Annotated in this window: 189 protein-coding genes and 1 pseudogene; 123 read left to right on the forward strand and 67 right to left on the reverse strand. The window is 63.4% G+C overall.

Features of this window, described 5'->3' with window-relative positions:
- Positions 1-366: HNH endonuclease signature motif containing protein (locus tag DFR67_RS20675; RefSeq protein WP_211325120.1), on the forward strand; the 366-nt coding region annotated here is incomplete at its 5' end.
- Between the two features lie 183 nt (positions 367-549).
- On the opposite strand, the gene DFR67_RS20680 is transcribed toward DFR67_RS20675, so the two are convergent.
- A complete protein-coding gene (locus DFR67_RS20680; RefSeq protein WP_146240490.1) occupies positions 550-1,170 on the reverse strand; it encodes a hypothetical protein in 621 nt (206 codons plus the stop codon).
- 83 nt (positions 1,171-1,253) lie between these two features.
- Here DFR67_RS20680 and DFR67_RS20685 point away from each other — a divergent pair, with 83 nt between their 5' ends.
- Complete coding sequence (locus tag DFR67_RS20685; RefSeq protein ID WP_110471542.1) at positions 1,254-2,594, forward strand: hypothetical protein; 1,341 nt, start codon at positions 1,254-1,256, stop codon at positions 2,592-2,594.
- Positions 2,591-3,724, forward strand: coding sequence for a hypothetical protein (locus DFR67_RS20690; protein ID WP_110471405.1), 1,134 nt, complete (start codon positions 2,591-2,593; stop codon positions 3,722-3,724). Before DFR67_RS20685 ends, DFR67_RS20690 begins: the two co-directional genes overlap by 4 nt.
- A gap of 80 nt (positions 3,725-3,804) precedes the next feature.
- Here the strand turns inward: DFR67_RS20690 and DFR67_RS20695 are convergent, their stop codons facing one another.
- The 5 genes from DFR67_RS20695 to DFR67_RS20715 all read right to left on the reverse strand — a co-directional run bounded on the left by DFR67_RS20695 (position 3,805) and on the right by DFR67_RS20715 (position 20,642).
- Positions 3,805-4,587 (reverse strand): ABC transporter permease, encoded by a 783-nt coding sequence (locus DFR67_RS20695; protein WP_110471543.1) that lies wholly within the window; start codon positions 4,585-4,587, stop codon positions 3,805-3,807.
- A 125-nt stretch (positions 4,588-4,712) separates the two neighbouring features.
- A complete protein-coding gene (locus tag DFR67_RS20700) occupies positions 4,713-5,699 on the reverse strand; it encodes an ATP-binding cassette domain-containing protein (RefSeq protein WP_110471406.1) in 987 nt (328 codons plus the stop codon).
- Positions 5,692-5,952 carry an MbtH family protein gene (locus tag DFR67_RS20705; protein WP_110471407.1) on the reverse strand — a complete coding sequence of 87 codons (261 nt, stop codon included), beginning with the start codon at positions 5,950-5,952 and terminating at the stop codon, positions 5,692-5,694. The genes DFR67_RS20700 and DFR67_RS20705 overlap by 8 nt, the downstream gene beginning before the upstream one ends.
- Entirely contained in the window at positions 5,936-19,771 is a 13,836-nt protein-coding gene (locus tag DFR67_RS20710) for a non-ribosomal peptide synthetase (RefSeq protein ID WP_110471408.1), read from the reverse strand. Before DFR67_RS20710 ends, DFR67_RS20705 begins: the two co-directional genes overlap by 17 nt.
- Before the next feature lie 283 nt (positions 19,772-20,054).
- On the reverse strand, positions 20,055-20,642 hold the full coding sequence (locus DFR67_RS20715; protein ID WP_110471409.1) for a TetR/AcrR family transcriptional regulator: 588 nt from the start codon (positions 20,640-20,642) through the stop codon (positions 20,055-20,057).
- A gap of 103 nt (positions 20,643-20,745) precedes the next feature.
- Here DFR67_RS20715 and DFR67_RS20720 point away from each other — a divergent pair, with 103 nt between their 5' ends.
- Entirely contained in the window at positions 20,746-21,744 is a 999-nt protein-coding gene (locus DFR67_RS20720) for an alpha/beta hydrolase (RefSeq protein WP_245938066.1), read from the forward strand.
- 75 nt (positions 21,745-21,819) lie between these two features.
- On the forward strand, positions 21,820-22,560 hold the full coding sequence (locus DFR67_RS20725; RefSeq protein WP_110471545.1) for an SDR family NAD(P)-dependent oxidoreductase: 741 nt from the start codon (positions 21,820-21,822) through the stop codon (positions 22,558-22,560).
- Between the two features lie 37 nt (positions 22,561-22,597).
- Here DFR67_RS20725 and DFR67_RS20730 read toward each other — a convergent pair whose 3' ends face one another.
- From DFR67_RS20730 to DFR67_RS20740, 3 genes are all read right to left on the reverse strand, one after another.
- Entirely contained in the window at positions 22,598-23,113 is a 516-nt protein-coding gene (locus DFR67_RS20730) for a VOC family protein (RefSeq protein WP_110471410.1), read from the reverse strand.
- Positions 23,110-23,607, reverse strand: a complete 498-nt coding sequence (locus DFR67_RS20735; RefSeq protein ID WP_110471411.1) for a DUF4190 domain-containing protein — start codon at positions 23,605-23,607, stop codon at positions 23,110-23,112. Before DFR67_RS20735 ends, DFR67_RS20730 begins: the two co-directional genes overlap by 4 nt.
- 174 nt (positions 23,608-23,781) lie before the next feature.
- The gene (locus DFR67_RS20740) at positions 23,782-24,306 is read right to left on the reverse strand and encodes an MTB12 C-terminal domain-containing protein (RefSeq protein ID WP_110471412.1); all 525 of its coding nucleotides are present in this window, start codon (positions 24,304-24,306) and stop codon (positions 23,782-23,784) included.
- A 249-nt stretch (positions 24,307-24,555) separates the two neighbouring features.
- Here DFR67_RS20740 and rplN point away from each other — a divergent pair, with 249 nt between their 5' ends.
- The 4 genes from rplN to DFR67_RS20760 are packed head-to-tail and all read left to right on the forward strand — an operon-like array spanning position 24,556 to position 26,007.
- A complete protein-coding gene (gene rplN / locus DFR67_RS20745; protein ID WP_110471413.1) occupies positions 24,556-24,924 on the forward strand; it encodes a 50S ribosomal protein L14 in 369 nt (122 codons plus the stop codon).
- Between the two features lies 1 nt (position 24,925).
- The gene (rplX, locus tag DFR67_RS20750; RefSeq protein WP_084835416.1) at positions 24,926-25,240 is read left to right on the forward strand and encodes a 50S ribosomal protein L24; all 315 of its coding nucleotides are present in this window, start codon (positions 24,926-24,928) and stop codon (positions 25,238-25,240) included.
- A gap of 1 nt (position 25,241) precedes the next feature.
- Complete coding sequence (gene rplE, locus DFR67_RS20755; RefSeq protein ID WP_110471414.1) at positions 25,242-25,820, forward strand: 50S ribosomal protein L5; 579 nt, start codon at positions 25,242-25,244, stop codon at positions 25,818-25,820.
- A gap of 1 nt (position 25,821) precedes the next feature.
- A complete protein-coding gene (locus tag DFR67_RS20760; RefSeq protein ID WP_023955966.1) occupies positions 25,822-26,007 on the forward strand; it encodes a type Z 30S ribosomal protein S14 in 186 nt (61 codons plus the stop codon).
- 114 nt (positions 26,008-26,121) lie between these two features.
- Here the strand turns inward: DFR67_RS20760 and DFR67_RS20765 are convergent, their stop codons facing one another.
- Positions 26,122-26,724 carry a DUF4262 domain-containing protein gene (locus DFR67_RS20765; protein WP_110471415.1) on the reverse strand — a complete coding sequence of 201 codons (603 nt, stop codon included), beginning with the start codon at positions 26,722-26,724 and terminating at the stop codon, positions 26,122-26,124.
- 162 nt (positions 26,725-26,886) lie between these two features.
- On the opposite strand from DFR67_RS20765, the gene DFR67_RS20770 reads away from it, so the two are divergent.
- The gene (locus DFR67_RS20770) at positions 26,887-27,696 is read left to right on the forward strand and encodes a hypothetical protein (RefSeq protein WP_342766747.1); all 810 of its coding nucleotides are present in this window, start codon (positions 26,887-26,889) and stop codon (positions 27,694-27,696) included.
- A 77-nt stretch (positions 27,697-27,773) separates the two neighbouring features.
- Here the strand turns inward: DFR67_RS20770 and DFR67_RS20775 are convergent, their stop codons facing one another.
- Complete coding sequence (locus tag DFR67_RS20775) at positions 27,774-29,138, reverse strand: AIM24 family protein (RefSeq protein ID WP_110471547.1); 1,365 nt, start codon at positions 29,136-29,138, stop codon at positions 27,774-27,776.
- A gap of 424 nt (positions 29,139-29,562) precedes the next feature.
- On the opposite strand from DFR67_RS20775, the gene rpsH reads away from it, so the two are divergent.
- The 9 genes from rpsH (at position 29,563) to map (ending at position 35,146) form a co-directional block, all read left to right on the forward strand.
- Entirely contained in the window at positions 29,563-29,961 is a 399-nt protein-coding gene (gene rpsH, locus DFR67_RS20785; RefSeq protein ID WP_084835419.1) for a 30S ribosomal protein S8, read from the forward strand.
- Positions 29,962-29,973: 12 nt separating this feature from the next.
- Positions 29,974-30,510 (forward strand): 50S ribosomal protein L6, encoded by a 537-nt coding sequence (gene rplF / locus DFR67_RS20790; protein ID WP_084835420.1) that lies wholly within the window; start codon positions 29,974-29,976, stop codon positions 30,508-30,510.
- A 1-nt stretch (position 30,511) separates the two neighbouring features.
- Entirely contained in the window at positions 30,512-30,916 is a 405-nt protein-coding gene (gene rplR, locus DFR67_RS20795; protein WP_110471416.1) for a 50S ribosomal protein L18, read from the forward strand.
- A 37-nt stretch (positions 30,917-30,953) separates the two neighbouring features.
- On the forward strand, positions 30,954-31,625 hold the full coding sequence (gene rpsE, locus DFR67_RS20800; RefSeq protein ID WP_110471417.1) for a 30S ribosomal protein S5: 672 nt from the start codon (positions 30,954-30,956) through the stop codon (positions 31,623-31,625).
- A 4-nt stretch (positions 31,626-31,629) separates the two neighbouring features.
- Positions 31,630-31,809 (forward strand): 50S ribosomal protein L30, encoded by a 180-nt coding sequence (gene rpmD / locus DFR67_RS20805; protein ID WP_110471418.1) that lies wholly within the window; start codon positions 31,630-31,632, stop codon positions 31,807-31,809.
- A 5-nt stretch (positions 31,810-31,814) separates the two neighbouring features.
- Complete coding sequence (rplO, locus tag DFR67_RS20810; protein WP_084835424.1) at positions 31,815-32,255, forward strand: 50S ribosomal protein L15; 441 nt, start codon at positions 31,815-31,817, stop codon at positions 32,253-32,255.
- 186 nt (positions 32,256-32,441) lie between these two features.
- Positions 32,442-33,767 (forward strand): preprotein translocase subunit SecY, encoded by a 1,326-nt coding sequence (gene secY / locus DFR67_RS20815; RefSeq protein WP_110471419.1) that lies wholly within the window; start codon positions 32,442-32,444, stop codon positions 33,765-33,767.
- Positions 33,764-34,309, forward strand: coding sequence for an adenylate kinase (locus DFR67_RS20820; protein ID WP_110471420.1), 546 nt, complete (start codon positions 33,764-33,766; stop codon positions 34,307-34,309). Before secY ends, DFR67_RS20820 begins: the two co-directional genes overlap by 4 nt.
- A gap of 45 nt (positions 34,310-34,354) precedes the next feature.
- Positions 34,355-35,146 carry a type I methionyl aminopeptidase gene (gene map, locus DFR67_RS20825; protein WP_110471421.1) on the forward strand — a complete coding sequence of 264 codons (792 nt, stop codon included), beginning with the start codon at positions 34,355-34,357 and terminating at the stop codon, positions 35,144-35,146.
- Between the two features lie 16 nt (positions 35,147-35,162).
- Here the strand turns inward: map and dtd are convergent, their stop codons facing one another.
- The gene (gene dtd / locus DFR67_RS20830; protein ID WP_110471422.1) at positions 35,163-35,600 is read right to left on the reverse strand and encodes a D-aminoacyl-tRNA deacylase; all 438 of its coding nucleotides are present in this window, start codon (positions 35,598-35,600) and stop codon (positions 35,163-35,165) included.
- Between the two features lie 15 nt (positions 35,601-35,615).
- A complete protein-coding gene (locus tag DFR67_RS20835) occupies positions 35,616-36,260 on the reverse strand; it encodes a hypothetical protein (RefSeq protein ID WP_146240491.1) in 645 nt (214 codons plus the stop codon).
- A 112-nt stretch (positions 36,261-36,372) separates the two neighbouring features.
- Here DFR67_RS20835 and DFR67_RS20840 point away from each other — a divergent pair, with 112 nt between their 5' ends.
- Positions 36,373-37,182 carry an LLM class F420-dependent oxidoreductase gene (locus DFR67_RS20840; protein WP_110471424.1) on the forward strand — a complete coding sequence of 270 codons (810 nt, stop codon included), beginning with the start codon at positions 36,373-36,375 and terminating at the stop codon, positions 37,180-37,182.
- A 39-nt stretch (positions 37,183-37,221) separates the two neighbouring features.
- On the opposite strand, the gene DFR67_RS20845 is transcribed toward DFR67_RS20840, so the two are convergent.
- The 8 genes from DFR67_RS20845 to DFR67_RS20880 all read right to left on the reverse strand — a co-directional run bounded on the left by DFR67_RS20845 (position 37,222) and on the right by DFR67_RS20880 (position 48,332).
- On the reverse strand, positions 37,222-39,474 hold the full coding sequence (locus tag DFR67_RS20845) for a molybdopterin-containing oxidoreductase family protein (protein ID WP_110471549.1): 2,253 nt from the start codon (positions 39,472-39,474) through the stop codon (positions 37,222-37,224).
- A gap of 91 nt (positions 39,475-39,565) precedes the next feature.
- Entirely contained in the window at positions 39,566-40,576 is a 1,011-nt protein-coding gene (locus DFR67_RS20850; RefSeq protein WP_110471425.1) for a LacI family DNA-binding transcriptional regulator, read from the reverse strand.
- Positions 40,577-40,630: 54 nt separating this feature from the next.
- Positions 40,631-41,857, reverse strand: a complete 1,227-nt coding sequence (locus tag DFR67_RS20855) for an alpha-hydroxy acid oxidase (RefSeq protein ID WP_110471426.1) — start codon at positions 41,855-41,857, stop codon at positions 40,631-40,633.
- Complete coding sequence (locus DFR67_RS20860; protein ID WP_110471427.1) at positions 41,854-43,323, reverse strand: rhamnulokinase; 1,470 nt, start codon at positions 43,321-43,323, stop codon at positions 41,854-41,856. The genes DFR67_RS20855 and DFR67_RS20860 overlap by 4 nt, the downstream gene beginning before the upstream one ends.
- The gene (locus tag DFR67_RS20865; protein ID WP_110471428.1) at positions 43,320-45,356 is read right to left on the reverse strand and encodes a bifunctional aldolase/short-chain dehydrogenase; all 2,037 of its coding nucleotides are present in this window, start codon (positions 45,354-45,356) and stop codon (positions 43,320-43,322) included. Before DFR67_RS20865 ends, DFR67_RS20860 begins: the two co-directional genes overlap by 4 nt.
- A 37-nt stretch (positions 45,357-45,393) precedes the next feature.
- Complete coding sequence (rhaI, locus tag DFR67_RS20870) at positions 45,394-46,563, reverse strand: L-rhamnose isomerase (protein ID WP_110471429.1); 1,170 nt, start codon at positions 46,561-46,563, stop codon at positions 45,394-45,396.
- A gap of 1 nt (position 46,564) precedes the next feature.
- A complete protein-coding gene (locus DFR67_RS20875; RefSeq protein WP_110471430.1) occupies positions 46,565-47,959 on the reverse strand; it encodes an MFS transporter in 1,395 nt (464 codons plus the stop codon).
- Between the two features lie 76 nt (positions 47,960-48,035).
- Positions 48,036-48,332 (reverse strand): L-rhamnose mutarotase, encoded by a 297-nt coding sequence (locus DFR67_RS20880; protein WP_245938067.1) that lies wholly within the window; start codon positions 48,330-48,332, stop codon positions 48,036-48,038.
- Between the two features lie 353 nt (positions 48,333-48,685).
- On the opposite strand from DFR67_RS20880, the gene infA reads away from it, so the two are divergent.
- The 8 genes from infA (at position 48,686) to truA (ending at position 53,411) form a co-directional block, all read left to right on the forward strand.
- Positions 48,686-48,904 (forward strand): translation initiation factor IF-1, encoded by a 219-nt coding sequence (gene infA, locus DFR67_RS20885; RefSeq protein WP_020109371.1) that lies wholly within the window; start codon positions 48,686-48,688, stop codon positions 48,902-48,904.
- 84 nt (positions 48,905-48,988) lie between these two features.
- Positions 48,989-49,102 (forward strand): 50S ribosomal protein L36, encoded by a 114-nt coding sequence (rpmJ, locus tag DFR67_RS20890; RefSeq protein ID WP_040515091.1) that lies wholly within the window; start codon positions 48,989-48,991, stop codon positions 49,100-49,102.
- A gap of 180 nt (positions 49,103-49,282) precedes the next feature.
- Positions 49,283-49,651, forward strand: coding sequence for a 30S ribosomal protein S13 (gene rpsM / locus DFR67_RS20895; RefSeq protein ID WP_110471432.1), 369 nt, complete (start codon positions 49,283-49,285; stop codon positions 49,649-49,651).
- Between the two features lie 3 nt (positions 49,652-49,654).
- The gene (gene rpsK, locus DFR67_RS20900) at positions 49,655-50,062 is read left to right on the forward strand and encodes a 30S ribosomal protein S11 (RefSeq protein WP_084835439.1); all 408 of its coding nucleotides are present in this window, start codon (positions 49,655-49,657) and stop codon (positions 50,060-50,062) included.
- A 22-nt stretch (positions 50,063-50,084) separates the two neighbouring features.
- Complete coding sequence (gene rpsD, locus DFR67_RS20905) at positions 50,085-50,690, forward strand: 30S ribosomal protein S4 (protein ID WP_084835440.1); 606 nt, start codon at positions 50,085-50,087, stop codon at positions 50,688-50,690.
- Positions 50,691-50,793: 103 nt separating this feature from the next.
- Positions 50,794-51,849, forward strand: a complete 1,056-nt coding sequence (locus DFR67_RS20910; protein ID WP_084835441.1) for a DNA-directed RNA polymerase subunit alpha — start codon at positions 50,794-50,796, stop codon at positions 51,847-51,849.
- A 53-nt stretch (positions 51,850-51,902) separates the two neighbouring features.
- On the forward strand, positions 51,903-52,484 hold the full coding sequence (gene rplQ / locus DFR67_RS20915; RefSeq protein ID WP_084835442.1) for a 50S ribosomal protein L17: 582 nt from the start codon (positions 51,903-51,905) through the stop codon (positions 52,482-52,484).
- 84 nt (positions 52,485-52,568) lie between these two features.
- On the forward strand, positions 52,569-53,411 hold the full coding sequence (truA, locus tag DFR67_RS20920; RefSeq protein ID WP_110471433.1) for a tRNA pseudouridine(38-40) synthase TruA: 843 nt from the start codon (positions 52,569-52,571) through the stop codon (positions 53,409-53,411).
- Here the strand turns inward: truA and DFR67_RS20925 are convergent.
- Positions 53,359-53,973 (reverse strand): TM2 domain-containing protein, encoded by a 615-nt coding sequence (locus DFR67_RS20925; protein ID WP_425451313.1) that lies wholly within the window; start codon positions 53,971-53,973, stop codon positions 53,359-53,361. The genes truA and DFR67_RS20925 overlap by 53 nt on opposite strands.
- Before the next feature lie 9 nt (positions 53,974-53,982).
- Complete coding sequence (locus tag DFR67_RS20930; RefSeq protein ID WP_425451314.1) at positions 53,983-55,653, reverse strand: MinD/ParA family ATP-binding protein; 1,671 nt, start codon at positions 55,651-55,653, stop codon at positions 53,983-53,985.
- Positions 55,654-55,746: 93 nt separating this feature from the next.
- Between DFR67_RS20930 and DFR67_RS20935 the strand changes: the two genes are divergently transcribed.
- The 15 genes from DFR67_RS20935 to ahcY all read left to right on the forward strand — a co-directional run bounded on the left by DFR67_RS20935 (position 55,747) and on the right by ahcY (position 66,989).
- Complete coding sequence (locus DFR67_RS20935; RefSeq protein WP_110471435.1) at positions 55,747-56,058, forward strand: hypothetical protein; 312 nt, start codon at positions 55,747-55,749, stop codon at positions 56,056-56,058.
- Positions 56,055-56,420 carry a YbaB/EbfC family nucleoid-associated protein gene (locus DFR67_RS20940; RefSeq protein WP_110471436.1) on the forward strand — a complete coding sequence of 122 codons (366 nt, stop codon included), beginning with the start codon at positions 56,055-56,057 and terminating at the stop codon, positions 56,418-56,420. Before DFR67_RS20935 ends, DFR67_RS20940 begins: the two co-directional genes overlap by 4 nt.
- Before the next feature lie 97 nt (positions 56,421-56,517).
- A complete protein-coding gene (locus DFR67_RS20945; RefSeq protein ID WP_110471437.1) occupies positions 56,518-56,835 on the forward strand; it encodes a type VII secretion target in 318 nt (105 codons plus the stop codon).
- Positions 56,836-56,854: 19 nt separating this feature from the next.
- The gene (locus tag DFR67_RS30950; protein WP_158540005.1) at positions 56,855-58,189 is read left to right on the forward strand and encodes a hypothetical protein; all 1,335 of its coding nucleotides are present in this window, start codon (positions 56,855-56,857) and stop codon (positions 58,187-58,189) included.
- Between the two features lie 41 nt (positions 58,190-58,230).
- Positions 58,231-58,536, forward strand: coding sequence for a PE family protein (locus DFR67_RS20960; protein ID WP_110471440.1), 306 nt, complete (start codon positions 58,231-58,233; stop codon positions 58,534-58,536).
- A gap of 19 nt (positions 58,537-58,555) precedes the next feature.
- Complete coding sequence (locus DFR67_RS20965) at positions 58,556-59,593, forward strand: PPE domain-containing protein (protein ID WP_110471441.1); 1,038 nt, start codon at positions 58,556-58,558, stop codon at positions 59,591-59,593.
- Positions 59,594-59,598: 5 nt separating this feature from the next.
- Entirely contained in the window at positions 59,599-60,420 is an 822-nt protein-coding gene (locus DFR67_RS20970; protein WP_245938077.1) for an ESX secretion-associated protein EspG, read from the forward strand.
- Positions 60,421-60,553: 133 nt separating this feature from the next.
- On the forward strand, positions 60,554-60,871 hold the full coding sequence (locus tag DFR67_RS20975) for a WXG100 family type VII secretion target (RefSeq protein ID WP_110471443.1): 318 nt from the start codon (positions 60,554-60,556) through the stop codon (positions 60,869-60,871).
- A 40-nt stretch (positions 60,872-60,911) separates the two neighbouring features.
- Positions 60,912-61,202, forward strand: coding sequence for a WXG100 family type VII secretion target (locus DFR67_RS20980; RefSeq protein ID WP_110471444.1), 291 nt, complete (start codon positions 60,912-60,914; stop codon positions 61,200-61,202).
- A gap of 300 nt (positions 61,203-61,502) precedes the next feature.
- On the forward strand, positions 61,503-62,996 hold the full coding sequence (locus DFR67_RS20985; RefSeq protein ID WP_110471445.1) for an APC family permease: 1,494 nt from the start codon (positions 61,503-61,505) through the stop codon (positions 62,994-62,996).
- Between the two features lie 176 nt (positions 62,997-63,172).
- On the forward strand, positions 63,173-64,417 hold the full coding sequence (locus DFR67_RS20990) for an alkane 1-monooxygenase (RefSeq protein ID WP_110471446.1): 1,245 nt from the start codon (positions 63,173-63,175) through the stop codon (positions 64,415-64,417).
- Complete coding sequence (locus DFR67_RS20995; RefSeq protein WP_110471447.1) at positions 64,414-64,587, forward strand: rubredoxin; 174 nt, start codon at positions 64,414-64,416, stop codon at positions 64,585-64,587. The genes DFR67_RS20990 and DFR67_RS20995 overlap by 4 nt, the downstream gene beginning before the upstream one ends.
- On the forward strand, positions 64,587-64,766 hold the full coding sequence (locus tag DFR67_RS21000; protein ID WP_030164608.1) for a rubredoxin: 180 nt from the start codon (positions 64,587-64,589) through the stop codon (positions 64,764-64,766). Before DFR67_RS20995 ends, DFR67_RS21000 begins: the two co-directional genes overlap by 1 nt.
- A 46-nt stretch (positions 64,767-64,812) precedes the next feature.
- Positions 64,813-65,469 carry a TetR/AcrR family transcriptional regulator gene (locus DFR67_RS21005; protein ID WP_110471449.1) on the forward strand — a complete coding sequence of 219 codons (657 nt, stop codon included), beginning with the start codon at positions 64,813-64,815 and terminating at the stop codon, positions 65,467-65,469.
- A 41-nt stretch (positions 65,470-65,510) separates the two neighbouring features.
- A complete protein-coding gene (gene ahcY, locus DFR67_RS21010; protein WP_110471450.1) occupies positions 65,511-66,989 on the forward strand; it encodes an adenosylhomocysteinase in 1,479 nt (492 codons plus the stop codon).
- A gap of 89 nt (positions 66,990-67,078) precedes the next feature.
- On the opposite strand, the gene DFR67_RS21015 is transcribed toward ahcY, so the two are convergent.
- From DFR67_RS21015 to DFR67_RS21035, 4 genes are all read right to left on the reverse strand, one after another.
- On the reverse strand, positions 67,079-67,843 hold the full coding sequence (locus DFR67_RS21015; protein ID WP_158540006.1) for a hypothetical protein: 765 nt from the start codon (positions 67,841-67,843) through the stop codon (positions 67,079-67,081).
- Positions 67,844-67,865: 22 nt separating this feature from the next.
- Positions 67,866-68,723, reverse strand: a complete 858-nt coding sequence (locus tag DFR67_RS21025; RefSeq protein WP_110471452.1) for an Rv0361 family membrane protein — start codon at positions 68,721-68,723, stop codon at positions 67,866-67,868.
- Positions 68,724-68,922: 199 nt separating this feature from the next.
- Positions 68,923-69,405 (reverse strand): hypothetical protein, encoded by a 483-nt coding sequence (locus DFR67_RS21030; RefSeq protein ID WP_110471453.1) that lies wholly within the window; start codon positions 69,403-69,405, stop codon positions 68,923-68,925.
- 136 nt (positions 69,406-69,541) lie between these two features.
- Positions 69,542-70,177, reverse strand: a complete 636-nt coding sequence (locus DFR67_RS21035; protein WP_110471454.1) for a dTMP kinase — start codon at positions 70,175-70,177, stop codon at positions 69,542-69,544.
- A 103-nt stretch (positions 70,178-70,280) separates the two neighbouring features.
- On the opposite strand from DFR67_RS21035, the gene mtrA reads away from it, so the two are divergent.
- The 10 genes from mtrA to DFR67_RS21085 all read left to right on the forward strand — a co-directional run bounded on the left by mtrA (position 70,281) and on the right by DFR67_RS21085 (position 83,122).
- A complete protein-coding gene (mtrA, locus tag DFR67_RS21040) occupies positions 70,281-70,958 on the forward strand; it encodes an MtrAB system response regulator MtrA (RefSeq protein WP_084835465.1) in 678 nt (225 codons plus the stop codon).
- Entirely contained in the window at positions 70,955-72,598 is a 1,644-nt protein-coding gene (gene mtrB / locus DFR67_RS21045) for an MtrAB system histidine kinase MtrB (protein ID WP_110471455.1), read from the forward strand. Before mtrA ends, mtrB begins: the two co-directional genes overlap by 4 nt.
- The gene (gene lpqB, locus DFR67_RS21050) at positions 72,591-74,363 is read left to right on the forward strand and encodes an MtrAB system accessory lipoprotein LpqB (RefSeq protein WP_110471456.1); all 1,773 of its coding nucleotides are present in this window, start codon (positions 72,591-72,593) and stop codon (positions 74,361-74,363) included. Before mtrB ends, lpqB begins: the two co-directional genes overlap by 8 nt.
- 241 nt (positions 74,364-74,604) lie before the next feature.
- Entirely contained in the window at positions 74,605-75,174 is a 570-nt protein-coding gene (locus tag DFR67_RS21055) for a ComF family protein (RefSeq protein WP_425451315.1), read from the forward strand.
- 382 nt (positions 75,175-75,556) lie between these two features.
- Positions 75,557-76,213 (forward strand): ribosome hibernation-promoting factor, HPF/YfiA family, encoded by a 657-nt coding sequence (gene hpf / locus DFR67_RS21060; RefSeq protein WP_245938078.1) that lies wholly within the window; start codon positions 75,557-75,559, stop codon positions 76,211-76,213.
- Positions 76,214-76,342: 129 nt separating this feature from the next.
- Positions 76,343-79,162, forward strand: coding sequence for a preprotein translocase subunit SecA (secA, locus tag DFR67_RS21065; RefSeq protein WP_110471458.1), 2,820 nt, complete (start codon positions 76,343-76,345; stop codon positions 79,160-79,162).
- A gap of 119 nt (positions 79,163-79,281) precedes the next feature.
- On the forward strand, positions 79,282-79,818 hold the full coding sequence (locus DFR67_RS21070) for an Rv3235 family protein (protein ID WP_146240494.1): 537 nt from the start codon (positions 79,282-79,284) through the stop codon (positions 79,816-79,818).
- A 78-nt stretch (positions 79,819-79,896) separates the two neighbouring features.
- Positions 79,897-81,324, forward strand: a complete 1,428-nt coding sequence (locus DFR67_RS21075; RefSeq protein ID WP_342766748.1) for a wax ester/triacylglycerol synthase family O-acyltransferase — start codon at positions 79,897-79,899, stop codon at positions 81,322-81,324.
- Between the two features lie 31 nt (positions 81,325-81,355).
- Positions 81,356-81,880 carry a DUF6912 family protein gene (locus tag DFR67_RS21080; protein WP_110471460.1) on the forward strand — a complete coding sequence of 175 codons (525 nt, stop codon included), beginning with the start codon at positions 81,356-81,358 and terminating at the stop codon, positions 81,878-81,880.
- Between the two features lie 120 nt (positions 81,881-82,000).
- Positions 82,001-83,122, forward strand: coding sequence for a ferredoxin reductase (locus DFR67_RS21085; RefSeq protein WP_110471461.1), 1,122 nt, complete (start codon positions 82,001-82,003; stop codon positions 83,120-83,122).
- Positions 83,123-83,229: 107 nt separating this feature from the next.
- On the opposite strand, the gene DFR67_RS21090 is transcribed toward DFR67_RS21085, so the two are convergent.
- A complete protein-coding gene (locus tag DFR67_RS21090) occupies positions 83,230-84,681 on the reverse strand; it encodes a DEAD/DEAH box helicase (protein ID WP_110471462.1) in 1,452 nt (483 codons plus the stop codon).
- A 418-nt stretch (positions 84,682-85,099) separates the two neighbouring features.
- Between DFR67_RS21090 and DFR67_RS21095 the strand changes: the two genes are divergently transcribed.
- Both DFR67_RS21095 and DFR67_RS21100 read left to right on the forward strand, forming a co-directional pair.
- Positions 85,100-86,398, forward strand: a complete 1,299-nt coding sequence (locus DFR67_RS21095) for a fatty acid desaturase family protein (RefSeq protein ID WP_110471463.1) — start codon at positions 85,100-85,102, stop codon at positions 86,396-86,398.
- Between the two features lie 150 nt (positions 86,399-86,548).
- Positions 86,549-87,802: a fatty acid desaturase family protein gene (locus tag DFR67_RS21100; protein WP_110471464.1), complete on the forward strand. Its 1,254-nt coding sequence runs from the start codon at positions 86,549-86,551 to the stop codon at positions 87,800-87,802.
- A 77-nt stretch (positions 87,803-87,879) separates the two neighbouring features.
- Here the strand turns inward: DFR67_RS21100 and rsgA are convergent, their stop codons facing one another.
- Entirely contained in the window at positions 87,880-88,872 is a 993-nt protein-coding gene (gene rsgA, locus DFR67_RS21105; RefSeq protein ID WP_110471552.1) for a ribosome small subunit-dependent GTPase A, read from the reverse strand.
- Positions 88,869-90,131, reverse strand: a complete 1,263-nt coding sequence (gene aroA, locus DFR67_RS21110; protein ID WP_110471465.1) for a 3-phosphoshikimate 1-carboxyvinyltransferase — start codon at positions 90,129-90,131, stop codon at positions 88,869-88,871. The genes rsgA and aroA overlap by 4 nt, the downstream gene beginning before the upstream one ends.
- 133 nt (positions 90,132-90,264) lie before the next feature.
- Between aroA and DFR67_RS21115 the strand changes: the two genes are divergently transcribed.
- The 3 genes from DFR67_RS21115 (at position 90,265) to DFR67_RS21125 (ending at position 92,259) form a co-directional block, all read left to right on the forward strand.
- Entirely contained in the window at positions 90,265-91,014 is a 750-nt protein-coding gene (locus tag DFR67_RS21115; protein WP_110471466.1) for a hypothetical protein, read from the forward strand.
- A 121-nt stretch (positions 91,015-91,135) separates the two neighbouring features.
- Positions 91,136-91,873 carry an SOS response-associated peptidase gene (locus tag DFR67_RS21120; protein WP_110471553.1) on the forward strand — a complete coding sequence of 246 codons (738 nt, stop codon included), beginning with the start codon at positions 91,136-91,138 and terminating at the stop codon, positions 91,871-91,873.
- Positions 91,870-92,259 carry a DUF5313 family protein gene (locus DFR67_RS21125; RefSeq protein ID WP_110471467.1) on the forward strand — a complete coding sequence of 130 codons (390 nt, stop codon included), beginning with the start codon at positions 91,870-91,872 and terminating at the stop codon, positions 92,257-92,259. Before DFR67_RS21120 ends, DFR67_RS21125 begins: the two co-directional genes overlap by 4 nt.
- Positions 92,260-92,265: 6 nt before the next feature.
- Here DFR67_RS21125 and DFR67_RS21130 read toward each other — a convergent pair whose 3' ends face one another.
- Complete coding sequence (locus tag DFR67_RS21130) at positions 92,266-92,745, reverse strand: aminoacyl-tRNA deacylase (protein WP_110471468.1); 480 nt, start codon at positions 92,743-92,745, stop codon at positions 92,266-92,268.
- Positions 92,746-92,852: 107 nt separating this feature from the next.
- Between DFR67_RS21130 and DFR67_RS21135 the strand changes: the two genes are divergently transcribed.
- A complete protein-coding gene (locus tag DFR67_RS21135; protein WP_110471469.1) occupies positions 92,853-93,569 on the forward strand; it encodes a sigma-70 family RNA polymerase sigma factor in 717 nt (238 codons plus the stop codon).
- Positions 93,566-93,874, forward strand: coding sequence for a mycothiol system anti-sigma-R factor (rsrA, locus tag DFR67_RS21140; RefSeq protein WP_110471470.1), 309 nt, complete (start codon positions 93,566-93,568; stop codon positions 93,872-93,874). The genes DFR67_RS21135 and rsrA overlap by 4 nt, the downstream gene beginning before the upstream one ends.
- Positions 93,875-93,949: 75 nt before the next feature.
- On the opposite strand, the gene DFR67_RS31610 is transcribed toward rsrA, so the two are convergent.
- Positions 93,950-94,024, reverse strand: a complete 75-nt coding sequence (locus DFR67_RS31610; protein ID WP_369758845.1) for a 50S ribosomal protein bL37 — start codon at positions 94,022-94,024, stop codon at positions 93,950-93,952.
- A 162-nt stretch (positions 94,025-94,186) separates the two neighbouring features.
- Between DFR67_RS31610 and DFR67_RS21145 the strand changes: the two genes are divergently transcribed.
- Both DFR67_RS21145 and DFR67_RS21150 read left to right on the forward strand, forming a co-directional pair.
- Entirely contained in the window at positions 94,187-94,405 is a 219-nt protein-coding gene (locus tag DFR67_RS21145) for a biotin/lipoyl-binding carrier protein (RefSeq protein ID WP_084834957.1), read from the forward strand.
- 40 nt (positions 94,406-94,445) lie between these two features.
- Positions 94,446-95,942, forward strand: coding sequence for a sensor histidine kinase (locus DFR67_RS21150; protein ID WP_110471471.1), 1,497 nt, complete (start codon positions 94,446-94,448; stop codon positions 95,940-95,942).
- Positions 95,943-96,083: 141 nt separating this feature from the next.
- Here the strand turns inward: DFR67_RS21150 and DFR67_RS21155 are convergent, their stop codons facing one another.
- Together DFR67_RS21155 and DFR67_RS21160 are read right to left on the reverse strand one after the other, a co-directional pair.
- On the reverse strand, positions 96,084-96,338 hold the full coding sequence (locus DFR67_RS21155; RefSeq protein ID WP_023955875.1) for a WhiB family transcriptional regulator: 255 nt from the start codon (positions 96,336-96,338) through the stop codon (positions 96,084-96,086).
- Positions 96,339-96,607: 269 nt separating this feature from the next.
- Positions 96,608-97,579 (reverse strand): diacylglycerol/lipid kinase family protein, encoded by a 972-nt coding sequence (locus DFR67_RS21160; protein WP_110471472.1) that lies wholly within the window; start codon positions 97,577-97,579, stop codon positions 96,608-96,610.
- A 118-nt stretch (positions 97,580-97,697) separates the two neighbouring features.
- Here DFR67_RS21160 and DFR67_RS21165 point away from each other — a divergent pair, with 118 nt between their 5' ends.
- Positions 97,698-98,165 carry a hypothetical protein gene (locus DFR67_RS21165; RefSeq protein WP_110471473.1) on the forward strand — a complete coding sequence of 156 codons (468 nt, stop codon included), beginning with the start codon at positions 97,698-97,700 and terminating at the stop codon, positions 98,163-98,165.
- Between the two features lie 15 nt (positions 98,166-98,180).
- On the opposite strand, the gene DFR67_RS21170 is transcribed toward DFR67_RS21165, so the two are convergent.
- The gene (locus DFR67_RS21170) at positions 98,181-98,834 is read right to left on the reverse strand and encodes an acid phosphatase (RefSeq protein WP_110471474.1); all 654 of its coding nucleotides are present in this window, start codon (positions 98,832-98,834) and stop codon (positions 98,181-98,183) included.
- 76 nt (positions 98,835-98,910) lie between these two features.
- Between DFR67_RS21170 and DFR67_RS21175 the strand changes: the two genes are divergently transcribed.
- Positions 98,911-99,702 carry a ParA family protein gene (locus DFR67_RS21175; protein ID WP_110471475.1) on the forward strand — a complete coding sequence of 264 codons (792 nt, stop codon included), beginning with the start codon at positions 98,911-98,913 and terminating at the stop codon, positions 99,700-99,702.
- Between the two features lie 104 nt (positions 99,703-99,806).
- Here the strand turns inward: DFR67_RS21175 and DFR67_RS21180 are convergent, their stop codons facing one another.
- Positions 99,807-101,027 carry an Rv3212 family protein gene (locus DFR67_RS21180; RefSeq protein ID WP_110471476.1) on the reverse strand — a complete coding sequence of 407 codons (1,221 nt, stop codon included), beginning with the start codon at positions 101,025-101,027 and terminating at the stop codon, positions 99,807-99,809.
- A gap of 23 nt (positions 101,028-101,050) precedes the next feature.
- The gene (locus DFR67_RS21185; protein ID WP_211325129.1) at positions 101,051-102,730 is read right to left on the reverse strand and encodes a DEAD/DEAH box helicase; all 1,680 of its coding nucleotides are present in this window, start codon (positions 102,728-102,730) and stop codon (positions 101,051-101,053) included.
- A 313-nt stretch (positions 102,731-103,043) separates the two neighbouring features.
- Here DFR67_RS21185 and DFR67_RS21190 point away from each other — a divergent pair, with 313 nt between their 5' ends.
- Positions 103,044-103,739, forward strand: a complete 696-nt coding sequence (locus tag DFR67_RS21190) for a ferritin-like fold-containing protein (RefSeq protein WP_110471477.1) — start codon at positions 103,044-103,046, stop codon at positions 103,737-103,739.
- Positions 103,740-103,838: 99 nt separating this feature from the next.
- Complete coding sequence (locus DFR67_RS21195; RefSeq protein ID WP_110471555.1) at positions 103,839-104,072, forward strand: DUF3107 domain-containing protein; 234 nt, start codon at positions 103,839-103,841, stop codon at positions 104,070-104,072.
- A 19-nt stretch (positions 104,073-104,091) separates the two neighbouring features.
- Here the strand turns inward: DFR67_RS21195 and fasR are convergent, their stop codons facing one another.
- Positions 104,092-104,757 carry an HTH-type transcriptional activator FasR gene (fasR, locus tag DFR67_RS21200; RefSeq protein WP_110471478.1) on the reverse strand — a complete coding sequence of 222 codons (666 nt, stop codon included), beginning with the start codon at positions 104,755-104,757 and terminating at the stop codon, positions 104,092-104,094.
- A gap of 296 nt (positions 104,758-105,053) precedes the next feature.
- On the opposite strand from fasR, the gene DFR67_RS21205 reads away from it, so the two are divergent.
- The 10 genes from DFR67_RS21205 (at position 105,054) to DFR67_RS21250 (ending at position 118,355) form a co-directional block, all read left to right on the forward strand.
- Positions 105,054-106,049, forward strand: a complete 996-nt coding sequence (locus DFR67_RS21205) for a DUF3152 domain-containing protein (RefSeq protein ID WP_245938081.1) — start codon at positions 105,054-105,056, stop codon at positions 106,047-106,049.
- Between the two features lie 110 nt (positions 106,050-106,159).
- Positions 106,160-107,335, forward strand: coding sequence for an adenylyltransferase/sulfurtransferase MoeZ (gene moeZ, locus DFR67_RS21210; RefSeq protein ID WP_110471556.1), 1,176 nt, complete (start codon positions 106,160-106,162; stop codon positions 107,333-107,335).
- An 83-nt stretch (positions 107,336-107,418) separates the two neighbouring features.
- Positions 107,419-108,273, forward strand: a complete 855-nt coding sequence (locus DFR67_RS21215) for a TIGR02569 family protein (protein WP_110471557.1) — start codon at positions 107,419-107,421, stop codon at positions 108,271-108,273.
- Between the two features lie 202 nt (positions 108,274-108,475).
- Entirely contained in the window at positions 108,476-109,912 is a 1,437-nt protein-coding gene (locus DFR67_RS21220) for a nitrate/nitrite transporter (RefSeq protein ID WP_110471480.1), read from the forward strand.
- A gap of 89 nt (positions 109,913-110,001) precedes the next feature.
- Complete coding sequence (locus DFR67_RS21225; RefSeq protein WP_211325130.1) at positions 110,002-112,059, forward strand: molybdopterin oxidoreductase family protein; 2,058 nt, start codon at positions 110,002-110,004, stop codon at positions 112,057-112,059.
- On the forward strand, positions 112,056-113,507 hold the full coding sequence (locus tag DFR67_RS21230) for an FAD-dependent oxidoreductase (RefSeq protein ID WP_110471482.1): 1,452 nt from the start codon (positions 112,056-112,058) through the stop codon (positions 113,505-113,507). The genes DFR67_RS21225 and DFR67_RS21230 overlap by 4 nt, the downstream gene beginning before the upstream one ends.
- Positions 113,508-113,509: 2 nt before the next feature.
- Positions 113,510-116,077, forward strand: coding sequence for a nitrite reductase large subunit NirB (nirB, locus tag DFR67_RS21235; protein WP_110471558.1), 2,568 nt, complete (start codon positions 113,510-113,512; stop codon positions 116,075-116,077).
- Entirely contained in the window at positions 116,061-116,450 is a 390-nt protein-coding gene (nirD, locus tag DFR67_RS21240; protein WP_110471483.1) for a nitrite reductase small subunit NirD, read from the forward strand. The genes nirB and nirD overlap by 17 nt, the downstream gene beginning before the upstream one ends.
- A gap of 19 nt (positions 116,451-116,469) precedes the next feature.
- The gene (locus tag DFR67_RS21245; RefSeq protein ID WP_170135256.1) at positions 116,470-117,639 is read left to right on the forward strand and encodes a uroporphyrinogen-III synthase; all 1,170 of its coding nucleotides are present in this window, start codon (positions 116,470-116,472) and stop codon (positions 117,637-117,639) included.
- A complete protein-coding gene (locus DFR67_RS21250) occupies positions 117,636-118,355 on the forward strand; it encodes a sirohydrochlorin chelatase (protein ID WP_110471484.1) in 720 nt (239 codons plus the stop codon). The genes DFR67_RS21245 and DFR67_RS21250 overlap by 4 nt, the downstream gene beginning before the upstream one ends.
- 162 nt (positions 118,356-118,517) lie before the next feature.
- Here the strand turns inward: DFR67_RS21250 and DFR67_RS21255 are convergent, their stop codons facing one another.
- Genes DFR67_RS21255 through DFR67_RS30290 form a run of 3 tightly spaced genes read right to left on the reverse strand, consistent with a single transcriptional unit; the run spans position 118,518 to position 120,401 of the window.
- A complete protein-coding gene (locus DFR67_RS21255; RefSeq protein WP_158540007.1) occupies positions 118,518-119,108 on the reverse strand; it encodes a nuclear transport factor 2 family protein in 591 nt (196 codons plus the stop codon).
- Positions 119,105-119,938, reverse strand: coding sequence for an LLM class F420-dependent oxidoreductase (locus tag DFR67_RS21260; RefSeq protein WP_110471486.1), 834 nt, complete (start codon positions 119,936-119,938; stop codon positions 119,105-119,107). Before DFR67_RS21260 ends, DFR67_RS21255 begins: the two co-directional genes overlap by 4 nt.
- A gap of 13 nt (positions 119,939-119,951) precedes the next feature.
- Positions 119,952-120,401: a hypothetical protein gene (locus tag DFR67_RS30290; RefSeq protein ID WP_146240495.1), complete on the reverse strand. Its 450-nt coding sequence runs from the start codon at positions 120,399-120,401 to the stop codon at positions 119,952-119,954.
- Positions 120,402-120,523: 122 nt separating this feature from the next.
- Between DFR67_RS30290 and DFR67_RS21265 the strand changes: the two genes are divergently transcribed.
- The gene (locus tag DFR67_RS21265) at positions 120,524-121,042 is read left to right on the forward strand and encodes a nuclear transport factor 2 family protein (protein ID WP_110471487.1); all 519 of its coding nucleotides are present in this window, start codon (positions 120,524-120,526) and stop codon (positions 121,040-121,042) included.
- Between the two features lie 3 nt (positions 121,043-121,045).
- On the opposite strand, the gene DFR67_RS21270 is transcribed toward DFR67_RS21265, so the two are convergent.
- Positions 121,046-122,017 carry an alpha/beta hydrolase gene (locus DFR67_RS21270; RefSeq protein ID WP_245938068.1) on the reverse strand — a complete coding sequence of 324 codons (972 nt, stop codon included), beginning with the start codon at positions 122,015-122,017 and terminating at the stop codon, positions 121,046-121,048.
- Positions 122,018-122,142: 125 nt separating this feature from the next.
- Here DFR67_RS21270 and DFR67_RS21275 point away from each other — a divergent pair, with 125 nt between their 5' ends.
- From DFR67_RS21275 to DFR67_RS21290, 4 genes are all read left to right on the forward strand, one after another.
- Positions 122,143-123,285, forward strand: a complete 1,143-nt coding sequence (locus DFR67_RS21275; protein ID WP_110471488.1) for an acyl-CoA dehydrogenase family protein — start codon at positions 122,143-122,145, stop codon at positions 123,283-123,285.
- Positions 123,285-124,373: an acyl-CoA dehydrogenase family protein gene (locus tag DFR67_RS21280; RefSeq protein ID WP_110471489.1), complete on the forward strand. Its 1,089-nt coding sequence runs from the start codon at positions 123,285-123,287 to the stop codon at positions 124,371-124,373. Before DFR67_RS21275 ends, DFR67_RS21280 begins: the two co-directional genes overlap by 1 nt.
- Positions 124,370-125,668, forward strand: a complete 1,299-nt coding sequence (locus tag DFR67_RS21285; protein WP_110471490.1) for a CaiB/BaiF CoA transferase family protein — start codon at positions 124,370-124,372, stop codon at positions 125,666-125,668. The genes DFR67_RS21280 and DFR67_RS21285 overlap by 4 nt, the downstream gene beginning before the upstream one ends.
- A gap of 68 nt (positions 125,669-125,736) precedes the next feature.
- Positions 125,737-126,459, forward strand: coding sequence for a GntR family transcriptional regulator (locus DFR67_RS21290; protein WP_245938069.1), 723 nt, complete (start codon positions 125,737-125,739; stop codon positions 126,457-126,459).
- Between the two features lie 21 nt (positions 126,460-126,480).
- Here the strand turns inward: DFR67_RS21290 and DFR67_RS21295 are convergent, their stop codons facing one another.
- A complete protein-coding gene (locus DFR67_RS21295; RefSeq protein WP_110471491.1) occupies positions 126,481-127,284 on the reverse strand; it encodes an enoyl-CoA hydratase-related protein in 804 nt (267 codons plus the stop codon).
- A gap of 118 nt (positions 127,285-127,402) precedes the next feature.
- Here DFR67_RS21295 and DFR67_RS21300 point away from each other — a divergent pair, with 118 nt between their 5' ends.
- The gene (locus DFR67_RS21300) at positions 127,403-128,161 is read left to right on the forward strand and encodes an SDR family NAD(P)-dependent oxidoreductase (protein ID WP_110471492.1); all 759 of its coding nucleotides are present in this window, start codon (positions 127,403-127,405) and stop codon (positions 128,159-128,161) included.
- 27 nt (positions 128,162-128,188) lie between these two features.
- Here the strand turns inward: DFR67_RS21300 and DFR67_RS21305 are convergent, their stop codons facing one another.
- Genes DFR67_RS21305 through DFR67_RS21315 form a run of 3 tightly spaced genes read right to left on the reverse strand, consistent with a single transcriptional unit; the run spans position 128,189 to position 132,219 of the window.
- The gene (locus DFR67_RS21305) at positions 128,189-128,866 is read right to left on the reverse strand and encodes a response regulator (RefSeq protein ID WP_110471493.1); all 678 of its coding nucleotides are present in this window, start codon (positions 128,864-128,866) and stop codon (positions 128,189-128,191) included.
- Positions 128,863-130,035, reverse strand: coding sequence for a sensor histidine kinase (locus tag DFR67_RS21310; protein WP_110471494.1), 1,173 nt, complete (start codon positions 130,033-130,035; stop codon positions 128,863-128,865). The genes DFR67_RS21305 and DFR67_RS21310 overlap by 4 nt, the downstream gene beginning before the upstream one ends.
- A 48-nt stretch (positions 130,036-130,083) precedes the next feature.
- A complete protein-coding gene (locus tag DFR67_RS21315; protein ID WP_110471495.1) occupies positions 130,084-132,219 on the reverse strand; it encodes an MMPL family transporter in 2,136 nt (711 codons plus the stop codon).
- Positions 132,220-132,546: 327 nt separating this feature from the next.
- On the opposite strand from DFR67_RS21315, the gene DFR67_RS21320 reads away from it, so the two are divergent.
- From DFR67_RS21320 to DFR67_RS21345, 6 genes are all read left to right on the forward strand, one after another.
- Positions 132,547-132,984, forward strand: a complete 438-nt coding sequence (locus tag DFR67_RS21320; RefSeq protein WP_110471496.1) for a nuclear transport factor 2 family protein — start codon at positions 132,547-132,549, stop codon at positions 132,982-132,984.
- A 22-nt stretch (positions 132,985-133,006) separates the two neighbouring features.
- Positions 133,007-133,783, forward strand: coding sequence for an SDR family NAD(P)-dependent oxidoreductase (locus DFR67_RS21325; RefSeq protein ID WP_110471562.1), 777 nt, complete (start codon positions 133,007-133,009; stop codon positions 133,781-133,783).
- 26 nt (positions 133,784-133,809) lie between these two features.
- A complete protein-coding gene (locus tag DFR67_RS21330) occupies positions 133,810-134,166 on the forward strand; it encodes a nuclear transport factor 2 family protein (RefSeq protein WP_245938070.1) in 357 nt (118 codons plus the stop codon).
- A 354-nt stretch (positions 134,167-134,520) separates the two neighbouring features.
- Entirely contained in the window at positions 134,521-135,765 is a 1,245-nt protein-coding gene (locus DFR67_RS21335) for an ABC transporter substrate-binding protein (RefSeq protein ID WP_084836724.1), read from the forward strand.
- A 37-nt stretch (positions 135,766-135,802) separates the two neighbouring features.
- Positions 135,803-138,595, forward strand: a complete 2,793-nt coding sequence (locus tag DFR67_RS21340) for a branched-chain amino acid ABC transporter permease/ATP-binding protein (RefSeq protein WP_110471497.1) — start codon at positions 135,803-135,805, stop codon at positions 138,593-138,595.
- On the forward strand, positions 138,592-139,317 hold the full coding sequence (locus DFR67_RS21345) for an ABC transporter ATP-binding protein (RefSeq protein WP_084836726.1): 726 nt from the start codon (positions 138,592-138,594) through the stop codon (positions 139,315-139,317). Before DFR67_RS21340 ends, DFR67_RS21345 begins: the two co-directional genes overlap by 4 nt.
- An 87-nt stretch (positions 139,318-139,404) precedes the next feature.
- Here DFR67_RS21345 and DFR67_RS21350 read toward each other — a convergent pair whose 3' ends face one another.
- Together DFR67_RS21350 and DFR67_RS21355 are read right to left on the reverse strand one after the other, a co-directional pair.
- Positions 139,405-140,550, reverse strand: a complete 1,146-nt coding sequence (locus tag DFR67_RS21350) for an acyl-CoA dehydrogenase family protein (RefSeq protein WP_110471498.1) — start codon at positions 140,548-140,550, stop codon at positions 139,405-139,407.
- A gap of 73 nt (positions 140,551-140,623) precedes the next feature.
- Positions 140,624-141,445, reverse strand: a complete 822-nt coding sequence (locus DFR67_RS21355; protein ID WP_245938071.1) for an IclR family transcriptional regulator — start codon at positions 141,443-141,445, stop codon at positions 140,624-140,626.
- Positions 141,446-141,906: 461 nt separating this feature from the next.
- Between DFR67_RS21355 and DFR67_RS21360 the strand changes: the two genes are divergently transcribed.
- The 4 genes from DFR67_RS21360 to DFR67_RS21375 all read left to right on the forward strand — a co-directional run bounded on the left by DFR67_RS21360 (position 141,907) and on the right by DFR67_RS21375 (position 146,464).
- Entirely contained in the window at positions 141,907-142,971 is a 1,065-nt protein-coding gene (locus DFR67_RS21360) for a ferredoxin--NADP reductase (RefSeq protein ID WP_110471565.1), read from the forward strand.
- Between the two features lie 142 nt (positions 142,972-143,113).
- On the forward strand, positions 143,114-144,280 hold the full coding sequence (locus DFR67_RS21365) for a 3-ketosteroid-9-alpha-monooxygenase, oxygenase component (protein ID WP_110471499.1): 1,167 nt from the start codon (positions 143,114-143,116) through the stop codon (positions 144,278-144,280).
- Positions 144,281-144,308: 28 nt separating this feature from the next.
- Positions 144,309-145,490 (forward strand): acyl-CoA dehydrogenase family protein, encoded by a 1,182-nt coding sequence (locus DFR67_RS21370; RefSeq protein WP_110471500.1) that lies wholly within the window; start codon positions 144,309-144,311, stop codon positions 145,488-145,490.
- A gap of 47 nt (positions 145,491-145,537) precedes the next feature.
- Complete coding sequence (locus DFR67_RS21375) at positions 145,538-146,464, forward strand: VOC family protein (protein WP_084836731.1); 927 nt, start codon at positions 145,538-145,540, stop codon at positions 146,462-146,464.
- Between the two features lie 78 nt (positions 146,465-146,542).
- Here the strand turns inward: DFR67_RS21375 and DFR67_RS21380 are convergent, their stop codons facing one another.
- On the reverse strand, positions 146,543-147,601 hold the full coding sequence (locus DFR67_RS21380; RefSeq protein ID WP_170135259.1) for a hypothetical protein: 1,059 nt from the start codon (positions 147,599-147,601) through the stop codon (positions 146,543-146,545).
- Between the two features lie 52 nt (positions 147,602-147,653).
- A complete protein-coding gene (locus DFR67_RS21385; RefSeq protein ID WP_110471502.1) occupies positions 147,654-148,046 on the reverse strand; it encodes a VOC family protein in 393 nt (130 codons plus the stop codon).
- A gap of 205 nt (positions 148,047-148,251) precedes the next feature.
- On the opposite strand from DFR67_RS21385, the gene DFR67_RS21390 reads away from it, so the two are divergent.
- The 4 genes from DFR67_RS21390 to DFR67_RS21405 all read left to right on the forward strand — a co-directional run bounded on the left by DFR67_RS21390 (position 148,252) and on the right by DFR67_RS21405 (position 151,545).
- Positions 148,252-149,139, forward strand: coding sequence for an SDR family NAD(P)-dependent oxidoreductase (locus tag DFR67_RS21390; protein ID WP_110471503.1), 888 nt, complete (start codon positions 148,252-148,254; stop codon positions 149,137-149,139).
- Between the two features lie 86 nt (positions 149,140-149,225).
- A complete protein-coding gene (locus DFR67_RS21395; protein ID WP_245938072.1) occupies positions 149,226-149,681 on the forward strand; it encodes a hypothetical protein in 456 nt (151 codons plus the stop codon).
- Between the two features lie 62 nt (positions 149,682-149,743).
- Complete coding sequence (locus DFR67_RS21400; protein WP_110471505.1) at positions 149,744-150,682, forward strand: alpha/beta hydrolase; 939 nt, start codon at positions 149,744-149,746, stop codon at positions 150,680-150,682.
- On the forward strand, positions 150,682-151,545 hold the full coding sequence (locus DFR67_RS21405) for an SDR family oxidoreductase (protein WP_110471506.1): 864 nt from the start codon (positions 150,682-150,684) through the stop codon (positions 151,543-151,545). The genes DFR67_RS21400 and DFR67_RS21405 overlap by 1 nt, the downstream gene beginning before the upstream one ends.
- Positions 151,546-151,932: 387 nt before the next feature.
- Here DFR67_RS21405 and DFR67_RS21410 read toward each other — a convergent pair whose 3' ends face one another.
- Positions 151,933-152,586: a Dabb family protein gene (locus DFR67_RS21410; protein WP_110471507.1), complete on the reverse strand. Its 654-nt coding sequence runs from the start codon at positions 152,584-152,586 to the stop codon at positions 151,933-151,935.
- A complete protein-coding gene (locus DFR67_RS21415; protein WP_110471508.1) occupies positions 152,579-152,926 on the reverse strand; it encodes a hypothetical protein in 348 nt (115 codons plus the stop codon). The genes DFR67_RS21410 and DFR67_RS21415 overlap by 8 nt, the downstream gene beginning before the upstream one ends.
- Before the next feature lie 215 nt (positions 152,927-153,141).
- Between DFR67_RS21415 and DFR67_RS21420 the strand changes: the two genes are divergently transcribed.
- Positions 153,142-153,750 carry a PadR family transcriptional regulator gene (locus DFR67_RS21420; RefSeq protein WP_110471509.1) on the forward strand — a complete coding sequence of 203 codons (609 nt, stop codon included), beginning with the start codon at positions 153,142-153,144 and terminating at the stop codon, positions 153,748-153,750.
- 31 nt (positions 153,751-153,781) lie between these two features.
- Here the strand turns inward: DFR67_RS21420 and DFR67_RS21425 are convergent, their stop codons facing one another.
- Positions 153,782-154,546: an IclR family transcriptional regulator gene (locus tag DFR67_RS21425; RefSeq protein WP_110471510.1), complete on the reverse strand. Its 765-nt coding sequence runs from the start codon at positions 154,544-154,546 to the stop codon at positions 153,782-153,784.
- Positions 154,547-154,806: 260 nt separating this feature from the next.
- Here DFR67_RS21425 and DFR67_RS21430 point away from each other — a divergent pair, with 260 nt between their 5' ends.
- The 3 genes from DFR67_RS21430 to DFR67_RS21440 all read left to right on the forward strand — a co-directional run bounded on the left by DFR67_RS21430 (position 154,807) and on the right by DFR67_RS21440 (position 159,229).
- Entirely contained in the window at positions 154,807-156,471 is a 1,665-nt protein-coding gene (locus DFR67_RS21430; protein WP_110471511.1) for a flavin-containing monooxygenase, read from the forward strand.
- The gene (locus DFR67_RS21435; RefSeq protein ID WP_425451316.1) at positions 156,468-157,406 is read left to right on the forward strand and encodes an alpha/beta hydrolase; all 939 of its coding nucleotides are present in this window, start codon (positions 156,468-156,470) and stop codon (positions 157,404-157,406) included. The genes DFR67_RS21430 and DFR67_RS21435 overlap by 4 nt, the downstream gene beginning before the upstream one ends.
- A 98-nt stretch (positions 157,407-157,504) precedes the next feature.
- Complete coding sequence (locus DFR67_RS21440; protein WP_110471512.1) at positions 157,505-159,229, forward strand: 3-ketosteroid-delta-1-dehydrogenase; 1,725 nt, start codon at positions 157,505-157,507, stop codon at positions 159,227-159,229.
- Between the two features lie 288 nt (positions 159,230-159,517).
- Here the strand turns inward: DFR67_RS21440 and DFR67_RS21445 are convergent, their stop codons facing one another.
- From DFR67_RS21445 to DFR67_RS21475, 7 genes are all read right to left on the reverse strand, one after another.
- Positions 159,518-160,318, reverse strand: a complete 801-nt coding sequence (locus DFR67_RS21445) for an enoyl-CoA hydratase/isomerase family protein (protein ID WP_110471513.1) — start codon at positions 160,316-160,318, stop codon at positions 159,518-159,520.
- 48 nt (positions 160,319-160,366) lie between these two features.
- Positions 160,367-161,131: an SDR family NAD(P)-dependent oxidoreductase gene (locus tag DFR67_RS21450; protein WP_110471514.1), complete on the reverse strand. Its 765-nt coding sequence runs from the start codon at positions 161,129-161,131 to the stop codon at positions 160,367-160,369.
- A gap of 86 nt (positions 161,132-161,217) precedes the next feature.
- Complete coding sequence (locus DFR67_RS21455; protein ID WP_110471515.1) at positions 161,218-162,249, reverse strand: ABC transporter ATP-binding protein; 1,032 nt, start codon at positions 162,247-162,249, stop codon at positions 161,218-161,220.
- Complete coding sequence (locus tag DFR67_RS21460) at positions 162,249-163,256, reverse strand: ABC transporter ATP-binding protein (RefSeq protein WP_110471567.1); 1,008 nt, start codon at positions 163,254-163,256, stop codon at positions 162,249-162,251. Before DFR67_RS21460 ends, DFR67_RS21455 begins: the two co-directional genes overlap by 1 nt.
- A gap of 107 nt (positions 163,257-163,363) precedes the next feature.
- Complete coding sequence (locus DFR67_RS21465; RefSeq protein WP_110471516.1) at positions 163,364-164,338, reverse strand: ABC transporter permease; 975 nt, start codon at positions 164,336-164,338, stop codon at positions 163,364-163,366.
- The gene (locus DFR67_RS21470) at positions 164,335-165,282 is read right to left on the reverse strand and encodes an ABC transporter permease (RefSeq protein ID WP_110471517.1); all 948 of its coding nucleotides are present in this window, start codon (positions 165,280-165,282) and stop codon (positions 164,335-164,337) included. The genes DFR67_RS21465 and DFR67_RS21470 overlap by 4 nt, the downstream gene beginning before the upstream one ends.
- A gap of 75 nt (positions 165,283-165,357) precedes the next feature.
- On the reverse strand, positions 165,358-166,881 hold the full coding sequence (locus DFR67_RS21475) for an ABC transporter substrate-binding protein (RefSeq protein WP_245938074.1): 1,524 nt from the start codon (positions 166,879-166,881) through the stop codon (positions 165,358-165,360).
- Between the two features lie 372 nt (positions 166,882-167,253).
- Between DFR67_RS21475 and DFR67_RS21480 the strand changes: the two genes are divergently transcribed.
- From DFR67_RS21480 to DFR67_RS21510, 6 genes are all read left to right on the forward strand, one after another.
- Complete coding sequence (locus tag DFR67_RS21480) at positions 167,254-168,273, forward strand: phosphotransferase family protein (protein WP_110471518.1); 1,020 nt, start codon at positions 167,254-167,256, stop codon at positions 168,271-168,273.
- A 278-nt stretch (positions 168,274-168,551) separates the two neighbouring features.
- Complete coding sequence (locus DFR67_RS21490) at positions 168,552-169,349, forward strand: SDR family NAD(P)-dependent oxidoreductase (protein WP_110471569.1); 798 nt, start codon at positions 168,552-168,554, stop codon at positions 169,347-169,349.
- A gap of 126 nt (positions 169,350-169,475) precedes the next feature.
- A complete protein-coding gene (locus tag DFR67_RS21495; RefSeq protein ID WP_245938075.1) occupies positions 169,476-171,056 on the forward strand; it encodes a fatty acyl-CoA synthetase in 1,581 nt (526 codons plus the stop codon).
- 186 nt (positions 171,057-171,242) lie between these two features.
- Positions 171,243-172,250: an SDR family NAD(P)-dependent oxidoreductase gene (locus DFR67_RS21500; protein ID WP_146240496.1), complete on the forward strand. Its 1,008-nt coding sequence runs from the start codon at positions 171,243-171,245 to the stop codon at positions 172,248-172,250.
- Between the two features lie 54 nt (positions 172,251-172,304).
- Positions 172,305-173,120 carry an SDR family NAD(P)-dependent oxidoreductase gene (locus DFR67_RS21505; RefSeq protein ID WP_110471522.1) on the forward strand — a complete coding sequence of 272 codons (816 nt, stop codon included), beginning with the start codon at positions 172,305-172,307 and terminating at the stop codon, positions 173,118-173,120.
- Between the two features lie 44 nt (positions 173,121-173,164).
- Complete coding sequence (locus DFR67_RS21510; RefSeq protein ID WP_110471523.1) at positions 173,165-174,043, forward strand: LLM class flavin-dependent oxidoreductase; 879 nt, start codon at positions 173,165-173,167, stop codon at positions 174,041-174,043.
- Positions 174,044-174,352: 309 nt separating this feature from the next.
- Here the strand turns inward: DFR67_RS21510 and DFR67_RS21515 are convergent, their stop codons facing one another.
- Positions 174,353-174,694 (reverse strand): hypothetical protein, encoded by a 342-nt coding sequence (locus DFR67_RS21515; RefSeq protein WP_146240497.1) that lies wholly within the window; start codon positions 174,692-174,694, stop codon positions 174,353-174,355.
- Between the two features lie 576 nt (positions 174,695-175,270).
- On the opposite strand from DFR67_RS21515, the gene DFR67_RS21520 reads away from it, so the two are divergent.
- From DFR67_RS21520 to DFR67_RS21540, 5 genes are read left to right on the forward strand one after another with little or no spacing between them, the layout of a single operon-like run.
- The gene (locus tag DFR67_RS21520) at positions 175,271-176,203 is read left to right on the forward strand and encodes an SMP-30/gluconolactonase/LRE family protein (RefSeq protein WP_110471525.1); all 933 of its coding nucleotides are present in this window, start codon (positions 175,271-175,273) and stop codon (positions 176,201-176,203) included.
- Positions 176,204-176,229: 26 nt separating this feature from the next.
- Positions 176,230-177,135, forward strand: coding sequence for an SDR family NAD(P)-dependent oxidoreductase (locus DFR67_RS21525; protein WP_110471526.1), 906 nt, complete (start codon positions 176,230-176,232; stop codon positions 177,133-177,135).
- Between the two features lie 39 nt (positions 177,136-177,174).
- Complete coding sequence (locus DFR67_RS21530) at positions 177,175-178,407, forward strand: cytochrome P450 (RefSeq protein ID WP_110471527.1); 1,233 nt, start codon at positions 177,175-177,177, stop codon at positions 178,405-178,407.
- Between the two features lie 26 nt (positions 178,408-178,433).
- On the forward strand, positions 178,434-178,736 hold the full coding sequence (locus DFR67_RS21535) for a 2Fe-2S iron-sulfur cluster-binding protein (RefSeq protein ID WP_110471570.1): 303 nt from the start codon (positions 178,434-178,436) through the stop codon (positions 178,734-178,736).
- Complete coding sequence (locus tag DFR67_RS21540) at positions 178,723-180,054, forward strand: NAD(P)/FAD-dependent oxidoreductase (protein WP_110471528.1); 1,332 nt, start codon at positions 178,723-178,725, stop codon at positions 180,052-180,054. Before DFR67_RS21535 ends, DFR67_RS21540 begins: the two co-directional genes overlap by 14 nt.
- Positions 180,055-180,061: 7 nt before the next feature.
- Here DFR67_RS21540 and DFR67_RS21545 read toward each other — a convergent pair whose 3' ends face one another.
- From DFR67_RS21545 to DFR67_RS21555, 3 genes are all read right to left on the reverse strand, one after another.
- Positions 180,062-181,054, reverse strand: coding sequence for a MarR family winged helix-turn-helix transcriptional regulator (locus DFR67_RS21545; RefSeq protein WP_245938076.1), 993 nt, complete (start codon positions 181,052-181,054; stop codon positions 180,062-180,064).
- 121 nt (positions 181,055-181,175) lie between these two features.
- Positions 181,176-182,642, reverse strand: a complete 1,467-nt coding sequence (locus DFR67_RS21550; protein WP_110471529.1) for an FAD-dependent oxidoreductase — start codon at positions 182,640-182,642, stop codon at positions 181,176-181,178.
- A 99-nt stretch (positions 182,643-182,741) separates the two neighbouring features.
- Entirely contained in the window at positions 182,742-183,989 is a 1,248-nt protein-coding gene (locus DFR67_RS21555; protein ID WP_110471530.1) for an NADH:flavin oxidoreductase, read from the reverse strand.
- A gap of 158 nt (positions 183,990-184,147) precedes the next feature.
- On the opposite strand from DFR67_RS21555, the gene DFR67_RS21560 reads away from it, so the two are divergent.
- Positions 184,148-184,756 (forward strand): TetR/AcrR family transcriptional regulator, encoded by a 609-nt coding sequence (locus tag DFR67_RS21560; protein ID WP_084836765.1) that lies wholly within the window; start codon positions 184,148-184,150, stop codon positions 184,754-184,756.
- Between the two features lie 25 nt (positions 184,757-184,781).
- Here DFR67_RS21560 and DFR67_RS21565 read toward each other — a convergent pair whose 3' ends face one another.
- The 3 genes from DFR67_RS21565 to DFR67_RS21575 form a co-directional block, all read right to left on the reverse strand.
- Entirely contained in the window at positions 184,782-185,648 is an 867-nt protein-coding gene (locus DFR67_RS21565) for a TIGR03619 family F420-dependent LLM class oxidoreductase (RefSeq protein WP_110471531.1), read from the reverse strand.
- Positions 185,648-187,651: a flavin-containing monooxygenase gene (locus tag DFR67_RS21570; RefSeq protein WP_110471532.1), complete on the reverse strand. Its 2,004-nt coding sequence runs from the start codon at positions 187,649-187,651 to the stop codon at positions 185,648-185,650. Before DFR67_RS21570 ends, DFR67_RS21565 begins: the two co-directional genes overlap by 1 nt.
- 166 nt (positions 187,652-187,817) lie before the next feature.
- The gene (locus DFR67_RS21575; RefSeq protein WP_110471533.1) at positions 187,818-188,207 is read right to left on the reverse strand and encodes a nuclear transport factor 2 family protein; all 390 of its coding nucleotides are present in this window, start codon (positions 188,205-188,207) and stop codon (positions 187,818-187,820) included.
- Between the two features lie 281 nt (positions 188,208-188,488).
- On the opposite strand from DFR67_RS21575, the gene DFR67_RS21580 reads away from it, so the two are divergent.
- The 11 genes and pseudogenes from DFR67_RS21580 to DFR67_RS21630 form a co-directional block, all read left to right on the forward strand.
- The gene (locus DFR67_RS21580; protein WP_110471572.1) at positions 188,489-189,034 is read left to right on the forward strand and encodes a flavin reductase family protein; all 546 of its coding nucleotides are present in this window, start codon (positions 188,489-188,491) and stop codon (positions 189,032-189,034) included.
- A gap of 4 nt (positions 189,035-189,038) precedes the next feature.
- On the forward strand, positions 189,039-189,311 hold the full coding sequence (locus DFR67_RS21585) for a hypothetical protein (RefSeq protein ID WP_110471534.1): 273 nt from the start codon (positions 189,039-189,041) through the stop codon (positions 189,309-189,311).
- 82 nt (positions 189,312-189,393) lie between these two features.
- Complete coding sequence (locus tag DFR67_RS21590; protein ID WP_110471535.1) at positions 189,394-190,257, forward strand: alpha/beta fold hydrolase; 864 nt, start codon at positions 189,394-189,396, stop codon at positions 190,255-190,257.
- A 98-nt stretch (positions 190,258-190,355) separates the two neighbouring features.
- Positions 190,356-191,261 (forward strand): acetaldehyde dehydrogenase (acetylating), encoded by a 906-nt coding sequence (locus tag DFR67_RS21595; protein ID WP_281268361.1) that lies wholly within the window; start codon positions 190,356-190,358, stop codon positions 191,259-191,261.
- Positions 191,258-192,334, forward strand: coding sequence for a 4-hydroxy-2-oxovalerate aldolase (gene dmpG / locus DFR67_RS21600; RefSeq protein ID WP_110471537.1), 1,077 nt, complete (start codon positions 191,258-191,260; stop codon positions 192,332-192,334). The genes DFR67_RS21595 and dmpG overlap by 4 nt, the downstream gene beginning before the upstream one ends.
- Before the next feature lie 17 nt (positions 192,335-192,351).
- On the forward strand, positions 192,352-193,446 hold the full coding sequence (locus DFR67_RS21605; protein WP_110471538.1) for a 3,4-dihydroxy-2-butanone-4-phosphate synthase: 1,095 nt from the start codon (positions 192,352-192,354) through the stop codon (positions 193,444-193,446).
- Between the two features lie 55 nt (positions 193,447-193,501).
- Positions 193,502-194,311 (forward strand): 2-keto-4-pentenoate hydratase, encoded by an 810-nt coding sequence (locus DFR67_RS21610; protein WP_110471573.1) that lies wholly within the window; start codon positions 193,502-193,504, stop codon positions 194,309-194,311.
- Positions 194,312-194,385: 74 nt separating this feature from the next.
- Positions 194,386-195,960 carry an FAD-binding protein gene (locus DFR67_RS21615; RefSeq protein WP_110471539.1) on the forward strand — a complete coding sequence of 525 codons (1,575 nt, stop codon included), beginning with the start codon at positions 194,386-194,388 and terminating at the stop codon, positions 195,958-195,960.
- Positions 195,961-196,056: 96 nt separating this feature from the next.
- A complete protein-coding gene (locus tag DFR67_RS21620) occupies positions 196,057-196,860 on the forward strand; it encodes a MaoC/PaaZ C-terminal domain-containing protein (protein WP_110471540.1) in 804 nt (267 codons plus the stop codon).
- A 351-nt stretch (positions 196,861-197,211) separates the two neighbouring features.
- Positions 197,212-198,720: an MFS transporter gene (locus DFR67_RS21625; protein WP_110471541.1), complete on the forward strand. Its 1,509-nt coding sequence runs from the start codon at positions 197,212-197,214 to the stop codon at positions 198,718-198,720.
- Between the two features lie 12 nt (positions 198,721-198,732).
- Positions 198,733-198,804: pseudogene (locus tag DFR67_RS21630) on the forward strand (Bax inhibitor-1/YccA family membrane protein); the annotation flags it as partial.
- Positions 198,805-198,906 lie beyond the last annotated feature (102 nt).

Here is a 198,906-nt window from a genome sequence, read left to right on the forward strand (position 1 = left end):
GTGATCACCAAAATCCTGCTCGACAACCACGCTGTGCCCCTGCAGGTGGGGCGTGAGTTCCGGACGGTCACACCCGCCATCCGCAAAGCACTGATTGCGCGGGACAAAGGCTGTGCGTTCCCCGGCTGCGGGTGCCCGGCCGGATGGACCGATGCCCATCACATCACGTTCTGGAGTCACGGTGGTGAGACGAGCCTGGCCAACACGGTTCTGCTGTGCCGCAGGCATCACAATTACATTCACCACAAAGGCTGGACCGTGTTCCTGGGACATGACGGCCATCCCTGGTTCATCAAACCCGGCACCAGCACTCCTATGCATTCGCATGCCAGACGCACCCTGACCAACGAACCACTCGCCGCGTAACAGGCCCACAAGTTCACGAGAAACTCCACACGACGACGCAGCCCGAAGTTACTACCGCAGCACCGGATGACACCCGGCGCGGCTCGAACATTGAAAATTCCATAGTGTGAGGCTCTTCCGACGAACTCCGAATCCCGAACACTCCTGTACGTCCGGTGTGCGATGTGCACCAACGAGTGGGTGTCAGGCCTTGGCCACCGTGATCGCGATCGCGGATTCGTCCGCGGTTCGATAGTAAACGGCGATCACGCTGCCGGGCGCGACAGAGGCCAAGGATGCGGCTGGGATGAATGCGGTTTCGCGAGCGGCGAACTGCCCACCGTCGGTTCTGGCGACCATCAGGTCGACAGTGATCTCTCGGTGGTCCTCGATTAAGTGGCAGGTGGCGCGCATCGCGGTCACGACAGCCTGGGATCGATTCCCGCGCCGGACAAGGTCGATCTTCGCGGCGGTCGTGATGCCCTTGCGGATCAACCTGTGGTCGAATGCCGCACGCGCTGCGATCATGTCGTCGGCGAGGGTGAGGTCGGTTGGCCGGTCTGGATGAAACCGGACCGCAACCACCACACCGGGCTTCAGGTCGAGGGCTGCGCCGTGGCAGGTGGAGGTCGTGAGCTCGCCGCGAAAGCGCTCGCCTGTAACGGTTTCGACGTCAATGATCGCCGCGCCTTCACGAGGCGGCCCTGGGATGCCCGCTACTGTCCCGACGCCGATGGCGGCCCCGGCGGGTGTCGCGCTCGGTCGTCGGTGTCGGGCCGGGGTCAGCACGGTGGTGGTCTTCATCCGGGAAAGTCGTGTTCGCATGGGTCTACGTTCTCGTTGGCAGGCGGCTACCGATCCCAAGTTCGAAGCTGGTTACGCCGGCGACCTCGGTCTACGATCGCCTGATGAGTACGGGGCTGCAAGTGGCCACCGACGTGTCCGTGGCCCGTCCACGACGGGCGGTGATCGATGAGGCATGGCGTCGTATCGGCCCGGGTCTCGAAGTGCTCAGCAGCAGTGACGGTGGACCGCTACGTCGCACGGTCAAACGCATCCTCGATCCGTTGGTGCTGCGGCTACGCGTCAACCCGCAGTTCTCGACGCCGATTCTGACCGGTGAGGCGGCGGCTGCCGTCGATGCGCTGATCGTGGGACACGGTCATGAGCTGCTGTTGACCGCCAGGTGGTTCACGCACTTGAAGAAGGCTCGCAGGCGGCTTCGGATCACCACCGGCAATGCGCAGGAGCTGTACTTCCCGGTCTGCTTCGAGCTTGCCGTCACCGCAGGGGCGCCGCCGGCCGACAGCGACGCCGCCGCGGAGGCCACGCTGCTGGAACTGCACGGGGACCGAGACCGAACCGCGGGTGCGGTTCTCACAGATCATCTGGCAGACCCTGCTGTGGTGGAGAGACTCTCTCGGCAACTCGCGACCGGCTGGCGCGATGTGTCCCCGGGTGGCGCGATCACTGGTCCCTTTCTCGGGGGCCTGAGCACCGTGCTGGGGCCGACCGGCGATCACCGCGCCCATGGTGCCCGACAGCGGGTGTGGGCGGCACTCATCGCAGACGAGACTCCATACAATCTCGGCGCGCTCGCTCGCGACGTCGATGGAGCCCTGCCGTGGTCGATCGTCGATGTCGGTCTGAGTTCGGTTGCCCCGCAGCAGCGTCCGGACGTCATCGGTGAACAGCGCGGTGAGCGACCGCTCGATCGCACGGTCGCCGAGCGGGTCCGGGCGACCCTGCGCCGCGGCCTGGATCGCACAGAGCTACCTGACATCCCCCTGTTGTGCGACGAGGAGGTGGACCGCGTCTGCGCGCCGTGGGGTTTGCTCGGCGAAGATCGGCAGGCCACATTGATCGTCGGCATCGACCTCGCCGTCGACCTCATGCCCCTGGACGAAAAGCACAGTCCGCACAGTGCTGTTGCGACACAGATCCAGGCCCGGTTGCGTAAGGAGGCGTACGTTCTGCACGCGAGGCGCTGCCTTGCGGACGGCGCTGCGTTGCATCCGCGCCAGCAACGGGTGGTCGATGACCTCCGGGCGTTCGCCCGCCCCTACCTGAGTCGGTTGTGGGCCAGATTGCACGGGCGCGACGTGTGGCAGGAAACGTGCGCCGACGTCGACGACGTCCGGGCGCTGCTGGACGGGGTGGCACGGTCGACGAGTCTGGATCAGCGCCAACGCATCAAGGCGATGTTGGAGAACCAGCTGGCCCCCACATCGGGCGCGGGTGCGATATGAGGCTGAACACCGAGTCGAGGCTGTGGGGTATCGGCCCGGCACCCGAAGACCCACCACTGGTCGCCGTACTCGAGGTCGGTGGCGCCGTGATGTCCTGGACGGTCGATGTTGCGGCACCTCCGAGGATCACCTTTCTCGACCACCAACAGGCGGACTGGCTGTGGCATGTCGTCGGGGAACCCGGTCATGTGGCGCTCGCCGCTGCCATGGAGGACGCCGCCACCCCGGATTCCCTCGAGATCTCTGGCGCCGAGATCGTCGCGGGCTCGCTCGAGGATCCGCGTCGTCTCGCACTGGGTCACTGGCTGCGCCGCTGGTGGCCGACGAGCGTGCTCGATGGCATCGGCCCCTTGGACCAAGCCTTGCTCGACGCCGAGGTCGCGTTGCTCACCGCACAGGCCCAACACTTTTTCGCCGGCGACACCTTCGACTCCGATGTGACCACGTTGTTGGCGCCGCACGCAGCTGCGCTGATCCGGCACGTCCGCGGTGGCGATCACCGGATAATGGATATGGTCGCTCGTGCAGTCGAACTCGCGGAAGAAACGGGGGCGGCCGCCGGACCCGACTCGGCACTGTGGCTTGATCTGGCCGACATGCTGGACGACTCGGGGCTGCGCGCCGCGGCCGGCATCGGTCAGCAGGACGATTATGCGCTCGCGGCGGGTAGCGGCACGGCCATTGATACCGAAGCGATCTCGCGTGGTGCAGCAACAATCAAGTGGGGCGCGGTTCCACCGCACACCTTCGATGCCGCAGAGAACACCGCGGAGTGGGTGGTACCGATCGGGGACGGCGACAACCCGGCCACCGCGGTCGTCCGGACCATGATGATCGGCGGCGACCCGTCTGGCATCGCCGTGACGCTGCGATCGGGAACCATCGCCGGTGCAGCTGAACTGGACGGTCGCGGCGCCGCCAGGATCGCGCTCCGGACCGGCGATCAGGTGCCGTCGGAATCAGAACTGTGGGGCCACGATTGGTCGTCGGCCGCGCTCACGGTGGGAGTGCCGGTGGACGAACCGGTAGAGAGTCGCGAACGGGTGCGACGCTTCGTCAGACAGCGGCTCGCTGCGCCGCCCGAGGACGCGTTTCTCGCCGAGATCCTGGCTGCCGAAGCCGACTACTGATCCCTACGCCTGGAGTTGGTGGGTTCTGGCGACGCCGACCTGCGGAAATGGTCGCCAGAACCCACCAAGATCGCGGAAGATCAGTGGCTTGCGACTGAGCGGTAGCGCCACAGCGACAACGGTACGAAGACGATGAGAATCGCGGCGCACGTGAGGACCGAGTAGAGCACTGCGTTGTCGGCGACCCAGCCGGTGGCCTGCGGGAAGTCGGCGGGCGCTGCATTGCCGAGCAACTGCCGAGATGCAGTGGCCACCGCGGTGATCGGGTTCCACTCTGCGATTGTCTTGAGCGGGCCGGGCAGGCTCTGCGCCGAGATGAACGCACTCGACAGGAACGTCATCGGGAACATCCACACGAACCCGATGCTCTGCGCCACCTCCACATTGGGTGCCATGAGACCGGAGAACGCACCCACCCACGACATCGCGAACGCAAGCAGCAGGATGAGGCCGAGAGCGATCAGCGCATCGAGCGCGCTGCCGCGGATGCGCCAGCCGATGACCAGTCCACACAGTGCCATGACGGCCACACTGACGATGCTGACCAGGAGGTCGGAGAGCGTCCGACCGAGCACCACCGCCAGCGACCACATGGGCAGAGTGCGCAGGCGGTCGACGATGCCGGACTGAAGGTCTTGTGCGAGTCCGACAGTGGTGAAGGCCGAGTTGAAAACAACTGTCTGCGTGAAGATGCCAGCCATCAAGAACTCGCGGTACGAGGCGCCGCCGAGAGTTGCACCGAAGACGTACGCGAACAGGAAGACGAACATGAAGGGCTGCACGGTGGCGCTCACCAGGAGCGTCGGCACGCGGCGGATGGTCAGGAGATTTCGCCCCGCCATGACCGAGCTGTCGGAGAACAGGCCGCCACCTTTCGCGGGAAGGAAATCTTCAGAGCCCATCGACGTCGTGGTCACCTTGTTCGACTTCTCCTGCTTCTCGGTCGCCTGCTTCGTGTCGTCGGGAGACGGCTGCGCAGATGTTGTCGTCACGCAGCACGCTCCTCGTTCTTGTCGGGGGTCGTCGACGTCAGGTTCAAGAAGACGTCGTCGAGAGTAGGGGCGTCCACGGTGAAGTCCGAGACGGTCATGCCTGACTCGGACAGCGCTTGAATGATCGCCGCAGCACTGGCATTACCGTGTGCGACCGGAACATGCCAGGCCATCGAGTGGGCATGGCTGTACGGTTCACCGGATCCGTATTCGGCCAGCACGGCGACGAGCCGGTCGCGGTCATAGCCCCCCGCCATTTCAACTGTCAGCAGCGTGGACTGGGACGCAGCCTTCAATTCGGCGGCGGTGCCCTTCGCGACCACCACGCCCTTGTCGATCACCGTGATGATGTCGGCGAGGGCATCGGCCTCTTCGAGGTACTGGGTGGTCAACAGCACGCTTGTGCCTGTACTGACCAGGTTTTCGATCAGGGCCCACATCTCTCGGCGACCGCGCGGGTCGAGGCCGGTGGTGGGTTCGTCGAGGATCACGACACCCGGCCGGGCAATCAGTGAACCGGCCAGGTCGAGTCGCCGGCGCATACCCCCGGAGTACGTACGGGACGGTCGATCCCGCGCGTCGCTGAGCCGGAAGTCGCTGATCAGTTCGTCGGCGCGAGCTCCGGCGGCCTTGCGCTTGAGGCCGTACAGACGGGCGACCATGCGAAGGTTCTCCCAACCCGTCAGGTTGCCGTCCACCGCGGCGTACTGTCCGGAGACGCCGATGCTGCGACGCACCTTGGCGGGATCGGCCAATGCGTCGGTTCCCAGCACGGTGACTGTTCCCTCGTCGGGTTTGAGCAGCGTGGAGATCACCCGCACCGTCGTGGTCTTGCCCGCACCATTCGGTCCGAGGAGTGCGTGCACGGTGCCGCGCTTGACTTGCAGGTCGACGCCACCGAGTGCGCGGTGAGGTTCGCCGCGACCGAATGTGCCACCGAAGGTCTTCGTCAGGCCGGAGACCTCGATCGCATACTCATCCATTGATCCACCACTTCTCGTCGCGGACTGCTCGGATCTCGTGCTTACGTTCTGACATCGACTGCTTGAGACTGCGCGGCGCGATGTCGCGCCAGTTCTTCTCGACGTACTGCAAGCAGTCCTCGCGACCGGACGGTCCGTGCTGTGACGTCCAGCCGCCGGGTACCGGAGCGAAATCCGGCCACAGCGAATGCTGGCCTTCGTGGTTGACCAGAACGCGGAACGTACCCCGCTCGTCATCAAATGGATTTTTCATGATGTGTCCTTTCCCCTGCTGTTGCGAACTTGTCTGTGGTCGCGTGGTTGTTCGGGCGGGCGATGTCGGTCGTGTGGTGTGTCACCGGCGGGTCCAGATGGGCGCGTAGCGCGGCGGCGACCGGGCCGACATGCTCCGAGTCGAGAAGCTGGCTGTGCCGGCACGGCGCCGAGATGTGGTCGATCTCGCCGGCGACGTGTGCTCGCCAATCCTCGATGGCAGGACCTCCGGCCGGCGGATCCACCTCTGCGGTCACGAAGACGGCGTGGCCGTCGTAGTGCCGTGGTGTCCAGTCGCGGGCCACTGCGGTCGCGGCCACGTACGCCTCGTAAAGCGATTCGAGGGCGGCGACCGACAGGTGAGCGAGCGGACCCTCGGAACTGTGGATGATCTCCGTCGCCTGCTCGATGCTCAGATCGGCGTCCTCGGTGTGGCCCAAAGCCTCGCGGGCATCGGCGAAACCGAACTCCTCCAGCAGTTCTGCGACCGAAGGCTCGAGGTCGAGCCCGGGCCTACCCGGGATCACGTACGAATCCAGCAACATCAACAGGTCGATCTGCTCGCCCTGTTCACGGAGTTGCACCGCCATCTCGTGCACGATCGAGCCACCGAGTGACCAGCCGACGAGGTGATAGGGCCCGTGCGGCTGCACGGAACGGATCTGCTGCACATAGAAATCGGCAAGGTCGGGTACCGACCGCAACCGCGGGCCGCCGGACAGCGCGGGATTCTGCAGGCCGTACAGCGGTCGGTCGGAGTCGAGGTGGGGGAGCAGGGACGTGTAGCTCCAGGCGACGCCCAGTGCCGGGTGCACCGCGAACACCGGAGCTCGGTTTCCGTTGGCTCGCAACGAGAGCAGGGGTGCCAGCGCCGGATCGTCGGCGGGTACGACGGGTGCCGCGTCAGGCTGGTTCGCCGTCCGATTCCGCTCGCCGTCGATTCGGGCAGCGAGCTCTTCGGTGGTCGAGTCGCTGAACATCCAGCCGACAGGTACCTCGACGCCCGCTTGTTCTCGCAGTGTCGCGATCACCTTCGTTGCCAGCAGGGAGTTGCCGCCGAGATCGAAGAAGCCATCGCCGGCCGACACTGTGTCCAGGTCCAATGCCTGGGCGAACGCACTGGCCACGAGGGTTTCGGTGCCGGCGGCGGGCGGACGGCCCGCGACGGTCGACACCTCAGGCTTGGGCAGGGCTTTCTTGTCCAATTTGCCGACCGGGGTCATCGGGATGGCGTCGAGCACCGTGATGGCCGAGGGCACCATATGGCGGGGCAGTTTGTGGGACAGCTGCTCTCGCAACGCGGCGGGATCGACGTCGGCGCCGTCCTCGGCGACGATGTAGCTCAGCAGCCGGGCCTGACGGTCGGAGTCGCCGTCCACGATGGTGGTCGAGTGACGGACCGAGTCGAATCCGGCGAGGACCGCATCGATCTCGCCGAGCTCGATCCGGAAGCCGCGGACCTGTACCTGATCGTCACTGCGACCGACGTACTGCAGGGTGCGCGCAGCCGTCCAGCGGACGACGTCGCCGGTGCGGTACATCCGCTCGCCGCCGACACCGGTGGGGTTGGCCACGAACCGTGTGGACGTGAGATCCGGACGACCGAAGTATCCACGGGTGACCTGATCGCCGATGAGGTAGAGCTCGCCGGCGACGCCGACCGGGGTCGGGTGCAGTCGGGTGTCGAGTACCAACGCGCGCACCCCACGGTTCGGCGAACCGATGGTGATCGGGCCCTCAGGCGTCAGCGGGTCGCTGCTGGTGGTGATGATCGTCGTCTCGGTGGGACCGTAGACGTTGTACATCGTCCGGCCGTCCGCCCATTTGCGAACCAGGTCACGACCGAAGCTCTCGCCTCCCACCGCGATCGTGCGCAGACCGCGTACGCGGCGGTGGTCGAGGCTGGCAAGCGCCGCCGGAGTGATGAACGCGTGCGTGACGGCACTGAGTTCGAGGAAATCTGCCAGCTGCTCGCCGCCGTAGACGTCGGTGGGGCTGATCACCAGTGCGGACCGTCCGGAAATGGCCATCAACATCTCGAGCACAGACGCATCGAAGCTCGGTGATGCGAAATGCAGGACCCGGGAGGCTGATTCGGGACGCATCTTGACCTTGAGCTCATCGTGTACCGCCGCCAGGCCGCGATGGGAAACCATCACGCCCTTCGGCCGACCGGTGGAGCCGGAGGTGTAGATGATGTACGCGAGCTGCTCATGCCTCGGGCCGTCGCCGATCTCATCGCGCGTCAGCGGCAGAGCCGACAGCGCTGCGGTGGCGCCGTGCACCGCCGCGTCGTCCAGCACGAACCAGTCGACTGCGGCCGGCAACGACTGTGCGTGCTCGGCCATGGTGATCCCGACCCGAACCCGGCTGTCGGACAGCATGTGTTCGATACGGGCCGCGGGGTAGGTCGGGTCGACCGGCAGGAACGCGGCGCCGGTCTTGGTGATGGCCAACGTTGCGATGATCGAGTCCACCGACCGCGGAATGGCCATGGCGACCAGCGAATCAGGACCCAGGCCGCGGCGCAGGAGCAACCGGGCGAGCTTGTTCGACCGGTAGTCGACCTCGCGGTAACTGACGCTGGTGTGCGCGTCGATCAACGCGGTGCCGTCCGGATTGTCGCGGACCGCGGCAGCGAACAGCTCGGCGAGCGAACGCGGCCGGGGTGCGGGCAGGCCACGCACCGGGGCGAGGGTCGCCTCTTCGACGAAGTCGGTGACCGGGGTGTCACCGATCGGCCTCTCCGGGGTGTCGGTGACCGCACGCAGCACCCGAACGAGCCTTCCGGCGATGGCTTCCGCGGTCCGCTCGTCGTAGAGCGCACTGGCGTAGGTCATCTTGATCCGGCCTTGGCTATCGGCGCCGGGATTGATACCGGTCACCGTGAACTGCAGGTCGAACTTGACCGTCGGGTTGTCGATTTCGGTCACCTGCGCTGACAGGCCGGGGCCTGCGTCGAGGTCGCCACCGAGACTTGTCTCGGACCAGTCGTGCACCGAAAGCGCGATCTGGAACAGCGGATGGCGACCGGCAACCCGCTGCGGATTGACCGCTGCGACCACGTCGTCGAACGGGATGTCCACGTGGGCAAGCGCTTCTAGATCACTTTCTCGAATCTCCGAGAGCAGCTGGACGAACGATGACGTCGGGTCCAGGGAGCTCCGCAGTGCCAGGGTGTTGACGAACATGCCGACAACTCGCTGGAGTTCCGGCTCGAAGCGGCCGGCTACGGGAGTGCCGATGAGCACGTCTGACCCGGCTCCCATGCGGTACATGAGTACTGCCAGGGCGGCGTGCATCAGCATGAACGGGCTCACGCCTTCGCGTCGGGCCAGGTCTGCGATCGCACCACGGAGGTCGTCATCGATCGTCAACGCGATGTGACCGCCGCTGTTGTCGGCGACTGTCTCGGCGCCGCTTGCTGCGTGCTCGGTGAGCGACGGGATCGTGGAATCGGTAGGTGCGCCTCGGAGTACCTCGCGCCAGTAATCGAGCTGGCGGTGCGCGGCGCTGTCAGGATCGTCGGGTGATCCCACCGTGGCCCGCTGCCACAGCGTGTGGTCGATGTAGCTCACGGGCAGCGGTTCGAAGTCCGGTGCCGAGTTCCCGATACGCGCCCGGTAGGCGACCATCAGATCGCCCAGCAGGGTCGGCAGAGACCAGCCGTCGGCGGCTATGTGATGGACAACCACGACCAGGGTGTGACTCAGTGGTCCGGTGCGGAGCAACCGGAAGCGAACCGGCGCCTCGGTCGAGAGATCGAAACCCTGTGCCGCAGTGGTCAACACGAGTGCGTCACGGTCGACGTCGTCGTGATGCTCCACCGGCAGCCGGTTGCCCACGATCTTGGTGGCATCCGGTTCGGGAACCTGCACGGCCTCGCCACCCACTTCGGGGAACAGGGTGCGCAGGCTCTCGTGCCGATCGAGCAGGTCGATGAGGGCCAGTCGTAGAGCATCAACCGAGAGCTCGCCGTGGAAGTCCACCGCGAACGGGACGTTGTATGCCGCCGACTCGGGGTCGGTGCTGGCGAGGAACCACAGCCGGCGTTGCGCCAGGGACAGCGGCGCACTGGTGGCATGCTCACCGCGCCCTGTCAACGGCGTTCGTGCGGCGCTCGCGGAGGTGTCACCGTCGGCTGCTATCTGTGCCAGGTCACTGACGGTGGGATGGTCGAAGACGACCTTCACCGGCAGGTCCGTCCCGAGCGAGCGATTGATCCGGCTGACCAATTGGGTTGCTGTCAGCGACGTGCCGCCGAGTTCGAAGAAGTCGTCGTCTGCACCGACCTGGTCGGCGGGTACGCCGAGTACGTCGGCGAACAACTCGGCCAGCGATTGTTGCGTGTCGCCGGACACCGGTCGACGCTGCTCGCCGCCGGCCGAAACCACCGGCGCCGGCAGTGCCTTGACGTCGAGCTTGCCATTCGGGGTGAGAGGCACCTCGCCGATCGGTGTGATCGATGCCGGAACCTGATGCCGCGGCAATCGCGCCTGCAGATGTCGTCGGATGTCATCGACGTCGGGAGATACGTCGGCGGCGGTGCCCTCGGGCACGATATAGCTGGCCAGGCTCGCGCCCTCACCCTGACCCCGTACTACGGTCACCGCGAAACGGATGTCGTCGCGGGCGGTCAGCGCCGCGTTGATCTCGCCGAGTTCGATACGGAAGCCGCGCAACTTGACCTGGGTGTCGCTGCGCCCGAGGTAGGTGATGACACCGTCGGGATCGGAGGTCACGACATCGCCGGTGCGGTACAGCACGTCACCGGAATCGCCGAACGGGCTGGCCACGAAGCGCGTGGCGGTCAGGCCCGCCCGCTGCAGGTAGCCACGAGCGACGCCGGCGCCGCTGAGGTACAACTCGCCGGGGACGCCCGGGGGAACCGGACGCAACCGGGCGTCGAGTAGGACCGCTCGTTCGCCGCGCACCGGGGTCCCGATCGGAATACTGGTCTGTCCCGAACCCTCTGACGCGGGGTGCAGCTCGGCCATCAACGAGACAACGGTGGTCTCGGTGGGTCCGTACGCGTTGAGGAAGGTGCGGCCGGGGGCCCACTTCTCGACGAGCTCGGGGCCGCAAGCCTCGCCACCGACAGCCAGAGTTCGCAGCTCCGGCAGGTCGGTGCCCGGAATCGTCGCCAACGCGGCGGGGGTGATGAAGGCGTGGGTGATCTGCTGATCGCGCAGGAAGTTCTCCAGCTCGATGCCACCGTAGATACGCGGTGCGATGACCATCGTTGCACCCGTCGACACCGCGAGCAGGAGTTCGAGGATCGAGGCATCGAAGCTGGGCGACGCGAAATGCAATGTGCGCGAATCGGTGCCGATGTCGTACCGCTCACGCTGCTCGGTGGCCAGGGGGGCCAGTCCGCGGTGGGTGACGGCGACGCCCTTCGGTACACCCGTCGAGCCAGAGGTGTAGATGATGTAGGCGATGTTGTCCGACGTGGCCCAGCGTTGCCGCTTGAGTCTGCGTCCACTCATGGTCTCGACAGCAGCGCCGAGCTGCCCGTCGAGACTGATCCAGCGAATACCCGCAGGCAAACTCGACGCGGTTGCCTCATCGGTGATGCCGACCGTGGCGCCGCTGTCGGTGATCATGTGCTCGATCCGTTCGGCGGGGTACGCCGGATCGACGGGAACGAAGGCCGCACCGGTCTTGGTGATGGCCCAGAGGGCGGCGACCGAGGTGGCGCTACGGCTCAGGGCGATCGGTACCACGTCCTCCGGCCCGATCTCGAGACTGAGCAGATACCGCGCCCACCGGTTCGACCACTCGTCGAGTTCGCGGTAGGTCAAGGAGTGCTGATCTGCGGCAGCGGGATTGGGAGACGACCACTGGCCGGCCTCGAACACGAGAGCCACCGCGTCGGGATTGCGCGAGGCGGCATCGGCGAGCAGATCGGGGAGCAGTGTCTCGTTGTCCGACCATGCCTCACCCGACTCGTCGACGGTGACATCGGCTGCGGGCCACTCGGAGGCGTCCAGGATGTCGATCTCGTCGACCGAGACCGATGGATCGGCCGCCACGGCTTCGAGGATGCGCACCAGCCGCTGCGCCATTGCCTCAATGGTCTCTGTGCGGTACTTCCCACGGGCGTAGGTCAATCGCATCGAGCCGCCGGTGACCCGGAGTTCGAGGTCGAATCTGGTGCCCGCGGTGTCGATCTCGGATACCTCGGCCTGCAGATCCCCGAGGGCCAGGTCTGGTCCTGCGTCCTCTGCGAAGGCGAGCGCCACCCGGACCAGCGGATCCTGCTGTCGCCGGTCGCCGGCAACCGCCGCCGCCAACTGGTCGTACGGAACGTCTGCGTGCGAGAACGCGTCGATGTCGATGTCGCGGACACGGTCGACCAGCTCGATGAACGAGGCGCGGGCGGGCACAACGGTACGCAACACGACGGTGTTGACGAACATGCCGACGAGTTCAGCGAGCTGCGGGTGGTCGCGGCCGGCGACGGGACTACCGATGACCACATCGGAGTCGGCGCCTTCGAGGTGTACTTCCGGGTCGGTACTGAGCCGGTGCAGCAGGGTTGCCAGCGCACTGTGCATCACCATGAACAGGCTCGCGTCACGTGAGCGTGCGATCTGGTTCAGCCGGCCCACGATGTCGGCGTCGATGTCGAAATCGACGGTGCCGCTGCCTTCGAGGCCCGTGAACGTCTCCGGGAGCATCGACTGTCTGCGGACGTCCGCCAGGGTGCCGCGCCACCAGTCCAGCAGCGCATTGACGCGGCTGTCGGGGTCCTGATCGTCGCCGAGGGCCGCGCGCTGCCACTCGGCGAAGTCGCGGAACCGGACCGGCAGCGGTGCGAACTCGGGCGGACGGCCGCCACTGCGCGCGTGGTACGCCGTGGCGAGATCGGCGGCGAGCGGCCGAAGCGACCAGCCGTCGGCGGCGATGTGGTGGATCACGATCGTCAGCACGTGTTGTGCCTCGCCGGTCTTCGCCAGCTCGGCCCTGATCGGGTGCTCGCTGCGGAGATCGAAACCTGTGGCGGCCAGAGCGCTCTGATGCGCTGCCAGCTCATCCGCCGCGACCTCGCGTACCGAGAGGTCGAAGGTGGGTGCCTCGAGCACCTCGACCTGCGGCCTGCCGTCGTCCTCCGGGTAGATCGTGCGCAGCGGCTCGTGCCGGGCGGTCACATCGGACAGTGCTTGCGCGAGCGCCCGTGCATTCAGATCGCCGGTGAGGGCGACGGCGAACGCGATGTTGTACGCGCCCGACTCCGGCTCGAGCCGGTTGAGGAACCACAGTCGCGACGCTGCCAGTGCGGGAACCGAATCCAGGCCTGTCTCCGGCCGCTCGCGCGCCACGAGTTCGGGGAGGGGAGCGATCTGTTCGTCGTCGGAGGAGGCTGCAACCGCCCGGGCCAGTCGAGAGATGGTCGGGTTGTCGAAGAGGGTGCGAACAGGTACCCGCCGGCCCGTCATGGTCTCGAGTCGGGCGACTACCTGGGTGGCCATGAGCGAGTTGCCGCCCATGTCGAAGAAGTCCTCGGCGCGGCCGATCTGCGCGGCGTCGCGGCCGATGACCTCGGCGAAGATGTCCGCGATCTCGAGTTCGCGGCGTCCACGGGGGCTGCCTCCGTTGTCGGTGGAGGTGTTGCCGGTACCGCGCGTCGGCTCGGGCAGCGCCCGGTAGTCGATCTTGCCGCTCGGGGTGACCGGCATCTTGTCGATCACCATGATCACCCGCGGCACCATGTGCCCGGGCAGCTGATTGGTCAGGCGTTCGCGGAGTGAATCCGACTGCAGGGTCTGGGCGCGGGCGGGGCTCACGTACGACACCAACTCGGTGGACCCGTCCCTGCCGGGGCGCGCGATGGTGACCGCCTCGGCGACGAGGTCATCACGGACCAGCGCCGCGTCGATCTCGCCGAGTTCGATACGGAACCCGCGAACCTTGACCTGGCTGTCGGCGCGACCGAGGAACTCGAGTTCGGCAGCCGATGTCCAGCGCACGAGGTCGCCGGTCCGGTACATCCGGTCACCGTCGCGTCCGAACGGGTTTGCCAGGAACGACTCCGAGGTGCGACGCGTACGCCGGTGGTAACCACGGGCCAGATGACCGCCCGCCAGGTAGAGCTCGCCGACCGCGCCGACCGGTACCGGCTGCAGGCGCTCATCGAGGACGAGCAGATCCATGCCGCGTACGGGCCCGCCGATGCTGAGTGCGCCCTCGGGGGTGATGGCGGCCGAGATGGTTGCGGCCACTGTCGCTTCTGTCGGGCCGTATGCGTTGAACAGGTTGCGATCTCGCGCCCAGCGGGATACGACCTCGGGATTCGGATGCTCTCCGCCGATGATCACCGTGGACAGGGCCGGCAGGGAGCCGGGGTCCATCGTCGCCAGGACGGACGGGGTCACGAATGCGTGGGTCACCGAGGCGTCGGCCAGCACCTGCTGCAGTTCGTTGCCGCCGAGCACGTGCGGTGGGGCGATGACCATGGTCGCGGCTCCGCCGACGGCCATCAGAACTTCGAGGACCGATGCGTCGAAGCTCGGTGATGCGAAATGCAGTGTGACACTGTCTGGTTCGACCCTGAATCGCTGAACCTGCTCGGTGGTGAAGTCGACAAGCCCGTTGTGGCTCACGACGACGCCCTTCGGCGTGCCGGTGGTACCGGAGGTGTAGATCAGGTATGCCGGATTGTCCAGCGTCAGTGGGGCGACCCGATCGGAGTCACCGACGGGGCGGGCGGCGGCAGTGTGTAGTCGCTCGAGTAGCTCAGGGTGGTCGATCGCCATGGTGGGCGTGTCGCCAGGGGTGATCGGTGAGTCGCTGATCGTCAGACACAGCCGCGCGCCTGAATCCGAGACGATGTGGTTGATGCGCTCCATCGGGTACTTGGGATCGACAGGTACCCAGGCGGCGCCGGTCTTGGCAGTCGCCCAGAGGGCGACGATCCAATGGATCGATCGTGGGATCGCCACCGCGACAAAATCTTCCGGACCGATGCCCTGGCCGATCAACAGGTGGGCCAACGCATCCGAGCGCGCGTCGAGTTCTGCGTAGGTGAGTTGATCCCGCATGCCGCGTACGGCGATGGCGTGCGGATTCTCGTCGACTGCGGCTGCCAGGATGCCCGGCAGGGTTCGCGCTCGTCGTGGGGTGGGGCCCGTGGCGGGCACCAGCGATGCCTCTTCGCCGCGACCCAGGATGCCGATGTCGCCGATCGGTCGGGTCGGATGTGTCAGGACCCCGCGGGCCAGCCGCTGCAGGCGTTTGCCGAGCGCGCGGATGGTCGAATGGTCGAAAAGGTCAGAGGCGTACTCGATCTCGACCTCGACACCGCCCGGTTCGCCCTGCTCGTTGAGGTGCTCGGTGATGGTGAACTGCAGATCGAACTTGATCACCCCGGTCGGGATCGGGGCGGCATCCACACTCACGCCAGGCAACTCGATGGTGACGCGCGCGTTCTCGTTGACCGCGATGCTCACCTGGAACAGGGGATGGGAGGAGTTGGACCGATCGGGATTGAGCTCCTGGACCACCTGCTCGAAGGGCGCGTCGGCGTGGGCGAGAGCATCGAGTGTCACGGCCTGCAAGCGGGTGATGAGATCGGAGAACGTGTCCGACTTGCTCACCGGTGTACGCAACACCACGGTGTTGACGAACATGCCGACGAGCTGGTCGAGTGCATCGTCTCCGCGGCCCCCGACCGGTGTGCCGACCGAGATGTCGTCGTCGGCGGCCATGCGTCGCAGGAGCGTCACGATGAGCGCGTGGACCACCGTGAACATGGTCTGCTCACCGGGTGCTCCCGACAATGCGAGCAACCCGCGATGCACGTCGGCATCAAGGGTCAAGCTGTGACCGCCCGCGCGCATGGTCGGCTCGGCCGGACGCGGCCTGTCGATGGGGAGTTCGGTCTGTGCCGGGAGATCGGACAGGGTGTTGACCCAGTATTCCAGTTGAGCTGCAATGGAATTGCTGTCCGTGTCATTCTCGAGCTGGCTCTGCTGCCACACACTGAAGTCGCTGTACTGGATCGGCAGCGGTTGCCACTGCGGGGCCTGACCTGCGTGCCGCGCCGCGTACGCGACAGAGAGATCGTGGGCCAAGGGCGGCAACGACAGCCCGTCGGCGGCGATGTGGTGCAGGACGATCACCAGGCGGTGCTCGGTCTCGGTGACCTGCAGGAGCCGGGCCCGCAAGGGGATCTGCTCTCCGAGGTCGAAGCCCTCGCCCGCGAGCTCCCGCGACACCGATTCGGCCTGGGCGGGTTCCACGGTGACGGTGCGCAGATCGAGTTGATCTGCAACGTCCTCGGTGGAGAGCACCCGCTGGAACGGCCCCTGCTCATCGAGTGGGAACACGGTCCGCAGGATCTGCTGGCGTTCCACCACGTCGCGCAGCGCCAGATGTAGTGCGGCGTGGTCGAGTTCGCCGCGAAGCTTGAGCCGGAACGGGATGTTGTATGCGCCTGATCCCGGGTCGGACCTGTTGATGAACCACACCCGCTGCTGCGCGGCAGAGAGCGGTATCCGCACCGTGTCCGCAGGCGCCACGGGAATCGAACTGTGGCGATCTGGGCTGATCTGTTGCTCGTCGATACCCATCTCACGCAGCGCAGCGGCGAGATCGGCCGGCGTCGGCGCATTGAAGAGCGTCTTGATGCCCACCCGGGTGCCGGCCATGGCGCTGAGTCGGGACACCACCTTGGTGGCGAGCAGCGAGTTACCGCCCAGATCGAAGAACGAGGTTGCCGCTCCGGTGCTCTCGCGGCCGAGTACGGCCGAGAACAATTGGCTCAGTGCCAGTTCGAGGTCGTCCGCCGGCTGCTGTTCCGCGAGCTCGGCAACCTCGAACCGCGGTTCGGGTAGTGCTCGGCGGTCGAGTTTGCCGTTCGAGGTGGTGGGGATCTCGTCGAGTTCGACGATCGCGGCCGGGATCATGAACTCGGGCAGGGTCGCACGCAGAGCCGCACGGATGTCTGCGGCCGCGGGCATCGCGGAACCGGTGACGTAGCCGACGAGCATGGTTTCTGCGGTCGCGGCGTCGGTGCGCGCGATGACCACGGCCTCGCGGACTCCGGTGACCGCGTCGAGTGCCGCCTGGACCTCTCCGAGCTCGATGCGTTGTCCGCGGATCTTCACCTGGAAGTCGCTGCGGCCGACATAGTCGAGAGTGCCGTCCGCGCGCCACCGGACGAGGTCGCCGGAACGGTACATCCGGCGGCCGGGCTGGTGGGGGTTGGCCACGAAACGGTCGGCCGTCAGGTCGGGGCGTCGTACGTAACCGCGGGCGAGCTGGTCGCCTGCGAGGTAGAGCTCGCCGATGGCGCCGACGGGCTGGGGGCGGAGCTGCTGGTCGAGAACGTAGACGGCGGTGTTCGCGACCGGTCGTCCGATCGGGACGGACGAACCCTCGGATGCGGCGCTGTCGTTCTGGTAGGTGACGTCGACCGCGGCCTCGGTCGGTCCGTACAAATTGTGGACCGGGGCGGAGCTGATGGTGCCGAAGCGGACCGCGGTCGGTGTGCTCAGGGCTTCGCCGCTGGTGAACACCAGGCGCAGGGATTCGAGTGTGCCCTCGTCCGGTCGGTCCTCGGATTCGAATGCGGAGACGAAGGTCGCCAGCATCGAGGGTACGAAGTGGGCAACGGTGATGTGGTGGCGGCTGATTACCTCGCGCAGGTACCAGGGGTCGCGGTGGCCATCCGGTGTCGGGACGATCAGTGCGGCGCCCGTCATCAGCGGCCAGAAGAACTCCCAGACCGAGACGTCGAAGGTGGCCGGAGTTTTCTGGATGACGCGGTCGCGGCGATCGAGAACGTACTCGGCCTGCATCCACTGCAGCCGGTTGGCGATGGCGGCATGGCTGACGCTGACGCCTTTCGGCTTGCCCGTCGAGCCCGAGGTGAAGATGACATAGGCGGGATGCTCCGGCCGCAGCGGCGCGCGTCGATCGGTGTCGGTGATCGGGTCGGCCGGGATGGCGCAGAGTTCCGTGAGATCGACCGTGAGGGTGTTCACCGGAAGGTCTTGGTGGCCGGGGGCCACGAGTGCCAGAGCGGGGGTCGCCGTGGTGAGAATGTGCTCGATCCGGTCGGCCGGGTCGTCGGGGTTGATCGGCAGATAGGCGCCGCCGGCCTTGATGACCGCATGAATGGCGACCACCTGCTCGATGCTGCGAGGGATCATCACGGCGACCACGGACTCCGGTCCGATGCCCTGGTCGATCAGACGGCGCGCGAGAGCGCTCGTGCTCGAGGAGAGTTGACCGTAGGTCAGTGTGGGTCCGGCGGTGTCTGCGTCGAGTAGCGCGCAGGAGTCGGCGTGGGCGGCCGCGGCGGCGTCGAGCAGTTCGGTGAGCGTGCCTGCGGTGAAGGGGGCAGTGGTGTCGTTCCAGTCGGAGAGCACCCGTCGCCGCTCGTCCGGGCGGACGTTGTCGAGGTGCGACACGGTGGTCTGCGGATCGCTGGTGACCAGCGCTTCGAGGAGCGCCTCGATGCGCTGGTGGTGTCCGCGCACCTCGTCGTTCGTGTAGCGGTTGGGATTGGCCTCGAGGTCGAACATGATCTCGTCGCTGCCGAAGTTCTCGTACACGTTGACCGAGAGGTCTTCCACCGGACCGGTCGAGAGCAAATGCACCTCGCCACTGACCGGTCCGAAGTCGATGTGGCTGAAGAACAGCATCACGTTGACCATCGGACCGAAGAACTCCCGTTCCGATCCGCTGTCTCCGAGCAGGTCACGCAGGATGTCCTCGTGGCGGAACCGCTGATGCTTGAGGGCATGCTTGATCTGATGATTGGCATGGGTGAGTAGCTCGGCGATTGTCATCCGCGGTGTCGCGGTGACACCGATCGGCAGGACGTTGGAGGTCATCCCGGCACTTGTGCGCATCAGATCCGATGTGCGTGCCGCGACCGGCAGGCTGATGACTGTCTGGTTGCGGCCGGTGTAACCGGCGAGATACAGCGCGACGGCAGCGGTGACCACCGATGCCGGCCGGACACCGTTGTCGGCGGCGACCGCGCGCAGGGTGGCTGCGAGCTCAGAACTCAATTGGCCGTATTCGATGCGCGCGATGGCCGACGCAGATGTCTCTTCACCGGCAGCCGTACCGCGGATCGTCTCGGTCCGGGACAGCGATGCACGAGCGGTCTCGGCGACCTCGGGGTCGATGCCGTCGAGTTGTTGCTTCCAGAATTCCCGGTCTGAGTTGAAGTCCTCGGACGACCGGTAGGCGTGATCGAGTTCTGATATCTCGGTCATGGTTGCCGAGGTCATCGGCGTGTAGTCGCGTCCATCGACGAGTGCGCCGTAGCGCTGCCCGACAGCCGTCATCATGAACATGGCGGCGTAACCGTCGAACGCCAGGTGGTGTCCCCAGCAATAGAAGATCCGGTGGTCTTCGCCGAGTTCTAACAGAAAGACCTCGAGTAGCCGATCGGTCTGCAGGTCGACGGGCTTGGTGCGATGGGCTGTCATGAATTCCATCGCACGCTCGTGGGGGTCCGACTCGTGCCGCAGATCGACGAACTGCAACGGAACATCCAGGTCACGGTCTACATAGAGGCGGGGTTCGGCGTCGGTTTCCACGACGCGCAGCAGCCCGGATTCGGTTTCGGAAGCGGTGTAGTGCACAGCTTTCGCGAGGGCCTCGAGGTCCATCGGGCCGCGGAATTCAACGTAAGCCGAAACTGAAAGCGGGACTTCAGAATCGAACTGGTGCGCATACCAGATGCCGCGCTGGGCCTCTGTCATGGCAAACGTCTGATCGACGCTTGCGGGCGAATCAAGTTCCGTAAGTTCAGTTGTGGTGATGATCTTGTCATCGCCGGTATAAGGAAAACTCATATTCGTGCTGCTCAAGGCTCGCTTCACAACGCCCCTCCCGTGGTTGTCGTTGTGCAGTCGGTCTGTATCTCGGTAGTCGTTCGGGCTGAACTGGGCAGCGGATGGGTGTCCGGCGACATTAAAGATCAGATGACCATCGTTAAATGCGCACAGGGGTTTCATGCTGCATAAGGGGATCGGCAATGCTCCACAATTCGTTACCCCATGGCGTGGGGGCGTCAAACCGTAAGTCGACTTCGGTGGAAGTTCGCCTGGCTAAGCGCATTACAGTATCTGCGCAGTATCAGGCAAGTCCTGCGGTCATCATGGCGCTGAGCATGTCGACGATCTCGGCGGGTTCGGAGTCGGATTGTTCGCCGAGCTCGGTACGCCGCTCGTAGTCGGCAATCAGTGAGAACATCGCCGTCGCGACCGCTGTGACCCGGCGAATTCTGGCCGGCTTGTCAGCCCTGATCGATTTGTTCAGCTGGTCAAGAACTTTCGGCCATTCGGTGTAACCCGTTGGAATGGATTCGTCGGGCCAGTGGGGTCGGATGGCCTCGAGGAAGCGCGCGTAGTGGGTGCCCTTCATCTGCAAGATGGGCAGTACTAGCACCTCGATCAGGTCGCGAACCGTCGGCTGCTTGCCTTGTGCTGCAAAAGCTTCCAGCATTTTCGCCCGTTCGTTCTCCATCGGCCCGAGTCGGCGGGCGACGATCGCCGCGATGAGTCCCTGGCGGTTGCGATAGTGGTATTGCACGGCCGAGTTGTTTCGGTGTCCGGCGGCCACGGCGACGTCCCGAAGGGGCACCTCGTAGCCGCGAGTCGCGATCAGCCGTTCGGCTGCGTCGAGCAACTCGCGTTTCCTGTGGTCGGGCCCGCTGTCTGCCATGTGACCTCCGAGCTTATCGTCAGCCCTTCACATCGGGCGTTGACATGGTTTACTTCTCGCCGGTGGCGTATTCGGTGGGTACTGACGTTCGGGGGAATCGCAAGTGAGACGGCAGCTTTCGGTAATCATAACCGCAGTGATCCTGTGTGTCATTTGTGAGCTTGGGGTGACCTCGACGGCGTCCGCAGATCCCGCCGGGCGGGAACTGGCCCAGCCGGTGGCCCGAATGGACAAGATCGTCATGGCGTCGCCGCAGCGGGCCAATCTGACGGTCTATTCCCCGGCCATGCGCAGAACCGTCCGAGTCGACGTACTCCTGCCGAAGAAGCCCGTTCAGGGCAAGAAGCGTCCCACCCTGTACATGCTCGACGGGATAGACGCCGGCGTGTACAGCGGCTACACGCAGAGCGGATGGACGCAGTACACGGACATCGTCGACTTCATGGCGGACAAGAACGTCAATGTGGTGTTGCCGATCGGCGGCACGGGGAGCTACTACACCGACTGGCAGCGTGACGATCCGGCGCTCGGCAGGAACAAATGGGAGACGTTCCTCACACAGGAGCTTCCGCCGCTGATCGATTCGACTTTTCAGGGCAACGGCCGCAACGCGGTGGAGGGGCTGTCCATGGGTGCCACGGGCGCGATGATGCTCGCGGTGCGTAACCCCGACCTCTACGCGGGGGCGGTGTTGCTCAGTGGCTGTCTCGACCTCGGCGACCCCACGGCACAGAACGCGACCACGGGTTCGGTGCGGACCCGTGGTGGCGAACCGGAGAACATGTGGGGGTCGGCCTACAACAAGACATGGGCGGCGCACGATCCGGGGGTGAACATCTCGGCGTTGCGTGGGAAGCCGCTGTATGTCGCGGTCGGCAGCGGATTGCCCGACCCGTCGCTGGGGTTGGCAGGTCTCGCCTCACCGGTCGGCGGTGTGCTCGAGGCGGCGGCCCTGGCCTGCACCCGGAGTTTCGAGACCAAGGCGAAGGCCGCCGGCGTGGACATCACATTCGACTACCGCGAGGGACTGCACTCCTGGGGTTACTGGAACCTCGACCTCCACCGGTCCTGGCCGACCATTGCCGAGGCGCTCGCGATCTGAAGTGGCGATCGTCCCGGTCTGGTTAAGCGGACGTGCTTATATGGTCGCATGACCGACGCCGCGCAGAACCCAGGCATGTCCGTGCTCGACGGGAAGGTCGTGGTCGTCACCGGGGCGTCGTCGGGCCTCGGAGCCGCCGTCGTCCGATTGCTCGGGTCTCGCGGCGCCCGGGTCTACGGTCTCGCCCGGGACCCCGATCGTCTGTCCGAAGTGTTCGCCGAGGTGCCGCACGGCCGGTGGCGCGTCACCGATCTCGCCGATGCGGGCGCCTGCGCCGACGCGATCTCCGATGCCGTCGCGGAGTTCGGTCGGTTGGATTGTCTGGTGAACGTCGCGGGCGCACACACCATGCGGCACACCCCCTCGGTCACCGACGAACAGTGGCACCGTGACCTCGCCGTCAACCTGAACGGCCCGTTCTTCCTGTGTCGCGCCGCACTGCCGCATCTCCTCGAGACAGCGGGCAACATCGTCAACGTCGCATCGACCGCAGGAACCCAGGGACAGGCGTATTCGGCAGCATATTGCGCCGCGAAACACGGGCTCATCGGCCTGACCCGAGCCCTGGCCGTCGAGTACGCCCACACCGCCGTTCGGGTCAATGCGGTCTGCCCGGGCGGCATGCTGACCCCACAGGTCAGCAACTTCGTCGCGCCCGATGGCGCCGATTTCGATCTGATCATGCGTACCGCATCGCCCCGAGGCATGTCCCAGCCGGCCGAGGTGGCGAAGCTGATCGCCTTTTTGGCCGGCGACGACGCCTCCGCGGTCCACGGCGCCGTCTATGCGGCCGACAACGGTCGGTCCGCCGACTGAAATCCCGCGGGTAGCAAAGGCGGGCGGAACGGTCGGCTCAGCGCTGCCAGGGGTTCGTGTACCCGCTCGGCACCAGGCCGTCGAACATGGACCGCATGTCATCCGAGAGTTTCATCAGTTCGACGTATGAGCCGAACCCGTTGCCCTCGATGTAGACGAACTCCATTCCGACACCGGAGAACTCGCCGGACTGAAGGATCTCGACACCGTCTGCGCGCAACTGTGCGACGGTGCCGTCGAAGTCCTCCGGAATCCAGGCGACGTGATGGAGGCCGGGACCGTGCGAGCTCAAGAACTCGGTGTACAGATTGTCGCCGGTGACCGGTTCGATGAGTTCGAGCTGCTGTCCGCCGGCGTATCCGAGCGAGACGTGAATGGTGTAGTCGGCGGGCTGGCTGCGATAGGTGCAGCGATCGGGTGTGAACGCCACATCCGGTATGCGGAGCCAGGATTCGATGCCGTAGGCCGCCGTCAGCTCCTTCTCGGCAACCGCGATGTCGGCGACGACCCAGGCGAGCTGAAAGATCGGCCCGCGAGCGTACGGCGGCGTCACAGCCCGTCCAGTGCGAAGGCGAACCACAGGGTGCCGATGAGCACGCAGAGCAGGGTCAGCAACCCCCCGACGATGATCCCCGTCCACGCCTGCGCCTCGCCGGATTCGTTGGGGCGGTCCCTGATCTGCCCGAGCCCGATGATTCCGAGAACCACACCGACTGGCGCGAGCGCCATTCCGAAACACATGAAGACACCTGGGATGGCGACCAGTGAGCAGACCATGGCCGCGGTCGACATCGCGTTCGTCTTCGGCGGGGCTTGCACGAACGGGGCCATCAGATACGGATTTGGTGCGTAGGGCCCTGGGTAGGGACTCGACGGATATGCGACCGGGTAGGGCGGATACGGCTGATCGAGGCCGGCGAGGGGATCGCCGTTGTACGGCGTGTACGGGTCGTACGGCTGCCAGTACTCGGCGTCCGCAGCAGGGGGCGCCGGATACTTGTTCAGATCCGCCCTGGTACTCCGCTCCAACCCGTCACCATCGGTCATCGGTGCCTCTCGTCGACTGTGCGTGCCAGTTTAAGGGAAGACAGACGGGCGCAGCTGCGATCTGTCGCACGTTCGCAGGACCGTCGGGGGCGGCACGATCCGCAGGTGGTCGACGAATACAGCGATGCCCGGCCGCAAGAACGCGGCCGGGCATCGAGGGGTGTGAGGCCCGGATCAGCCGCCGTGGCTGCCGCCCATCGAGGCAAGATCGGCGATCGAGGTGGAGGAGAGTTTCCACTGCCCGCCCGCGTTGACGAAGGTGACAGGCATCGCGACCGGCGCGGGGGTATGTGGGCTCGCGACCTCGACGTTCACGGTCGCGGCGTCGGCGCCGTCGGCGGTCACCGTCGTGACGGTGAACTTGTCGGGGGTGTACCCGGCCGCGGTGAATCCACGGGCGAGCCCGGACAACTGCATCCCGATGCCGGCGTCGGTGGAATCGACCAGTTTCGCAGACTCTGCGGGATCCGTCTCGGGCGAGAGGACGGTACGCAAGGTGGTCTGGGCCTCAGAGGCTTCCAGCGAACTCTCGGTCTCACCGGAACTCGAACTCGCTGTCGAGGACTCGGCCGAGGTCTCGGCGGGGGCCGAACTCGTCGTGGTGGCCGACTCCGAGTTGCTGTCGTCGCTGCATGCGGCGACACCGAACACGGCCAGCCCCATCAGCGCCGCTGCGGCCACACTCTTGCGGATGTTCATTTCTCACTCCTCGACACCTGGTTGGTAAGCCAACACTAACCTAACGCCGCCGGGCTGCCGCGTCAGTCACCTGCCTGATCGGCGGTGGGCCCCTGTGTGGCGTCGGCCGCGGGCGGCGATTTGGTATCCACCAGCGAGTTCCCTACACTAGAGCGGTTGCCTGGGCACATTTGTGTCTCGGGTGGCAAGACCGCGCGCGTCGGGTCGGAATCCGGCGGGCATTTTTACAAACCAGGTCAAGGAGATCTAGTGATCCAGCAGGAGTCACGCCTGCGGGTCGCCGACAACACCGGTGCCAAGGAAATCTTGTGCATCCGCGTGCTCGGAGGCTCGTCACGGCGCTACGCCGGCATTGGTGACGTCATCGTCGCCACTGTCAAAGACGCCATCCCCGGCGGAAACATCAAGCGGGGAGAGGTCGTCAAGGCGGTTATCGTTCGCACCACCAAAGAGCGCCGCCGTCCCGACGGTTCGTACATCAAGTTCGATGAGAACGCTGCCGTCATCATCAAGAACGAGAGCGATCCTCGCGGAACCCGCATCTTCGGCCCGGTCGGGCGCGAGCTGCGTGAGAAGAAGTTCATGAAGATCGTCTCGCTGGCTCCGGAGGTGCTCTGACATGAAGGTTCACAAGGGCGACACCGTGATCGTCGTCGCAGGCAAGGACAAGGGCGCGAAGGGCAAGGTCATCGAGTCCTACCCCGCGCGTAACCGCATCCTCGTCGAAGGCGTCAACCGCATCAAGAAGCACACCTCTGCCTCGCAGAATGAACGCGGCGCATCCTCGGGCGGCATCGTCACCCAGGAAGCCGCCATCCACGTCTCGAACGTGATGGTTGTTGATTCCGACGGCAATCCGACGCGCATCGGCTACCGCACCGACGACAACGGCAAGCGCGTCCGCATTTCCCGCAAGAACGGGAAGGACATCTGACATGAGCACCACTGAGAAGATCCAGCCTCGGCTGAAGCTCCGCTACCGCGCGGAGATCAAAGACGCTCTGAACGAACAGTTCGAGTACGACAACGTCATGCAGATCCCCGGCGTCGTCAAGGTCGTCGTGAACATGGGTGTCGGCGACGCCGCCCGTGACTCCAAGCTGATCAACGGCGCGGTCAAAGACCTCGAGCTGATCACCGGCCAGAAGCCAGAGGTCCGCAAGGCCCGCAAGTCGATCGCGCAGTTCAAGCTGCGTGAGGGCATGCCCATCGGCGCACGCGTCACTCTTCGTGGCGATCGCATGTGGGAGTTCCTCGACCGGCTCGTCTCCATCGCGCTGCCCCGTATCAGGGACTTCCGCGGTCTGAGCGATCGCCAGTTCGACGGCAACGGCAACTACACCTTCGGTCTCAACGAGCAGTCGATGTTCCACGAGATCAACATCGACAACATCGATCGGCCCCGCGGCATGGACATCACCGTCGTCACCACCGCGACCAACGATGACGAAGGTCGGGCACTGCTGCGTCAGCTCGGCTTCCCGTTCAAAGACCCCAACGTGAAGGACAACTGACATGGCAAAGAAGGCTCTGGTCAACAAGGCCAACAAGAAGCCCAAGTTCGCCGTGCGTGGCTACACCCGGTGCAACCGTTGCGGACGCCCGCACTCGGTCTTCCGCAAGTTCGGCTTGTGCCGTATCTGCTTGCGCGAGATGGCACACGCGGGCGAGCTGCCCGGTGTGCAGAAGAGCAGCTGGTGACTTTGTAGCCTCACGGCTCACAAACGCTCCACTTTTCCGAAGACGCTCCACCTATTGGTGGAGCGTCTTCGTGTTTCCGGAGCGTTTGTCGGACTGAGATACCGGGGGCTGTGGCTACTTCCGGCGGCGGTGTGCCTGCCGTCGGTGGGCTCTGTTGGGTCCACGTGCGTGAATGATGTCGTGAGGTCCACCAGGTTGCTGCCGCCCCGGTGGAATCACCCCCTTGACCTGTTGGTCATCGGGCAACAGAGCGTAGTCATCCATCCACGGATACCTGCCGTGCTCGTCGGACCAGACGACCTGGAGAGCAGCCGAATTCGGGAACAGCTCGTTGGTGATCAGCAGATCGCTCTTGTCGACGAGTTCGATCAGTCGGACCGGTGCTTGCAGTGCGCGCAGCGACAATTCGATGCCCTGCGCGACGATGGCGCTCCACTGGTACCCATGGAGAAGGTCGCCCAGTTCGTCGAGCACCCGCCCGCTGGTTCTAGCGTTCAGTCCGTACACCGCCAGTTCGGGCAGCGAATGCATCACCAGGCCGGTCGTATATGCGAATGAGCAGTCGGGCGGTCGGCAGTCGTCCGAGTCGCATTCGCATTCGTCGCTAACGGCGGTGATGAGCCACCGTTCTGTCTTGACCCTGCTGATCGCCGAATTGACCAGCGGGTGGGGATGCCAGCGCGGAAGGCTCCTGATCGCCTCGGTGTAGTCCGACATGTTCGCTCCTTTGTTCGATGTTGAGACCAGTGGAGCAGTGCCTGCTGACAAGTGGCGATCTTTGTCCCCTTAAGAACCACCGGAGGGGAATGTTCCCTCCGTGACTACGGAAAGGGCCGATTTTCACCACGAGTGAACCGGTACCCGTCTGCCATGCGTCGGATGGTCATGGATGTTGGTGTCTACAGCCGAAACGAGCTGCGCCGACTCGGGGTCGACGAACCCAACCTGCGCAGGTGCGTGCGGGACGGCTCATTGAACAGGCTGCGCTCTGGCTGGTATGCGACTACCACGCCGGATCCCGATGTGGCGGAGGCGGTTCGGCGCGGGGGAGTTCTCGGGTGTGTCTCGGCCTTGCGCAAGCACGGGCTGTGGGTCCCGCCCGGCTACGACCGCCTGCACGTCCGCGCGAGCAAGCACGGCAAGCAGCTACGGGCCGGATCCTGCCAAGGTCCCGGTCGACCGAGGCCGGCGGACGCGGCGCTCGATTCCGTTCCGGTTGCGCTGGGTTGCGCGTCCCGGTGCATGTCAGCCGAGGATTGGGTCGTCGTCTGCGATTCGGTCCTGAACACCCTCGGACTGACCGTGTCGAAGTTGCAGCTGGAGATGGGGACCATCTCAGGGCAAATCAGGAACCTGATGGGCAAGTGTGACCCGCACTCTCAGTCAGGCACGGAGTCGCTGGCCCGTCTCAGGTTGCGCGCCGCGGGGTTCACCGTGCATGTCCAGCCGTCGATACCTGAGGTCGGATGGGTCGATCTGCGCGTGGGACGACTGCTCATCGAATGCGATAGCAAAGAACATCACACCAGTTACGACAACTACCAGAATGACCGACGCCGCGACCGAAATGCGTTGGTCGGGAAGTGGTTGACCATGCGGATCACGTATGACGACGTGCTGTACGGCTGGAACGAAGTCATGGTTGATGTCCGGGCGATCACCCAGACCGATCGTCACCGGATGCGATAGCGAAATTCGGCCCGGTCAGCACCGGCCGAGGGGAATGTTCCCTCCGCCCCACGTGAGGGGGACAAAATCGCATGAACCTACCGCCCGAGCAGGCCGCCCAGGCCACCCTGGACACCTGATTGGCCCCCACCGCCGGTGCCGCCGATCAGACCGCCGGGCGGCATCTCCGATGGCTGGACCACCACGAAACCCTGACCGCTGAACGCGAGCGTGAAACGCTCGCCGGTGCTGCGACCCATGAGTGTGCCGAGATTGAACGAGTCGTTGCGTTTGACACTGGTCTGCAGACTCGACGACCACGCCACCGCCGCATTGGGATCAGCGAAGGTCTGCTGGTCCACGGTCAGGACGACCGGGTTGCCGTCGGTGGTGATGGCGATCCGGCCCCGCCCGGTGAACACGCAGTTGAACAGTCCGGCATTGCTCTGAGCCGCTGCTCCCTGCATGCGCTTCACGTCGTAGCTCAGGGTCGAATCGAAGGCCAGGACGTTGGCGCCGTTGATGGTCAGGCCGTCGGTCCCGTCGAGGTCGATCAGGTGGACGTCGCTTGCGGCATCGGCAAGGAACAGGTCGCCGCGCCCGGTCACCTTCATGAGCGGCACACCTTCGCCGGTGAGTGTGTTGCGGATCGCCCTGCCGATACCGCCCGAACCGAGAGCTTCGAACTTGAGGTCGCCCTGGTAGGCCACCATCGACCCCGACCTCGCCATCACCTCGCCGTTCATGCCGACCCGGCACATCTTGCTGCCCTGCTTCTGGATGCCGGTTCCCGACACCTCTGCGTGCGCGGGTGCGAAAAGGTCACTGTTCATGGCATGAACTCCCTGTTGCTGGGGCTGTGGTGGCTGCTGAGGTGCCGGTTGCGGCGGCGGTGGCGGCTGGGCAGGAGCCGCGTTCTGGCCCGCAGGTGGCCAGGGGATGGGATCGGGGGTCGGCGGGGGATCGTCGTCGACCTGGATCCCGAACGCCCGGGCCAGGCCGGCCAGTCCGTCGTCGTATCCCTGCCCGACGGCGCGTACCTTCCAGGTGTCGCCGCGGCGGTAGATCTCCATACAGACGACGCCGGCCTCGGACGTCAGGCGGGCCGGGGTAAAGGACACCGTCGGGATGCCGGAGGTGTCGCGCAGTTCGGCACGCAAGGTGCCTGCGGTTGCGAAGGTGGCGGGACCGGTGCCGTCAAGGCTCGCGGTGACGGCGATGGTCTCGACCTCGGCGGGAACCCGCGTGGTGTCGACCGTGATGACGTCGGCGCGGCCGTCGGCGCTGTATGAGACGCCGGGCCCGTACGCCTGGTTGTAGAAGATGAGGTCATCGTCGGACCGCACCCGGCCGGCGCGCGTCAGTAGAACGGCCGAGGTGTTGACCGGTGATGCGCAGGTGACCGTCACGCTGACCTGTGACGATGGCAGGGGACTGTTCTCCCCGGGGCTGAGTTCTCTCATGGCCTGTCCCATTGTTCCAGGCGCCGGGCCGGAGCCGGTCGAACTCTGCGTGGCCGGGGTCGGTGTGGCGGGTCGAGCAATTTGGCCTGAGCAGCGCTGTTCCCTACACTAGAACGGTTGCCCAGGGTGGGATGTGTTCGCGCACGTCCAAAACGTCCAGGTGGCCACCATTTTTCTTGGCCCTCGAGCTTTGAAAACTCGCGAGTGCATCCGTGCATTCGTGGGAGCACCACCCCCGACTGGCTTGCCAGTCGGACCTGATAAGCCCTGACCGGCAACGGTCGGTCGGGGACGTTACTCACTTCGTAGTAGGCCCACGATGTGACGTGCGAGGCCCGCGGTCGTTCGGCGAGAGTCGAACGGCAGGGGAACCGGCGCGCGCATGCTGCATGGGAACCGCCGCGAGAAAGGTTGACGGTCTGTTATGACCATGACTGATCCGATCGCAGACTTCTTGACTCGTCTGCGCAACGCCAACTCGGCGTACCACGATGAGGTGACCCTGCCCGCATCGAAGATCAAGGCCAACATCGCCGAGATCCTCAAGCGCGAGGGCTACATCACCGATTACCGCACGGAAGACGCAGAGGTCGGTAAGAGCCTCGTCGTCTCCCTCAAGTACGGCCCCACCCGCGAACGGAGCATCGCCGGCCTGCGCCGCGTCTCCAAGCCGGGTCTGCGGGTCTACGCAAAGTCCACCAATCTGCCCAAGGTGCTCGGCGGCCTGGGCGTGGCGATCATCTCCACGTCCTCGGGTCTGTTGACCGATCGCCAAGCCGCCAGCGCGGGCGTGGGCGGCGAAGTCCTCGCGTACGTCTGGTAAGGGGCAAGAACAATGTCGCGTATTGGAAAGAACCCGGTCGCCATCCCGGCCGGAGTAGACGTGAAGATCGACGGCCAGACCGTCAATGTCAAGGGCCCGAAAGGCACCTTGTCCGTTGACATCTCGGAACCGATCAATGTCGCCGTTGAGGACAACACCATCGTGGTGACGCGTCCCAACGACGAGCGCAAGAACCGCGCCCTGCACGGTTTGAGCCGCACCCTGGTGGCAAACCTGGTCACCGGCGTCACCGAGGGATATGTCCGCAAGCTGGAGATCTTCGGTGTCGGTTACCGTGTCGCGCTCAAGGGCAGCGACCTCGAGTTCGCACTCGGGTACAGCCACCCGGTGCCGATCAAGGCGCCTGCGGGCATCACCTTCGCGGTGGAATCGCCCACCAAATTCTCGGTCTCGGGAATCGACAAGCAACAAGTCGGACAGATCTCGGCGAACATCCGCCGCCTGCGCCGTCCAGACCCCTACAAGGGCAAGGGCGTTCGCTTCGAGGGTGAGCAGATCCGTCGCAAGGTCGGAAAGACGGGTAAGTGACATGAGTGAAGCAACAGTGAAACCAAAGCGTCTGCCCCTGGGCAAGGACGTATCCACCCGTCGTCGGGTCTCGAACGCACGCCGTCACTTCCGGCTGCGCAAGAAGGTCAGCGGCACTCCTGAGCGTCCCCGTCTGGCCATCAAGCGTTCGTCGCGGCACATCCACGTGCAGCTCATCGACGACCTCGCAGGCAAGACCCTGGCCGCCGCCTCCACCATCGAGGCAGACGTGCGCAGCGCCGGTGGCGACAAGTCGGCACAGAGCAAGAAGGTCGGCGAGCTGATCGCTGCCCGCGCCAAGGCTGCCGGCGTCGACACCGTGGTGTTCGACCATGGTGGCCACGGCTACCACGGCCGTATCGCCGCTCTGGCGGACGCCGCCCGTGAGGGAGGGCTCGAGTTCTGATGATTGATACGAATACTTGCAACGGAAGGACCATCTGATGCCGGGACGTCAGCGGCGTGACGGCGGTACCGGAAGCGGACCCGCCGGAAGCAACAGCAATGACCCGAACGCCAACAACGCAGGCGGCGACCGTCGCGGTGGCGGCGGCGGCAACCGCGATCGGCGCGACAACCAGCGCGGCGGCGGCCGGGAAGACAAGAACCAGCTCGAGCGCGTGGTTGCCATCAACCGTGTGTCGAAGGTGGTCAAGGGTGGACGTCGGTTCTCCTTCACCGCCCTCGTCGTCGTCGGTGACGGCAACGGACTGGTCGGCGTCGGCTACGGCAAGGCCAAAGAGGTCCCTGCCGCGATTCAGAAGGGTGTCGAAGAAGCCCGCAAGAGCTTCTTCCGCGTCCCGATGATCGGCGCGACCATCACGCACCCCGTGCAGGGCGAAGCCGCTGCCGGTGTCGTGATGCTGCGTCCGGCCAGCCCCGGTACCGGTGTGATCGCCGGTGGCGCGGTGCGTGCCGTGCTCGAGTGCGCGGGTGTCCACGACATCCTCGGCAAGAGCCTCGGCAGCGACAACTCGATCAACGTCGTGCACGCGACCGTGGCAGCGCTCAAGATGCTGCAGCGTCCCGAAGAAGTGGCCGCACGTCGCGGACTGCCGATCGAAGACGTCGCTCCGGCCGGTATGTTGCGTGCCCGTGCAGGACAGGGAGCATAACGACATGGCAGAGCTGAAGATCACCCAGGTGAAAAGCACCATCGGGACCAAGAGCAATCAGCGTGACAGCCTGCGGACCCTCGGTCTCCGAAAGATCCGCCAGACCGTCACCCGCGAGGACAACGCTCAGAACCGTGGCTTGATCAAAGCGGTTCGGCACCTCGTGACAGTCGAAGAGGTTTAACCGCAATGACAATCAAATTGCATCACCTTCGTCCCGCTCCGGGATCGAAGACAGACAAGACCCGTGTGGGTCGCGGTGAGGGATCCAAGGGTAAGACCGCGGGTCGCGGCACCAAGGGCACCAAGGCGCGTAAGAACGTGCCTGCTCGTTTCGAGGGTGGGCAGATGCCCATCCACATGCGGCTGCCGAAGCTCAAGGGCTTCACCAACCGCAACCGGATCGAGTACCAGGTCGTGAACCTCGCCGACATCAACCGGCTGTTCCCGGAAGGGGGCACCATCGGTGTCGAGGAGCTCATCGCCAAGGGCGCTGTTCGCAAGAACGAACTGGTCAAGGTGCTCGGTGACGGAGAGCTGACGGTGGCCGTGCAGGTCACCGCCAACAAGTTCTCCGCCTCGGCCACCGAGAAGATCGCCGCTGCGGGCGGATCCACGACCGTCCTGTAAGACGGCCGTAGTCCATCGATCACCCCGGACTCGCTACAGTGGCGGACGGCGCAGCATCATCGCTGCGTCGTCCGTCACTCCGCCGGTCACCCAACGTAGATCCAACAAGGTGACTGTTAGAGTTCAAGAGTTGTTTGTAGCCCGGTGCAACGCTGCTGCCGGAGCGACATTGCCCAGGAGGAGTTAGTGCGTTCCGCCGTCATATCGGCCTTCAGGACACCCGACCTGAGGCGGAAGATTCTCTTCGTTCTGGGAATCATCATTCTTTATCGTCTCGGCGCGACCATCCCGTCGCCCGGTGTGGACTATCAGCAGGTCCAACAATGTCTCGACGATGTCTCGCGTGGAGATTCCGCAGGCATCTATTCGCTGATCAACATGTTCTCCGGCGGAGCCCTGCTCCAGTTGTCGGTGTTCGCGATCGGCATCATGCCGTACATCACGGCCAGCATCATCGTGCAGCTCCTGACCGTGGTCATCCCGCGGTTCGAGCAGCTCCGTAAGGAAGGCCAATCCGGCCAGGCGAAGATGACGCAGTACACGCGCTACCTCACGGTGGCGCTGGCTCTGCTGCAGTCGACCGGCATCGTCGCACTCGCCGATCGCGGTGACCTGTTGCGGGATTGCCAGAACGGTGACCAGATCCTGCGGGACCAGTCCATATTCGGTCTGTTCATCATCGTCCTGGTGATGACCGCAGGCGCGTGTGTGGTCATGTGGTTCGGCGAGCTGATCACCGAGCGTGGCATCGGTAACGGTATGTCGCTCATGATCTTCGCCGGCATCGCTGCGCGTATCCCTGCAGAGGGCAAGACGATCCTCGACACCCGCGGTGGCCTGGTCTTCTTCCTGGTCATCCTGGCGGCACTCGCGATCGTCGCAGGCGTGGTCTTCATCGAGCAAGGTCAGCGCCGGATCCCGGTGCAGTACGCCAAACGAATGGTCGGCCGCAAGATGTACGGCGGATCGTCGACGTATCTGCCGCTCAAGGTCAACCAGGCCGGCGTCATCCCGGTGATCTTCGCATCGTCGCTGCTGTACCTCCCCAATCTGATCCTGCAGCTGACGCAGAGCCAGACCGCGGAGCCGTCGTGGTGGCAGCGTGCGATCCAGACCTACCTGGTGGATCCGAGCAACCCGGTGTACATCCTCATCTACTTCCTGATGATCATCTTCTTCACGTACTTCTACGTGGCGGTGACGTTCAATCCGCAGGAACGCGCCGATGAGATGAAGAAGTACGGCGGCTTCATCCCCGGTATCCGACCGGGTCAGCCGACCGCAGACTATCTCGGTTACGTGCTCAGCCGGATCACGCTCCCCGGGTCGATCTATCTCGGCACCATCGCCGTGTTGCCGAACCTCTTCCTGGAAATCGGCAATTCCGGCGGCGTGCAGAACATCCCGTTCGGCGGCACCGCGGTGCTGATCATGGTCGGTGTCGGCTTGGACACCGTCAAACAGGTCAATTCGCAGCTCATGCAGCGTAAATACGAAGGGTTCCTGAAGTGAGACTGGTTATTCTCGGCCCGCCCGGAGCCGGCAAAGGTACGCAGGCTGAGCTGCTGTCCGAGAGCGCGGGCATCCCGCACATCTCGACGGGCGATCTCTTCCGGGCGAACATCTCGCAGGGCACCCCGATCGGGGTAGAGGCCAAGAAGTACCTGGACGCCGGCAATCTCGTGCCGTCCGAGATCACCGTCGACATGGTTCGTGCGCGTGTTGCCGAACCCGATGCCGCCAAGGGTTTCATCCTCGATGGATTCCCCCGGTCGACCGATCAGGCCGACGCGCTCAACGAGATTCTCGCCGAGCTGGACACGAAGCTCGACGCGGTGCTGTCCTTTGGGGTCGACGAGGATGTTGTCGTCAAACGCATGTTGGCCCGGGGTCGCGCGGACGACACCGAAGAGGTCATCCGTAACCGGATGCACGTCTACCTGAGTGAGACCGCGCCGTTGCTCGAGTACTACGCCGACACGGTCAAGACGATCGATGCGATGGGTGACGTCAACGAGGTCCATCAGCGCGTGCTTCGTGCTTTGGGCGCCTGACGTTCCCCTCCGCACGGCCCAGCTCGAGAATATGCAGGTGTGAAAATGGGTTTTCGTAAACCCAAGCCGGTGCCGTTTCGCAGCGCCGGTGAGGTGGATGCGATGGCTGCCGCAGGTGCGATCGTCGGTACCGCCTTGGTCGCGGTGCGCGACGCGGCGAAACCCGGTGTCAGCACTCTTGAACTCGACCAGATCGCGGAGTCGGTGATCCGCGACGCCGGCGCAGTGCCCTCGTTCCTCGGCTATCACGGCTTCACCGGTTCGATCTGTAGCTCGGTGAATGAAGTTGTGGTGCACGGTATCCCGTCGAAAGACGTGATTCTTGCCGAGCATGACCTGGTGTCCATCGACTGCGGTGCGATCCTCGATGGCTGGCACGGTGATTCGGCCTGGACGTTCGGCGTCGGCGAGCTGTCGCAGGATGACCAGGACCTGAACGCGGCCACCCAGCAGGCACTTGACGCCGGCATCGCCGCGATGGTCGACGGCGGCAGGCTCACGGACATCTCTCACGCGATCGAGACCGCCACGCGTGCAGCGGAAAAGACCTTCGGGCGCAGCTTCGGGATCGTCGCCGGTTACGGTGGCCACGGTATCGGCCGGCAGATGCACCTCGACCCGTTCCTCGCGAATGAAGGCAAACCGGGTCGCGGCCCGGTGCTGGTGGTCGGTTCGACTCTGGCGATCGAGCCGATGCTCTCACTCGGTACCGTCGACACGACCGAGCTCGATGACGGCTGGACCGTCATCACCGACGACGGAACCAGGGCTTCGCACTGGGAGCACACAGTGGTCGTCACCGGCGACGGTCCGCGGATTCTCACCACCCGTCCGTAGTCGCCAGGACAGTCGGTCAAACCTCGAGCGTAATGGTCACCGGACCGTCGTTGACCAGCTCGACCTGCATGTTCGCGCCGAAACGGCCGGTTTCTACGTGAGCTCCTGATGCCCGCAAGGCTGCGACCACCGCATCGACGAGTGGTTCGGCCGATGGGCCCGGCGCTGCCGCATTCCACGATGGTCTGCGTCCCTTGTCGGTGTTCGCGTACAGCGTGAACTGGCTGATGACCAAGATGGGCGCGGACAGGTCGGCGGCGGACTTCTCGCCGTCCAGAATGCGCAGACGCCAGATCTTGTCGGCGAGTCTCGCAGCGGTCTCAGGTGTGTCGTCGTGCGTGACCCCGACCAGCGCGACGAGGCCGTGGGTGCCGTCGGGGATCGTCAGTTCGCCGATCACCTCACCGTCGACGCTGACCGATGCGGACGCGGCCCTCTGCAACACTGCTCTCACCCTGCCAATTTAGCCTCAGCGACTGAACAGTTCGTAGGCGACGGCCACCTCCACTGTTCCCGTCGGGCCGGTGTCGTCACCGGCCTGAACCGTCCAAAGATCCGACGTGCGATCGATGACGGCCCGCACCGGATTGCCGATCTCCACCAAGGGTTCGACGTACACACCCTGGGTCGGGCCATCGGTGCACCCGTAGACGTGCACGTAGTGGGCATTGCCGGTCGCCATCGCCATCGGGTTACGGCCGAGGGTGCAGTGCGAGCCGTCGACGAGGTCGAGTCCGGCGGGAACATAAGGGCTGACGTCGGTCATGAACGTCAATGTCGCTCCTACCCGCCCGAAGTCGGTGTCTCGTGGGTCTGCCAGGCATGCCGCCGTGTTCTCGCCCGCCTCGACGCAGAAGCGCAGACCCTCGGGTGTGGCCGAGCAGCGAAAACCGCCGGTGATGTCGGTGAAGCACTCGAGGGGTGCGAATGTCGGTATGTCGCGCGCGGTGTATCCCGGCATCGGACTGCCGTCGGCGTCGACCGGCTCGATCGTCCGGATCTCGGTTGCCTTGGTCGACGGTGTAGCACTCTGCTGGGTGGAGCTGTCATCGCCCGATGAGCAGCTGACGAGACCGATCAGGAGGGCAGCAGCGAGAACGACGGTCATTCGCATGGGCCCGACGATACGGCCGTCGGTGCTGGTCCGGGGCATCTGGTGAGACAAATGCTGCGTGCGAATGACGCCGGGTGGAATGGCTCCCGCATCGGGGGAGTTGCATTGAAGTATGACTGGATTCGGAACTCATGGGGTGTGGGCCGGCTTTTCGGCGATATCCCCGCAACAGGCGCACGAGATCGAGCAGCTCGGCTACGGCACCATCTGGTTGGGTGGTTCCCCGCGATCACTGACGCCGGCACGCAAGCTTCTCGAAGCGACTTCGACGGTTCGGCTGGCCACCGGTATCACCAACATCTGGAACACCGACGCCTCCCAGATCGCGACAGAGTTCACGCAGCTCGAGGCGGATTTCCCGGGGCGCTTCCTGTTGGGTGTCGGGGTGAGCCATCCGGAGGCAGTCCAGGAATACAGGAGTCCTTACGACTCGCTGGTGGCATACCTCGATGTGCTCGATGATGGTGGCGTTCCCGCGGACCGTCGGGTGATTGCAGCCCTCGGCCCCCGCATGTTGCGATTGGCTCGCGATCGCGCGCTCGGCTCGCACCCGTATCTCGTCCCCGCCGCACACACGAAGTACGCGCGCGAGATTCTCGGCTCTGACAAGTTCTTGGCTCCCGAGCACAAGGTGGTGCTCACCGAGGACGCCGAACTGGCCCGCTCGGTGGGACGGCCCTATGTGGATCAGCCGTATCTGCATCTGCAGAACTACACGAACAACCTCAAGCGGTTCGGCTACACCGACGCCGACATCGCCGACGGTGGCACCGATGCGTTGATCGACGCGCTCGTCGCACACGGCAGTGCAGAGGTGATTCGTGAACAGCTCGACGCACATCTCGGCCAGGGCGCAGACCATGTCGCCATTCAGATCCTGGGCGACGTCGACATCGTCGAGGAGCTCGCAAAACTCATCTAGCCCGATCTTGGTGGGTTCTGGCGGCGCCGAACTGGGCTTTTACTCGCCAAAATCCACCATTTCCGGGATTTCGGTGGCCAACCGGGCGCGAATGGATTGCTCCAGCGGTGTCACTTGGATGGGTACACCGGTCATGTTCGCCATCCCGGCAAGTCGTTCGAGATCCTCGGGGTCGGACGAGATGAGTGCGTTCACGTTCGCGCCGCCACTGCCGAGGTCGTTGGTCGCGGCGCCATTCGCCTTCGTCCAGCCGCCGGTGCCGTTGTGTCCCCAGCCGTGAGGAATGGCCACGACCCCGGGTTTGATGTCGTCGGTGACGGAGATCGGCAAGGCGATTTGTCCATGCCGGGATGTCACCGTGACCAGGTCGCCTTCGTCTAGTCCGCGCACGCTCGCGTCGGTCGGGTGAATGCGAGCGCTGTGAGTGCGCCCGCCGCGCAGGAGCAACGGCGCGTTGTGCTGCCAGCTGTTCTCCGACCGGATCTCACGCATGCCGATGAGCCGTAACGGGTACGCAGGGTCGGCGTCGGGATCGACCCGATCGATCTCGGCGAGCAACTCGGGTGCGTTGAGGCGCATTTTGCGGTGCCGGTGGGTGACGAACTTGCGCAACTGATCCGGTTCGAGATGGTCGGCGACGATCGTGCCGTGAGGGAACTCGTCGAGTAGCTTCCCGAAAGTCAGTCCGCCGCGGCGCAATCCGAAGCGATTCCCGCCGGTCCCCAACCGGACCACCAGATCCGACAGCCTCGTCGGCGTCCATGGCTTGCCGATCCGGGCTGCCAGTTTGTTGAACAGGTGCAGACCACCGAGCGCCGGAGCCTGTTGTGCGAGCGCCGCCACGAGGTCGTTGACGATCTGCCATTCCTCGCGCGATTCGCCCATGGGCGGGATGACCGCGTCGGTTGCCTGCTTGAACGGCGTGGTGAACAGTGGCTGAAAGGGAATCAGGAAATCGGCCCGCTCGTACATCGTGGTCGTCGGCAAGATGTAGTCGGCATGGGCGTTGGTCTCGTTCTGATAGAAATCGAGCGAGACCATCAGGTCGAGCCCACCGAGGGCTTTGACGAGTTCGTCGCCGTTCGGCACCGAAAGCACCGGGTTGCCCGCGCTGACGAACAAGGCCTTGAGCTGCCACTTGCCCGGGGTCTGCATCTCCTTGGCCATCAGAGAGGCGGGTGCGGTGCCCAGGACCTGCGGCAAGCCACCGACGCGGCTGCGCCGACCGTTCCAGACGAAATTGGGAACATGTTGCATGGCAGTGACTCCCGCCCGCTGACCGGGGATGCCCAGGTCGCCGAACATGGCACCTCCGACGGCGTCGAGATTGCCTGCGACGAGGTTGACGATGTCGAGGAGCGCAGTGGTGAGGGTGCCGGTACGGCCGAGTGAGGTACCTACCCGACCGTAGACTGCGGCGCGGTCGGTGCGCACCAACTTGCGGGCGAGCTCGCGAACGGTGTCGGCGTCGATGCCCGTGCGCTCGGAGGTTGTTTCGGGCGGGTAGCTCGTTGCGAGTGACCTGATGGCGTCGACGCCGGTGGCCTGTCGGCGGAGCCGGTCGTCGTCGGCGAGCTTCTCGTCGAACATCACGTGCAACAACGAGAGCAGCAACAGTGCGTCGGTGTCGGGGACGATGGGCTGCCAGTCGAACTCACGGGCCGTCTCGGTACGACGCGGGTCGATGACCAGAACCTGACCGCCGCGCTTGGTGATCGCGGTGAGTCCTTCGCGGATGCGAGGAGAACTCATGACACTGCCGTGCGAGACAACGGGATTGGCACCGATGATGACCAGGAACTGGACGCGGTTGATGTCGGGGATGGGGGCGGCGACCGGTGTGCCGTAGAGAAAATGGCTGGCGACGAAGCGGTTGTTCACGTCCTGCGAGCCGGCGGAGTAGACGTGGGGCGTACCCAGCAGCGTGGTGAAATTGGCAACCCAGAGGGTGTGGCCGGTCGAGAACGTCGCGGGATTGCCGAAGTACCAGCCGATGCCGGACGCTCCGTCGCGCTTGTATACCGCGGTGAGTTTCTCGGTGATCTCGGCCATCGCGGTTTCCCAGGAGACCCGTTCGAACTCGCCGAACTCGTTCTTGCGCAGCGGGTGCAGTACTCGATCAGGGTCATTGACGATTTCGCTGAACGTGATGCCTTTCGGACACGCGAACCCCTTGGACAGTGGGTTCTCCTTGTCCGGCCGTAGTGACAGCAATGTGCCGTCTTCGACGGTGGCGATCATCCCGCACAGCGGTTCGCAGATTCGGCAGAAGGTGGTTTTGTTCTCGGCCATGAGCAGCTCCCTGGTGATCCGTCCCACATCTGACAACGAGTGTTCCACAATGGTGGTCGGGAACGCCAGGGAACAGCCCGGTCGGCGCGGGTCAGGCGGGGGCGGTGGAGGCGCGGACGACCAGCCGTGGCTGGAAGAGCACATGGCGGGGAGGCGTCTGCGCAGAGCGGGAAGTCTCGTCGACGAGGAGTTCGATCGCGCTGGAACCGAGCTGCCGGCTCGGCTGGCTGATCGATGACAACGGGACGACGGCGGACTGGGCGAAGTCGATGTCGTCGTAGCCGATCAATGCGATGTCGCTGGGTACCGAGATGTCGCCGAGCATCGTCAGCGCCTGCAGGATCCCGATCGCGAGGAGGTCATTGGCGCAGAACACCGCGTCGGGACGCTCGCTTGCCGGGCGCCGACGGATCTCCTCGCCCGCAGCGCGGCCTGCCAGCACACTCAACGACTGTGTTTCGATCACCTCGAGCGTGGCGCAGGGCACCTGCGCGATGGCCTCGCGAGCGCCGCGCAGTCGGTCGGCCACCTGGTGGAGGCCGCGGGGGCCGCCGACGAAAGCGAGCCGGCGCCGCCCGGTCTCACACAGGTGCCCACACGCCAGGGCGCCACCGGCGACGTCGTCGACGGCAACCGACGGGAAGATGGTGTCCTGCCCGTTGCGGTCGACCAGGACCACCGGAGTCCCGCGCTGATGCAGCGCTTCGAGCCTGCTCAGATCGCCACCCACCGGTGACACCAGAACCCCGAAAACCCGCTGCTCGTCGAAGGTCTCGATGTACATGTGCTCGCGTGCGACATCGTCGTCGGACGTACCCAGCAACAGGGTCAGATTGTTCTCCGCGGCCTGCCTCTCGGCGGCCCGGGCGAGATCGGTGAAGAACGGATTTCCCACATCGAGGACGATCAGGCCGACGCACCGCGACCTGCCTGCCTTGAGTTGCCGGGCAGCGTCGTTGCGTACGAAGCCGAGTTCGGCGATCGCCTTGTGCACTCGATGGACCGTGGCCGGTGCGACCTTGTCGGGAGCGTTCAGCACATTCGACACGGTGCCGATGGAGACCGACGCAGCCGCTGCCACCTCGCGCATACTCACCGGCATTGCTCAGTCCTCTCCGCACCTTCGGTGGATGCCGTCGCGGCGTCCACCGAAAGGCTAGCGCGGCGCGAGCCGGGTGAGCTGCGTGACGTGTGCCGGGCTCAGCTCCTCGAGCGCGGTGACCCCCAGCAACCGCATGGTTCGTTCCACCTGTTCGGCGAGTATGTCGACGGCCCGGTTCACCCCTGCCTCGCCGCCGGCCATGAGGCCGTAGAGATAGGCCCGGCCGATCAGCGTGAAGCGGGCACCGAGGGCGATGGCCGCAACGATGTCTGCCCCGGACATGATGCCGGTGTCGAGGAGCACTTCGGTGTCGGAGCCGACTTCGCGCACGACGTCGGGGAGCAGGTGGAAGGGAATCGGTGCCCGATCGAGTTGCCGCCCGCCATGATTCGACAGCACGATCCCGTCGACACCCAGGTCGACGACAGCCTGTGCGTCGGCCACGGTCTGAATGCCTTTCACGACGACCTTGCCAGGCCACTGATCGCGGATCCAGGCCAAGTCGTCGAAGGTCACCGTCGGATCGAACATGGTGTCCAGGAGTTCGGCGACAGTGCCCGACCACCGATCGAGCGAGGCGAAAGCCAACGGCTCGGTGGTGAGGAAGTCGATCCACCAGTGGGGGCGCGGCAGCGCATTGAGCACAGTGCCCGGGGTGAGCGCCGGTGGTATCGACATCCCGTTGCGTTTGTCGCGCAGGCGAGCGCCTGCAACCGGCACGTCGACGGTGACGAGCAGGGTGTCGTAACCGGCCTTGGCAGCCCGGTCCACCAGCGCCATCGAGCGCTCTCGTTCTTTCCACATGTAGAGCTGAAACCAATTGCGGCCCAGCGGGTTGGCTTTCTGTACGTCTTCGATGGACGCCGTACCCATGGTGGACAGCGAGAAGGGGATGCCTGCCCGTGCCGCGGCGTGTGCGCCGGCGATCTCGCCCTCGGTCTGCATCATCCGGGTGAAGCCGGTGGGCGCGATGCCGAACGGCAACGACACCGGGGCACCGAGTACCTGCCAACCGGTGCTGACCTTGGAGACATCACGCAAGATGGCCGGGTTGAACTGGATGTCGGTGAAGGCTTCTCGGGCACGACCGATGGAGATCTCTGCCTCGGCGGAGCCGTCGGTGTAATCGAAGGCGGCTTTCGGGGTGCGGCGTTTAGCGAGGCGGCGCAGGTCTTCGATGGTGAGGGCGGCGTCCAGACGGCGCTTTTTGGCGTCGAACTCCGGTTTCTTGAACTTCATCAGGGGCGCCAGGTCGTGAACCTTGGGGAGCTGTCGTTTCATCGGAATGCCTTCAGGTGGTGTGTGTGGGCCGCGGCACGCGGCTCGAAACGTTCGGGTGGGAAGGTGGCGGCGACCAGCGCACGTGCGCTCTCGGGGTCGTCGGCGATCAGTTCTTTGGCGCGGGCCGAGATCAGGATGTTGCCGATGGCGGTGGCCTCGACAGGCCCGGCGAGTACCGGCATACCGAGTCGGTCTGCGGTGAGCTGGCACAGCAACCGGTTTCGCGAGCCGCCGCCGACCATGTGCACGACTTCGACGCCGGTACCCGACAGGGACGCCGCGTCACGAATACGACGGGCGAACGCGCCGGCCAGACTCTCCAGGATGGCGCGAACCATGGCGGCCCGACCGGCAGGAGCGGGCAGACCACGGCTGGTGTACCACTGCGCGATCCGCGCCGGCATGTCGCCGGGGGTGAGGAACTCCGGGTCATCGGTGTCGAAGAGCTCAGCCGGGGGGTGCGCCTGTTCGGCTTCGTCGAGCACACGGGGCAGCTCCACGGTGACGCCTTCCCGCTCCCATTGCCGAACCGACTCACTCAGGAGCCACAGACCCATGACATTGCGCAGGAACCGAATGCGTCCGTCGGCACCGACCTCGTTGGTGAAGTTGGCGACCCGGGCGCCAGGATTGACGACCCGATCGGCCACTTCGACGCCGACCAGACCCCAGGTGCCGCAGGAGATGTATCCAGCGGACTCCGGCTGCATCGGGACTGCAACGACTGCCGAGGCGGTGTCGTGCGAGGCGACGGCAGTCACCGTCACCGACGACGGCAGGCCGAGCTGCGTGATGATTTCCGGCAGTACCGGACCGAGCGTGGAGCCCGGTTCGATGAGTGTGGGAAACAGTCCGGTGGGCAGGCCGAGCGTCTGCTCGAGTTCGTTGTCCCAGTTGCCATCGGCGCCGAGCAGTCCGGTGGTCGAGGCGTTGGTGCGCTCGGTCGCCGTCCGACCGGTGAGCCAGTACCCGATGAGGTCGGGGATCAGTAGTGCCTGATCGGCGAGTCCGAGGGTCCCGGCCTGTTTCTCGGCCATCAATTGGTAGACGGTGTTGAAGGGCAAGAACTGCAGGCCGTTGCGGGCGTACAGCAGTGCGGGGTCGATCGTCTGGTGGACGGCCGACACTCCGGCGTGGTTCCGTTCATCTCGGTAGTGGTAGGGCAGACCAAGGAGCCGTCCACCCCGCAACAGGCCGTAGTCGACTGCCCACGAGTCGATTCCGATTCCGACCAGATCCGTGGACTGATGTGCCGCTGCCGACAATCCGTCGCGGATGTGGGCGTACAGGCCGGGAATGTCCCAGTGCAACGCCGTACGTCGACCGTCCCAGATCGGGAGGGGGCCGTTCCCGAATCGGTTCACCTCCCGGATGTCGAGACGACCGCCACCGACCCGGGCCAGCATCACGCGGCCGCTGGTCGCTCCCAGGTCGACGGCCGCCAGTTCGGCGCGGCCCCTGATCATCGCAGGAATGCCGCGGCGACACCGGCGTCGACGGGGACGTGCAGTCCGGTGGTGTGGGACATGTCCGAGCTGCACAGCACAAATGCCGCGTTGGCGATGTTCTCCGGCAGCACTTCGCGTTTGAGCAGCGTGCGTTGAGCGTAGAACTCGCCGAGATCTTCTTCGGCGACGCCGTAGACCGCGGCGCGCTTCGCGCCCCAGCCGCCTGCGAAGATGCCCGATCCGCGGACGACTCCATCGGGGTTGATGCCGTTGACCTTGATCCCGTGCTCGCCGAGCTCGGCGGCCAGCAGCCGGACCTGGTGTGCCTGATCTGCCTTGGTGGCCGAGTAGGCGATGTTGTTGGGACCGGCGAAGACCGAGTTCTTCGACGAGATGTAAAGGATGTCGCCGCCCATCTGCTGCTCGATGAGCGCCTTGGCGGCGGCTCTCGACACCAGGAACGACCCGCGGGCCATCACGTTGTGCTGTAGATCCCAATCTGCGGCGGTGGTGTCCAGCAGCGATTTCGACAGGGAGAGTCCGGCGTTGTTGACGACCAGGTCGATACCACCGAATGCGAGGACGCAGGCGTCGATTGCGGCCTGGACCTGAGCCTCGTCGGTCACGTCGGCGCGAATCCCGATCGCGACGTCCGAGCCGCCGATCTCCTCCGCCGCAGCTGCCGCCTTCTCTTCGTCGAGGTCGGCGATCACCACGCAGGCTCCTTCGGCGGCGAGGCGGGTCGCGATGGCCTTGCCGATGCCCGAGGCTGCGCCGGTCACGAGTGCGATCCGGGTGGCCAGTGGCTTGGGCTGCGGCATCCGTGCGAGCTTGGCCTCTTCCAGAGCCCAGTACTCGATACGGAACTTCTCGACCTCGTCGATGGGCAGGTAGTGCGAGATCGACTCGGCGCCGCGCATCACATTGATGGCGTTGAGGTAGAACTCGCCGGCCACGCGAGCGGTCTGCTTGTTCTTGCCGTAGCTGAACATGCCGACGCCGGGGATCAGCACGATCGCCGGGTCGGCACCGCGCATGGCGGGGGAGTCGTCGGACGCATGCCGGTTGTAGTAGGCGGTGTAGTCGTCGCGGTACGAGCTGTGGAGTTCTTTGAGACGTGCGATGCAGTTCTCGATGGGCGCATCGGCCGGCAGGTCGAGCACCATCGGCTTGACCTTGGTGCGCAGGAAGTGATCGGGGCACGACGTCCCGAGCGAGGCGAGCCGGGGATGCTCGGCGCCCGTGAGGAACTCGAGAACCGGGTCGGTATCGGTGAAGTGTCCGACCTGGGCGTTGTCGGTGGACGCGAGTCCGCGCAGAGTCGGTGCCAGCGCTGCGGCTTTCGCTCGGCGCTCGGCCGGAGACAGCGGCCCGAAGCCACGAAGCGGCGGTCCGAACGGCTGAGGCCGGCCGTGTGCCGCGATGAACTCCTCAGCGGCCGCGATGATCTCGAGCGAGTTGGCCTCGGCCGCCTCGGAGGTGTCGCCCCACGCGGTGATGCCGTGACCGCCGAGGATCGTGCCGATCGCCTGCGGATTCTGGCGTTTGACCTCGGAGATGTCGAGTCCCAGCTGAAACCCGGGTCGCCGCCACGGAACCCAGATCACCCGGTCACCCCAGATCTGCTTCGTGATCGCCTCACCGTCGGCGGCGGTGGCGATCGCTATACCGGAGTCGGGGTGCAGGTGGTCGACGTGGTCGGCGTCGACCAGGCCGTGCATGGCGGTGTCGATCGACGGTGCCGCACCGCCACGGCCGTGCAGGGTGTAGTCGAACGCGGCGACCATCTCGTCCTCGCGATCGACGCCCGGATACACCCCGGTGAGCGCGCGCAGTCGGTCCAGTCGCAGTACCGCCAGTCCGTTCTCGCTGAGGGTGCCCAGGTCGCCGCCGGAACCCTTCACCCACATGAGATCGACGTCCTGGCCGGTCACGGGGTCGCGTTCGGTGCCCTTGGCGGAGGTGTTGCCACCCGCGTAGTTGGTGTTCTTGGGATCGGCGCCGAGTCGGTTGGAGCGTTCGATCAGTTGGGTGACGGTCTCGTTCGTCATGTGTACGTCCTTAGAAGATGGGGAGATGAGGTGTGGATCAGGCGCCCCAGGAGGATTGGGTGCCACCGACGCGAGCGGCGGTGATCTCCTCCTGGTAACCGGACTGGGCGAACGCGGCCATCGGATCGGCGGGTAGTCCGCGTTCGGCGCGCCAGGCCGCCAGGTCGGGCCGGATGTCGGTGTAGAACGCGTCCATGAAGATCGCGTTGGCGCCCAGCACATCTCCGGTGTCCTGGGCGTCCGCGAGCGCGTCGGTGTCGACGAGCAGTGCGCGAGCGGTCATCTCCTGCACGTTGAGGACCGACCGGATCTGCCCGGGGATCTTCTCCTCGACGTTGTGGCACTGATCGAGCATCAGGGCGACCGGCGACCCGGTGTCGAGTCCGCCACCGCGAATGACCTCGAACATGATGCGGAACAGTTGAAAAGGATCTGCAGCACCGACGATCAGGTCGTCGTCGGCGTAGAAGCGGGAGTTGAAGTCGAACGAGCCGAGCTTCCCCAACCGCAGCAGCTGGGCGACGATGAACTCGATGTTGGTCCCGGGTGCGTGATGGCCGGTGTCGAGGCAGACCAACGCGCGCTCGCCGAGCGCGCTGACCTGAGCGTAAGAGGTGCCCCAGTCCGGCACGTCCGTCATGTACGTCGCGGGCTCGAAGAACTTGTATTCCAGCACCATTCGCTGCTCGTCGCCGATGTGCTGGTAGATGGTCGCCAGCGACTCCGCGAGGCGGTCCTGCCGACCGCGGATGTCCCCCTGGCCCGGGTAATTCGTGCCGTCGGCGAGCCAGATCTTGAGATCGCGGGAACCGGTCTCGTTCATCACCTCGATACACCGGATGTGATGATCGATCGCCTTCTGCCGGACGTGCTTGTCGGTATGGGTGAGGCTGCCGAACTTGTAGTCATCGTCTTGGAACGTGTTGGAGTTGACCGTTCCCAGGTCGACGCCCAGGTCTGCGGCGTAACTGCGCAGTGCCCCGAAGTCGTCGACGACATCCCAGGGGATGTGGAGGGCGACCTTCGGTGCCAGGCCGGTGAAGCGGTGCACGGTTGCGGCGTCTGCGATCTTCTCCTCGACGGTGCGAGGGGTGCCGGGGGTGCCGAAGACCTTGAATCGTGTCCCGGAGTTGCCGAAAGCCCAGGACGGCAGCTCGATAGCTAGGTTCTGAAACGTTTCAATAGCGTCGGTGTCGAGGTTTCTCATGTCAGTTACCTCCTGTGTTGCCCGCGGATGCCGGCACGTTCACCGTCGGGGATGGCTCGTGAGGGACCGAAAGATCTTGAGCGGCATGAGTGTTGCTCGCCAGCTCCGGGCTGATCGGCTCGCCGTAGCGTTCGATCTCGATCTGCTTGAGGTCTTTGCCGCGGGTGTTCGGGGCCCAGATGACACCGATGATGAGTGAGAGAGTCAGGCAGGTCATGAGGATGAGTCCGACCCAGGCCAGGCCGGTGGCAGCGAGCAGGGTGGGGAAGAAGTAGCTGAGCAGGCCGGTGGCGGTGCGGACCGCGAAGAACATGATGCCCTGTGCGCTGGCCCGGTAAGGCGTGGCGAACAGTTCGCTGGCCCAGAGGCTGTAGAACGCCTGGGCGCCGACACCACTCGAGATACCCCAGCAGATCGCGAAGATGAGCAAGGTGGTCATGCCGCCATCGGTGAACAGGACCAGTACGCCCCAGGCGAAGATGCCGGGGATCGCGCCCAGTGCGAACAGCAGTCGCTGCGACATGTGATCGGCCAGGCGCATGAAGATGAAGTAGGTGGCCAGGACAGTCATGCCCCAGACCAGCACCTGCAGCAGGTTCTGCTGGACTTCGCTCTCGAGTCCCGCGGTCTCGTAGACCCGCGGCATGAAGATGCCGGCCTGCCCGGCGACGGTGTTCCAGAACCCGTAGATGCCGATGAGGACCAGGAGTGCGGTGATGTTGACCTTCTTGGAGAACAGGCCGCGCAGACCCTGTCCGCCCGAGACGGAGGCCTGGGGGATCGTGGTGTTTTCGCGACCCTCGTCGGTCCAGAGTTTCGATTCGACCAATCCCTGCCGGATCCACCAGACGACGGCGGCGACCACGAACAGGTGTAGGAAGATCAGACGCGATCCGAGCAGCCCCAGCGGGGCCAGTGCGGCGGCGAGTGCGAATCCGACGAGCGGTCCGACGGACCATGCGAGTTGTGCGGTACCGACGTGCTTGGCGCGGGCGCCCGACGGTGCCTGCTCGGCGATATAGGTCCAGGACGCGGGAACACCGGCGCCGACGGCGATGCCGGTCACCACGAAGGCGATCATCAGCATCCCGAAGTTCATCGCGAAAGCCGCGAGCAGGATGCCGACCATGTAAACCATCAGGTCGTAGGTGTAGATCGCCTTGCGGCCGTAGCGGTCACACAGCGGACCTCCGATGGCAGCGCCGATCGCGGCACCGAAAGCGTTGGCACTGAGTGCTGCCAGCAAACCGACGGCGAAGTTGCTGATACCGAACTCGTCCTGCCAGAAGCCGAGGCTGGTGGCGATGGCGATGATCGAGCCTGCCTCGATGTAGTTGGACATGGCGACCGAGATGGTCGCCTTCCAGCCGGTGGTCTTCTTTGCCCCGATGTTCATGGGGTCTCCTTCACGGGTTTATGAGTTGGGAGGGTACTGGGACAGGAGGGGGTGGGGAACAAGCGAGGGGAAGGGATCATGCGAGGTGGAAGTACTCGTCGACGACGGTCATCGCGGTGTCCGGGTGGGTTCCGGTGTCGAAGTACTGGGCCATCTGGCTCTGCCACTTGCCGTTCACCTCGGTCTGGGCCATCAGTTCGCGAGCCCGATCGAAGTCCTCGGTCTCGAGGTAGCCGACGACGAGTCCGTCGGTGGGCCGTAGGAACAACGAGTAGTTGTGCCAGCCGGTGGAGCGAAGGGCCTCGAGCATCTCGGGCCAGACATCCTGATGGGCGGCGAGGTAGTCGTCGATGCGATCTGGCCGCAGATTCATCGTGAAACACACTCTGTGCATGTGGAGCCTGTCGGTGGTGAAGCGTGTTTGAAACGTTTCAATTTGTGAGTGGAGTCACGGTAAACCGGCAGATGTGATCGCGTCAAGGGGCAATTTCGAGCCGGGCGCGCCGGTCGGCGATGGGTGATATCGGACTTATTTGTCCTGAGCAGCGCAGCAGCGTAAAGTTGATCAACGGTGCACCCGCGCCGGGTTGTTTTCGTGCCCAGATCCGCAGAACTCTGTCGAGCCCTCTGCCAGCTGTCACTCGAATATCCGGGACACGGGCGTGCCATGAAGGTAATCGAACAGAACTGTTCAGGTGTGGTGAACACACCAGAATCGTGGAGGCTATGGCCAAAGAAGGCGCGATCGAGGTCGAGGGTCGAGTTGTCGAACCCCTGCCCAATGCAATGTTCCGCATTGAGCTGGAGAACGGCCACAAGGTGCTCGCCCACATCAGTGGCAAGATGCGGCAGCACTACATCCGCATCCTGCCCGAGGACCGCGTGGTCGTGGAGCTGTCGCCCTACGACCTGACCCGCGGCCGCATCGTTTACCGGTACAAGTAAAGGCTTCCCGGACACCTCCGGGTAAGGACACCAGCTGTGGTGCAGCAGTGCGCTGCGCCGCGGGGCTTTGAAGGAGATCGAGACGTGAAGGTTCAGCCGAGCGTCAAGCCGATCTGCGAGAAGTGCAAGGTGATCCGGCGTAACGGCCGGGTCATGGTGATCTGCGACAACCTGCGTCACAAGCAGCGTCAGGGCTGATCAGCACCCTCGCAAGATCGCTTGCAAGAGCGAGACACAACTGAATACCGGCTAGAGAAGACCTCCCAGCACCAGCGGTGATAAACGGATCACCGCCTACCCCCGGCACGGAGGCCGGGGCCCCTCGCAGAGCAGGGGACGGACTGGGAGCAGACCTCCGAGAATCAAAGGAAACGCCACATGGCACGTGTTGCTGGTGTTGACCTCCCGCGCGAAAAGCGCCTGGAGATCGCACTGACTTACATCTACGGAGTTGGACGTACCACCTCCAAAGAGATCCTTTCCGCGACCGGTCTCAGCGCCGATCTGCGGGCCAAGGATCTCACCGACGAAGACGTTCTGAAGCTTCGCGAGTACCTCGAGGCCTCGGTCAAGGTCGAAGGTGACCTGCGCCGTGAGGTGCAGGCCGACATTCGTCGCAAGATCGAGATCGGCTGCTACCAGGGTCTGCGTCACCGTCGTGGACTGCCTGTCCGTGGACAGCGCACCAAGACCAACGCTCGGACCCGTAAGGGCCCGAAGAAGACCATCGCCGGGAAGAAGAAGTAATCCATGCCTCCTAAGTCACGTAGCGCCGGCCCCAAGAAGGGCACTCGTCGTCGCGAGAAGAAGAACGTCCCGCACGGCAGCGCGCACATCAAGAGCACGTTCAACAACACCATCGTCTCCATCACCGATCCGGCCGGCAATGTCATCGCCTGGGCGTCTTCGGGCCACGTCGGCTTCAAGGGTTCGCGTAAGAGCACCCCGTTCGCCGCGCAGCTCGCCGCCGAGAGTGCTGCTCGCAAGGCGCAGGAACACGGCGTCAAGAAGGTCGACGTCTTCGTGAAGGGCCCGGGTTCGGGCCGCGAGACCGCAATTCGATCACTGCAGGCCGCCGGCCTCGAGGTCGGCACCATTTCCGATGTCACCCCGCAGCCGCACAACGGTTGCCGTCCGCCCAAGCGGCGTCGGGTCTAACGGGAAAGAAGAGGACTAGAAAATGGCTCGTTATACCGGACCCGCAACCCGCAAATCTCGCCGTCTGCGCGTCGACCTCGTCGGCGGAGACCAGGCGTTCGAGCGTCGCCCCTACCCGCCCGGCCAGCACGGCCGCGCGCGGATCAAGGAGAGCGAATACCTGCTGCAGCTGCAGGAGAAGCAGAAGGCTCGCTTCACCTACGGCGTGATGGAAAAGCAGTTCAGCCTGTACTACAAAGAGGCCAACCGTCGCAACGGCAAGACCGGTGACGAATTGCTGCGTCTGCTCGAGACCCGTCTCGACAACGTCGTGTACCGCGCCGGACTGGCTCGTACCCGTCGTCAGGCCCGCCAGATGGTCAGCCACGGACACCTCACCGTCAACGGTGTGAAGGTCGACGTCCCCAGCTACCGCGTCTCTCGCTACGACATCATCGATGTCCGCCCGAAGTCGTTGCAGACCACTCCGTTCCAGATCGCCAAGGAAATCCAGGGCGATCGTCCGGTACCGGGCTGGTTGCAGGTCGTGCCCAGCACGCTGCGCATCCTGGTGCACTCGGAGCCCGAGCGCGCACAGATCGACGTGCCGCTGCAGGAACAGCTCATCGTCGAGTTCTACTCCAAGTAATCCACGAACCAGCCCAGCGCTGATTCGGTTTCCGCGGCAACCGCCGCACAGTTTCATTGTCTAGGGCGTCATATAGCGGGCGTTCAAGAGGAGAAGAAGATACATGCTGATTTCACAGCGACCCACACTGTCCGAAGAGATCATCGCGGAAGACCGCTCGAAGTTCGTCATCGAGCCGCTTGAGCCAGGATTCGGTTACACCCTCGGTAACTCGCTCCGTCGCACCCTGCTCTCGTCGATCCCCGGCGCTGCTGTCACCAGCATCCGGATCGACGGGGTGCTGCACGAGTTCACCACCGTCCCGGGAGTCAAGGAAGATGTCACCGACATCATACTGAACCTCAAGGGCCTGGTCGTGAGCTCGGAAGAAGACGAGCCGGTCACCATGTACGTGCGCAAGCAGGGACCCGGCGCGGTCACCGGCGCTGACATCGTGCCTCCGGCCGGTGTCACCGTGCACAATCCGGATCTGCACATCGCCACCCTGAACGACAAGGGCAAGTTGGAGATCGAGCTCGTCGTCGAGCGCGGTCGCGGCTATGTCCCCGCCGTCCAGAACAAGGCGTCCGGCGCCGAGATCGGCCGCATCCCGGTCGACTCGATCTACTCGCCGGTGCTCAAGGTCACCTACAAGGTGGAAGCCACCCGCGTCGAGCAGCGCACCGACTTCGATCGGCTCGTTCTCGACGTGGAGACCAAGAACTCCATCACCGCGCGGGACGCGCTGGCCTCGGCCGGCAAGACCCTGGTCGAGCTGTTCGGACTCGCACGTGAGCTCAACGTCGAAGCAGAAGGTGTCGAGATCGGACCCTCGCCCGCCGAGGCCGATCACATCGCATCCTTCAGCCTTCCGATCGAGGACCTGGAACTCACCGTCCGGTCGTACAACTGCCTCAAGCGTGAGGGAGTGCACACCGTCGGCGAGCTCGTGGCCCGCACTGAATCGGATCTCCTCGACATCCGGAACTTCGGCCAGAAGTCGATCGACGAGGTCAAGGTCAAGCTGCACGCACTCGGCCTGGCGCTCAAGGACAGCCCGGCCAGCTTCGATCCGTCCCAGGTGGCCGGATACGACGTTGCGACCGGCACCTGGTCCGACGACGCTGCTTTCTCCGACGACGCTGCCGGCGAAGACTTCGCGGAAACCGAACAGCTCTAACCAGACCCCCAGCTCACGACCGAGAGGTCGAGAGCGAACCCTAGGAGTTCGAAATGCCCAAGCCCACAAAGGGTACCCGCCTCGGCGGGTCGGCTTCGCACCAGAAAGCGATGCTGGCGAACCTCGCCACCTCGCTCTTCGAGCACGGCCGGATCACCACGACCGAAGCCAAGGCGAAGAAGCTGCGTCCCTACGCGGAGAAGCTGATCACCCACGCGAAGGCCGGTAACCTGGCTCACCGTCGTGAGGTGCTCAAGGACATCCGTAACAAGGACGTCGTGCACACGCTGTTCGCCGAGATCGGGCCGTTTTACGCGGACCGTCCGGGTGGCTACACACGCATCATCAAGACGCTGCCACGCAAGGGCGACAACGCCCCCATGGCAGTGATCGAACTGGTGAAGGAAAAGACCGCTTCGTCGGAGGCCGACCGCGCCACCCGCGCTGCCGCTTCGAAGAAGAAGGCCGATGAGGCTGTCGTCGAAGCCGATTCGGCTGACGACAACGTGGTCGAGGCTGTCGAGGCCGACGCTACCGATGCCGAGGTCGAGAACGCCGAAGCAGTCGCCGAGGGTCTGACCGATGAGACGACGGCCAAGAGCGCCGCCGAGATCGTCGACGAAGACAAGAAGTAAGCCGCCGCCTGAGCGTCAACGTTTTTGGCGAGCCCGCCACCGGTACATCCGGTGGCGGGCTTCGTCATAGAAGGAGGGTCGGTTATGCGGTTGCGGATGCAGATCGGCTATGACGGAACCGATTTCGCGGGATGGGCGAGCCAGCCCGGACAGCGGACGGTCTGCGGGGTTCTCGAGGAAACGCTGAGTACGGTGTTGCGCGAGCCGATCACCCTCACTGTTGCCGGCCGCACCGACGCGGGTGTCCACGCAACCGGTCAGGTGGCTCATTTCGATGTCGCCGCAGCGACTCTCGAGGCCCGATCGATCGACGGAGACCCCGGAAGACTGGTGCGCCGCCTCGCCAAGATGCTTCCGGTGGATGTCCGGGTCAAGGACATCGAGGAAGCGCCTACCGAGTTCGACGCCCGGTTCTCGGCTCTCCGCAGACATTACGAATATCGGTTGGCCGACGATCCCTGGGGTGCGGAGCCGGTGTCTGCGCGGACAACGGCGGCATGGTCGCGGCCGTTGAATGCCGACCTCCTCGAAGAGGCGTCAGCTGTACTGTTGGGCCTGAACGATTTCGCTGCGTTCTGCCGCCGTCGCGACGGGGCGACGACCGTACGCGAGCTGCAGGACTTTCGCTGGATGCGCGATGACTTCGGCGTCCTCGTCGCACAGGTGAGCGCCGACGCGTTCTGTTGGTCGATGGTTCGATCTCTGGTCGGCGCCGTGGCCACGGTCGGTGAGGGCCGCCGTTCCGTGCAATGGTGCGCGGGGCTGCTGCAGCAACGCAGTCGATCCAGTGAGGTGCCGGTCGCGCCTGCCTGCGGTCTGAGTCTGATCGGTGTGGACTACCCGGCTGACAACAACTTGGCGCAACGCAACTCCATCACCCGGGAAACCCGTGCCGCGATCGATCCGAACGGCTGCTGCGGCGATTGACCCCCCGAGGATGTGCTGTTCTGGCGAACAAAACCGCAGGTGGAGCCCGCCAAAACAACACACTTTCGGGGCTGGGCGTCAATCCCTGAGTTTGAGACCGCGCGAATCGCGCACGCTGCCGGTGAAAATCATGATCGCATCGACGATCACCCAGATGCCCAGTCCCAACAGGATGATGTACCCGATGAGGACGATCGCCAGCACCCATCCGGCGATCAACGCACAGCTGCCCGATAGCGATGCCGTTGGAGCCGATGTAGAAGCGGCCGGCGCCGAAGCCTCCGAGAAACAGTTGCAGCAGGCCGGCAACAACTTTCGACTTGTCGGACAGAGGTTCTCCGGTGTAAGGATCGCGTCCGAAAGGCGCGCCCGGATCTCCGGTGAACCCGGCCACCGGACCGAACGCTGAGGGCCCGTATGTGGGTTGTCCGTACGGCGCGGGTGCCTGATACATCGGATTCGGCGGCTCGTAGGGCGCGGGGTAGCCCGGCGAACCCTGATATGGCTGATTGCTCTGCCACTCCGGCGAACCTGAATTGTCGTGTGGCTCTAGATAGCTCATCGCTGTACCTTACTGCGAGTGTGGAGGGGTCGACGAACTGCTGAACGGCTCGTTGCGCCTCATCGTCGTGGACGGGAAGTCGTCTGCGACCGTTGCCGCCATCTCCACCAGCGCTCGCCGGGTCGGTTTGCCGAGGAGGTCGAGGTCGACCTCGGCACCCTCGGCCAGATGATCGTCGAATGGGATCTGCTGTACTGCACGACATCTGGTGAGAAAGTGCGCGCTGAGCTGATCGGTGTCGATGGACGACGCTCCCGGACGTGACGAACTCAGGACTACCACCGCGCTGCTGACGAGATGACCGAAACCGTGTGCCTGGAGCCAGTCGAGCGTGGCCCCAGCACTCCGGGCGCCGTCGATCGCCGGTGAGGTGACCAGGATCAGGGCGTTGGCCATGTCGAGAACACCATTCATCGCGGAGTGGCTCAGGCCCGTCCCGCAATCGGTGATGATGATGTTGTAGAACCGCTGCAGCACAGTCATCACGCCGCGATAGTCGGTTTCGCTGAACGCTTCCGCGACCGCCGGATCGCGCTCTGATGCAAGAACTTCCAGCCTGCTCGGCGCTTGCGAGGTGTGAGCCCGCACGTCGGAATACCGATAAATCGACTCGTCGGACAGTAGATCGCGCACCGTCGAACGTGTTTGCTGCGGAATCCGTTGAGCGAGTGTGCCCAGGTCGGGGTTGGCGTCGACAGCGATGACGCGGTCGCCACGCAGCGATGCGAACGTCGAACCCAATCCCACTGTGGTCGTGGTCTTGCCGACCCCGCCCTTGAGGGAGAGCACCGCGATCCGGTAGTCACCGCGGACGGGCTGGTTGACGCGCTCCAGCAGATGTTTGTAGACCAGGTCATCCGGTGACTCGCCAGGATTGATGGTGCCTGCGGACAGTTTATGAACCGTGCGCCGCCACCCGCTCGCCGGAGCGCGGCGAGCCTTCCGGAGCAACGCGACCTCGTCGAGACTCGCCGGGCCGTAGCCAGTGTTGCCGTAGGTCGAGGGCTGCCCGTACCCGGGCTGTTGCAGTCCGGGTTGGGGTGGCCCGGCCTGAATCGGTGGAAAGTGCTGTCCGGGAACGGGTTGCGGGGGCCCGGGCTGCGGCGGCCCCTGCTGGGGAGGTCCGGGCGGTGGGGCATAGGCCGCCGGCGGCGCAAAGCCCTGGCCGTGCCGGGGTTCTGAGGTGAACTGAGCCGGACTCCCCGGTGGCGTGGCGGGCGGCGTCACTTCTGTGTGAAGGGGTGTAGGTGCGAACGGCGCGCCCGGTGACTGCGCAGGATTTCCGTAGGACAGCGGCTGTGGGTACGCAGGTGGTGCGTGCAGAGGCGGACCCGGCTGCGGCGGAACGGGTTGTGCACCCGTCTGCGGAGCGGCGGTGGATGGCTGACGCTCGATCGCATTTCCCTGCGGCACGTCATCAGAGCCGTGCCGGCCTGGGTCGGCCTCGACGTTCGGCAATGCGGACGATGGGTCTGGTTGTCGCGCTGGGATTCCCGGTCGTTCAAATTGCGAAAGATCTATGTCGGCGTCGGCCTGCAACCACGGTGGCGGAGCCGGTACATCGGCATTGTTGTAACTCACGGAACAGCCCCCTGTTGGCACACTCGGTCTTCTGCGGCAAATCGACGCAGGCAAACCGTGCACTTCTAGCCGCCCCCGACCGTTTGTTAAGGGGAGCATAGACCAAGTGACGAACCTGTGAATGTCTGAGCACAACTTCGCCGACGTTGTGGGTATCCTCTCCAGCCAGGGGTCGAACAAGGGGGGACATCCATGGCTGCGGCGACTTCGCGGACCGGGACCATCACGGTGGTGACCACAGATCAGGGCTTGCCGACGGCGGTTCGACTCGAGCCGACCGAACTGCGGAAAGATCCGGCGGTGCTGGCCGCGGAGGTGCTGCGTCTGTGTCAACAAGCGGCCATGCATGCGGGGGTGGCGCGCCGCGAGGAGCTCAGGGCTCACGGCGTGAGCGCAGACATCATCGACCAGATGAAGCTGCCGAGGGCTGACGATCTCGCGCGGGCCGAGCATCACGACGATGCCGAAGCGAGTGCGCCGAGCAGCTGGATGCGGTCGGTATGAGCTGGGCGATGGACGAACTCGAGGCCAGGGCCCGGCGGCAACTCGACGGACTACACGAGGTCAACGAGCGCTTGGCAGCGATCTCGGCGCGTGAGACATCGCCCGGCGACCACGTCACCGCGGAAGTCGACGGGGTCGGGGCGCTGACCGGGTTGTGGTTCGCGCCTTCGGCGGTGACTCTCGGCGCGGACGCGCTGGGGGAGCTGATCGTGGCAACTGCCGGAGTCGCAGCCGGTCGGGCATTCGCCCGGCGGGCAGCGATACTCGAGGACTTCAACACCTCGTTCGCAGAGCTGGTCGACTCTCGCCCGGCATCGATGACCTCGACTTCTCCGACGCGGGGAACCGGTCCGGGATCGTAGGCGTCCAATACGTCAGATGCCGCAGCCGGAGCCCGGGCTTGTCTGGAGCGGCGAACCAGTTCGTGAAAGTTCCGGGTTCACACCACATGGGGGAAAGATGTCCGAGATCACCGCGGTACCAGCAGCGATAGAGGCCTACGCGGACACTGCGGCAGTGATGTCCGCAGCCGTGGCAGCCGCCGGTTCGATCAACGCGGCAGCCAATGTCGCGACGATGGTTCCGGTGTTCGGACTCATCGGCCAGGAGTTCCTGCTCGCCTTCGCGCAGGCGCAGGCCAGCCACCTCCTCGGCGTGGGTCAGCTTGCTGCGGTGCACGCCGGGATAGCAGCCGCCGCCCTCGCCACCGCCGCAGAATTCACCGAGACCGATGACGGAGCCGGCAACCAATTCAGGGGCATCGAGTCAGCGCTGTAGCGACCGGTCGGGGGACCACGTGAGCACACCGAACTTCACAACGCATCCGGCGCCGGCGCCGCCGCTGGATCCGACCATCCGCGAACTCATCGAGTCGAGCCCACTGGGGCCCATCCTTGACACACCGGTCAGCACAGTCCTCGCGGATCTCGGCCTGCCCGGGTTACCGGAGTTGTCGGCGGTTCCACCACTGCCTGGCCTTCCGCCGCTGCCGCCACTCGACCTCAGCGTGTTGATCAAGCCGATCACTGATCTCCTCGGTGGCTTCGGGACGGGCAATCTCGGTGGGGGAGACTTCGATCCGACCATGATCCTGGAGGGCCTGTCGCAAATACTCGACATGTCGATGGGGATGGGCTCGGGCGCACTGAAAGCTCTGGATCAGGTGTGGACCGGGCAGGCGGCAGCGGCTACCACGGTCAAGGGCGCGCAGGCAGGCGCCGACACCGCGGCGCTGTCCACCCAGGGCGGGGTGATGTCGCTCGACACGCAGGGCGCCGCCGCGATCGTGGGCACCGGCCTGTCCCTGGTGCAGGGGATCATCGCGAAAACGATCGGGATCATCGCGGCATCGGCGCCGATCCTGGTGACCCCACCGGGGCAGGCGCTGGCGTTGGGCGTCGCGGCCGAGGGCCTTGCCGAGGCCACTGCGGTGGTCACGGCCACTCGTGCCCAACTCCTTGCGCCCACGAGCCACATGGTCGTGAACGGGCAGCCTGTTCCGGTGACGGGCGCACCTGCCGCCGGTCCGTCGCCGTTTTCCATCGCGAGCACCGTCCTCGACGGGGTCGGGAAGCCGATGGTCACCGGAGTCGGCCAACTCGGCACCATGACGAGTTCTGCCGGCAGCCAGCTCCTGAAAAGCCATGAGGCCCAATTGAAGAGCGGATATACGCCGAAGGGCGGAGAACTTGCGACGACGGTTCCTGCAGGCCTGGCGGGTATGGGGGGTGCAGGCCGCGGCGGCGGTGGCGGTGGCGGCGGTGGCTCGGGACCGGGCGGCGGTGGGCCCAGTCCGCTCAGTGCACGTACTGCGCCCGGGCTGATGAGCGGGCCGAGCCCCGAGGGGCCAGCGGGACCGGCCGGTCGCAACCAGAGCGCCGTCGTACCAGCCGGGATGGGCGGCCCGATGGCCCCGATGGGGGCGATGGGAGCCGGACGCGGTGCCGGCGCGTCAGATGACCAGCACGAGACCGCCGACTACCTGGTCACCGAGCTCAACGGCAGCCGGATCATCGGAGAGATCTCGGACGTCGCACCCGCCGTCCTCGGAGAGATCCAGGCCCCTGACCCGGAGCCGGCGCCGGACGTGCGGTTGCGTCTGGGGTCACCGGCACGCGATCAACAAGCCTGACCATCAGCAGACGAAGCCTGAACGAACCAACGGGGGAAACAATGAGCAGCGATCAGTTGAAAGTGGATTCCGACGAGTTGTTGAGGGCGGCCGGAGAGCTGGACGCACTCGCTGACGGCTTGGAAGGGGCTTTGTCACAGGAGAAGTCGGCCTTGTCGGTCAACCCGGCAGGGCGTGACGAGGTGTCGGTGGCAGCGGCCACCACTTTGTCGGCTGTCGCCGAGAGCTACGTGCGGGGCGCTTCTGCCGGCGTGCATGAGCTCCGCAAGATCGCTGCCGTGTTGCGTGCGCAGGCTGTTGGATACCGCGGCGCCGAGGAAACGATCGAGGAGGCCTTTCGCCTCTGACCAGGCGTGAGGACAGACGATGACAGGTTTTACGAATGTGGTCTGGCAGGCCAGACCGACCGAGCAGCTGGCGAAGGACCTTGTCAGCGGTGCCGGGGTGGGTCCGTTGGCAGATGCCGGTGTCGGCTGGACCCGGTTGTCGGCGATCTTCGCCGATGCAGGTGTCGACTACATGAGAATCCTTGCCAGACTGGGTGTGTCATGGCAATCTGCGCACTCCGATCAGGCATTCGCGAAGCTGGGGGAACTGACACCGTGGTTCGCCGAGGCGGCGACGGTCGCGGCGGACAATGGGAGCCGGGCGGCAGCGCAGTGTGCAGCCACCACGGTCGCCCGGCTGGGGATGCCCAATCTCCCCGAGATCGAGGTCACCACTGGCATTCGAAACACGGCCGCGGCGGTGGGTGCAGCGCTGGGCACACCCATCGGGGGCGTGGCGGCGGACGCCGAACGTGCTCTCCACGACCAGAAGCAACGCGCATCGCGAGTGATGGAGACCTACGAGTCGGCGACGGAGCCCCTCGCCCGTCCGTGGTCGGTGCCGACCCCGCCTGTGACGGTTTCCCCCGTTGCGCTGACCTCTGAAGAGGCGTCACGAACGCACCGGTCCACCCCCGCGACTCCGGTGTCGCCCTCGGCGCCCGCGGGGCCGATCGGGATGGTCCCCGTGGCGATGCCGGTCGCCGCACCTCGTGAGAAGTCCCGCTTCGCAGCCACCGTGCTGGCGGGGGCAGGTGCCGGGCAGATCGTCGCGGAGCCTGCGACGTCCACGCCGGCACCCCGACCGATGTCGCCGATGGCACCTGTGGCTCCGATGGTGGGCGGACTGGCGCCGAGCAACGAAACGCCCGTACGGGAACCACGTCCGGTTCGGTCGGCGGGTATCGACAGCGCCGGAACCGATGCCGCGCACGCCACGGTCGACTGGGCTCACTTCGATCGACCTGCGGATACCGCCATCGAGCATCCTGATCCCCGCTACAGCAGTGGCGCGCTCGACCTGCCTGCGGCCACATCCATACCCGCCGTTCTCGGCGCCGGCGATCAGGACCGGTGAGCAACATGTGGACGACGGACATTGCACCCGCGTACGACCTCACCGATGACCACCTGGACCACCTCGGAACGCTTCTCGGGCATCAGACCTGGCCACTGGTGTTGGCCATCGAACCACAATACGAGCTTGTGACGGTGCGTGACGCCGCGCACTCGGCCGCGGTCGCCGAACTGACCTCGCTGGGGATTCTCTGCGATGACCCGCACGCACACCGCGGCGTGGCCGAACCCGTGGCAGATGCACTGTCGATCCTTGCCAGACCGGAAATGGTCATCGAGGCAAGGATATTCACCCCCGAGGGATGTGCGCGTTCGTGCCTGGCCCGTCAGGGTCCCAGACATGTACTGGCCACTCGGACGCGTGCCGGTGTCGAGGTCCGGGAGGTGCCCGTCCACTCCGACAAGGATGTGGGGGCCGTCATCTCGAAGCTGTTCGGTTACGCCGAGACACCCGAACTCCCGGCTTTCAGCGCACCAGCCGAAGAGATGCGTATGCGACTGGATCGCGCACGGTCCGCCGCGGATTACTCGGATGCGTTGCACGCCATGGGTGCACGTGACCACGTTGCCGCCGGTTACGCAGCTGCCTTCGAATCGTGCACGGGCCATGCAGAGGTCGTCGCCGTCGAGTCGGGGCCCGGGCGCACGGTGCGATCCGCAGGCGCTGTCGCCGTCTACGACACCGCGCGCGGCCGTATTCTCGCCGGTCCCAGCACGTCTCCGGACGGGAGGATCTGGTCGACATTGTCGGCCGCAGGCCCACACAAGATTTCTCAGGCAGTCGAGCTTCTCGTGGAAACACTGCCGTCGGGGAGGTGGTTGCCGTGATCAGGGGACACGGGCACACCCACAGGTCGCGCGAGCAATCTGTGGCGCCTGGGTTTTACAGGTTCGGAAACCAGACGTTAGATCCGCGGCCATCACCTGATGCCGCGGCAGCCATACAAGAAGGGGATGCACTATGACCAACGGTCTTGAACTCGATGTCTCGGCCGGGCTGGCCTCGACAAAAACGGTGGGGGACATCGTCGCCGACATGGGAACGGTTCTCGCGCGGATCACCGCCGATGCCGATGAAGCGCTGGCTCTGTGGAAAGGCAACGCCAGCGGGGCGTTCCAGAACGCGGTGACCGCCTGGAAAGACGAGGCAACACAGTTGCAAACCGCCCTCGAAGGCCTCAAGACCTCGTTGTCCACCGGTTTCAACGGTTACGACGCCGAAGACCAGGACACGGCGGGCACCTTCAACAACGTCTCCGGCTCCGGCCTGCGCCTGTAGACACCGGATCACTTCACACTCACCTCGAGAGGACCCACCCATGAGCATCATCCAGTACAACTACCCGCGGATGGAAGAGCTGGCCGCACAGTTGAACAGCAACTTCAATCAGTTGGAGCACCTGGCGACCACCCTGAAATCAGAAGTTGCCCGTCTGCACGAGAATTGGCAGTCGCAGCAGGCCTCGCAGGCCTACGGCTCCGCTCAGCAGAGTTGGGACACGAGTTTCACCGATTCCCGCACCCTGCTGACCGCTCTGTCGTCGAAGGTCACCGAGGCTTCGACCAACATGCAGGCTGCAGACCAACGGACGGCCGGTTACTTCAGCTGATTTCCTCGTGATCCCCGTGGAGGCAGACCAACGGACGGCCGGTTACTTCAGCTGATCCACCCTGTCGACGACCACAGACCCGCCGGAGTGTAACTTCGGCGGGTCTGTGCGTCGTGGGCGAGAGGCGCTGGGCGTTTGGACGGAACCGGCGCGGGGGATACGACTCGCGAGTCCTGTGATTGCCTAACAGTTACTCTTCCGGTCCGATAGTTTCGCAGACAGACCCGCAGTGTTTTCCACCTCGAGCGAGGAGCTCTAGTGAGTAATCCGCTGACACGGACAAAATCCGTTGAGCAATCCATGGCTGACACCGAAGAACCCGGTTCGCAGCTGAAGAAGAGTTTGACCTGGTGGGACCTCACCGTCTTCGGTGTCTCGGTCGTCATCGGTGCAGGTATTTTCACGATCACCGCATCGACTGCGGGTAACAAGGCCGGCCCGGCGATCTCGCTGTCCTTTGTGATGGCGGCGTTCGCATGTGCACTTGCGGCGCTGTGTTACGCCGAGTTCGCCTCTACGGTGCCGGTCGCCGGATCGGCGTACACATTCGGCTATGCGACCTTCGGTGAGTTCCTGGCCTGGATCCTCGGCTGGGACCTCATCCTCGAGTTCGCCGTCGGCGCTGCGGTGGTGTCCAAGGGGTGGTCCAGTTATCTGGGTTCGGTCTTCGGATTCTCGGGTGGGACAGCTGAAATCGCGGGTCTCGATGTCGACTGGGGAGCGTTGGTCATCGTCACGGTGATCACGGTCCTGCTGGTGCTGGGAACCAAGCTGTCGTCGACGTTCAGTGCCGTCGTGACGGCCATCAAGGTCTGCGTCGTCCTGCTCGTGATCGTGGTGGGCTTCTTCTACATCAAGGGCGAGAATTACTCACCGTTCATCCCGAAGGCCGAAGAAGCAGAATCCGGTGGCAAGTCGGTCGACTCCACCCTGTTCTCACTGATGACCGGCGGTGGAGACTCGAGCTATGGCTGGTACGGCGTGCTGGCCGCGGCGTCCATCGTGTTCTTCGCGTTCATCGGTTTCGACGTCGTCGCGACCACGGCCGAGGAGACCAAGAATCCCAAAAAGGATGTGCCGCGAGGCATTTTGGGGTCGCTCGCCATCGTCACGGTCCTCTACATCCTCGTCACGATCGTCGTCACCGGCATGGTGAAGTACACCGATCTCGCCACCTCGGCCGGCGACGGTCAGCCGAAGAACCTTGCCTACGCGTTCGGGCAGAACGGGGTGACCTGGGCGGAGAAGGTGATCTCGATCGGTGCGCTGGCCGGTCTGACCACTGTGGTCATGGTGCTCATGTTGGGCCAGTCCCGGGTGCTGTTCGCGATGGCGCGCGACGGTCTGCTGCCGCGGTCGCTGTCCAAGACGAGCAAGTTCGGTACCCCGGCGCGCATCCAGATCATCGTCGGTGTCGTGGTTGCAATCGTCGCGGCGTTCTTCCCGATCGAGAAGCTCGAAGAGATGGTCAACGTCGGCACGTTGTTTGCCTTCATCGTCGTCGCCGCCGGCGTGATCGTCCTGCGCAAGACCAGGCCAGACCTGCCCCGCGGGTTCAAGGTCCCGTGGATGCCGGTGCTGCCTATTGCTGCGATCCTGGCGTGCCTGTGGTTGATGCTGAACCTGTCGGCGCTGACGTGGATCCGGTTCATCATCTGGATGATCATCGGGGTCGCGGTCTACTTCCTCTACAGCCAGCGGCATTCGCTGGTCGGCAAGCGCGAGCGCGGTGAGTTGTCGGATGAGGTGGGAGACGCCACGAGAGCGGCGAATCTCGAGAAGGGCAGTAGCTGATCGAGGCAGCCTGAGCCATCAGGCCCCGGTTTCGCACGCATGTGCGGGGCCGGGGCCTTTTTGTTGAGTAGGTCACTTTACAAACCTGCTCAAATGTATAGACACCCGACGATGATGCCGGTACTGTCCATAACACGTTCCACTTATTGCACGTCTACTCCTCGAGGAGGAAGTTGATGAGTACCGACCTCACGACCAACAGCGGCGGCGACGCGGGTGCCGCTCCTGCGCCTGAGCAGTGGCGCGACAAGAAGCGTCACCTGTGGCTGCTGGGTCTTGTCCCACCGACAGCGCTGTTTCTCGCGACCGCGATGGTTGCCGGCTTCAATGCCCTGGGTCTGACCGCGGTGTCACCCGTGTGGTGGTGGATCGGACCACTGCTGGTCTACGTGCTGCTGCCCATCCTCGATGTGTTCTTCGGCCCCGACGGCCAGAATCCGCCGGAGGAGCTGATGGAGCAGCTGGAGAACGACAAGTACTACCGCTACTGCACCTATGCCTACATCCCGTTCCAGCTCGCGAGCCTCGTCTTCGCCTGCTACCTGTGGACCGCCAGCGATCTGAGCTGGCTCGGGGTCGAGGGTGGTCTGGGGATCGTCTCCAAGATCGGCGTTGCGCTGTCGGTCGGGGTGATGGGTGGGATCGGTATCAACACCGCTCACGAACTCGGCCACAAGAAGGCCTCGCTGGAACGGTGGCTGTCGAAGGTGACACTGGCGCAGACGTTCTACGGGCACTTCTTCATCGAGCACAATCGCGGACACCACGTTCGGGTCGCAACTCCGGAAGACCCGGCCAGCGCCAAGTACGGCGAGACGTTCTGGGCTTTTCTGCCGCGCAGTGTGTGGGGGAGTCTGACGTCGTCATGGAAGCTCGAGCGCACCCGTATGGAGCGGCTCGATCACTCGGTCTGGAACATCCGTAACGATGTGCTGAACGCGTGGCTGATGTCCGTAGCACTGTGGGGAGTGCTGACGGCGATCTTCGGCTGGCAGATCCTGCCGTTCATGGTGATCCAGGCAATCTACGGTTTCAGTTTGCTCGAGACGGTCAACTATCTCGAGCACTACGGGTTGCTCCGCCAGAAGACCGCGAGTGGTCGATATGTACGGGCGGCACCGGAACACAGCTGGAACTCGGATCACATCTGCACCAACATCTTCCTCTACCACCTGCAGCGGCACAGTGACCACCACGCCAATCCGACGCGGCGCTACCAGATACTGCGCAGCTTCGACGACGCGCCGAATCTTCCTAGTGGCTACGCCAGCATGATCACGCTGGCCTACTTCCCGCCGATCTGGCGAAAGGTGATGGACCACAGGGTGATCGAGCACTATGACGGCGACTTGTCGCTGGCCAACATCGTCCCGCGGCGCCGAGAGAAGATCTTGGCGAAACACGGAGCCGGCTCACGATGAGCGCTTACCGTTGTCCGGTCTGTGACTACGTCTACGACGAGTCGGTGGGCGCCCCGCGCGAAGGTTTCCCGGCCGGAACGAGCTGGCAGGACGTGCCCGACGACTGGCCCTGTCCCGACTGTGGCGTCCGCGAAAAGGTTGATTTCGAGCCGGAAGGCGAGGAGCAGTGATGAACTACAAATTGTATGTCTGTATGCAGTGCGGATTCGAGTACGACGAGGAAAAGGGTTGGCCCGAGGACGGTATCGCTCCCGGTACCCGTTGGGACGACATCCCGGACGACTGGAGCTGCCCGGACTGCGGCGCCGCCAAAGCGGACTTCTACATGGAGGAAGTCACCCGCTCGTGAAACCGCCGCCATGAGACCTGCGCGAGCGGGCGCTACCCTGGCCGGTATGTCCGACCTCAGCGCCCGCGCGGTGACCTCGCCGGCGGGCGCGCCTGTTCCGTACGCGCTCGCCAGCAAGCAGCTGCTCCGTAACAGCCTGCTCGACGGTATGCGCCAACTACTGCGGACCAGGGACTGGTCCGCGGTCACGATGGCCGATGTGGCGGCCGCTTCGGGGGTCAGCAGGCAGACCGTCTACAACGAGTTCGCCTCCCGTCAGGGGCTGGCGGCGGCGTACGCACTGCGTCTGACCGATCGCTTCGTCGATCAGGTCACCGAGGCAATCCTCGCGCACGAGCGTGACGCCAGAGTTGCTCTGGCCGAAGGCTTCTCCGGGTTCTTTGTCACTGCGGCCGACGATCCCCTGATCCAGTCGCTGCTGACCGGACAGGCGAAGCCCGATCTGCTGCGGCTCATCACCACCGATGCGGAACCGCTCATCACCACCGCGTCCGCGAGGATCGTCGATCTCCTCCAGACCAGCTGGGTGCGCGCCGACGAGGTCGCCGCTGTCCGAATCGCGCGAGCGATCGTGCGGATGGCGCTGAGTTATGTGTCGATGCCGCCGGAAACGGACCGCGATGTCGCCGATGATCTCGCCGAGATCTTCGGGCCCGTGGTCGATGCCGCAGCCGGGGGTGGGCGCCGGGAGTCCACCGGTTAGCCTGGTAGGCAACATTCAGGTGGGACTTTGAGGAGTGGTATATGACATCGGTCCAGAACGGCCCGCTCACCGCGGAAAGCCGCAACGGTATCGACTTCAAGGTGGCGGATCTCTCGCTGGCAGAATATGGCCGCAAGGAGATCGGGCTGGCCGAGCACGAGATGCCAGGGTTGATGGCCCTGCGTCGTGAGTACGCGGATGTGTTGCCGCTCAAGGGAGCTCGCATTTCCGGTTCGCTGCACATGACAGTGCAGACCGCGGTTCTGATCGAGACGCTCGTCGCGCTCGGTGCCGAGGTGCGCTGGGCGTCGTGCAACATCTTCTCGACGCAGGACGAAGCGGCCGCAGCCATCGTCGTCGGGCCGTACGGCACCGTCGAGGAACCGAAGGGCGTGTCCGTCTTCGCGTGGAAGGGCGAGAGCCTCGAGGAGTACTGGTGGGCCGCCGAGCAGATGCTCACCTGGCCCGGTGAACCGGCGAACATGATCCTCGACGACGGCGGCGACGCCACCTCGTTGGTGCTGCGCGGCGCGCAGTTCGAAAAGGCCGGCACCGTCCCTCCGACCGACGACGATCTCGACTCGGCCGAGTACAAGGTCTTCCTCGCGCTGCTGCGGGAGCGCTTCGAAACCGACAAGGGCAAGTGGTCGGCGATCGCGGAGTCTGTTCAGGGCGTCACCGAAGAGACCACCACCGGCGTGCTGCGGCTCTACCAGTTCGCCGCGGCCGGCGAACTGGTGTTCCCCGCGATCAACGTCAACGACTCGGTCACCAAGAGCAAGTTCGACAACAAGTACGGCACCCGCCATTCGCTGATCGACGGCATCAACCGCGGAACCGACGTCCTCATCGGTGGCAAGAAAGTACTGATCTGCGGCTACGGAGACGTCGGCAAGGGTTGCGCCGAGTCCCTCTCGGGCCAGGGTGCGCGCGTGCAGGTCACCGAGATCGACCCGATCAACGCGCTGCAGGCGCTGATGGACGGCTACGACGTCGTCACCGTCGAGGACGCGATCGGAAACGCCGACATCGTCATCACCTCGACCGGCAACCTGGGCATCATCACGTTCGACCACATGAAGCAGATGAAGCACCAGGCGATCCTGGGCAACATCGGCCACTTCGACAACGAGATCGACATGGCCGGCCTGGAGTCCTCCAAGGACATGACCCGCATCAACATCAAGCCGCAGGTCGATCAGTGGATCTTCCCGGACGGCAAGGCGATCATCGTGCTGTCCGAAGGCCGTCTGCTCAATCTCGGTAACGCGACGGGCCACCCGTCGTTCGTGATGAGCAACAGCTTCTCGAATCAGGTCATCGCGCAGATCGAGTTGTGGACCAAGAACAACGAGTACGACAACGAGGTCTACCGCCTGCCCAAGGTGCTCGACGAGAAGGTCGCGAAGATCCACGTCGAGGCACTCGGTGGAACGCTGACCAAGCTCACCAAGGAACAGGCCGAGTACATCAACGTCGATGTCGAGGGTCCGTACAAGGCGGAGCACTACCGCTACTGACACACCCGCAACACCAGAAATGGTGGGTTCTGGCGTCCGCGACCTGCGGAAACACTCGCCAGAACCCACCATTTTCGGTTGTGCGGGGGCTATCCGGTGATGATGTCGTCTCCGCCGGTGCTCGGTGCGGTGCTGGACCGGCGTTCGGACAGGCTGGGGCAGAACCGCCACTCGCCGTCTTCCTTCTTGAAAGCCCAGTGGATGTCGCCGACCTCGCTGTCGATGGCCATCTCGCCGTCGACTTTGCCGACCCGGCCGTCGACGTTCACGTCCTGGACGTCGATGGTCGCGACGATGCTGCCGTTGCGATCGAACAGTTCTTCATAGCCGGCCCTCGACTCGGTGCGGGAGTCGGCGTCGCAGGCCATGTCGTGAAGACCGCCCGCGTCTTGATCGTTGATCAGCTGCACGCGCTTCTCTGCGGCGGCCTGGACGGCGTCTTCGTCGCCGCCGGTACCGGCATCGCCCGAGGTGGTCGTCGCCGACACCGAGGTGGACGGATCGGCGACCGGGTCGCCATCACCGGAACCGGACAGTGACACCGCGGCGACAGCCGCACCTGCCAGCACGACCACCGCCGCGATCACACCGGCGATGATCAGACCGGTGTGCTTTTTCCGTGGTGGCTCGGGCGGCGGACCCCAGTGGCCCTGTGGTCCCTGCGGGCCAGGGGGGAATTGCCCTCCGGGAGGACCGAAGCCGCCCGGCGGCCGGCCCTGCGACCAATACGGATTGCCCGGCCCCTGAATCGGCTGCTGGGGTCTGCCCTGTCCGGGCCGCTGTGGCGGTCGTCCCTGAGGCCCCGGCTGTCCGGGAGGGCCCCATCCCGGCGGGCCGGTCGGCGGATAACTCAAGACGTCCTCCCTCGGGCACCGATCAGATCTTGCGGGTGGTGCAGATCTTCCAATCCCCTAAACGGTTCTCCATCTCGAATGTATATCGGTTGGTCTCCAGGGCTGCTTGGTCGGCCGGGTTGACGAAGGTCAGGGAGACGGTGGCCTCTGCGGAATCGCCCGTGACCTCGATGCCTGTCACGGAGTTCAACTTCATGCCCGCGGTGTCGCTGTTGTCGGTCTGGATCTCTCGTACGGTGGCCTGCTCGGCGCCACAGGTCACCGAGATCGCGGTGTCCCAGTCGCGGTCGGTGAACGCCGTCGTGTAGGTCCGGATCGCGGTCTCGACCTCGTCCTCGGCCTGCGCCACGGTCGACTGTGAGGACGTCGTGGTCGCCGACGAGGTGGTGCCGGTGGCCCCGTTGTCGGAGTTGTCGTCGCCACCGAGCACGACGAACAACACGACCGCCAGGACGAGGACGACCACCGCGGCCGCGGCGATCCCGATGATCCACGGCGTCTTGTTCGACTTGCCGCCACCGGGCGGTGGCCCGTAACCGCCGGGGCCACCCGGACCGCCTGGTGGCGGGGTGTTCCCGTACGGCTGATAGCCCGGATACTGGCCCGTCTGGCCCGGTATCGGGTGGTCTGCGGTCGGTGGGTATTGCGGTTGGGGCTGGTTACCCCAGTCCGGGGCGCCGCCGGGCTGACCGCTCCAGGTGGGCTCCGATGCCGACTGACCGCCCCAGGTGGGTTCGGAGCCGGGCTGTCCGCCCCAGCCCGGCTGGTTCGGCGTCCCGCCCCAGGTGGGCTGCCCGGACCCGTCGCCCGGACCCTGGCCCCACTGCGGGTCCCCCTGGTTGTCGCCGGGTCCGTACGGACCTTGTGGTGGTTGCGTCATTGAGGACCTCCGGCGAGAACGTGAGCGATGGACCACTGCTCGGGACGAGTGTGAATAGCGTTTGCGCAGCGGTGCTTTGCCGCTGATGGAACCTTACTGTCCGCTTCGGACAGCCATCAACACCGCTGAAATCAGACACTGACACTGTTGCCGACATGTGATCTTCGCTCCGGTCGCCTGCTCGGTCAGGTGGGGGCGGTCACACGTGCAGCAGATCAGCCGGTGCGTTGCCCGGATCGCACATCTGCCAGCCTGTTTCGCCCTTCCGGAACATGCTGACCGTATCCGGCCGCAACTCGATTGCGGCGAGGTCGGGGCCGGTGAATTCCAGCTCGACGTGGGCCGTCGCCAAGGTCGAACCGATGCGCTGAATGTCGGTTATCCGGGTGACACGCAGTGTGAGGTCCTCGGTACGCGGGCCGAGAGCCGCGACTATCGAGTCCGCCACGTCGCCCTGTTGGCGGCAATACGTCAGTTGTAACGCGGCAGCGTCACGTTCGTTCAAGGCGTCGATCTGGTGCTCCACCAGGGTCCTGATCTGGGTCGCGTCATCGGCCGGGTCGGATTGAATGCTGAGCGCGAACCAGACCAGCGCCAGATTGGTCACGAGCACCGCGATGGACAACACAATCGTCTGCCGCACCGGTACGTGATGACCCGGGTGCATCATGAGGTGACTCATCTACCGACCTCCCACCGGGCCGGCGGTGGTAGCCGGTCCAACGCGTGCGTCAGTTGTGACGCTAGTGACCTGTATGGGCGGATCGACGCACATAACGGTGGCCGTCGCCGAGTCTTGACCAGGTCGTTACCGCGGGTCAGATGGCGATGAGTCGATCGGCGAGGTCGGGATCGGGTTCGGTGCCCAGGCTCGACCATGGAGACATCCATCCGCGTTCGGCGAGATCTCGATAGACGTTGCCGGTACGTTCCTGCAGGTCGTGGTCGCGCTCGTAGTGATCGCGTGCACGGGAGGCGTCGTTTTCGGCGCGAGAGCGCGCACGTCCGATCGCGACGTCGGTCGGTATGTCGAGCAACAGGTGGTGGTCTGGGACAGGTAGGCCGAAACGTTCGAACTCGAGGGTCGACACCCAATCGACGACCTCCCCGTCGGCGTCCTGTCCCAGTCGGGCGGCGCTGTAAGCGGCATTCGAGGCGACATAGCGGTCCAGGATCACCGCATCGTTGGCGGACAACAACTTCCGTAGCTCGGCGTCGGCATCCCTGCGGTCGAGCGCGAAGAGCAGGGCCATGGCATGAACGCTCGAGCGCAGGTCGCCGTGTTGTCCGTGCAGTGCCTCTGCGGCGATGTCTGCGGTCACGGACTCGGAGTACCGCGGGAAGGTGAGCGTCGCTACCCGATATCCTTGTGTGGCCCAACGATTCACGAGCCCGGTAACCAATGTGTGCTTACCGGCTCCGTCCACACCTTCGACTGCAATCAATACGCCCACAGACGAAGGGTAACCGCGCCGGGGAGATATACGCCGCAGCGTAGCCGGTCGGCGGTCGGCGCGTCAGCCACAAATAACGACGATTCGGTGACACCATGAGGCCATGAAACCCAGGATCCTGGTTGTCGACGATGATGCGGCATTGGCGGAGATGCTCACCATCGTGTTGCGCGGAGAGGGCTTCGAACCCTTTGTGGTGGGCGACGGCACCCAGGCACTGACCGCGGTCCGTGAGATCCGTCCTGACCTGGTGTTGCTCGACCTGATGTTGCCCGGCATGAACGGGATCGACGTGTGCCGGGTGCTGCGTGCCGATTCTGGCGTGCCGATCGTGATGCTCACGGCCAAATCCGACACGGTCGACGTGGTGCTGGGGCTGGAGTCGGGTGCCGATGACTACATGATCAAGCCCTTCAAGCCGAAGGAACTGGTCGCCAGGGTCCGGGCGCGTCTGCGTCGTACCGAGGACGAGCCCGCCGAGTTGTTGTCCATCGGACCGGTCGAGATCGACGTGCCGGCGCACAAGGTCGTCCGCGAAGGCGTGCCCATCTCGCTCACGCCGCTCGAGTTCGATCTGCTGGTCGCCCTGGCTCGCAAGCCGCGTCAGGTCTTCACCCGCGATGTGCTGCTGGAGCAGGTCTGGGGATACCGGCATCCGGCCGACACTAGGCTGGTCAACGTGCACGTTCAGCGCCTACGGGCCAAAGTCGAAAACGATCCGGAAAACCCTGAAGTGGTTCTCACGGTGAGGGGGGTCGGCTACAAGGCCGGACCACCGTGATCGGACGCCCTCGGCGTCGTATCAATGGCACGTTCGGGCCGTCGATGCGGCGAGTGGGCTCGGTCGGTAGAGCGGTCGGACAATTGTGGCGTCGGTCGCTGCAGTTGCGCGTGGTGGTGTCCACCCTCGTGCTGTCGTTCGTCGTGCTGGTGATCCTCGCCTTCGTCCTGACCAGCCAGATCACCGATCGACTGCTCGATCTGAAGCTGCAGGCCGCCACCGAAGAGCTCGAACGCACCCGGGTGACGGTCGAACGAGACCTTTCCGGTGCTGACGGCAACACCTCCCTGACGAACAGATTGCGGCAGACCCGCTCGATACTCACCGACCGCGACGTCGATTCGGGCGACACCTCAGGTGTGGTCGGTACCTTCGACACTGTGTTGCTCGCGCCTGGATCCGGTCCCGCAGGACCCACGGGCGTGGGTCCGATCGGGGAGATCCCGGACAATCTTCGGCAGATGGTGCAGGGCGGTCAGGTGGCGTACCGCTACTCGTCGGTGACCGGTACCGGAGGCGCGCAGAGCCCGGCGCTCATCATCGGTACCCCGACGAACTCCGACATACCGGGGTTGGAGCTGTACCTGGTGTTCCCGTTGACCAATGAGGAGAACACCGTCTCCTTGGTGCGCGGCACGATCTTCACCGGTGGGCTGGTCCTGCTCGGGCTGCTGGCAGCGATTGCCATCCTGGTGTCACGGCAGGTGGTCATACCGGTGCGGTCCGCATCGCGGATCGCGGTCAGATTCGCCGACGGCCGACTCAAGGAACGCATGCCGGTTCGCGGCGAGGACGACATGGCCAGGCTCGCGATGTCGTTCAACGACATGGCCGAGAGTCTGTCGAAACAGATCACCCACCTCGAGGAGTTCGGCGGTCTGCAGCGGCAGTTCACCTCCGACGTCAGCCACGAGCTGCGTACCCCGCTGACCACGGTGAGGATGGCGGCGGACGTGCTGTTCGAAAGTCGTGAGGACCTCGAGCCGGTGCTCAAACGATCCGTCGAGTTGCTCGACATGGAACTCGATCGATTCGAGACGCTGCTGGGTGAACTGCTCGAGATCTCCCGGCACGACGCCGGCGTGGCAGAGCTCGCCGCCGACAGGTTGAACATGACCATCCCGATCGACGCCGCGGTCAAGACGGTGCGGCACCTCGCCGAGGAGACGGACACCGAGTTGATCCTCGACCTGCCCGCCGAGCCGGTGATCGCCGAGATCGATCCACGACGGGTCGAGCGGATCCTGCGCAATCTGCTGGCGAACGCCATCGACCACGGGGAGCAGCAGCCGGTCACACTGACGATGCGTACCGATGGCGACGCGGTGGCGGTCACCGTGCGCGACCGGGGTATCGGTTTGCGTCCTGGCGAGGAGAAGTTGGTGTTCAACCGGTTCTGGCGCTCGGACCCATCACGATTCCGCCGCTCGGGTGGCACCGGCCTGGGACTCGCGATCAGCGTCGAGGACGCCCGGCTGCACCAGGGCAGGCTCGAGGCATGGGGCGAGCCCGGCAAGGGTGCGTGTTTCCGGTTGACCCTGCCGTTGGTCCGCGGACACAAGGTGCTGGGCAGCCCCCTGCCCCTCAAACCCCCGGGCCGGGGCAGGACTCCACGAGATCAGGGGCAGGGCAATGGCTGAGCGACGGTTCGCCCGTGCCCGGTCGCATCGCCTTGTCGCGATGCTGACCGGGTTGCTCGCGATGGCGATGTTGTCGGCGTGTGTGTCGATCCCGAACAACTCCAGTCCGCAGCCCCTCGGCTCACTCGAACGACACCAGCCGACCCGGAACGTACCTACCCCACGCCCGGGGATGGACCCCGAGATCTTGGTCCGGGACTTCCTCAAGGCATCAGTTCAACCCGGTTCGGGCCACTTGGCCGCTCGGCAGTTCCTGACCCAGGACGCGTCGAACTCGTGGGACGACCAGGGCGGGGCCCTGCTGCTCGACGAGATCAATGTGCTCAGCGACGATCGGACCGACGATACGATCACCGTCCGGGTCAACGGTGAGAACACCGGCGAACTGCAACCGAGTGGGCAACTCATCCCCAGCTCCGGACGTATCGAGACGCGCTTGTCCCTCCGCCGCGTCGAGGGACAGTGGCGAATCGACGGGCCACTCCCGGTCGGGGTGATGATGGACCGCGAGCAGTTCGAGGCCTCCTATCGTCCGCACGTGCTGTACTACCCGAGCACCGACGACCAACATCTGGTCGCAGATCCGCGCTGGCTGTATGCCGGGGCCGACCAGCTCGCCGATCAGCTGATCGGGCTCCTCATCGCAGGCCCGGTCGACGATCTGCGTGGTGCGGTGACCAACGAATTCCCGGCCAGGTCGTCGCTGCACGGTTCCATCGAATCGTTGCCTTCGGGAGGCGTGAGGCTCGACCTCGCCGGACTCAACGGCCTCGGCGATGCCGACCGCAATCGACTTGCTGCGCAGATCATCTGGACGCTGAGCGACGCCGATATCTCCGGTCCCTACGTGATCGACGCGGACGGGGCACCGCTCAACGAACGCCGCGCCGCCGGGTGGCAGACCCGCGACGTCGAATCCCTCGACCCGAGCCCGCCCGCGGGCGCGCTGGGTCTGCACATCGTCCGGGGCGGGTCGTTGCAGGCGGTCGCAGACAACGCCGTCACGCCGGTGCCCGGACCCCTGGGCACCACCAGGAGCCTGCTGGCCGCCGACATCTCCGCTGATGCCGGGCGGGTGGCGGCGGTCTCGACGAACATCGCACCGGGACCGGCGCCGCGGCTGTCTCTGGGGATCGGTGACTACGGCGCGGAGATGACCCCGGTACTCGAAGGGGAGACGATCACCCGTCCGTCGTTCGCCGGCGACAGCCGGACCGTCTGGGTCGTGGTCGACGAGAACCGGGTCACCCAGGTGACGCAGAGTCCGGGGGTCGGCCAGGTGACCGAGGCCGAGGTGGATTCGACAGCGATCCGGTCGGTGGCCCAGGGTGCGATCACCGAGCTGCAGATCTCGCAGGACGGCGCCCGGGCGGCGATGATCGTGGGCGGCCAGGTGGTGCTCGCGATCGTCGAGCGGCGCTCCGACGGCAGATTGGTTCTCTCGAACCCTCGCGGCGCTGCTGCGCTCAACATCGCCGGTGCGGTGTCTCTGGACTGGCTGAGCAGCGAGACCCTGGTCATCGCACGCAGTGCGGCGGACGGCCCGGTGGTCCAACTCCGAATCGACGGGACACCACCGGGTGCGCTCCCGAGCGGCAACCTCACCCCGCCGGTCACATCGGTGGTCGCCGGGCAGTCGACGATCTACGCTGCCGACAGCCGTGGGGTGCTGCGTTTGGGCAGTACCAATGACGAACCGGACCAGTACTGGAGCGAGATCACCCCCACCATGGGTTCGAACGCGATACCTGTTCTACCGCACTGAAATCGGCGTGCCACGGCCGCGCGCAGTGCCAGTCCCTGTGGATGGCGGCGCGACGTGTGGACAACCGGGCGTCCATCCTGCGCTGCCGGCGGGCGCAGCGGTCGGGAGAGGTGATGATGGCCGGATGCGTGTGCACAAGACCGGTGCCCGCATTGCCCGCGCGACCGTCGACTTGGTGATCCCTACGGTGTGCGGGGGATGTGGGACCCCGGGCACGAGGTGGTGCGTACGCTGCGCCCGCATGTTCGCCGACACGCCGATCGAGCTGAGAACCAGTGTGGTGCTACCGGTCCCGGCTTACGCGCTGGGCCGATACACCGGGGCGCGCAGACGAGCGATCCTCGAACTGAAGGAGCACGGGCGCACCGACCTGACGAATCCGATCGGGCTCGCGCTGGCGACAGCTCTGCGGACGCTGGACCGGTGGTCGGAGTTGCCCGGTTCGACGCACCTTGTCCTGATTCCCGCGCCGACCCGATGGTGGGCCGCGCGCCGCCGGGGTGGCGACCCCGTCACTGCGCTGGCGGCGGCGGCCGCAGCCGAGCTCGGTTCGGGGGTCTTCGTGAAACCCGTGTTGGTCACCTCGTCGTGGGCGCGGGATTCGGCAGGTCTGTCGGCACCGGAGCGCGGTGAGAATCTGTCGGGTGCCGTCAGGGTGCGCCGGGGAGCCGATCTCGCTGCGTGCGGGGGAGCTGCCGTCGTACTCCTCGATGATGTGCTCACCACCGGCAGTACCGCCGCCCACTCGATCGACGTGCTCAGGCGCGCCGGTGTCGAGGTACACCTCGTGCTGGTGGTGGCGGCCGCCTGAGCCGCGCGAAGTCGCCGAAATGCTTGGCAGGCATGGTTATTGGCACGGGGTAGCGGCGTCGTGGCGGGTTTGCCCAATTCAACGTGTAAGTGAACATGCGTTGTCGAAAGTGTGGCGAACAACTGCCCGGCAGACTAACGTCGGAGGTGCACTCTCGAATGCCAGAGGTCAGATCACCCACCGGGTGACGTGGGGAGGTGAGGCCCAACTCTCAGACCGGTATGTGGCCGAGTGCGGTCGCGGTATCGGAAGTCCTGTTCACCAATCCAGGAGGTACGCCGCAGTGACGACAAGTGTCGGCAAGAATGCCGTTTCAGGCAACGATGTCAGCCCCGATCCGGGTTCAGACCCCACGACCAGCGCCGATCCCTTCGACCCGGGCATATACGTCCGATCCGACTCAGACGAACTGTCCCGCCCTGACGCCGAAGTGCAGGTCAGCGGCCGGAACGTCGAAATCCCCGAACACTTCCGCATCCACGTGATGGACAAGCTCTCGCGCGTCGAACGCTTCGACCCGTCGATCTTCCGATTCGATGTCGAGCTCCACCACGAGAAGAACCGTAGACAGTCGAAGATCTGTCAGCGCCTCGAGATCACCGCGGTGGGCAAGGGCCCGGTGGTGCGAGGCGAAGCGTGTGCCGAGAACTTCTATGCCGCACTCGACGCGGCCCTGAACAAGCTGCAGTCCCGACTCCGTCGGACCAAGGACCGCCGTAAGGTCCACCACGGCCTACGCACCCCGATCTCGGTGGCCGAGGCCACCGCGGCAGCAGATCCGATCCTCAACGGTCAGGCATTCGCCGAACCGGCCACCGACGACGATCGTTGGGCCGATCACCTTCCGGAGACCGCAGGTCCGGGTCAGATCGTGCGAATCAAGGAGCACGAGGCGATCCCCATGACCGTCGACGATGCGTTGTACGAGATGGAACTGGTCGGTCACGACTTCTTCCTCTTTCACGACAAGGAATCCGACAAGCCATCGGTCGTCTACCGACGACACGCCTTCGATTACGGATTGATCCGGCTCGCCTAGCGGCCCCGCAGGGGCCTGACCGGCCTCACTGAGGTACCCCTTCGACGAGCGTGGCTACCATGGAGTCCGACCTGCGGGGATCTGTAGGTCGGATTTCGTGTGTAGTCGATCGGATTGAGGATAAAACCAGTGCTCAACAAGCTGCTGCGCGTCGGTGAAGGCCGGATGGTCAAACGCCTGGATGCGATCGCTTCGCATGTGGAGACGCTCGACAAAGAGATCGAGGCTCTGTCCGACGAGGAATTGCGGGCGAAGACCGACGAGTTCAAGAAGCGGATAGCGGAGGGCGAGACCCTCGATGAGCTGCTGCCCGAGGCGTTCGCGGTCGCCCGAGAAGCTTCATGGCGGGTGCTCTCCCAGAAACATTTCCATGTCCAGATCATGGGTGGCGCGGCTCTGCACTTCGGCAACATCGCCGAGATGAAGACCGGTGAGGGCAAGACCCTCACCTGTGTGCTGCCCGCCTATCTCAACGCGCTGGCAGGCGATGGCGTCCACGTGGTGACCGTCAACGACTACCTCGCCAAACGTGACTCCGAGTGGATGGGCCGCGTACATCGCTTCCTCGGACTCGAGACCGCGGTGATCCTGACCGGCATGACGCCGGACCAGCGGCGCGAGGCCTACAACGCCGACATCACCTACGGGACCAACAACGAGTTCGGCTTCGACTATCTGCGCGACAACATGGCGCACTCGCTGGCCGATCTCGTGCAGCGCGGGCATCCGTTCGCCGTGGTCGACGAGGTCGACTCGATCTTGATCGACGAGGCCAGGACGCCGCTGATCATCTCCGGCCCGACCGATTCGTCGAGCAAGTGGTATGCCGAGTTCGCGCGGATCGCTCCGATGCTGAAGAAGGACGTCCACTACGAAGTCGACATCCGTAAGAAGACCATCGGTGTCCATGAAGAAGGCGTCGAGTTCGTCGAGGACCAACTGGGTATCGACAACCTGTACGAGGCCGCCAACTCGCCGCTCGTGGGCTACCTGAACAACGCGATCAAGGTCAAAGAGCTCTTCGAGAAGGACAAGGACTACATCGTCCGTAACGGTGAAGTCCTGATCGTCGACGAGTTCACCGGTCGTGTCCTGGACGGACGGCGTTTCAACGAAGGCCTGCACCAGGCCATCGAGGCGAAAGAGCGCGTCGAGATCAAGGCCGAGAACCAGACCCTCGCCACCATCACGCTGCAGAACTACTTCCGTATGTACGACAAGCTGTCCGGGATGACCGGCACGGCACAGACCGAAGCCGCCGAGCTCGACCAGATCTACAAATTGGGCGTGCTGCCGATCCCGACGAACAAGCCGATGATCCGGGCAGATCAGACCGACCTGATCTACAAGACCGAAGAGGCGAAGTTCGACGCGGTGGTCGACGACATCACCGAACGGCACGAGAAGGGGCAGCCGGTTCTCATCGGTACCACCAGTGTCGAGCGTTCGGAGTACCTGGCCCGGCAGCTCAAGAAGCGCGGGATCCCGCACAACGTGCTCAACGCCAAATTCCACGAGCAGGAAGCGCAGATCATCGCCGAGGCAGGCCGCAGCGGTGCGGTCACGGTCGCCACCAATATGGCCGGCCGCGGTACCGACGTCGTGCTCGGCGGTAACCCGGACATCCTCGCCGACCTCCGCCTCCGCAAGGCGGGCCTCGATCCTGTCGAGACGCCGGAAGAGTACGAGGCCGCGTGGGACGAGGTGATCGCTGCGGTCAAGGAGGAAGTCGCCGAGGACGCGGTCAAGGTCCGGGAATCGGGCGGTCTATACGTGCTCGGTACCGAGCGTCACGAGTCGCGCCGTATCGATGACCAGCTACGTGGCCGCTCCGGGCGTCAGGGCGACCCCGGTGAATCCCGCTTCTATCTCTCGCTGGGCGACGAGCTGATGCGTCGATTCAATGGCGGCGCTCTCGAGTCGATCATGAACCGGGTCAACCTTCCCGACGATGTGCCGATCGAGGCGAAGATGGTCACCAAGGCCATCCGCAGTGCGCAGACGCAGGTGGAGCAGCAGAACTTCGAGGTACGTAAGAACGTACTTAAGTACGACGAGGTGATGAACCAGCAGCGCAAGGTCATCTACTCCGAGCGCCGCACGATTCTCGAAGGCGAGGATCACAGCGAACAGGTCAGGCGCATGATCGATGATGTCGTCGGCGCCTATGTAGACGGCGCGACGTCGGAAGGCTACGTCGAGGACTGGGATCTCGAACAGCTCTGGACCGCGGTCAAGACGCTGTACCCGATCGAGCTCGACTACAAGGAGTTGCTCGCCGAGAACGAGTACGGCGAACGTAAAGAGATCACCGCAGAGGAACTCCGCGAAACCCTTGTTGCCGATGCCCATGCGGCGTACGAGAAGCGGGAGAAGGAGATCGAGGCCATCGCAGGCGACTCCGCCATGCGCCAGCTCGAACGTACGATTCTGCTGAGTGTGCTCGACCGGAAGTGGCGCGACCATCTCTACGAGATGGATTACCTGCGCGAAGGTATCCACCTACGATCGATGGCCCAGCGTGACCCGGTGGTCGAATACCAGCGTGAGGGCTTCGACATGTTCACCGGCATGCTCGAAGGACTGAAGGAGGAGTCGCTCGGATTCCTCTACAACGTCAGTGTCGAGACCACGCCTGCGCAGCCGGCTGCGCAGGCGCCTGCAGTGTCGACGACAAAGGCTCCCGCTGCTCCGGCGCCGTTGCCGACCCAGCAGGCGGCGCCGACACCGGCTGCACCGGCTGCGTTGCGGGCCAAGGGGATCAACGACGACGACAACGCTCGTCTGACGTACAGCGGACCGTCCGAGACCGGCGGCACGTCGGTCCGGCAAGCAGGTGGATCGGCGAACGGCCAGGCCGATGGCACCCGCAAGGAGCGTCGTGCCGCGGCGCGTGCAGGAGCCAAGGGATCGGGCTCCAAACCGCCGAAGTCGCGCAGGAAACGCTGACTTTCTGAGCTCGTAGGGGAACCCGGGTGCCGTGGTACACGTCGTACTGCTGGTACCCGGGTTTTCTTGGTACCGGGCCGGCGTCGCCGGTCGGTGTCGCGAACTCGCCGGGGGGCGTAATGACTTCAGCTCGCACTGCCCAGATGACCTACGTCGACCCTCCGCCCGCGCGCCTGCGAGTGGTACCGGTGCCGCGGTACGAGCCGGAGGCCCTCGAATCGGGTTCGGGGGTTCGCGAACCCCTCGTCTCGCCACCGCGGCAACCGGTCGCGCCGCCGCGGCCGGAGGCCGTGAACATCGAGATACGTCAGTTTGCGACCGGCGCAGTCAAGTTGGTTCTCGAGGTCATGGATAGGAGGCGGCCGATCGGGCAGTTGGGGCGGGTCGCGCTGCCACACATCTCGGACCAGTTCCGAGTGCTCCTGGCTGCAGGAAGTGCCACGCGCAGTCCGGCCTCCTCCACCCTGCTGCGCCTACACAGCCAGAGTTCGCGCCCGGACGCCGCGGAGGTCACCGTAGTCTATCGCCGGGGCGACCGCGTACACGCCATGGGCGCGCGGGTGGAGAAACGTCTGATCACGATGCCTGCTGCCGTACCGGCGGCGCCGCGCCGTAAACAATGGCGCTGGATGCTGGTCGCGGTCACCGTCGAGTGATTCGCCGTCGCCGTGGGTGACCCGCCGCGCCTTGCCACGGCTGCGCCCGCAACTCGCCCGGCGGTTACGATTGCCGATGTGAACCGGCTGTCGCCTCAGGACTCGATGTACTACTACCTCGACGAGCGCGGCGCCACCACTCAGGTGGGATCGTTGCTGATCCTGGAGCGTCGTCCGGGCGGCCTCGATTACCCGAAGCTGCTCAGTACGGTCGAGAGCCGGCTGCAGCTGGTCCCGCGGTACCGCCAGAAAATACGTGAGGTGACGCTCGGCCTGGCACGTCCGGTCTGGGTGGACGACCGCGAGTTCGACATCACCTATCACGTGCGCAGATCGGCGTTGCCGAGCCCGGGCGCCGACGACCAGCTGCACGACCTCGTCGCGCGGTTGATGTCGCGGCCGCTCGAACGCACGCGCCCGCTGTGGGAGATGTATCTGGTGGAAGGGCTCGCCGACGATCGCATGGCCATCCTCACCAAGACCCACCGGGCGCTGGTCGACGGTCACGAAGCGCTGGAGATCAATCAGATCATCGTCGACGACACCCGCGACCCCCCGGCGATGCCCGAAGATCTCTGGCTACCGGACCGGGAGCCGGGCAACGGCGAACTCGTGGTCGACGCGATCACGGACGTGCTGACCAGGCCGTGGGAGATGGTGGATCAGGTACGCGCCGCGACCAATCAGGTGACGTCGGTGGGGGCAGCGTTCCTCGGTGCTGCCCGGCGGGTCGAGACGGTCATGAAGATCGCCACGAGTTCGGCTCCACCGAGCCCCCTGAACGGCGGGACCGCACCCGCCCGGCGGTTCACCGTCGCGTCGGTGTCGGCTGACGACTGTGTCGACATCGCCGAGCGCCACGGGTGCGCGCCCAACGACGTCATCCTGGCCGCGATCGCGGGGTCCTTGCGACGCTGGCTGTTGTCGAGGGAGCGGGCCGTCGATCAGGTCGAGACCGTGCGGGCGATGGTGCCGCTGTCTGCGTATCCGACCGGAGGCGGCGCCGACGAGTTCGATGGGGGCGTCTCCGGTGGACCCGCGGAGTGGATGGCCGGAGGACTGCGCGGATTTGTGACGGACCTCCCCGTCGGAGAACCGAATCCGGCGGTTCGGCTCTCGCAGGTCGCGCAGTTGGCCGACCGTCATTCACAGTCGAACCGGCGTTCGAGCATGGGTGTGGAGCCGTGGATTCCGGAAATCGGCCCGGCCACCTTTCACGCGATGAGTGCCCGCGCGGCGGCGTCGCTGTCCCGACGCGCGTTCAACCTGCCGATCACCATCGCCCGCGGTCCTAGGACTGCCCAGTATCTCGCGGGCAACGAGGTCCTCGCGATCTATCCGGTGCCGGTCATGGTGCGCAATCGCGCTCTGGCTGTGGGACTCACGTCCTACAACGGCCGAATCTACTTCGCTTTCAACGCCGATCGGACAGTGATGTGGGATCTGGGTGCGATGACCGAGTACCTCAACGATTCGTTCGAAGAATTACTTCCCCGCACACGGTGATCCGCCTCCGTCGTGCTTCCAGAAAGGTCACATGAGAATATATCTACCCGCGACGCTGTCGATGTTGGTGGCGCTCAACGAATCCGGCGACTTCAGGCCGGTGGGTGGTACGGCGTTCGCGCTCACCCCCGCTCTGCGTGAATCGTATGTGGACGGTGACGACGAGGAGCTCGCCGAAGCCGCCATCCGCGAGGCGGCGCGGGCGTCGTTGCGACTCATCGCCGCCGACAGCGACGACGAGCCCGTCGAGTCCGCGGATGCACCGGCATTGCCCGCGCGTCGAGTGGTGATTGCCGCCGACATCGACGAGGTCAAGTTGCGCCCGGATCTCGATGCCGCAGTCGTGAAAGTCGGCGCAGTGGTGCCCCTTTCGGCTGTCGCATCAATACTCGTCGACGGCGCGGACGCCGAGGACAAGGTGATCAGAGCTGTTGCACTGGTCGATTCTGCCGATCTCGGGGACGAGGACTCAGAGCTCGCAGTCGGTGATGTCGAGGACTTCGACCTGGGCTGGTATGCCACCCAGGAGCTGCCGTTCCTGCTCGAGCTGCTCTGATCGGGACAATATCGGCGTTGACTGGTCACAGGTGACCTACCTCATCTGGCGCGACGGCGTCGCCTAACCTACGGCCTAAGTAGGTTAACGTGACACGGGCTCGTCGAATGGAGGCATCAAGTGGGTTGGCGTGAACGATTGGAAGAGCCGGTACGGGACGTCGCGAGTCGCCACCGGGCGATGAACACCATTCGCGCGCTCGCGGCCCGGGTCACCACGCCACTGCTTCCTGACGACTATCTGCACCTGGCCAACCCGCTGTGGTCGGCGCGCGAGCTGCGCGGCAAGATCGTCGAGGTCCGGCCCGAGACCTCGGACTCGGCCACGATCGTCATCAAGCCAGGCTGGGGCTTCTCCTTCGACTATCAGCCCGGCCAGTACATGGGTATCGGCGTGCTGGTGGAGGGCCGCTGGACCTGGCGGTCGTACTCGCTGACGTCCGTACCGCTCACCTCGGGTGAGGGGCGCAGCAAGCTGGTGTCGATCACCGTGAAGGCGATGGCCGAGGGATTCCTCTCGGGTCACCTGGTGAACGGTTTGGCGCCGGGAACTGTCGTCAGGCTGGCAGCGCCGCAGGGCGAGTTCGTGCTGCCGGCAGTGCTCCCGGACAAGCTGCTGTTCGTCACCGCCGGTAGCGGCATCACACCGATCATGTCGATGCTGCGCACCATGGCCTCGCGTAAGCAGCACACCGATGTGCAATTGGTTCACTCGGTACCAACCGCAGATGACGTGATGTTCGGCGAAGAGTTGAAGGAGCTAGAGGCCCAAGGCCTGTTGCGCACTCACATACAGCTGACCCGGAGCCAAGGCAAAATCGACGAAGCGCGGCTCGATGCACTCGTCCCGGACTGGGCGCAGCGGCAGACCTGGGCGTGTGGTCCCGCGCCGCTGCTGGATTCGCTGACCCACATGTGGACGCAGGCCGATCGGCGCGATCACCTACACATCGAACGCTTCGCACTCGAACGGGGTGAGGTCGGGGCCGAGGGCGGAACCGTCACGTTCGCCACCACGGGGAAGACCGCCACGGTCGACGGGGCCACAACACTGATGGCGGCGGGGGAGGCCGCGGGCGTCCAGATGCCGTTCGGCTGTCGGATGGGCATCTGCCAGAGCTGCGTCGTCATGCTCGGTAAAGGCTGCGTGCGAGACCTGCGAAGTGGCACCGAACACGTTGAGGGCGAACGCATTCAGACCTGTGTCAGCGTCGCAGCCGGTGATTGCACGCTGGAGGTCTGACCCCCCGGCACTTGCCCCACGACGCACAAACCCACCCGTACCAGGCAAACCCACCCGCTCGAGCGGGTGGGTTTGCCTGTAACAGGTGGGTTTGTCGTCAGAAATTGCTAGCGGGCAGAACCGGTACGGCTGGTCGTGCTGGTGCGACGGCTTCCGCCACCGCCGGTATGGCCGCGGCTGCGACCGTTTTCAGCGCGACCACCTTCGGACCGTGCGCTCTGACCGCGCCCGCGACCCTCATACGGCGCGGAACCGTTGGCGGTCGGACGGGCGGGGCGACGGCTGCCGCCGGAACGGCTGCTGCCGGGCGCCTTGGCCGTGCGGTTCGGGACGTTGCTCACCGCAGGCGGGGCCACCAGGTCGGCGGGCTCGCCGACGAGTGCCTTGAGCTGCTCGGAGTCCGAGGTCACCTTGATCGGGGTGGCCTTGATCGCGGCCTTGCGCAGCAGCTGCGACATGTCGCGACGCTGCTCCGGGAGGGTCAGGGTGACCACATCGCCTGCGCTGCCTGCGCGGGCGGTACGGCCCGAGCGGTGCAGGTAGGCCTTGTGCTCGGTCGGCGGGTCCACGTGCACGACCAGCTCGACATCATCGACGTGGACGCCGCGGGCTGCGACATCGGTGGCGACGAGAACGCGTGCCTTGCCGCTGGAGAAGGCCAGCAGGTTGCGGTCGCGAGCACCCTGCGAGAGGTTGCCGTGCAGGTCGACGCTGGGGATACCGGCGTCGGTGAGCTGCTTGGCCAGCTTGCGTGCCTGGTGCTTGGTACGCATGAACAGGATCCGGCGGCCGCGGCCCGAAGCCAGGGCGAACACGACGCCCTTCTTCGAGTCCTGGCCGGACACCTCGAAGATGTGGTGGGTCATCGCCGAGACGTGCGAGGTGGCCTCATCGACCGAGTGCATGACCGGCTGGTCCAGGAACCGCTTGACCAGCTTGTCGACGCCGTTGTCGAGCGTCGCAGAGAACAGCAGGCGCTGTCCACCGGTCGGAGTGGCGGTGAGGATGCGGGTGACTCCGGGCAGGAAGCCCAGGTCAGCCATGTGATCGGCCTCGTCGAGCACGGAGATCTCGACGCGGTCCAAACGCACGAGGCGCTGGCGCATGAGGTCTTCGAGGCGACCGGGGCAGGCCACCACGATGTCGACGCCGCCGCGCAGTGCAGATGCCTGACGGCCCTGCGGAACGCCGCCGAAAATGGTGGTCACGGTCAAGCCGAGGGCTGCTGCCATCGGCTGGACGACCGCGGTGATCTGGGTGGCCAGCTCGCGGGTGGGGGCAAGGATCAGGCCGCGGGGCCGTCCGGCGCCCGCAGTGGTGCCTTCGGCGAGCCGGGCGACCATCGGGATGGCGAAAGCCAAGGTCTTGCCGCTGCCGGTCTTTCCGCGACCGAGGACGTCACGTCCCGAGAGGCTGTCCGGCAGGGTATCCGCCTGGATGGGGAAGGGGGCGGTGATGCCGCCGGCGGTCAGCACCTTGACCAGGCGCGGGGGTACACCCAGAGCGGCGAATGAAGCCGTATCGGGGGTGGTTGCAGTGGAATTCGAAACAGGAGTCATCAAAGAATCACGTTTTCCGTTTTACGCGGTGTCTCGAGCACGATTCACCGCTGGTGGGCGCGACTGCCGCACGCCTGGGCCGGTTCAAACTCGGCCACCGGTGTGGGTGGGCAGTAACGATCGCCGTGTGAATAGCTCAGTGGGTTTGATCGACTCGTAAAGATGAGCGCCGAATCTCTTCGGCGGCCGTATCACGAGGAAGCAGTTCCACGACGGTTCCGCGCATTTGGCGCGGAGTACCCGACAACTATAGCTCGCAGAGGGGACAAAAGTGGTCTCGGTGGAGGCGTGAGGTGAGTCTCACCCCACTGGACAACTTACGGTCCCGGAACCTACGATGGCGTAAGTTACGTATCCGTAGGTTGCTCTCAGCTTCGACGCTGACCCTCCGTGCAGAGTACCCAGAGGAGTTTTCTCGATGGCTATTTCCGATATTCCCGAGTACGCCCACCTGACCGACGCCGATGTCGAAGCCCTCGGCGCGGAGTTCGACGCCATCCGTCGGGACATCGAAGCCGACCGCGGCGAGCGCGATGCCAAGTACATCCGGAACACCATCCGCTTTCAGCGCACCCTCGAGCTGTCCGGGCGGGCGTTGCTCTTCGGAGCTCGTGACCGCAAGTTGTGGGCGCTGGGCGCCGGTGCGCTGGGTATCTCCAAGATCGTCGAGAACATGGAACTCGGCCACAACGTCATGCACGGACAGTGGGATTGGATGAACGATCCCGAGGTGCATTCGACCAGCTGGGAGTGGGACAACACCGGCCCGTCGGCGCACTGGAAGCACACCCACAACTACATCCATCACAAGTACACCAACGTCCTCGGCATGGACGACGACGTGGGCTACGGACTGATCCGGGTCACCCGTGACCAGCGGTGGAAGCCCTTCAATCTGGGCAACATCCCGTTCAACACACTCCTCATGCTGTTCTTCCAGTACGGCGTTGCCGTCCAGCACCTCGAGCTCGGTCGTGTGGCCGCAGGCAAACACCCGAACCCGGAGGCCTTCAAGAAGGACCTCAAGGACGTCGGCATCAAGGTCGGCAGGCAGATCAGCAAGGACTACGTGGTCTACCCGGCGCTGGCCGGAGGTGCCAACCGGTCGTGGAATGCCTGGGGTCGGGCAATGACCGCCACCTTCGTCGGTAACACCATCCGCAACATCTGGACCAACGCCGTGATCTTCTGCGGACACTTCCCGGATGGGGCCGAGAAGTTCACCAAGCGGGACATGGAAAACGAGACGCAGGCCCAGTGGTATCTGCGGCAGATGCTGGGCAGTGCCAACTTCCATGCCGGCAAGCCGTTGGCCTTCATGAGCGGAAACCTCTGCTACCAGATCGAGCACCATCTGTTCCCGGACCTGCCGAGCAACCGATTGGCCGAGATCTCCGTGCGGGTCCAGGCGTTGTGCGAGAAATACGACCTGCCGTACACGACAGGCCCCTTCCTGGTGCAGTACGGCAAGTCATGGCGGACCATCGCCAAACTGTCGTTGCCGAACAAGTACCTCAAGGCCACCGCTGACGACGCGCCCGAAACCGCGTCCGAGCGTCGTTTCAAGACCGATCCTGAGCAGCGACTCGTGGCGGCCATCGATCCGGCGACCGGCAGACGCAGCGGTCTGCGCAGCGCGATCAAGAACCTGCGCCGCAAGCGGTCTCCGGTCATCAGGTTGCGTCGCTCGCAGGCGGACGGCGTGCGGGCTGCCTGATCACCGCGTCCGGTTCGCCAGTACACCGGAACGCGTGGACAATGAATCGACACACACTACGTCCAGACCCCTGGCGGGCTGGTCGAACACGAGCGGGGGCGCCGCAAGCGTCGCCCCGGGGACTACGCCGGCGAGGAGTGATCACGCGCAATGGCAATCACTGACATAAACGAATACGCGCACCTGACCGAAGCGGATGTCGAAGCACTCGGCGCCGAGTTGGACGCGCTGCGTCGCGAGATCGAGTCCGATCGTGGCGTGCGGGACGCGCGATATCTGCGTCGCACGATTGCGGCACAGCGCATCCTGGAGGTCGGTGGCCGACTGACCCTGCTGGGCAGTCGCAACCGGGGTTTCTGGCTCGCCGGGACCGCCATGCTGTCGGTTGCCAAGATCATCGAGAACATGGAACTCGGTCACAACGTGATGCACGGCCAGTGGGACTGGATGAACGACCCGGAGATCCACTCGACGTCCTGGGAATGGGACATGGTTTGTGCTTCCGAACACTGGAAGCACTCCCACAACTACATTCATCACAAGTACACGAACGTCATCAACATGGACCACGACGTGGGCTATCGGCTTCTCCGGGTCACCCGCGACGAGCCGTGGCAGTGGAAGCACGCCACCCAGCCACTGGCAAACCTGTTGTTGGCGGCCACCTTCGAGTGGGGGATCGGGCTGCACGACCTGGAGATCAAGGAATATCTGGCGGGCAACAAGCCGAAAGAGATCGCGGTACCGCAGATCAAGTCTTTCGGCAGGAAAGTGGCCCGGCAGCTGGCCAAGGACTTCGTCATCTTCCCGTTGCTGTCCGGCAAGGCCGCCCGTCGCACGTTGACGGCCAACCTGACCGCCAATGTGATCCGTAACTTCTGGGCCTACGTCGTCATCTTCTGCGGGCATTTCCCCGACGGCGCAGAGAAGTTCACCGAGGAGACGTTGGTCGACGAGACCCACGGTCAGTGGTACCTCCGGCAGATGCTCGGCACCGCGAATTTCAAGGCCGGACCCGCGATGGCGTTCATGAGCGGCAATCTCTGCTACCAGATCGAACACCATCTGTACCCGGACCTGCCGTCCAACCGCTACGCCGAGATCGGTGTCCGGATCCGCGAGCTCTGCGAGAAGTACGACCTCCCGTACACCACCGGCTCGCTGTCCGGCCAGTACTGGCAGACGTTCCGGACCATCAGCAAGCTGTCGCTGCCCGACCGTTTCCTGACGGCGACAGCGGACGATGCTCCCGAGACCGCGTCGGAGAAGAAGTTCACCGGCCTGCGCGCAGCTGCGACTGTGCGCGGTAAGCAGTTGGCTGCGGCAGGCGAAGAGAAGCGAGCCGGCCTGAAGACAGCGATCGCCGAGGTCGCCGCGAAGCGGAAAGCCTTGCGCGCCAGCTGAGTTTCAAACGCTCCACAAATGCGACGACGCTCCACAAATATGTGGAGCGTCTTCGCATTTGTGGAGCGTTTGGTGGGTCAATCCCAGGGGTTGGCGACACTGAGGGCGACCAGCAACTCTCGGACCGCCATCGCGCGCCGGTGGTGCTGACCGGTCAGCGCGTCGAGCGCGCATTCCGGATCGGCCGGAGGGCCGAAGTGGGTGCAGCCTCTGGGGCAATTCTCGATCGCGGCGCTCAAGTCGTCGAACGCCCGGATGACGTCCTCCGGGCCGATGTGGGCCAGTCCGAAGGACCTGATCCCCGGGGTGTCGACGACCCAGCCGCCACCGGGCAGCGGCAGGACGACCGACTGTGTGGACGTGTGCCGTCCCTTGCCGACCCCGGATACGACGGCCGTCGCGCGGTAGGCATCGGGCACGAGCCGATTGATCAACGTCGACTTGCCGACGCCGCTGTGCCCGATCAGGGCGGTGATCTTGCCCGCCAACAGTTCTTGTGCCGGCTCGAGTGGGTCGTCGCGTCCGGCGATCAGGACCGGCAACTCCAGGTCGGCGAACGCCGCCCGGAATGATTCTGGATCGGCGAGGTCGCCCTTGGTCAGGCACAACACCGGCGTCAGGCCGCCGACGTAGGCTGCCGCCAAAGCTCTTTCGACGAATCCGGTGCGCGGCGGGGGATCGGCGAGGGCGGTGACGATGAGGAGCTGGTCGGCATTCGCAACGACGATCCGCTCGTACGGATCGGTGTCGTCGGCGGTGCGGCGAAGAACCGTTCGGCGCTCGGCGACCCGCACGATGCGGGCGAGGGTGTCGGTTTTGCCCGACAGGTCACCGACGACCGACACGTCGTCACCGACCACGATCGGAGTCCGGCCGAGTTCGCGTGCCCGCATGCACACCACCCGGGTGCTGGGGTCGTCTTCGAGCACGACACCCCACCGACCACGATCGACCGAGACCACCATCGCGGTTTCGGCATCGTTGTGTTCCGGACGGGTCTTGGTCCGCGGACGACTGCTCTTGCCCGGGCGCACCCGGACATCGGACTCGTCGTACTGCCGCTTGCTCAACCGCGGATCATCCCGGCCCACATCGCAGGGAAGTCGGGGAGGGTTTTCGCGGTGGTCTGTACGTCGTCCACCTGGACTCCCTCGGTCACCAGACCCACCAGCGCGCCCGCTGTGGCCATCCGGTGATCTGCGTACGCGTGCCACAGGCCGCCGTGCAGCGGCGCCGGGTCGATGACCAAACCGTCGGAGGTCTCCCTGCACCCGCCGCCGAGCCTGGTGATCTCGGTGACCAGCGCCGCGAGACGGTCGGTCTCGTGTCCACGCAGATGCGCGATCCCGGACAACTCCGAAGGTCCCTCGGCCAGTGCACACATCGCGGCGACGGTCGGCGTCAACTCGCCGATCGCACTCATATCCCAGGAAATGCCCTGCAACACACCCGGTCCGGTGATGGTCAGCACTCCGCCGGTGACAGCGCTCCGGCACCCCATGGCCTCGAGGATGTCCACGATGACGGCTCCGGGTTGGGTGGTGCGCGCCGGCCATCGGGGGACGCTGATCTGTCCGCCGGTGACGGCGGCCGCCGCCAGGAACGCCGCGGCGTTGGACAGGTCCGGTTCGATCTGCCAATCGACGGCGCGTACCGGCCCCGGCGCGATGCGCCAGCGGTCGGCGACTGTCGTGTCGACCTCGACGCCGGCCTCGCGCAACATGTCGATGGTCATCTCGATGTGCGGCATGGACGGAACCGGCTCGCCCACGTGATGGATGGTGAGGCCTTCAGTGAACCGGGCACCGGAGAGCAGTAGGCCGGACACGAATTGCGAGGACGCGGAGGCATCGACGGTGACGTCACCTCCTCGTACCGCCCCGACACCGCGAACGGTGAACGGTAATGCGCTGCCGTCCACATCGACGCCGATGTCGCGCAGCGCGTCGAGGATCGTGTGGAGCGGGCGGGTGCGGGCCTGCTCGTCGCCGTCGAACTCGACCTTGCCGTCCGCGAGTGCGGCCAGTGCGGGAACGAAGCGCATGACGGTTCCGGCCAGACCGCAATCGATCACCGCACCGTGCATCGATGCCGGGGTGATCGTCACCCGGGTGGGGTCGGCCGGATCCGTGTCGACACCCACACCGAGCGACTCGAGGGCGGAGAGCATCAGATCGGTGTCGCGACTGCGCAGCGTGCCCGCCAGGGTCGACGGGCCGTCGGCGTGCGCCGCGATGACCAAAGCCCGGTTGGTGATCGACTTGCTACCGGGCAGCGTCACCGTGGCGTGCACAGGCGCCGGAGCGTACGGGGCATTCCAGGCATTCACCTGGTCAGTCTTTCACGTCCCCCGTCACCGCCCCAGATCGTTTCCTCGTCCACTGGTTGACCTGCTGGAATGAAGTCTGTCGAATGATGGACAAGCCGGGGCTTTCGCGCGGTGTGGCCGCTATGTTCTTTTCATGAAACTTGGCATCCACCGCAGCGGCGCAGCGATCGCCGTGTGTGCGGCAGCACTTTTGACCCTGTCGGCCTGTTCGAGCGATTCGTCCGACTCCGGGGATTCGTCTCAGAGCGCGGCCCCCGCGAGCAGCGCCGGGCCCACCGCGGCCGAACTCGACGCCCGCGCCGAAGACCTGATGCTCGCAGAATCGGACTTCCCGCCCGGTGGCGAGTACATCATCATGGACAAGGCGGCCATCGACGCCGACGATGACTCCGATCCGGAGGTCACCCCGGCCAACTGTGCGGCCATTGCCGAGATGGACGAGGGCACCGAGGCATTCGACCGAGCCAAGGTCGAATACTCCCTCGAGGATGGCAGCACCATCGAGACCGAGGTGGTCCTCGGCCAGAACGGCAGCCTCGAGCAGGTCGCGAGCGACATCGCGGCCTGCCCCGCGATGACCATGCGCGGCCCACTCGACAGCGGCGGCGAGCTGGTTGCCGAGATGGAGAACTCGACTGAAGAGGTCGAAGGCAGCACGGTTCCCGCCACCACCATCATCAGCAGCGGAACCGCGACCGTCGGCACCGAGAGTGTGCCCATCACCATCCGGTCCACAGGCGCTTACGTGGACGGCACGACGGTCAGCGTCCAGATCACCCTGACCGGTGAGACGGCCGGCAGCTGGAACAACGCCGATGATGCGTTCGTCGTCGAACTACTCAACAAGCAGATCGCCAAGGTCCAGGAGGCCGCCGCAGCCTGACGCAGCGCATCCGAGTCCGGCGCCTCTCGATTTGTCGAGGGGCGCCGTGCTGCGTCGACCGGTCCGTGGCGTGGGGATATCGGTGGGAGCGGGGTGTCGGACGGGGTGGATAATGACGTTCATGTGCGGTCGATACGCCACCACGGCGAGTACTTCTGATCTGGTCGCGGCGTTCGATGCCGCCTTGGCCGAGGACGACGCGAGCACACTCGACCGTCCGTCGTACAACGTCGCGCCGACCACGACGGTGCCGACCGTCCTCGAGCGAGCAGAGCGGTCGGATCCGGATGACCCCGACTCCGAACCCGCCGTCACCCGGCAGCTGCGCCCCCTGCGCTGGGGTCTGGTGCCCAGTTGGGCGAAGGACCCCAAGATCGGCAGCCGCATGATCAACGCCCGCTCGGAGACGTTGACCGAGAAACCATCGTTCAAGGCGGCGGCGGCACGGCGGCGCTGCATCCTTCCCGCTGCGGGATTCTTCGAGTGGACCAAGGATGCCGACGGCAAGAAGATCCCGTACTTTCTGCACGACCCCGACCAGCCCATTCTCGGATTCGCCGGCCTGTACGAGCTGTGGCCCGACCCCGAGAAAGCCAAGGACGATCCCGACCGATGGCTCTGGACGACCACCGTCATCACCCGTCCGGCGGCGGACGCGTTGGGCCACATCCATGACCGCACCCCGGTGATCGTGACGCCGGAGCTGCAGGACCGATGGCTGGATTGCACCAGCGGAAAGGCCGATGTGGCCCGCGAATTGCTCGACGCCCTACCCGAACCGCACCTCGAGCCCTACCGGGTATCGACGGACGTGAACAACGTGCGCAACAACCGTGCCGATCTCATCGAGCGCGTGTGAGTACCAAGGACACCCCTAATCCCCTGCAGGTGGTCAAATACCTGCTCGGCCGACCGCTCCCGGAGTCGATGCGCGACTGGGTGGTCCGGGACGTGACCGGGCCGGGCAGCAGACGCCGCTACATCATCCGAGGCGTACTCCCGTTCGTACCGATCCTGCTGGCTTTCGCACTGCTGGTCCCGGGCCCGTTCGTCTACCGCATAGGCATGATCGCGCTCCTGCTGATCCCGCTGGTGTATTTCGAGATCGCCTTGATGAGCATCTACCGACGGCACCTGTTGACCAGCAACGGTCTGGACGGGAGCCTCATCGACGTCAAGCGTCAGGCCCGCCGCGAGGTCACCAGGAGCGAGTACGAGGCGAACTACCCACGAAACCCGGACTGACCGCAGTCAGGCGAGGATGTCTGCGACCACGGCGCCGCATACGGCGATGAGGTCGCCCGGGGCGAGTTCGATCTCCAATCCGCGCTTGCCCGCGCTGCAGAACACGGTGTCCCACAGATGCGCGCTGTCGTCGACCACTGTCGGAAGGGCCTTCTTCTGTCCGACGGGAGACACCCCGCCGAGTACATAGCCGGTCACCCGCATGACGTCTTTCGGGTCGGCCATCGCGGCTTTTCCGGTGAGGCCCAGGGCCGCGGCGGCTGCTTTGAGCGACAGCCGTTCGGGCACCGGGATCACTGCCACCGCAAGTGTGCCGCCGACGTCGATCACAAGCGTTTTGAAGATCTGTTCGCCAACGGCTCCGGCGCCGGCCATGTGGGTGACGGCCTCAGGGCCCCATGCGCCGTCTGAGGTGGTCGCGTACTTGTGCACACGATGGTTGATCCCGCCCAGGTCCAGGGCCTTGATCGCCGCGGTTGCCGCCATAGCCGGTCATTCTCCCAGGAGGTTTGGATGCAGCGTCGGCGAAAGTCGACTCATCCGGAACAAGCCACCTCGGCGCGGTGTTGAGTCATCTGCGAAGGAGGTGTGGTGTGCACAGTAACTCGGAAGAGACCGGGTCGGTAGGCTTGCTCGACAGACTTGATATTCCCGCGGGTCTTGAAGGGATTGTCGTGACAGAAGCCGAAGCAGCAGCCGAAACACCGGAAGAGCAGTTCGCCCGTTTTGAGCGTGATGCACTCCCGTTGCTCGATCAGATGTATGGCGCCGCATTGCGCATGACGCGCAATCCCGCGGACGCAGAAGATCTGGTGCAGGAGACCTACGTGAAAGCGTTCACCGCTTTCAAGTCGTTCAAGGCCGGTACCAACCTGAAGGCGTGGCTGTACCGCATCCTGACCAACACCTACATCAACGGATACCGCAAGCGGCAACGCCAGCCTGCGCAGTATCCGACCGACGAGATCACCGACTGGCAGTTGGCCGCTACTGCGGAACACACGTCCGCCGGATTGAGGTCTGCGGAGATCGAAGCGCTCGACGCGCTGCCGGACGACGACATCAAAGCGGCTCTGCAAGAGTTGCCCGAAGACTTCCGGATGGCCGTGTACTACGCCGACGTGGAGGGTCTGCCGTACAAGGAGATCGCCCAGATCATGGACACGCCCATCGGCACCGTCATGTCGCGGTTGCACCGCGGCCGTAAGCAATTGCGCGATCTGCTCGGCGATGTCGCGCGCGAGCGAGGATTCAACAGAGGAACTTCCGGCCGTAGCGCCGGCGGCCAGGAACAGGAGGTTGCCCGATGAGTACTGGAGACGTAGCGGGCCGGGGATCGCCCGAAGACATCGATGAAACCGAACGACTCGATTGTTCGGCTGTCATCGCGGACGTCTGGCTGTTGCTGGACAACGAGTGCGACAGTCACGCCCGGGCACGGCTGCAATCCCACATCGACACCTGCGCACCCTGCCTCGAGCACTACGGCATCGAGCAGCAGTTGAAGAGCCTGGTGAGCCGCAAATGTGGTGGTGAGCAGGCTCCCGCCGGTTTGCGTGAGCGCCTGACCCTGGAAATTCGAAAGACCGTGATCATCCGCGAGACGCGCGGATAGTTTTCACTTCCTTCGCGCGCGCGGGACGATCACGGCCTGACAAAGGGGCCGAGCCCCGGTGAGGACCAACGCCGATCAGGCGTTGGGACGCTTACCGTGGTTCGCGGCATTCTTCTTGCGGGCCCGCTTCTTACGTCCACGCTTTCCCATGGCAGTCTCCTTTCGACAGCGATCCATTGTGACACGTCAGCAGGCGAGGGTGAAAATGTGCCGACTGCGTCGGTGATGAAGCCATAGACCGCGTCGCGAAGAATCGACTGCGCGCTCCCGTGCGATAGGTTGATACGGAAAACCAACTCCGGGAGGATGGCGATGTCAGAAGAGGTCGTGGCAGAGATCGTGGCGAGCGTTCTCGAAGTGGTCGTCACCCCCGGTCAGACGGTGGATGCGGGCGACACCCTGGTGTTGCTGGAGTCGATGAAGATGGAGATTCCGGTGCTGGCCGAAGAGGCGGGCACGATCACAGAGGTCAAGGTCAAGGTCGGCGAGGTCATCCAGGCCGGAGACCTCATCGCCGTCATCGAGAATTGATACCTGGCGAGCCAAGGCGACACCGGTAGGCCCGTTCCTGATGTCGACTCTGTCTGAGCTGCTCGCCGAGCACACCGAGCTGATCGGCTCCGCGGGTGCACACCTGCAGCGGGTCGTGGCGGAATGGCAGTTGCTCGCCGATCTGTCGTTCGCAGACCTGCAGTTGTGGGTGCATTCGCAACGCAGCACCTCCGATGCGCACGGCGAGGGCGGCACCCAGATGGTGTGTGTGGCGCAGTGTCGCCCGAACACCGCGCCGACGGTCTTTCCGACCGATGTGGTGGGCACCTCGATAGCGGTAGACGACAATCCGCAGGTCTTCGGCGCTTTGGCATCGGGACGGATTCTGCGTGAAGAAGATCCGACCTGGGTCGGTTCGGTCGCGATCCGCCGGGAAGCGGTCCCCGTGCGTTTCGACGGCGCTGTGATCGCTGTACTCGCGCGAGCGATCAACCTGACGCAGCCCCGATTACCTTCACCTCTCGAGGTGTCCTACCAGGACTGCGCGAACGACCTGTGCCAGATGGTGTCAGAGGGGTCCTTTCCCCAGCACGAGGGCAATCCTCGCGGCCTGTCGACCCCACGGGTGGGCGACGGCTTCATTCGCGTCGACGAGCACGGCGTCGTGCAGTACGCGAGTCCCAACGCGTTGTCTGCCTATCACCGCATGGGGTGGAACTCCGAGCTCGGTGGAAACGATCTCGCTGATGTCACGGTCTCGCTCTTGACCGATCCCTTCGAATCAGAAGAGGCCGCGGCGATGTTGAGGGCCGCCGTTGCCGGCGAGGCCGGCATGCGGATAGAAGCGGACGCACACCGTGCGACGGTGTTGATCCGTGCCGTGCCGTTGCGCCCGCGGGACACCCTGGTGGGGGCGGTCATCCTCGTGCGCGACGTTACCGAGGTCAAACGTCGTGACCTCGCGCTGATCAGCAAGGATGCGACGATTCGCGAGATCCACCACCGGGTGAAGAACAACTTGCAGAGTGTGTCGGCGCTGCTCCGGCTCCAGGCCCGGCGGACCTCCAACGCGGAGGCGAAACAGGCCCTAGGCGAGGCAGTTCGCCGGGTGGCGTCCATCGCGCTTGTCCACGAACTGCTTTCCGGGAGTGTGGATGAGGAAGTCGACCTCGACGTCGTCATCGATCAGTTGGTACCCGTGATGGCCGATGTGGCGTCCGGTGGCAGTCAGGTCACCGTGCGCAGGGTCGGCAAGATCGGCGTCCTGAAGTCTGATCTGGCCATGCCGATGGTGATGGTGCTCACCGAACTGATCCAGAACGCAGTGGAGCACGGCTTTGCCCCGGAACAGTCCGGGCGGGTGCTCATCGATACCTCGCGCAGTACCCGTGAGCTGGTTATCACCGTGCACGACAACGGAAACGGCTTACCAGACGACTTCGACCCCGCCAAGTCCGATCGACTGGGACTTCAAATCGTCCACACGCTGGTGCAGATCGAACTCGCGGGCCACCTGGAACTCCGGGGTGGACCGCACGGGGGCACCGAGGCGGTCTTGACCGTCCCGCTGCGCTGAAATGCGTTGCGGCTCTGTAGTGATGGCGGCCACAACGGCTGAAAGTCATTCGGGCCCTTGAACAACACAAACCCGGTGGCGTATGCCACCGGGTTGGTTGTCTGTTTGGTGGTCTCTGGGCTGTGACCACCCTCTCGGTGTCTAGACCGAGCTGCGGGTGCGGCTGCGTGCGTTACGCCGCTTGAGCGCACGACGCTCGTCTTCGCTCATCCCGCCCCAAACGCCTGCGTCCTGTCCCGACTCCAGTGCCCATGTGAGGCAATCAGCTGTAACCGGGCAGCGGTTGCAGACGAGCTTCGCATCAGCAATTTGTGCGATTGCCGGTCCACTGTTTCCCACCGGGAAGAACAGCTCCGGATCCTCGTCGCGACAAATTGCGTTGTGACGCCAGTCCATCCTACTGCTCCTTCAGGCGCCTCTTCGCGCCACTCGTAACCGTCAGTTCATGTGTGCGTATGTTTTGTTTCCGCACTGTTGCTTGTGAATACTTTCACGAATCCAGATGAAGTCAATGGTGTTGCGTTAACACGTGGGCAATATCACTGTGTAGGGGGTGCCTTCATGGGTCCACCACCCTTTGTACTACTCTGCAGCCGATTGCGCCCGTGATTTAGCGGGGAAACCGGGTGTGACCTCGGACTCCTCCTGTGTGAAGAGTCACTGTTTCACGACTTGGGAGCGACAACCTCGACCGCGGCGGCCCTGCACTGCACCATCAAAGCGGTCCGTGTTCCAAGGTATTCGCCATCCATCTGCATGTCGATAGGTTCGGTGCTGGTAATTTCCACGGCGTTCACATCGTCGGCCCGCAGCAGGTGCCGGACGTGGGGCGTGGCCCTGGTCGAGAGAAGCTGGCGGGCAAGCGGCAGATTCCGGATGGGGTTCATCGACCGCGAGGCGAAAACGCCGAGACGATTGTCGAAGTTGGTACCGGGGTTCGTCTCGATGGGCCGGGTACCCAGGTAGGTCCATGGGCTCGCATTCGAGACGAAGGCGAAGTGCACGCCGTCCACGGGTTCGGAGTCGGGTATCCGGACGGTCAACGTCGGTGTGTCGCGCGCGGCGCCGATGAACGTGCGCACGGTCGTCCAGAAGTATCGCCCCGCAGTGGCCGGATGTCCGGCCGTGCGCTGCTGTTCGATCGACTTGATGACCCGGGCGTCGACACCGAGCCCGGCGTTGAACAGAAACCAACGATTGTCGGTGTGCCCCAGGCTGACTCGTCGTCGCTGGCCGGTTGCCAGCAGATCCACGAGTTGGCCGGTCGCCTTGAGCGGGTCCGGGTCTATGCCCAGCGCACGTGCGAAGACGTTGGCACTACCGCCGGGAACCACCGCGAGGGCGGGCGACGGCAGGCCGGCCGCAGGCATGTCGGGGGAGTCGAGGAGACCGTTGACGACCTCGTTGACGCTGCCGTCGCCGCCGTGCACGACCACCACGTCATAGCCCTCGATCCGAGCCTGCGCTGCCAGCTCGCCGGCATGGCCGCGATGAGTGGTGTGCTCGACGGTCACGTCGAAGCTGTTGGGCGCGCTCCGCACGTCGCCAGGACGCCGCAACGACGCAGTCAGGGTGTTGAGCAGCGCATCCCGGCCGGCCTCGGTGGTCGAGGTGGCGAAGGGGTTGACGATCAGCATCGCGCGCACGAGAAGTGAGCCTAGCTGCAGACTGCGCGGTCGTCCCCTTTCGGCTGCTCGCGCAGCTGCCGGCGGTCCTGTCCACGGCACCACCCCGCCAGCCATTAGTCTGGTCCGCGTGTCTGAAACTCCTCCTCCCATCAATGTGCGCCGCGCGGGCGCGATAGTCACTCTCGAAGGAGTGATCGCTGTCGGGGCCGCGATCTGGATGGTGATCAGGGAGCTGATGGGTCACAAAGAGGACTTCATCAGCGGATACGGGACCGCGGCGTGGTTCGCCATTCTCGGCGGCGGTGTCCTGGCAGGCGGTGTCGCATTGCTGACCGGTCGACGCTGGGGGCGGGCGATCGCGGTGGTCGCGCAGATTCTGCTGCTGCCCGTCGCATTCGCATTGATGACCGACAGCAACCTCCCCCTGATCGGCACCCCACTGCTCGTGATCCTCGTCGCGGCGTTGGTCTGCCTGTTCAGCCCGTCGGCCATGAAATGGTTTGCGGCGGCATACGAGATCGACCCTCCGGCCGATGACGTGGACACCGCGCCGCCGTCGAGGAAGTCACCCGTGAAGAAGAAAAAGCGCTCCTGATCGCCTGACGGTGGATCAGACCGCCGTGCGCACATGCGCCGGCCGCCCGGCGTCCACGTAGTCGGCGCTGCGGTAACCGGTGATACCCATCGACTGGATCTGCCGGGTCTCACCGTCGAAGCCGAGCACCGCCACGGATGCGGGCAGCATCGCGAAGTGCGCGCCGAACTCCACGGGCGAACCGATCCAGCGGGCGAGGAGCGATCGGGAGAAATGTCCGTGCCCGATCACGACGACGCTTCTGGTGAGCAGGCAATCCAGGAGTTCGTCGATGACGCTGTCCATCCGAGCGCTCATCTGTGCAGGCGATTCCCCGCCAGGGCCGCCCCGGCTCCACACCGTCCACCCGGGATCGGTCTCGCGGATCTCCGGAGTCGTCAAGCCCTCGTAGGTGCCGTAGTCCCACTCGCAGAACTCCTCGCCGGTACGGCTGATCTGAAGTCCCGCCAGTTCTGCGGTGTGCATGGCGCGTCGGCGAGGAGACGAGAGCACCAGAGGGTCGGTCAGCAGCAGTTCGTCGAGCGGTTCGCGCAGGCTCTTCGCCTGTTCTTCGCCGAACTCGGTCAGGGGTATGTCGCTCGATCCGGTATGTTTGCCGGTCTTGGACCACTCCGTTTCACCGTGTCGGATGAGGATGAGGCGATGAATGGCCGATGCGGAAGCAGTCACTCCAGACATTCTGCCCGGTTGGCGCATAGGGTCAAGGAAAATGGAGAGTACTGCTAGAGGCGAAGGGGGTCAGGGAATGAGCAAGATACTTGCTGTGGCGAACCAGAAGGGTGGGGTCGCCAAGACCACCACGGTCGTCTCACTGGGTGCGGCGTTGGCCGACATGGGATTGTCGGTGTTGGTAGTCGATTTGGATCCACAAGGCTGCCTTACCTTTTCGCTGGGGCACGACCCGGACAAGCTGACGATTTCGGTCCACGATGTACTGCTCGGGGAGGGTGCGATCGCCGATGCGCTGCTCGACACCGAAGACAAGGTGTCGCTGCTGCCGGCAACCATCGACCTCGCGGGCGCCGAGGCGTTGCTGTTGATGCGCCCGGGCCGCGAGTACGCACTCAAGCGGGCGCTCAAGACCGTTGAGGGTGACTACGACGTGATCATCGTCGACTGCCCGCCGTCGCTGGGTGTTCTCACGCTCAACGGGTTGACCGCTGCCGACGAGGTGATCGTGCCCCTGCAGTGCGAGACGCTGGCCCATCGTGGGGTCGGGCAATTGCTGCGAACCGTGACCGAGGTGCAGCAGATCACCAATCCCGATCTGCAACTGCTGGGAGCGCTGCCGACGTTGTACGACTCGCGCACCACGCACAGCCGCGACGTGTTGGCCGATGTGTCCGACCGCTACGACCTGCCGGTGTTGTCTCCGGCGATTCCGCGCACGGTAAAGTTCGCCGAGGCCTCGGCATCAGGTGTCAGCGTGCTGGGAGGCCGTAAGAACAAGGGGTCCGCGGCGTATCGCGAACTCTCGGAAAACCTGTGGAAACACTGGAACGGCGGCGCAGATCTGGTGACGATCGAAGCGGTCTGACGGCAAGCGCCCGGGCAGGCCGACAAAAGCACACGTTCGAGTCAAAATCACACGTCGGAACGTGTGGTTTTGACTGAAACGTGTGCTTTCGCACTAGCTTTCGGCTAAGGGCTCAGCGCTGAGACGGTCGAACCCCATTGCTGTACCACTTGGTCGCCGATCACACCGAGCGTGATCACCCCGCCGGTGTAGCCATCGCGGGGTACCGGTATCGAGCGGATCGGCTGACCGTCCGCCAGGCTGTGTTCGCTTATCCCGATGGCGCTCGGCAGCAGCAATGAATCGGCCATGACGACTCCGGGCCCCAAGGTCTCGGGCACCTGGAAGCGGGCTTGCAGGGTCTCGGCGTCCAGCACGACAGTTGCCTTGCCGGTCCAGAACGTGATCACACCGCCGTCGGCGACGGGTTTGCTCCGGGCGTCGACGGGACCTCCCAGCAGGGAGGTCCGATTCTGCAGGGTTCCGTCGAAGGCGTAGGTCTCCAGCATCGGCTCGGGCGAGGACACGTACACCGCGATGCTGTTGCCGCCCACCGCGACGACGCGAGGTGGGGATTCGAGATCCGCGGTGATCAGGGTCGACCCGAACTCCTCGAGTTTTTCGTTGCTGTCGAGGGTGGACCCGAGCACGGTGAGGCGATAGCCGGGTTCGATTCCGCAACGTTCGATGATGGCGACCTTCGGGCTGCCGACCGCGCTCGAGACGAGTTCGCAACCCGACCGCGGTTGCGATCCCGGGTTCACCGGGGCGTCGACCCGGCCGTACTCGATGGTCCGGACCAGGTCGCTGCGCCAGATCTCCAGTCGTGTATCACCTTGCGCCAGAAAGTAATCCCGGTCATAGCTGAAGTCGAGGCTGTTGTCGGCGTCGCTGCTACGCGACGTCGCACGCTTCCCCGTCGACCCATACAGGGCAGTGACCTCACTGCATCCCCGGGAGTTGCGGTAGACCGCAATCGCATAATCGCGACCGGACGCGCTCCAGCCGGACACCCCGCACAAGGGCAGGTCGCGGCGGTAAGACCACAGTTGCGTGCCAGACTTCGGGTCATGACCCACGACGGTTCCGCCGTCGCCGGTGACCACGACACCACCGACGATGACCGGGCCGGTGGTGGCCTCGCTCTCGGCCCGCCACGCCTCGGTGTACGAGGCGGGCACCGCTGTCGCCGAGGCGGGCGGCGCCGCAGCGACGGGGGAGGGATCGGACTCGGTGTTCTCGACCGAACTGGTGGCCCAGATGGCGACGCCGGCGACCACCACGATCGCCACGATGATGGCGACGATCAGCAGGTCGACCGGCGTGCGCCGCTCGGGTTTGAGCACCCCAGGTAGCTTGAGCAACCCAGTTACTCCGAGGCGTTACCCACGGTGTCACCGGAGGCCGACGACTTGTCGGCCGATCCGCCGGTGCGTCGGCGGCGACGTCGCCGTGGGCGATCTCCGCCCTCGTGCGTTGCTGACGATCCGGTGTCCGGCGTAGCCGAACCAGCTGCCGATTCTGCGGCGGGTGTGCCGGTCGACGCGACGTCGCCGGTGGTGGCCGCGTCGCTGCTGCCGGAGCGGGTGCGCCGACGCTGACGTGACGCCTGGGACGTCGATTTGCGTTGTCCGGCGAGTTCGCGCTTCTCTCCGCCGCCCGAGCGCCCGCCGCCGGAGCGCGAATTGCGATCCTTGCGGTCGTCGCGCACGACGGCCGGGCCCTGGCCGATCCGACCGGTGGCAGCCTCCGAGATGCCCATCTCCTCACGCAGATGCGGTGAGCTGGAATAGGTTTCGACCGGCTCATCCTTGGCGAGGTCGAGTGCTTTGCTGATCATCTCCCAGCGGTGCAGCTCGTCCCAATCGACCAGGGTGACCGCGATACCGGTACGCCCGGCACGCCCGGTGCGGCCGATGCGGTGGACGTAGGTCTTCTCGTCGTCGGGGCACTGGTAGTTGATGACGTGTGTGACGTCGTCGATGTCGATGCCACGTGCGGCCACGTCGGTGGCGACGAGCACGTTGATGCGGCCCTCACGGAACGCTGTGAGCGCTTTCTCGCGAGCAACCTGCCCGAGGTCGCCGTGTACGGCGCCGACCGCGAAACCGCGTTCGGCGAGATCATCGGCGACCTTCTGCGCTGTGCGCTTGGTGCGCGTGAAAATCATTGTCGCGCCGCGACCTTCGGCCTGCAGGATGCGTGCGACCAGCTCGGCCTTGTCCAGCGCGTGCGCCCGATAGACGTACTGGGTGGTGCGCTCGTGGATGGCGGAATCGTTGGCGTGCTCGGCCCGGATGTGGGTCGGTTTGGTCAAGAAAGTGCGCGCCAGCGTCACGATCGGCCCGGGCATCGTCGCCGAGAACAGCATCGTCTGGCGAGCGTCGGGCAGCGAACTCATGAGGCGCTCGATGTCGGGCAGGAAACCCAGGTCCAGCATCTCGTCGGCCTCGTCGAGCACGAGCACCTGGACCTTGCCCAGGATGAGGTGGCCCTGACGGGCGAGGTCGAGAAGTCGACCCGGGGTGCCGACGACGACGTCGATACCGATCTTGAGTTCGCTGATCTGGTGTTCGAAAGGCCTGCCGCCGAAGATCGACAACAGCCGGATCGGCCGGTTCTGGCCGTCCGCGGTGTCGACGTGCAGACCCTTGGCCGCGATCTCGAGGTCATCGGTCACCTGGATGCAGAGTTCGCGGGTGGGCACGATGATCAGTGCCCGCGGGGTGCCGTCCAGTTTCCAGATGCCACGCTCGCCGGGTTCGGCGGTCGCCTGCGAGACGCGCTGCAGCAGCGGTACGCCGAAACCGAGGGTCTTGCCCATCCCGGTGCGGGCCTGGCCGATGAGGTCGTCGCCTGCCATGGCCAGCGGCAGGGTCAGTTCCTGGATGGCGAAGGTGTTGGTGATGCCGTCGGCGGTGAGGGCGTCGACGATCTCTTGCCGGACGCCGAGCTCGGCGAACGTGGGCGAGACGTGATCTTCGGCCACGATGACGTGCTCTTCTTCGACGATGTCGTCCAACGCGGTGTTCTTGGCTTCTTGTTCGATGTTCAGTTGATTGCCTTTCGCAATGTGCTCCCGCGCGCACTGCAAAGATCAACCGTCAGATCAGCTCACTGGCCGCGGTGCAAAGGCGGACTCGGGCAACCTGCATCTGGTCAAATCGGGCCCAACAGATATCGGACCGCCATCGGTGCGCGCACAAATTCCTGTGAGCCGGCTCATGCGCACGGCCCACCACTGGCAGTGTACGTGGCTCGCGACCTCTCTGTGACATCGGATCATGCAAGACCTGCCGCTGCCTGCCTCCGGGCCTCGGCCGGGCTGCCCCGGAGGCGGCGCGCTGACTACACTCGTCTGCATGTCGTCTGGTTCACAAACGCAGCCCCCGGTGTCCGATGTCGCTGCCGGATCGTCCGCCACTCATCCCGGTATCACCGAACTGTTCGGGGTCTTGGCCTGCGGCGAACTGGCCGCGTTCTACCGGTTGGCGTCGGAGGCCGCGATGGCGCCGGACATGCGTGGGCGGGTCGAGATGGCGAGTATGGCTGCCGCCGAGATGAGCCACTTCGAGATCCTGCAGGAAGCGCTGGCCACTCGCGGCGTGGACGTCTACGAGTCGATCGCGGCGTACAAGCCGGTGCTCGAGAAGTACCACTCGTCGACGGTGCCGAGCAATTGGCATGAGTCGCTGGTCAAGGCGTACGTCGGCGACGGTCTGGCCGCCGACTTCTACATGGAGATCGCCGGCACCTTGCCGAAGGACGCCGAGGCCGTGGTGCGGACGGTGATGGCCGAGACGGGACACTCCGATTTCGCCGTGGCGGCCATTCGTGATGCCGTCGCCGCCGACCCTGCGCTCGCCTCGCCCCTGACCTTGTGGGGCAGGCGGCTACTCGGTGAGGCGATCACCCAGACGCAGTACGTGCTGGCCGGGCAGGAGGCACTCACCGAACTGCTGTTCTCCGTCGAGGCCGACCTCAACCAGATCGTCGACTTCTTCGGCTCGATCCAGGATCGGCATGCACAGCGCATGGCGGATATGGGATTGGGCTGACTGTCCGAGAGTCGGGCAGTGGGGCTAGATTCAGGCCAGCAGGATTGCAAGAGCAAAAGTTAGACCCGAGCGTTCGAACGTATATCTGTGGAGGATTTTGTGGCCGTTGATGTGAAGATCGGGATCACCGACAGCTCTCGCGAAGTGGTTGTACACACCGAGAAGAGCAGCGATGAAGCGCACGCCGCGGTCGAGGCTGCGTTGGCAGGCGACGAGCAGCTGCTGCGTCTGGAAGACGACAAGGGTTCTCGCTACCTGATCCCCGTCACCAAGATCGCTTACGTCGAGGTCGGCGTCTCCGATGCCCGCAAGGTGGGCTTCGGCGCGATCTGAGATCGCGTGAGCTGACGACTCAGGAGAAGCCGTTCGACTGCTGCATCGGCACTCGGGACAATCCGCCCCAGAGCATGGTGACCGTGATGTCGACGGCTTCTTCTTTGGTCACCGGCCGCTTGGCGTCGAGCCAGTGCCGGGCGTTGACCTGGCTGAGGCCGACGAGTCCTGCCGCGAGCATTCGGGAACGATGCGGGTCGAGCCCTGAGTCGTGCATGACCAATCCATACACGGCGTCCACACATGCTTCGGTTGCCCCTTCGACCCGACGGATCGCCGCGGGGTCGAGTGCGTCCGACCGGAAGATCAGCCGATATCCCTGACTGTCCTCGTCGATGAAGTCGAAGAACGCCTGCACCGCCGCACGTACGCGATGACGGTTGTCGGTGGAACTGAGCAGGGCCCCGGTGACGCGGTTGACCATCGATTCGGCATGGGAATCGAGTACGGCGAGGTAGAGATCGAGTTTGCTGGGAAAGTGCTGGTACAGGACAGGTTTGCTGACGCCGGCGTGGACCGCGATCTCGTCCATACCCGCCGAGTGATAGCCCCGTTCGACGAAGATCTCGCTGGCCGCGTCGAGGAGCTGTAACCGCCGAGCGCTGCGTGGCATGCGCACACTGCGCCGGGCCCCACCTGTCGTGGGTGCGTTCACGCCTGTGCCCGCGGCGGCCGATTTGTCCATGGACCGAGCGTATATCTGCTCCCCAGATCCGCCACCGGTGGTTGCGCCTGCCGGGTAACGGCCGGTGCTTGTGAGAAGGTTTACGGGTGACTGGTGCTGGAGGTTCGGGGCCCACGGGTACGCGGCGACCCCGTGACGCGCCGGCTGCCTCAGGCCCGCAGCCGGGAGATCCGCCGCGGCGCCGGCGTGCCCGGACCGAGACCGAAACAAGTGGTCGGGACCACGCCGAACAGGCGCGTCGGAGCGCCGAGCGAGCCCAACGTGCCGCCCGCCGCGAGGCGGAGGCCGATGCGCGGCTGGCGAACCAGCGGACCGACGTCCACCAGCCGACATCGGGTCGGCCTGCCCCCGACCAGCCGCTGCGCGCGCGCTGGGACCCGACGGGAGATCCCGGGCGGCAGCGCGCCGACCGTGACAAGGACCGCAAGAAGCAGAGCGCGATCGGACGGTTCGTCAGCACCTACGGCTGGCGGGCCTACGCGATTCCGGTGCTCGTGGTGCTGACCGTGGTGATGATCGTGCTCACCGTGCAGTCCCATTCCGATGGCGGCTCCAGCGGGTCCGCGAACTCCGACCCGGATGCGGTCCGCAACACCGACGTCAACAACGAGACCACCGCGATCGGGGCGCCGCCGGCCCAGGTGCAGGCCGAGCAACTGCCCGCCGGAGCGCTGCCGAACGGCGGGCCGTTCACCGCGAAGGGCGAAGAGGTCTACCACGTCGTACCCGGGAGCACGCCCCGGATAGGCACCGGCGGCCAGGAGTTCACGTACACGGTCGAGGTCGAGAACGGTCTGGCCTCCGGCGACTTCGGCGGCGACCCCACCTTCGCGAAGCTCGTGGAGACGACGCTGGCGAATCCGAAGAGCTGGATCGGCGACGGGCAGTACTCCTTCCGCCGGATCGACAACGGGGAGCCCGACTTCCGAGTCACCCTGACGTCGCCCGACACCACCCGCGAGCTGTGCGGCTACGAGATCAAGCTCGAGTCGTCGTGCTACTACCCTCCGGAATCCCGCGTGACACTCAACGAGGCACGATGGATCCGTGGCGCCTCGTCCTATCAGGGCGACGATCTCGGGTACCGGCAATATTTGATCAACCACGAGATCGGGCACGCCATCGGCTTCGTCGCACACGAACCCTGCAAGGCGAACCGCGCGTTGGCGCCGGTCATGATGCAGCAGACGTTCGGCACCGCCAACAGCGAGATCATGGCGCTCGATCCGCAGATGAAGGCCGACCGGAGCTTTGTCTGCACGCCCAACCCGTGGCCCTTCCCGGATCGCTGACGAGGCGCCTCCTGGAATCATCACGGGCGCGTATCCGTTATACGAAGGCGTGATGGCCCAGCAGGGATCCATCCGTGGGAAGTGCGCGTGATGAGCGAGAAGAGGTACCCGTGTCCACATTGCCCCCACTGGTCGAGCCGGCCGGAGAACTCACCCGTGACGAGGTGGCCCGTTACAGCAGGCATCTGATCATCCCGGATATCGGTGTCGACGGTCAGAAACGCCTCAAGAACGCGAAGGTGCTCGTCATCGGCGCGGGCGGGCTCGGATCGCCGACCTTGCTCTATCTCGCTGCTGCAGGTGTGGGCACCATAGGTATCGTCGAGTTCGACGAGGTGGACGAGTCGAATCTGCAGCGGCAGGTGATCCACGGACATTCCGACATCGGTCGGCCGAAGGCCGATTCGGCCCGCGACTCCATCCTGGAGATCAATCCGCTCGTGACGGTCCACACCCACAAGTTCAGGCTGGACAACGACAACGCCATCGAACTGTTCCGCCAGTACGACCTCATCGTCGACGGTACGGACAACTTCGCGACGAGATACCTCGTCAACGACGCGGCCGTATTGGCCGGCAAACCGTATGTCTGGGGCTCGATCTACCGGTTCGAGGGACAGGCCTCGGTGTTCTGGGAAGACGCCCCGGGTGGCGTCGGTCTGAACTATCGCGACCTGTATCCCGAAGCTCCGCCGCCCGGCATGGTGCCCTCGTGCGCAGAAGGTGGAGTGCTCGGAATCCTCTGTGCGTCAATCGGTTCGATCATGGGTACCGAGGCGATCAAGCTGATCACGGGGATCGGTGAGACCTTGCTCGGACGCCTGATGGTGTACGACGCGCTCGACATGCGCTACCGGACGATCAATCTCCGGAAGGATCCGCAGGCCCCCGCGATCACGGAACTGATCGACTACGACGCCTTCTGCGGTGTCGTCTCGGACGACGGTGTGTCTGCGGCGGCCGGCTCGACGCTGACCGCGGTCGAGCTCAAGGAACGTCTCGACTCCGGGGAGCGAATCGCTCTCATCGACGTCCGTGAACCGGTCGAGTGGGACATCGTGAAGATCGACGGCGCGACCCTCATCCCCAAGGGGGATATCGAGTCCGGGGAGGGGCTCGCGAAGCTGCCGCACGACCGGCCCGCCGTGCTCTACTGCAAGACGGGCATCCGGTCGGCCGAGGCGCTGGCCGCGGTGAAGAAGGCCGGCTTCGCCGACGCCACCCATCTGCAGGGCGGTATCACGGCGTGGGCCAAGCAGGTCGATTCGAGCCTTCCCGTCTACTGATACGACTCGGGGGCCGGACACCCGCAGCGCCTGCGGGGCTGCGACGCCTCACGCCGGTAACCTGGGTAACCGTGACCTCTGACTTGACCTCCGTCGAGCCGCCGGAGCATGTGCTGCAGACCTTTGGACTGACACAGAACCCGGTGGTGGCACTCGGCGACGGGTGGGAAGGCGGCTGGCGGATCGGCGAGACCGTGTTGTCGTTGGTCCCCGACCATGCGCGGGCGGCCTGGTCGGCAAAGGTGCGCGAGGCCCTCTATGTCGACGGCGTCCGGATCGCTCGACCGGTTCGCTCCTCCGATGGGCGTTACGTGGTGTCGGGGTGGCGCGCCGACACGTACATCGCAGGCACCCCCGAACCCCGCTACGACGAGGTGGTCTCGCTGGCCGATCGGCTGCACGAGGTCACTGCCGAACTGGAACGTCCTCGGTTCCTGATGCAGCCACCGGCGCCGCCCTACACCGACGTCGACGTATTCACCGCCTCTGATCGGGCCGCCTGGGATGACGTCCCGATGCGATCGGCGCGGGCCGCGGGCATGGGCGATCCGACGTCGCCGGACGGCGTCACCAGCCTCGAGATCTTGCACAACCTGGCCACGCTACGGAAAAAGGTCGAGTCACCGTCGCAGTTGGTGCACGGAGATCTGTTCGGCACCGTGCTGTTCGCCGGCGCGGCGGCGCCCGGGATCACCGACATCACGCCGTACTGGCGACCGGCGTCGTGGGCGGCGGCCGTGGTGGTCGTCGACGCCCTTGCCTGGGGTGGCGCCGACGACGCCCTCATCGAACGGTGGGGTGATCTGCCGGAGTGGCCGCAGATGATGTTGCGGGCCGTGATGTTCAGGCTGGCCGTCCACGCGTTACATCCGAGATCCACCGCCGGAGCCCTGCCGGGCCTCAAACGAGTCTCCGACATGGTCAGGTTCCTCGTCTAGCAAGACTGTCACCTGCAGTTATGCTGCGACGGTCGGGCGCCGGCGCGGACATCTCGACTTCTCTTCTCACCTCTGCGGCGGGGGAGATGTGAGAACACTGTGATTGTTCGGTCACTGATTGCAAAATTGCGGCAACACCGGTTTCCTACCGTTCTCCTCAAGTCAACCCGGCTCATGCGCCGGACCTACGAGGAGGACGCCTGTGACCGTTTCGGGCACACAACGCAAGCACTACATCACTGATTGGGACCCAGAAGATGTCGAGGCGTGGGACAAGGGCAACGCCGCGATCGCCAAGCGCAACCTCGTCTGGTCGATCATCTGCGAGCATGTCGGCTTCTCGATCTGGTCCATGTTCTCCGCGCTGGCACTGCTCATGGGTCCCCAGTACGGCATCAGCCTCGATCAGAAGTTCGTGATCGGCGCGACCGCGACCTTCGTCGGCTCCTGTCTGCGCATCCCGTATACCCAGGCCACTGCGATCTTCGGTGGACGCAACTGGGCCATCTTCTCCGCAGTCGTCCTGATGATCCCCACCGGCCTGACCCTGATGCTCATGATGAACCCCGGTGAGTTCGGGTTCGGCTGGTTCCTCTTCGTCGCAGCGCTCACCGGTTTCGGTGGCGGCAACTTCGCCTCGTCGATGACCAACATCAACGCCTTCTACCCACAGCGGCTCAAAGGCTGGGCGCTGGGGCTCAACGCAGGTGGCGGCAACATCGGTGTCCCCGCAATCCAGTTGGTCGGCCTCTTCGTGATCTGGATCGCTTCTGACAAGCCCGAGATCCTCTGTGCCATCTACCTGGTGCTCCTCGCGGTCGCCGGTGTCGGAGCAGCGATCTACATGGACAACCTGGATCACCAGACCTCCAGTGGCCGGGCGATGCTCGACACGTTGAAGTACAAGGACACCTGGTTGATCTCGTTGCTCTACGTCGGCACGTTCGGCTCGTTCATCGGCTTCGGTTTCGCGTTCAGTCAGGTGCTCAACATCTCGTTCACAGCGAACGGGGCCACCAAACCGGCTCTCGCCGCAGCCCAGATCGCCTGGATCGGACCACTTCTCGGCTCGATCTCACGTCCCTACGGCGGCAAACTCGCCGATAGGATCGGTGGGGGCAAGATCACCATGTACTGCTTCGCGGCGATGATCGCGGCGTCGTCGATCCTGGTGGTGGCCAGCGCGATGTCCGACGCCAACGACAAGAAGATCACCGGCGGCACCCTGACGGCCTTCGTGGTCGGGTTCGTGTTGCTCTTCATCATCTCCGGTATCGCGAACGGCTCTGTGTACAAGATCATCCCGGCCATCTGGGAGCACAAGGCAAAGATCAATCCGGGGCTCAACACCCTCGGCAAGGCAAATTGGTCGCGCTCGATGTCAGGTGCACTCATCGGTATCGCAGGCGCGTTCGGTGGCCTCGGCGGGGTGGCCATCAACCTGGTGCTGCGGGACAGTTACAAGTCGAATCAGTCTGCGACGCAGGCCTTCGCGATCTTCATGGCGTTCTATGTGGTCGCCGCGCTGGTGACCTGGTGGTTCTACGTGCGGCGCTCCATCGAGACGCCGTCGAACAGTGCTGCGACGTCCGACGCTCCGACCGCCGATCCTGCCAACCCGGCGCCTGTCATCCCGTGACCGCGGAAGCGTTGTCGGTTCCGGCCGTGGTCGCGGCGGCCCCGGCGGGGACGAAGACCCATTGTCCGTACTGTGGTCTGCAGTGCGCGATGAAGATCAGCGGCAACGGCGCCGCTGACGCCGAGGTGGCCCCGCGGCAGTTCCCGACCAACAAGGGCGGGTTGTGCCAGAAGGGTTGGACGGCGGCCGAGGTGCTGCGCAACCCGAACCGGCTGACAACGCCTCTGGTCCGCCGCGACGGCGTCCTGACCCCGACCACGTGGGACGATGCGCTCGATGTGGTCGCGTCGGGGTTCGCGAGAGCGCGCCGTGAGCACGGTGCGGACGCCGTCGGCATCTTCGGTGGCGGTGGGCTGACCAACGAGAAGGCGTACCAACTGGGCAAGTTCGCCCGGGTCGCGTTGGGCACGTCGAACATCGATTACAACGGTCGGTTCTGCATGAGTTCGGCGGCCGCGGCAGGCATCAAGTCGTTCGGACTCGATCGGGGTCTGCCGTTCCCGCTCGCCGACATCGGATTCGCGCGGGCCATCGTGATCCTCGGTGGCAACGTCGCCGAGACGATGCCGCCCATGGTCGGTCATCTGATGACCGCTGCCCGGGCGGGTGGGCTGGTGGTGGCAGATCCGCGCCGCACCGCCACGGTCGAACGTGCGGTCGCCGACGGCGGAGTACACCTGCAATTGGCCCCGGGCACCGACATGCTGTTGGCCTTGGGGATGGCCCACATCGCGGTGACCGAGGGATACGCCGACCTCGACTACATCGCCGACCGCACCTCGGGATTCGACGACTTCTGGCGTGTTGCCGGCCAATGGTGGCCGGAGCGGGCCGAGCGCGTCACCGGGGTGCCGGTCGCCGCGATGCGGCGGACCGTGGCCTTGCTCGCCGCGTCCCGCGACAACGGAACCGGCGCTTACATTCTCACCGCGCGTGGCGCGGAACAGCATTCGACAGGGACCGACACCGTCAGCGCGGTGATCGGGTTGTCGCTGCTGCTCGGGCTGTGTGGCCGCAAGGGTAGCGGTTACGGCTGCATCACCGGCCAGGGCAACGGGCAAGGTGGCCGCGAGCACGGCCAGAAGGCCGACCAGCTCCCGGGCTACCGCAAGATCGCCGACCCCGCCGCGCGTGCGCACGTCGCGAAGGTGTGGGGCATCGACCCCGATGACCTGCCGGGGCCTGGACAGAGCGCCTATGAACTTCTCGAATCGCTGGGCCGGCCGGGAGGGCCCAAGATGTTGATGGTCCACGGGGCCAACCTGGCGGTGTCCGCCCCGCGGGCAGGACATATCGTCGATCGGCTGGCGTCCCTGGACATGTTGGTGGTCAACGACTTCCTCCTCTCCGAGACCGCCGCCATGGCCGATGTGGTCCTTCCCGTCCTGCAATGGGCAGAGGAAGAGGGCACCATGACCTCGCTCGAGGGACGCGTGCTGCGCCGGCGGCAGGCTGTGCCGGTGGCCGAGGGAGCCCGGAGCGAACTCGAGGTCCTCTCGGAGTTGGCGATCCGGCTGGGGCAGCCTGCGGAGCGTTTTCCGACGGATCCCCGCGTGGTCTTCGACGAGCTCCGCAGGGCGTCGGCCGGCGGGCCTGCCGACTACACCGGTGTCACCTACGAACGTCTTGACAACGATGAGGCGATCCACTGGCCGTGTCCCGAGGTAGGTCATCCCGGCACCCCCCGGATGTTCCTGCAACGCTTCGCCACCGACGACGGTCGAGCGAAGTTCGTGGCGGTCGACCACCATGGACCCACCGAACCGGTCGATGCGGAGTTCCCCCTGGTGTGCACCACGGGCCGGGTCCTCACGCACTACCAGTCCGGTGCGCAGACCAGGCACGTCAAAGCCCTTGCGGACGCGGCGGGACCGATGTTCGTCGAGGTGAACACCGATACCGCGGAGCGACTCGGAATCGCCGATGGAGCACAGGTCTTGATGACCTCCCGACGCGGGTCGGCAACCGCCGCCGCCCGCTGCGTCGATTCGCTGCGACCGGACACCGTGTTCCTGCCGTTCCATTACGCCGGGGACCAGCGCGCAAACCTGCTGACCAACCCCGCCCTCGATCCGACCAGCCGCATGCCTGAGTTCAAGGCCTGCGCCGTGCGGCTCGAAGCGCTCGAAGCAGTGGAGGTCCAGTGACCACGCGCGTGGTGATCATCGGTAACGGGATGGCCGGGGCCCGCCTCCAAGAGGAGCTACACCGGCTCGACCCCATGGGTGCTCAGGTGACCAGTGTGGTGATCGGTGACGAGCCGAACGCCGCTTACAACCGCATTTTGATGTCGAATGTGGTTGCGGGTCGGATTCGCCCTGCCGACACCATGATCCGCGCAGCGGGCTGGTATGCCGAGCGCAATCTCGAGACTCACACCGGGGTCCGGGTCACATCGATCGACAGGGACGCCCGCCGCGTGCACTGCGACGACGGCACCGTACATCACTACGACCGGCTCGTCTTTGCCACCGGCAGCAGGGCTTTCATCCCGCCCATCGACGGTGCGATCACGGAGACCGGTGCCCCGATCCCTGGCGTCATCGCCTTCCGCAACCTCGCCGATTGTGAAGCCATCGTCTCGGCTCTGCAAGAGGACACGCGCGTCGTCGTGGTCGGCGGTGGCCTGCTCGGCCTGGAGGCGGCCCGCGGTGCTCTGCTGCGCGGCGCCCAGGTGACGGTGGTTCACCCGCGGGCGTACCCGATGGAGAAGCAGATGGATGCCGCCGGTGGCGCGGTGCTGTCCCGGGTGCTGCGTGAGATCGGGATGGACGTGGTGCTCGGCACCCGGGTGACCGCAGTGCGCGATACACCCGGCAGCGGCCGTGAAGTGGTGCTCGCAGACGGGTCGACGCTGGGAGCGGACCTTGTGATCGTCACCGCCGGGATCGCGCCCAACATCGAACTCGCCGCCGAGGCAGACATCGCCACCGAGCGAGGCATCCTCGTCGACGACCAGCTGCGGACGAGCGATCGGGCAGTCTTCGCGATCGGTGAATGCGCCCAGCATCGCGATATCGTCTACGGTCTGGTGCAACCGGGGTGGGAGATGGCCGAGACCGTCGCACAGAACCTACTCACCCGCGAACCGACCGGATACGAAGGTACGCAGCAGATCCTGCGCCTCAAAGCCCACGACATCGATCTCGCGTCGATGGGCGAGGTCGACACCGACCCGAGCGACCTCGAGGCCGAGGTGCTGACCCTTTCGGACCCACATCGTGGTCGCTACGCCAAAGTAGTTGTGCGCAAAGAACGATTGGTCGGGGCTGTCCTGCTCGGCAATCCCGAGGTCGTAGGGACGATCACTCAGCTGTTCGATTCGGGTGCGCCGGTGCCCACCGACCGGATGACGTTGCTGCTCGGCCATCTGACCGGCGGTGCAACCGAATCCGCCAGCCCGGCGCAGATGCCCGGCGAAGCCATCATCTGTCGCTGCAACACGGTGTCCAAGAAGAACCTCACCGACGCCTGGCGCAAAGGAGCGCGCAACCCGCTCGCGATGGCAGAGGCAACACGTGCCACCACTGGTTGCGGGAGTTGCGAATCGGTGGTCGAAGGATTGTGCGAGTGGCTGGCAACAGCCGATGCGTGAAAATGACGAAGGAGTACAGCGTGCCCAGTAAGACAGTAGTTGTGGTCGGCCACGGAATGGTCGGGCACCGATTCGTCCAAGAACTTCGGGAGCGGGATGTCACCGATCAGTGGCAGATCGTCGTCGTCTGCGAGGAGCCCATCCCCGCGTATGACCGGGTGGGCCTGTCGTCCTACGTCGACAGCTGGGATCCCGCTGCCCTGGCGTTGGACGGGAACACCTATCCGGGTGATCCTCTGGTCCACCTGCTGACCGGTCGCCGCGTTGCGCGTATCAACCGGGTGTCGCGGACGGCGGTGCTCGAGGACGACTCCAGCATCGTCTTCGATGCCCTTGTGCTGGCCACCGGTTCGTATCCCTTCGTGCCCCCTGTGGCGGGTTCGGATTCCGAGAACTGTTTTGTGTACCGCACTCTCGACGATCTCGACAAGATCCGCGCCCGCGCGGAGGCTGCACCTGATGGCGCGAAAGCCGTGGTGGTCGGCGGTGGCCTGCTCGGCCTCGAGGCGGCGAACGCGCTCAAACTCCTGGGTCTGGCGCCACACGTGGTCGAGTTCGCGCCTCGGCTGATGCCGTTGCAGGTCGACGAGGGCGGTGGGGCGCTGCTCGCGAATCTGGTCGAGGGGCTGGGCGTGGCAGTACACGCAGGCGTCGGGACCAGTGCGATCGAGCAGCACGACGACGGGATGATGACGGTCACGTTGTCCGATGAGAGCACCATCGATGATGCTGCGCTGCTGGTCTTCTCGGCCGGCGTCCGACCCCGCGATCAGCTGGCACGAGACGCCGACCTCGCCGTGGGGGAGCGCGGCGGCGTACTCGTCGACGACGGCTGCCGCACGGCTGACCCCGACATCTACGCCATCGGCGAGGTGGCCGCGGTGAACGGCCGTTGCTACGGCCTGGTGGCGCCCGGCTATCACACCGCCGAGGTGGTCGCCGACCGCCTGCTCGGAGGACATTCGCAGTTCCCGGGTGCAGACCTCTCGACGAAACTCAAACTCCTCGGCGTGGACGTGGCCAGCTTCGGAGATGCGATGGGCACCACCGAAGGTGCACTCGAGGTGGTCTTCAACGACCCCGTGGCTGGGACGTACGCGAAAGTGGTGGTCTCGGACGACGCGAAGACCCTACTCGGTGGGGTACTCGTCGGTGACGCCACGCAATACGCGCTGCTCAAACCGATGGTCGGCGGCCCGGTGCCCGGCGACCCGGCAGCGCTGATCGCGCCCGCAGCGGGTGAAGGTGTGGGGATCTCGGCATTGCCCGACAGTGCAGAGATCTGCTCGTGCAACGGTGTCAGCAAGGGCGACATCTGTGGCGCGATAGCCCATGGCGCTCAGGATGTCTCGGCTGTCAAAACGTGCACCAAGGCCGGCACCACCTGCGGAGGCTGCATACCGTCGATCACGAGACTCCTCGCGGACTCGGGCGTCGAGATCTCCAAGTCCCTGTGTGAGCACTTCTCGCAGTCGCGCAGCGAGCTGTTCGAGATCGTGCAGGCCACCGGTATCCGTACGTTCAGCGACCTGGTGGCGCGGCACGGCACCGGCGCGGGGTGCGAGATCTGCAAGCCCACGGTCGCCTCGATCCTGGCGTCGACGTCCAGCGATCACATCCTGGCCGGGGAGCAGGCCGGGTTGCAGGACACCAATGACCATTTCCTGGCGAACATCCAGAAGAACGGCACCTATTCGGTGGTGCCGCGTATGCCGGGCGGAGAGGTGACGCCGGATCAATTGATCGTGATCGGTCAGGTCGCCAAGGACTTCGGCCTGTACACCAAGGTCACCGGTGGGCAGCGGATCGATCTGTTCGGTGCGCGGGTCGAAGAATTACCGCTGATCTGGCGCCGCCTGGTCGAGGCCGGGATGGAGTCGGGGCAGGCGTACGGCAAGAGTCTGCGCACAGTGAAGAGCTGTGTCGGCAGTACCTGGTGCCGTTACGGGGTCCAGGACTCGGTGGGAATGGCTGTTGATCTCGAAAGGCGTTACCGCGGTTTGCGTTCACCCCACAAGATCAAGTTCGGGGTGTCCGGGTGTGCACGGGAGTGTGCGGAGGCACGGGGCAAGGATGTCGGCGTCATCGCTACCGAACACGGCTGGAATCTGTATGTCGGCGGCAACGGCGGTCAGAGTCCGGCACACGCCCAGTTGCTGGCCTCCGGGATCGACGATGAGACCCTCGTCGCCTACATCGACCGGTATCTGATGTTCTACATCCGGACCGCTGACCGCCTGCAGCGCACCGCCCCCTGGATCGCCGGCCTCGAAGGTGGCCTGGATCACCTCAAAGCCGTTGTGTGTGATGACAGTCTCGGCATCGCCGCCGAGCTCGAGTCGGCAATGGCGCAGCACGTGGCCGGCTACAAGGACGAATGGGCAGGGGTGCTCGACGACGAGGAAAAACTGTCCAGGTTCGTCTCCTTCGTCAATGCACCCGCCGAGCCCGACCCAACCATCGAGTTCTCGGAGGGTGCCGGCCGCAAAGTGCCGGTACTCTTGGGAACACCGCAGCCCGGCGCAGCCCGCCGGCGAACGGAGGAATCTGACGATGAGTCTCGTCGATGACACACGCGCGACCGATGTCGCGACCAGCTGGACAGACGCGTGCCGCCTCGGCCAACTGGTGCCGGGCCGGGGTGTCGCCGTGCTGTTGCCCGATGGCGAGCAGGTAGCCCTGTTCCTGGTGCCGGACCTGCATGGCACGGAGGAAGCCGGGCCGAGACTGTACGCCGTCGGCAACATCGATCCGTTCGGACAGGCGGCAGTGATGTCGCGGGGGCTGGTCGGTGACCGGTCCGGCGAACCGACCGTCGCGTCCCCACTACTCAAGCAGGTCTTCTCCCTGGTGGACGGACGCTGTCTGAGCGACGAGAATGTATCTTTGCCCGTCTACGACGTGCGTGTAGAGGCCGACCTGATCCAGGTCAGGTCCGGATAGCGTGAAGCATGGAGGTGCTGTGAAAGCGGGTGACCGGCCAACCGAATGCGAGACCGGACCATTGACCGGGTTCACGATCGGGATCACGGCTGCGCGCCGTGCCGACGAGTTCGCCGCGTTGCTGGAGAGACGTGGCGCGCAGGTCGAGCATGCGCCGGCCATTCAGATCATTCCACTGGCCGATGACGCAGAACTGCGGTCGGTCACTGAGTTGATCGTTGCCGATCCACCCGAAATCGTGGTTGCCACAACCGGTATCGGTTTCCGGGGCTGGATGGAGGCTGCCGAGGACTGGGGGATTGCCGAGAGTCTGATCGGCTCGCTCGAGCGCTCACGGGTCCTTGCCCGAGGGCCGAAGGCGAAAGGTGCGATCCGTGCCGGAGGGTTGCGGGAGGAATGGTCACCGCCCAACGAGTCGTCGAGCGAGGTTCTCGAGCATCTTCTCGACGAGGGAGTCGAGGGGACCCGTATCGGCGTCCAGTTGCACGGTGCGACCACCGAGTGGGAGCCATTGCCGGACTTCTGCGAGGTGCTGCGTGAGGCGGGCGCCGAGGTGTTGCCGATCCCGGTGTACCGGTGGTTGCCACCTCGCGACACCACGGCCATCGATCAGATGATCTCCCAGATCATCAACTTCGACCTCGACGCGGTGTCGTTCACCAGCGCACCTGCCGTCGCATCGATGCTCGGGCGCGCACAGGACACCGGTCGACTGGAACCGTTTCTCGAGGCACTGCGGACCGATGTGCACGCGATGTGCGTCGGGTCCATCACAGCCGGACCCCTGGCCGCGTTGCGCGTACCGACCTCGCGACCGGCTCGTTACCGGCTGGGTGCACTCGCCAGGCACATCACCGAGGAACTGCCGCGGCGGGTTCCCACGTTTCGCGTCGCAGGTCACGACATGAGTATCCGGAGCCGGTCCGTGATGGTCGATGCCGCGCTTCGGCCCTTGTCCCCGGCCGGGCTGACCTTGCTCAAGGCTCTGGCCCGCAGGCCGGGCCGAGTGGTGTCGCGCCAGGCCTTGCTCACCGAACTCCCGGGCGGTGGCGACGACACCCATGCGGTCGAGACGGCGATGGCCAGGCTGCGGGCGGGACTCGGTGATTCGCGAATGATCCAGACCGTCGTCAAGCGCGGCTATCGGTTGTCCGTCGATGTCGAGTACGAGGAGGGGGAGGGCACATGAACATCAGAGAATCGCTGAGCATCGCGGGTATCGGTGCCACCCCGATCCTGGTTGCTCACGGCACCCGTTCGAAACACGGCGTTGCCATGATCGCCGATCTGGCCGAGAAGGTGTCGGCGCAGATCGGGACCACGCGCGTGGCATTCGTCGACGTGCTGGGGCCGTCGCCGTCGGAGGTCCTCGGTGAGGTCGACGGCCCGGCGATCGTCGTTCCGGCGTTTCTGGCAGAGGGATATCACGTCCGCAAGGATCTGCCTGACCACGTCGAAGCCAGCGGACATCCGGCGACGTCGGTCTCGCGGGCACTGGGTCCTGATCCGGAGCTCGCCCGGGTCCTCGCGCAGCGTTTGACCGAATGTGGTTGGCGCCGCGGCGACTCGGTGGTCTTGGCTGCGGCCGGTTCGTCGGACCTGTTCGCGCTCGGGCAGGTTCGCCGAGCAGCGAATCTGTTGGGAGCGATGATCGGTGAGCGTGTCCCGGTGGGGTACGTCGCCACCGCGAGTCCGCGGATCGCGGACGTGGTGGCCGAAACGCGCTCTCGCACCGGTCGTCGGGTGTTCATCGCCTCATATCTGTTGGCGCATGGTCTTTTTCATGATCGGCTGCACGCTGCGGGAGCAGATGGCGTCGCGCAGCCGCTCGGTGCCGACCCCCGAGTGGTCGACCTCGTCGTCCGCCGCATGCGATCGGTCCGCCCGGTGGTTGCGAACTCCTGACCCCGCCTCCCGAAAATGGGTCATTTTGGCGAACAAAACACCAGGTGGGGGCCGCCAAAAGGACCCAATTTCGGGAGCGGGCCGCTGCCAGTACTCTGATCTCACCGATTCGTGTCCTTGTCGGCATTCAGGTTGTCGCCCTTGCGTGACTATACAGAAGCCTCACGTAACACTGTTTTTGACAAACGCCGAGATCGCTTTCCACTCGTCTGAGCGAAGATCTCCGAATGCTGATTCGGCAATCGAGTACGAAGGATCTTGTGCCGAGGACGCACCAGGTATTGCAACAGGAACCGGGATCGGAGAGATCGGTGTTGCCATATCGGCCAAGGCGGTCCGCTCTGCGATCCGCCAATGACCGTCAGCGCCTCGCTCGAATCGATCTACGTACCGTCCGTGGCCAATGAAGTTTCTCTCCAGGTCATCGTACGGCTCCTGCCAGTGGTGGGCGAGAACGTACGACTCTGCCACGGCAACATCCCCATTTACCTCGCACAGATGGTTCGCGATCACGTGACGTGTGCCTCCGAACTCCCTGAGGAGCGGAAAGCACCAACCTATGAACTCATCTGCGGTTCCGGCGAAGCCAATATGATGATCAATGGCGCCGTCGTGGTAGCAACTGCGGACGAGGTCCGCATCGATTCGATCGATGCCACGGCAGTATCGCGATACCACATCGAGAATTGCCTGGCGGTCCGCCAGGTACCGCACCGTCTCAGTTGCGTGTGCTGGGTCGGGCCCGTAATTCACAGGTTCAACCTCTCGGCGACCTCGTCCATGATGCGGAAGGCTTCTTCTTCGGAGCCGCCTCCGACCCCCCAAGCCGCATCAGTGACACCTGCGGCCTCGTACTCGTCGATCAGGTCGGGGTTTGGTGCGAGTGCCCGAATGATCGGAAGACCACTACGGCCGGCCGCCTGCCACGCCTGATTGAGTTCTCCGGCACGTGCCACGACGTCATCGGTGCGCGGAGTGCTCATCCAGCCGTCTGCATTCGCTGCGATCCACTCGATGGTCTTGGGCCCTGCTTCAGCACCGATTATCAACGGTATGTGTCCCTTGGGCTTCGGCCAAGCCCACGATGGCCCAAAGGAAATGAACTCACCGTCATACGATGCCTCGTCCTGGGTCCACAAAGCCCGCATGGCCTCCACGTACTCCCTGAGTACCGTGCGCCGCCGTTTGAACGGAACGTTGTGATTGGTCAATTCGTCAGCATTCCAGCCGAAGCCGGCACAGATACTGACCCGGCCGCCTGACAGATGGTCGAGGGTGGCAATCGTCTTGGCCAGAGCGATTGGATCGTGTTGCACAGGGAGGGCGACGGCAGTGGACAGGTGGATGGTTTCGGTGACGGCAGCAGCCGTCGCCAAAGCGATCCATGGATCAAGCGTTCGCATGTATCGGTCGTCCGGTAGGGATGCGTCACCCGTTCCCGGGTGCGGAGCATCCCGCTCAACCGGGATATGGGTGTGTTCTGGGACGTATATTGCGTCGAAACCCCGTTCTTCCGCTGCCACCGCAAGCTGTGCCGGCATGATGCCTCGATCGCTGGTGAAAATCACAACTCCATGTTTCATGGCCCGAAGCGTGTCAGAAGGCCCGATGTTGCGAAAAGGGTTCTCCCACTTGGTGGACGATCTTCGCGGCACTCTCGCGCATTTCATACAAGAGCATCGTCGTCGACGAAGGCTGAAGCGTGGTGTGCAATACCAGCGCCCTGGCGCTATTCAGACGGCGATGGGGGTAGCTTTCGCGCGCTTCGCGCATCAACTCAGCCGGGTTTGACCGCTGTTGGGCTCGGCGGCGTCTTCCCGGGCTTACAACAGCGATCCGAAGTGTTGGACCAACTTCAATTGGATCGTGATGGTCGAGTCGATCACCGCCTTCCGACCCACCGGCGATGAGTGCCCATGGACTGTTGCCGGTCGCGATAGCTCTGTCGCCGGCCAACTCGATGTGCGGCGTGCTCAACATGTATGCCATGTCCATGGCGCGCACTCGGCGCTCCGGAGCGGCGATGTCGGAGAAGTTCTGAGTCATGAATGTTCTCGAGTCGACGGGTCGCAGTCAACATATGAGGGTGTCGTGAGTTCAGCTACCGCAGCTCCCGCTCTGCAGGAACTGTGGTTTTCGCTTCGTGCTGCTCTTGCAACCATCGGCAGATGACCGACACAATTACGCTCTCACTACAAGAACAACTCCTCGCTCTAGAACAGATCAAGCGTGTGTTCGCCGCTCGACTGCGCTGCATGGACAACAAGCAGTGGCATCTGTATCCCAGTTTTCACACAACCGACGTGATTTCTGAGACCTTTGCGGATCTGCCGGTCGACGGGCAGCCGTCAACCGACGGTGTCACCAACCGAGTTGTCGGAAACGAACTGTTAGGCAAGACCATCGCCTCAGTTCTTGATGGCCACAAGAAGATCACGTCGGTGCACCATGGGCACACCCCTGAGATCGAGCTGACGTCGGATACGACGGCCACCGGGGTGTGGGCAATGGAGGACAAGCTCTGGTGGATCAATTCGGACGGTACTGAAGAGCATCTCCACGGCTACGGGCACTATCACGAGGAGTACCGGTGCGTCGACGGCAATTGGCTGATCAGCTTCCGTAGTTTGAGCCGCCTGCGCGTTGATGAAACCCCGCGCTTCCACGCCGCTGTCGCGGCGTCCTGAGCGCTACGCCAACACGGAGAACCGGGCGGCGGCGAGCGCCCCGATGTCAGCAATAGCCCGGCGCGCCCGGGTAAAGTTCGCTGTCTGCATAACAAATCCGTGCCCCACACCTGGGTATCGCAGAATTGCGGCAGGAACGCCGGCGTCCTGTAGCCGGCGGCCGTATTCTTCCACGCCGTCTCGGAGTGGGTCGTTGTGGCCGCATGCCACGATGGCCGGCGGGAGGCCCGTCAACGTTGCTGCCAGGGCCGGCACTCCGTATTCGTCGTCTGTGGTCGGGTCCTCGCCCAAGTACATATTTTTCATCCAGTCGACGTCTTCCGCCGTCAGAAATGGACTCTGCCCGAACGCGCGCATGGATTCACGATCCTGACGACGTTCTACGCCTGGATAGATGAGAATCTGCTGGGCAAGTGGGGGACCACCGGAGTTACGGGCACGTAGGGCCGTCGCGGCCGCAAGTCCTCCGCCCGCACTGTCTCCGCCGACCCCGATGCGGTTGGGGTCGATTCCCCATTCGTCGGGCTTGTCATACACCCGGCAGGCAACGGCGTAGGCGTCATCATTCGCTGCGGGGTAAGTGTGTTCTGGGGCCAGTCGGTAGTCGACGTTGACAAGCACGGACTGCGTTGCCTCGGCCAACTCGCGCGCCAGCCGATCGAAAGAGTCGAGCGTGCCCATGATCATCCCGCCACCGTGAAACCAGATCAGTGCGGGAGCGTTCTCTGTCGGGACGCGGTGTGGGTGATACACGCGTACCGGAACGGGCGCGGATGGGCCGTCGATACTCGTGGAGCGCACGGTACGCATATCCGGCCCGGGCGGGCGTTCAATGGATTCAAGCAGTTTGCGTGCCTGGTCGACTCCCAAGTTGCGAAGTGGCTCAGCCCCTTTGAGGAGGTCGACCATTGCTGCAACATCTGGATCCCACGAGTCCCCGAGTGAACTTCCAGGGGCAGAAGTCTTCATGTGCATGGGCTGAGACTAACCAAAATGCTGATCGTATGTGTAAATATTATCCAATCCTGTAGGTTCGGTGCAGTATCTGAGAAGGAGGTCGCATGGCGTCACTTGGCGCTGTTACGGCACGAGAAGTCGCGATGGCAGAATCCCAAGGCCCCACCCCTCTGTCCGACGAGCGGCTTCGCGGTGAGGTGCGCGCCTTTCTTCACGAACAAGCTGACGCTGGCGAGTTCGTGCCACGGTGCGACAACTGGATGTCCGGATTTGATCCAGCTTTCAGCGCGCGCCTCGGCGACCGCGGATGGGTGGGGATGGCGATTCCGGTCGAGTACGGAGGCCAAGGCCTGAGCCCCCTCGATCGGGTGGTGGTCGCCGAGGAGTTATTGGCACATGGAGCTCCGGTGGCCGCTCACTGGATCGCGGACCGGCAGATGGCGCCGAGTCTGCTTGCGCACGGCAGTGACGATCAGAAAAAACGTTACCTTCCCGGAATTGCTTCTGGAACAACTTATTTCGCGATCGGTATGAGCGAACCGGATGCCGGGTCGGACCTTGCAGGAGTCCGTACCCGGGCAGTCGACACCGGAGACGGATGGGAGTTGACCGGAACCAAAGTGTGGACAACGGGTGCCCACCTGGCTCACGCGATGGTGGTTCTCGCCCGAACCGACGGTAGCCCGACCGATCGGCATGCGGGACTGTCTCAGTTCGTTGTCGATCTGCCGAACGCTGGTATCGAGATCAGGCCGATACGAAGTATCGATGGATCTGCGCATTTCAACGAAGTCATCTTCCACAAGGCCCGGCTAGAACGGTCGGCGCTGCTCGGTACGCGCGGCGATGGTTGGAAGCAGGTGATGAGCGAATTGGCTTGGGAACGGTCAGGTCCGGAGAGATATCTGTCGACGATGCCACTGCTACGCGCGTGGGCGGACCGGCTGCGCGATCGAGGCGCCACCGACGGGCAACGTCGGACCCTCGGTGAACTGACCGCTCGGGCGTGGACGTTGCGCGAGATGTCTCTCAACGTCGCTCGTGAACTGTCGGCCGGGCGTCGGCCAGACGTAGCAGCGGCCATGGTCAAAGATCTGGGTTCGACCTTCGAAGGGGACCTGGTCGACGAGATCAGGCAATCGAGCTCGTCAAGCGCTCGCATCGGATCCGGGGATCCTTTCGCGTCGATGCTCGCGGACGCGGTGCTGCATACACCTGCGTTCACACTTCGAGGCGGCACCAACGAGATCCTGCGTTCAATCGTCGGCCGTGGATTGGAGACGTGATGGACGACAGGGACTATCGGATGGCTCTGATCGATGCGGCCAACGCCATCATTGATCGGAACCTGGGTGCCAACGAGGTCCCGGCCAACGATTTCGACCGCCGAGTCTGGGCGGAATTCACCGGAGCTGGGTTTGCCTCGCTCGACGTACCTGAGGACATGGGCGGCAGCGGCGGCACATTGGCTGACGCGCTGGACATCGTCACGGTGGCTGCGCGTCGAGGAGCCCTGACACCGATCATCGAGCACGGGGTCTTGGCCGCCTGGGTCGCTGCGCAGGCAGGGATGGCGCTACCGGACGGAATCTGCACACTCGCTGTCGTGCACGAGGCAATCGTGGATGCCGGAGCTGACGGCAGTCTTGTCCTGAACGGGGTAATCGAAGCTGTTCCCTGGGCTATGGAGGCGGAATCGATTGTTCTGCTGCTGGATTCCGACCAGGCTTCACAGCGCCGAATCGCTCTGGTCGCCACGGGAGATGGGACTGTGCGGGTGCATCCGGGCACTGACCTCTCCGGTGTGCCGCTGAACGACATCACCTTCACCGCAACAATCCCCGCGAAGGTCGCCGCCACTGACACAACAACCGAGACTCTGCGACGGCGGAGTGCGCTCGCCTACACCGCAGCCATCGCAGGCGCCTCCCGGCAAGTCTGCGACCTGACGATGCGTCATGCTCGCAGCCGGACCCAGTTCGGGCGGCCGTTGGCGAAGTTTCAGGCGATCCAGCAAAAACTGGCTCAGCTCGCTTCGGTCACGGCATCTATCGAGAACGCCGCACGAATCGCAACCGCGGGAGGAACCGATTTGAAATCGATTGCTTCCGTTGCCTCTGCTGCCGTCGCGGCCTCGTCAGGCGCCCAACAGATCGGCGCGGCCGGACATCAAATCCACGGAGCGATCGGTTTCACATCCGAGTGCGGACTCGGCCGAGCCACCACGTCGCTGTGGTCATGGCGGGACAGGCACGTTTCTGCCGACTACTGGAGCGATCGACTCGCCGGTGAGGTGCTCGACGAGGGGGCCGGCGTGTGGGATCTCATCACAGGTCGTCTCGACCACGAAGTCGACGGGGGTAGCGGCGCATGAGCGTCTTGAGTCGTTCTGGGGATGGCGTCCCCATCGACGGTCGTGCCGCATGGTCGTCGTCGAACACGAAGGGCGTACTCGCCGGTCTTCGTGTTCTCGACCTCAGCAGAGTTCTCGCCGGCCCGTTGACGACGCAGATGCTCGCCGACCATGGAGCTGACGTGCTGAAGGTCGAGGCGCCTGAGGGTGACGAGACCCGGATGTGGGGACCGCCGTTCGACGACGACGGATCGAGTGCGTACTACGCCGGTCTCAATCACAGCAAAGACAACATCACCCTCGATCTGCGTGCGGAAGCGGGGCGGGCGATACTCGCGCACCTTCTCGACGCGGCGGATGTCGTGGTCGAGAACTTCAAGGCCGGCACCATGGCCAAGTGGGGTTTTGACTACGAGACGGTCCTTGCGGCATCACGGCCGGACCTCGTGTACTGCCGTATAACCGGCTTCGGAGTGGACGGGCCGATGGGTGGACTGCCGGGCTACGACGCGGTCCTGCAGTCGTACGGCGGCCTGATGAGTGTGAACGGCTATCCCGACGGCAACCCGCTACGCGTTGGAGTGCCGATCGTCGACATCGTGGCAGCGAACATGGCGTTCAGCGGAACTCTGTTGGCGCTGTTGGATCGTATGCGGACGGGACTCGGCCAGTTGGTTGACATTGCACTGCTCGACGCCGTGGTGTCGATCTTGCATCCACACTCGGCGAATTGGATTGTCAGCGAGGCGATCCCGCGGCGTACCGGTGACCTACATCCCACCGTCGTCCCGTACCAGGTGTTCCCGACCGCGGAGGGAGGGTTCTTCGTCAGCGCAGCCAACGACCGTCAGTTCGCGCGACTCGTTTCGGTTCTCGGCATACCTGAGCTGTCAGAGGATCCGAAATTCATGAGCAACGGCGGTAGAAACGAGAACCGCGATGCTCTCATCGGTCTCCTGACACCACTGATCGCACAATGGCCGAGAGACAAGCTTGCAGCGAAGTTGACGGCGGCGGGTGTTCCGTCGAGTCCTGTCAACAACGTCGAACAAGCGTTGACTTCACCCCAGGTGCTCCACCGCGAACTGTTCATCGACCGCGAGGAGTACCGTGGCCTCGGCGTCCCCATTTCGTTGAGCCGATCAACCACACGGGCGCCGGAGCGTGCCGTCGCCGCCGGCGCGGATACCGATCGCATTCTGCGGTTGATGGGGTACCGCGAGGGTGAAATCGACGTCCTACGTTCGGAGGGAACACTTGGCGGGTGTCTCGTCGAGTCCACTGGGGCAGCGACCGACATGGATCTCCAGCCATGAGCGACAATGGTGCCGGGAGACAGCCTGAGGTTGGCTCAACCTGAAGTTTCGACCCGAGGGAGGTTCCTGTGCCGCGCCGGCCCGACAGTGCCCTGACTGCGACATCTTCGTCAGCATCTGACCGTGCGGCGTCTCGTGTCGTCGAAGAAATCGAACATCTCATCATCAGTGGCGAGCTACTCCCCGGTCAGCAGATTCGCCAGGAAGACATGGCTGTGCGACTCGGTGTCAGCCGACTACCGATCCGGGAAGGCCTGCGCCAGTTGACTGCTGAGGGACTCGTGCGTCATGTCCACAACGTCGGTTACACGGTCGCACGGTTGGAGCAGTCCGAGTTCGACCAGATTTACCTCATGCGTGCCGCGCTCGAACGCGAGGTGCTTGCCACGCTGCCGGTCTTCGACGACAACGCTCTGCGCGAGATCCGCGACTGCGCCGACCGCGTAGAAGCAGCCGGTGCTCGAGGTGACTATCTGGACATGCGACTGGAAAATCAGGCCTTCCATTTCGCGATGTTTGATCGGTCGCCACTCAACTTGGTGGTCGGGGAACTGCGACGGTTGTGGACTTTGGCGATGCCTTACCACGCGGTGTATCTCTACGACCCGGATGGACGGGCGCGTGTTGTCCGCGAGCACGAGAAGATGATTGAGGCACTTTCCATGGGTGACAATCAGCGGTTGGCTCAGTTGATGGACGAGCATCGCCGCGGTGGCGAGGCGGTCAACGGCATGGCCCTGCGAGCCGGAACGCCTCACACACCGCGGCGAACACGCTCACGCTCCCGCTGACGTAGACGTGCTCGAGTCGCGTTACTTTGTCTTCGGGCCTCGGGGAGACCATGCCTGCTCGCCCTTGCGTGACATCGACCACATCTGGACCCCGCGTTCGACTTCGAGTGCCGACGACCACGAGATCGCGGGCGGGCCCAATTCCAGACGCGCACTGCGTAACACGCGACGCGTCAATTCCGGATCGGTGGTAGCGGCGACGACGAGTTGATCGACGAGCGCAGCCACGTCCGCTGCGGCGACACATGCGTAAGCCAAACCGCGATCGGCAGCTTCCTTGCCGGTGAGGGATCGGCCGAATCCCGCCATCGCGATGGTCTCCGACCACCCGACCGCTCTCCCGAGCAGGGACAGATGTCCGCCACCGGGATGGATGCCGCGCGCGAGGAACCCGCTGTCGAGCTCGGCGTCAGGAGTGACGATCATGAGGTCGGTTGCCAAAGCAAGGTTCAGTCCGGCTCCGACTGCGCCACCGGTGACCAGGGAGATCGACGGTACCGGCAGCGTACCGATGCGAACAAAGGACTCGTAGATGGCGGACGTCCGGGCGACTGCTTCGGGCGACGATGCATTCGCCGATGACGCCGCGAGGTCACGAGTGTCTGCGCCACTGCAGAAATAGTCGCCCACAGCGTCGATGACGACTGCCCCGATGGTGTCGTCTCGCTCGACCTCGTCGCAGAACACCACGATCCTCGCTGCCATGTCGAGGCTGATGGCATTCTTTCGGCGGGCGTTGTTCAGTGTGAGACGAGCTGTCCCGGTGTCGAACTGGGTGAGAACGGGGCATCCGCCGCTGGAGTCGTGTGTTTCTTCGATGGTCATGACCGGAGTGTATTGGATCCATTTTATTATTCAAAAGTGATTGACAATATGCATGGACCAGTGTTGCCTGAGGTGCAACTGATCGGATCGAACCGGTCTTGTATGCGAGGGAGTGCGAATGTTCAGTTTGGAGGCACGAGTTGCGCTGGTGACCGGTGCCGGACAGAGCGTGGGAGCTGGCATCGCCACAGTTCTGGCAAGGCAGGGTGCAACCGTGATCGTCAACGACCTCACGATCGACCGCGCGGAGAAGGTGGTTGCTGCAATCGCTGAGGAGGGCAATCATGCGCTCGCTGCGGGCTTCGATGTCACCGACCTCGACGCAGTTTCAGCGCATGTCCGGGAGTCGGAAGCCGCACTCGGACATCATGTCGACATCCTCGTGCACAACGCTGGCGTCGCGCTCGAACGCACGAACAAACGCTTTCGCGAGTTGACCCCCGACCAGTGGTCGCCGTCCATCGATCTCAATCTCTATGGGCTGCTGAACACAACCAGAGTCGTCCTTGACGGCATGTGCGATTCGGGCTGGGGACGAATCGTCCAGGTTTCTTCGGGATCGGCTCGGACCGGTCAGAACATCGGGGTGTCGATGTACGCTGCCGGAAAGAGTGGTGGCGAGGGCTTCATGCGCCATCTCGCAGCGGAGGTGGGCCAGTTTGGCGTCACTGCAAATATTCTGGCGCTCGGGCACCAGAAGAACCTCGAAGAGAAGATGCCGCCCGAAATGATCGATCGCATCCTCGAGACCATCCCCATCGGCAGGCTCGGTGATCCCATAGAGGTCGGCGCAGCGTGCGGCTACCTGTCATCAAACGAGGCCGGCGGTCTCACCGGCCAGACGATCGACTTCAACGGTGGTTCGCAAACTCGCTGAGCACGGCTCGGTCGGCCACCTCCCCCTTCATCCGTCTCGCGGTGTGATGCGTACGAGTCCGGTTTCGTAGGCGATGACCACCAACTGTGCGCGGTCGTGCGCCTGAAGTTTGGACATTGCTCGATTGGCATGCGTCTTCACAGTGGTCTCGCTGATGTACAGCGACGCCGCGATCTGTGAATTCGTGAGGCCGGTCGCTATCAGACTCATGATTTCGCGTTCACGTGCCGTCAGCCTTTCGAGCTTTGAGGGGACGGAGCCCGAGCTCAGTTGTGGTGCAGCGAGATAGCGTTCTATCAAGCTTCTCGTCGCCGTCGGTGACAGCAGTGCGTCGCCAGCAGCCACCACGCGCATTGCATCCAGAAGGGCACTCGGAGAGATACCTTTCCCGATGAAGCCCGACGCCCCGCCCCGCAATGCGCGCGCGACGTATTCATCCTGTTCGAAAGTAGTCAGGATGACGATCTTCACGCCCGTCAGTTGTGGGTCAGCCGTGATGATCTCAGTGGCACCGAGTCCGTCGGTGTCCGGCATGCGGATGTCCATCAAGACGATGTCGGGTACATGTTGACGGGTGAGTTCGATTGCCTGTCGACCCGTTCCCGCCTCCGCCACAACAGTCATATCAGCTTGTGAATCGATCAGCAGGCGGAACGTGCCGCGTAACAATTCTTGATCATCTGCGAGAATGATCCGCATTGTCATGATGTGCCACCTGAGAGCGGCAGCACTGCATGGAGTGTGAAGCGCCCGTCGCTTACCTGAGTGGTCGTCCAGCCACCAACGGATTGTGCGCGTTCACGTACGCCGATTAATCCAAGCCCCGTTCCCGATCCCCGCCGACTTGCGTTGTGGTCATTGACGAGTTTCAGGTGCAACTCATCGCCGGTGAACTTCAGTCGCACGTCCACGATGGCTCGGGTGCTGTGCTTACCGGCATTGGTGAGTCCTTCTTGGAGAATCCGGTAAGCCGTGAGATCGACGGCTTCATTTCGGTGTACATAGAGCCCTTCTTCGGCGTAGGAGACCTCCATACCTGCCGAACGGAACGACTCGATCAGCGAATCTCTTTCTCCAAAAGACCTCCTCGGTTCGAGGGGAGCCGGTTCGTCACCGTCCTTCAAGAGCATCACGGTGGCTCTGATCTCTTCGAGTGCCCGGCGGCTGTTGTCCTCGATCTGCCCCAAAGCGTCGTGCGCCTTCTCAGGGTCGGCGGACATGAGGTATCGGGCAACGCCGGCCTGGGCGTTGACCAGCACGATATGATGAGCGACGTCGTCGTGCAGGTCGCGTGCGATCCGAACTCGTTCATCTCTCACCCGGCGGGCAGCCGCTGTTTCTTTGGTCGACTCGGCCTGAACCGCACGCGCTTTGAGCTGCTCTACGAGGCCTCGGCGGCTTCGCGTCGCATCGCCTATGGCAACGGCAATGATCGCGAAGTCGAACGGGACGAGGTGTACGACCGTCGGGCCGCCGCCGGTCTGCCACATCAGCGAAGCAAGCCCGAGAAGGCTTGCGGTACAGATCCCGACGGTCCAACCGGCCCACCGATCGAGGTGACTGGTCAGGGTATAGAGCGCGATCAAGCTCGCAATCGGTAGCCATTGGGAAGTCGGTGGAAATGCGAGCAGAAGCGCATCCAAGGTGACCGCAGCAAACAGTGTGAACACTGGATGCTGTCGCCGCCAGATCAGGGCCAATGCCGCGGCGAGCCCGATAGACACCCGTGCCAGATCAGGTTGGTGCCAGCCACCGTCGAAGAGCGTGCCGGTGAAGGTCTGAACCGTCGCGGCGGTGACGGCGAGGACGATGTCGCCGATCGTGGGGCGACCCACCGACAGGCCCGGACGGGCCGCATGCATGTAACGACGCATTCTCCCAGTCTGTCCTACTGAGTCTTGAGGAGATGGAGAGTTGTGCACCTAGCTGCCACCAGCAGCCTCGGCCGTGGTCTCTCGTGCCGCGGACAGCTCAGAGTTGTCGTCGCCGTTGCCTTCGATCGAGACGTGGGGTAGTCGCCGATCGAGGGTTTTGGGCAACCACCAATTCGCTTTCCCGAGTGTGTGCATGATGGCAGGTACGAGAGCCATGCGGACGATGAAGACATCAAACAGGACCGCGACCGCCAGGCCCAGGCCGAACTGGGCAATGAGCCGGACTCCGCCGCCGGCGAAGGCTGCGAACACGCAGAACATGATGGACGCGGCAGCGGCGAGCACGGGTGCGGTGTGGGTTTGCCCCACGGTCACTGCCCAGAGGTTGTTCTTGTTTCGTCCCCATTCCTCATGCATACGACTGACCAGGAACACCTGATAGTCCATTGACAGACCGAACATGACACCGACTATGAGAACAGGGACAACCGGCTCGATCGGTGCCGCAGATCCGACCCCGAGGAGGTCGATGCCGAGTCCGCGTTGAAAGACCAGCACGATCGCACCGAAGGCGATTGCAATCGTGATCAGGTTCAACACCGCGCCAACCGCTGGAATCAAGACACTCCGGAACGCCAGGACCAGCAGAACAATGCCGAGAATGCTGATGATGGCCAGCAACCGGGGGATCTTCGAGGACAGGTCAGAGGCGAAGTCGGCGTTGCTCGCGGTCACACCAGCGAGGGTCACATGCATGGAGGTGCCCTGCTCTGCCCGCGGAAGCAGGTTGTCGCGGAGATGATCGACGAGTTTCGCTGTCTCTTCGGATTGAGGTGACCCGGTCGGGATGATGGTCACCGACGAAACACCCTGACCGGTGCGCGCCGGTGCCAAGGGCTCGACTCTTTCGACGCCCTCGACAGCTGGCAATTGAGAAACCAGACGATCGAATGCGCTGAGTGACTGTGAATCTGGGGTATCGGCGGTTAAGATCACCGGCCCGTTGAAGCCTGGCCCGAACCCATCGGAAAGCATGTCGTACGCCTGCCTGCTGCTTGTAGATTCAGGTTGGCTGCCGGCATCGGCAGACCCGAGCCTGATATCCAGTGCCGGAAGCGCGAGAGCTGCCAGGAGCAGGAACGCGACCAGCGCTGTCAGCTTCGGACGTTCTGCCACGGAGTCTGCCCACCGCTTCCATCGACCTTCGTCGTCGGCCTCATGCCGGCCGGCCGCCAACTGCGCGCGCTGGCCCCGCCCCAGGACCCGCGTTCCCAGCAAACTGACGATTGCCGGCAACAGGGTCGTCGCGGACAACATGGTCAAGAGAACCGTCAGTGCCGCACCCAGCGCCATGCCGCTCAAAATCTGCACACCCAGCGTCAACATTCCCAACAGAGCGACCACAACGGTCAGTCCCGCGAAGATAACGGCTCGCCCGGAGGTATCCAGGGCCTGCGCGATCGAATCGCGGACGCACCGACCACGCATCAAACCGCGCCGGTGTCGGTAGACGATGAAGAGTGCGTAGTCGATACCGACACCCAATCCGATCAGAGCCCCCATTGTCGGCGTCGTGTCCGGAAGGGTCATGACGTGGCTGAGCAGCATGGTTGCGAACAGCGCGGTGAGAACTCCGGCGACTGCAACGATGATGGGTAGCAGACCCGCCCACAGGGACCGGAACATGAGCAGCAAAATGGCCAGAGCCGCTCCGACTCCCACGATTTCACTCCAGATCGAGATCGAGATAGGGTCATCGAACGCCTGCCCACCTAGGGCGATCGAGACTCCCTCTATGCGGGCGTTCTCGGCGAGGGATTTCACTTTCTCTATGGCGGCCTCGTCCGCGTTCGGCGCAAATGTCACCGTTGCGTAGGCGGTGGTTCGGTCGGCGCTGATCTGCTGTGACGCCGGCTGATTGGGGCTTTTGACCGACGCGACGCCGCGTTGTTGACCGATGTCGGCTATCAAGGGGTCAAGCTGGTCCTGCACTGACCGATCGACGCCGGACCCGCTGTCGCTCGTCCAGACGATGTTCCCGGTCTTGGCCTGATCGGCGGCTGTGCCGTTGTCGAAGGCTGCCCCGCCGGTCAGTGCGGCCGCACCGAGTCCCAGCGCAGCAACCAACCACACAAGAACAACAGCTATCCGGTGTGCGTGACACCACCGGGCGAGAACAGACATGAGACCTCCATCGAATAAGCAGCTGCGAAGTTTCGCGAAGCCGCCAGACCGTGTGGGCGTCGTGTAGCGCCTGCACCCAATCATCGAATCGGATCTGATCTCCGATGTCGTTCGGCAGGAGGATGAACTCCGACCTACTGCGATCGCAGTAGGTGTTGTTCGAGGTTGCCAAGCTTGACTGGGCAGTGGTCGCGACGAGCGGTTGCGGCCTCCCTGTCAGTGGGACACATTCTGCCGATGGCACCGCGCCGGCCGTTACGTTCGCCCTGGCGCCTTGGCACCCATGTACGTCACGACGGCGTCCGAGATCAGAGAAGGGACTGGCCAGTGATAACTGACAGTAGAGACGAGCGAGACATCTACCGCAACATCGTGCTCATTGCGCGGGCCATGGATGAACGGAACTGGGGTGAGATCGAAAAATTGGCCGTCCCTGATGCGACCGGAGACTTTGGCGACGGAGCGGTGTCCTCGGCAGCAGAAATCGCCGCGCTGCTCCGTCGTTACCTCGACGACTGTGGACCCACTCAGCACCTCATCGGAAACGTCGTGATCGATGTGACGGGGGATACCGCGACCAGTCGCGCCTACGTTGCCGACATGCACCTCGGGGTTGGCGACCTGGAGGGCCAGTACTTCCGAACACTCGGTGACTATCACGACAGCTGGGCTCGGACTGCTGACGGGTGGAAGTTGACAGATCGCACCAAACACCACAGCGGAATGATGGGCAACATCGCAATCCTTGCCCATGCAATGAACTGACGACGATATGAAGGAGCACGAAGTGGGCAGGCTAGAGGGAAAGATTGCGATCATTACCGGTGGCGCTCAGGGTATGGGCGCGGCCACGGCCCGGGTGATGGTAGAAGAAGGGGCGAAAGTCGTCATTGCGGACCTCGCGGAGGAACCGGGTAAGGCACTTGCAGCCGAACTAGGTGAAGCGGCTTCGTTCTGTCGACTCGACGTCAGTGACGAGTCGGACTGGCAGAGCGTGCTTTCGCACGTTCTTGAGTTGCACGGAACGGTCAACGTTTTGGTCAACAATGCGGGTATCCAGTACTTCGTCGGTGTGGAAGATATCGAGGCAGAAAAGGTCATGCGCCTGTTCTCGATCAACGTCCTTGGCTCGATGTTGGGTGTGAAGACTGTGGCGCCGGCCATGAAGAAGGCGGGCGCGGGCGTGGTCGTCAACATCTCGTCGCTCGACGGCTTCCGAGGTACCAACGGCATGAGCCCCTACGTTGCAAGTAAGTGGGCGGTCCGTGGGCTAACGAAAGCACAAGCGCTGGAACTCGGACCGGTCATTCGGGTGGTCTCCGTGCACCCGGGTGGTGTGAACACTCCGATGGGCAATCCAACCGGAGACACCGGTGAGGCGTTGAATGCTCCGTACGGTCGAGTCCCGTTGCGCCGCATCGGTGAACCGATCGAAGTAGCCCGAGTCACTGCCTTCATGGCCAGCGATGACGCGAGCTACGTGAGTGGCTCCGAGATCGCGGTCGACGGTGGGTGGACCGCCGGGCACTATCACGTCGGGCTGCCCGGCGGACCGGAGGCGTGAGCGATATGGCGAGCTCAGAATCAATCATGAAAGTCATCTACAAGTACTTGGCGACGGCCCCAATGGGGACCGGCGCAGAGATTGCCGCGTTGTATGCACCGGGGGCTCGCGTCGAGGATCCGGTGGGTACCGCGGCGCATGTGGGCACCGATGCCATCACGGCGTTTTACGATTCCGTTCGAGGTGGAGAGCGCACCATCGAGTTGCTGACGCTACGAGTGGCTGCCGATACGGCGGCGTTTCACTTTCGAGTGACGACGGTCATCGAGAACACAACGATTGTTGTCGAACCCATCGATGTGATGACATTCGATGACCAGTCGCAAATCACGACAATGCGGGCGATCTGGTCGCCCGCCGATGTGGTGACCTCTACCGCCTAGTTGGCGACGACGGAGCTCGACAGCACGAGCTGAATAGCTGGCGGCTCGACAGGCGGTGGGCTGAACCCGGGTGCTACGCACCCGGGTTCTTTCTATTGTGTGAGAACTCAATTCGGTCGCTCCCTGGTGGGGTCTCCGGCCGGATGAGGGGCCAGTAGGCCACCGCCCAACAGTTCGTCGAAGAAAGCTCACGGTGTTCTCCCATTGGACGGGAACCTCTATAACGCACCGGTGTGATCGTCCGCCCATAATCAACCGCCGGCATCCACAAGTGATGCCGGTCACGCGAGCGGCTCAATGTGTCGGGTAACCCATCCGACGTCGCCCTCGCTGTTCTCGCGAAGGAGTCATGAAATGAAACTCGGCAGTATGGTTCGCGCTCGGCGAACCCTCGCAGGTGTCAGTGCGGTGCTGCTGGCCGCAACGCTGGGAGCGACGGCGTGCAGTAACAGCGACGAGGACGGGGGCGGCGCGGCCACAAGCCCTACGACATCCCTGCCGGGCAACGCAGCTACCGGTTCGCCGGTCAAGATCGGCTTCATTTCTACCGAAGGCGGCGGTGTTGTCTCGATCCCTGAATGGCGACAGGGCGCCGAGGCGGCTGTCGAATACGTCAATAACAATGGCGGCGGCTTCGCGGGCGGTCACTCGATCGACCTGGTGGTGTGCAAGCAGGCAGAAGAGCCGACCTCGGCGACCGCATGCGCCAACCAGATGGTGGAACAGAAGGTCGCAGCCGTCTTGACGGCCGGAACCTCACAGGGAACGGCCATTGTTCCGATCGTCGGCGGCGCCGGAATCCCCTACATCACATTGAATGGTGTCTCCCAGCTCGACGTCGCGTCGCCTGACTCCTTCGCATTGGCATCGGGGCTCCCCGGAACCATGACTGCAACCGCCACGGCGGCCAAAGCAGAAGGTATGAAGTCGATGACGATCTTCGCAAGTGATGGCGGCGGCACTGCCGGAATCATCGAGCAGCTCGGTAAACCGATCTTCGAAGGTTTCGGCATCGATCTCAACGTGGTCGCGATAGCGCTCGGCGTGCCCGACCCCACACCCCTGGTCGCGTCAGGCTTGGCCGACAATCCAGACGGCATCAGCATCATCGCTGACGCAGCGCTGTGCACGTCGGTGATGAAGGCGGTCCAGACCACAGAGCCGGACATCAACAAGGTTCTGAACACCGTGTGTCTGGACAAGAACGTTCTGGACGTCGTCGGGGTACAGGCCGTCGAAGGCAACATGGGAATCACGGCCACCGACGTGTTCTCGGACCGCCCGGACTCGGTTCTCTACCGGTCGGTCATGGGTCAGTATGCTCCTGACCTGTCGCTCACGGGCGCGGGTTCCTCGGGCTACCAGGTTCTGATGGCTATGGTCAATGCGACCGCAAGCGTCACCGGTGACGTCAATGCAGCGGCAGTGAAGCAAGCGATGCAGGCCACCGACAAGGTTGAAATGCCGGCCGGTGGAGGAATAACTTTCAGCTGCAACGGATCTGCTTTCCCCATGATGCCCTCGATCTGCTCTACGCAGTTGCTCTACGGTGTGGTCGACGATCAAGGGATTCCGCGAGATCTCCAGTTGGCCGGATAGTCGCAAAGGCTGACCAGGAAGAGCAGAAGGAAACATCATGACTGATCATCTCGCTTATCTCGTCCTCGGCCTGGGCAATGGCGCTGTCTACGCGGCAATCGGCCTCGCTCTTGTTCTGACATTCAAGAGTTCGGGTGTGGTCAACTTCGCCACGGGCGCTGTTGCTCTCTATGCCGCCTACACCTACGCATTGCTGCGGACGGGTGAGCTGATGATCCCCATCCCGGGGCTCCCCAAGACGGTTGACCTAGGTCAGCCGCTTGGGGTGTTCCCCGCGATGGCAATCTCCCTGGCGATCTCTGCAGTTCTGGGAGTGCTTTTCTACGCTCTGATCTTTCGGCCGATGCGCAACGCATCGGTGGTGGCCAAAGCAGTTGCTTCTATCGGCCTGATGATCGTCCTGCAAGCCCTCATCGCTCAACGTGCCGGGACCAGCATCGTCCCGGTCGAACCGATCTTTGATCTCGAGACCATCAGCATCGGCTCCAGTACCGCACCGACGGACCGAATCTGGCTCGCGGCCGCGATCGTGGTCATTGCTATCGCGGCGACTCTCATGTTCCGATTCTCGCGATTCGGGGTGGCCACGGAGGCTGCTGCGGAGTCCGAGAAGGGCGCATACCTGACAGGGTTGTCCCCAGACAAGATCGCCTTCAGCAACTGGGCGTTGTCATCCGTCGTCGCGGGCCTCAGCGGTATTCTCATTGCCCCGCTGGTTGCGCTCAATCCGGTCGCGTACGCGCTGTTCATCGTCCCGGCCCTGGCGGCGACACTGGTTGGGAACTTCTCCTCGATCTGGCTCACCGTCGTTGCGGGTCTCGCGATCGGCTCACTGCAGTCCGAAACGATCAATCTCCAGGGAACCTACGATTGGCTTCCCAAAACGGGTATGTCGGAGGCAATTCCGCTGATCTTGATCCTGGGATTCCTTGTGGTGAAGGGACGGCCACTGCCAGACCGCGGAACCATCGTGCGCCAAGCGCTGGGGAGGGCGCCCCGACCTGAACACATCTTGATCCCCACGGTTCTCGCTATCGCCGTCGCTGTTGTCGCACTTCTCGTCACATCGGGGAGCTATCGGGCCGCGATTGTCACGAGTGTCATCTTGGCGGTACTCGCACTGTCCCAAGTCGTGGTCACGGGGTATGCCGGCCAGGTCTCATTGGCGCAGCTCACGCTCGCTGGGGTCGGAGCATACGCGGTAAGCGTCCTGAACGTTCATCTCGGGATTCCGTTCCCGTATGCGCCGATCATCGCTGCCCTGTTCGCCACTGTCATAGGTGTGCTCGTCGGGTTGCCGGCGCTCCGCGTGCGTGGCCTTCCACTCACGGTGGTAACGCTTGCGCTTGCGGTGTTCTTGGAGGCGTTCTGGTTCCGGAATCCTTCCCTGAACGGTGGTGTGAACGGGGCACCGATCGAAACCCCACGTTTGTTCGGCTTCGATCTCGGGATTGGCGCCGGGGAGGACTATCCCCGAATGGCTTTTGCCATTATGTGTTTGGCCGTTCTCGCCGTCGTCGGTTTGTGTGTGGCGTGGCTGCGGCGAAGCAGTCTTGGTACCGACATGCTCGCGCTCCGCGCCAACGAACGTTCCGCTGCCGCAGCGGGCATCAACGTTCCACAGACCAAGCTGACCGCCTTTGCGATCGGCGCCTTCATAGCCGGTCTCGCCGGGGCGTTGCTCGGCTACCAACAGACACTTGCCACTCCCGAGCCTTATGCGGTATTCCTTGGGATCTCGCTGTTCGCAGTCATGTACATCGCGGGGATCACCTCGATCACGGGCGCGGTCCTTGCTGGGATCATGGCACCCGGTGGCCTGCTCTACCTACTCATCGACAGATTCCTTCACATCGGTGACTACTACGCAGTGATCAGCGGTATTTTGCTGATCGTCACGGTGATGGCCAACCCCGACGGCATAGCAAGTACTCTCCCACGGATTCCTTGGCCCAAACTGCGTTTCCTCCGCCCTACGACGGACACGGACGAGATGCCCGCTCCAGGAGTTGGTGCCACCACCATCCGCCAGTCAACAGACGACCCCCTTCTGGTGGTGCGAGGGGTAGGGGTGAAATACGGAGCTGTCCAAGCTGCGAAAGATGTGTCATTCGAGATTTTTCCTGGCGAAATCGTAGGACTGATCGGGCCGAACGGGGCTGGAAAAACAACTGTCATCGACGCCATCACCGGGTTTGCGCCCGCGACAGGGTCGGTCACGTTGAACGGTGGCGAACTGTCTACCGCAGCGCCGCACAAACGTAGTCGAGCAGGTCTGGGACGCAGTTTCCAGGACGTCGAACTGTACGACGATCTATCGGTTACCGAGAACGTGACCGTGGGTGCATCACGCTCACGATCGAAGGACGACATCTCGAAACGCGTTCGCCGGGTTTTGGCGATGGTCGGGCTGAGCGAGGCGGCCGATACGGAGGTCGCAACGTTGTCACAGGGACGGCGCCAACTTGTTTCGGTGGCGCGTGTTCTGGCGGCGGACCCGGTCGTTGCACTGCTCGATGAGCCGGCAGCCGGACTCGACAGCACCGAGAGCCGCTGGTTGGGTGGCCGACTCCGTGATGCCTGTGACGCGGGCACCTCCATCTTGTTGGTCGACCATGACATGGAGCTCGTGCTGTCAATTTGCGACCGGATAATCGTGCTCGATCTGGGCGAGGTCATCGCCAGCGGTCCACCCGAACTGATCAGGACAGATGACAACGTGATTCGCGCGTACCTCGGGGTCCCGACGGCCGAGGACATCGACATCGACCCGGCAGCCATCCCGGAGTTGCACATCCCGAAACAAGACCCGCAGGAGGTCATGCCGTGAGCGTGTTGGAATGCCGGAACTTTGCTACGGGCTACGTCAAAGCGCGACCGTGCGTTCGAGACGTCGACCTGACTGTTGAGCGCGGAGAGATCACCTGCTTGCTCGGGCCGAATGGTGCAGGCAAGACCACTCTGCTGATGGCACTGGCGGGTTTGCTACCCAGGTTTGCCGGCGACGTCACCGTGGACGGACATGAGGTTCGCAGCGGCCGACCGCGAGATGCGGTCAGGTCCGGGATGGTCCTCGTGGCGGATGACCGCGCGCTCTTTCGACAACTGACTGTCACGCAGAATCTGCGACTCGCGGTTCGTGAGCGATCTCGACGGGCAAGTGCGATCGAAGAAGTCGTCGACTACTTTCCGTCCCTGGAGAAGCGACTCAAAATTGACGCCGGACGATTGTCAGGCGGAGAACAGCAGATGTTGGCGATCGGTAGGGCAATCCTGCAGCGGCCGAAGGTCTTGTTGATCGATGAGCTGAGCATGGGGCTTGCGCCGGTGATCGTCGATGAGATCCTGGTTGTACTGAGAAAGCTCGCGAGGGAGAACGACATGGCTGTCGTCCTGGTCGAGCAGCATGTACACCTTGCGCTGGAGATCGCGGATCAGGCTGCTGTCTTGGTTCACGGCAAAATCGTGGTGAAGGAATCGGCAGCAACGCTGAAAGCAGATCCGTCGCGTATCGAGAGTGCCTACATGGGTGGAGATTCCGCGGCCGTCTAGGCCGGGCGGAGAAGCCCTGATCCGCGCCGACGTGGCTGAGGGTCAGAGTTTCGCCCGTCCGGCCACTCCGCACGTAGCGTGCCGGCGTCATAGAGCTCTGGCAATGATGCTCTTCATGACTTCGTTGGCACCGGCATAGATGCGTTGAACCCGTGCGTCCTCGTACATCCGAGCTATCAGATACTCGCGCATGTATCCATAGCCACCGTGGAGTTGCACCAGGCGGTCGACCACTTCGCATTGCTTGTCGGTGAGCCAGTACTTGACCATTGCGGCCTCTGCGGGATCGAGCTCTCCGCGTAGGTGTGATTGGATGCAGTGGTCGAGGAAGATCTCACAGGTGCGGGCGATCGTCTGACACTCGGCGAGTTCGAAAGCCGTGTTCTGGAACTCGAAAAGGCTGTGGCCGAAAGCTTTTCGCGTCTTCGTGTAGGCGACGGTCTCTTCGACGGCTCGCTTCATGGCGCCGGCCGCCTGCGCGCCGATGATCAACCGCTCTTGGACGAGCTGGGTCATCATCTGGCCGAAACCCTGTCCGGGTTGGCCCAGGAGGTTCTCGGCGGGTACGACCACGTCAGCAAAGGACAGCTCGGAGGTGTCTGCCCCGTGTTGACCCACCTTGTCGAGGACCCGTCCCACCGAAAAGCCTTCGCTGTCCCGTAGATCGACGATCAGTAGTGAAACACCTCGCGCGCCCGCACGCGGGTCCGTCTTGACGGCGAGCAGGATCATATCCGCCGACGAGCCGTTGGTGATGAAGGTCTTCGAGCCATTGACGACGTAGTGGTTGTCACCTTTGATGGCCGTTGTCCTGATGGCTTTGAGATCCGATCCTGCGCCGGGCTCGGTCATACCGATCGCGGCAAGGATCTCGCCTGAGGCCATGCCGGGCAGCCATCGACGCTTCTGTTCCTCGGTTCCGTACGCGGACAAATAGTGCGCGACGATCCCGCTGTGTACAGCGATACCGAGTGCCAAATCGCCTGAGTAGCCCTGGGCTTCGAATACGGCGAGATCATGGGCGAAGGTTCCACCCCCGCCGCCGTACTCCTCGGGGATCGAGCACAGGAGCAACCCGAGACGCCCCGCCTCGAGCCAAACCTTGCGGTCGATGTGATGTTGTTCGTCCCATTTGGCGTTATCGGCTACCACTTCACGTTCGAAGAAGCCGACTGCGAGCTCGGACAAGGCTGTTACTTCGTCGTCGTGCCATGACGGAACATAAGACTTCATGGGGCCCTTTTACGTAGGAGTGAGCGAGCGGCCTGCGCAGGCCGCGGAAACCAATGGAAAGCAATGGAGCGGGTCAGGCCGTTTGAAAGCCGTGCGATGGCGGACGCCAATTCTCGAACTGGTGGGTTGGCAGGTGGGATGCCACACATCGGTCCCAGATCTCGGCTGCGGCGACCCGCACTGGTCCGGCAAGCTTCGAGAGCTCGATGTTATTGGAAGGGCCGAACACTGAGATCGCTGCGCGGTTGCCGTAATAGTGATCCGGTGGGCCGAGTGCTACGCCGACGCAGCTGATCCCGATGGCAAGCTCTTGGTGATCAAAGGCAACGCCATGCTGGCGGACGCCTGCAAGGTCGGCATCGAGTTGCCGACGTGACCCGACGCTGTGTGCGGTGGCGCGCTGCAGCGGTGCTGAGTAGATGTCGGAGAGGCGCTCCTCCGAGTAATTGGCGATGATGGCTTTGCCGAGGGCGGTGAGATGGGCCGGGACGCGCGAACCGATTGCCGTCGCGGCCGAAGGTGAGCGGTGCCCGTGGACGCTGGCCATGTAGATGACGTCACCGTGGTCGACCACTCCCAAGTGCACCGTCAAGCCAACCGTATGGGCTAGCCGCCGCATGACGGGAGTTGCCTGCTGCAATAGCCGGTTCTGGTTGAAGGCCGACCGACCGATCTCATAAGCCTTCACGCCGAGCTCGTACGTCTGCTCCTCACGGGCCAGCCATCCGGTGGACGTGAGCTGGTCCAGAAGCCGGTGCACCGACGATCGCGGTAGGCCAGTTCGCCGTGTCACCTCGACGAGAGTGAGTGGTCCGGTCCCGTTGAAGGTCTCGAGAATGAGTGAGATCCGTTCGACAACCGAAATCGGCGCATCCGGTATACCTGCGGTGCTCACAGAACCTCCCTGGACAGAGTGACCAGCCCTGGAAGCTGTGATGGCAGTCACTGTCGCACCGATGTTACCGCTGGGAAGCGAAGGAAGCGATTGCCGCTGGTCACAAGCTTCGGATCGGTCCTCGGCCGCGCGGATCGAGTCCTGGGTACGGCTGACCTGCATCGAGTCCTGGGTACGGCTGAACTGCATTGAATCCTCCCTGGCGTCGTCGAGCGTCAAATGCACGGTAGGCGGATCTGGGTCGAGGGACGACCAGTGCTCCCACGGAGCGGACGATCCGCACGAACCGATCTCCCGATCAGCGAGAGACGTTGTCGCCGGTCGATCGCCCGGCGCCTAGTCTTCGATCTCGTTGTTCCATGGCTGATTGTGAAGGGCGTGACATTGAATCCACAGCTGGTGCCGGGCTCGGAGATGCTTCAGCAGAGACCATGCGGCCGTCGGGCACGTCGGGCAGTGTCATGAGCGCGATCCTTGCGGCCGGCGCGCGAAGAGTACGTGTGATCGATGTGGTGGAGGAGACCCATGACGCGCGGTCGATCATGGTGGAACCGCACCCTGATCACGCGGAGGACTTCGGCTACACCGCCGGTCAGTTCTTGACTGTGCGGATACCGGACTCAGGACGTGGCAGTGCGAGGTGCTATTCGCTGTCGAGTTCGCCCCACGCCGATGCAACGATGAAGTTCACCGTCAAGCGGGTCGCGGACGGTCACGGATCCAATTGGTTGTGCGAGCGGCTGTCCATCGGGGATGAGCTCGAGGTGCTTCCCCCCGCCGGCACGTTCAAGGCCCGTGAGCTCGACCGATCGGTGGTCATGGTCGCGGGCGGTAGCGGAATCACCCCGGTGATTTCGATCGCGAAGTCGATATTGTTCGGCGGTCACGGCAACGTGCTGTTGATCTACGCCAATCGCGACGAGCGTTCGGTCATCTTCGCAGACGAATTGCGAGCGCTCGCGGAACGATTCGCTTCCCGTCTGACGGTCGTTCACATCCTGGAATCGGTCCAGGGGTACCTCACAGCTCCTGTCCTGTCGGCTCTGGTGGGTCCGGTCGCGGACCGCATGGTGTACGTCTGCGGGCCGGTGCCACTCATGTCGCTGACCAAAGAGGTCTGTTCGGCTCTGGGGATCGAGAGCGCCCGTGTCATGGCGGAGCAGTTCATTTCGTTGTCCACCGACCCTTTCACAGTGCCCCCGGGCGTGGGAGACGGTGTGCCATCGGGTGCGGAGGACGGTCTTGTCCGAGGGCCCGATGGCACTGTGGAGGTGACACTCGACGGTGAAGTCAGGACTGTGCCGTGGGCACGAAACAAGCGACTACTCGACGCCCTCCTCGACGCGGATGTCGATGCTCCCTTCTCGTGTCGGGAGGGTGCTTGCAGCGCGTGCGTGTGCAGGCTGACCGACGGGGAGGTTCGACTGGTCCGCAATGAGGTCCTGGAACCGGAGGATCTCGAGGGCGGCTACATTCTGGCGTGCCAGGCCGAGCCGGTCAGCGGCACGATTGCGATCGAATACTGAGCGCGCCAACTCGAAACTGATCTCCCATTGTGCGGGAGACGCTGATCACACTGATCGTGACCGATTGAGACACTGGCCACAGCGCAGCCGACTCCTGTCACAGCCCCTGGGTCGGTCTAGCAGAAACGACTAGGAGGACAGCATGACAACAACAAACGACGCGGTCGACGAGGTCCGTGTGATCGATACCGGCGCTCCGCCGACCCGTTTCGCCAGGGGGTGGCATTGCCTGGGTCTTGCTCGCGACTTCAATGACGGTGTACCGCATCAGATTTCGGCGTTCGGGACGGAGCTCGTCGTATTTGCCGGGGAAGACGGAAAGCTGAACGTCCTCAACGCATTTTGTCCCCACATGGGTGGCAACCTCGCAGACGGAACTGTCAAGGGCAACACCATTGCATGCCCGTTCCATGACTGGCGTTGGGGTGGCAACGGCAAGTGCGCGGACATTCCTTACGCTCGCCGGGTTCCGCCGTTGGCGCGCACGAAGTCGTGGACAACGCTCGAGCGCAACGGACAGCTCTATGTCTGGAACGATCCTCAGAATCGTAAACCGCCGGCGGACATCACTATTCCGGCGGTGGAAGGGTACGGAGAGGAGGGTTGGACAGATTGGGTCTGGAACAGCCTCGAGGTCGAAGGGTCACATTGTCGCGAGATCGTCGACAACATCGTTGACATGGCGCACTTCTTCTACGTGCATTACGGCATGCCGACGTTCTTCAAGAATGTGTTCGAGGGGCATGTAGCGACTCAGGTGATGAGGTCGAGGCCGCGGGCCGACGCAGTCGATGCGAGTTTGGGTTCAAACTACGACTACGAAGGGCAATCTGACGCATCATATTTCGGCCCGTCATACATGATCGACAGACTCTGGGTCGGCGTGCCACACGACGCTGAACCCAACGTCATGCTGATCAATTGCCATTACCCGATCTCGAACAACTCGTTCAAGCTGCAGTACGGCGCAATCGTGAAGAAGCCGGAAGGAATGTCGGACGAGGAGGCCAACGCAATGGCGATGGCCGTCGCATCGGGCGTCGCGATCGGTTTCGAGCAGGACGTGGCGATCTGGAAGACAAAGTCCCGCATCGACAACCCGCTGTTGTCAGAGGAAGACGGTCCCGTCTACCAGCTGCGTCGCTGGTATGAGCAGTTCTATGTCGACGTCGAGGAGATCGACCCCGACATGACGAACCGCTTCGAATTCGAGATCGACACCGAGCGAGCGTTGAAGAACTGGCAGGCCGAGGTGGATGCAAACGTCGCGGCGGGTCGCAGCGCTATTCCCACTCCGGTATCGAGCTGACCACCAAGAACGAACTTAAGGAAAAACCATGAGCCACCAGGTCCTAGACAACATTGTTGCCATCGCTGACGAAATCAGGGCGCAGGCCGATGAAGCTGAGTCACTCGGTCGTCTCCCCGATGAGATGGCCAAAGGGCTCAAGCACGCAGGAATCATTCGCATGCTTGCCCGCAAGAAGTACGACGGCTTCGAAGCGCACCCACGCGACTTCGCAGAGACCGTGATGAAGACCGCCAGCATTTATGGCTCGGCGGGATGGGTCGGCGGCATTGTAGGGGTACATCCGTGGCAACTCGCGATGGCTGACCCAAAGGTGCAGGACGAGGTTCTCGGTACAGACTCCGACACGTGGCAGGCGTCGCCGTATATGCCTGGCGGCGTCGCGGTCAAAGTCGATGGCGGCTACATCATGTCGGGGCGGTGGCAGTTCTCCTCGGGTACGGACCACTGCGACTGGATATTTTTGGGCGCCATGGTAGGCGACAATGAGGGCAAACCTTTCATGCCGCCACAATCCCTGCACGTGATCCTGCCACGCACAGACTACGAGATCGTAGCCGACAGCTGGGATGTCGTTGGTTTGCGAGGCACCGGCAGCAAAGACATCGTCGTGAAAGAGGCTTTCATCCCGGACTATCGGGTGATGGACGGCGCCGGTGTCATCGAGGGAACGGTCGCCAAGGAATACGGTGTCACCGAGACCCTTTACAAGATGCCGTGGTCGACGATGTTTCCCCTCGGAATCACCTCGGCGACCATTGGGATCGCCGAGGGGGTTCTCGCCGCAGGAATCGCCTATCAGCGGGAAAGGGTAGGGGCCACGGGGACCGCGATCAAGGACGACCCCTACACCCTGTACGCACTGGGGGAGGCCGCGGCGGAAATCGACGCCGCTCGCCAGCAGGTGCTCAGCAATGTAGACCGGATCTATGACATGGTCGACGCCGGTAAAGAAATCGACTTCGAGCAGCGGGCCCTAGGCCGTCGCAATCAGACGCGGGCAGCATGGCGCGCTGTGCGCGCCGCCGATGAAGTGTTCGATCGGTCCGGCGGCAACGCCCTGCGTATGGACAACCCCCTCCAGCGGTTCTGGCGTGACGCACATGCAGGCCTTCACCACGCGATCCACGTCACCAACACGGTGTACCACGCGTCTGCTCTGAGCTCGTTGGGCGCCGATCCGCAGGGTCCTCTGCGAATCATGATCTGACGCAGCAATAAACGGAAAATGCACAGCCTACCTAGGAGTGAGGGTTTATGAGTGAGGTCCGCGGTCTCGGTTATGTACGAGTGGAGGCGACCGACATCGATCGGTGGCGGGAGTTGGCGTTCGAGGTATTGGGCTTCAATGAGGGGTCTGGTTCGGGTAGGGGCGCGCTACATCTGAGGATGGATGAGCGTGGGGCTCGGCTTGTGGTGGAGGCGAGTTCGCATGATCGGGTGACGGCTGTGGGTTGGGAAGTCCGTGATCAGCTGGCATTGGTGCAGTTGCGTGACCGGCTCGAGAAGGCCGGCCATGTGCTCAAGGTGATGTCGCAGGAGGAGGCTGATGCGCGGCAGGTCGAGGAAGCCTTCGCGATGGATGACCCCGGCGGGACGCCGTTGGAGTTCTTCCATGGGCCAGTGCTCGATCACAGCCCGGTGGTGACGAAGTATGCACAGAAGTTTGTGACGGGTGATCAGGGGTTGGGTCATGTGGTGGTTCCGTCACCGAACTTTGATGAGACGTATCGCTTCTATACGGAGACTCTTGGTTTCTTGCCGCGTGGGGCGATGCGGTTGCCGATGCCACCGGAGTTCGGTGTGCAGCGGATTCGCTTCTTGGGAGTGAATCAGCGTCATCACAGTTTGGCGTTGCTGCCGGTTCCTGAGGGCAAAGATCCAGGGTTGGTGCATGTGATGGTGGAGGTCGATGATCTCGATGCGGTGGGCAGGGCACTTGATGAAGTAGTCAAGCGTGATTTCCCGGTGTCGTCGACGTTGGGTCGGCACACCAATGACAAGATGATTTCGTTTTATGTACGGGTGCCCGGTGGTTGGGATATCGAATACGGCACTGAGGGTTCGCTGGTGGACGAAGCCTTTTACACATCTGAGGAGATCACGCAGGACAGTTACTGGGGCCATGAGTGGTTGTGGGCCAAGGAGATGGCAGAAGCTCAGAAAGCAGCGGACGCGACCTAGGTGAACAGAGCAGAGCCCCTGCTCGGCAAGATTGACTTGCCGGGCAGGGGCTCTGCTCTGTTTCAAGGAGACCCTTGATCAACGAGGGGTCGGAACGTCCAGGGGTGCCTCGACGGGGTACTCGGACGGGGCCATTGCATACCGGGAACTCAGTGCCGCGATGAAGCCCGAATCATTCATCGGGTCGGACGACTCCGGAACCGGCTTGCCGCGTCGTTTGAGATCGTCCAGGATCATTCCCAGCGCCTTTTCGACGGTGAGATCATCGGTGTGTTCGACGTAACGCTTCACGTCTGCGAGGTCGTCGAAGACATGTGCGCTGTAGTGGAACAAGAATCGCATTTCGTCATCCTCATAACGTGCGATCTCGGTTCCGTCATTGCGGATCACCCATTCGTTGTCGCCCTCACCGCTGATCAAGGAATTCAGTTGCAGGTCAGGGATGGTGCGTCGCCCGCGTGGTCCGCTGGCTTCACCGCGATGGAACATCTTTTCGTTGTTGGTGAGAAAACCGTTGTTCCAGAATGGAGCGGGTACCCGTTTCGGCGGAAGGTCCGGTCCCTCGGGCCAGTAGGTGAATCCACCGTCGATGTCGGAATTGTAGTAGTAGGCGATGACCTGTCCCGACTTGACTTCCCACTCGTCGAACAGCCCCGATTTCGCCATGATGCTGATCAACCAGAGCGGCGAGTTGTTGGAGTTGATGCCGCGCCAGCTCGAGCCGTCGAAATGCCCGGCGTCGTAGCTATGAGCAGGAGCGCGGAGATTGAACAAGAAGGACTGAGGCGTCGCGTATTTTGCACCGTGGATCGACTTGATCATGTTCAGCATCTTGCGGCTGAAGTAGAGGTCGTGAACCTCATCCTCGTATGCAATCCCGAAGTTACCCAGATAGCTGCGGAACGTCGGCGTCAGTAGGTCTGAAAGAGTGAGTTTAGATTTAAGATCGGGATTCTTCGGGCCCGATACGGCCAGGTACTCCTCCGCGGTCGCGAAGTGCTGCGCTGCGATGAGTCGCCATGGTCCTTTTCGTCGAACCACGTCGAAAAGAACGGCGATCTCGTCGGGTGAATAGATGTCGCTGATGACCTCAGGCGGTACCGTGGGGGTCATCGGATGTCGTGCTACGGATGTCATTGGACTTCCTTTCTGTGACTTTACTGTGTCGGCTATTGCGGACATCAATCGATCAGAGGTGCTGAACGATCTCGAGGACATGATTTTCTGGATCGGTTACAAAGGCTACGGAGACCCCGGCTTCGGGAACCGTTTTCGGTGGCTGAAGAATTGATCCCCCTGCGTTCTCTACCCGGCGAGCGATATCCTCGACATCTTCTACGGTGAACCCGAGCGTCGCCTCGCCTGGCAGCGGCGTCGGGCGTCGAAGGTAGCGCCAGAGAATAAAATTGGAGTCGTCTGACCTGGCAGTGCTGAGAATGATTTCCTCAAGCGCGTCGTCACCTTCCCCAAGGTTCAGTCGAGCCTTGACTGTCATGTCGAATACGGCGGTATAGAAGTCTGACTCCACCTCGAGGTCATCGACAAAGATCTTTGTGAATGCAAAGCGGGGTTGGTTGCTCATACAAGGGTCTCATTCCGGTGAGGCGCATATTGCGGTCAGGCGCCCCTGGGCGCTGAGCCCAGTAGCTCACTTGCGGTCGGTATGTGACAATTCCGGTTCCCGCTGAACGGACTTCAGGGGTGCGTCGAGTGGGCCGATCGGCGAGTCTGTGGACAAGACAGTTCCGCGTTGGGAACCGATTCCACACGACACGTACAGGAGATCCATGAGCCAGGCGCTGGCCGGCAAGACGGCATTGGTGACAGGCAGCAGCCGGGGCATAGGGCGTGCGATCGCGCAGCGTCTTGCTGCCGAGGGTGCGACTGTCGCCGTTACGGCAAGGTCCCTGGCACCCTCTCCGTCGACGCGAGGCGGGCAGCAGGTAGTTGTGTCCGGGACGGTCGAAGAGACTGTGTCGCTGATCGAGGACGCCGGGGGAAAGGCCTTTGCGTTGGCGGCAGACCTGGAGGACCCGGCTGCTCGTGACGGACTGATCGACGCGGTCGTCAATCGCACCGGAGGGCTCGACATACTGGTGAACAACGCCGGCTTCGCCGACTATTCGACCATCGATCAGATGGAGGTCGAGACGTTCGAGCGCACAGTGGACCACTATCTTCGGATACCTTTCCTACTGTCGAAGGCTGCGATCCCCTATCTGCGGAAACAGGGTGCAGGATGGATTGTGAACATCGGATCATCGACGGGTTTGAGTCCCATCCGGCCGTTTCGGGACTACAACAAGTCCTCGGGTGACGTGATCTACGCTGCAACGAAGGCCGCGCAGCACAGGTTCACGCAGGGCCTGGCTGCTGAGCTGGTCGACGACAACATCGCGGTGAACGCTGTCGGGCCATCCACCGCGATCATGACTCCCGGCGCCGAAGCGCTCCTACCGGCCGGCTACGAGACAGAGCCGGTGGAGTATTTGGCCGCAACGGTTTATGAGATGTGCCGTCTGCCTGCCGCTGAACGTACCGGGTTGGTTACGTTCAGTCTGCACTTCCCGTGGCACGAAAAGATCGCTGTGAAGAGCCTGGACGGGGTGACGGACATGCCGCCGCTGGAGCCGCCGGTCTGGGCAAACCCGAACATCCGAGCCGATGGACTCTGAAGTCGGTCTGCGATGTCACCACCTCGATGAAAGGCAGTCCGATGATATCCCCAGAACTCCACGAACATGCTCTGCGGACGGCGGCCATGGCCGATCTCATCGGCGCCTGGTGGTTCAACTACGACGAGTGGAATCCTGAAGTCCTGCGGACGCTGCTTGCCGACGACATTGCCTTCAGCTCTAGAAGCGACAGCGGTGCAACTGACTACGAGGACTTCATCCGAGCTGATCTGCGTGGGATCGAGGAGGTCCTGGCGTGGCATTCGGACCACCGAGCAAGTAGTCCTCATCCATTGCGGCACAATGGTTCATGTCTTCACATTACTGGCGGGGATGATGAAGGGGTCGAGTTTTCCTCCTACATCTTCGTGACGAAGATCGTCGACGGGCGTCCGCTATCGTTGTCGAGTGGGACAGCCAATGGCGCGGCGCGAATCACAGACGCTGGAATGCGGTTGACACGACTTGGGGTCGTGCTCGATACCTCAGATTCTGTTCCACTCGTCCAATCGACACACCGCCTGGCCGGGCAATCAACGTGAACAGACAACCAGATCCAAGCCTCTGATCTGCAGACGACGATTTCGATGAAATGAGGTGTGACATGGCCCTGTCGCCGGAAGCGCAACAAATAGTCGACCTGGCTGCCAGTCGGTTTCCGGGCTCCATGAGTGGAATGCCGGTCGCGGATCTGCGGGCGATGCTCGCGGCCTCCGCGAGACCATCTACAACGCCGATCTATGAGCGCTTCGATCTGCGCGTGCCGTCTGACGCCGGCGGAGTCCCGGTCCGCGTCTACCGCCCGTCACCCGAACCGGCCTTACCTCTTGTAATCTGGTTGCACAGCGGTGGTTTCGTGGTCGGTGGACTCGATCAGAACGACGAATACCTGCGGGTGCTGAGCATCACAGCGGGTGTCGTCGTAGTGTCGGTCGACTATCGGCTAGCACCGGAGCACCGGTATCCGGCGGCACTCGACGACGCACGTGCGGTGTGGGATTGGCTGAAGGCTGGACCGGCTGAAGTAGCAGCCGACACCGGGTTGGTGGCTCTGGCTGGCGAAAGCGCTGGTGGAAGCTTGACGCTTGCTCTCAGTCAGCAACTGAAGGATCTCGGTTTGCCACTGCCTGATGCGCAAATCATATTTTATGGCACGGCGCAGACACGGGTGTCGAATCCGGAATGTTCGACGAGCCTGCTGACTCCGGAGGACTGCGAGTGGTTCTGGGACCAGTACGTCCCGGACACTGCTCAGCGATCCGACCCTTATGTCAGTCCGGCGCTGGCCCTCGACCTCACCGGGCTGCCTCCGACGCTCTTGGCCACCGCCGAGGTGGACCCGACGCGCGATTCGACGGAGGAGTACGGGCGTATGTTGCTTGCGTCCGGTGTGCCTGTCGAGATGCACCGATACGACGGCATGATGCACGGTTTCGCCACCATGACCGGCGCGTTGCGGCCGGCCGCTGACCTGTTCGACCGAACGGTTCAGTTCATCAATCGAGTCCTGGTTCATCCCCACACCGAAACAAGGAGTCTCTGATGTCGATTGCGCAGGAACGTTTTTCGTCCGGGACCGCTTTGGTCACCGGTGGTGCGGCCGGGATCGGCGAGGGTCTTGTACGGCATCTCGCGGACCTCGGTATGACCGTGGTTGTAGCTGATATAGACGGTGAACGGGCTGCCGAGGTCGCCGACCAGATCGGCGCAGCAGGGGGATCGGCGTATCCGTACGCCATTGACGTGACCGACCCTGAGGCGGTCGACGACATGGCCGAATCGGTGTTCGCACGTCACGGCGGCCTGGAACTTCTGATCAACAACGCGGGAATCGAAACTGCGGGACTGATCTGGGAGGTCGGCGTCGATCGCTGGAAGCGGTTGATGGACATCAATCTCAACGGCGTCTTCTACTGTGTTCGATCGTTTGTACCGCGCATGATCGAGGTGGGAAGTCCGGCATGCGTCGCCAACCTGTCATCGGTGGGTGGGCTCAACAGCGTTGCGGTACAAGCTCCCTACATTGTCAGCAAGCATGGGGTGCAAGCGCTGACCGAGAGTTTGTACCAAGATATTTTGCTGACTGGCGCGCCTATCCAGGTGTCGGTCATAGTTCCACATTCGATTCGTAGCCAGATCTTCCTATCGGCGCAGCGTGAGGCTCCGAGCGCGAATGACACCGCAAATGCTGTCTTTGCGGCGATGCAACGCGACAACGTGGCGACGGGGCTCGATCCGCTCGACGCGGCCGAGTACATGGTCGAACGCCTGGCACGCGGAGACTTCTGGGTGCTGTCCGACGACGAGATCTGTGCGCAGTCCGCGGGGCGGAGGGCAACTCAGCTGCTCGAGCTATCGCCCCCTGCGGATCCGCTGTCGATGCTCGCCCGTATGGGCGTCAGCTAGCGCTGCGCTACTCGACGGACGCCAGGTGCAGCATGCTGCTGACGTGTTCCACCGCAAGTTGCACGGGGCGATGGTCGAAGGCGCCGGAGAGAGATTTCTCGCGATTGCTGCCGCTTGTTGCCGCTGATGCTCTGAAAGTGAGGTGTCGACTCTCGATTTGACGCCTTGAAGTATGGGCAGGCGGTCAGGTCATGCACTGCCACAGGTCTGCGACAACGGGTGGGCCTTTCTCCTGGTCGATGCTCGCGTGGTCACCGAGGACTCCAAAGACGATCACTCGTAGCTGTGCCACCACGTTGCCCGACCAGCGGTGACCTGCCGATACGGCAACCGCGTGAACATGACCAGAGCTGGCTGCAGTGGTAGTTGGCGCTGGTGGTGTGACGATCAGGCAGTCATCTCCGTGACCAGGACGTCGATCACGTTGTGCTCGAGGTTGCAGAAGCTATGGCAGACGCGATCGCGGACGATGATCTCGGGGCACTCCGGGTCGAACCACTTGTCGACGTAGGCCCAGTGCACGGGGTGTGCGAGATATGGGCCCATCAGGCCCTCGAGGTCGGTGAACTCTTGTTCCCAGACATGGGTGTAGAGGGCATCGCCTCGCGACGCGACGACCTCGCTCAGCCGCCACGCGGTGATGGTCTCGATGAACGCGGGCATGCGCATGAGCTCGGCTTCGAAACGGCGTATGGAAGCGGGCGCGGTACCGTCTTCTACCCGAAGCAGGAGTGTCCTGTAAACGGTGGCCGTCGTCGTCGGTCCTTGGCTCGATGGGCCCGGGATGTACTCGACCTCGTCGAGGTGGTCGATCGCAGAACTGTCGAGAATGCGATCAAACGAAGCTCGGATTGCCCGCCAGTGCGCCGCATCCTCCAGTTGCAGGTGCATCAGGATGTCACCGCCGTTGCGTACTCCTGGAAGTGTGGGCTCGATCAGTGCCTGCACAGAGTCGAGCGATTGTGCAGTTTCGCGAAGGACGTCGACCAGCTGGGTCGTCTCAGCGCCGGCTGTGTGAATCAGACTGGTCACCTTATACATCGTTCAACCCATCAACGTCGTCCGCCGAGGCGGCCATGGAACGTGACCGCTCGATGATCATGGAATCCATCTTGGTCCACCACGCGGCGGGTTCGGGATCGTGCCGGCCTTTGACAGCCGCCTTCCACCATTCCTCCTGTCCGTGCAATGTCCACAGCGCTGTCACAGTGTTCGATTCGTCGTCGAACCAGATGGGCGGGCTGAGGAGGACGCGGTCTAGGGTCATCCCTCGCTCCCGCGCAGTAGGTGCGTACTCACGGTTGTATGCCTCGATGAACTTCTTGGCACAGCCGGATTTGAGTACTACCCGATCCACCACATAGATAATCTGCCCGGTCATTGCGGCAGGTTAACACCGGTGAATCCTGCTGCAATGCAGCTTCTCCCGGTGGCCGGGACGTCCTCGGTGAAGCGAGGAATCAATGTCGATCGCAATCACGAGGTTCTCCGCTATTGATGTGGTCAACCGATGTGCATTGTTAAGCTCGTCAGGTGCCTACTTCTGACCCCAGCGACCAATACGATCTTCCGGCAACCAGTTGGGCTGTTTTGGGGATGCTTTCGTTCGGAGAGGAACTGACGGGCAACGATCTGAAGAAGTGGGCCGACTGGAGCATCGGATTCTTTTACTGGAGTCCGTCAGTGAGCCAGGTCTATGCAGAGCTCAAAAAGCTCGAGAGCCTGGGTCTCGTGAACTCTCGAACCGTCGTCGAAGTCGGCGCTCGTGGCCGCCGGCTGTATGCGATCACCGACACAGGCACTGAGGCGCTGCGGGATTGGTCTCGTGATGCCAAGGTGGAGATGCCTGTCCTCAAACACGGCGTCATGCTCCGGCTGTGGATGGGGCACTTGTTGGCGCCCGAGCGACTCAAGATGATCGTCAAAGATCATATCGCGAATCTCGAACACAACGCCAATGAAGCAAGGCGCCACGCAGAGCACTCGAATGATGAACCAGCGTGGGCTTTTTCGCGAATGAGTCTGAGGTGGGCAGACCGGCACTTTCAAGCTGAGATCCGTCTTGCGGAGCAATTACTCGACGACATCGACGAGGCCGCGCAATGGTTTCGAGATGAATCCGAGACCAGCGACAACGGCAGAGTGCGACCGCGACATCCCGGACGGTGGCGTGAGGCGGAGGAGTCAGACGACGGTACCGCGTAGCGGTTTGTCTGCGGCGCCGGCGAAGCGCTGTCTACGCCGACGTCCTGACGTGTTCGTGCGAGTTCGGCATCATTCGAACCGAGCTGCTGCGCTGCAGCACGGGCGCGACATGCTTGTCCAGGCCTCGCCAGATTGCCGCAGCCGTCATCCGGACCTGGCCACCGAGCCGATGATCGAACGACATCTGACCAACGGGCCCGCACAGGGAGACCGCGGCGACGGTGGATCCCAACGGGCCGACGGGAACCGCAATGCAACCGATTCCGCAGACCGCTTCCTCTCGTTCGTATGCAATTCCCTCTTCACGGATTGCGTCGTACTCGGCGCCCTGCTGACTGTTGAAGGCAAGTAGGGCCTTACCGATTGCAGTGTGCGTGGCCGGCCGTCGGGCACCTACTCGCGTCGGGACCAGTCCACCGAATCGGCCACCCAGCTTTTCTCGGTAGACGATGTCATCGCCGTCGAGGGCCGCGAGGTGAACGACAAGGCCCGTGCTGCGATGCAACTGCATGAGGTGCGGTAAGGCCACCGTGTGGAGCTGGTCCTGATGGATGGCCAGCGATCCGAGTTCCATGAGGCGCAGGCCGAGAGTGTAATCGCGACCTTCCCGGTGCAGCCATCGCAACTGCACAAGGTGGTCCAGCATGCGATGAGCCGACGACCTCGGCAGGCCTGTCCGTCGGACGATCTGAGCCAGCGTGAGGCGCCCAGGCCCGTCGAACGTGTCGAGCAGAAGCGAAACACGATCCAGGAATGCGGTAGGCGCTGACTGATCGAAATCTACCTGCATCGTCATGGGGACCTCCTCGTGGCTCGCGCCCCCGCCAGGGGCCGCGACATGGCTATTTCTAATAGGAATAGTGCCATAGGATGCGGGATTTGTGAAGCCGGTCACTCGCCGGGGTCGTAACCCGAGGGCTCGGCGGGCACAACGCGTTCCGCATGGCTGCGGGGACCACTGGGTGGGAGGGCGCGTTTCGAACCGCATATGGCTGCCTTAACGTCGTCGTCTACAGCCAGACAGGTGCGGGGTGAAACATGCGAAGGATCATTGCCATGAGCAACAACGTCGAGCAACTGGACGCAGTCGTCGTCGGTGGCGGTATCGCAGGAATGTATGCGGTGTACGCGCTACGAGAAAAGGGTGCCCGAGTCCGCGGCTTGGAGGCCGCCGCGGGTTTCGGTGGTACCTGGTACCACAACCGGTATCCCGGTGCCCGCTGTGACATCGAGAGTGTTGACTACTCGTTCTCCTTTTCCGATGAGCTGCAACAAGATTGGGACTGGAGTGAGCGTTTCGCGACGCAACCGGAGATCCTGGCCTACCTCGAGCACGTGGCGGAACGATTCGACCTCACGCCGAACTTCACTTTCGGAGCCAAGGTGACGAGTGCTGCGTACGACGAGGTCGAGCAGCGTTGGACCGTGACCACCGGTGCAGGTCAGCAGTTCGTCGCACGCTTCTGCATCTTCGCCACAGGTCCACTGTCGGCGACCAACCTTCCCGACATCCCGGGTCGGGATACCTTCGCGGGGGAGTGGTATCACACCGGAGCATGGCCGCACGGTGAAGTGGACTTCAAGGGCAAGCGGGTCGGCGTCATCGGAACGGGATCCTCGGGAATCCAGTCGATCCCTGAGATCGCCGCCGATGCCGAACAGGTCTTCGTATTTCAACGAAGCGCGAACTACACGATCCCGGCCGGTAACCGGCCACTGAGTGACGAACTGAAGAAGGAGATCAAGGCAAACTACGCGGAGCGCCGCCGACAGGCTCGCGCCAGTGGTGGCGGATCACCCTTCACGCCCTACCCCAAAGGCGCACTCGAAGTCGACGAGGCCGAACGTCGCCGTGTTTATGACGAATGGTGGCAGCGCGGTGGTGTGCTCTTCTCCAAGGCCTTTCCGGACCAGCTCAGCAATCTCGCGGCGAACGATACGGCCCGCCTCTACACCGAAGAGAAGATCGCGGAACTCGTTGTCGATGGGGACGTCGCGAGTGCACTCACGCCTACGGATCATCCGATCGGTACCAAGCGGATCGTCACCGACAGCGGTTTCTACGAGTCGTTCAATCGTGACAACGTCTCGCTTGTGAACTTGCGTCACACCCCGATCGAGCGGGTGACGGAGGCGGGCATCGAAACCACAGCGCAGGTCTACGACCTCGACATGATCGTCTACGCCACGGGGTTCGATGCCATGACCGGCTCTCTCGACCGGATTGACATCCGCGGCAAAGGACGCCGCAGTCTCAGGGAGAAGTGGTCATCCGGACCGCGGACGTATCTGGGCCTCGAGGTAGACGGCTTCCCCAACATGTTCATCGTGAACGGGCCGGGAAGTCCGAGTGTTCTGGCAAACATGGTGCTGACCGCAGAACAACACGTCAACTGGATCGTCGAATGTATCGCCCACATGGATGCGCGAGGAGCGTGGACCATCGAGGCCAGTGCCGAAGCCGTCGACGGCTGGGTTGCCGAATGCAACGAGCGTGCGTCCAAAACGCTGTTCCTTCAAGCGAACTCTTGGTATTTGGGTGCGAACATCCCCGGGAAACCACGGGTGTTCATGCCCTTTATCGGCGGGTTCGCGGTCTATGGCGACATTCTCGACGAAGTGGCGAACGCCGACTATAAGGGCTTTGTGATGAGCCCGGTCGGCGACGCCGACAACTTTCAGGTTGGAACCGGCCAGGCAACGATCGGTGCGCCATCGTGACAACACTCGAACCTGAAGTCGCGGCCATGCTCGAGGCGCTGGACACGTCGTTTCCGGACGTGACGAGGATGGATCCGGTCGCGGTCCGGGAGATCATCCGGGACAGGCGGGCCCCACTGACCAGGCGACCAGACATGCGAACGGTCACAGACCTCCAGATCGATGGTCCTGGTGGCGATCTCGCCTTGCGGATATACCGGCCCCACTTTCCCGAGTCCGTGCTCCCGGTTGTCGTGTTCGCGCACGGTGGTGGGTTCGTGTTCTGTGATCTGGACAGCCACGATGAGTTCTGCCGTTCGATGGCAGACGGAGTCGGAGCGCTTGTGGTCTCCGTCGATTATCGACTCGCACCTGAGCATCCCGGGCCTGCCGCATTCGACGATGTCTACGCTGCGCTCGAATGGAGCGCTGAAAACGTCGGCGAGTTCGGCGGGAACAATTCGCAATTGATCCTGGCCGGCGACAGCGCCGGTGGCAACCTCGCTGCAACGGTGGCCATTGCGGCTCGAGATCGAGGCGGTCCGACGGTAGCAGGCCAAGTGCTCATCTACCCGGTGATAGACGATGATTTCGACACCGAATCCTATCGTCGCTTCGGAGTAGGCTATTACAACACCACCGCATCCATGAAGTGGTACTGGCAGCAGTATGCCCCTCGAGGCACCGACGATGTTCGTCTGGTGCCGACGCGGGCGGCAAGCCTGGCCGGTCTGCCTTCTGCTGTTGTTGTGACGGCGGAACTCGATCCACCTTGTTCGGCCGGCGATGACTACGCGACCCGGCTCGCCGCTGATGGGGTCTTGGTCGACCATCATTGCTTCGCGGGACTGTTTCACGGATTCCTGACCTTTCCATCATTGCCGCAGACCGATCCGGCTCGCCGGAGAATCTGGGCGATGATGGAGCAGATGATCCACCAGTCTCTGCGTGACTGATCTTCAATTCCGTCCACCCCAAGGGAACTCGTGGTGGATCCAGCTCAAATGTGACATACGTTACGACCAAGATTGTCCGACGCGAGAGTGATGAGAACATGGCGAAGAAACAAATTCCCCCTACGGCCGTCGCCCACGACATGAGTGTCGACCTACTGGTTGTCGGTTCTGGCACCGGTATGGCCGCAGCGCTCGCGGCGAATGAACTGGGGCTCTCGACGCTCATCATCGAGAAGACCTCTTATGTAGGTGGCTCCACCGCTCGATCGGGTGGCGCATTTTGGATCCCTGGGAGTTCGATACTGTCGAAGTTCGGTAAGCGAACCGATCCGTTGCCGGCGGCCAGTGACTATATACGGTCGGTTGTCGGCGACACTGCCCCCGCCGATCGGGGCCAGGCCTTCCTGGAAAACGGTGCCGCCACCGTAGAAATGCTGAGTCGCACAACACCTATGAGGTTCTTCTGGGCCAAGGGCTACTCGGACTATCATCCGGAGAAACCTGGTGGCCGCGCAGAGGGGCGGACATGCGAATGCCGCCCGTTCGACGCATCAGTCCTCGGTGATGAACGCGCTCGCCTTCGTCCAGGTGTGATGGAAGCGCCGGTACCGATGCCGGTGACCGGTGCGGAGTACAAATGGATGAACCTGATGGCCAAGAAGCCTGTCAAGGCCGTGCCGCGCATTCTCCGGAGAGTAGTTCAGGGCCTCGGCGGCATGGTGATCGGTCGTGAGTATCTCGCAGGCGGGCAAGCGCTGGCCGCCGGCATGTTCGCCGGTGTCCTCCGTGCGGAGATCCCGATGTGGACCGAAACGGCTTTGGTGAGATTGCTGCAGGATTCGGACGGGAAGGTAATTGGAGCCGTCGCGCGTCAGGCGGGCCGTGACTTCACCATCAGCGTCCGTCTCGGTGTGGTTCTGGCGGCTGGAGGCTTCGACCACAACGTCGAGTGGCGTCGGAAATACCAGTCCGAGAACCTTGTTGACCACGCGAGCTTCGGAAGCGAAGGTGACACCGGAGACGCGATCGCTCTCTCGCAAGACTTGGGCGCCGGCCTCGAGTCGATGGATCAGGCCTGGTGGTTCCCGGCTTTTGCTGCCCTTCCCGGCGACAAACCGTTGGTGATGCTCGCAGAACGCTCGCTACCCGGATCGTTCATCGTGGACCAGTCCGGGCGACGGTTCATCAATGAGTCCGTCGACTACATGTCGTTCGGACAGGAAGTGTTGCGGCGTGAGCGAGCCGGCACACCCGTCGAGGACATGTGGATCATCTTCGATCAGCGGTACCGGAACAGCTATTTGCTCGCGGGCGGGCTCTTTCCACGTCAGCCGCTCCCGAAGGCGTGGTACGAAGCGGGTATCGCTCACAGTGCGGATAGTGCTGCTGCGCTCGCGAAATTGATCGACGTCCCTGCGGAGGTGCTGGAAGAGACCTTCCGAACGTTCAATCAATCTGCCGCGAGCGGTTCGGATGTGGACTTCCACCGGGGCGAAAGCGCCTACGACCGTTACTACGGCGACCCGACGGTGGCACCCAACCCCAATCTCCGGGCACTGCGGGAAGGGCCGTTCTTCGCGGTCAAGATGGTGCTGAGCGACCTCGGGACCTGTGGCGGTGTGACCGCGGATCGGAGTGCTCGTGTAGTCAGGGAAGACGGCAGTGTCATCGACGGTCTCTATGCCATCGGCAACACCGCCGCCAATGCGTTCGGCCACACCTATCCTGGAGCCGGCGCGACCATCGGGCAGGGTCTGGTCTATGGCTACATCGCAGCGCATCATGCCGCGGCTTCGAGGTATGCAAAGACGGTCAATGCCTGATCAGAGCGGTCTCCGCGTTCTGCCGCGACCCTCATTGCGCGACGCGACGAGCACGTGGTGCAGATCGATGGTGTCGGCACACTATCCGCTACGCGTCGATGGAGGTCGGAGGTCGGGATGTGAAGTCCACGTGTTCACCTTCGGCTATTTCTGTATCGTTGTGACCGAGTAGGGCACAATACCGACTGGTCAGTTCGGATCACGTCGGAACATCAGAAAGCCCGCAACGATGTCGTTGCGGGCTTTCTTGATTTCGGAGGCGAAGAATTTCGGTGATTGGCGCCGGACTCAACGACCGGTGAAGACGGGTTGCCGTTTCTCACGGAAGGCGATCAATGCTTCGCGCATGTCCGACGTGCGCGTAGCCAACACCTGATTCCGGTTCTCGACCGCGAGTGCAGCGTCCAGCGATGGCGCGTCGACGTTCTGCTGGATGACCTGTTTGGTCAAGGTCATACCGAATGGGCTGTTGGAAGCGATCATCTCGGCAATCTCGTAGGCCTTGTCCAACAGACTCTCGGACGAGGTCACATCGGTGACCAGCCCAATCTGGAGTGCTTCATTTGCAGTGACGAAACGACCAGTCAACAGTATCTCGGTTGCTCGGGCGAGCCCGACGAGTCGCGGCAGCGCCCAGGAGGTGCCGACGTCACCACCCGACAGTCCAACTTTGACGAAGGCCGCGTTGAAACGGGCACTCTCGGTGGCGATCCGAATATCAGCGGCGAGTGCGAGGCCCATTCCCGCACCCGCTGCAGGACCGTTCACCGCAGCAATGACCGGCGTGGACATATGTCGGAAGCCGGCAACCGCGGCCCCCCAGTTCTGCTGTTCACGCATCATCTCCGTTGCGGTCATGTCGGGCAACTGAGCTGCGCAATCGAGGTCGAGCCCGGCGCAGAATCCGCGGCCGCCCCCGGTGATCACCAGTGCGCGGGTGGCGGGATCCGCGTCGACGCGCCTTTGCAGTTCGACGAACTCATCGAACATCTCAAAGGTGATGGCATTGAGACGATCGGGGCGATTGAGAGTGGCGAGGGCGACGCCAGGACTCGGGTGGCTGAGTTGGAGCGTGCGGAAATCTGTCATCGGAGCATCTTTCGGTTGAAGGATGGGGGGGAAGCCGAAAAACCGGATTCAGCGGCCGGAGTATGCGCCGCCGTTGATGTGGATGGTCTGACCCGTCACGTATTCTGCGCCGTCAGATGCCAACCACACTGCCGCAGCGCCTACATCGCTGCCGCGACCCAGTCGGGGAATCAGATTGAGCGCAAAAATATCTGGGAGCGGGGGATACTCGGCGTCCAATGCGGCTTGAAGATTTTCCATGAGCCCGAGTGCAAGCGAATTGACTGTGACTCCGCGGTCACCCACCTCGGTGGCTATGTGTCGGAGCGCGCCTTCGATGCCTGCCTTGCCGGCGCCGTACATCGCGGCCCCTAGGCCCTTGTTCGCCACAGCCCCTGATCCTGAGGAGATTTGGATGACCCTCCCGAAGTTCCGCTCCAGCATTCCAGTCAACACGCAGTGCGTAGTGTTCAGGGATCCGTACAAATTGATGTCGATGTAGGGCGGCCAGGTTGCCGGCGACGAAGTTGCAAAAGGTTGCCGCTGCGCTTCCGCCGGTATCCCGGCATTGTTGACGAGGATGTCGACGGCGCCGAGTTCGGCTTCTGCTGCGCGGATGCCTGCTGCGACGGCGCTGTAGTCCGTGATGTCAAAGGGCGCACTGGTGGCGGTACCCCCGCGAGCCTTGACGGCCTGCGCTCCGGCTTCGGCGCGATCCGCCGCGACGTCATTGATGATCACCGATGCACCCGCCGCAGACAGTGCCTGAGCGATTCCCAAACCGGTATTCTGACCGGCACCCGTCACCAGGGCAACTTTTCCTTCGAGACTCACTGTTCCTCAATTCATTGGATTACTTGTTCGGTCGGGTGCAAGACGTTCGATCGAGACGATGATGCGGGGTCGATCGCCACAGAGATCTACGTCGTCTTCTCGGTGACAACAATCGGACTGCCAGTTGTGCTTGTGTTCGGAAAATGGCAGGCAACAAAGTGATTGGCTTGCACCTCACGAATGATCGGTTCTTTGGTCTCACACACCTCCGCCGCTTTGGGGCAACGTGTCCGGAAGCGGCAACCGCTGGGAGGGTCTAGAGGTGAGGGTAGTTCGCCCTGCAGGCTGATCTCACCGGGATCGACAAGCGGATCTGGTTCGGGGATCGCTGCGAGTAGGGCTTCCGTGTAGGGGTGTAGAGGTGTGGCGTACATCCGATCGGGATCCGCAACCTCGCAGATCTTGCCCAGATACATGACGATGATGCGGTCGCTGACATTCTTGACCACGGCCAGGTCGTGTGCGATGAACAACAATGTCAGGCTGTATCTGGCTTTCATGTCTTGGAGTAGGTTCAGGATCTGTGCTTGCACCGACACATCAAGTGCCGAGACTGGTTCGTCGCACACCACAAGCTGCGGTTCTACAACGATCGCCCGGGCGATGGAGATGCGCTGACATTGACCTCCGGAGAACTCGTGAGGCTTCCTGTCGCCGGCGGTGTCGGGATCGAGACCTACGATACGGAGAGTCTCGTCGACAGCTGTATCGCGCTGCGGGCGAGTTTTCTCACCGCTGATATCGAGCCCCTCCGCGACGATCTTCCGGACCTTTCGCAGCGGATTGAGGGAGGATATCGGATCCTGGAAGATCATTTGCAGGTTCCTGCGGATAGGTCGGAGCTCGCGCGGTGAGAGGCCTGCGAGATCCGTTCCTTCGAAGGTCACGGTGCCCGACGTCGGTGGAGGAAGTTGCATGATGGCTTTGGCAACGGTGGACTTCCCGCAACCTGACTCGCCGACGAGGCCGAGGGTTTCGCCACGGACGATGTCGAGGCTGACACCAGAAACCGCGTGTACTTTTCCGCCGCGTCCGCCGTTGTACTCGACCACGAGGTCCCGCACCCTGAGCAAGGTGTCCTCGTTGTCTCGTAGATGTGCGGTTCCGGTTCCAGCCATCAGAGTTCCTTCGTTGTCATCGGCAGTCCGCCCGCCGTCTCGCCCAAGGTGAGGTTCTCGGCCAGCGCCGCCGAGCCATCGGCAGTGCCGACCGGATAGAAGCAGGCGAATCGGTGCTCAGGGGCGCTCCGGGGATCTGACGACAGTTCAGGTGTCTCGGTTAGGCAGCGTGGTCGGGAGTGTGGGCACCTCGGCGCGAAGGCGCATCCCGGTGGCGGATCGATCACTGTTGGAGGGCGCCCTGGAATGGCTTGCAGTCGTGTGTGACTCGGGTCGCTCAGCTTGGGGATCGATTCGATGAGGGCTCGTGTGTAAGGGTGGCGCATCTCGCTGAACAAGGTCTGAGTGGGCGCGTGTTCAACAACGCGTCCGGCGTACATCACGGCGATCTCGTCAGTGCGGCCTGCTACGACCCCGAGGTCGTGAGTGATCAGGATCATCGCCATGCCTTGTTCGCTACGAAGACGGGCAAGCAGCGTCAGGACTTGGTGTTGGACGGTGACATCAAGGGCTGTGGTGGGTTCGTCAGCGATGAGGAGGTCGGGAGAACACGCGATGGCCAGGGCTATTACCACGCGCTGGCGCATGCCGCCGGAAAGGTTGTGAGGGTACTGGGACAGACGCTTGTGAGGTTCGGGAATCCCCACCCACTCCAAGAGCTCCTCTGCCCGGTTGAGCGCTTCCCTCTTTGTCAGGCCGGTGTGTCGCCGCAGGGTTTCGGTGAGTTGTCGCCCGATGGTGAGGACGGGCGTCAACGCGGTCATCGGGTCTTGGAACACCATGGCCACGCGTGAACCCCACATAGCGCGGGCTTCAGACTTGCTGAGGGACGCCGTATCGCGTCCCTCGATCTCCACTCGCGAACCAGGTTGGATAACGGCGCTCGGTGCGAGAATGTTCATGATCGCCCGCGAGAGCACGGACTTGCCCGAACCGGACTCGCCGACGATTCCGAGGGTTCGGCCCCGAGAGAGGTCGAAATCGACGCCATCCACCGCACGCACCATGCCACGAGGTGTGTCGAACCACACGCGCAGATTGTGCACGCTCAGAATCGGCCCGTCACGCTGGGACAGTTCGTCCGCGGGGCTCACAGACTTGGTCGTTGATACATTCACAATGACGATTCCCTTCCGACCCGTCCGCGAGCCCAATCGCCGACGCGGTTCAATGAGAAGACCGTGAGGAAGAAGAACATTCCCGGAACCAATACCAAATAGGGTGCTTCGTATAGGCTCTCGCGCCCCGCAGCAATCATCCCGCCCCAGCTGGGCGCGGGCGGTGGGATGCCCAGACCGAGGAAGCTGAGGGATCCTTCTGCCACAACCAGCCCGGCGGCGACGACAGTCGCAAACGAAAACACCGGCAGCAGGACGTTGGGCAGGATTTCACGAAGGATGATTCGGATACTGCTGGCGCCCATCGACTTCGCGGCAGTGACGAACTCGCGATTTGCGAACGAGATCGTGTTCGCGCGTGCTATTCGCACGAAGGTTGGTGCACCGACGATGCCCAGACCCACTGCCAATGTCGTTGCGCTGGGCTCCATCACGGCGACCAACGCGATGAGAAGGATGAGCGGTGGAAATGCCAGAATCATGCTTGTTCCGATATCGAACGTGGTGTCCAGCGCGCCTCTGAAGTAGCCCGCGACGATGCCGATCGCGGTCCCGGTGACAAGCGCTATCAGGGTGGCCCCGATGGCCACAGCCAACGAGACCCTGGCGCCGTAGATCACGCGGCTGAGTTGGTCTCGTCCGATCTCATCCGTGCCCAGAACATGTGCGGCGTTCTTGAAAGGCTCCAAAGAGTACGAATCGGTGATCTCCGACGGGGACGGAAGCGGGAACAGGTCCGCGAATACTGCAGCAGCGACAATCAATGCTAGCCAGATCACCCCCACGGCAGCGCCGATATCTCGTTTGCGACGCCGCCTGCGTTTGGTGACCTGCACCTCTGCCGCGACATGACCGGCTTTCACGTCGAGATCGACATTTCCGGCGTACCCGGGATCGATCGGCGTGGGTTTTGTCAGTAGCAATTGCGCGTCGTCGGGGGTTACTGATGCTCCCGTCTCGGGGTGACTCATGCGGTCCTCACTCTCGGATCGAGTACGGGGTAGGCGAGGTCGACCAACGCGTTGAGCAGGACGTAGGCGACCGCCACGACAAGAACGATTCCCTGGATCATCAGGAAGTCACGCCCGGTGATAGATGTGATGACCAACGAGCCGAGCCCGGGCAACGAGAACAAAGTCTCGACGATGACCGTGCCTCCGATCAGCCGTCCGAGTGACACCCCCATCACCGTGATGAGAGAGAACGCCGACGGACGCAAGGCATGTGTGAACAGAATGCGCGGCGACGAAAGGCCCCGTGCCCGGGCCGAGAGGACAAAATCTTGCTGCAGTGTCGCCATCATGTCATTGCGGAGGACGCGAATGAATCCCACAGCCTCGATCGCTGAAAGCGTCACCACCGGCAAGATCAAACCCTCGATGTGGGGACCAAGTCCCTCCGATATCGGTGTCCATCCAGTGACCGGCAGGGTACCGAGACTGACCGCGAAGACGAACACCAACAACACCCCGAGGAGAAAGCTGGGTATCGACAGAGTGACCGAGCAGATGAACGTTGCTACTCGATCGAAGATCCCACCCGCACGGTATGCCGACCAAACTCCGACCGGAACTGCAATCAGAAGTGCCAACAGTATCGACAGTCCTGCCAATTCGATGGTGACAGGCAAACGTTCCAAAATCGCGTCGGTGACGGGAACCTGGGACTGCATCGAGCGGCCCAGGTCCCCGTGGAGTGCATTGCCGAGCCATTCGAAATACCTGCCGACCAACGGACCGTCCAAGCCATACTGTTCGGTCGCGGCGGTCCGCATCTCGGGGGTGGCTCCGGCCGGAAGCACGGAGTCGACCGGGTCACCTGGTATGAGTTCGAGTAGAAGGAACGTCGCGACGCTGACCAGCGAAAGGACAGCAACTAGCTTGGCGACATAGCGCACCGCTTCATGTTTGATCATGCTCAACTTCCCGCATTTCGGATTGGATGCCGGGGAAACGATGGGGCACAGTATCGAAAGACGATGCGTTCGGTGCTACTGCTGCACCCATGCCAGGTCTGACCGGAACCAATAGGAGTAGAGGTTTTCGATGCCGTTGACGTCCGAAGGCGAGATCAGGTAGGTCTTGGCATGACGCCAGAACCGGTACGCGTTGGCATCCACGATTCCGCCGATCGCGTCCGCGTATGCCTTGTTGACGGTGTCGGGATCGTTGGACGTATGGGTGAGTTCGAGGGCTTGGTCAACGCCCGGATCGGAGAATCCCGAGGTGTTGCTGGGTCCGTCCGTGGTGAACACTTTGTACAGGTTCTCGGGATTTGCGCCACCCAGCGAGCTGATGATGAGGTCGTAATTTCCGGATGTCAACGCGGAGTAGAACGCTCCGCCGTCGAGTGCGACGATCTTCAGGTTCAATCCGTTCACCTTGGCGAACTGTGCCTGCAACAGTTCTCCAACCTGTGTGAGCACCGGACTGCCTGCTGTGGTCGTGAATGTGAGTTCGACATCCTGTCCGCCGGTCTGCGCACGGTAGTCGTCGATCAGCTTCTGAGCGCCGGCGATATCTTGGGCGGGCCATTCTGATGACTGGTCATAGAAGGGGCTGTCGGCGGGGGTGAATCCGGTGGCAACGTCTTCGCCGGGATAGACGGCGTTCATGATCTGCTCATTGTCGAAGACTTTTCCGACGGCTTCGCGCACTCGCGGGTCTGCGAGTGGACCCCTGTCGCTTATCTGGACACCCGTGCCACCCATCATCGTCGCTTCGCTGACGTTCATGCCTGCTGCTTCGGCGCGATCCGCGTACTTCTTCAATGTGACTGCCATGACGTTTATCTCGCCCGCCTGAAGAGCGTTGTAACGCTGGTCGTCGGCAGGAATCGTTTTGATCACCAGCCGATCTGCGTACGGCCTGGGTTGATCCCAATACTGGGGGTTGCGGTCGAGGGTCATCTGGGTGCCGCGGGCCCAATTCGTCATGATGAACGGTCCAGCTCCGACTGGTGCGTTACCGAAGTCCTTCCCCTTCTCCTTGATTGCGGTGGGCGAGCCGACGAACGCCAAATCTTCCGCGATGTAGTTCGGGAGCTGATAATCAACCTTCTTGGAAGTGACCAGTAGGGTCGTTGGATCGGATACCTGCCAGGTGATCCCGGTCGCAGCAGCGGCGCTCGGTGACAGCAGCGCCGGATCCAGCGCACGGTTCCAGTTGAAGGCAACGGCATCTGCATCAAACGGTGTGCCGTCGGTGAATGTCAGATTGGGTCGGAGCTTGAGTGTCCATTCTTTGCCGTCTTGCGTCGTGAACGATTCCGCCATGCCGGGCTGAAACTCGCGGCTGTCGATGTTGTAGTACATGAGCGCGCCGTAGATCGCCTGGCAGGGCCCCAGTCCGATCCCGAGCGCACAGGTCACCGGATCGACGGACTGGGCTTCGGTGTTGAACGCGTAGGTCAGAGTGCCGCCTCGCGCTGGGTCGCCGGCAGGCTCGTTCTGTGCAGACTCCTTGCCCCCCGAGCACGCGGAGAGCATCAACGACAGCGCGGCCCCCGCGCTCACGACTGCTAAAAGGCGACTTCTCTTTGGCACTGCACGCTCCCTGTTCTGACGATGACGGCGCTCTTGGTTGCTGGATGACCAGCGGTGCGCCAGACCCCGGCGACTTCACGTCGCATTAAGTCAGTGCGCGTGGACGTCGACAAGGGGACGTTCCATCCAGTGGGCGAAAGTGGTTGCGAAGGGGTATGACCCGACCTCTTTGCTCATCGACGCATCGCTGCCTCCCGCCGAGCGGTCCCAAGGCTTGTGACTGTCCCAGATCCCGCGGACGCTTCAGACGCGGCGGGTCATCTTCGAGGTTGGGCATGGTGAAGTGGCCTACGAGGACAGCGCCCGAATCGAGGACCGCTCGGAGCGAAATGGAGTGAATGAATGTACACCGTTGAGGTCGATCTCGACCTCCCACGGCTTGCGGAATGGCTGAAGGCCGAACATTCCAACCTCGGTAGGCCGGTGAAGGCGTGGCTTCTGGCCGGAGGAAGATCCAACATCACGATCGGGCTGGAGACTGCAGCGGGTGAACGCTACTGCCTGCGAAGGCCACCCGGCGGGGACGTCGCCCAGTCCCACAACATCGAGCGCGAGTACCGATTTCTGGAACGATTGCAGGCGTCTGGGCTTCCTGTCCCGGCGATGCTCGCCTATTGCGGCGACCGGAGCGTGGCCGGAGCGCCGTTCTTCATGATGCGCTTTGTCGAGGGAACGTTGTGCGGGGATGCTTCCGATGCCACACAGCTCTCGGACCGAATGCGATGGGCGACAGGACACTCGATGGCTCCGACGCTCGCTCAGCTCCATGGCATCGATCTGGTGGGGACGGGAGTCGGCGACCTCGCGCGGCAGGAGGACTTCATCGGACGCCAGCTCCGGGCGATGCGTCGGGGACTGCAGCCGAATGACCTCGAGCGGTGGCCGCAGTTCGCAGCGATCGAGACTGCGCTGATGACCCAGAGGCCTGCGGAGACCGAGGTCACCCTCGTACACGGTGATTTCAAGATGGGGAACTGCATTTTCGCCGACGACGGTTCGATCGCAGCGGTTCTGGATTGGGAGTTGGCTACGCTAGGTAGTCCTCTGGCCGATGTCGGTTGGCTGGTCGCCAGTTGGCGACCACCGGGCGACACCGAGCCGCGGATTCTGCAAGCGCCATCAACGGTGGAGGGCTTTCCGGGCGTTGATGAGATATTGAGCGCCTATCAGAAGGCTACCGGTCGAGAGTTGGCCGACCTTCCGTACTTCGTTGGTCTCGCCGAATGGAAGTGGGCCTGTATCAGCGTCGGTATCCATCGGAGATACAGGCAAGAGTTAATGGGTGCCGCGACAGTCGATCTGACAATCTTGGAGCGTGAAATCGACAGCCGGCTGGCAGCAGCCGAAGCGGCACTGCGGTGACATGTGCCGACGACGACGCCGGATCGTGAACACGCAAGCGGTGTTGCGGTATTTGTTCCAGCCGCAGTGCACCGTCGCCTTGCTGTGTTCGACGTGCTGCCAGTTCTCGGTCCGCCCGATCAAACGCTGGGCTGTTCCGAACATCGAGCTTCCATCTGGTGGGAACGTGATGATCTTCCAACTCTATTGACCGGCATCATGGGTCTTTCAAGCGCGACCGGTGGCCCGGGATGGGGTCGCCGCTGATTCGGGCAGTCATAGCAGATGAGGAGCAAGACATGAATCGGTTCGAAGGTCGGCGGGTTCTGGTGACGGGCGCCGCCTCGGGAATCGGTAGGGCATCAGTGCTGCGCTTGCTCGCCGAGGGAGCTGCAGTTGTCGCTGCGGACGTGGTGGAGGCCGGTCTGAACGTGACCGATTCGGTTGCCTCCGAATCGGGGTACGGGGATCGGTTGACGACCCACGTGATCGATATCGGTGACGAAACCTCAGTGAGGCAAGGTGTCGCTTTCGCGACGAAGAGTCTTGGCGGACTGGACGTTCTCGTGAACGCGGCGGGAATTCTACGCAGCGCGCACACCGATGCGATGCCGCTCGAGGACTGGGACGAAATCCTTCGAATCAATCTCACCGGGACGTTCCTGATGATCCGTGAGTCACTGCCGGCGCTCATTGAATCGGGGCACGGTGTGATCGTGAACTTCACCTCGACTTCGGCGACTTTCGCCCATCCCTACATGGCAGCATACGCGGCGAGCAAGGGCGGAATCTGGTCGCTCACGCACGCCGTCGCACTCGAATATGCGAGCAAGGGAATTCGTGCTGTATCAGTGGCGCCAGGGAGCATAACCTCAGGAATGACCGCGGCACCGGGCATTCCTGACGACGCCGACTTCTCATTGTTCGCGAAACTGCAGCCGGTCCTGATAGGTACACCGACTGGCGGTGATGTAGATCAAGCTCCCGGGATGGCAGGCCCAGACAAGGTCGCAAGTGTGGTCGCGATGCTGGCGTCGGATGACGGTGCGTTCATCACCGGTACCGAGGTTCGGATCGACGGTGGTACCCACATGTGAGGGCGCCAGTTGTATAGCGGTCACTTGTGGGTGCAGCAAGTGCGAGGTTTCCATCCGCCGAATCCATGCTTCTCGGAGTCCCGTGGGTGAGACACGAGGAGACCGAATGTCGATTGAAGGAGCATGATGATATCACCGTTGCACATTGATCAGGCACGCGCACATTCGCTCGGTAGCCTGCCTCGCAGGGCGGCGCAGAGGTTCCCGGGTAAGGTTGCGATCGTCGACGGCAACGTCGAGTTGACGTACGACGACTTCGCCGACATGGTCGATCGAACAGCGGGCGCGATGAGCGAATCAGGTTTGGTACAGGGCGACCGATTGGCTCTGTTTTCGCGCAATTGCTGGCAGTTTGCGATCGTCGCATTCGCGGCAGCGCGCGCTGGTGTGATTTTGGTGCCGATCAACTTCATGCTGCGACCAAGCGAGATCGCGTTCATCGTCGATTTCAGTTCGGCCAGAGCATTCATTGCTCAAGATGAGTTGGTCCCAACAGCAGTCCAAGCGCTGTCGCAGAGCGCCGGGTCAGTAACCGAACGGTACGCCATCCGTTCGTCGTCTGATGCTGTCCCACGTGGGTGGGAAGATCTCCAGACCTGGATCGACAGAGACGCCGACGCACCCGACGTGAACATCGGCGACGACGATCCGATCAGGATGATGTTCACGTCCGGTACGGAGTCGAAGCCGAAGGGCGCGCTGCTGTCCAGTCGCGCGCTGATGTGGCAATACGTCTCGTGTGCGATTGACGGTGGTATGTCAGGGGACGATGTCGAGCTGCACTCACTGCCGCTGTACCACTGTGCGCAACTGGACAGCTTTCTCGGGACCGACATCTACCTCGGCGCCACCAACATCATCGTGCCCGCGCCCGAACCGGTCACACTCCTCCGAACCATCGAAGCGCGTGGCGTCACGAAGCTGTTCGCGCCGCCGACGGTGTGGATAAGCCTGCTGCGCGCGCCGGGGTTCGATGAATACGACCTGTCGTCGCTGCGCAAGGGATACTACGGTGCATCCGCGATGCCGGTCGAGATCCTGAAGGAGATCCAGGCACGTCTGCCAGACGTTCGCCTGTGGAATCTGTACGGACAGACCGAAATGTCACCAACAGCGACGATACTCACGCCCGAGTATCAGCTATCCCACCCGGGGGCGGCAGGGCGGCCGGTACTGAACGTCGAGACGCGCATTCACGATCTTGATGATCTGCCCGTCGGCTCGGGCGAAGTGGGGGAAGTGGTTCATCGATCGCCGCAGACCATGCTCGGGTACTTCAACGACGAGGGGAAGACCGCCGAGGCCTTTCGTGGTGGGTGGTTCCACTCAGGCGACCTCGGATACTTCGACGATGACGGCATGCTCCATATCGTCGACCGCAAAAAGGACATGATCAAGAGCGGTGGCGAGAATGTCGCGAGCCGCGAGGTCGAAGAGGCGATCTATTTGCTGGAAGGCGTATCCGAGGTTGCGGTGTTCGGAGTCACCCATCCGACGTGGGTCGAAGCAGTGGTTGCAGTGGTTGTGCCAAAGCCGGGAAGTCCGCTGACCGAAACGGACGTCATCCAGCACACTCGAACATTGCTGGCAGGCTACAAGACACCCAAACAGGTGGTGATAGCGCAAGATCTACCCAAGAATCCATCCGGCAAAATTTTGAAGCGATCGTTGCGTGAAACTTACGGGTTCGACTTCAGCGAAACCTGATCGCGGCACCATTGCGAGTCGTTGGTGGCGGATGCGTTCGCTTGAGCTGTCCAGCAAGAACCAGCCGTGGCCACTCGACTCGTCGCGGGTTTGGCGTAGACCGTCAGATTGACCAATGTTGTTCTGCAGTAGCCTGAAACGGCATGCTGAGTGCATTGTTCACGAAAGGTTCCGTCCAGTGGGCCGGTGGATGGCTCCAAGGAGTTCCGACCGCTAGATTCGCAGCAGCCGACATCATTCAAAGGAGCAATGTTGAGCGAATGCAGGTTCGACGGACAGGTCGCCATCGTGACGGGCGCGGGAAATGGTCTAGGGCGTGCCTATGCGCGGTTGCTTGCTGCTCGTGGAGCTCGGGTTCTGGTCAATGATCTCGGTGGCGACATGCACGGCGCGGGCGCGAGCAGGGGCCCTGCCGCCCGAACGGCACAGGAGATCGTGGCCGCCGGCGGCATAGCGGAAGCCAACTTCGACTCGGTGGCGACAGGCCCCGGTGGCAAATCTATTGTGAAACAAGCGATGGATACGTGGGGACAGGTGGACATTGTCATCAACAACGCCGGTGCTGTCGTTGCTCGCGGGCCAATCGACGAGAACACCGACGATGACTTCTGCACAGACCTGATGGTGGCCGCAGGAGGGACCTTCTTCGTCACGAAGGCCGTGTGGCGACATATGTGGGATCGAAACTATGGACGCATTGTCAATGTTTCATCGTCCGCTTTTCTGGGAATGAACAGCTCCGCTGGATATCCGGCGGCCAAGGGTGCCACCTGGGGACTGACTCGAAACCTTGCGTACCGAGCGACTTCTCAGGACAAGGACATCAAGGTCAACTGCGTGATGCCAACGGCTGCGGCCAGGATGACCAAGCTGATGGGTGACGCGATTTCCCATGGAATGGAGCGCTATTACCCTCCAGAATCCGCAGCAGCGCCGGTCGGCTACCTCGCACATCGTGACGTGGCCGTGTCAGGCGAGATGTTCGCTACCGGGGGAGACATCATGCGCCGCGTCTTCGTCGCCGTCACACCAGGCTATGACGCGGGTGAGGGCCGGCTGACCCCAGAGCTTGTCCGAGAAAACTTCGGAACCGTCTTTGGAGAAGCCAATTCCACCTTGGTCTTGAACGCCTACGACAAGGTCGCCCTGGATCGTCGTGTTGATTGGCAGGCGGGACTCGGAAGTGTCTTCTGACGCAGGCGGGTCTCACTTCGAGAGAGGTAGAGCAGCAGCTATGGGGAGGGTCGCGTGAAGAACCTGAACGGCCGGGTAGCCGTGGTTACCGGTGGAGCAAATGGGATTGGCTACGGTCTTGCCGAGCGGTTTCTGCAGGACGGTATGAAGGTTGTCATTGCTGACATCGATGCAGACGACCTGGACCGCGCGGCGAGCGAGCTGGCCGAGCATGGCGAGGTGCTCGCGGTTCACACCGACGTCGCCGTTGAAGAATCGGTTCGCGCACTTGCAGATTCCGCAGTCGAGCGCTTTGGCGCCGTCCACGTGCTGTGCAACAACGCAGGTGTCGGCGGCATGCAGCGATTCGCCACGACAAGTCTGGTGACCTGGCGTTGGACTCTAGGTGTCAACCTGTGGGGAGTAATCAACGGTTGCAACATATTTTTGCCCATACTCGCTGAACAAGACGAGGCATTCATAGTCAACACTGCGTCGATGGCGGGCTTTGTCACGACGGCACCCCTTCATCCCTACGTCGCTTCCAAGGCAGCAGTGGTAGCGCTGTCAGAGACAATGGCGAACGAGTTCGCGACGGAATATCCGCACGTCGGGGTTGCAGTACTTTGCCCGGCGTATACGGCCACCAGCATCAGGGACGACGAGCGCAACGCGCCTGCGGGGCATGTTCCAAGGGCACAAGCAGATCCTGAGCTGGAGTCGCTCCGTGAACAGGTCAACGCCGACATCGACTCCGGTATATCTACACAGCGAGTGGCCGATCTGGTGGTACAGGGAATGGCCGAACGCAAAACTCACATCTTCCCGGCGCCGGAGTGGCTCAATTACTGGCAGGATCGCGTGGATCGGGTGAAGCAGCAGATCGTCTGAATTCTGCGAAATCAGCTACTGCACTAGGAGAGTAGGACACAGTTATGCGATTCACTTTCGCCGAGGCGATGACAGATCCCAACTTCTATTCACCGTTGGCGATAGCCGCCGAAGGCGCGGGTTACGAAGGATTCGTCATCCCGGATTCCATCGCCTACCCCGAAGAGTCAGATTCGAGGTATCCGTACACCGAAGATGGCAGCCGCGAGTTTCTCGAGGACAAGGCATTCGTCGAGACATTCGTTATGGCGGCGGCATTGGGTGCGGTGACGGAAAAAATTCGATTCATTCCGTTTGTTCTGAAACTCCCTGTTCGCCCGCCGGCGTTGGTGGCAAAACAGGCGATGTCAGTCGCGGTCATAACACGAAATCGGTTTGCGCTCGGTGTGGGAACCAGCCCCTGGGTCGAGGACTACGGCATCATGGGCGTTGATTTCAAGCGTCGAGGTAAGCGCATGGACGAATGTATGGACATCGTTCGGGGGCTGGGTACAGGTGAGTATTTCGAGTTCCATGGTGAGTTCTACGACATTCCCAGAATCAAGATGAACCCGGCGCCGAGCAAGCCGATTCCGTTGCTGGTCGGTGGACATGCCGATGCCGCGCTCAAGCGCGCGGTGACTCGCGGCGATGGCTGGATGTACGGAGGAGGGCCGCCCGGAGAACTCGATCTGTTGCTCGACAAGATCCATGCAATCCGGAAGGCGGAGGGCAAGCTCGATGAACCATTCGAGATTCACGCGGGCTCTCCGGACGCGTACTCTCCCGATGGTTGTAAGCGCCTCGAGGACAGGGGAGTCACCGATGTGGTCGTAGGCTTCCGGACACCCTATGTCGTCGGGATCGATACCGAACCGCTTTCGCAGGAGGTGGACAGCCTCAACATGTTTGCCGAATCGGTGATCAGTAGAGTCAACCGCTGAAGTCGACGGCGAGTCTGTCGACCGACATGTTTGAAGAGGATCTTGAGGCCCGTGTGGAGAGAGCAGAGGCCACCGGACGGGGGTCTCATCATGATGATGTGTCCTCCCATTGCCTCTCGACCAGCGGCATATCGTGGGTCGAAGCCACCTCTTTACGTCGGCATCGCGATCACGGCGAGCAGCTACTTCGTCATGTCCATGGTGCCATTCAGCATTGCGGTGGACGTGGCCATCCGCTGTGTCAATTCGATTGAACAGGCGTTGATCTTGGCCTCGATACCCGCGTTGATCATGCAGTCGGTGACGCGATCAGAGACTGCAGGCGCAACCGCTGATGCGCATCATCGATTCTAGGCCGTTTCGTGGGCCACCGGGGGTGGTCGCACCGTAGCGGTCGATCTCGGTGTCGATGTCCGGCGTTCGGGTGGGCTCGATGCCGGGGGCCATCACTCGCTCGAGCTCGACGTCAGGTTCCAGCCACGTGATTTGGAATTGGATGCCGCCGGGGCCCCGGCCGTGGAGTGCTTGGGTCGCAGCATGATCGGATGCACCTGCAATCACCCGGCGTTCCCAAGCATCCATCGACGGCTTCTGGACGTGGCTCGGTGGGCCACTATCACCCACCGTTGTGCAGTAGAACTCAGCACTCACCTGGGAAGTCGAGTCGCTCGCAAGTTCCGAAATCGTCATCATTCGCTGTGTTCCAGGCAGCAGCACCCCCTGCCCAACCGGCGGCGCATTCTTGCCGGGGTTACGCATCGGGTAGTCCCGGTTGACATCGAACTCGACGTCGAGTTGCCGCGGTCGTCGATATGGGCAGCTCGTAGTCTTTCGCGCAGAATGACATGCACGACCTGGGAGCGCCGTAAGGCGCTGCGATCCAGGGATTGGGATGTACCCCGAGACCTGGCCGAGGTCATCGGTTGCGGCATTGTGGGTGCCTTTACGTCGGGGTCTTGGGGCCTGTCAGATGGCCGGGTCCGAAACCAGGATAGGACCGCTGGTTCGTGCAGTGACACATGAACTCCCGCTCCCCGGGAATGCGTGAGGGTTCGGGCTCGACTAGTTGACAAAGTGCATGCACTTGCTAGTGTGGTCTGCGCCACGTTTATTGTTCTCGACAAACAGCACGGACTGGACCCGTCAGTTCCCGCGTTCCGTCCTTCCGGTTGCGAATACTCTGTGGCGCATCAAAATACCTTCGAACCTGGCAAGGACGAAACAAATATGATCACCGTCGCTGATGCCGTTGCAGACGCTCGCCGTATCGATGCTCAGGAGATCGCCCAGGGATTCTCCTGGCCGGAATGCCCGCGCTGGCACGATGGCCTCTTCTGGTTCTCGGACATGTACACCTCGACACTGAAAACCATCGACTCTGCTGGTGAGGTGAAGGTGGCCGTCGACGCGACCGGTCGCGCGAGGCATTCGACCGTACCGATCGTTCTCGGCGGGTTCGGCTGGCTACCGAGCGGAGAGATGGTCGTGACGTCGATGCACGAGAAGTTGGTACTCATTCACGACGGTTCCAGTCCGACTGCCCTCTCCGTCTATGCAGACCTCAGCGATCTCGCGCCCGGACCGATAAACGACATGGTGGTCGCCGCCGACGGCTTCGTTTACGTGACGCAGCTGGGATTCGACGTGTTCAATGGGGCAGAGCCGTCGCCGTCGCCGATCGTCGTCGTTGATCCGACGGGTGCGCCGTCGACTGCAGATTCGATCGGTCCGCTGTTGGGTGCCAACGGAATCGCGATCACAGAGGACGGATCTCAGGTCTTCACGGCCGAGGCCTTCGCCAACCGAATTCTGGTGATGGACCGGGCCGCAGACGGCTCGCTGGCGAGTCAACGGGTGTTCGCCGAATGTCCCTTCCTTCCCGACGGGATGTGCCTGGACGCAGAAGGGGGAGTGTGGGTCGCGATGCCGGGCAGCGGGTATGTGGTGCGCTTCATCGAGGGCGGGACGATCACCGACGCGATCCCGATCCCCTTGGCCAGCGGCGTCGGCTCGGCCTGCCTGCTGGGAGGGGCCGATCGCCGCACGCTCTACATCACCGTCGGGGTAGAGGTCTTCGACTTCGAAAAGTCGGCACGAGAGGCAAAGGCCGGCATTTGGACCGCCCAGGTCGAAGTTGGTGCCGGCCAGACCCGACCCTGAACAGCTACGCAAACGAGGAGAACACTATGCAGGAATTGCGATTCGATGGTCGCTCGGTGATCGTCACCGGAGCAGGTCGAGGCATCGGCCGCGAATACGCCCTCTTGTTGGCCGCCCGGGGCGCGGCAGTCGTTGTAGGCGACCTGGGCGCTTCAACCGACGGATCCGGGGTGGACGGAGACGATCCGGCAAGCGCCGTGGCCTCGGAGATCACAGCCGCAGGTGGCCGGGCGGTTTCGTGCGGCGCCGACGTGTCCAGAGAAGAAGGTGCGCGCGCACTTGTCGATTCTGCGCTGGATTCTTTCGGGCACCTGGACGCGGTGATCAACAATGCCGGCATCGTGCGGACTGCCGGATTTCTCGATGTTTCTGACGACGAGTACCAGCGGCACCTTGACGTCCACTACTTCGGTTCGCTTCGGGTCTCTCGTGCCGCATGGCCGCATCTGGTCGCGTCCGGCAAAGGCCGGATTGTGAACACGGTTTCTGCTGCGATGCTGGGCAATCCGATGATGACCCATTACGGGAGTTCCAAGGCGGCGGTGTTCGGGCTCACCAGGAACCTCGCGATCGAGGGGCTCGACGCCGGTATCAAGGTCAACGCCATCGCCCCGGGCGCAGGTACCCGTATGGCTGAAGCGTCGGCCGGAAGTCTGTCACCAGAAATCTTGGACTACCTGATGAACAGCCTGCGGCCCGAGTTCGTGGCACCGATGGGCGCCTACCTGGTTCACCCTTCTTCCACGGTCACGGGCGAGGTGTTCACGGTGGCGGGCGGAGCCGTGAAGCGGCTGGCAATGCTCAACACCGTGGGCATCACCGAACCGGATCTGAGTGTGGAGTCCATTGCCTCGAGGTTCGACGAGATCATGTCGATCACACCCGATGCCGTAGCCCAAATCATTGAAACACAGCAGGTTCCGGCAACATGATGACAATTTTGCGACTTGAACGATCTCGAGGAGACTCCCATGACCAGTGTTGATGAACCAACAATCGACACGACCTACCCGTTCGCACCGGTAGAGTCGACCGCGGCCGCGGCCCGTTTGAAGGCGATTGCCACGGAGCGTCCGATGACCAGGATGACGATGCCATTTGGTGGGGATGTCTGGGTGATCCACCGTGAGCACATTGCGCGCATGATGCTCGCCGACCAGCGGTTCGTCCGGCAGCCGTTCCGAACGGGTGAACGCCAGGTGCCCTACTTCGTGGAATTCCCGGACTTCCTTCGGTCGACCATTCAGTTCGAAGATCCGCCGCATCACACCAAGCTGCGGAAATTGGTGCAGCGCGCGATCTCTCCCAAACGCGTACGCGGGATGCGCGACTCCGCCGTCGAGTTCGCCAACTCATTGATCGACACGATGATAGTCCGGGGTGGCCCGAGCAATCTTGTCGAGGACTATGCAGTGGCACTACCGATCCAGATGCTCAGCAATCTGTTGGGTGTCCCGCCCGAGGATCGAGCGAAATTCCAAAAGTGGAGTTCAGCGACGCTTTCTGTGGCCAACATGCCGCAGGAAGAAGTCGAAGCCAACATGATCGAGTTGGTTCAGTACATGCTGGCTCTCATTGAGGAGCGTCGGCGCGAACCCCGGGAAGACCTGCTCAGCGATCTGGCCAATGCGCGCGATCGCGACGAAACCCTGACCGATGCGGAGATCCTGCCTATCGCACTCATCCTCATTATCGGGGGATTCGACAACACCGCAAACTTCATCTGTTCCGGTGTGCTCTCACTCCTGCACAACCCGGATCAGTTGAAGATTCTCCTCGACGACGTCGACGGCGTCGTCCCAACTGCAGTCGAAGAAGTGCTGCGACACGGACGATTCGAGCTTGGGCGACCTGTCGCCGGTGCCGGTGGGTTGGTTCCTTTCATCGCGACCGCAGACGTCGAGTTCGACGGTGTCCTGGTGGCACGCGGTGACGCAATCCTGGTCGATCCAGGTTCTGCGGGACACGATCCTGCTGCAGTCGCTCATAGTGAGAAGTTCGATGTGCTCCGCACACAAAACCCGCATCTGACACTGAGTTATGGCTTGCACCACTGTCTGGGCGCCCCCCTGGCGCGGATGGAGTTGCAGGTTGCCATCAGCGAGCTCTTCAAGCGACTGCCGGACCTGGCGCTGGCCGGAGAGGTCGTCGTTGACGAGACCAACTTGACGCAGCCGATCACTTCGCTGCCTGTGACCTGGTAGGGGGATCTGTGCCGCAAGTGTTTTTCATGCAAACGAACGGTGCGGAGAAGGTCATCGAAGGCGCCGTCGGCGACTCGGTGATGCAGACCGCTGTCCGTAATGGGGTATCGGGCATCGTCGGTCAATGTGGAGGCGTGCTCTCCTGCGCCAGTTGTCATGTCTTCCTCGCTGCTGACGAACTCTGCAACTTCGAAGACGCGGTGGAGGACGAGGAGGACATGCTTGAATGCACCGCGACCGACCGCCAGGAGAACTCCAGGTTGTCGTGCCAGCTGATCTTGGCTGACGGTATCGATGTGCATGTGACACTTCCTGATGAACAGCTCTGACGCGCCGAGCCTGGCCACCGGGGCAGCGACACCGTATGGGACCCGGGTGGTGGTCGTGGGTGCCTCCCACGCCGGGATTGCCGTGGCCGACCGGTTGCGAGCAGGTGGCCATCAGGGCCCGCTGACACTTATCGGTAGCGAGCGTCATTCGCCGTACCATCGTCCGCCACTGTCGAAGGCCTTTCTCAAAGGCGAAATCGACATGCACGGTATCGCTCTCCGCGGTGAGGGCTATTTCCGTGACAACGACATCAATCTGAGGTCGGGAGAGCGGGTTGTCGAGGTCGAGCGGAGGGCCGATGGGCGCGGTGTCGTGCGAACGCGAGCATCGCGGGGGCGAGATATCGTGGACGGTGCGAGTATCTCGGCCACGTACGAGTTCGACAGACTGGTTCTTGCGACCGGTGCGCGCCCCAGACGATTGTCGATCCCTGGAGCCGATCACCGGGATGTGTTGGTCCTTCGCGACCTCGAGGATGCGTTGAGGTTGAAGAAGCGACTGCGTAGCGGACCTGTGGTCGTGGTCGGAGGTGGTTTCGTCGGCCTGGAGGTCGCGGCGACGATCAAGGATCTTGGTGGTGATTGCACCGTGGTCGAGGTCGGGCCGGGACTGATGGGCCGGGCTGTCGGGCCCGAGACAGCTGCGTGGTTCGCGGCCGAGCACATGTCCAAGGGCATCGATATCGAACTGGGCTGTCGGCCCGAAGGGATTGTGACCGAAAATGATCGGATTGTCGGCGTGCGGCTTGACGATGATCGTCTGATTCCCGCGGCGACGGTCGTGGTCGGGGTGGGGGTGACACCGCGTGATGAGTTGGCGCGGTCCATGGGATTGCGTTGCGCGGCGACCGGAGGCGTCATCGTCGATCACCGGTGTGTGACCTCGGACGGAGTGACCATTGCCATCGGTGATTGCACCGTGCAGCCCTATCCGACATCCGGTGCGGCCGACCTCGTCCGGCTCGAGTCGGTCGACAACTCCGATCAACAGGCGGTCCTGGCCGCGGACACACTACTCGGTGAAGTGTCCTCCGAGCGCTCTGTCCCCTGGTTCTGGTCGGAGCAGGGCGCGACCAAGTTGCAGATGGCCGGCTTGATCCGCGACCACGATGATGTCGTCGTCAGGAGGGATCTCAAACGCGCGGATCGACGCACCGTCATCTATCTTCATTCCGGCACGATGATCGCAGCGGAATGTGTCAATTCTCCCGCCGACTTCTTGGTTCTACGCAAGGCTCTCGCGCGTCGGGTCGCGATCACTCGTGAGGCGTTGGCGGACGTATCAACCCCGCTGCGAAAGTTGCTTGACGCGAGTTAGGCCCTGGTCACAGGTAACGTCCGGCGGCGACGTCGGCAGTCCTTAGCACGTCATCGAGGTATCTTTCGGTCAGTTCCGAGTACCGGCGGCCGACCTGTTTTTCAATGTCAGAGAACAGCTTTCGGAGGTCATCGAGTCGGGCTGTCTGAGACCTGACGAGCAGATCAATCCCCGCCGGCGTCGCGGTGAGCTGTTTGCTTCGTCTATCGGCCCCATTCGGCTCACGTCTTATGAGACCCTGTTCGTCCAGTGTGCTCACTGCCCTCGACGCCGCTGACTGTTCGAGGTCGAGTCGGCTGGCGAGATCGGAAATCGTAGTCGGGCTGAACTTTTGGATATCGGCAAGGGCAAAATACTGCGACGGCGTCAATGTGACCTCGACGGCCCGCAGCACATCCTCGAAATTGGCTCGACCCACCAGATACACGATTTCTGCAATTGATGCGGTACAACGGGCAGCCTCGCTCTTGGCGATAGGTGCTTGCCTCGGATGTGGAGTCGCGTCGAGGTCGCTCGAATCGAAATCGACCAGATCGGGGCCGGCATGCGCCTCCATGACCGGCGTCAGCCGGGTGCTCGCGCACTGCAGCCACTCAGTGAGAGTTTCGACGTCCTCGTGATTCCAGGTATCCAGTGGTCGCTGCAATTCCGCCTTCCAGGACATCTGCCACCGATGCATCAGGGCGTCGCCGGAGTCGGAAAGCTTCAGCACGACCTGTCGGCGGTCGTCGGTGCCCCGTGCTTTGATGACGAAGCCTTGACGAACAAGGGCTGCCACAGTGCGACTCGATTGTGTCGAGTCCGTTCGTAGTGCCTTCGCAAGTTCGTTCGCCCCGCGCGGCCCCCGCGCAAGGACGTTAAGTGTCTCGATACCCGACCGCGGTAGCAGGAGACCGGTGGCTGTTTCGAACCGGCGGCGAGCGGCATTGCTGTGTGATGAGTACATGAACAGGTTGATCATCCGCAACAGGGCGGCCTCGAGTGAAGTGTCATGCGGCACGTGGTGATGTTACGTCGATCCAGCGACACGTAGGAACAGCGCTGTCGTCGGCTGACGGTACGTGATGATCTCAGGCAGACGTAGTAGCACGTGTGGTCTGCAGTTCAACTCCGAGCACAGTTCATCGGGCGGCTGCACGCTTTCCGGCCCGGCGCCCGAAAAAGCTGCTGTCTCCCAAGCTGGCTCCGCTTGCGTACCCACCTGCGCACACACCCGAGGTGCACCGTCCGGCTGCGAACAATCCTGGTATAGGTTCTCCCGACACGTGCAGGACCTCGGCATCCACTGTTGTTTTGAGGCCGCCGAGGGTGAAACCACCGGTCATACCCCGCAGATCGTAGGCGGCGATCGGGGTGGTGATCGGGGTGAGCCACTCCGACTTCTTGGAGAACACCGGGTCGGAGCCCGATGCTGCGTGGTGGTTGAAAAGCTCAACTGTCGACTGCAGTGATCCTTTCGGCAAGCCGATTTCGTTCTCGAGCTCTTCTACGCTCTCACATACCCACTTGGGAGTTCCTCGCATGATCGCGCTGGTCGACTCTGTCTGCAGGGCCTTTTCATACAACAATTCGTCGATGATCAGAAATGCGTCACCGCCCTGGTGGAGTAGGGTTTCCTGTGCGATGCGTCCCGGGTAGGTGTCCTCGTTGATGTAGCGCTGGCCTCGTCCATTGACGAGAATTCCTCTCGCCATCAGTTGCGGGTCGCAGAAGATGGCAACCTCGGTGGCATCCATGTGGGCTGTCGCGGCGCCGATCGCCTGGCTCATCAGGATTGCCCTGCCGTCATGGCTTTCGATCGACGCCGCGGGACGACCTTCAATTCGGGGTGCGTGGTCACGGAGCATGGTGTCGTCGTAGGCAAAACTGCCGGTGGCCAGAACTACGCCGCGTCGGGCCTTGATCGCAATACTCACCCCGTACTGGCGGACAGTCAGGCCCACGACGCGATTGTTCTCGTCGATGACCAGGGCTTGGACGCGAGAGTCGTATAGGGTTCGCGCGCCAAGGGCCTCCGCTGTCTCGATCAGCGGCTTCATCAACATGTAACCGCCGGCCTGCTCGCCGTCGTCAGATGCGGACTTGCGTGGGAGATGGCCGCGTGGCGCGGGTGGGATCACCTTGTTGAAGGGTGCCGAGTTCTCGCCGCCTGAGTACATGAGACCTTCGCTGTGAGGAGGCTCCCATCCCGGCTCACCCCAGAACGATTCATCGAAGACCACGCCAGCGTCGATGAGCCAGTTGAAGTGGTCGACGCTGCCGTCGCAGTACGCGTCGATCTTGGCATCGTCGACACCTGGCCCGAGCGCGGCCTTCATGAACGCCTTCATGTTCTCCGCCGAATCGTCAAATCCCAGCGCATTCTGTAGGGGGGTGCCGCCTCCGAGGTAGATGAAGCCACCCGACATCGCCGCCGCGCCGCCTGCGCCGCCAAGACGTTCCAGTACCAGCACATCAGCGCCGGCGCGAGCGGCCTCGATGGCGGCTGTGGCGCCCGCGATGCCGAAACCTGCCACCAGTACGTCGGATTCATACGACCAGGTGTCGATCGATGACGCCTTGACCGGGATGAGCGTGGGATCTGGCATGGGGGCCTCCTAGACGTAGTTTCACAAGTAACGCATCGCAGTCACGGGACCGGCCACTGTTGATCCCTGTCACCGGGAGGCCCGGTTTTTTCGAACGCGCTAGCCGGCGAAACCGAGGGGGGTGGCCACGTCGGACGGCTCGGACGGCGCGTCCTGCGGGGTCAGTTGGTTCTCGGGTCGCAGCACGCACCTGGTATTGGTGAAGATGGTGACCATGCACTTGTTGTTGTGATTGCACAACGACCGGGTACCGGAGTCTTCCGCGATCCGGTTGATCAGGTCGGGCTCGCGAAGCAAGGCTCGACCCATGGCCACGAAGTCGAAACCGGCCGCCATGGCCTCGTCCATTGTCTGTCGATTGGTGACGCCGCCCAGCAGGATCATGGGCATCGATACAGCGGATCGGATCTGCTGGGCGTCGGCCATGAGGTAGCCATCCGCGTAGGGATATTCACGCAGAACGTGTTTGCCGATGAGCTTGACGCCGGTTCGGACCGGTTGCGGAAGCGCAGCCGCGAACTCGTTGACCGGCGAGTCGCCCTTGAAGAGATACATCGGGTTGAGCAGAGAGCTTCCAGCCGTCATCTCGAGCGCATCTGCGCTGCCGGCCTTTTCGATCCACTGTGCGACCTGCATTGCTTCGTCGATCCAGAACCCACCGGGCACACCGTCGTCCATGTTCAATTTCACGACGATCCCGAGTTGGTCCTGTGCAACGTCGCGGACGGCGTCGAGGATTCGTAGTCCGAACCGAGCGCGATTGTTGAGGGAGCCGCCGTAATCGTCTTTTCGGTGGTTGATGTTGGGGCTGAGGAATGAGCTGGCGAGATAGTTGTGGCCCAGGTGAACTTCTACTGCGTCGAATCCTGTTTCTATCGCCATGCGTGCAGCAGCGGCATGGGCCTTTATCACGCGCTCGATATCGTCTATGGAAGCCGCGGCCACGATCCGCAGGAATTGCATGTTGAAGTAGCGGCTCGGCGACAGTGGTTTCGTGCGGGTCGCCTTGCCGTTGTTCACCGGGCCGGAGTGACCGATCTGCGCCGAGATGGCGGCTCCTTCGGCGTGCACAGCGTCGGTCAATCTCCTCAGGCCGGGTATCGCCTCGGGCCGCCACAGGATCTGGTGCTGATCGATTCGTCCGTCAGGGGTGACGGCGCAATAGGCGACCGTCGTCATCCCGACGCCGCCGCGTGCGTGTTCTACATGGAAGTCAATGAGTTGGTCGGTGACCAAGCCATTCCTGGCCATGTTCTCGTAGGTGGCTGCCTTGAGCGTGCGGTTTCGCAAGCGCACAGGACCAAGTGCGGCCGGCGCGAGCACGTCGGGGTGTTCAATGCGTGACATGGGGACTTCCTTACGGTCGAATTGAGCGGGCTGACGCTCGTGTCACATTGTGCCATGTAGGCATAGTGTGCCGGATGGGTTTCTGTGAACAGGGTTGGACTGAAGACGCGTCCGGGTGGCTATCCTCATGTGCCGCACATCGACGACCGGGAGCATCCATGACACCTTCGCGACAAACGCTGACCGAGCGGCGCGCTGAAGAGCTCCGGCTGACGATCTCCGAGGCCGCTTTCTCCATGTTCGTCGCCGACGGGAACACGTCGGCGACGGTGGGGCAAATCTGCCGTGCGGTGGGAGTTGCGCCCAGAACGTTCTATCGCCACTTCGAGGTGAAAGAAGACGTCGTCCGACCGATCTTCGCGAAGAGTTCGAGCGCGATCGTGTCGGCGCTCGATGAGACCGGGCCGGAGGTCAGTCTGCTCGACGGGCTGGTCGATGCGTTCTTGTCCGAGATGGACGGGTCCACGATGACGACCGAGCTGCGTACATTCCTGGGTCTGATGCTGACGACGCCGGCCTACAAGATGCGCTGGCTGGAGGTCGATCCACCGCTACGAATGGCTGTCGTAGGTCTGCTTGCACGCCATCTCGATCTGAACTCAGATCCTTACCTCCACCTGCTGGCAGCGGACCTCATCGTGCACGCGGCCCGAGATGCCTACCAACACTGGGTCACTTCGCAAGAACGGGAAACCACCGAAGACCTACTTCACCGGAGTTTCGGCCTCGTGTTGGCCGGTCTCGAACATGCCCTGGCGACGGGGTAGGCGCCGGTTTCGGCTCGCAGTCGGCTCAACCCTCGTGCGCTGCGGTCAGGTCGTACATGCGTGCAAGAACATCCAGTTGATCGCAATAGTGATTTGCTGATGACGCGATGATGCTCGCGCCGATCACTGTTGCCCCAGCTTCGATTGACTGATCGATATGCCGCCTGCACCGGTCGGCATCGCCGATCGGGTCGAGTCCGCCTACGGACAGCACGACCTCAAAACCTGACGGAAGGTCCTTGGTGCCGAGAAGATGTACGAGTTCCTCGACGGACAGGCCGAATGGCACCCATCCATCTGCAAGCTCGACTGCCCTGCTCAACGAGCGTGCCGAACGGCCACCGATCCAGAAAGGAACGTGGGACTGCATCGCATGCGGATCGAGAACAACGTCGGAGAACTCAAAGAAGTCCCCACTGTACTGAGGTTCCGCGGTCGAGATGGCGGCGCGCAAGGCAGCCAGAGCGTCGTCGGCCCGCTTGCCACGGTCGGCGAAAGGGACGGCCAGTAGCTCGAACTCCTCCTGAAGTGAACCGACGCCCAGACCGAGGATCAAGCGACCTGAGCTCACGACATCCAGCGTCCCGTAGCGCTTGGCAATCTCCAACGGATGGTGATAGCCAAGGACGAGTACTTGAGTGGCGAGCCTGATGCGCTCGGTTCGTGCTGCCAGAAAGCCGAGCGTGGCCAACGGATCCCAGTAGGTCCCGCCGCGCGCTACCGCGATCTCGACGGGAACAGCGACGTGCTCACTGCAGGTGAAATGATGAAACCCCAAGTGGTCTGCAGCCGAGGCGATCTGCGCGAGCTCGGTGATCCCCGCTTTCGTCTCCCATGTACTGTGAGCTCCCGGGAACCGGGTCACCACGGGAGCGGTGATCCCGATTCGCATCATTCGGCGCGGCGGCTGGTGTACACCAGGTCGTCGGTGTTCGGTTCTCGCAGCATCGTCCAGTAGTCGACGAGTCGCCACGGGCAGGGAACGATAGGGCGGCCCTGCTGATTGCGGTAGTACCCGGTCACTCCTTCGCCCGGATGAGCCCAGACCGTCTTGTCGAGTGATTCGTCGACCCGCTCGTTGTAAGCGGCAAGGGCTTCGGGTTTGACGTCGACCGATGACATGTTGTTCTCCACCAGGTACTGGAGGTTCTCGATAATGTAGTGGACGTGTTCCTCGCTGGTGATATTGTGCCCCGCACCATGATTCGGTGCAGCATTTGGTCCCGCAGTGACGAACAGGTTCGGGAAGCCCGCGACCTGGATGCCGAGATAGGCGCGCGGGTCGTTTCCGCCATCCCATCGGTCGCTCAGCTTTTCGCCGTTTCGCCCGGTGATGTCGATGAACGATGCATATTCGACCTTGAATCCGGTCGCAAGCACGATGATGTCGGCCTCCACGAACTCGCCGTCGCTCAAGGTCACCCCGTTGGGTTGCACCGAAGTCGGAGATGCGCGGTGGAGCGACACGTGGTCACGCTTGAGGGCCTCGAGAAAGCCTGGATCCTTCACGATGCGCTTGGCATATGGTCGGACGGTCGGCGTCATCTTCTCTTTGAGATCCGGGCGGTCGGGAAACGTCTGATCGAGATACCGCAGAGACACCTGCATCACCCGGTCGTTGAGGGCGGAAACAGACAAATGCGTTGCTGCCCAATCCGGGTCGATGCGCGGCATCATGTATAAGTTGTCAGACGCCAGCCAGTAGGCCTTGAGCCGGAACCAGTTCTGGAAGTATGGAAGATGCTTCATCGCCCACTTTTCACCGGATGGAACATCGTTCACCACCGACTTCTCGGGCACGATCCAGTGCGGACTACGCACCACCGCGGCGAGGGCTGCCACGTCATCAACGATGTTGGCGACCAGTTGCACTGCAGTGCAACCGGTGCCGATCACCACTACTCGCTTATCGGTCAGATCGAGTTCCGGATCCCACTCCGCGGTGTGGATCACGGTGCCGTCGAAGGTATCGAGACCGGGGATGTCCGGAACGTTGATGGAGTTCAGAACGCCCAGGGCGGTGACCACCGCGGCCGCGCGATGATGCTGAATTCGCCCGTCGGCACCTCTTGTGACCACTGTCCATTTCTGTTCCGCCTCATCCCAGTCGGCCGACAGCACCGACGTTGACAGTTCGATGTTCTTGATGAGGTCATATTTTTCGGCGACGGCATGCATGTACTCGAGGTACTCCGGGCCGGTGGGGTAGTACCTCGACCAGTTCGGGTTCAACTCAAAGGAATACGAGTAGTAATGGCTGGGAGTGTCCACTGCCGCGCCGGGGTAGATATTGCGCGACCAGGTACCACCGATATCGTCGCGGGCTTCGAACACCTTGTATCCGAACCCGGCCGCATCCAGTTTGACGGCTGCGTTGAGTCCGATCATTCCGGCGCCGATCACGATCACATCGAGGTCGGCAGGTGGAGTCTTGGTGACCGGTACGCGTCGCCGGCCCAGTTCGAAGCCACCCTGCTCCAGGAGGATCGGGATGAATTCGTCGTCCACCTCGCTGACGGTGCACAGTGCCGCCATCCTACGAAAGAGGCCGGGTTCCGGAACTCCTAATCTTGGGGTCACGTCAGTGGTGAGCACCTCGTGAGCACGCTTGCGGATCGCTACGACGACGTCGGTCGGAAACTCTCCTGGCAGGACGACCGCGGCATCGCTGGAAGCACCGTAATGGGTCTTCGCGGTCTCGCCGGCGGAGGCGCTCCGAGAGTCGGCGAGTATGTCCTCGAACTCGTCGAGCAGGGCAAGGTCACCGGTGACGTGGACCATCGACATCAACAATGCACCTGGCTCGGCCTGGTCGATGGCTGCTCTCAGGTCTTCGGCAGTCACCTCGACCTCCTCGTCGATGGTCGAGTCGGTGACGGTGGACAGCGTGCTCATTGACTTCCCTTCTGAATGGCGGACAACGTCCGGGTCTCGAAACGCTGTCCGGTGCGATACGCGGATCCGTTCACCTCATCGAACCCGTGCAGTCGGGGATAGAGAGGTGCCCATTCAGTGGACCCTTCTCGCTGGTGGTCTTCGTGCGATCCGAGGTCGGTCGACCTCAATCCATGCGCACGTCCTCGGGTGACCAATATGCCTTGGCCGAGCTGATCAGGCCGTCCGTGGTGAAGGTCATGACATCCAGAGGCTCGATCTCAACGACGCCGTCGGGAGTGTGTGTCCGCACTCGGAAGTGGAAGGCTGCAGAGTCGCCACAGTGACGAAAGTTGAGAAGCTCGGTGTCCCGCTGGGACTGGGTGAGCGGAGCAAAGAACGCCGCGATCGCGTCTTTGCCGCGCACGGGTTCGGATCCCACAGGATCTTCGACGGTGGCGTCATCGGTGTACAGGGCCGCGATCTGAGATGGCGAGGTTGCCTCCGCGATTGCCTCGAGGTATCTGCTCACAGTTGAAAGCGCGGTGTCACGAGAGATCTGTGTGGACTGGGTCATGAGCAGAAAGTACGAGTTCGTGACGATGCTGAAAACTGTGACTCCTACTCAGCGGACACCGGAGCCACATCGAGCGTTGACGACGGAATGGGTACTGTCCTGCGCGTCGATGGCTTGATCTCACTTCGACTCCCGTCCAGTGGGAAAGGGGACGCCGCCTCGCTGGCGCGCTGGATAGCCTCTATGTGGGCGACGAGAACTAGGTGGGCGATATATGCGATCGCCTCGTGACCAATGATCGGTACCGCTGAAGACGAGCGGCTGCGGAAGGTGTGAGTGAGATGCGAGACGCGATGACCAATGAAGTTGTCGACACGTTCGACTCCCGCGAAATGCGAGATATTATGGGTCACTTCGCAACCGGGGTGGTGGCAATTACCGGAGTCGACCGTGAGACGGATGCTCCGGTGGGTCTTGCTGCGAACTCGTTCACGTCGGTGTCGCTGGATCCGCCACTCATAGCGTTCTGTGTTGCACGGACAAGTTCGTCGTGGCCGCGGATCCGCACCGCTGAAAGGTACGTCGTCAACATTCTCTCGGATGCACAGGAGGGGGTGTGTCGTAGCCTCGCGGCGCGCGGCGGTGACAAGTTTGCAAATTTGTCCTGGTCGCCCTCACCGTCTGGTGCCCCAGTACTCGAGAATGGGCTCGCGTGGCTCGAGGTTGAACTCGATGCCGAACACGACGCCGGCGACCACGTCATCGTGGTGTCCCGAGTACGGCACATCCATGTCAGTGAGCATTCGCCGCTGATCTTCTACAAGGGCAAGTACGGTCGGGTGGAGCATTTCCCTCTTGGCGACGACATCACGACGATCGGCGTGTGAAACGATGACGATGCAACCGCTCAACTGTGATTCGTGTGGGTTGGCCGTAACTGTGGAGAAGTTCAGCGACGCGCATACCTCGATCCAATGGCTGGCCGACGCCGCAGCGTGCCCGTTCGCGGCCGCCCGAGGTCATGTCCTCGCCGGCGACCACAGCTGCCCCGAATTGCGTCGTAGCATCGATGTCGCGGTGCGCGAGAACACCCTCTCGGAGAGTCGGATCGAACTCCCCACCGGGGCCGCGATACCGCGGATGGCCCGCGGCGCAGGCTGCTGACGGCGCGATCTGGTCGGATAGTTCGGTCCGCTGGATGGGAACGGCGGTGTGGCGCGGCCCATCTCGATGCCAAGCTCAATCCATGACCACAATCGAAACTGGAAAGCAGGCCCCCAAAGAGCTGCGTACACCATCGGGTGTGCTTCGTTACTACGAGCGCGGTGAGGGGCCTCCGTTGCTGTTGCTGCACGGCTCGGGTCCTGGTGTCACCGGTTGGCGCAATTTCGCCGGTAACTTCGGCGAGTTCGCCGCTCGCCACCGGACATTCATTCTGGAGTTTCCCGGGTTCGGTGTCAGCGATGATTTCGGTGGTCATCCGATGCTGACGGCCCAGCGGGCCGTGATCGAGTTTCTCGACGGACTGGGTCTGGACAAGGTGGCGGTCGTCGGTAACTCCATGGGGGGAGTCGTCGGTGTCTCACTGGCGATCAATCATCCTGAGCGGGTCAGCAAACTGGTCACGATCGGTGGGATCGGTACAAGTCTGTTCAGCCCCGGGCCCGGCGAGGGCATCAAGCTGCTCATGGAGTTCACCGACAATCCGACTCGGGAAAAGCTCACGCAGTGGCTCAATTCGATGGTCTACGACCCCCGGATGGTCACCGAGCAATTGGTCGAGGACCGGTGGACGCAGGCAACTGAGCCGGCAACGTTGGAAAGTGCTCGAAAGATGTATGGTTCGGCGGCATTTGGTCAGATGATCAAAGCGGCGGCGGACTCGACGGAGCCGCCACTGTGGTCGAAGTTCAACCAGATCAAGGTTCCTGTGCTGGTGACATGGGGACGTGACGACCGTGTGAGCCCCCTCGACATGGCCATCATTCCGATGCGGACGCTGCCGCAGGGAGAATTGCATGTCTTTCCGAACTGCGGTCATTGGGTCATGATCGAGCAGAAGGCCGCGTTCGAATCTGCAGTCCTGGCGTTCCTCGGCCGGGAGAACTGACGGCTGACTTGAGGTACTCATGACTTGGCGATTGGGCTCATCTCTGCTCCCGATGGATGGGAAGTCATCTCGGACCCGGTGACGCATACTGTCAGGCTTTGACCATGGAACCCATCAACGCCGCGATTGTCGGACCGGGAAACATCGGAACCGACTTGTTGGCCAAACTCGAGAGACTCGAGTCGATCTCTGTTCAATATGTCGTCGGGGTCGTCGAGTCCGACGGCCTGGAACGGGCACGAGCCAAGGGAGTCGCTGCCTCGGCCGGCGGAGTGGACTGGTTGCTACAGCAGAGCCCGCTTCCCGAGATCGTCTTCGAGGCGACGTCGGCGAAGGCGCATGTGCTGAATGCGCCGCGATACGCGGAGTTGAACATTCAGGCGGTCGACCTCACGCCTGCGCACATCGGACCGATGGTCTGCCCGCCGGTGAACCTTACCCAGCACATCGAGGCGCCCAATGTCTCGATGATCACCTGCGGTGGGCAGGCGACCATCCCGATGGTGCATGCGGTGTCCCGGGTGACTCCGGTGCCCTATGCCGAGATCGTCGCGTCGGTGGCCTCTCGCGGCGCAGGGCCGGGTACTCGCGCCAACATCGATGAGTTCACCCAGACGACCGGCAAGGCGGTATCCGAAGTCGGAGGCGCCGAGCGTGGACGGGCAATCATCATTCTGAACCCGATGGAGCCGCCGATGATCATGCGAGACACCGTTTACTGCATGATCAATGCTGATGCCGATCGCCAAGCGATCACAGAGTCGGTGCACCGCATGGTCGCCGAGGTGCAGTCCTACGTGCCCGGTTACGAACTGCGCGCCGACCCGCAGTTCGACGACCCGAAAGAAGGGTGGGACGGACACGGCCGCGTCGCCATCTTCCTGGAGGTCGAGGGCAACGGTGACTACCTGCCCAAGTACGCAGGAAACCTGGACATCATGACCGCGGCAGCAGCGCGGGTCGGCGACGCGATCGCCCGCAACCGGATCGGAGTATCAGCATGAGCAAGCCGGCACTACGTGACGACGTTCGCATCGTCGACACCACACTGCGCGACGGAAGCCACGCACAATCACACCAGTTCACCGAAACGCAGGTACGCGACACCGTCCGCGCCCTCGACGGGGCGGGCGTGGAGATCATCGAGGTCACACACGGGGACGGGCTCGGCGGGTCGACCTTCAACTACGGGTTCTCTCGAACCAGTGACCTGGAACTGGTCCAGGCCGCGGCCGAGACCGCCGGGCAGGCAAAGATTGCCGTCCTGCTGGTCCCCGGTATCGGTACCGCAGAGGATCTCCGGAAGGCGGCCGACCGCGGTGCCCAGGTCGTCCGGATCGCCACCCATTGCACCGAAGCCGACGTTTCGCTGCAGCACTTCGAGATTGCGCGCAAGCTGGGCATGGAGACGTGCGGCTTCCTGATGATGGCGCACCGGACCAGTCCGGAGAATCTCGCCAAACAGGCCCGCCTGATGGTCGATGCCGGCTGCCAGGTGCCGTACGTGACTGACTCGGCTGGTGCGTTGCTGATGCACGAGGCCAAAGATCGTTTCGACGCCTTGATCGCTGAAGTGGGGGACGAGGCCTGGGTGGGCTATCACGGCCACCAGAACATGAGCCTCGGAGTCGCGAACTCGGTCATTGCCTACCAGTCAGGGGTCCGCTACATCGACGGCTCGTTGTGCGCGCTCGGCGCCGGAGCCGGCAACACCCCGACCGAACTCGTTGCCGCAGTCTTCGATCGAATGAACATCACGACCGGGCTCGACGTGATGGCTGCGCTCGACGCCGCTGAGACCGTTGTCAAGCCGTACCTCAACCGGTGGCCGAAAATTGATCGCAATGCGATAGTCCAGGGTTGGGTCGGCGTGTACTCGAGTTTTCTGCTCCACGCGGAAGCTGCTGGTGCCCGCTATGGAGTGCCGGTCCACGAGATCCTTCGCCGTTGCGGTGAGTTGGGCTACGTCGGTGGACAAGAGGACATGATCATCGACGTCGCGATCCAACTCGCCAAGACCACGGGCCCGGTGACCGAGCCGTCTACGGCCGCGGTCGCAGACCTCGTCGCCGGCTGATCACGGAGAGGAAACACATGACGTCGACACCGCAGGGCCCGGCCTTGGCTGACTCCAGGCGGAACGAACTGCTGCTTTCGTTCCGCCAGAGTGGCATGGCCATCGTGATTGACGGAGTTGGCGAGTCCTTCAGGGCGGATCTGGTGGCGCCGGCAGAAACGGTCGACGGTCGCCAAGTGGCCAAAATGATCGAGTATTCGTCGGGCCTGGTGTGTGCGGCGGTAACCGACTCGCACGCCGCACGATTGGAGCTGCCGGACATACCGACGGCGTCGAACAAAGGTGACGCGAACCGACGGTTCAGTGTCGCGGTCGACGCCGCCGACGGGGTGACCACGGGAATATCGGCACGAGACCGAGCCCTTACACTCGGCGTGCTCGCGAGCACAGATTCGCGACCGGCGGACCTCACCAGGCCCGGTCATGTGATGGTCCTGCGTGCCGATCCCGCGGGGCGCGGGCAGGCGGCCGCAGCCTTGCGGTTATGCCATCTGGCAAGTCTGCCACGGGTTGCTGCCATCGCGCCGCTGATGTTCGACGAAAACGATCAGATCGCGAATAGGGAACATACGCAGATGCTGGCCGCGATCCTTGAGATACCGGTCATCGACAGCGCAGACACCCGATGGAATGCGACGGCGCACGGCACCCAAGGTGAGTGGAAGCTTTCCGTATTCGATGCCGACTGCGATGTGGTGTGTGTGCGCGCATTCGGGCGGCTGGAGGGTGACGCCGTTCCGCTGATCGGCATCCGCGGTCGTTGTCTGGACAGCGAGGTGGGCGGCTCAGCTGCGTGCCGGTGTGGGCTCGAAGCCGCGGCGTGGACGCGTACGGTCGAGCAGCACGGTGCCGGAGCAATTCTGGTCTATCGCGACCGGTATCAGCGGTGCGTCGACAGGCCGGCGGCCGAGCTCGCCCGGATGCGGTTCGAGCAGACGAAAGTACTCGCGCGCATGCTGGGTATATATCGATATCGGATCTTTGGTCCTCTGGTCGGCGGGGGCACGCAACCGGCCGCCTACCGCGGCCCCAGGTCGGCGAACTCGACGGTGATGTCCGACCTCATGGACTTCACCGATGGATCTGATCCCTACATTCAGCGTGCGGTCTGATGCGGCCCGCGTCGCTGCACTAGGCATCACCCGACACCATTCAGAAAGTGAGCCGATCATCGACGATCAGCGTAGGCAACAAGTAGCAGAGCTGCTGGCGCATGCCGAACAGACTCGAAAGCCCATCGAACCGTTAGTGATCGGGTTTCCCGGAATCGACGTCGTGGACGCGTACGAGATCCAGTTGCTGGGCATCCGCCGGCGAGTGGCGGGTGGAGCAAGAGTTGTAGGGCACAAAGTCGGATTGTCCTCGAAAGTCATGCAAGACATGATGAATGTCGATGAGCCCGACTACGGGCACTTGCTCGATGACATGATGCTCACCGAAGCCGACCCGATCCGAACGAGTGCATACTGTGCTCCACGAGTCGAATTCGAGGTGGCATTCATCTTGGGTGAAGACTTGCCTGGTGAAGGATGCACGGAAAACGATGTCGTTCGCGCGACGCGCGCGATTGTTCCGAGCATCGAGTTGATCGATAGCCGTATCAGGGACTGGCAGATCAAGATCGAGGACACCATAGCCGACAATGCGTCGTCAGCCGGAGTTGTTCTCGGCACGAAGCGAATTGACCCCAGCACCGTGGATTTGACCAACATCGATGTACAGGTGCACGTCACCGGCGCGGGCGCCACTGCGCCACGGCGATTTCTCGCCGATGGGCGGTCTGATGCGGTGCTCGGAAACCCCGCGACCTCGGTCGCGTGGTTGGCGAACAAGGTGTCGGCCTTCGGCGTCGCGCTGCGTGCCGGAGATGTTGTGCTGCCAGGATCGCTGACAAGGGCGATCGATGTCCATCCCGGAGAGACATTTACCGCGGTGTTCGGTCGCGGCCTGGGACAGGTCACCGCGACGTTTTCGTGAAGTAGATAGTCCGCCCACCGTGCGGACAGGCCCGGCCTGTGCCGGGTTCGACAAGCAAACGAAGGAGCCAGCCGGTGAATTGGAACGAAGAAGTCGATGTGATCATCGCGGGATCTGGGGGAGTACTGGCGGGCGCCTACACCGCAGCACGTGAGGGTCTCGACGTGGCGGTATTCGAAGCGAGCGACAAGTTCGGTGGTACCACGGCCTATTCTGGTGGAGGAATGTGGTTTCCGTGCAATCCTGTCTTGAAGCGTGCCGGCGTCGATGACACTGTCGAAGACGCGCTTACCTACTACCAGTCGGTAGTAGGAGACCGGACCCCGAAGGACATCCAGGAAGCGTTTGTGCGGGGCGGTGCTCCGCTTGTCGAGTACTTGGAGCAAGACGCGAACATCGAATTCGCGTTGCTCCCGTGGCCCGACTACTACGGGAAGGCACCGAAGGCCAAAACCGACGGTATGCGTCACATGACCGCCGCGCCACTGACCGCGGAAGAGGTTGGTAGCCTCCGTGACTCGCTACGACCGCCGCTGGACACGGACCGCTTGGGGGCTCCACTTCCCGAATCGCTCATCGGTGGACAGGCTCTGATAGCACGTCTCGTCATGGCAATTTCTGCATACCCGAATGCGTCGCTTCACCTGAACTCGTCCCTCGTCGAGTTGGTCGTCGAGGACGGCGCGGTCACCGGAGCGGTCGTCGAGCGCGACGGGCAGCGGATCGCGGTTCGCGCGCGTCGTGGCGTGGTGCTCGGTACCGGCGGATTCGAGGCAAACGATCAGATGCGCAAGACATTCGGCGTGCCCGGCTCAGCCGATGACACCATGGGCGTCCCCACCAATACCGGACTGGGACTGCGGGCCGCCATTGCAGCGGGGGCAGATGTGGACCTGGTGGATCAGGCATGGTGGTCGCCGGGAATCACGCATCCAGACGGACGTTCGACGTTCTCGTTGTGGATCACGGGCGGTATCTTCGTCGATAGCAACGGGGAGCGGTTCGTCAATGAGTCCGGGCCCTACGATCGGATAGGCAGGACTGCTCTCGGTGCACTCGCAGAAGGCAACCTGGGTCTTCCCTACTGGATCATTTTCGATGACCGCGAGGGCGAAGTCCCTCCGATCAAGTCGACAAGCGTGACCATGGTCGAAGCAGAGAAATTCGTTTCCGAAGGGTTGTGGCACTCAGCCGACACCCTCGAGGAACTTGCCGAGAAGATCGGCGTGCCCAGTAACAGTCTGGCGGCCACGGTCGCGCGATACAACGGGTTCGTGGCCGCTGGAGTCGACCTCGATTACGGCCGTGGCGACGAGGCCTATGACCGTGCATTTTTCGGCGGACACTCACCGATGGTTCCGATCGAGCGTGGCCCCTTTCACGCTGCCGCGCTCGGCCTGTCTGACCTGGGCACCAAGGGCGGTATTCGAACCGATGCTGTGGGCCGGGCGCTTGACCGGTCGGGCGCCCCGATCGCCGGTCTTTATGCGAGCGGCAATACGATGGCCGCGCCCAGCGGCGAAGCGTATCCCGCCGGTGGCAATCCGATCGCCACTTCGATGCTCTTCAGTCACCTGGCCGTACAAGACATTGCGAAAGCAGATCGCGCTCTGCGCGCGATCGACAATGACTCGGCTATCTCGAGCTGACCAAGGCCGAGTTGACGGGATGACGGTGGCTGGTGAGCGAGTGCCTGGAGCGTCCCTCGCTCAGAAATGTGTGCCCACAATTCAAGGAAGGCGCTGATGACCAGCTCAACGGCGGACACCTGGTTAGGCCGCGACCTGGGTTCGCGAGAAGTTTCATGGGACGAACGCGATGCAATCTTGTTCGCACTCGCGGTGGGGGCGCGTCCGGATCAGCTGGACTTGGTCTTCGAGCGAGATCTTCGGGTGCTGCCGACCTTTGGTCTGAGCCTGGCGCAATGGGCACCGGATGCGCTCGGTGAAACCGGCGCATTCGACGTACGTCAGGCACTTCACGGTTCGCAACGTCTGAAAGTCCATGCGCCGCTGGCTCCCGCAGGTGCTGCGACGTTGGCGGCAACGGTTACGGGCGTATGGGACAAGGGGCGCGCCGCAGTCTTCGACGTCATGGTGAGTTGCGAATACTTCGACGCGACATGGTCGATCTTCGCGCCTGGTCGAGGTGGCTTCGGCGGGGATCGAGGCCCGGCCGTGATTCCCCCCGCAGACTCCGAGCCGGTCACAACGCAGTCCGTTCTGATACCAGAAAACGCCGCACTACTATACCGCCTGTCGGGGGATCGCCATCTCATCCATGTCGATCCCGTGGCAGCACAAGCAATCGGGCAACCCCGTCCCATCCTGCACGGCCTGGCTACGCTGTCGGCCGCCACACTGGTGTTGGCCGATTTGGCAGGCACTCACCCCGCAGATCTCGTGGAACTCGAGGGCCGCTTCAGCGCTGTTGTATTTCCAGGCGAGGTCGTCCAAATCGCGAGTTCTTCCAATGGCAACTTCGAGGTCAGCACAGATCGGGGCATCGCGATAGACCGCGGGCGTGTTCATTTCGAAGACCGGACGTGAATCGGTTCTGAACTGATCCCGTCCCAACGCCCCCGACTGACCCAGTTCGCGGTGATTCATCCGGCGATGTCGCATCGGCGACAACAACTGGTGTCTTCGTCGAGTCGACTCCTGAAAACGTTGCGTGAATACCTGTTGCCTCTGGAGTGGACCACAAGTCACGTCGTTCGATCGAGCTGATCCGCCTACGTACGACCACTTTGCGGCGTTCTGCTGCCGGATCGGAATCGATCGTTCGAGATGATTCCCGCTTAGCGGGAGCGTAAGTAGCGGCATATCTTGCACGCGGTGTGTGGTGGGTCACCACAATTTCTCGTGCCTTCCGTGGGTACGACTCGAAAGGAATGCCCAATGAGTGTTGATTCGCCGAGCGCTCCGGCGCCGGACGTGGACGAACGAGGTTGGTCGTTACGTCTGGTGTTGTCGCTGATCTCTTTTGTGCTGGTGCTCGAGGTTCTGTCGATGAGCTACATCATGGTGGCGACGACGATCCCCTTGATTTCCGTCGAGTTCGGGACCACTCAGGGTGCGTGGATGCTCGCGTCGGTGCTGCTTGTCGGTTCAGTAATAAGCCCCGTTGTCGGCAAACTTGCTGACACACACGGCAAGCGCCGACTGCTGCTCGTCTGCATCGGTTTCACGATCGTCGGATCAGTGATCTCCGCGCTGGCGCCCAATTACACGGTGATGCTTGCGGGTCGCATTCTGTCCGGCTTTTTCATCGCCACGTTGTTCTTGAGCTACTCCCTCATCCGAGATGTGTTCCCTTCGAAAATCGTTCCGTTGGCCGTTGCCATCGCGACAAGCGGGATGGGGCTCATCACGGTTCCGCTGCCGTTCTTCTCCGGTTGGTTGATCGATTCGTTCGGATTCCGCAGTGTCTTCTGGGTCATTGGCGGAATTCTTGTCGTGTCTGCCGGTCTCATCGTCGTGACGACGCCGGAATCGCCCGTTCGTCTGCGCTCGCGTATCGATCCGATCGGTGCCGTGTTGCTCGGCGGTGGCGTTGGCGGCGTTCTCGTGGCAATCAGCTTCGGCGATACCTGGGGCTGGAGTGCCGGTTCTACGTTGGCCTACATGTTCGGTGGTATCGCGCTGTTGGTCGCTTGGGTGGCCTCCGCTCGCGTCATACGTGAACCTCTTGTCGATCTCGCTCTGTTCGGCCAGCGACCGGTCATCTTCACCGCCATTTCTGCAGGCTTTTGCTACGCCATATCTGCGCTGGTCGCCGTGGTCCTTCCCACCATGGTGATGACACCCCTGATACCGGGAATGGATCTGGGCTACGGGTTCGGTGCCGACGCTGAGGGCGTCGCGCTCTACCAGGCGCCGCTGGGTGCAGCGGGCGTGGTGGCTGGTGTCGTTGTCGGGGTACTCGTGGGCCGAAACGTCAAGCCTCGCCTTACGATGATCGCCGGCATGACCCTGTTCATTTTTGGTGGTGTGCTGATGGCCTACGCGCACGATACGAAGTTGTCTGTCTTCCTGATCGCGACCATCATAGGCCTGGCGACAGGTACGGGCTACGCGTCGATTCCGAACCTGCAGATCGTCTCCGTTCCACCGCAATTGCAGGCCTCCACGGCAAGTATGGTTGCGGTCTTCCAGAGTATGTTCGCTGCGATCCTTCCGGTCATCGCCTTCAGCGTCATGAACTCGCATGTCGCGCTCGAGGTCGAAGGCGCTGTCATCTACAACAATGACGCGATCATCTACGGGTGGCTGATCGTCGCGGTGGCGGGTGCCCTCGGCGCCGTTGCCGCAATTCTGCTGCCCCGCAACATCAAGCAAATCAATGTGGCAGCTGATCAGGAAGCAGTCATTGTTCCGACCAACGCGGCACCGCTCGCGAGGTCCTAGATCCCGAGCTACGGCCTGACCGTCACCCTGGTCTGGCTGTATGTCGAGATCCTGCGCCTGCTGAGCTACTTCAACTCGGACTAGCGATCGAACCAGAAGAGCCCGCGACCATTCGGTCGCGGGCTCTTTTGTTTGGTTCAGGTTCAGTTCAGGCGTTCGAGGACCATGGCCATGCCTTGTCCGCCG

The organism is Williamsia limnetica (genome assembly GCF_003217475.1).
GTDB lineage: Bacteria > Actinomycetota > Actinomycetes > Mycobacteriales > Mycobacteriaceae > Williamsia > Williamsia limnetica.

Coding starts and splice junctions, on each gene's coding strand:
- DFR67_RS20680 (WP_146240490.1), bottom strand. CDS start 1,170: ATGCGAACACGACTTTCCCGGATGAAGACCACCACCGTGCTGACCCCG.
- DFR67_RS20685 (WP_110471542.1), top strand. CDS start 1,254: ATGAGTACGGGGCTGCAAGTGGCCACCGACGTGTCCGTGGCCCGTCCA.
- DFR67_RS20690 (WP_110471405.1), top strand. CDS start 2,591: ATGAGGCTGAACACCGAGTCGAGGCTGTGGGGTATCGGCCCGGCACCC.
- DFR67_RS20700 (WP_110471406.1), bottom strand. CDS start 5,699: ATGGATGAGTATGCGATCGAGGTCTCCGGCCTGACGAAGACCTTCGGT.
- DFR67_RS20705 (WP_110471407.1), bottom strand. CDS start 5,952: ATGAAAAATCCATTTGATGACGAGCGGGGTACGTTCCGCGTTCTGGTC.
- DFR67_RS20710 (WP_110471408.1), bottom strand. CDS start 19,771: ATGAGTTTTCCTTATACCGGCGATGACAAGATCATCACCACAACTGAA.
- DFR67_RS20715 (WP_110471409.1), bottom strand. CDS start 20,642: ATGGCAGACAGCGGGCCCGACCACAGGAAACGCGAGTTGCTCGACGCA.
- DFR67_RS20725 (WP_110471545.1), top strand. CDS start 21,820: ATGTCCGTGCTCGACGGGAAGGTCGTGGTCGTCACCGGGGCGTCGTCG.
- DFR67_RS20735 (WP_110471411.1), bottom strand. CDS start 23,607: ATGACCGATGGTGACGGGTTGGAGCGGAGTACCAGGGCGGATCTGAAC.
- DFR67_RS20740 (WP_110471412.1), bottom strand. CDS start 24,306: ATGAACATCCGCAAGAGTGTGGCCGCAGCGGCGCTGATGGGGCTGGCC.
- rplX (WP_084835416.1), top strand. CDS start 24,926: ATGAAGGTTCACAAGGGCGACACCGTGATCGTCGTCGCAGGCAAGGAC.
- rplE (WP_110471414.1), top strand. CDS start 25,242: ATGAGCACCACTGAGAAGATCCAGCCTCGGCTGAAGCTCCGCTACCGC.
- DFR67_RS20760 (WP_023955966.1), top strand. CDS start 25,822: ATGGCAAAGAAGGCTCTGGTCAACAAGGCCAACAAGAAGCCCAAGTTC.
- DFR67_RS20765 (WP_110471415.1), bottom strand. CDS start 26,724: ATGTCGGACTACACCGAGGCGATCAGGAGCCTTCCGCGCTGGCATCCC.
- DFR67_RS20770 (WP_342766747.1), top strand. CDS start 26,887: ATGGTCATGGATGTTGGTGTCTACAGCCGAAACGAGCTGCGCCGACTC.
- DFR67_RS20775 (WP_110471547.1), bottom strand. CDS start 29,138: ATGAGAGAACTCAGCCCCGGGGAGAACAGTCCCCTGCCATCGTCACAG.
- rpsH (WP_084835419.1), top strand. CDS start 29,563: ATGACCATGACTGATCCGATCGCAGACTTCTTGACTCGTCTGCGCAAC.
- rplF (WP_084835420.1), top strand. CDS start 29,974: ATGTCGCGTATTGGAAAGAACCCGGTCGCCATCCCGGCCGGAGTAGAC.
- rplR (WP_110471416.1), top strand. CDS start 30,512: ATGAGTGAAGCAACAGTGAAACCAAAGCGTCTGCCCCTGGGCAAGGAC.
- rpsE (WP_110471417.1), top strand. CDS start 30,954: ATGCCGGGACGTCAGCGGCGTGACGGCGGTACCGGAAGCGGACCCGCC.
- rpmD (WP_110471418.1), top strand. CDS start 31,630: ATGGCAGAGCTGAAGATCACCCAGGTGAAAAGCACCATCGGGACCAAG.
- rplO (WP_084835424.1), top strand. CDS start 31,815: ATGACAATCAAATTGCATCACCTTCGTCCCGCTCCGGGATCGAAGACA.
- map (WP_110471421.1), top strand. CDS start 34,355: ATGGGTTTTCGTAAACCCAAGCCGGTGCCGTTTCGCAGCGCCGGTGAG.
- DFR67_RS20835 (WP_146240491.1), bottom strand. CDS start 36,260: ATGCGAATGACCGTCGTTCTCGCTGCTGCCCTCCTGATCGGTCTCGTC.
- DFR67_RS20840 (WP_110471424.1), top strand. CDS start 36,373: ATGACTGGATTCGGAACTCATGGGGTGTGGGCCGGCTTTTCGGCGATA.
- DFR67_RS20845 (WP_110471549.1), bottom strand. CDS start 39,474: ATGGCCGAGAACAAAACCACCTTCTGCCGAATCTGCGAACCGCTGTGC.
- DFR67_RS20850 (WP_110471425.1), bottom strand. CDS start 40,576: ATGCCGGTGAGTATGCGCGAGGTGGCAGCGGCTGCGTCGGTCTCCATC.
- DFR67_RS20855 (WP_110471426.1), bottom strand. CDS start 41,857: ATGAAACGACAGCTCCCCAAGGTTCACGACCTGGCGCCCCTGATGAAG.
- DFR67_RS20860 (WP_110471427.1), bottom strand. CDS start 43,323: ATGATCAGGGGCCGCGCCGAACTGGCGGCCGTCGACCTGGGAGCGACC.
- DFR67_RS20865 (WP_110471428.1), bottom strand. CDS start 45,356: ATGACGAACGAGACCGTCACCCAACTGATCGAACGCTCCAACCGACTC.
- rhaI (WP_110471429.1), bottom strand. CDS start 46,563: ATGAGAAACCTCGACACCGACGCTATTGAAACGTTTCAGAACCTAGCT.
- DFR67_RS20875 (WP_110471430.1), bottom strand. CDS start 47,959: ATGAACATCGGGGCAAAGAAGACCACCGGCTGGAAGGCGACCATCTCG.
- DFR67_RS20880 (WP_245938067.1), bottom strand. CDS start 48,332: ATGAATCTGCGGCCAGATCGCATCGACGACTACCTCGCCGCCCATCAG.
- infA (WP_020109371.1), top strand. CDS start 48,686: ATGGCCAAAGAAGGCGCGATCGAGGTCGAGGGTCGAGTTGTCGAACCC.
- rpsM (WP_110471432.1), top strand. CDS start 49,283: ATGGCACGTGTTGCTGGTGTTGACCTCCCGCGCGAAAAGCGCCTGGAG.
- rpsK (WP_084835439.1), top strand. CDS start 49,655: ATGCCTCCTAAGTCACGTAGCGCCGGCCCCAAGAAGGGCACTCGTCGT.
- rpsD (WP_084835440.1), top strand. CDS start 50,085: ATGGCTCGTTATACCGGACCCGCAACCCGCAAATCTCGCCGTCTGCGC.
- DFR67_RS20910 (WP_084835441.1), top strand. CDS start 50,794: ATGCTGATTTCACAGCGACCCACACTGTCCGAAGAGATCATCGCGGAA.
- rplQ (WP_084835442.1), top strand. CDS start 51,903: ATGCCCAAGCCCACAAAGGGTACCCGCCTCGGCGGGTCGGCTTCGCAC.
- truA (WP_110471433.1), top strand. CDS start 52,569: ATGCGGTTGCGGATGCAGATCGGCTATGACGGAACCGATTTCGCGGGA.
- DFR67_RS20925 (WP_425451313.1), bottom strand. CDS start 53,973: ATGAGCTATCTAGAGCCACACGACAATTCAGGTTCGCCGGAGTGGCAG.
- DFR67_RS20930 (WP_425451314.1), bottom strand. CDS start 55,653: ATGCTCCCCTTAACAAACGGTCGGGGGCGGCTAGAAGTGCACGGTTTG.
- DFR67_RS20935 (WP_110471435.1), top strand. CDS start 55,747: ATGGCTGCGGCGACTTCGCGGACCGGGACCATCACGGTGGTGACCACA.
- DFR67_RS20940 (WP_110471436.1), top strand. CDS start 56,055: ATGAGCTGGGCGATGGACGAACTCGAGGCCAGGGCCCGGCGGCAACTC.
- DFR67_RS20945 (WP_110471437.1), top strand. CDS start 56,518: ATGTCCGAGATCACCGCGGTACCAGCAGCGATAGAGGCCTACGCGGAC.
- DFR67_RS20960 (WP_110471440.1), top strand. CDS start 58,231: ATGAGCAGCGATCAGTTGAAAGTGGATTCCGACGAGTTGTTGAGGGCG.
- DFR67_RS20965 (WP_110471441.1), top strand. CDS start 58,556: ATGACAGGTTTTACGAATGTGGTCTGGCAGGCCAGACCGACCGAGCAG.
- DFR67_RS20970 (WP_245938077.1), top strand. CDS start 59,599: ATGTGGACGACGGACATTGCACCCGCGTACGACCTCACCGATGACCAC.
- DFR67_RS20975 (WP_110471443.1), top strand. CDS start 60,554: ATGACCAACGGTCTTGAACTCGATGTCTCGGCCGGGCTGGCCTCGACA.
- DFR67_RS20980 (WP_110471444.1), top strand. CDS start 60,912: ATGAGCATCATCCAGTACAACTACCCGCGGATGGAAGAGCTGGCCGCA.
- DFR67_RS20985 (WP_110471445.1), top strand. CDS start 61,503: ATGGCTGACACCGAAGAACCCGGTTCGCAGCTGAAGAAGAGTTTGACC.
- DFR67_RS20990 (WP_110471446.1), top strand. CDS start 63,173: ATGAGTACCGACCTCACGACCAACAGCGGCGGCGACGCGGGTGCCGCT.
- DFR67_RS20995 (WP_110471447.1), top strand. CDS start 64,414: ATGAGCGCTTACCGTTGTCCGGTCTGTGACTACGTCTACGACGAGTCG.
- DFR67_RS21000 (WP_030164608.1), top strand. CDS start 64,587: ATGAACTACAAATTGTATGTCTGTATGCAGTGCGGATTCGAGTACGAC.
- DFR67_RS21005 (WP_110471449.1), top strand. CDS start 64,813: ATGTCCGACCTCAGCGCCCGCGCGGTGACCTCGCCGGCGGGCGCGCCT.
- ahcY (WP_110471450.1), top strand. CDS start 65,511: ATGACATCGGTCCAGAACGGCCCGCTCACCGCGGAAAGCCGCAACGGT.
- DFR67_RS21025 (WP_110471452.1), bottom strand. CDS start 68,723: ATGACGCAACCACCACAAGGTCCGTACGGACCCGGCGACAACCAGGGG.
- DFR67_RS21030 (WP_110471453.1), bottom strand. CDS start 69,405: ATGAGTCACCTCATGATGCACCCGGGTCATCACGTACCGGTGCGGCAG.
- mtrA (WP_084835465.1), top strand. CDS start 70,281: ATGAAACCCAGGATCCTGGTTGTCGACGATGATGCGGCATTGGCGGAG.
- lpqB (WP_110471456.1), top strand. CDS start 72,591: ATGGCTGAGCGACGGTTCGCCCGTGCCCGGTCGCATCGCCTTGTCGCG.
- DFR67_RS21055 (WP_425451315.1), top strand. CDS start 74,605: ATGTTCGCCGACACGCCGATCGAGCTGAGAACCAGTGTGGTGCTACCG.
- DFR67_RS21070 (WP_146240494.1), top strand. CDS start 79,282: ATGACTTCAGCTCGCACTGCCCAGATGACCTACGTCGACCCTCCGCCC.
- DFR67_RS21080 (WP_110471460.1), top strand. CDS start 81,356: ATGAGAATATATCTACCCGCGACGCTGTCGATGTTGGTGGCGCTCAAC.
- DFR67_RS21090 (WP_110471462.1), bottom strand. CDS start 84,681: ATGACTCCTGTTTCGAATTCCACTGCAACCACCCCCGATACGGCTTCA.
- DFR67_RS21095 (WP_110471463.1), top strand. CDS start 85,100: ATGGCTATTTCCGATATTCCCGAGTACGCCCACCTGACCGACGCCGAT.
- DFR67_RS21100 (WP_110471464.1), top strand. CDS start 86,549: ATGGCAATCACTGACATAAACGAATACGCGCACCTGACCGAAGCGGAT.
- DFR67_RS21115 (WP_110471466.1), top strand. CDS start 90,265: ATGAAACTTGGCATCCACCGCAGCGGCGCAGCGATCGCCGTGTGTGCG.
- DFR67_RS21120 (WP_110471553.1), top strand. CDS start 91,136: ATGTGCGGTCGATACGCCACCACGGCGAGTACTTCTGATCTGGTCGCG.
- DFR67_RS21130 (WP_110471468.1), bottom strand. CDS start 92,745: ATGGCGGCAACCGCGGCGATCAAGGCCCTGGACCTGGGCGGGATCAAC.
- rsrA (WP_110471470.1), top strand. CDS start 93,566: ATGAGTACTGGAGACGTAGCGGGCCGGGGATCGCCCGAAGACATCGAT.
- DFR67_RS21145 (WP_084834957.1), top strand. CDS start 94,187: ATGTCAGAAGAGGTCGTGGCAGAGATCGTGGCGAGCGTTCTCGAAGTG.
- DFR67_RS21150 (WP_110471471.1), top strand. CDS start 94,446: ATGTCGACTCTGTCTGAGCTGCTCGCCGAGCACACCGAGCTGATCGGC.
- DFR67_RS21155 (WP_023955875.1), bottom strand. CDS start 96,338: ATGGACTGGCGTCACAACGCAATTTGTCGCGACGAGGATCCGGAGCTG.
- DFR67_RS21160 (WP_110471472.1), bottom strand. CDS start 97,579: ATGCTGATCGTCAACCCCTTCGCCACCTCGACCACCGAGGCCGGCCGG.
- DFR67_RS21175 (WP_110471475.1), top strand. CDS start 98,911: ATGAGCAAGATACTTGCTGTGGCGAACCAGAAGGGTGGGGTCGCCAAG.
- DFR67_RS21190 (WP_110471477.1), top strand. CDS start 103,044: ATGTCGTCTGGTTCACAAACGCAGCCCCCGGTGTCCGATGTCGCTGCC.
- fasR (WP_110471478.1), bottom strand. CDS start 104,757: ATGGACAAATCGGCCGCCGCGGGCACAGGCGTGAACGCACCCACGACA.
- DFR67_RS21225 (WP_211325130.1), top strand. CDS start 110,002: ATGAAGATCAGCGGCAACGGCGCCGCTGACGCCGAGGTGGCCCCGCGG.
- nirB (WP_110471558.1), top strand. CDS start 113,510: ATGACGAAGGAGTACAGCGTGCCCAGTAAGACAGTAGTTGTGGTCGGC.
- nirD (WP_110471483.1), top strand. CDS start 116,061: ATGAGTCTCGTCGATGACACACGCGCGACCGATGTCGCGACCAGCTGG.
- DFR67_RS21250 (WP_110471484.1), top strand. CDS start 117,636: ATGAACATCAGAGAATCGCTGAGCATCGCGGGTATCGGTGCCACCCCG.
- DFR67_RS21260 (WP_110471486.1), bottom strand. CDS start 119,938: ATGAAACATGGAGTTGTGATTTTCACCAGCGATCGAGGCATCATGCCG.
- DFR67_RS30290 (WP_146240495.1), bottom strand. CDS start 120,401: ATGACTCAGAACTTCTCCGACATCGCCGCTCCGGAGCGCCGAGTGCGC.
- DFR67_RS21265 (WP_110471487.1), top strand. CDS start 120,524: ATGACCGACACAATTACGCTCTCACTACAAGAACAACTCCTCGCTCTA.
- DFR67_RS21270 (WP_245938068.1), bottom strand. CDS start 122,017: ATGCACATGAAGACTTCTGCCCCTGGAAGTTCACTCGGGGACTCGTGG.
- DFR67_RS21275 (WP_110471488.1), top strand. CDS start 122,143: ATGGCAGAATCCCAAGGCCCCACCCCTCTGTCCGACGAGCGGCTTCGC.
- DFR67_RS21280 (WP_110471489.1), top strand. CDS start 123,285: ATGGACGACAGGGACTATCGGATGGCTCTGATCGATGCGGCCAACGCC.
- DFR67_RS21285 (WP_110471490.1), top strand. CDS start 124,370: ATGAGCGTCTTGAGTCGTTCTGGGGATGGCGTCCCCATCGACGGTCGT.
- DFR67_RS21295 (WP_110471491.1), bottom strand. CDS start 127,284: ATGACCATCGAAGAAACACACGACTCCAGCGGCGGATGCCCCGTTCTC.
- DFR67_RS21300 (WP_110471492.1), top strand. CDS start 127,403: ATGTTCAGTTTGGAGGCACGAGTTGCGCTGGTGACCGGTGCCGGACAG.
- DFR67_RS21305 (WP_110471493.1), bottom strand. CDS start 128,866: ATGACAATGCGGATCATTCTCGCAGATGATCAAGAATTGTTACGCGGC.
- DFR67_RS21310 (WP_110471494.1), bottom strand. CDS start 130,035: ATGCGTCGTTACATGCATGCGGCCCGTCCGGGCCTGTCGGTGGGTCGC.
- DFR67_RS21315 (WP_110471495.1), bottom strand. CDS start 132,219: ATGTCTGTTCTCGCCCGGTGGTGTCACGCACACCGGATAGCTGTTGTT.
- DFR67_RS21330 (WP_245938070.1), top strand. CDS start 133,810: ATGAAAGTCATCTACAAGTACTTGGCGACGGCCCCAATGGGGACCGGC.
- DFR67_RS21335 (WP_084836724.1), top strand. CDS start 134,521: ATGAAACTCGGCAGTATGGTTCGCGCTCGGCGAACCCTCGCAGGTGTC.
- DFR67_RS21340 (WP_110471497.1), top strand. CDS start 135,803: ATGACTGATCATCTCGCTTATCTCGTCCTCGGCCTGGGCAATGGCGCT.
- DFR67_RS21350 (WP_110471498.1), bottom strand. CDS start 140,550: ATGAAGTCTTATGTTCCGTCATGGCACGACGACGAAGTAACAGCCTTG.
- DFR67_RS21360 (WP_110471565.1), top strand. CDS start 141,907: ATGAGCGCGATCCTTGCGGCCGGCGCGCGAAGAGTACGTGTGATCGAT.
- DFR67_RS21365 (WP_110471499.1), top strand. CDS start 143,114: ATGACAACAACAAACGACGCGGTCGACGAGGTCCGTGTGATCGATACC.
- DFR67_RS21370 (WP_110471500.1), top strand. CDS start 144,309: ATGAGCCACCAGGTCCTAGACAACATTGTTGCCATCGCTGACGAAATC.
- DFR67_RS21375 (WP_084836731.1), top strand. CDS start 145,538: ATGAGTGAGGTCCGCGGTCTCGGTTATGTACGAGTGGAGGCGACCGAC.
- DFR67_RS21380 (WP_170135259.1), bottom strand. CDS start 147,601: ATGACATCCGTAGCACGACATCCGATGACCCCCACGGTACCGCCTGAG.
- DFR67_RS21385 (WP_110471502.1), bottom strand. CDS start 148,046: ATGAGCAACCAACCCCGCTTTGCATTCACAAAGATCTTTGTCGATGAC.
- DFR67_RS21390 (WP_110471503.1), top strand. CDS start 148,252: ATGAGCCAGGCGCTGGCCGGCAAGACGGCATTGGTGACAGGCAGCAGC.
- DFR67_RS21395 (WP_245938072.1), top strand. CDS start 149,226: ATGGCCGATCTCATCGGCGCCTGGTGGTTCAACTACGACGAGTGGAAT.
- DFR67_RS21400 (WP_110471505.1), top strand. CDS start 149,744: ATGGCCCTGTCGCCGGAAGCGCAACAAATAGTCGACCTGGCTGCCAGT.
- DFR67_RS21405 (WP_110471506.1), top strand. CDS start 150,682: ATGTCGATTGCGCAGGAACGTTTTTCGTCCGGGACCGCTTTGGTCACC.
- DFR67_RS21410 (WP_110471507.1), bottom strand. CDS start 152,586: ATGTATAAGGTGACCAGTCTGATTCACACAGCCGGCGCTGAGACGACC.
- DFR67_RS21415 (WP_110471508.1), bottom strand. CDS start 152,926: ATGACCGGGCAGATTATCTATGTGGTGGATCGGGTAGTACTCAAATCC.
- DFR67_RS21420 (WP_110471509.1), top strand. CDS start 153,142: ATGCTTTCGTTCGGAGAGGAACTGACGGGCAACGATCTGAAGAAGTGG.
- DFR67_RS21425 (WP_110471510.1), bottom strand. CDS start 154,546: ATGACGATGCAGGTAGATTTCGATCAGTCAGCGCCTACCGCATTCCTG.
- DFR67_RS21430 (WP_110471511.1), top strand. CDS start 154,807: ATGAGCAACAACGTCGAGCAACTGGACGCAGTCGTCGTCGGTGGCGGT.
- DFR67_RS21440 (WP_110471512.1), top strand. CDS start 157,505: ATGGCGAAGAAACAAATTCCCCCTACGGCCGTCGCCCACGACATGAGT.
- DFR67_RS21445 (WP_110471513.1), bottom strand. CDS start 160,318: ATGACAGATTTCCGCACGCTCCAACTCAGCCACCCGAGTCCTGGCGTC.
- DFR67_RS21455 (WP_110471515.1), bottom strand. CDS start 162,249: ATGGCTGGAACCGGAACCGCACATCTACGAGACAACGAGGACACCTTG.
- DFR67_RS21460 (WP_110471567.1), bottom strand. CDS start 163,256: ATGGTGCGTGCGGTGGATGGCGTCGATTTCGACCTCTCTCGGGGCCGA.
- DFR67_RS21465 (WP_110471516.1), bottom strand. CDS start 164,338: ATGAGTCACCCCGAGACGGGAGCATCAGTAACCCCCGACGACGCGCAA.
- DFR67_RS21470 (WP_110471517.1), bottom strand. CDS start 165,282: ATGATCAAACATGAAGCGGTGCGCTATGTCGCCAAGCTAGTTGCTGTC.
- DFR67_RS21480 (WP_110471518.1), top strand. CDS start 167,254: ATGTACACCGTTGAGGTCGATCTCGACCTCCCACGGCTTGCGGAATGG.
- DFR67_RS21490 (WP_110471569.1), top strand. CDS start 168,552: ATGAATCGGTTCGAAGGTCGGCGGGTTCTGGTGACGGGCGCCGCCTCG.
- DFR67_RS21495 (WP_245938075.1), top strand. CDS start 169,476: ATGATATCACCGTTGCACATTGATCAGGCACGCGCACATTCGCTCGGT.
- DFR67_RS21510 (WP_110471523.1), top strand. CDS start 173,165: ATGCGATTCACTTTCGCCGAGGCGATGACAGATCCCAACTTCTATTCA.
- DFR67_RS21520 (WP_110471525.1), top strand. CDS start 175,271: ATGATCACCGTCGCTGATGCCGTTGCAGACGCTCGCCGTATCGATGCT.
- DFR67_RS21525 (WP_110471526.1), top strand. CDS start 176,230: ATGCAGGAATTGCGATTCGATGGTCGCTCGGTGATCGTCACCGGAGCA.
- DFR67_RS21530 (WP_110471527.1), top strand. CDS start 177,175: ATGACCAGTGTTGATGAACCAACAATCGACACGACCTACCCGTTCGCA.
- DFR67_RS21535 (WP_110471570.1), top strand. CDS start 178,434: ATGCAAACGAACGGTGCGGAGAAGGTCATCGAAGGCGCCGTCGGCGAC.
- DFR67_RS21540 (WP_110471528.1), top strand. CDS start 178,723: ATGAACAGCTCTGACGCGCCGAGCCTGGCCACCGGGGCAGCGACACCG.
- DFR67_RS21550 (WP_110471529.1), bottom strand. CDS start 182,642: ATGCCAGATCCCACGCTCATCCCGGTCAAGGCGTCATCGATCGACACC.
- DFR67_RS21555 (WP_110471530.1), bottom strand. CDS start 183,989: ATGTCACGCATTGAACACCCCGACGTGCTCGCGCCGGCCGCACTTGGT.
- DFR67_RS21560 (WP_084836765.1), top strand. CDS start 184,148: ATGACACCTTCGCGACAAACGCTGACCGAGCGGCGCGCTGAAGAGCTC.
- DFR67_RS21565 (WP_110471531.1), bottom strand. CDS start 185,648: ATGCGAATCGGGATCACCGCTCCCGTGGTGACCCGGTTCCCGGGAGCT.
- DFR67_RS21570 (WP_110471532.1), bottom strand. CDS start 187,651: ATGAGCACGCTGTCCACCGTCACCGACTCGACCATCGACGAGGAGGTC.
- DFR67_RS21575 (WP_110471533.1), bottom strand. CDS start 188,207: ATGACCCAGTCCACACAGATCTCTCGTGACACCGCGCTTTCAACTGTG.
- DFR67_RS21580 (WP_110471572.1), top strand. CDS start 188,489: ATGCGAGACGCGATGACCAATGAAGTTGTCGACACGTTCGACTCCCGC.
- DFR67_RS21585 (WP_110471534.1), top strand. CDS start 189,039: ATGACGATGCAACCGCTCAACTGTGATTCGTGTGGGTTGGCCGTAACT.
- DFR67_RS21590 (WP_110471535.1), top strand. CDS start 189,394: ATGACCACAATCGAAACTGGAAAGCAGGCCCCCAAAGAGCTGCGTACA.
- dmpG (WP_110471537.1), top strand. CDS start 191,258: ATGAGCAAGCCGGCACTACGTGACGACGTTCGCATCGTCGACACCACA.
- DFR67_RS21605 (WP_110471538.1), top strand. CDS start 192,352: ATGACGTCGACACCGCAGGGCCCGGCCTTGGCTGACTCCAGGCGGAAC.
- DFR67_RS21620 (WP_110471540.1), top strand. CDS start 196,057: ATGACCAGCTCAACGGCGGACACCTGGTTAGGCCGCGACCTGGGTTCG.
- DFR67_RS21625 (WP_110471541.1), top strand. CDS start 197,212: ATGAGTGTTGATTCGCCGAGCGCTCCGGCGCCGGACGTGGACGAACGA.